We start from the raw sequence: 228,624 nt of genomic DNA, 5'->3' as shown, positions 1-228,624 counted from the left end.
CGGGTGCTGGTTGCGGATACGCCGTGCCCCGGGCGGTGTGGAAGGTGATATTGCCTTCGACTTTCTGGATCACCTGATGAATATGCCCGTTCAACACCGTCACCGAGCCGTACTTGCGCAGCATCGCAATCGCCTGATCGCCGTCCTCGGTGCCCCAGCCCCACGGCTGATAAATCGTCCACAGCGGAATGTGGGTGAACACCACAATCGGTGTGCTGGTCGACACCGCGCGCAGATCATCGGCCAGCCACGCCAGTTGATCCGCGCCCAGATTGGCTTCATGGCCGGCCTGGAAGTTGAAGACATTGACCAGCGCGATGAAGTGCACACCGTGATCGTCGAAACTGTACCAGCCGTTGCCTTTGGTGCCTTTGCCGTAACGCTCCAGATAGAGCTTGCCGCCGCCCTCGTCGAGGGTGTCGTGTTCACCGGGGATGTAATGCACGGTGGACGGCAGGCCTTTGAGCAACTGCGCCGCGGTGTCGAATTCCTCGGCCTTGGACAGGTGGGTGATGTCGCCGGTGTGCAGGATCAGCGATGGTCGTTTCGGCAGCGCGATGACCTTGTCGATCGCCACTTGCAGCGTTTTCACCGGCTCCGGATTGGCTTCCTTGTTGAAGCCGATGTGCGAGTCGCTGATCTGCACGAAATGGAAGGTGCTGGCCAACGCCTTGGGGTCGGTGACGTTACCCGCCTCATCCATCGCAAACGCTCGGGGAATGCCACCGCTCAGGGCCCAGAGGACCCCGGCCCCGGCCCACGCCGAACATTTGAGCAGCGTTCGCCGGTCGGGGTTGTGCAGCAAACCGTCGGTGCGCAGTGGATGTTTTGCTTGATTGTCCATGGGGATGTCCTCGCTGGCGGACTACAGTGATGTAGCTGACACCAGGTAGAACCACGCGGGGCGAGCGTTTATTCCACGCAAAAAAACAAATTCTTTTCAGGGAATAAAACACGACGCTTCACGGTTATAGGGGTGTGACGGTGCGGAAACCACTATGAATCGATTTGAGGAACTGATTGCGCCGCACCTGGACGCGGCTTACAACCTCGCGCGCTGGCTCACAGGCAACGACAGCGCGGCACGGGATGTCGTGCAGGAAAGCGCCTTGCGCGCCTTCAGGTTTTTGCAGCGGTTTGCCGATGGCAACGCCAAGGCCTGGTTCCTGACCATCGTGCGCAACGAAAGCTACACCTGGCTCAAGACCTCGGCCGGGCGCCACTGGGTCGCTTTCGATGACGAGATCGAAGAAAACGAAGGCGCACTGAGTCACAGCCAGAGCCCGGAACTGCTGGCCATTCACACGGAAAACGCGGCGTTGCTCCAGCTGGCCCTGAGCGCATTGCCGCCGGCGTTTCGCGAGGTCATTGTGCTCAAGGAACTCGAAGACTTGCCCTACAAGGACATCGCCCTGGTGGTCGATATTCCCATCGGCACCGTCATGTCGAGACTGGCCCGGGCCCGCGCCATGCTCAAGCTCGAATTACTGAAGTTGCACGATCATGAATGAACTCGACTGCACGGTTTGCCGGACACAACTGCATGGTTATCTGGATCAGGAACTTGATCCTGCGAGGGCTGCGGATGTCGCTGAGCACCTGGCCACGTGTGCCGACTGCGCGCGGCTGCATGGTGAGGCCAGACTGCTGAAGGTCAGTGTGAAGCGCCATGCGCCGTATTACTCCGCGCCGGCGTCACTGGCGACAAGCGTGTTTGCCGCCGTTGCTCCTGCATCGCCGAGCCCGTTCGAACGCTGGCGAAAATGGCTCGCTCCGGCATTCTCAGCAGCAGCCCTGGCCTTGGCGATGGTGCTTTACATAGCAACACCGGGCAGCGAACAACCGTTGATGGACGAAGCCGTCTCCAGCCATGTGCGCTCGTTGATGGGCGCTCACTTGAACGATGTGGTGTCGTCCGACCGGCACACCGTGAAACCCTGGTTCACCGGCAAACTCGACTTCTCGCCGCCCGTGGTCGACTACTCGGCGCAGGGCTTTCCACTGCTCGGCGGGCGGCTCGATTACCTGCAACACCAGACCACCGCAGCGCTTAGTTACGGCCACGCCAAACACATCATCAATGTGTTCATCCTGCCGACAACGGACGCCGACAAGCCTTCGCAAAGCCAGACCATTCGCGGTTTCAACGTGGTTTCCTTCCAGTCCAACCATATGCGCTTCGTGCTGGTCTCCGATGTGGAGAAAGGTGAACTGGAGACGCTCGGCAAACTGCTCAAGGACGGTGCCTGAGGGCTGCCGACAACGTCGCGTTCAATGGTGCAACGCGTATTGGCGACAATGCTCCAGATAACCGCGCTCATGCTGTCCCACCAATTGCACGACACTGGACCAAAGCCACGACGGTGCGTCCAGCGTTCGGGTGTGGCAACTGTTCAAGTCGCGGATCCAGGCCGCTCGCGTCGCAAGATCCATTTGCCGCGCATGGGCAAGGCCGACGACGTTGGCCAGATAAGTGGCGGCAAGCAACGCTTCGGATTGGCTCAACTGATTCAATTCCAGCTTCATGTCCTGAGGCAGCAGTTCGCGGATGAAAAAACCCTCATCCAGCAGACGCGTTGCAATCATTCGATCGCCCAGACCGGGCGAGAGGTGTCGCGCGCCCTCCACCACCCGCCGTCCATTGTCCCGTGGCATGGAGACCTTGGGCCCACGGGGCGCAGCAGCGGTAACGGCTTGTTTGACATCGAGTAGGCAGTATTCCCGGTCATCTCCAGCGCCCACGCCAAGCAACAGTGCGTAGCGTTTCAACCCGAGCGAGCTGCAGCCTTTTACCCAGTAGGCGCTATCGAGCAGTTCGACTTTATCGTCATTCGATCGGCCCTTGAGCGACGTCACCAGCGTATGGACATCATCGGTCGTGCACAGCGTTTTCAGCGCGGCGCGTTCCGCTCGCGAAAGTGACCAGAAGTGCTTGCCCAAGGGAATGGAAGGTTTGGTGTTTTCGATACGCTCGTACGCCAGGTGTTTCCAGGTGCGCTGCACGGCGCTACGCATGCTGGCCTTGACCTGAGGAGGACGTGTCGGATCTTCATCGACGTTGCCTTCAAACGCGCTTTCATAGCCGCGCATCATGCCTTCGAGCATTCTGGCAGTCGTTACGCCTGGCAAATCCGAACCTCTGGCGGCGGTCGCCAGGGACAATGCCAACCTCACGAGGTCATGCGCTGGGTTACCGATGACCGTCTGGTCAAGGTCCCGAATGTGAATATCGATCCGGCCCTTCGAATCCCCCGTCGGCCCCAGATTCCCGGCGTGGCAATCGCCACAGATCCACACCGCAGGCCCCCGTGGCAGACGTCTGCCAGGCTGGCTGTGCAGCCATTCGTAGAACTGAACGGTACTGCCCCGGACATAAGCATGGGCAGACTTGGCCATCTTCAGATTTCTGAGTTCGCTGAGTATTTCGAGACGCTGGGAGGGTCGAGGGGTCTTCATGGAAAATACTTGAGTGGGTGTATTCCATCGACCGTTCGCCCTGGCGAATGTTTCAATTTGTTTCAGAGCGACGATTACATCCTCAGCGTAGCGATCGCTTCAACGTCTCACTCGGCAATTCATCGAACAGTGCTCGATAGCTATTGGAAAACCGCCCCAGATGCCAGAACGACCAGTTCATCGCCACTTCGGCCACTGTCGTCTCCGAGGCCGAGCGATGGAGCAATTCCCGGCGCGCCCCATTGAGCCGGCGCAGGCGCAGCCATTGGGTCGGGGACATCCCGGTGAAGGCCTTGAAGGTCTGCTGCAATTGACGCAGAGAAACCCCGGCGACCTGGGACAACTCCAGCAGATTGAGGGTTTCTTCCGGCGAATCCGCCGCCCACTCTCCCACGCGTTTCATGGTCGTGCGCTCTTCGGTGCGGCGCTGCAAACCACCGCTATCAAGACACACGCAAGCGTTATCGAGGATGAACAGGCAGTCCTCCAGCAACTGCTGGGTCAATGCTTCTTTGCTCGGCTGATCAAGGGTTTGCGACAACTTCGTGAGAGTCGAGCTTAACCAGCGACTGAACAGCGCATTCTGTGCGCCGTTGAGTGGCGCCATGAACAGGCCTTCCAGCCGGGCTACGTCCAGGCCGTTGCGGCGGACGAACTCCGGGCCGAACACCACGGCGATTTCCTGATAGTTCTCCGGGGTGATCCAGATGTTGCGACTCTCTTCGTTCAGCAGGTACAGCGCGTTGTCACTGCGATCGAAACAGAACGCCAACGCCCCCGACGGCGCACTGAAATTCTGCTCGACCCGGGTGTTCATCTGTTCTTCGTAGACCTCCACACCCTGCAAATCCAGATAGCGGATTCGCCCGGCGAAATGCCCCGGCGACATCTGCTGGTAATGCTGGACCCAGCCCGGTGTGGCGCGAACCTGTTCGGCGACATCGGCGGTGTTGAAAGCTTGAACCTGTAGCGGATTACACGTTGTCATGGGAGACCTTGCGCACTCTTTTGGTGCGCTTTGGTGCTGCTTAAAGTGGATAGATGGAACGGCAAGGCCCGCCCAAGATAGTCGTCAACGCGCCACAGGGGAAGCCTGCGAAAGATGAAATCGCACTTCCCCCGCGTCAATAAAACCAACGACGAGGTCTTTATGAATGCCCCTTTCGATCAGCTGTTCACTTGGCTGAAAGATCACAAGATTACCGAAGTGGAATGCGTGGTCAGCGACCTGACCGGCATCGCCCGCGGCAAAATTGCACCGACCAACAAGTTCCTGCATGAGCGAGGCATGCGCCTGCCGGAAAGTGTGCTGCTGCAAACGGTAACCGGGGATTTTGTCGACGACGACATCTACTACGACCTGCTCGACCCAGCCGACATCGACATGGTCTGCAAACCGGTGAGCGATGCGGTGTACGTGGTGCCATGGGCCATCGAGCCGACCGCCATCGTGATCCACGACACCTTCGACAAGTTCGGTAATCCGATCGAATTGTCGCCACGCAACGTGCTGAAGAAAGTCTTGCAGCTGTACACCGACAAAGGCTGGAAGCCGATTGTCGCGCCGGAAATGGAGTTCTACCTGACCCAGCGCTGTGAAGACCCGGACTTGCCATTGAAGGCGCCACTAGGCCGTTCCGGTCGCGCTGAAAGCGGTCGTCAGTCGTTCTCCATTGATGCTGCCAACGAATTCGATCCGCTGTTCGAAGACGTCTACGACTGGTGCGAACTGCAGGGCCTGGACCTCGACACACTGATCCACGAAGACGGCCCGGCGCAGATGGAAATCAACTTCCGTCACGGCGACGCGCTGGATCTGGCCGACCAGATCACCGTGTTCAAACGCACCCTGCGCGAAGCCGCGCTCAAGCACAACGTCACTGCGACATTCATGGCCAAGCCTATTGGCGATGAGCCCGGCAGCGCCATGCACTTGCACCAGAGCGTGGTGGAAATCGCCACCGGCAAGCCGATTTTCGCCAACGCCGACGGCACCATGAGCGATCTGTTCCGCCATCACATCGGTGGCCTGCAGAAATTCATCCCGAAAGTGCTGCCGATGTTTGCGCCCAATGTGAACTCCTTCCGCCGCTTCCTGCCGGACACCTCGGCACCGGTCAACGTCGAGTGGGGCGAAGAAAATCGCACCGTCGGCCTGCGGGTTCCAACCTCCGGCCCTGAAGCGATGCGCGTGGAAAACCGCCTGCCCGGCGCTGACGCCAACCCGTACCTGGCAATTGCCGCGAGCCTGCTGTGCGGCTACATCGGCATGGTCGAAGGCATTGAGCCAAGTGCCGCCGTCGAAGGCCGCGCCTATGAACGCCGCAACCTGCGCCTGCCGATCACCATCGAAGAAGCCCTCACCCAGATGGAAGAGTGCGACACCGTCGCCGAATACCTGGGCAGCAAGTTCGTGCGTGGCTACGTGGCGGTGAAACGTGCCGAGCATGAAAACTTCAAGCGCGTGATCAGCTCCTGGGAGCGTGAGTTCCTGTTGCTGAGCGTCTGACCAACACCCACGAACCCTGTGGGAGCTAGCTTGCTAGCGATGGCGGCGGCACAGTCAACATCTCTATCGACTGACCCACCGCTATCGTTGGCAAGCCAGCTCCCACAAGGGACCGTGCTCACCTGAAAAATCCAATAATTCGAAGAGGTGTCGATATGCGTCTGTTGAAATCCCTGATCCCCGCCGCTCTGGCCCTGGCGTGCAGCGCAGGTGCGCAAGCCCAACCCCAGGTCAGCGTCTACAACTGGACCGATTACATCGGCCCGACCACCCTCGCCGACTTCCAGGCAGGGAGTGGAATCAAGGTGATCTACGACGTCTTCGACTCCAATGAAACCCTCGAAGGCAAACTGCTCGCCGGTCGCACCGGTTACGACGTGGTGGTGCCGTCCAACCACTTTCTGGCCCGTCAAGTGAAGGCCGGCGCGTTCCTCAAGCTGGATCGCTCGCAACTGCCGAACTGGAAGAACCTCGATCCGAAACTGCTGGCCCTGCTTGAGAAAAACGATCCGGGCAACGAGCACTCGGTGCCGTACCTGTGGGGCACCAACGGCATCGGCTACAACGTCGACAAGGTCAAACAGGTGCTGGGCATCGACCACATCGATTCCTGGGCCGTGCTGTTCGAGCCAGAGAACCTGAAAAAACTCACCCAGTGTGGCGTGTCGATGATGGACTCGGCCGACGAAGTGTTCCCGGCGATCCTCAATTACATGGGCATGGACCCGCGCAGCGAAAACCCGGAAGACTTCAAGAAAGCCGAAGCCAAGCTGCTGAGCATCCGTCCGTACATCACCTATTTCCACTCCTCGAAGTACGTGTCGGACCTGGCCAACGGCGACATCTGCGTGGCCTTCGGTTACTCCGGCGACGTGTTCCAGGCCGCCAACCGCGCCAAGGAAGCAAACAACGGCGTGAACATCGCCTATGCGATTCCCAAGGAAGGCGCGAACCTGTGGTTCGACCTGCTGGCGATTCCCGCCGATGCCGGCAACACCAAGGAAGCCCACGCCTTCATCAATTACCTGCTCGATCCGCAAGTGATCGCCAAGGTCAGCGCCTCGGTCGGCTACGCCAACCCGAACCCGCCGGCCAAGCAATACATGGACGTCGCACTGGTCAGCAACCCTGAGGTTTATCCACCTCAGGAAGTGCTCGACAAACTCTACATTTCCACCACCCCGCCCCAGTCGATCATGCGTCTGATGACCCGTTCCTGGAGCAAAGTGAAGTCGAACAAATGAATCAGTACACCCAGGAACATGCCCGCTCGTACTACGCCGCGTCGGCCCGGTCGAGCACGCCCTACCCTCCACTTGAGGCCGACCTGATCGCCGATGTCTGCGTGATCGGCGGCGGCTTCACCGGCGTCAACACCGCCATCGAGCTGGCCCAGCGTGGCCTCTCGGTGGTGCTCCTTGAAGGCCGGCGCATCGGTTGGGGCGCCAGCGGGCGCAACGGCGGCCAGTTGATCCGTGGCATCGGCCATGAAGTCGAGGGCTTCGCCCGGCATGTCGGCGCAGAAGGCGTGCGCTACCTGCAACAGGCCGGCGTCGATTCGGTGGAACTGGTACGCCGGCGCATCGAAGACCATGCCATCGAGTGCGACCTGCGCTGGGGTTTCTGCGAACTGGCCAACACCACGGCGCAATTCGAGGCGTTCAAGGCCGAACAGGAAAGCCTCGAAGCCTCGGGTTATGCCCACGAAACGCGCCTGATCGGCCCCGAAGACATGCGTCGGCAAGTGGTCAATTCGGGTGTCTATAAAGGTGGCCTGATCGACATGGGTTCAGGTCATCTGCACCCGCTCGATCTGGTCCAGGGCGAGGCGCGACTGGCGGCATCGCTTGGCGTGCGGATCTTCGAGCAGAGCCCGGTGCTGGAAATCATCCACGGTGCGACAGTACAAGTGCGCTGTGCCTCGGGCACGGTGCGCGCCGGCAGTCTGGTGCTCGGTTGCAACGCGCACCTGGACGAACTCGAGCAACAGCTCAGCGGTAAAGTACTGCCGGCGGGCAGCTACATCATCGCTACCGAGCCTTTGTCCAAAGAGCGCGCTACCGAACTGATCCCGCAGAATCTGGCGCTCTGCGACCAGAAGGTCGGCCTCGACTATTACCGGCTCTCGGCAGATCGCCGTTTGTTGTTTGGCGGTGCCTGCCACTATTCCGGGAAGGATCCGGCAGACATCGCCGCGTACATGCGACCGAAGATGCTCAAGGTGTTCCCGCAACTGGCGGACGTAGGCATCGACTTCCAATGGGGCGGCAAGATCGGCATCACCGCCAACCGCTTCCCACAGGTTGGGCGACTGAAACAGCACCCGAACGTGTTTTACGCCCAGGGCTATTCCGGCCATGGCCTGAACGTCACGCACTGGTGCGCCAAATTGCTGGGTGAAGCGATTCACGCCGGGCACAGCCAAGGCATGGATGTGTTCAGCGGCGTGCCGCACATGACCTTCCCCGGTGGCCCGGCGCTGCGCTCGCCGTTGTTGGCACTGGGCATGTTCTGGTATCGCCTGCGGGAAATGCTCGGCTGACCCTCGCGGGTTGAAGCGACCTGCACATTTGCTCTATCGCAAAGCACTTCTATATTGATGAAGTGCTTTTGCGTTCCTGACGCTCAGTGCCCAACACACTCTGGAGGTCATGGATGGAGTCGTCAGCCGCCGATCAACCGCGAGCACCCGGCCAGGCACCGATCAAGACCCGGCGTTTCAGCATTTCGCTGGTGTGGATCGTGCCGATTGTCGCGGTGCTGGTGGGCATTTCACTGGTGGTACACAACCTGATGCAGGAAGGCCCGACGATCGTCGTCACCTTCAAGACCGGCAGCGGCCTGACCGCCAACAAGACCGAAGTCAAATACCGCAACGTGGTGGTTGGCCAGGTCTCGGACGTCGAGCTGGCCGACGACCAGAAAAGCGTCAACGCCACGATCAAACTGGCCAAGCAGGCCGAAACCTTTACCCGTGAGGATTCGAAGTTCTGGGTGGTACGGCCGCGCATCGGCGCCGGCGGCGTGTCGGGCATCGATACCCTGCTTTCAGGCGACTACATTGGTGCCGATATCGGCCAGTCCGACGGTCGCGCCAAACACTTCAAAGGCCTGGAAAACCCGCCACCGATCACCTATGGCGAGCCGGGCAGACGCTTCAACCTGCATTCCTCGGATCTGGGCTCGCTGGACATCGGCTCCCCGGTCTATTACCGCAAGATTCCGGTCGGCCAGGTCGTGGCCTATGCGCTGAATCCCGATGGCAAAGGAGTGAATATCGAAGTGTTCATCCATTCGCCAAACGATGCCTTCGTCACCGAGAACACCCGGTTCTGGAACGCCAGCGGTATAGACGTGAACGTCGGCGCCAATGGTTTTGCGGTGAAAACCGAATCGCTGTCGACCTTGCTGGTCGGTGGCATCGCCTTCCGCGCGCCGGATTACAGCCCCAACGATGTGGCTGCAGCGGACGAAAAAGCCTTCGACCTGTTCGAAGACCAGCAGACCGCCCTCGCCCCGCCCGCCGGCAAACCGCAGTACCTGAGCCTGCGCTTCGATCAGGCAATGCGCGGCCTCAAGGTCGATGCGCCCGTGGAATTCCTCGGCATGGAAATCGGCCGTGTAGTGAGCGTCAACCTGGATTTCGACGAGAAAAAACGCAGCTTCCCGGTCAATGTCGGCATCGTGATCTACCCGCAGCGACTCGGCCGGGCCCATGAAAAAATGCTCAAGGTGCTCAACCACAACCCTGACGACGAAGGCGCCGCTGTGCGCCTGATCGGCACTTTCGTCGACAACGGCCTGCGTGCCCAGGCCCGTAGCGGCAACCTCCTCACTGGCCAGCTGTACATCGCCTTGGACTTCTTCCCCAAGGCCGAGAAAGTCGCGTTTGACCCGACGGCTCGTCCGATCGTCATTCCGACCATTCCCGGCAGCCTCGAACAGTTGCAGGAAAAGCTCGAAGCCATGCTCGACAAACTCAACAAGCTGCCGGTGGAACGCATCGCCGGCAATCTCGACAGCAATCTGGTGGAACTGCGCAAAGGCCTGACGCAATTCAACGCCAAGACCCTGCCCGGTGTTCAGAGCACCCTGGCGGACGTGAGCAAGACCTTGCAATCGGCCAGTTCGACCCTGGCCGAAGATTCGCCGCAACGCGAACAACTGACCCAGACCCTCGACGAACTCGGACGCATGTCGCGTTCGTTGCGTGAACTGTCGGATTACCTGGGCCGTCATCCGGAATCGCTGATTCGCGGTCGCCCCGACAACGCAGCGCCGCTGGATCTCAAAGGACCGCCGCGCAATTGAGCACAGGAGCTGTCCCATGGCTTTACCGCTGAAGTTCACCGTGCTCGCTGCGTGCCTGCTGCTGGGTGCCTGCCGCAGCGACCCGATCAGCTTTCACACCCTGACCCCGGCACAACCGGCGGCGGGCAGATCGGGCTCGGACATCGCGATTGAAGGCGTCAGCGTACCGCCGCAGGTCGACCGGCCGCAGATCGTCATCCGCCAGGGCAACAGTGGCCTGGCGATTCTTGAAACTGAATGGTGGGGGGCGAGCCTGGCCGATGAGTTGCGCAGTGCCTTGGTGGATCAACTGAGCAACGCCGGCGGGTCGCGTAAAGTTTCGGTGCGCATCGATGTACAACGTTTCGATTCGATTCCCGGGCAATACGCGCTGATCGACGCCAAATGGCGGCTACGTTCGGCCGGTGAATCCGACAATGGGCTGCTCACCTGCCGTTCAGTCCTGCAAACGCCGTCCGGGCCGAGCATCGACGAACTGGTGATTGCACAACAGAACAACGTCAAGCGCCTCGCAGCGCAGATTACTCAGGCTGCGGGCAATGGACGCGGCTGTCCGCCGGCGTCCTGAGTGGCCGGGTTCAGCGCCACGCTAAAGCGGCAACCGTTGGATTCGCCCGTACTCAGGTTCACCTGCCATTGCTGTCGCTTGCAGATCCGCTGCACCAGCGACAACCCCAGCCCAAGGCCCTCTCCCCGGCCTTCGTCACCGCGCACGAAAGGCTGAAACACGGCCTGACGCTGTTCTTCCGGAATGCCGATGCCGCTGTCCTCCACCACAAAGCCGCTTCCCTTCAACGTCAGCCGGACAAAACCCCGATCGGTGTAATGCCAGGCATTGCGCAGCAGGTTACCCATCACCGATTGCAGAAACGTCAGGTTGAAACGCTCCATACAGGGCTGATCCACCTCGTAGAAAAACGCCAGTCCCTTTTCGCGGATCAGTCGGCCCCAAATCTCGCACTGAGCATCCGCAACTTCCTTGAGCGTGACGCAAATATCGTTGCCGGCATCATCCTCGGCGCGAGCCAGCATCAGGAAGGTGTCGACCAGTTGACGCATCTCATGGCTGGCCCGGGCGATGCGATTGACCTGCGCGGTTGAACGGGAATCCAGCGACGGATTGGCGAGCAACAACTCGCAGGAGCCGCCGAGCACCATCAACGGCGTGCGCAGTTCATGGCTGACATCGCTGGTGAACAGTTTTTCGCGGCTCAGGGTTTCGCGCAAACGCCCCAGCGTCTGATCGAACGACAACGCCAGTTCCCCCACTTCATCCGCCGCATAGTCCGGGTGCAGCGGTGGCGCCAGCATCAACAGCTGATCGCGGTGGCGAACCTGGCGTGCCAGACGAATGACCGGCGCCATCACGCGCCGCGCCAACAGCCGACCGAGCATGATCGCCAGCAGGATACTCAGGAGAAAACCGACCAAGACCACGATGAACAGCAACCGCTCGCGTTGTTCGAGGCTTTCCTGATCACGCAGCAGCACGTATTTGCGCCCGCCGACCACCTCGACCATCGCGAAAAAATCGTCGCCGTTGAACATGATTTCCTGGAATCCGGGTGACAGCGCCGCCAATGACGGAATCAGTGCCATGGGCCCGGAGCCGCCTTCGAAGAAAAACAATTCACTCTTTTCCGGCTGATGACTCCAGCGATTGATGTCATCCATCGCCAGCAACCTGTGCAGGCCGCCACTCAGGGAGCTGGTGGCCAGCTTGTGCTCGACCACATGCACGGCGGCAACGATGCCCAGCGCAAACACCCCGGCGACCAGGGCGCTCATCAAAGCGAACACAATGACGATCCGTTTCGTCAGGCTTTGCTTGAGATCCATTCGGGTCGATGACTCCACTGCCGATTTCAGACTTCGCGGTCAAAAACAGGCGAGCGCCGCGACATTGACCGAACCTGCGCAGCTTCACCGCAAACATAAACATTTGTTAAGCCAGACCGGTAAAAAAAGGGTATTTGAGTCTGGTTATCAAACACCCGATTAATTGCGCGTTTTCAACTCTCGCAAAATTTTCACATGTTCTTCACTGCCCCCCAACGTGCACAAACGTAATGTTCAGCCAATATTCAAGTTCAAAACTATAAAAGTTGGTTAAATCGCCGGCCAATCTCGCCTGCGACGTCAAGGGGCATGCCGTGGAGCGACAGATGCAATTAACAGCGACATATAAACAACGCCGGACGCTGCGACTGGGAAGACTGCTGACCATCCTCGGTTCGTTGCTGGTCATTGCGCTGGTCAGCGGCTTCGTCTGGATGACCCGTTCGCCCATCGATCTGGGCCAGGCCGGCCATGCGGCCAAGGCTGATTTGACCAAGGCCTGGCAGGCCGGCGAAGTCGTTGCTCTGGTGCGTCATGCCGAACGTTGCGACCGTTCCGACAATCTTTGCCTGGGCCCGGCCGACGGTATCACTCAGGCCGGCAACGACTCTGCAGCGCTGGTGGGCAAAGGCTTCGTGGCACTGGGCATGCAGCAGGCTCAGGTGTTCACCAGCCCGCTGACGCGTACCGTGCAAACAGCGCGTGCCATGTTCGGCCAGGACGCCGCCGCCCAGATCTGGCTTGAGTCCTGTGGTGCTTCACTGCGCAACGACGTGGTGGCGCACAAAGTGGCGCAACGCAATATGGTGCTGGTCACCCACAGCGGCTGCATCAGCGATTTTGAAAAGCAGACCGGTTTCCCCCACGCGATCGCCGCCGATTACGGCAGCACCCTGTTCGTACGCATCGATGACAAGGGGCAACTTAAAGTGCTGGGCATCCTGAATGCCGACGCCTGGTCCCAACTCAATAGTCATTAATGCTTTAGTTGGATCGGGCCGACAAGGCTGAACTTTTTTTCAACTAGCCAAGAGCAGTTTTCATTATTTTGTAATGAGAGATGTATCTGCCCCCGTTTTACTGGACAACTGTTTTTTTTAAGCTTGGCTATATCGCGAGAACTTCGGCCTGGAGGTACGACAGTTCTCTGGATACAGGAAATGCCCGACACCTGCATTCATTCAACACGATGACACGCTCGCTCAGGAACGCGCCGGGCTGGTCATCGACACAAGAACTTCGTTCGGTACCAAGGCTCTGTCATGACGTCTGAAAACAACCCGCTCCGACACGCTGCCCGTCATTTTTCACAACCCACAACTTTCGAACGTCTGGCCATCCCCGGCCTGATTCTGGCTTTCGTGGTGTTTTACCTGCTGCCGTTGATGACTCACGGCCTGTGGATCCCCGATGAAACCCGCTACGGCCAGATCAGCCAGGAAATGCTGCTCAGCGGCAACTGGGTTGCCCCGCATTTCATGGGTATCCGTTATTTCGAGAAGCCGATCGCCGGTTACTGGATGATTGCGATCGGTCAGGCGATTTTCGGTGACAACCTGTTCGGCGTGCGTATCGCTTCGGCGCTGAGTACCGGCGCCAGCGTCTGGCTGACCTACCTGATGGCCCGCCGGCTCTGGAACAACCCGCGCATCAGCGCCGCGAGCGCCCTGCTTTATATGAGTTTCGGGCTGATTGCCGGTCAGGCCGGTTATGCCAACCTCGATCCGCAGTTCACCTTATGGGTCAACCTGAGCATGGTCGCCGTATGGTTTGCCATCGACAGCGAGACCCCTCGCGCCCGCCTGGGTGGCTGGGCGCTGCTCGGTATCGCGTGTGGCATGGGCCTGATGACCAAGGGCTTTCTGGCCTTGCTGCTGCCGGTGCTGATCGCCCTGCCCTACATGATCTGGCAACGCCGTTTCGGCGAACTGGTGCGTTACGGACTGGTCGCTGTGGTGGTTTGCGTGCTGATCAGCCTGCCGTGGGTGTTGGCTGTTCATTATCGGGAACCTGACTTCTGGAGGTTCTTCTTCTGGCACGAGCACATCCGTCGCTTTGCCGCCGGCGATGCCGCGCAACATGCCCGCCCGTGGTGGTTTTACCTGCCATTGCTGTTTGCCTCCACCCTGCCGTGGGCGGTACTGCTGCCTTCGACGCTCCTGCGGGCGTGGCGCGAAAAGCGTGAGGCGAAAACCGCCTACCTTGCGTTGTGGTTCCTGCTGCCACTGGTCTTTTTCAGCCTGAGCAGCGGCAAACTGCCGACCTACATCATGCCGTGCCTGCTTCCCGTCGCGCTGTTGATGGGACAGACCGTGGTCAACTGGCTGAATCAGAACAGTGGCCGCGTCCTGCGCCTGAACGGGGTGATCAACACCATCATCGCCAGTGCGGCGCTGGTTGCACTGTTTTATCTGCAAGCGACCAAGGAAATCTACGAAAACACCGAGATGTTCAGCCTGTCGCTGGTGTACATCGTGCTGGTGGGCTGGATCATCGCCAACGCCTTGCAGGTGCTGCGACCACTGACGTTATGGGCCATGCCGGCGCTGGGTATCGGTCTGCTGGTGGCATTGCTGCCTGCGGCCATGCCGGCGCAGATCGTCAACAGCAAGATGCCTGACCAGTTCATTGCCGAGCATCAACAGGAACTGAGTGAAACCACGTCCCTGCTGAGCAACGACCTGGGCGCGGCCTCCGCACTGTCGTGGCGCTTGAAGCGGCCGCAAGTGGATCTGTTCAACACCGTTGGCGAACTGAAATACGGCCTCGAAGACCCTGCCATGGCATCACGCAAGGTCAGTATGGAAAGCGTCGGGGAATGGATGACGGATGCGCGTAAAAAAGGCGCGGTCGGTGTGGTCTTGCGCGTCAACAGTACTCAAGAAGAGCAGGAAGTCGGATTGCTGCCGGTGGACGGCAAGCATTACCGGCGCGGCAATCTGCAAATCTTCATATTCCCGCAGATCAAACCATGACCTTGCGCAACAACGAACGGGGCGCCCTGCTGCTCCTGCTGGCGGCCAGCGCCCTGATGTTGCTGCTCGGTCTGGGCAGCCGAGAACTCTGGGGCGCGGAAACCCGCTGGGCCAACATCGCGTTGCAGATGCTGCAAAGCGGCGATTACTTCGACCCGTACCTCAAGGGCGATCCCTACTACGACAAACCGTTGTTGTCGTATTGGTTGATCACCGCGACTGCCTGGTTGACCGGTGGCCTGGATCACTGGTCGTTGCGCCTGTCTTCGGTGGTCTCCGCGTGGTTGAGCGTGTGGCTGGTGTACCTGCTGGGCGAGCGCCTGTTTCGAAAAGGCACCGGCCTGATCGCCGGGTGGATGCTGGCGACCACGTTCTATTTCGTGTTCTGGGCACGGGTCGCCACGGCCGACATCCTGACGGTGTGCGGCGTGTTGGCGGCGGTCTGGTGGTACTGGCGCGGGCCGGATGACACTCGGTTTTCACGCTATTTAGTGTTCTGCGTTTTGCTGTCCCTGACTTCTTTATTCAAAGGCCTGATCGGTTTTATCCTGCCGGGGCTGGTGCTGTTGCCGCATCTACTGAATGAAGGCCGCTGGAAGCGCCATCTCAACCTGCGCCTGCTCGCGGCGTTGGTGGTAGCTGGGGCGTTCTATATGACGCCGTTCCTGCTGTCCCACCTCTACGGCGCACCGAGCTACGGGGAAAGCGGCCTGGGGCTGGTCTTGCGGGAAAACGTCGTGCGGTTTTTCCAGCCGTTCGACAACATCGGCCCGATCTACACCTATTTGTTGTATCTGCCGGTTTATACCCTGCCCTGGGCGCCGTGCTGGATCATCGCTTTGTGGGTTGCCGCGCGTAACTGGAAACACATCGAACCGGACACCCGCTGGCTGATTCAGGGCCTGGGGTTGTTGATGCTGTTCTTCACCGCCAGCGGCAGTCGGCGCAGTTACTACGTGCTGCCGCTCGTGCCGTTCGCGCAACTGCTCGGGGCCTGGTGGATCACCAGACGCATGGCCGCGCGTAATGCCGAAAGCCCGTTCGGCGGGCGTGGACTGAAAATAGGCTTCGGCGTGGCCACTGTCCTGCTGGCCGGCATTCTCGGCGTGCTTTATCCGTGGACCAACAGCGGTGGCGGCGCGATCCGTTTTGGCGAGACCGTGCGCCTGCAAGCCAGCCAAAAGGCGCCATTGAGTCAGTGGCATATGGTCATGGTCGAGGTGGACAACAAGGTTCCGATGTACCTGCAGACTGGCGGCGCACCGTTCTACTACGTGCCGGAAACCCGGGATTTCCCCCGTGACGGCGATGCCGCCGCGATGTTCGAGTGGCTGGAGCGCACCAGCGGCCGGCATTGGGACCCGCAACGGACCATTTTCGTCGCGCAGTACCGAACCGGCGATCCCATACCGCTGAATAACCTCAGCCACGATCATCAGGTCATCACCACCACGCCCACACGGGGCGAACAGCTGTTCCACGGCCGCGAAGATCAAAGCGTCGCCTACCTCCCCCAAGGCTCCTGAAAGACAACGCCGGGTTCGCCCGGCGTCCCCGCCAAGTGACTGCTAACCTGAATGGCAATGACATGTATTAACGGTTTGTTTGACGTTTTTTTCTCATTTGCCTCTCTACATTGCCAGCCAGCCAACATATGCAAATCATTCGCATTGAAAACCCTGCGAACGGTTGCCCATAACGTCTAAAAAACAGGAGCTGCCCCGTCATGAGTTCATCCATTCCGTCCTTTCTCAAGCACGCTGTCCTGGCGACGGCGCTGCTCGCTGCCGGCCAGGTGTTTGCCGCCGACTCCGTTGGCATCGTGGTCTACAACGCCCAGCATGAAACCCTGACCAAAGCATGGGTCGCCGGCTTCACCGAAGAAACCGGGATCCCGGTGACGATCCGCAACGGCGACGACACGGAAATGGGCAACCAGATCGTGCAGGAAGGCGCGTCCTCTCCGGCTGACGTGTTCCTGACGGAAAACTCCCCGGCGATGGTGCTGGTGGACAACGCCAAGCTGTTCGCCCCGGTCGCGCCGGCCACCCTTGAACAGGTGGGGGCAGCCTATCGTCCGGCGCACGGCCAGTGGGTCGGCATCGCCGCTCGCTCCACCGTGTTCGTCTATAACCCGGCCAAACTGGCGGAAAGAGACCTGCCAAAATCCCTGACGGACCTCGCCTCCCCAGCCTGGAAAGGTCGCTGGGCCGCCTCCCCTGCCGGTGCGGATTTCCAGGCCATTGTCGCCGCCGTGCTGGAACAGAAAGGCGAAGCCGCCACCCTTGAATGGCTCAAGGGCATGAAAGCCAACTTCACCGCCTACCGTGGCAACAGCTCCGTGCTCAAAGCGGTCAACGCCGGGCAGATCGACAGCGGCGTGATCTATCACTATTACTACTTCGTCGATCAATCCAAGACCGGCGAAAACAGCAAGAACACCGCCCTGCACTACTTCAAGCATCAGGACCCGGGCGCGTTCGTGAGCATTTCCGGTGGTGGTGTGCTGGCGTCCAGCAAACATCAGGAAGAAGCTCAGAAATTCCTCCAATACGTCACTGGCAAACAAGGCCAGGAAATTCTGCGCACCGGCAATTCCTTTGAATACGCCGTGGGCAAGGACGCAGCATCCAACGCCAAACTGGTGCCATTGAAGGATCTGGACGCGCCAAAAGTCGACGCATCGAAGCTCGACAGCAAGAAAGCCGTCGAGCTGATGACCCAGGCAGGACTGCTGTAATTGATGCCTGAACCTCTACCGGCGGGGATCGCTGCGGCGCCCCCCGCCAACCTTTCACGCAGGACCCGCGCCCTCAACGGTCGCGGGAGCCCTTGGGTGGTCGTGCTGGCGATCAGTGTTTCACTGCTGTCGTTACTGCCAATCGGTTTTGTCATCGGCGTGTCGTGGTACACCGGTTGGGCAACCATAGAAGCCTTAATCTTCCGCCCTCGAGTGGCCGAACTGCTGATCAACACCGTATTGCTGGTGTTGATCACTCTGCCAATCTGCATTGTGCTGGGCACGACCCTCGCCTGGCTGACCGAACGCACCGATCTGCCGGGTCGGCGCTTGTGGTCACTGCTGGCAGTCGCGCCGCTGGCGGTGCCGGCGTTCGTGCACAGTTACGCGTGGGTCAGCCTGATTCCGTCAATCAATGGATTGCCGGCCGGCGTGCTGGTGTCGGTGATCGCCTATTTTCCGTTCCTCTATCTGCCGATTGCGGCGACGTTGCGTCGTCTCGACCCGGCGATTGAAGACGTTGCCGAATCCCTGGGTCTGAAACCGTGGGCCGTGTTTTTCCGGGTAGTCTTGCCGCAATTGCGTCTGGCGATCTGTGGCGGTGCGCTGTTGGTGGGTCTGCACTTGCTGGCCGAATACGGCCTGTACGCGATGATCCGCTTCGACACGTTCACCACGGCCATTTTCGATCAGTTCAAATCGACCTTTAACGGCCCGGCCGCCAACATGCTCGCCAGTGTATTGGCGCTGTGCTGTCTGGCGATGCTGACCGTGGAGTCCAGCGCCCGAGGCCAGGCGCGTTATGCCCGGGTCGGTTCCGGCAGCGCCCGGGAACAGCGGACCGTACGCCTCAAACGTGGCACCGCCGCGCTGGGGCTGTGTCTGCAAGTCCTGACCTGCCTGCTGGCCCTCGGCGTGCCGATGCTGACACTCGGCAAATGGCTGATCGCCGGCGGCGCCGAAGTCTGGCAAGGCGAAGAACTGTTGCCGGCGTTGCTTCAGACCCTGTCGTTCGGCGTGGCCGGTGCGTTGTTGACCAGCCTTGCCGCGATTCCGATTGCCTGGCTGTCGATCCGCGCGCCCGGCAAGCTGCAACGTCTGCTTGAAGGCTGTAACTACATCACCAGTTCTCTGCCGGGGATTGTCGTGGCACTGGCGCTGGTCACCGTGACGATCCACTTCGCCCGGCCGATCTACCAGACCACCATCACCGTGCTGCTGGCGTACCTGCTGATGTTTCTGCCGCGAGCGCTGGTCAGCCTGCGTGCCGGTTTCGCCCAGGCACCGGTGGAGCTGGAAAACATCGCGCAAAGCCTCGGTCGCTCGCCACTGCGCGCCTTGTGGCTGATCACCCTGCGCCTGGCCGCGCCGGGTGCGGCGGCAGGTGCCGCACTGGTGTTCCTGGCGATCACCAATGAATTGACCGCAACCCTGTTGCTCGCGCCCAACGGCACGCGCACCCTGGCCACCGGTTTCTGGGCCATGACCAGCGAAATCGACTACGCCGCCGCAGCGCCTTACGCCCTGCTGATGGTGGTGCTTTCGCTGCCGCTCACGGCCATTCTCTATCACCAATCCAGGCGCAGTGCCGGCCGATGAACGCTCTCGAAATCATCAATCTCAGCAAGTCCTTCGGCGCACAAACGGCGCTGAACACCATCAACCTGTCCGTTCCGACCGGCAGCCGCACCGTGATCGTCGGGCCATCCGGTTCCGGCAAGACCACGCTGCTGCGAATGATCGCCGGGTTCGAATTTCCCGACGCCGGCAGCCTCACGCTCAACGGCCAGACGCTGGTCGACAGCACCCACGCCGTGCCCGCCTACCAGCGGCAGATCGGCTATGTGCCGCAAGATGGCGCGCTGTTTCCGCACATGACCGTGGCGGACAACATTGGTTTCGGGCTCACCGAGACCGGCAACGCCCGAACCGAACGCATTCAGGCGCTGATGGACAGCGTGGCCCTGAACGCCAACATGGCCACGCGCTGGCCTCATGAATTGTCCGGTGGCCAGCAGCAACGGGTGTCACTCGCCCGGGCACTGGCCCAGCAACCACGCCTGATGCTGCTGGATGAACCCTTTTCCGCCCTCGACACCGGCCTGCGCGGCGCCATGCGCAAAATGGTCGCCCGCCTGCTCGAAGAGGCCGGTGTGACCACGATTTTGGTCACCCACGACCAAAGCGAGGCGCTGTCGTTTGCCGACCAATTGGCCGTCATGCGTGACGGGCGGCTGGTGCAATCGGGGCATCCGATGGATCTTTACCGCTACCCGGACGACGAACAGACCGCACGTTTTCTCGGCGAAGCAGTGGTCATGCCCGCGCAGATCGAGGCCGGCTGGGCCCATTGCGATCTGGGTCGGGTGGCGGTGAACAGTAACGGTTTCTCCGGTCCGGCGCAGATCATGTTGCGCCCGGAACAGCTTCAGCTGTCCGACGCGCCTGCCGATCCACAGGGCTGCAATGCCGTCGTCACCGAACGCGACTTCGGCGGCAACACTTGCACCCTGACAGTCGAACTGCGTACGCCGGCGAACGAAGAACCTGGTCGGTCGCTGCTGGTGCGCAGCACCGGGATGCATGCGCCATCGGCCGGCAGCGCCGTACAACTCTCGATACTCGGGGCCGCCCACGTCTTCGAAACGTCCTGACGCTCGACTACAGATCAAATCGATCCACGGCGCGGCGCCGTTCGTTGTCGTCGCGCACGTCGTAGTTGGCGGTCGTCTGGATATTGCTGTGGTGCGCCAGTTTCTGGGCAATCGACAGATCATGCTCCTCGATCACCCGGGTGATGAATGAGCGCCGGAAATCGTGGGGCATGATCTTCACTCCGACCTGCGTGCCGCGCTGGCGGGCGATGTAGTAGATCGCGTGCTTGGTGATGCGCTCGCGGGTGATGTGGCTGCCACGGCGGATGCGATTGAACAGAAACGCATCATCGCTTTCGCCTTCCTTGAGCTCTGAACGGCGAAACTCCAGCCAGGCATTGAGTTTGGCGAATGCCCAGGCCGGCGCGTATTTGATCAGTTGCTTGTTGCCCTTGGCGTTGACGCACAGGCTGCGCTCAGTGAAGTCCACCTGGTTCAAATCCAGATCCACCGACTCTGACTTGCGCATGCCGGTGCCGTACAACAGCGCAATCACGGCAGCGTCACGCAGCCCTTGCGGTCGTGGGTCGGCGGCGCAGACTTCCATCAGTTCGTGAATCAGCGTGCGCTTCAGATTGCGCCCCTGAGACAGTCGCGTGCCGGCGATGCCCTTGACCGAACGCATTTTCAAAAGATGATCCTGAGTGATCAGGCTCATGCGCCAGGCTTCGTTCATCACGCCGCGAATGGCATTTACATAAAGTGAAGAGGTGTTTGGGGCATAGTTGTCTGCACGCAATGCCGCGACTAACGCCACCACATCTTCAGGTTGTAAGGCGTGCCACGGAATGTCCTCGACATTCATGTCTTCAAAGCCGAGACGGTCGGCGGCATCCTGCAAAACGTACCGCATGGTGAGTTGGCTGGAAGGTGCCAAACGCGCCAGATACAAGGACAAAGGGTTACTTCTGATGGATTCTGAAGGGGTAACGGATAAGCTGCTCAAACGAAAGGCCTTGAGTAAAAACAGTCCAGCACAACAACTAACAACTGCAATGAACTTGATGTAAAGAAGAGTCTTGTAGTAGGACTTTTCCGATAAAGCCGCAGAAGTCTGAACAGCGGCTGTATGAATTCGAGATAAACGATACGCCGACCGGTTTTTCATATTCCTTTCACAAAATCGGGAATAACCTAAGCTCGATAGATCCTCAGTCGGTACCGCCCAACCTGCCGGGCAACGCCTGAAAAGTCAACCAAACCCAGACGGCGTGTTGCTCAAGCAACTCGTTGATGCAAAACCCGTTTTTGCGTCTACGCTGTGTTTTGGATCCGATGAACAGATGGATCTGTCCATATTTATCGCAATGAGGTGTCCATGAGTCAGGCGTTTCTCCCCTTCTCCCGCCCGAGTATTGGCGATGAGGAAATTGCGGCCGTCGAACAGGTACTGCGTTCCGGCTGGATCACCACCGGGCCGAAAAACCAGGCACTTGAAGAACAGTTCGCCCAGTACGTGGGTTGCAAACACGCCGTTGCACTGTCGTCTGCCACGGGCGGGATGCACATCACCCTGCTGGCCCTGGGCATCGGCCCCGGCGATGAAGTCATTACGCCGTCGCAAACCTGGGTCTCCACCGCCAACATGATTTCCCTGCTCGGCGCCACGCCGGTGTTCGTCGATGTCGACCGCGACACCCTGATGACTGACGCGGCCCGCATCGAAGCCGCCATCACGCCGCGCACCAAAGCCATCATTCCTGTGCATTACGCCGGTGCCGCGTTCGATCTCGACCCGCTGTATGCCCTGGCCGACAAGCACGGCATCGCGGTCATCGAAGACGCCGCCCACGCCGCTGGCACCTACTACAAGGGCCGCCACGTTGGCTCCCACGGCACGGCGATCTTCTCGTTCCACGCGATCAAGAACATGACCTGTGCCGAAGGCGCGATGTTCGTCACCGACGACGAAGCCCTGGCCAGCCGTGTACGCATGCTCAAATTCCACGGTCTGGGTGTCGATGCCTACGATCGCCTGACCGGTGGCCGCAAGCCGCAGGCTCAGGTCATGGAGCCAGGATTCAAGTACAACCTGTCCGACATCAACGCCGCGATTGCCCTGGTGCAACTGCAGCGTCTGGACGCCATCAACGCCCGCCGTACCGAACTGGCCACCCAGTACCTGCAAAAACTCGAAGGTCTGCCCGTTCAACCGCTGGCCGTGCCGCAATACGCCCAGCAACACGCCTGGCACCTGTTCATCCTGCGCATCGACAGCGAGCGCTGCGGGATGGATCGCGAAGCCTTCATGAAAGGTTTGCAGGAGCAAGGCATCGGCACCGGCATCCACTTCATTGCCACCCACCTGCACACCTGGTATCGCCAGCGTGACCCTGATTTGTATCTGCCCAACACCGAATGGAACTCGGCGCGGCTGTGCTCGATTCCGCTGTTCCCCGACATGACCGACCAGGATCTGGATCGTGTTGTCGGTGCCATCGCCACCCTTATGGACAAACGCTCGTGAGACCTTACCCGATAAAATGCGTGTCGATCGTCATCCCGGTCTACAACGAAGAGGACAGTCTGCCTGAGCTGCTTCGGCGCACAGAGGCGGCCTGCGCCCAACTCAAACATGATTACGAAATCGTGCTTGTCGACGACGGCAGCCGCGATGAATCGGCCAACATGCTCGAGGAAGCTGCCGGACGCGAAAACAGCCCGTTCGTAGCGGTCATCCTTAACCGTAACTATGGTCAGCACGCGGCGATCATGGCCGGTTTCGAGCAGTGCAAGGGCGACGTGGTCATCACCCTCGACGCCGACCTGCAAAACCCGCCGGAAGAAATCCCGCGTCTGGTGGCCGAGGCTGAAAAAGGTTACGACGTGGTCGGCACCGTGCGCGGCAATCGTCAGGATTCGGCCCTGCGCCGCTATCCGTCGAAGCTGATCAACCTCGCCGTGCAACGTTCCACCGGCGTGGCCATGAGCGACTACGGCTGCATGCTGCGCGCCTATCGCCGCACCATCATCGACGCGATGCTCGCCTGCCGCGAACGCAGCACGTTCATTCCGATCCTGGCCAACAGTTTCGCCCGTCACACCACCGAAATTGTCGTGGCCCACGCCGAGCGTGAACACGGTGATTCGAAATACAGCCCGATGCGCCTGATCAACCTGATGTTCGATCTGGTCACCTGCATGACCACCACGCCGTTGCGTCTGTTGAGCATTGTCGGCTTCGCGATGGCAGGTCTGGGCGTACTGTTCGCCGCCGCGCTGATCATCCTGCGCCTGGCGTTTGGCGCAGGCTGGGCCGGCGACGGCACTTTCGTACTGTTTGCGGTGCTGTTCGTGTTTACCGGTGGCCAGTTCATCGGCATGGGCCTGCTGGGTGAATACCTGGGGCGCATGTACAGCGACGTGCGAGCCCGCCCGCGTTTCTTCATTGAAAAGGTGTTGCGCAGTCAGCCGGCCTCCCCGGCACCTGCGGTCACCGTTGATGGTCTCTCTTCTACTTCCAATTCCACTTCCGATCAGGTTCTCTCATGAGTGCAAAAACCGTTGTCTTCGCTTACCACAATATTGGCTGCGCCGGCATTGAAGCCCTGTTGAACAGCGGCTACGACATTGCAGCCGTGTTCACTCACGCCGATGATCCGAAGGAAAACGCCTTCTACGCCTCGGTTGCGCAACTGTGCGCCAACAAGGGCATCCCGGTGCACGCGCCGGAAGACGCCAACCATCCGCTGTGGATCGAGCGCATCGCCAAGCTCGACCCGGAATACATTTTCTCCTTCTACTACCGCAACCTGCTGAGCGAGCCGCTGCTGGCCCTCGCCAAAAAAGGCGCGTTCAACCTGCACGGCTCGCTGCTGCCACGCTACCGTGGCCGCGCACCGGCCAACTGGGTGCTGGTCAACGGCGAAACCGAAACCGGCGTCACCCTGCACCGCATGGTCAAGCGCGCTGATGCCGGGGCCATCGTCGCCCAGCAACGCGTGGCTATCGAGCGCAGCGATACCGGTCTGAGCCTGCACGCCAAGCTGCGCACCGCTGCCAGCGATCTGCTGCGTGACACCCTGCCGAACATGCTGCAAGGCAAGATCACCGAAACACCGCAAGACGAATCCAAGGCCACCGTGTTTGGCCGTCGTACCCCGGCTGACGGCAAACTGGTCTGGGCCAAACCGGCCGAGCAGTTGTTCAACCTGGTTCGCGCCGTGACCCGTCCTTATCCGGGCGCCTTCTGCGCCGTGGGCGAGCACAAGCTGATCGTCTGGAGCGCCGAAGTCATCAAGGGCAACGACGGTCAGGCCCCTGGCCGTGTGATCAGCGTCGATCCGCTGCGCATCGCCTGCGGTGAAGACTCGCTGGTGATCAACGCCGGTCAGCGCAACGACAACGGCCTGTACCTGAGCGGCCCGCAACTGGCCAACGAACTCGGTCTGGTGGACGGCTCGCTGCTGCGCGGCGCCGAGTCCGGCCGTGCGCCACGTCGCACCCGCGTGCTGATCCTGGGCGTCAACGGCTTCATCGGTAACCACTTGTCCGAGCGCCTGCTGCGTGACGACCGCTACGAAGTCTATGGCCTGGACATCGGTTCCGACGCCATCTCCCGTCTGCGCGACCACCCGAACTTCCACTTCGTCGAAGGCGACATCAGCATTCACTCCGAGTGGATCGAGTACCACATCAAGAAGTGCGACGTGGTCCTGCCGCTGGTGGCCATCGCCACGCCGATCGAATACACCCGCAACCCGCTGCGCGTGTTCGAACTGGACTTCGAAGAGAACCTGAAACTGGTTCGCTACTGCGTCAAGTACAACAAGCGCGTGATCTTCCCGTCGACCTCGGAAGTCTATGGCATGTGCCAGGACAAGAACTTCGACGAAGACAGCTCGAACCTGATCGTTGGCCCGATCAACAAGCAACGCTGGATCTACTCGGTCTCCAAGCAACTGCTGGACCGCGTGATCTGGGCTTACGGCGCCAAAGGCCTGAACTTCACCCTGTTCCGTCCATTCAACTGGATGGGCCCGCGCCTCGACCGTCTGGACTCGGCCCGTATCGGCAGCTCCCGCGCCATCACCCAGCTGATTCTGAACCTGGTGGAAGGCACGCCGATTCGTCTGTTCGACGGTGGCGAGCAGAAACGCTGCTTCACCGACATCGCTGACGGCGTCGAAGCGCTAGCCCGCATCATCGATAACGACAACGATGTCTGCAACGGCCAGATCATCAACATCGGCAACCCGGACAACGAAGCCAGCATCCGTCAACTGGGCGAAGAACTGCTGCGTCAGTTCGAAGCTCACCCGCTGCGCTCCAACTTCCCTCCGTTCGCCGGTTTCCGCGACGTGGAAAGCAAGGCGTTCTACGGTGCCGGTTACCAGGACGTGGAACACCGTAAGCCAAGCATCGCCAACGCCAAGCGCCTGTTGAACTGGGAGCCGACCGTGGAAATGCGCGAAACCATCGGCAACACGCTCGACTTCTTCCTGCGTGAAGCCATGCTCGAAATCGCGGACAAGCGTTAATGCAGGCAGGTCTTCGTATCGATGTCGACACCTACCGAGGCACCCGTGAAGGGGTGCCCCGGCTGCTGGAAATCCTCGACGAAGCGCAGGTCAAGGCAACGTTTTTCTTCAGTGTCGGCCCGGACAACATGGGTCGACATCTGTGGCGCCTGATCCGCCCGCAATTCCTCTGGAAAATGCTCCGTTCCAATGCTGCCGGCCTGTATGGCTGGGACATTCTGCTGGCCGGCACCGCCTGGCCGGGCAAGCCGATCGGTCGCGATCTCGGGCACCTGATGCGTCAGGCCCGGGACGCCGGTCATGAAGTCGGCCTGCACGCCTGGGATCACCATGGCTGGCAGGCCAATGCCGGCACCTGGAGCGACGCGCAACTGATCGAACAGATCCGTCTCGGCGTCGACACCCTGAGCGACATTCTCGGCGAGAAGATCCAGTGCTCAGCGGCCGCCGGCTGGCGTGCGGACGAACGCGTGATCGAAGCCAAGGAGACCTTCGGTTTTCGCTACAACAGCGACTGCCGCGGGCAACAGTTGTTTCGACCCCTGTTGGCCGATGGTTCGGTGGGTGCACCGCAGATTCCGGTGGATATGCCAACCTTCGACGAGGTGGTCGGCCCGACCGTGGCGGCGAAGGACTTCAACGCCTTCATCCTTGACCGGTTTCGCCCGGACAACCTCAACAACTACACCATTCATGCCGAAGTAGAAGGGATTCTGATGGCCGAAGAGTTTCGTCGATTGCTGGCCGATGCACGCCAGCGAGACATCGAGTTCAAGCCTTTGGGCGACCTGTTGCCCGAGTTTCTCAACACATTGCCTGTCGGCCGTGTACAACGTGGCGCCCTCGAAGGCCGTGAAGGCTGGCTGGGAGTGCAAGGCGCATGAGCAAACGCTGGGCATTGCCGCTGCTTATCGGACTTATCCTGCTGGCCTACTTGCTGCCGCTCGGCACGCATGGCTTGTGGATTCCCGATGAAACCCGTTACGCACAGATCAGCCAGGACATGCTGCTGAGCGGCAACTGGGTGTCCCCGCATTTCATGGGCCTGCGCTATTTCGAGAAACCGATTGCCGGTTACTGGATGATCGCGCTCGGCCAGGAACTGTTCGGGCAAAACCTGTTTGGTGTGCGTTTCGCCTCGGCCCTCAGCACGGGTTTGAGTGTGCTGTTGTGCTTCCTGATCGCCCGCCGGTTGTGGAACGAGCCGCGCAAAAGCTTCGTCTGCGCCCTCCTCTACATGAGCTTCACCGTCGTCGCCGGCCAGGCTGGTTACGCCAACCTCGATCCGCAGTTCACCTTCTGGGTCAACCTGAGCCTTGTGGCGCTATGGTTTGCTGTCGACAGCCACAGCACCAGGCAACGTCTGATCAGTTGGGCGGTGTTGGGGCTGGCCTGCGGCATGGGGTTCATGACCAAGGGTTTTCTCGCCTGGCTGCTGCCGGTGCTGATTGCCCTGCCGTGGATGCTCTGGCAGAAGCGCTGGCGTGAACTGCTGATCTATGGTCCGGTGGCAATTGCCGTGGCGATCATCGTCAGCCTGCCGTGGGTCCTCGCGGTCCATTCGCAGGAGCCGGACTACTGGCGGTTCTTCTTCTGGCACGAACATATTCGCCGCTTTGCCGGTGACGACGCCCAGCATGATGCACCGTGGTGGTTCTACCTGCCGTTGCTGGTCGCGTTCAGCCTGCCATGGGTCGGCATGCTGCCGCCGGCCTTCAAGCAGGCCTGGCAGACCCGTGCCCAACCGGGCATTGCCTTCCTGCTGCTGTGGCTGGTGATGCCGCTGGCGTTTTTCAGCCTGGCCAACGGCAAGTTGCCGACCTACATCCTGCCGTGTCTGCTGCCACTGGCGCTGTTGCTGGGTCATGCACTGGCCGATCGTCTGCGTCTGGAACAGGGTCGGGCATTGAGCGTCAATGGTCTGCTGAACCTGGTGCTGGGCGTCATCACACTGATCGCACTGGTTTACCTGCAATTGAAAAAACCGGTGTACGACCACGAACTGCACAGCATGGTGCTGGTGTTCATTGCCTTGATCGGCTGGATCATCGCCAACCTGGCGCAAGCGTTTCTGCCGCTGCAATGCTGGGCGGCTCCGGCCCTCGGCAGCCTGCTGCTGATCGGTGTGCTGCCGGCCGCGTTGCCGAAGTCCGTGGTGGCCAACAAGACCCCGGACCAGTTCATCCTGCATCACCTCGACGAACTGTCCGGCACCACTCACCTGCTGAGTAACGATCTCGGTGCTGCCTCGGCACTGGCCTGGCGCCTGAAGCAACCCAAGGTGGCGTTGTACAACACCGTGGGCGAGCTGAAATATGGCCTGTCCTACCCTGAAGGCGCCGAACAGCGGATCACCACCGATCAAGTCCAGCAGTGGGTGCGTGATGCCCGCCGCACCGGCTCGGTCGGCGTGGTCATGCGGGTCAAGGGCGACGACGAGCTGCACGAAGTCGACCTGCTGCCCAAGGACGGTACTCGTTACGAGCAAGGCAACCTGGTGATCATCGTCCTGCCCAAGGATCCGTCATGAGTTGGTTGTTGTTGCTGACGGCGTGTCTGCTGACGTGCCTGGGCCAGGTTGCGCAAAAGTATGCGGTGGAGAGCTGGCGCGGGGTCGATTCGTCCTGGGCCGACAAACTGCGCTCGCCGTGGCTGTGGCTGGCCCTGTTCGCACTGGGCTCGGGCCTGCTGGTCTGGCTGCTGGTGCTGCAACGCCTTGAAGTGGGCATCGCTTACCCGATGCTCAGCCTCAACTTTGTGTTGATTACGCTGATCGCGCGTTTCGTCTTTCGCGAACCGATCGACCGCCAGCACTGGATCGGCGTCGCGCTGGTGATCGGCGGCGTGGCACTGCTGGGGCAACAGTCATGAGCCAGGCACGCGGAATCGGCTTCGCGCTGGGCAGCGTTTTCCTGGTCAGCGGCGCCCAACTGGGCATGCGCTGGAGCATGACGCGCCTGCCGCAGCCTGAACAATGGTTGTCCGCGCTGACCACCGGCAACATCGATCTGACGGCGCTGGCGGTGGTGTTCACGGCCATTCTCGCCTATGCGCTGTCGATGCTCTGCTGGCTCGCCGCCCTGCGCGACCTGCCGCTGGGCCGTGCCTATTCACTGCTGAGCATCAGCTATGCGCTGGTGTATCTGTTGGCGGCCAGCCTGCCGCTGTTCAACGAATCCTTCAGTTTTACCAAATCACTGGGCGTGGCACTGGTCATGCTCGGCGTCATCACTATCAACACTCGTCCGGCAAAAGCGCCCGATTTGAGGAGTGCTCCATGAAAATCACAGTATTTGGAAGCGGTTACGTCGGCCTGGTGCAAGCCGCGGTTCTGGCCGAGGTCGGCCATGATGTCGTGTGCATGGATATCGATCAGAAGAAGGTCGAACTGCTCAGCCAGGGTCACGTCAGCATTTTCGAACCGGGGCTGTCGAGCCTGGTGCGTGAAGGCCTGGATTCCGGCCGCCTGCACTTCACGTCCGATGAAAAGTTTGCCGTACAGCACGGTCGCGTAGCGTTCATTGCCGTCGGCACCCCGTCCAGCGAGGATGGCTCGGCCGATTTGAAATACGTCCTGTCGGTAGGTGATGCAGTTGCCCGCCATCGTGAACAGCCGCTGATCCTGGTCGAGAAATCCACCGTACCGGTCGGCACCGGCGACACCTTGCGTGCGCATATTCAGGCCGCGCTGGACAAGGCCGGGCGTGCCCTGCAGTTCGATATCGTCTCCAACCCGGAATTCCTCAAGGAAGGTTCGGCGGTCTCCGACTGCCGTCGTCCGGACCGTATCGTCATCGGCTGCGAAGGCGATGAAGTACGCGATGTGATGCGCGACCTGTACTCGCCGTTCAACCGCAACCATGACCGCATCATGTTCATGGACCTGCGCAGCGCCGAACTGACCAAATACGCCGCCAACTGCATGCTGGCGACCAAAATCAGCTTCATCAACCAGATCGCCGAACTGGCCGAACACCTGGGCGCGGACATCGAGTCGGTCCGTCAGGGCATCGGTGCCGACACGCGCATCGGTTACCACTTCATCTACCCGGGTTGCGGCTACGGCGGCTCGTGCTTCCCCAAAGACATGCGCGCGCTGATCCACAGTGCCGAACAGGCGCATTGCTCCAGCGACCTGTTGCAAGCGGTCGAAGCGATCAACGAGCGTCAGAAGCACAAGTTGTTCGACCGCATCAACGCGTTCTACAAGGGTGATCTGCGCGGCAAGACCTTCGCCCTGTGGGGCCTGGCGTTCAAGCCGAACACCGACGACATGCGCGACGCGCCAAGCCGCGTGCTGCTCGATTCGCTGTTTGCCGCCGGCGCCAGTGTTCGCGCGTTCGACCCGGAAGCGATGCAGGAAACCCAGCATCTGTACCCGAACGAAGAGAAGCTGATGCTGATGGGCACCCCGGAATCGGTACTGTCCGGTTCCGACGCGCTGATCATCTGCACCGAATGGCAGCAGTTCAAGGCCCCGGACTTCGACCTGATCCAGCAACGCCTCAAGGACCCGGTGATTTTCGACGGCCGTAACCTGTACGACGCCGATCGCCTGGCACGCAATGGCTTCAAGTACTTCCCGATCGGCCGTGGGGACTCGCGCAAATTGCCGATCCCGCTGCAACAATGGCCTAACACTGCGGACGTCGCTTGATCTCGTTGTCGCCTGCCATCCGCCAGCAGTCCCTGATCGCAGGGCTGCTGGCACTGCTGTTGTTTATCGCCGGGGTTTACGGACAGGCACCCATTGGCTTCGATTCACGTTTCGTACTGTTTGCCCAGGAGATGTTGAGACACGGGCCGACGGTATTCCCGACCACGTATGGCCAGCCGTATGCCGACTATTCGGCGGTTTCGACGTTGTTCATCTGGCTGTTGTCGCTGCCTTTCGGCGCGATCAATACGCTGACGGCGTGGCTGCCCAGCGCCATCGCCGGTGCGGTGATCGTGACGTTGATGTACCGCTTGCTGGCGGTGCATTCGCAACGCTGGGCGTTGATCAGCATTGCGCTGCTGATGCTCACCAGTACCTTCGTCACGGAAGTCCGGGCGGTGTCGCAAGACCTGATGCTGGCCGCCGTGGCGCTGTCGGTGTTCTACCTGGGCTACGCTCACGACCATTTCGGCTCCGGCCGGCGCTGGCCGTTGATCTTTGCCCTGCTGTTGCTGGGTTTCGGCATTCGCGGGCCGATCGGCCTTGTGGTGCCGACCGGCATGCTCTGCAGTTATTACCTGCTCAACCGTCAGTGGACACGGCTGTTCGTGTTCGGTGTGCTGGCGTCGATCCTGCTCGCCGCCTGCGTTGGCCTGTTGTTGTGGCTGGCCAAGCTCAGCGGTGGCGAGGCCTTTCTGCAAGACGTGATCCGTATGCAGTTCATGGGGCGCATGGATGGCAGTGAAGGCGTCAGCGGCTCGCTGTATTACTTCACCAGTTCACTGGGCAACTACGCGCTGGCTTATCCGCTGGCACTGCTGGTGCTGGCGGCGGCATGGCTGAGCAAACCGCATCAACGCGGGCCGGCCTTGCGTCTGGTGCAATATTGCGCGGCGGCCGGGTTGATCGTCATGGTCGGCCTGTCGATTCCACAGGCGAAGAAGGCGCGTTACCTGCTGCCGATGTTGCCGATGGCGGCGATCATTGCGGCGTACCCGTTTCAGGTGGCTCACGGTCGGGTATTCGCCTGGTTGCGCGGGATCATTCAGGGTCTTTGGCTGCTGACGCCGGCGCTGCTGATAGTTGCCTTGCTGGCGGCGCAGCGCAGGTTTCCGGGCGTGCTGACCGGTGTCATGCCGGTGATGATCGTGCTGGGCATGCTGCAACTGCTGGCATTGTCCCGACTGTGGAAACCTCGCTGGCGTGCCGAAGTGCTGGCCCTGAGCTCGGTGCTGGCGTTGTGGACGGTCTATGCGGCAGTGTTCGAGCCGGTAGAACGTGATCTCTACGACACCCGTGCCTTCAGTCGTGCTGCGTTCGCTCAGGTCCAACAGAACCCGGCGCCGCTGGTGCTGCACGGCATGGGCAAAGACGCCAAGGCGATCAAGTTCATGGTCAACGTCGAACAGGATCTGCAACCGCAGTTCACCGAAACCGTTCAGCAGCTGGAAGCGCTCAAGGCCCCAGCCTGGCTGATCATGGACAGCAAGGACCTGCAATCGCTGCAAGGTACGCAGCTGGCCAGTCTGCAACCGGTCTTGAGCGGGCGTTTCGACAAGAACGATTACGTGCTGTTGTACCTGAAACCCTTGTAGACCTCGTTGAAGGCTGCGATCTTGCGGATTTCCCCAGGATCACAGCCTTCGGCAGTTCCCGCATGACATTCATTATTCGCCTCGCCCGGCCTGCTGACGCGGCCACCCTCCCCGCCATTGAACGCTCGGCCGCCGAGCTGTTTCGCCTAGACCCGAACCTGGCCTGGCTCGCCGACAGCGATGTACCCGACGCCGCGCAGCATTTACAGGCCATCGAGCAGGGACATGTATGGGCCGCAGAAAATGCTGTCGGACAACTTGCAGGTTTTTTAAGGGCGGTTGAAATCGACAACCAGTTGCACGTCGAAGAACTGTCCGTCAGTCAAGACTTTCAGGGCCGGGGCATCGGTCGCAAGTTGCTGTTGGGCGTGATTGAACATGCGCGACGGCGGCAACTTGAGGCGATCACGTTGACCACTTTCCGCGATCTGCCGTGGAATGCGCCGTTCTATCAACGCATGGGTTTTGTGCCATTGAACGAAGTGGATGCCGGGCCGCGTTTGATCGAGGTACTCAACGACGTAATCGCCCACGGTTTGCCCGGTGAGCGACGTTGCGCGATGCGATTGATGCTCGGCTGAATTACAGCGGCACCTTCAGATCGACGCCCAACGCCTGAGCGAATGCCTTCACCAACGGACTGCGCACGGTGTTGTGGCGCAGGATCAGATTGAATGGCGTGGCGATGTTGATTCGCTCCGGCAGCACTGCACGAAACTGCCCCGCCGCCACCAGCGTGGCCGCGTAATGCCGGGGCAGGAAGCCTACGAAACGGCCGGTCTTGATCAGCAGCGCCACGGCTTCGACCTGGGTCGCCGAGGCGGAAAAACTGTCGTAGCGGGCAAAGTTGAGCTTGTCGCGATGGATCGCGTAGCGGTGGTTGATGCACTCGTAATCCTGCAGCACGTCGCTGTTCATTTTTGCTTCAGGCATTTCGAACAACGGATGGCCGACAGCGCAGTAAACCTCCGAACGTTCTTCATATAACGGGTAATAATCAAACTCTTCGCGTTTCTGATAGACCGGTACTATTCCCGCCACCAGGCGCCCTTCTACAACTCCTCTTTCCACCTCATCCAGCTGGGTGGCCTGAAGTTGAAATCTTACTTTCGGCGACTCTTCATTTATTCTCTTAAGCGCCGCAACTAACGGTGAATTAAGGTCGCTGATCGTATTATCAATAACGCCCACACCAAGATCGCCAATAAGTTCGTTCTGCGCTGAACTAAGCCGATCCCGGAAGTTGTCGACCGACGCGAACAAATCAATCGACGCCTGATACACCAGACGCCCTTCCTCGGTCAGGTGAAACCCCTCGCGACCCCGGGTACACAAGCGCATGCCGATGCGGATTTCCAGGTCGGAGATCTGCTTGCTGATGGCCGCAAGGCCCACGTTCAGCTCGTTTTGCGCGGCGCTGAAGCCTCCTGCCTCGACCACGGCCTTGAACACCTTGAGCAGTTTGAAATCCAGTCCGCTGAGGGCCAGCGGTGCTCGGTGAGCCGTTTTCAGCGGCGGGTTTCCGGAATTGGAAAGTGGGGTTTCCATAATGCTGATTTACCTCTGGCGCAATGTTCAACAATCTGTGTCCAACAACAAAAACATCGCCGGCTAATAATAATGATCACAGAAAACCAGCCTTGGCAACCGCCAAAAAATCCCGAACATCAGTGCCAACTCACTGATCGCCAAACATTAAAAGCTGACACTTCGATCAGCTCTTGTCTCTTTGCAACTGCCCTCTTGAAAACTGCTTTGGCCTGACTCTGTTCTCAGATTCTGTCCGCTGACTTTTCAGCGTGTTCGACAGGCCATGCACACCGATTTCAGTTCGCGTTACCGACGAGGAAAACAACAAATGTCTCAAACCACCGACCGTCTCTGGGGTGCCCGTTTCAAAAGCGGCCCGTCCGCAGCCCTGGCGGCCCTGTCCCGTTGCCCCGAGCGCTATTTCCGCCTGACGCCATACGATCTGGCCGGTTCCAAAGCCCACGCCGGGGAACTGCTACGTGCCGGCCTGCTGGATGAGCAGGAAACCCGCACGATGATCGAAGCTCTGGACGGCATCGGTGCCGATTTCGCTGCCGGGGGCATTGCTCCGACGCTGGACGACGAAGACGTTCATACCTTTATCGAGCGCCTGCTGACCGAACGCCTCGGCGCATTGGGCGGCAAGCTGCGCGCCGGCCGCTCACGCAACGACCAGACTGCCAACGACCTGCGCCTGTTCCTGCGTGATCACGTCCGCACCTTGGCGGTCGAAGTCCTGGCGCTGCAACAGGCGCTGGTGGATCAAGCCGAGCAGCACATCGAAAGCATCTGCCCGGGTTTCACCCACCTGCAGCAGGCGCAGCCAATCGTGTTCGCCCATCACCTGCTGGCCCATTCGCAATCGATGCTGCGTGACGTGCAGCGCTTGGTGGACTGGGACGCCCGCACTTCGCTGTCCCCCCTCGGTGCAGCGGCCATGGCCGGTTCCGCGATTGCTCGCCAGCCGCAGCAATCGGCCAAAGAGATGGGTTACGCCGGGGTCTGCGAAAACTCCATCGACGCCGTGGCCAGCCGCGATCACGTCGCCGAATTCCTGTTCATCGCCAGCATGCTCGGGATCAACATCTCGCGTCTGGCCGAAGAGTTCTGCCTGTGGTCGTCGCGCCAGTTCCGCTGGGTCGATCTCGACGACGCCTACGCCACCGGCAGTTCGATCATGCCGCAGAAGAAAAACCCGGACATCGCCGAACTGGCCCGGGGCAAGGCTGGCCGTCTGATCGGCAACCTGACCGGTCTGCTCTCGACCCTCAAATCCCTGCCGCTGTCGTACAACCGCGACCTGAGCGAAGACAAGAACGGCGTGCTCGACAGCGTCGACACCCTGCTGCTGGTGCTGCCGGCGATGGCCGGGATGGTCGCGACCATGACCGTCAACGTCGAGGAACTGCGGCGCCAGGCACCGCTGGGTTTCACCCTCGCCACCGAAGTTGCCGACTGGCTGGCGGTGCGCGGCGTGCCGTTCAAGGAAGCCCACGAAATCACCGGTGCGCTGGTCCAGGCCTGCGAAAAACACAACCTCGAATTGTGGGAAGCCTCGCCGGCGCTGCTGGCCGAGATCGACCCGCGCCTGACGGCGGACGTGCGCGACAGCCTGACCCTGGAAGCCGCCATCGCTGCCCGCAGCGGTTGGGGCGGAACCGCGCCGCAACAAGTGCGCGAACAGATCGGCCGCCTGAAAACCGCCCTCGCTGCGCAGCAACAGTGGACCGAAAACTACCAGGGCTTCCGCCTCTAAGCCGGGTCCCCCTCCCACCAGGAGGGGGTTGATCGATAAGTACAGTGTACGGAGAAACACCATGAGCCAGACTCAGGCAGAACGACTCCAGGCGGAGCGCAAACTGGCGGAAAACCAGTTCGATATCACCCAGTACCAGCATGTGCCACGGCGCTATTACGGGCGAATCTTCTTCGCCACGTTGATTGTGATCGCGATCATTGGCCTGGTGCGGGCCTTTGCTGAAGGCAAGATCGAATGGTCGTACATCGGCCAGTTCCTGACCTCCGAAGCGATCATGTGGGGCCTGCTCAACACGATCATCATGGCCGTGCTGGCCATGGCGCTGGGCATCGTGTTCGGGGTGATCACCGCGATCATGCGCATGTCGGCCAACCCGATCCTGCGCTACGTGGCGCTGACCTACACCTGGCTGTTTCGCGGTACGCCGCTGATTCTGCAACTGCTGTTGTGGTTCAACCTGGCGCTGATTTTTCCCACCATCGGCATTCCCGGCCTGTTCGAACTCGACACCGTGAGCCTGATGACCCCGTTCGTGGCCGCCCTGCTCGGCTTGAGCATCAACCAGGGCGCCTACACCGCCGAAGTGGTGCGTGCCGGTCTGCTGTCGGTGGACACCGGTCAGTACGAAGCGGCCAAGTCGATCGGCATGCCGCGCCTGCAAGCGCTGCGCCGGATCATCCTGCCGCAGGCCATGCGCATCATCATTCCGCCGGTCGGCAACGAATTCATCGGCATGGTGAAAATGACCTCGCTGGCGAGCGTCATCCAGTACTCGGAACTGCTCTACAACGCCCAGAACATCTACTACGCCAACGCCCGGGTCATGGAGCTGCTGATCGTCGCCGGTATCTGGTACCTGGCCACCGTCACCGTCCTGTCCTTTGGTCAAAGCCGTCTGGAGCGTCGTTTCGCTCGCGGCGCCGGCAAGCGCTCGTAAGCCGCGCAGGAGAATCGAACATGAGAAACATCGTCAAGGCTGTGGCCCTGAACAAATATTACGACCAGTACCACGCGCTCAAGGACATCAACATCGAGGTCGAGCAAGGCGAAGTGCTTTGCATCATCGGCCCGTCCGGCTCGGGCAAGAGCACCCTGCTGCGCTGCGTCAATCAGCTGGAAAAGATCGACAAGGGTGGTCTGTGGGTCGATGGCGAACTGGTGGGCTACCGCGTCGTCGGGCACAAGCTGCACGAACTCAACGAGTCGCAGATTGCCCGTCAGCGCCTGGCCACCGGCATGGTGTTCCAGCGTTTCAACCTGTTTCCGCACATGACTGTGCTGCAAAACATCATCGAAGGCCCGTGCCAGGTGCTCAAGCGTTCACCCAAGGAGGCGCACGAAGAAGCCCTGGAACTGCTGGCCCGGGTTGGCCTTGCCGACAAACGCGACAGCTACCCGATTGAATTGTCGGGCGGTCAGCAGCAACGGGTGGCGATCGCCCGCGCCCTGGCCATGCGCCCCAAGCTGATGCTGTTCGATGAACCCACTTCGGCACTCGACCCGGAACTGGTCGGTGAGGTGCTGTCGGTGATGCGCGATCTGGCGCAAACCGGCATGACCATGATCGTCGTCACCCATGAACTGGGCTTCGCCCGGGAGGTTTCCAACCGCATGGTGTTCATGGACGGCGGGCAGATCGTGGAGGCTGGAAGCCCCGAAGAAATACTAATAAGTCCGCAAAACCCGCGCACCCAAAGCTTCATTTCTGCCGTTCGAACCTGAGGCCCCTTTGGCCTTCACAACACTCATAAGAGAACGTCCATGAAGAACTTCGTTATCCCAGCAGTACTCGCAGGCCTGATGGCTTCCAGCGTCAGCTTCGCCGCCGAATTGCCGGCCGGCATCAAGGAAAAAGGCGAGATCGTCGTCGCGATCATGCCCAACTATCCGCCGATGGATTTCAAGGACCCGGCCACCAACAAGCTCACCGGTCTGGACTACGACCTGGGCAACGCCCTGGCCGAGCGCCTCGGGATCAAGATCAAGTGGCAGGAAACCGGCTTCGAGCAAATGATCAACGCCCTGACCACCGACCGCGTCGACATCGTGCTGTCGGGCATGACCGACACCGCCGAGCGTCAGGCCAGCGTGACCTTCGTCGACTACTTCACCAGCGGCCCGCAGTTCTACACCTTGCAGAAGAACACCGCGACCAACGAAATCACCGACCTGTGCGGCAAGAAAGTCGGCACCAGCCGCCGCACCACGTTCCCGGCGGAAATCGCCGCGTGGAGTAAGGAACACTGTGAAGCCGCAGGCAAACCTGCGATCAACGTGATCGGCACCGAAGGCTCGGCCGACGCCCGCGCCCAACTGCGTCAGAGCCGTATTGATGCAGCGATGCAGGGCAGCGAAACCCTGTCGTACCTCAAGACCCAGGAAAAGGACATGTACAAGACGGTCGGCCAGCCGATCTCCGTGCAGTTCACCGGGCTGGGTGTGAGCAAGAAGAAGCCTGAGCTGAGTGAAGCGGTGAAAGTGGCGTTGCAGAGCATGGTGGATGACGGCAGCTATAACGCGATTTTGAAGAAGTGGGATCTGGAGCTGGGTGCGATCAAGGAAGTGACCATCAACGCCGGCAAGTAATCCGGTCAGCGCCGACTCAACCGGTCGGCGCTGTTTCATGAATAGCTCGAGCGCCCTTAATGTCCTCCTTGCAACCCACCTGGCCCGACCAGCACAAAGCCTGCCTCGCCCTGGCCTTCGACCTCGACGGCCCGACCGGCGATGCGATGCTCAACGGTTCGATCTGGCACAAACCGGAATACTTCGGCTTCGGCGGCTACGGCCCGTATCGCGCCTTGCCACGCCTGCTCGACCTGCTCGACACCTTCAAGATCCCGACCACCTTCTTCGTCCCCGCGTTGGTCGTGGAAAACTGGCCGAAACAATGCCAGGCCATTGTCGAACGCGGCCATGAAGTCGCCTACCACGGCTACAAGCACGAATCCTTCTACGCCCTGACGCTGGACCAGCAGCAGGCCGTGATGAACAAGTCCCGCGACGTTTTCTGGCAATACCTGCACATCCGCGCCGAGGGTTTTCGAACCCCGTCCGGTGATTGGCGCGCCGAAACCCCGGCGATGCTGGCCGACAACGGCGTTATCTATTCCAGCAGCATGCGCGGCGACGACCGCCCGTATCTGGTCAACGTCCCCGGCCACGATACGCCGCTGGTGGAGATCCCCGGCCGCTGGGAAATGGACGACTACGCCTCCCTCGCCTACACCCGCGCACCGAACTTCCCGTCCGGGCTCGACCGCACCGCCAGTTATGAACTGACCCTCGACAACTGGCAACGCGAGTACGACGGCGCGATGGACGAAGGCCTGTGCCTGACCACTCTGTTCCACCCGAAAATCACCGGCAAACCGGGGCGCATCCTGTTGCTGGAGAAACTCTTCGAACACATGCGCCAGCGCGATGACGTGTGGTTCGCCACCTGCCGTGACGTCGCTCGCTGGTGGCTGAAGGAGCATCACCATGGCTGACTCCAACCTTTGGCCCGCCGGCAAGCGTTGCGCGGTGGTGCTGACCGTCGATTACAACGACATCCACGGCATCCTCACCCAGGCCCCGGAAGTCGCCGGGCGTGACAAGACGCTCTCGGTGTGGCGCTACGGCACGCAACGGGGTGTCGAGCGTTTGCTCGGCCTGTTCAAGGAACTCGGGGTGCGCAGCAGCTGGTTCGTGCCCGGCATCGTCGCCGAGGAAAATCCGCAGCACATCGCCGCGATACAGGCTGACGGCCATGAAATCGCGTGCGCCGGTTACCGCCATCAGGATTACGACACGCTGGATCTGGCGGCGCAAAGCGCGGAAGTCGCCAAGGGCTGTGCAGCGCTGAAAATATTGACCGGCGTGCGTCCAACCGGTTTCCGGATTCCGGCAGGCAACGGCGCGCCGGGATTCATCGAAGCCTTGAAAGCTCACGGCATTCACTGGTCTTCCTCATGGCGTGGCGATGACCTGCCGTTCTTGCACCCGACCGCCCCCGAAGTGGTCGAGTTGCCGCTGCATTACGAGCTGGAAGACGAACCCTACTTCGCCTTCAACCTGAGCCCGGCCGTGCCGCCAGCGCAATCGCGGATCGCCTCCTACAGCCACACCCTCGGTAACCTGCAAATGGACTTCGCCGGGTTCCACCGCTTCGGCCTGTGCTACGTGCTGCGGCTGCACCCGGAAATCATCGCCACGCCGGGGCGCATCGGTGTGCTGCGGGAATTGCTGCAAGGCATTCAGCAGCATGACGACGTGTGGATCGCCACCGGCGCCGAAGTTGCGCAATGGTGGGTGCAATCGGCGGCTCCGGTTGCGCAGGATCACCCGGCGTCGGTGTATGAGCGCCATTATCGGGACTACCTTGTATGACCCAGCGCATGCAGCGGCTGGCGCAGTTTTGCGTCGAAACCCGCTTTGAAGATCTGCCCCCGGCGTTGGTGGAACAGGCCAAGCGGCACATTCTCGATACCTTCGGTGCAGTGCTGGCCGGGGCCGATAGTGCGGTGGCGCTTCAGGCGCGGCAGGTATTCGGTGCAGAGCCGGGCACCGCACTGGTCTGGGGTTCATCACTGCGCGTCGGTGCGGGGCACGCGGCGTTGCTCAACGGCATCGCCGCCCATGCGCTGGAACTGGACGACACCGGCGGTTGCGATCATTCCGGCGCGGTGGTGCTGCCGGCGGTGATGGCGGCGCTGTCACTGGTGGATCGGCCGGTGGACGGTCGCGAGTTCATCACGGCGGTAGTGATCGGCTACGAAATCGGCCGGAGGGTGCTGGAAGCCTGCGGCAGCTATTCGGCGCACAACGGCGCCGGTTGGCATTCCACCGCCACCTGCGGCGTGTTCGGCGCGGCAGCGGCCTGTGCGCGGATCTTTGCCCTGGATGCAGCGCAAACCGTGTCGGCGCTGGGCATTGCCGGCAGTTTCAGCGGCGGGTTGTGGGCGTTCATCCATGACGGCTCGCAAAGCAAGAAACTGCACAGCGGCCGTGCGGCCGAAGGTGGTCTGCTCGCGGCGCGTTTTGCACGCGAAGGCGTCAGCGGGCCGTCGGTGTTGTTCGATGATGTCTGGGGTGGATTTCTCAAGACCCTCGCGCCGGGTAGCGCGCAACCGGATGCATTGGACGCCGAGTTGGGACGGGTATGGAAACTCGCGCGCTGCTCGATCAAACCCTACGCCGCCTGCCGTGGCACCCACTCGGCGATCGATGCGCTCGGCTTGTTGCTGGAGCAATTGCAGGTCGGCGCCGATCAGGTGGAAGACGTCCAGGTGAATCTGTGCGGTTTTCTGCTCGACATGTGTGGTGGCCGCGACATCCAAAGTCTGGCCGCTGCGCAGATGAGCCTACCCTACGCCCTCGCCGCGCGACTGGTGCACGGGCACTGTCGGCTCGAGGCTTACGATGAACAGCCGCGCAACGATCCGCGCATTGCTCATTGGCTGACGCGCATTCGCCTTGAAGTGGATGAGCGTCTGTCGGAGGATGGCGAGCCGGTGGTTATTGTTCGAACCCGCGACGGGCGTCAGGCGAGCCTGTGTGTCGAGGTGCCGCTGGGCGCGCCGGGCAATCCGCTGAGCGAGGCGGCGCTGGAGGAGAAGTTTTTCAGTCTGGCGTTGCGCGTGAGTTCAGCAGCCAAGGCTGAACGGCTGCTGGCACAGTTGCAGCAACTGCAAACGCTGGATTCCGTGCGCGATCTTGAGCACCTGTTAACCGAATAAGGACATTTGATTTTCCGTGGCCACCTACTCGCTCGTTATCCGCCGCCTGATGATCGTTTCGCTGACCATCGTCGTCAGCCGCGCCATCACCAGTCCTTTGCTCACACTGTTCTTGAGCAACAAGCTCGGCCTCAACCAACAGGACGTCGGGTTGTTGCTGGGCATCGCGGTGTTTATCGCCACCCTGCTCGCGCTGTACGGCGGCTACATCATCGACCGACTCGAGAAGCGCCGGTTGCTGATCCTCGCCATGCTGTCCAGTTCCATCGGTTTCGTGTTGCTGACCTTCGCCAAAGACCTGTACCTGACGACCGCAACCCTGGTCATCACCGAAACCGCCTCGGCGTTGTTCCTGATCGGTTCCAAGGCGATCCTCAGTGAAAACCTGCCCATGGGCCAGCGGGCCAAGGCGTTTTCCCTGCGCTACACCCTGACCAACATCGGCTACGCCACCGGCCCGATGCTGGGAGTGGTGATCGCCGGGGTGTACCCGATTGCGCCGTTCCTGATAGCCGCCGGTATCGCTTTCGGCAGCATCTTCCTGATGATAGGGATTCCCAGGGACGCCAGCCCGGTCGCCGCCATCGGCCAGCCGCAAAGCTTCCTGAAAACCCTGGTCACCCTGAAAAACGACCGCACGCTGATCATGTTCACCTGCGGCTGTCTGCTCAGCACCGTGGTCCACGGCCGATTTACGCTGTACCTGTCCCAATACCTGTTGGTGGTCGAAGACTCGCAGCGCGCCCTGCAAACCATGGCCGCCCTGCTCGCCTGCAACGCCATCGCAGTGATCCTGCTGCAATACCAGATCGGCCGCTTCCTCAACCGGGAAAAACTGCGCTACTGGATCGCCGCCGGCACCAGTCTGTTCATTCTCGGCCTGATCGGTTTCAGTCTGGCCGACAGCCTGGTGAGTTGGTGCATCGCAATGTTCATCTTCACCCTCGGCGAGATGATCATTTATCCGTCGGAATTCCTGTTCGTCGACACCCTGGCCCCGGAAGAATTGCGCGGCAGTTATTACGGCGCGCAGAACCTCGCGGCGTTGGGCGGCGCGCTAAGCCCGGTGATCTGCGGTTTCCTGCTGATGCACACGCCAGCACCGACCATGTTCTACGCCCTCAGCGCGCTGACCGCGATGGGCGGTTTCCTGTGCTTCATGAGCGGACGGCGAGTGGCTTTACTTCATAAATAATGCATTGAAGATGCATTTATATGAATTTGTCAGCATCGAGATTGCTTGGCACACTGTGCGCGTTCCTCCCCCAATAGTTGGAACACTTCGAAGGACTTTCCGGATCGACGGACAAGTCCTTTTTTTTGCCTTCAGTTTCCCCAAGAGGATCGCTACTTCATGCTCGCTCGCTGGTTGCCCGCCGCCATCAACACCCGCCCCACTGAATGGAGCCGCGCCGCCATCGGCATGGCGCTGGGCACGTTGTTCAGTGTGTGGGCGTGCAGTCAGGTGTTCGGCATCGAAGTCGCCTACCACCTGATCGGCCCGTTGGGCGCCTCGGCGGTGCTGCTGTTTGCCGTATCCTCCGGCGCCCTCGCCCAGCCGTGGTCGATCATCGGCGGCTATCTGTGTGCCGGCGTGGTCGCGTTGCTGGTGGCCCACGTCCTCGGCCGAACCCTGGGCAGCGCGTGCCTGGCGGCGGGCATGGCGCTGATATTGATGTGCTGGCTGCGCTGCCTGCACCCACCAGCCGGCGCCGTCGCATTGACAATGGTGCTGGCCGATCCGATGACCATCGCCATGGACTGGAAAGCCCTGGAACCGGTAATGCTCAGCGCCGCCTGCCTGCTGCTCGCTGCACTGGCCTACAACAACCTGACTCGGATCCGTTACCCGAAACGTCCCGCCGAACCGGCGCCGGCCGTGGCACCGGTCGATATTCAGTCCATCACGGCCGAGGATCTGAAATTGGCACTGGCGGATATGGAGGCGTTCATTGATGTCACACCGGAAGATCTGGAGCAGTTGATTCATGCCAGTGAATTGCATGCGAAGCGGCGAAGCATTGGCCAAGTGTTCAGCTGAAAGCGGCGTGCTGCGCAAACTCCCTGAAACGGATCAATCCGGCATCGACCGGATGATATCCATCAAATCCTCTTTGGTAACTCCGTTGGCTTTGATAGCTGCGGCGACGTCTTTTTTCGAGAGAGGGAAACGCTTGAATATGTCTTTCAACGCATCGGCATCGACATTCGACAACCAGCGAGGATCAATCAATGATCCTCCATACTCGGGCTTCATCGGCACGGGATCGCCGGCGATAAAACCCTTGTGATTGAAAAAGACCATGTAACGACTAAAACCTTCGGGGTAGCTTTTGTCGTAATAGAGCGTCGTGCTGACGGGCAGCACGTAATAGCTTTCATCATCGCCATGCCCCGCGATCAGCAAGGGTTCTTTGGTCCTGATCATTTCCATGCCATACGCCCTGGAAAACCCGCCACGCAGGACAAACGCCCACGCTGCGACATTGATAACCGTCAGCAGCAGTAGCAACACAACGATCAGTCTGCCTGTTGAATACCTTGTTATCGACATGGTGCGCCTCCATTGCGCGTTGAGCTCTGGTGAAAAAACGCTGGGGTTCTGTTGCAGACGCTGTTGAAGCGAAGGTCTGTTTGCGGGCTCGTCGCAACCGCCGCGCAGCCTAGCAGGTGCCGGCGCTCCGGCCACAATTTTTCATTTTGTGGTCAAGGCAAAAATGCAGACACCCCATGCACATATCCCCGTTGTACACGGCAAATTTGCACTGTTACGATCCGGTAACGCTCGCGCGCGAGCTTCTCGAATAAAGACAATAAAAGCAGGGAGTTAGTGATGACTGCTCAGGCTTCATCCCCGCGGACTTCGTCCATGGATGCCACGCCACACGAAGTGCTGGCCGAGGTTCGCAATCACATCGGTCATCTGACCCTCAACCGCCCCGCCGGTCTCAACGCCCTGACCCTCGACATGGTACGCCAGCTCCAGCAATACCTGGACGCCTGGGCCGCTGATGCCGATATTCACGCCGTCGTGCTGCGCGGTGCCGGCGAGAAAGCCTTTTGTGCCGGTGGCGACATTCGATCCCTGTACGACAGCCATAAAAGCGGCGACACGCTGCACGAAGATTTCTTCGTCGAGGAATACGCCCTCGACCTGACGATCCACCACTACCGCAAACCGGTGCTGGCGTTGATGGACGGTTTCGTCCTCGGCGGCGGCATGGGCCTGGTGCAAGGCGCCGATCTGCGGGTGGTCACCGAGAAGAGCCGTCTGGCGATGCCGGAAGTGGCGATCGGGTATTTCCCGGATGTCGGCGGCAGTTATTTCCTGCCGCGCATTCCCGGCGAGCTGGGGATTTATCTGGGCGTCAGCGGCGTGCAGATTCGGGCGGCGGATGCGCTGTATTGCGGCCTCGCCGACTGGTATCTGGACAGCAGCAAACTCGGCACCCTCGATGAACAATTCGATCACCTGGAGTGGCACGATACGCCGCTGAAAGACCTGCAAAACCTGCTGGCCCGCCATGCCGTGCAAACTCTGTCGGATGCGCCGCTTGAAGCCTTGCGCCCGGCCATCGACCATTTCTTCGCGTTGCCCGATGTGCCGAGCATCGTCGAGCAACTGCGCGCCGTGACCGTCGCAGACAGCCACGAATGGGCAACCACCACCGCCGACCTGCTGGAAACCCGCTCGCCGCTGGCCATGGGCGTGACCCTGGAAATGCTGCGTCGCGGCCGGCACCTGAGCCTGGAACACTGCTTCGCCCTCGAACTGCATCTGGATCGCCAGTGGTTCGAACGCGGCGACCTGATCGAAGGCGTGCGCGCCTTGCTGATCGACAAAGACAAATCACCACGTTGGAACCCGCCGACCCTTGCCGCGCTGCACGCCGAGCACATCGCGGGTTTCTTCCACGGTTTCGCTGAGAGCGGGAGCTGAGCCATGCACGATCTCGAATTGACTGAAGACCAGGTAATGATCCGCGACATGGCCCGGGATTTTGCCCGCGGCGAAATCGCCCCCCACGCACAGGCTTGGGAAAAGGCTGGCTGGATCGATGACGGTCTGGTGGCGAAGATGGGCGAACTCGGCCTGTTGGGCATGGTGGTGCCGGAAGAATGGGGCGGCACGTACGTCGACTACGTAGCCTATGCGCTGGCGGTGGAAGAGATTTCTGCCGGTGACGGCGCTACCGGTGCGTTCATGAGCATCCACAACTCGGTGGGCTGCGGCCCGGTGCTCAACTACGGCAGCGAAGAACAGAAACAGACCTGGCTGGCAGATCTGGCCAGCGGTGCGGTGATCGGCTGCTTCTGCCTGACCGAACCCCAGGCAGGCTCCGAAGCGCACAACCTGCGCACCCGCGCCGAACTGCGTGACGGGCAATGGGTGATCAACGGCGCCAAGCAGTTCGTCAGCAATGGCAAGCGGGCCAAACTGGCGATCGTGTTTGCGGTGACCGATCCAGACCTTGGCAAGCGTGGGATTTCGGCGTTCCTGGTGCCTACCGATACACCGGGTTTCATCGTCGACCGCACCGAACACAAGATGGGCATCCGCGCCTCCGACACCTGCGCGGTGACGCTGAACAATTGCAGCATTCCTGAAGCGAATCTGCTGGGTGAACGCGGTAAAGGTTTGGCGATTGCCCTCTCCAACCTTGAAGGCGGACGCATCGGCATTGCCGCGCAAGCACTGGGCATCGCCCGTGCGGCGTTTGAAGCGGCGCTGGGTTACGCCCGTGATCGGGTGCAGTTCGGCAAGGCAATCATCGAACACCAGAGCATCGCCAACCTGCTGGCGGACATGCAGATGCAGATCAATGCGGCACGGTTGATGATCCTGCATGCGGCGCGGCTACGTACGGCGGGCAAGCCGTGTCTGTCGGAGGCTTCGCAGGCCAAATTGTTTGCTTCGGAAATGGCTGAAAAGGTTTGTTCGTCAGCGATTCAGATTCATGGCGGGTATGGGTATCTGGAGGATTACCCGGTGGAGAAATATTACCGGGATGCGCGGATTACCCAGATTTATGAAGGGTCAAGCGAGATACAGCGGATGGTGATTGCGCGGGAGTTGAAGAACTATCAGTTGTAACCGAGTAACGCCTGCCCCTCATCGGAACGCCGCCCGCCCAGCCCTCTCCCGGAGGGAGAGGGCGCCGACCGAGGGGGCTGGCGTCATACATCGACCTGAAAGATCGCGTCGATTATGGATTCACAAACGATCTTTCAAGTCGGCGTATTTCTTCAATATCCCCCGATCAGTCCCCTCTCCCTCTGGGCGGTCCGACGTTTCGGGAGGGCTAGGGTGAGGGGCTCTTGATTTTGCCGTGTTACTTACCTTGAAATTCAGGCGCACGCTTGGCCACAAACGCCGCCATCCCTTCCTTCTGATCCTGCGTCGCAAACGCCGCATGAAACACCCGGCGCTCGAATCGCACGCCTTCAGTCAAATTCACTTCGAACGCGCGATTCACGCTCTCCTTGACCATCATCGCAATCGGCAACGACTTGCTGGCAATAACCGCCGCGACTTTCAGCGCTTCATCCAGCAACTCGTCACTCGGCACGATCCGCGCGACGATGCCGCAGCGCTCCGCTTCCACCGCATCGATCAAACGTCCGCTCAGGCACATTTCCATGGCCTTGGCCTTGCCCACGGCGCGGGTCAGGCGCTGGGTGCCGCCCATGCCCGGCAGTACGCCGAGGTTGATCTCCGGCTGGCCGAATTTGGCGTTGTCGCCGGCCAGGATGAAGTCGCACATCAGCGCCAGTTCGCAGCCACCGCCGAGGGCGAAGCCGTTGACCGCCGCAATGATCGGTTTGCGGCGGTTGGCCACGCGGTCACTGTCGCTGAACAGGTCGTCCATATAGATCTGCGGGTACGTCAGATCAGCCATTTCCTTGATGTCGGCGCCGGCGGCGAAGGCCTTCTTGGAACCTGTGATGACGATGCAGCCAATGTTCGCATCGGCTTCCAGGCCATCGAGGGCGCGGTTCACTTCGCTGACCAGTTGCGCGTTCAGGGCGTTCAGTGCCTGCGGTCGGTTCAGGGTGATGACGCCGACGCGGCCATGGGTTTCCAGCAAAATCGTTTCGTAATTCATGTGCAGATTCCTTCTCAAAGATTGCGCGAAATGACCATACGCTGAATGTCGCTGGTGCCTTCGTAGATCTGGCAGACCCGCACGTCGCGGTAGATGCGCTCCAGCGGGAAGTCGTTCAGGTAACCGTAACCGCCCAGGGTTTGCAACGCCATGGAGCAGACCTTCTCGGCCATTTCCGAGGCGAACAGTTTGGCCATCGATGCCTCGACCAGCGCCGGCTGACCACTGTCACGCAGGGCGGCGGCGTAATGCACCATTTGCCGCGCCACGGCGATCTGGGTGGCCATGTCCGCCAGGCGGAACGCCACGGCCTGGTGCTCGATGATCGGCTTGCCGAAGGTGTCGCGCTCGCGGGCGTAGTCACGGGCCGCCTCGAACGCGGCACGGGCCATACCCACCGATTGCGAAGCGATGCCGACGCGGCCGCCTTCGAGGTTGGCCAAGGCGATCTTGTAACCCTCACCCTCCTCGCCCAACCGGTTGGCGACCGGTACTTTCACGTCTTCGAACAGAATCTGGCAGGTGTCCGAAGCGTGCTGGCCGAGCTTGTCTTCGACGCGAGCAACTTTGTAGCCCGGCGAATCGGTCGGCACGATAAACGCGCTGATCCCGCGCTTGCCGGCGCTCGGATCGGTGACGGCAAACACGATCACGATCCCGGCATTCTGCCCGGAGGTGATGAACTGTTTGCAGCCGTTGAGCACGTAGTGATCGCCTTCCCGCCGTGCGCGGGTTTTCAGGCTGCTGGCATCGGAACCGGCCTGCGGTTCGGTCAAGGCAAAAGCACCGAGCATCGCGCCGCTGGCCAGCGGTTTGAGGAAACGCTCGCGCTGGTCGTCGTTGCCGAACTTGAGGATCGGCACGCAACCCACCGAGTTGTGCACGCTCATGATGGTCGAGCAGGCACCGTCGCCGGCGGCGATCTCTTCCAGGGCCATGGCGTAGGCCAGGTAACCGGTGTCGCAACCGCCCCACTGCTCCGGCACCAGCATGCCGAAGAAGCCCAGTTCGGCCATTTCGCCGATGGCTTCCTTCGGGAAGCGGTGCTCGCGATCCCACTCGGCGGCGAACGGTTTGAGCCGTTCCTCGGCAAACTGCCGGGCCATGTCGCGAATTTGTTGTTGGTCGTCATTGGGAATCATGGCAAATCCTTAAATCCTGGTTACAACACAGAACTCTGTGGGAGCGGGCTTGCCCGCGATGGGGCCGTGTCATTCAACATATTTGCCATCTGACCCACCGCCATCGCGGGCAAGTCGACCGTCGCACCGTCGCTCCCACAGGGTAAGGGGGTCAACCTAAATGCATTCCAAAGCCATCGCCGTGGCTTCGCCGCCGCCGATGCAGATCGCCGCGACGCCGCGTTTCAGGCCTTTCTGGCGCAGGGCCGAGAGCAAAGTCACCAGAATCCGCGCGCCGGAGGCACCGATCGGGTGGCCCAGGGCGCAGGCGCCGCCGTGGATGTTGAGCTTGTCGTGTGGAATGTCCAGGTGCTTCATCGCCGCCATACCGACCACGGCGAAGGCTTCGTTGACTTCGAACAGATCGACCTGATCCAGCGACCAGCCAGTTTTCTTCATCAGCTTCTTGATCGCGCCAATCGGTGCCACCGGAAACAGGCCCGGGGTGTCGGCAAATGCGGCGTGGCCGTGAATGACCGCCAGCGGTTTCAGCCCCTGTTTCTGCGCTTGCGACTGGCGCATCAGCACCAGTGCCGCTGCGCCGTCGGAGATCGAACTGGAGTTCGCTGCGGTTACGGTGCCGCCCTCACGGAACGCCGGTTTCAGCGAGGCGATCTTGTCCAGCTTGGCTTTTGGCGGTTGCTCGTCGTTGCTGATCAGCACTTGTTCCTTGCCGACGGTCACGGTCAGCGGAACGATTTCGTCCTTGAAGCTGCCGTCCTTGATCGCCTGCTGGGCGCGGGTGGTCGAGGCGATGGCGAAAGCGTCCTGAGCCTCGCGGCTGAAGTCGTTGGTTTCAGCGCAGTCTTCAGCGAAGGTGCCCATCAGGCGACCCTTGTCGTAGGCATCTTCGAGGCCGTCGAGGAACATCGAGTCCAGCACCCGGCCGTGGCCCATGCGGTAACCGGCGCGGGCGCGGTCCAGCAGATACGGCGAGTTCGACATGCTTTCCATGCCACCGGCGATTACCACATCGGCGCTGCCGGCCAGCAGCATGTCGTGAGCGAGGATGGTGGTTTCCATGCCCGAGCCGCACATTTTGTTGACGGTGGTGCAGCGGGTGGATTTATCCAGCCCGGCGCCCAGTGCAGCCTGACGCGCAGGCGCCTGGCCCAGACCGGCCGGCAGTACGCAGCCGAACAGCACTTCATCGACCGCATCGACGGCAACACCGGCGCGTTCAACCGCCGCCTTGATTGCAGCGGCTCCCAGTTGCGGTGCGGTCAGGCTTTTCAGTTCGCCCTGGAAACCACCCATCGGGGTGCGGACGGCGCTGACGATGACAATCGGATCGTTGGAGATGGTCATGAGAAATCCTCCTTACTTGGCGGCCATACGCAAGGCGCCGTCGAGACGGATCACCTCGCCGTTGAGCATGCTGTTTTCAATGATATGCCGCACCAGCGCGGCGTACTCGGCAGGTTTGCCCAGACGCGGCGGGAACGGCACGCCCGCGGCCAGCGAATCGCGCACTTCCGGAGTCATGCCGGCCATCATCGGGGTTTCGAAAATGCCCGGGGCGATGGTCATCACGCGGATGCCGAAGCGCGCCAGTTCACGGGCGGCGGGCAAGGTCAGGCTGGCGATGGCGCCCTTGGACGCGGAATACGCCGCCTGGCCGATCTGGCCGTCAAACGCAGCGACGGAGGCGGTGTTGATGATCACGCCGCGTTCGCCGTCGGTGTTGGCTTCGCTTTCGGCAATCGCCGCTGCCGCCAGACGCAGCATGTTGAAGCTGCCGATCAGGTTGACGTTGATCACCTGAGCGAAACTGGCCAGCGCGTGCGGGCCGTTCTTGCCGAGGATCTTCTCGCCGCGAACGATGCCGGCGCAGTTCACCAGACCATTCAGGCTACCGAAAGCTTTTACCGTTGCCTGCACGGCGGCTTCGGCGGCGGCTTCGTTGCTGATGTCGGCCACCACGCTTTGCGCGCCGAGGCGCTGGGCCTGAGCGGCAACGGCTTCGGCGTTCATGTCCACCAGCATCACTTTGGCGCCGGCGCTCACCAGCAATTCAGCGGTAGCGGCACCCAGGCCGGACGCACCGCCGGTGACGATAAAAACCTTGTTCTCGATCTGCATGACTGTTTCCTTGGATTCAAGCTGAAACGTTGTGCGCCGCGGCCTCTTGAGCCTTGGCGATTTCCTGGTTGCGCAAGATAAAGCGCTGCAATTTGCCGCTCGGGGTTTTCGGCAACTCGCTGACAAATTCGATTTCACGGGGGTACGAATGCGCGGCCAGACGCTTGCGCACGTGCTGACGCAGTTCTTCGGCCAGCGCCGGTTCCGCGCGGTATTGCGGGTTGAGCACGACGAAGGCTTTCACCAGTTCGGTGCGCTCGGGATCAGGTTTTCCGACCACTGCGGCTTCGATTACGGCCGGGTGTTCGATCAGTGCACTTTCTACGTCGAACGGGCCGACCCGGTAGCCGGAGGTGGTGATTACATCATCGCTGCGACCAACGAAGCTGATGCTGCCGTCCGGGTTCCACTCCACGGTGTCGCCGCTCAGGTAGTAATCGCCGACGAACGCCTTGGTCGGTGCGCCTTCGTAACCGGCGAACCAGCACATCGGCGATTGCGTGCGGTCGATGGCGAGGATGCCGGGCTGGCCGACGCCGAGTTCGTTGTACTGATCGTCGAGCACCACGATGCGATGGCCCGGCGAAGCAAAACCAGCGGCACCGAGGTGGATCGGGTGTTCGAGGCCGTGGTGGTTGCACAGCACCATGCCCAGTTCGGTCTGGCCGTAGTGGTCGTGAATAGCCACGCCGAGGTTGTCGGCAAACCAGCGGATCACTTCCGGGTTCAACGGCTCGCCGGCGCTGCTGACGATGCGCAGCTTGCCCTTGATCGACTTGGCGAATTCATCGCCGCCGGCAATCAGCAGGCGATACGCCGTGGGCGAACCGGTGAGATTGGTGATCCCGTATTTATTGATCACCCGACAAGTGCTTTCGAGGGTGAACGGGCCATCGTAAAAAGTAATCGGATGACCCATCGACATCGGGCCGGTCACACCGAAATAGATGCCATACGCCCAGCCCGGATCGGCGACGTTCCAGAACGCATCTTCCGGGCGCAGATCCACGGCATCGCGGGTGTAGCTCTGGAACGCAACGACTGCCTTGAGCGGCACCGACAACGCTTTCGACGGGCCGGTGGTGCCCGAGGTGAACATCAGCAGGAATGGGTCTTCGCCGGTCAGCATCACCGGTTCGCAGACATTGGAATGGTTGGGCAGCTCGGCCCAGAAACTGAAATCGCCACGGACGATGCCCTGGCCTTTCGGACCGCCGACGGTGACCAGCGTCGGGCATTCGGCGACTTCGCTGAGCTTCGGCCGATTGACCGCATCGGTGACCACGACTTTGGCGCCGGAGCTGTTCAGGCGATGTTCGAGGGCTTTCGGGCCGAACGCGGTGAACAGCGGTTGATACACCGCGCCGATGCGCCAGGTGGCGAACACGGTGATCAGCAATTCGATATTGCGCGGCAGCAGGCCGGCGACCTTGTCGCCCTTCTGCACGCCCTGGGCGAGGAGGAAATTGGCGAAACGCGCGGCTTTGTCCTGCAGATCGCTGAAGGTATACGTCGCACTGGCGCCGTCGCGGCCTTCCCAGAACAGCGCGATGCGCCCCGGCAAGGCGTGACGGTCACAACATTCGACGCAGGCGTTGAGCGCCTCGAGCGAGCCGCTGAGTGCGGCGTCCACGGTGTGCTGATAATCAAACTGCTGGGTGGCAGACAAGTAATCGCGCATTGCCAGAATCCCTCTGTGTTTTTATTAGGTTGGGGAACCGTAAACAACAGAGGAATACTCGCGCCATGCGGGGTGCGGGGCAATGGTCAAAGCCATCAAGATGGATGACTGGTTTGGCCAAGGTTTGCGTCGATTGATCGTTCCCACGCTCTGCGTGGGAACGAGAGTCAGTGGGGACAGCGAGGATCAGACCGCTTCGTTCAGGATCAGGCTGCGGTAATGCCCAGGATTGGTCCCCGACCACTTGCGAAACGCCTTGTAGAACGAGCTCGCATCGGCAAACCCCAATCGCGTGGCGATCTCGGCAAAACTGATCGAAGGTTCCGCCAGCCAGGTGATCGCCAGTTCCTTGCGCACGCTGTCCTTGATGCCTTGATACGTCTGCCCTTCCTCCGCCAGACGTCGGCGCAGGGTCGAGGCCGACATGCACAGCTGCTGGGCCAGGGCTTCGGTTTCCGGCCACTGTTCGGCGGGTAATTGCCGCAGATCCTGCTTGATACGGCTGGCGAGGCTTTCCGGGTCGCGGTACTTCACCAGAATGTTGGCCGGGGCATGGGCGAGGAAACGCTTCAACTCCTCGGCACTGCGCTTGATCGGCAGATCCAGCACGTCGGCAGCGAAGATCATTCGTGTGCGCGGCCGGTCGAAACGCAGGTTCTCCGAGAACATCACTCGGTAGTCATCGCAGAACTCGGGCGCCGGGCAGCGCAGCTCGATGGCGAGGATCGGAATCCGCCGCCCCGCCAGCCAGCACGCCACGCCGTGGACGATCATCCAGTAGGTGAAATAGGTGAAGGCGCGGCGCGGCTCGGGGTCGTCCTCCAGCAGGACGATTTCCGCCAGGCTTTGCTGGTGCACCAGTTGCGCCGGCATGCGCTCGAGCATCAGCGACAGGAAATTCAAACCGGCGCTCAACCCGGCAGCCAGATTCGGCTGGGCCATCGCGCTGCGACAGAGGAATTCCAGACTGCCGGATTTCAGCTTGCGCGGGTCCATGCCAAAGAACTCGTCATCGCCCCGCCGCGCCAGCAATCGCCACAACCGCGCGTACTGGCTGGCCGGGACGCGGGCGTCATCGGTGAGCAACAGCACCGGCTCAATGCCGACCTTGTTCAAGACTTCTTCCGTGGCCACGCCCGGGGCACAACTTTGCAGCAGTGCTTCGCGCACCAGTTGAATGGCGATGGTGTCTTTTTCCGACATGGATCGAGGTAAATCCTGTTGTTGTTCGAGTGGCTGGCATCTTAACGCAGCCATCGAGACACAGCTCGCTCACGCTCGGAAATGCCTTTGGCTTACATGAGAATGGTTGTTCTTCAGGCTCGTTCAGCTACCGTTCAGGTAAATGTCAATGAGTGACATGTGAGAATGACTTTCATTATGTTACAACTTGTAACCTCTTCAAATGACCCAGTGGATGCCGAATGCTCGTTCCCTTTCTGATCATGCTGCGTGAAGGCATTGAAGCCGCGCTGATCGTTGGCATTATCGCCAGCTACCTGCAACAGACCGGTCGTGGCCAATGGATGCCGGCGGTATGGATCGGCGTATTTCTCGCCGCTGCGCTGGCGCTGCTGGTGGGTGGTGGCCTGGAACTGGTCAGCGCCGAATTCCCGCAGAAACAGCAGGAACTGTTCGAAGGCGTGGTCGGTCTCGTCGCCGTGGGCATTCTCAGCTCCATGGTGTTCTGGATGCGCAAGGTCGCGCGGTCGATCAAGCATTCGCTGCAGGCGTCCCTCGATCACGCACTGACTTCCTCAAAGCATCAGGTCATCGCGCTGATCGCCATGGTGTTTTTTGCCGTCGCCCGGGAAGGGCTGGAAACGGTGTTCTTCCTGCTCGCGGTGTTCCAGCAGAGCGAGGGTCCTGGCGCGCCGATTGGTGCCCTGCTCGGCCTGATTCTGGCCATCGTCGTCGGCTTCCTGATCTACAGCGGCAGCATGCGCCTGAACCTGTCGGCGTTCTTCCGCTGGACCGGGCTGTTCATTCTCGTGGTCGCTGCCGGGATTCTCTCCAACTCGGTGCAGGCGCTGCACGAAGCCGGCGTCTGGAATCACCTGCAAACCGTGCTCTTCGACTTCAGCGCGACGTTGCCGATGGACGGCCCGCTGGGCTCGGTGCTGGCCGGCATGTTTGGTTATCAGGATGCCCCGACCGTCAGCACCCTCGGTGCGTACCTGATCTACCTGGTGGTGGCGCTGGTGATGTTCTTCTACCCGGCTCCCGCACCGGCGCCCAAAGCCGCCGCTTCGAATTCCGCTTCCAGCCAATAAGGGCCTCCATGTCAAAGCCTAATACTCCTCAGGCCTCCCCTCCCCGCGCCTTGCGCTGGGCGGTGGCCGGTTCGGTGGTCGTGATGATCGCCGCCGGTGGCCTGTTCTACTACGCCTCGAAAATGGCTGCGGCCAAGCGTCAGCACAACCATGACGAAGTGGTGGTCAACATCCACCCTGGCAGTTGCGAGCCCAACGAGCTGAGCGTACCTGCGGGCCGCGCCAGTTTCCGCATCGTCAACCGCTCGGACCGGGCGGTGGAATGGGAAATCCTCGACGGCGTGCTGGTGATCGAAGAACGCGAGAACATCGCCCCGGGCCTCAGCCAGGTAATCAACGCCAACCTGCAACCCGGCGACTACGCCATCACCTGCGGCCTGCTGAGCAATCCGCGCGGTGTGCTGCATGTCACGCCGACCGCCGCCTCCGATGCCGCCGCCAAGGCCAAGCCGTCGATGGTCGCCTTCGTCGGGCCGCTGTCGGAGTTCCGCGTGTATCTGGCCACCCAGAGCAGCGCATTGATCAGAGCCGTCACCGCACTCAATCAAGCGATCACCAGCGGTGATCTGGCCCAAGCGCAAGCGGCGTACCTGCCGGCCCGCGCGGCGTATCAACGTCTGGCCCCGGCCGCACAACGCCTGGCCGAGCTGGACAACAGCATCAACGCCCGCGCCGATTACTTCGAGAAGCGCGAACAGGATCCGGCCTTTGTCGGTTTCCATCGAATCGAGTACGCGCTGTTCCAGCAACGCAGCCTCGACGGTCTGTCGCCGGTGGCCGAGCGCCTGCTGGGCGACGTCACCACCTTGAAACAACAGTTGCTCGCGCAGTCGCTGCCGCCGGAGCAACTGGTGGAAATCCTCGTGCGCAATCTCAACACCCTGGCCGACGTGCGCGCCGCCAGCGGCGAAGAGGAACGCTACAGCCACGGCGACCTCAACGGTTTTGCAGCGAATCTGGAGACCGCGCACAAAGTCGTCGAATTGCTGCGACCAATGCTGACGAAATCCGCCGCCGATCTGCTGCCGAAAATCGACAGCGCGCTGACTGATTTCGATACCACGCTGAACGGCTTCAAGGTCAAGGACGGCTACGCCAGTTACGACACCGTCAACGGTGAGCAACGCAAGCAGATCGCCGACAAGGCCAAGGCTCTGGCCGACGCCCTCGACGCCATTGATCCCGCCCTCGGCCTCTCCGGCCTGTAAGTAGAAGACGAATACCGATGAACGATTCCGAACACTTCAACCTGCAACGCCGCCGCGTACTGATGGGCATGGGCGCCGCCGGTGTCGCACTGGCCGGCACGGCCCTGAGCTGCCCGGCGATGGCCGCCGCACCTGCGCAAGTCACCGAAGCGCCGAGCAGCGACAAGACCGAAGATCACCACGACTTTCATGGCGCGCACCAGACCGGCATCGTCACCCCGCGTCCGGCGTCCGGCATGCTGGTGTCGTTCGATGTGCTGGCCAGCGACCGTGAAGACCTGGAGCGCTTGTTCCGCACCCTCAACGAGCGCATCGCGTTCCTGATGAAGGGCGGCCCGGTCGCGCAGATCGATCCAAAATTGCCGCCGCCGGACTCCGGCATCCTCGGCCCGGTGGTCACGCCGGACAACCTGACCATCACCGTGTCGGTGGGCGAATCGCTGTTCGACGAGCGTTTTGGCCTCGCCGCCGCCAAGCCCAAGCGCCTGATCCGCATGGTCGGCTTCCCCAACGATGCACTGGAAGCCGATTGCTGCCACGGCGACCTGAGCCTGCAGTTCTGCTCCAACACCGCCGACACCAACATCCACGCCTTGCGCGACATTGTGAAGAACCTGCCGGACCTGCTGCTGGTGCGCTGGAAGCAGGAAGGCAGCGTGCCGCCGCAAGCCCCGGCCAAACCCGGTGTGCCAGCGCAATCGGCACGTAACTTCCTGGGTTTTCGCGACGGTTCGGCCAATCCGGATTCCAACGACGGCAAAGCCATGGATCGTATCGTCTGGGTGCAACCGGGCAGCGACGAACCGGCCTGGGCTGTTCACGGCAGCTATCAGGCGGTGCGGATCATCCGCAACTTCGTCGAACGCTGGGACCGCACACCGTTGCAGGAGCAGGAAAGCATCATCGGCCGAGTCAAAACCACCGGCGCGCCGATGGGCGCCAGCCATGAGACCGAAGTGCCGGACTACAGCAAGGACCCGGAAGGCAAGCTGACCAAGCTCGACGCGCACATCCGCCTGGCCAACCCGCGCACCGCCGCGACCCAGGCCAACCTGATCCTGCGCCGGCCCTTCAACTACTCCAACGGCGTGAACAAGAACGGCCAGCTCGACATGGGCCTGCTGTTCATCTGCTACCAGGCCGACCTGGAAAAAGGCTTCATCACCGTACAGACCCGCCTCAACGGCGAGCCGCTGGAGGAATACCTCAAGCCGGTCGGCGGCGGTTACTTCTTCACCCTGCCGGGTGTTACGGGCGACAAGGATTTCATCGGTCGCTCGCTGCTCAACGCTACCCAACCAAAAACAACTGCATAGCATTCAACAGGAGCCGCCCCCATGAAAAAGACGCCCATCGCGTTATTGCTGACCTTAGGTTTACTCAACACCCCGTTGTCGGTGTTCGCCGCGACCGCGCCGCTGGATCTGGTCGGGCCGGTTTCGGACTACAAGATCTACGTCACCGAGCAACTGGACCAACTTGGCACCCACACCAAGCAATTCACGGATGCCGTGAAAAAGGGCGACCTGGCTACCGCGCAGAAGCTCTATGCACCGACCCGCGTCTACTACGAGTCGATCGAGCCGATTGCCGAGCTGTTCAGTGACCTCGACGCGTCCATCGACTCCCGCGTCGACGACCACGAAAAAGGCGTGAAGGCTGAAGACTTCACCGGTTTCCACCGCATCGAGTACTCGCTGTTCTCGGAGAAGAGCACCCAGGGCCTGAACGATCTGGCCGACAAACTGGATAAAGACGTCCAGGACCTGCAGACCCGCGTCGCCGGCCTGACCTTCCCGCCTGAGAAAGTTGTCGGCGGTGCTGCCGCCTTGCTGGAAGAAGTCGCCGCCACCAAGATCTCCGGTGAGGAAGACCGTTACAGCCACACCGATCTCTATGACTTCCAGGGCAACATCGACGGCGCGAAGAAAATCGTCGAGCTGTTCCGTCCGCAGATCGAGAAGCAAGACAAGGCCTTCGTTGCCAAAGTCGACAAGAACTTCGCCGCCGTGGACAAGATCCTGGCCAAGTACAAGACCAAGGACGGTGGCTTCGAGACCTATGACAAAGTGAAGGAAAACGACCGCAAGGCGCTGGTTGGCCCGGTCAATACCCTGGCAGAAGACCTTTCCACATTGCGTGGAAAATTGGGTCTGAACTGAGTTCTACAGCGTTTTGTAGTGCCTCATCGCGGGCAAGCCCGCTCCCACTGGTTTTGCGCCGTTCACTGAACAGTGATCCGGCACAGACCTTGTGGGAGCGGGCTTGCCCGCGATGGCGTCTTAAGCCGCGCTAAAGATTTCGGATCTTAGAGGATGCGATAGAGCAACCGCTCGACCCGCACCCGGCTCACGCGTTTGAGGAACTTGGCCACCCCGCTCGGGTAATCCGGCAAGGCTTCCAGATCCTGGAATCGCTCGATCCGCTGGGTGTGCTCGAAAATGTTTTCCAGCTCAAGACGCCGTGGCTCAAGCCACTCGCCTTTCGGGTCATCGATCAGCAGCGCGTTTTCCAGATCGAGACGGAAGGCACGCGGGTTGAGGTTGTTGCCGGTCAGCAGTGTGTAGCGCTGGTCAATCCACATGCCCTTGAGGTGGTAACTGTTGTCGCCCTCGCGCCACAAATGCAGGTTCAGCTGGCCGCTGTCGATGTTGCGCTGATGACGCTTGGCGAAACGACGCAGGCTGATCTCATAGAGATACGGCAGCGCGGCAATCACCTTGAACGGCTCGGTCGGCGGAATGTAGAAGTCGTTGGCGGTCTTGTCGCCGACCACGATGTCTATCTTCACGCCGCGCGCCAGCGCCCGGTTGACCTCGCGGATCACCCCCAGCGGCAGGTTGAAGTACGGCGTGCAGATGGTCAGTTGCTTCTGGGCGCTGGCGATCAGCTCCAGAATCACCCGGTTCAACGGGTTGTTCTTGCCCACGCCGAGCAACGGGCTGACTGACAGGCCAGTGTGCGCCGTGCTGCCGGCACTGGTGTCGTACGTCGCGTATTTGAGGCGGCTGCGCAGGTCGCCGATGTCGTTGCGCAGGCTGCGGGTGGTCGGCAGGTTCGGCAGGTCGAGGCGATGCACTGCTTTCGACTCGATCAGGCCGTGTTTGACCAGATGGTGCATCGAGTCCGCCAGTTCACGGCTCTGCAGCACGTGATAACGGTCGAAACGGTACTTGTCGAATTTATGCAGGTAGACGTTGTTCAGGCTGGCGCCGCTGTAGACCACGCAATCGTCGATCACGAAGCCCTTCAGATGCAGCACGCCGAACAGCTCGCGGGTCTGCACCGGCACGCCGTAGACCGGCACCACGCTCTGGTGGGTGCGGGTCATTTCCTGATACCAGGCCGAGTTGCCCGGCTGCTTGCCGGCACCGATCAAACCACGCTGAGCGCGCAGCCAGTCGACGACCACAACGATTTCAAGCTCGGGACGCTTGAGTTTGGCAGCGTGCAAGGCATCGAGGATTTCCTGACCGGCTTCGTCGTTTTGCAGATAAAGCGCGACGAGGTAGATGCGCTGGGTCGCCTGGGCGATTTTCTCCAGCAGGCAACGACGGAACTCGGCGGCGCCGGACAGAATGGTCACGGCCTCGGCGGTCAGCGGAAAGCTGCGCAACTTGGGCAGCAGAGAGCGTTTGAAAAGCAACGGCATAGGGCTCGCAATGGGTCGAATCCGAAGAACCCGAGAGCTTACACCATCAACTCCTTCGGGTCTTGTGAGTGCCTGTAATAACTTCATCGCCAGCAGGCTGGCTCCCACAAAGGAATGCATTTCAAATGTGGGAGCCAGCCTGCTGGCGATCTCAATTTTCCTGGCAATGAAAAATGCAGCTTGACCATGGAGAACGATCGTTCTACTGTTCGCCACATGAACGAAATCACAAGCAATGACACGACCCGCGACATCATTCTGGATGTCACCGAAAAGTTGATCTACAAGAGTGGCATCGCCGCCACCGGGATGGATCTTCTGGTGAAAACCGCCGGTGTCTCCAGAAAGAGTATCTACCGCTACTTCGCCAACAAGGAGGAGCTGACCGTCGCCGCCCTGCAACGCCGCGACGTGCGCTGGATGCACTGGTACAGAAGCGCCGTTGATCAGGCCGAAACCCCTGCCGATCGCCTGCTCAACCTGTTTACCGTGCTCAAGGGCTGGTTCGCCTCGGAAGGCTTTCGGGGCTGTGCCTTCATCAATACCAGCGGCGAGACCGGCGATCCGCAGGATCCGGTGCGTCTGGTCGCCAAAGACCACAAACAGAAGCTGCTCGACTACGTGTGCGAGCTGTGTACCGAACATGGTGCCGAGGACCCGCAACTGCTGGCCAAACAGTTGCTGATTCTGATTGACGGCGCCATTACCGTAGCGCTTGTGATGGGTGATCACAGTGCCGCCGATAATGCGAAATGCATGGCGCGAAAGTTATTGGACCTGTAAAGCCTCAATAAGCGAAAAGTTGTTAAATCGTTAATTTTATCGGGAGACAAACATGTCTACTGCAGCCGAAGTACGTCCGCCATTGCCACCCTTCAACCGTGAATCGGCCATTGAAAAAGTTCGCCTGGCCGAAGATGGCTGGAACTCCCGCGACCCGCAGCGGGTATCGCTGGCCTACACCCTCGACACCAAATGGCGCAACCGCGCCGAATTCGCCAACAACCGCGAAGAAGCCAAGGCCTTCCTGACCCGCAAATGGGCCAAGGAACTGGATTACCGCCTGATCAAGGAACTCTGGGCTTACTCCGACACCCGCATCGCCGTGCGCTACGCCTACGAATGGCACGACGACTCGGGCAACTGGTTCCGTTCCTACGGCAACGAAAATTGGGAGTTCGACGAGCACGGCCTGATGTTCCAGCGCTACGCCTGCATCAACGACATGCCGATCAAGGAAAGCGAACGCAAGTTCCACTGGCCGCTGGGTCGACGCCCGGATGATCATCCGGGGCTGTCCGAGCTGGGTCTGTAATTCAGCAGCCGATCCTTCCTGCAGATTGTGCAGGAAGGGTCTTCAGGCCACTTCGGCGCTGTGCTTCAGCGCTGCTTTTGCTTCCAGCTCCCGCACCAACGGCAACACCCGCAGGCCGAAATACTCCACCTCTTCCTGAAAGTGCAGGAACCCCGCCAATACCAGATCCACACCCACCGCTTTTAGCGCCACGATCCGCTCGGCAATCTGCTGCGGCGTGCCGATCAGGTTGGTCTTGAAACCGTCGTTGTACTGCACCAGGTCTTCAAAAGTCGATTTGGCCCAGTTGCCCTCGCCCTCCGGCGATGCTCTGCCCGCCTGTTTCGCTGCATCACCAAAAGCATTCACCGCTTCCGGATCAGCCTGATCGATGATCTGCGCCAGCACCGCTTTGGCTTCCTCTTCGGTATCCCGGGCAATGACAAAAGCATTCACCCCGATTTTCACCGAATGATGATTCGCTGCCGCTTTGGCGCGAATGTCGTCGACCTGCGCCTTTATGCCCTCGACGCTGTTGCCATTGGTGAAATACCAGTCCGACACTCGTGCCGCCATGTCCCGCGCGGCACGGGAGCTGCCACCCTGAAAGATTTCCGGGCGGCCCAGCGGTTTCGGCTTGAGGCTGTAATTGTCGAAGCGATAGAAATCGCCACGGAAGGTGAAGTTGTCCTGACTCCAGATCCCGCGCAATGAACGGATGAACTCTTCCGAGCGACGATAACGCTCGTCGTGCTCCAGCCAGTGTTCGCCGATGGCCTGGAACTCACCCTTGAACCAGCCGCTGACGATGTTAACCGCGATCCGGCCGTTGGTGAGTTGATCGATGGTCGCCAACTGTTTGGCCGCCAGTGCCGGTTGCCACGGGCCGGGCAGAATGGCGGCGATGACTTTGAGTGTGCGGGTGGCGGCGAGCAACGCGTGGCTGAAAGCCACCGATTCATGTTGGAACTCGGCGCCGTAGCCAGCAGTGAAACGGATCTGCGTCAGGGCGTATTCGAAGCCCGCCGCCTCGGCCAGTTGTGCCAGCTTGCGGTTGTAGTCGATGCCCCAGTCGGTGCGTTGCTCTATCTTGCTGACCACCAGCCCACCGCTGACGTTCGGCACCCAGTAGGCAAATTTCACGGCTTGCTGACTCATTGGCGTGTCCCCGGGACAGTTGATGAAGGTGAGAGAGGTAGAGCAGCAAGCGTGCCAGCCCCTGAAGCCCGCGTTTAATGGGGTTTAAGGCAATCAAAATGCATGGTGGGAGGGTGATTTGTTGGGTGCCTGTTTGGTGGGCAACAGTTGAACAATCGGGGAAAGGACTGGCCTCATCGCTGGCAAGTCGAATCGTCGCACCGCAGCTCCCACAGTAATTTCAGTGCACACAATATTGCGATAATCCCCAAAACTTGTGGGAGCTGGCTTGCCAGCGATAGGGCCTTATGGGTCGCCGCAACAGTTGGAAATGAGTAACATGATTGCCCTCCCCGCAGCCCAGCTCTGCAACCTGCCGAATAAGCCGATTCCATGCCTTTCGAACTCAGCGTTGACCTCACCACCCTGGCCGTTCTGGCCCTTGTCGCTTTCATTGCCGGATTCATCGACGCCATCGCTGGCGGTGGCGGTCTGTTGACCACGCCGGCGTTGCTCACCGCCGGTTTGCCGCCGCATCTGGTGCTGGGCACCAACAAGTTGAGTTCGACCTTCGGTTCGGCCACCGCCAGTTTCACTTTTTACCGGCGCAAGCTGTTTCACCCACGGCAGTGGATGCATGCCATCGTCGGCACGCTGGTCGGCGCGTTGACCGGCGCTATCGTCGCCCACTATCTGCCAGCCGAATGGCTGAACAAGATGCTGCCCGTGATCGTCTTCGCCTGCGGTCTGTACCTGTTGTTTGGCGGCACGCCGAAAGCGCCGCTGGACAGCGACGCACCGATCAAGAAAAAGTGGCAATCGACCCAGGGCTTCAGCCTCGGTTTCTACGACGGCGTGGCCGGCCCGGGCACCGGTGCGTTCTGGACCGTCAGCAGCCTGCTGCTGTACCCGATCGATCTGGTCAAGGCCAGCGGCGTGGCGCGCAGCATGAACTTCGTCAGCAACATTGCGGCGCTGTCGGTGTTCGTGTTTTCCGGGCAGGTGGACTGGATCATCGGCCTGAGCATGGGCTTGTCGGTGATGGTCGGCGCGTTCTTCGGGGCGCGCACCGCGATCAGCGGTGGCGCCAAGTTCATTCGTCCGGTGTTCATCACCGTGGTGCTGGGTTTGACCGTGCGTCTAGCCTGGCAGCACTGGTTCAGCGTGGCCTAAACGCCGCGCCACGTAGACGTCGATCAGGTAACGGGCAATCGATTTGGACGCCGGCAATGGCGGCAGGTCGTGCACGTTGAACCACTGGGCGTCTTCGATCTCGTCTTCCTGGCAGACAATCTCGCCACCGGCGTATTCGGCATGGAAACCTAGCATCATCGAGTGCGGAAACGGCCAGCACTGGCTGCCCAGGTACTGGATGTTCTTCACTTCGATGCTGACTTCTTCGCGCACCTCGCGAATCAGGCAATCCTCGGCCGACTCTCCAGGCTCGGCAAACCCCGCCAACGTGCTGTAAACCCCGGTGACGAAGCGCGGTGAGCGCGCCAGCAGCACTTCATCGCCACGGGTCACCAGCACGATCATGCTCGGCGAAATGCGCGGGTAGCTGCGCAAGTCGCACGGCTGGCAGTACATCGCCCGCTCCCGAGGCACCTGGGTCATGGCCTGGCCGCAATTGCCGCAGAAACGATGTTCACGGGCCCACGTCCCGATCTGCGCGGCATAGCCCAGCACTTTGTAAATCGTGTGATCGCCATCGAGCATGAACGCCCGCAGCCCCTTCCAGTTGCAGCCCGGCACCTCGCTGGTGCTGCGCAGTTCCAGCAGGTAGACCGGCTCGCCATCAAGATGGCCGATGCCGTGCTCGGCGAGGACCGACAAGTCCTGGCGCTTGAGCCATTCCCGGGGGAACAGCACGCCGTTGTCATCGAACAGAAAGCCCTCGGGGCTGCGCGCGACGGCCCAGCCGCCCGGTTGATCGGTGTCCAGTACTGCGGTGGTCCAGCGAGATGTCATGGTTTCTCAATCCAGAAATTCGGGTTTCTGTTTGCTCATATGGGCGGCCATGGCCACGCGCAAGTCGGAGGATTGCAACATGGCAGCGTTCCAGGTGGCAACGTACTCCAGACCATCGTCGATACGGTGGTCGCGCATGTAGCTGATCATTTCCTTGGTGCCGGTGACCGCGATCGGCGACTTGCCGGCAATGTCCCGGGCAATGTCCATCACGCCTTCGATCAGGCTGTCCTTGTCGCTGTAGACGCGATTGACCAGCCCGATGCTGCGCGCCTCTTCGGCACCAAAGGTGCGACCGGTGTAAGCCAGCTCACGCAGCATGCCGTCACCGATGATCCGTGGCAACCGTTGCAGGGTGCCGACGTCAGCCGCCATGCCGATATCGATTTCTTTAATGGAGAATTGTGCGTCTTCGGCAGCGTAGCGCATGTCGCAGGCCGCGATCAGGTCGATGGCGCCGCCCAGGCAATAACCCTGGATCGCCGCGAGTACCGGTTTGCGGCAATTGTCGACGGCATTGAACGAGGCTTGCAGGGTCAGGATCTTTTTGCGCAGCAGGCGCGCATTGCGGCCGACGTCCTTGCCCAGCTCATTGGCCACGCCGGCCAGCATCATCAGGTCGATGCCCGAGGAAAAGTGTTTGCCGGCACCGCTGAGCACCACCACCCGCACTTCGTCGGTGTCATCGATCCACTGGAACACCTCGACGATTTCGCTCCAGAACGCGGCGTTCATCGAGTTGATTTTTTCCGGACGGTTGATCTGCACATGGGCGATGTTGTCGGCCAGTTCGACGCTGAAGGCGGTGTATTGAGTCATGGCAGAAATCCTTTACCGGTCTGAAAATGAGGCCTGAACTATATCAAGGCCTCAGAACGGCGGTTCGGCCAAATGCAGGACTCTAGCCGCCCTTCACCGCCACGAACGCGGCAGTCTCGTAAGGCACGGTCATCACATCCCTGCCCCGCAGCTCGGGATCGGACGCGATCAAGGCTCGAAGCTGCTCATCGATCCGGGCCCGCTGCGCATCGGGTAGCGCCGCGATGAAACTGGTGGAACGCACCCGGTTGAAAATCACATCCTCCGGCGAGCCCGTATGACCATGGTGAAAGTGCTGTGTCTGCAACGGCCCGAACGCCGGATGCGGGAACACCTTGCGCCAGGCGCCGGTGTAGTAACGCGGCGTGTCGCCTTCCAAAGCGTTGACGATCGCATCGAGCTTGGGCACCCAGCCGACCTTGGTGTCTCGCAGGTTCCAGATCAGCCCGAGCTTGCCGCCGGGCTTGAGCACCCGGGCGATTTCGTCCAGCGCCTCGGTGCTGGCGAACCAGTGAAAGGCCTGGGCGCAGACCACGGCGTCCACCGAGGCATCGGGCAATGGCAAATCGGTCGCCATGGCGCTGACGGCCAGCACGTCGGGCCAGTTGGCAGACAGTTTTTCCAGCATCTGCGCCACCGGCTCCACGGCAATCACTTGAGCACCGGTCGCCACCAATCGTCCGGTGAACTTGCCGGTACCGGCGCCGAGGTCGATAACAGTCTTGTGGCCATCCAGGTCCAGTGTGGTCGTCAGCCATTCGGTGACCGCCGGCGGATAGTCCGGCCGGCCTTTGATGTACGTGTCGGCCGCGGTCTTGTAACCGGCGGCAGCCGAGTGGTGAACCTGATCTTTCATGGCGCGACTCCCAAAATGGAACGGCGGATCGACGACAGACGTCAGGAGCATAGCGCTCGGGTTTGCGCTTTCCTTGAATGGCACCTGACAAAGCAATGAATAAAACTTCACCTTGCGGTGTTCAACATCAGACATGACCCACTATGGAGCCTTGCCCATGACTTTCCGTTCCGTTATGTTCGCCGCCCCGTTGCTGATGGCCGCGATGTTGTCCAGCCCTTTGGCCCTGGCCCACGGCGATGAAGACGAGCCGGTACAGAAACCCAACTGCCCGAAAGGTCAGGTGCTCGACAGCAAGACGCAGAAATGCGTCAGGCAGACCAGCAGCCTGGTGCCTGACGCCGACCGCACCGACTACGCCTATCGCCTGGCCAAGGACGGTCGCTATGAAGAAGCCCTCGCCTTGCTCGACACCCTGAAACAGCCGAACACCGCCAAGGCGCTCAACTATCGCGGCTATGCCACGCGCAAACTGGGGCGCACCGACGAAGGCATCGGTTATTACCTGCAATCGGTGAAGCTAGATCCGCAGTACGCGCAAGTCCGCGAGTACCTGGGCGAGGCTTACGTCATCAAGGGCCGCGTCGATCTGGCGCAGGAACAGTTGCAGCATATCCAGAAGATCTGCGGCACGTCCTGCGAGGAATACCGGGACCTGGCCGAAGCCATCAACGATTCATCGAAAACCTGACACGACACGCGGAGGCGAATATTTTCAGCGATCAGGCCTTCAGAGCCGAACTCGGACAACACCTGGCGCGCTTGTGGCGCTACGGCTTGTTGCTGTCGCGCAATCGACACGTGGCCGAGGATCTGGTGCAAGCCACTTGTGTGCGGGCGCTGGAGCGTTCAGGCCAATACGTGGCCGGTACGCGCATGGATCGCTGGCTGCTGAGCATTCTGCATTCGATTTGGCTCAACGAAGTGCGCGCCCGCCGGGTGCGCCAGGGCCAGGGCGTGGTGGACGCCGACAGCCAGCTGACGTTCGACGGCGAATACGCCGCCCAGACCCACGTCATGGCCGCGCAGGTGATCCGCCGCGTCGATGCGCTGCCTGAAACCCAGCGCGAAACGGTGTACCTGGCCTACGTCGAAGGCCTGTCCTATCGCGAAGTCGCCGAGATCCTGCAAGTGCCGATCGGCACGGTCATGAGTCGCCTGGCCACCGCCCGCCTGAAACTGGCCGAATACCCGCCGCTGCAAGCGGTACCGAATACCCCCGCAGGAGACCGGCAATGAATACGCCTTCCGACGAGCAACTGGTGGCGTATCTGGACGATGAACTGGACCGCGAACAACGCAGCCAGCTCGACAGCCTCATCGCCGACGACCCGCTGCTCAACCTGCGCGTGCAGTGGTTGAGCCGCAGCAACCTGCCCTATCGCGACGCCTACGATGAACTGGCCCGACAGGCACCGCTGGATCGTCTGCAAGCCCGGCTGGATGCCGCACCGTCACCGCAACGCCCTAGCTTCAGCCGACGCTGGTTTATCGGCGCGGCGGCAGCGGGCATGGTGCTCGCGGGTGTCGCGGCCGACCGATTGTTCCTCGGCTGGCAAGCACAGCAATCGCACAACTGGCGCGAGCTGGTGGGCGATTACATGGCGCTGTACGTGCCGCAGACCCTTGAACATCTGGCCACCGACGAAGCCTCCGAGCTGGCGCAGTTGCGCACCGTCGATGCGCGGCTGGGACTGAGCCTGTCGCCAGCAACGCTGAAGCTGCCCGGCGCACAATTCAAACGTGCGCAGTTGCTTGAGTATGACGGCGTGCCGATTGCCCAGATGACCTGGCTCGACGCCAATCACGGCCCGCTGGCACTGTGCGTCACCCGCTCCAACAGCGGCAGCCAGGCGCTGGCTCATGAACGCCGGCACGGGATGAACGTGGTGTACTGGACGGAACGCGAGCATGCCTGGATGTTGATCGGGCATAACCCGGCCGCTGAGCTGGAAGAGATGGCGAAAATGTTTAAAAACCGGCTGAGCGTGTGAATGAAGTTATTACTATCCTGCCCGGGTGATTTCCAAGGAGTGGCTTGAAAAATGCTGATTTCCCCACGTACTGCATTACTGGTCATCGACGTACAGAACGACTTCATCCCCGGCGGCCAACTGGCCGTGCCCGAGGGTGACCTGATCGTCCCGCTGATCAATCGCCTTGCCGAGCAGTTCAAGCAAGTGGTCATTGCCCAGGACTGGCACCCGGCGGGCCATGCCTCGTTTGCCTCCAGCCATCCCGGCCGTCAGCCTTACGATGTGATTCAACTGCCGTACGGCGAGCAGACGCTCTGGCCAGACCACTGCATTCAGGGCTCTCGCGGTGCCGAGTTTCACTCGGGGCTCAACTTGCCCCACGCGCAGTTGATCATCCGCAAGGGCTGCAACCCGGACATCGACAGCTATTCGGCGTTTCTGGAAGCGGACCGTGCCACCACCACCGGGTTGGCCGGTTATCTCAAGGAACGCGGTGTCGACACGGTTTACATGGTCGGCCTGGCGCTGGACTTCTGTGTGATGTTCTCCGCGCTGGATGCACGGGCGACGGGGTTCAATACGTTTGTGGTGCTGGATGCGTGTAGGGCGATCGACATGAATGGTTCGCTGGCGTCGGCGATCGAGCGGATGCAAGTGGCCGGGGTCGGGTTGGTTCAATCCACCGAGCTGCTCTGATCTTTGATCGCTCCCGAGCCATGCACGGGAGCGATCGAATCAAGCCGGCGTCGGCAGCCAAAGCCTGAACCGCGCCCCACCCAACGGCGAACCTTCCACGGTCAACGTCCCGCCCTGCGCTTCCAGCGCCCGACGGCTGATCGCCAGTCCCAGGCCAAATCCGCCGGTCGCCCGGTCGCGGCTGCGATCCAGTCGATAGAACGGCTCGAAAATCCGCTCCCGCTCATCTTCCGGAATGCCGATTCCGTCGTCATCCACCCAAATCTCACAGCCCTTCGGACACACCTGTACGCCGATCTGAATGCGTTTTTCGCAGTAACGCATCGCGTTGCGCAGCAGGTTCTGAATCGCGCGGGCTGTCAGGCGCGGGTCGAGGGAGAAGCGTTCCAGCTGGTTGTGCAGCAATACATCGATGACGATTTCCGGGGATTCCAGCTCTTCGTCGACGCTGCCCAGAATGCTGTCGATGAACTCGTCCAGCGCCACCTCGACCTGCTCCGGCATCTTTGCCGGATTCTGCAAGCGGCTGTAGGACAGCAACTCCAACACCAACTCATCCAGTTCACGAATGTGCGCGACCAGCCCTTGCAGGCGTTCGCGGCTGGCTTGCGGCAGATCATCGGACAGCGCGAGCGCCAGGCCGAAGTCCAGACGGGTCAGCGGCGTACGCAATTCATGGGACACCGCGTTGAGCAAGTCACGCTGCTGGTTGAGCAGGTTTTCGATGTCGCCGGCCATGGTGTCGAACACCGTGGCCAGGCTGCCGATGTTCGAACTCGAGCCGATTTGCGTTCGCTCGCCCAAATGGCCCTTGCCGAAGCGTTCGGCGGTGCCCTTCAGGCGTTCAAGATCACGCCAGTGCGGCCGCAGCCACAGCAACAGGCACGCCAGCAAACTCGCACCGATCAGGACGTTGATGCTCCAGTACAGCAGATTCACGTCCATCGGATCCGGCGGCACCACCATTTGCACGGCCACCTGGTCGTTCAACGGCGTCACCGCCAGCGTACGCCAGCCCCAGTCGCCGATGCGCACCACGTTTTCGCCACGACGCAGACGTTCTTGTTCAATCGGGGTGAAATTGGCGTCATCGATGCGGGCGAGGACGATGTGCAGCGGTTGGAAGTCCTTGTCCATCGAGGCCGCGACCACCGGCCATTGATCCTGCGGCACCGCGCGAAACTGCTTGGTGATCAGCGATTGCAGGCCACGGGAATAATCGAGGTTGTAGGTGACGAACCGATCCCTGAACGCCATCACCACCAGATCCGGCACCAGATAGATCGCTGCGCTGTAGGAAACGATCGTCACCAGATAGAGGCGAAACAGGATTCTGAACATCGACTCAGCATTCCCACTCGGAACGGCTGAACAGATAGCCCTTGCCCCACACGGTCTTGATCTTGCGCGCCTCGCCCGCATGGTCATCGAATTTGCGTCGCAGCTTGGAAATCGCCACGTCCACCGAGCGATCGGTGCCGTTGAACTCTATACCGCGCAGGCGTTGCAGGATCTGGTCACGGCTCAGCACTTCACCGGCATGCCGGGCCAGCACCACCAGCAAATTGTATTCGCCGCTCGACAGCTCGACCGGTTGCTCGCGCCAGGTCACGGTGCGCTCCGAAAGATCGATGCACAGGTTGCCCATCAGGATGCGGTCGTTGGCGGTCATCGGTTCGCCGAGGCTGCTGCGGCGCAGCAAGGTGCGTACCCGCGCCAGCAAAACTCGAGGCTCACAGGGTTTGGTGACGTAATCGTCGGCCCCCATTTCCAGGCCCAGCACCTGATCGTGGCTGTCATCGCGGGCCGTGAGCATCAGGATCGGCAGCGTTGCCGAGTCGGCACGCAGCAATCGACAGACCTGCAAACCGTCGAGGCCCGGCAGCATGAGGTCGAGAATCACCAGGTCCGGCGGATTGAGCCGCGCCCGTTCGCGCACATGGTCGCCACGACCGATCACGCTGACGGAGTAGCCGTTGCGTTCCAGGTAGCTGGAAATCAGTTCGGCGAGGGCGGTGTCGTCTTCGACCAGAAGGATGTTGGGCATTGATGATCCAGAAAGGGCTGTGGCGACTGGCAGGGCCTCTTCGCGGGCAAGTCGAAACGTCGCACCGCCGCTCCCACAGTGATTGTTTGGTGTTCACAACATCTGTTTTCACACCGGACCTGTGGGAGCGGGCTTGCCCGCGAAGGCTGCATATCTGTCGCAATAAATTTCAAGGCGTAAAGGATATACGCCCTCACTCGTCCCTGAGCAAAACCCTTACACAATTTCACACAGCACCTACAAAGCTTCACCGCTACCTTCGGTGCCTGTCCGTAGGATGCGCACATCAATATTGGGGGTTGTACATGTCGAAGAATCTGCTGGCCGGGCTCGGCCTGATCGCATTGGCGCTGACGCTGGGTGCCTGTGGTAAATCCTCGAGCACTGAGGAAGAGGCGCCACCGGCCACCGTGCGGGTCGAAACCCTTGAGGCGCGCCCCCTGTCGATCAGCAGCGAACTGAGCGGGCGCATTGCCGCGCCACGCATCGCCGAAGTCCGCGCCCGAGTGGCCGGTGTCGTGCTGCAACGCACTTACCGCGAAGGCAGCGACGTGAAAAAGGGCGACGTGCTGTTCCGCATCGATCCGGCGCCATTCAAGGCAGACCTGGACAGCGCCGAAGCCGCCCTGCGCAAGGCCGAAGCCAACGCGTTCCAGGCGAAACTGCAGGAGCAGCGCTACGCCCAGTTGATCGACGACAAGGCCATCAGCGCTCAGGACTACGACAACGCCCGCGCCAACGCCCGGCAAACGGCCGCCGACGTCGCTGCCAACAAGGCTGCTGTCGAGCGAGCGAAGCTGAACCTCGGTTACGCCACCGTCACCGCGCCGATTTCCGGCCGTGTCGGCCGCGCCCTGGTGACCGAAGGCGCATTGGTCGGCCAGAACGAAACCACGCCACTGGCGCTAATCCAGCAACTGAACCCGATTCACGCCGACCTCACCCAGTCGACCCGTGAATTGAATGAGTTGCGCCGAGCGTTCCGTTCCGGCCAGTTGCAGCAGGTCGGCCAGGATCAGGTCAAGGCCACGCTGATCCAGGACGACGGCAGCCTCTATCCGCTACCGGGCAAATTGCTGTTCAGCGACATCACGGTCGATCCGGGCACCGGTCAGATCATCCTGCGCAGCGAGTTCCCCAACCCGGACCTCGATTTGCTGCCCGGCAGCTACGTTCGTGTGCGTCTGGAACAAGGCGTGATTCAACACGGCCTCACCGTGCCTCAACGTGCGGTACAACGTGACAGCGCCGGTGTAGCGCAGGTCCTGACGGTCGACGATCAGATGCGGGTCGCCCAGCAGCCAGTTCAACTGGGCGCCGTGCAGAACGACCGCTGGATCGTCACCGGCGGCCTCAAGCCTGGCGACCGCATTGTCATCGAAGGCCTGCAACACGCCCGTCCGGGCGAAGTGGTGCAGATCGACGACACCCCTCTTCCACTTGCCCAGACCTCTGGTCAGTAAGCAGGACGCTCTTCTATGCCGCAGTTCTTTATCGACCGCCCGGTATTCGCCTGGGTCGTCGCGTTGTTCATCCTGTTGGCCGGTGCGCTGGCCATCCCGCAATTGCCGGTGGCGCAATACCCCGACGTCGCGCCGCCGCAAATTGAAATCTATGCCGTGTACCCGGGCGCCTCGGCGCAGACCGTCGACGAAAGCGTGGTCAGCCTGATCGAGGAAGAGCTCAACGGCGCCGATCACCTGCTGTATTTCGAATCGCAGAGCAGCCTCGGCAGCGCCACGATCAAGGCCACGTTCCAACCGGGCACCAACCCGGAACTGGCGCAGGTCGATGTGCAGAACCGCCTCAAGGTGGTCGAGTCGCGTCTGCCGCAAGCGGTGAACCAGCAAGGTTTGCAGGTGGAGAAAGTCTCCGCCGGTTTCCTGCTGCTGATTACCCTGACTTCCAGCGACGGCAAGCTCGACGACGTAGCGCTCAGCGATTACCTGGCGCGCAACGTGATGAACGAGATCAAGCGCATCGACGGCGTCGGCAAGGCCCAGTTGTATGGTGCCGAGCGGGCGATGCGGATCTGGGTCGACCCGCAGAAGCTGATCGGTTTCAACCTGACGCCGGCTGACGTCAACGCCGCCATCGTTGCGCAGAACGCTCAGGTGTCGGCTGGCAGCATCGGAGACCTGCCGAACCCGAGCACTCAGGAAATCACCGCGACGATTCTGGTCAAGGGGCAGCTATCGACGCCGGAAGAGTTCGCCGACATCGTGCTCAAGGCCAACCCGGACGGTTCCACCGTGCGCATCAAGGATGTGGCGCGGGTCGAGATCGGCAGCCAGGAATACCAGTTCGGCACCCGTCTGAACGGCAAGCCTTCCACCGCCGTCGGCGTGCAACTGGCACCGGGCGCCAACGCGCTCAGCACCGCCACTTTGATCCGGGCGAAGATGGATGAACTGTCGCGCTACTTCCCGGCGGGTGTGGAGTACAAGATTCCCTACGACACTTCGCCGTTCGTGAAGGTCTCGATCACCAAAGTGGTCTACACCCTCGGCGAAGCGATGCTGCTGGTGTTCGCGGTGATGTTCCTGTTCCTGCAGAACATTCGCTACACGCTGATCCCGACGCTGGTGGTTCCGGTGGCGCTGATGGGCACCTTCGCGACGATGCTGGCGCTGGGTTTCTCGATCAACGTGCTGACCATGTTCGGCATGGTGCTGGCCATCGGCATTCTGGTGGACGACGCCATTGTGGTGGTGGAGAACGTCGAACGGATCATGGCCAGCGAAGGCCTGTCGCCGAAAGAAGCAACGCGCAAGGCGATGCGGCAGATTACCGGCGCGATCATCGGCATCACGCTGGTGCTGGTGGCGGTGTTCATTCCGATGGCGTTCATGCAGGGTTCGGTAGGCGTGATCTACCGACAGTTCTCGCTGTCGATGGCAACCTCGATCCTGTTCTCGGCGTTCCTGGCCCTGACCTTGACCCCGGCGTTGTGCGCAACGCTGCTCAAGCCGATTGCCAAGGGTGAACATCACGAGAAGACCGGGCTCTTCGGCTGGTTCAACCGCCGCTTCGAACAACTGACGGATCGTTATCAGGGCTGGGTCGGTTATGCGCTGAAACGCACCGGGCGTTATCTGCTGATTTACGTTGTGCTGCTGGTGGGTCTGGGCCTGTGCTTCGCGCGCCTGCCCTCCTCGTTCCTGCCGGTCGAGGATCAGGGTTACACCATCACCGACATTCAGTTGCCACCGGGCGCGACCAAGAATCGTACGGTACAGGTCGCCGAACAGCTTGAGGCCCACAACAACGGTGAGCCGGGCGTCAGTGACAGCGTGGTGATCCTCGGTTTCAGCTTCTCCGGCAGCGGGCAAAACGCCGCGCTGGCCTTCACCACGCTCAAGGACTGGTCGCACCGAGGCAGCGACGACTCGGCCAGCTCGATTGCCGACCGTGCAAACATCGCCTTGAGCCAGATAAAGGATGCGATGGCGTTCTCTGTGCTGCCGCCGCCGGTTGACGGCCTCGGCACCTCCAGCGGTTTCGAATTTCGCCTGCAGGATCGCGGCGGTCTGGGTCATGCGACCCTGATGGAGGCGCGCACCCAACTGCTGGCCGCCGCCGAGAAAAGCCCGATCCTGATGAACGTGCGTGAAAGTGCCCTGGCCGAAGCACCGCAAGTGCAGCTGGAAGTGGACCGTAAACAGGCCAACGCCCTGGGGGTTTCATTCGCCGACGTCGGTAACGTACTGTCCACTGCCATCGGCTCCTCGTACGTCAACGACTTCCCCAATCAGGGGCGGATGCAGCGCGTTGTCGTGCAGGCCGAAGGCGACCGTCGCAGTCAGGTCAATGACTTGCTGAAGATGCACGTGCGCAACGACGCCGGGAAAATGGTGCCGCTGTCGGCGTTCGTCCGAGCGACCTGGACCCAGGGCCCGGCGCAACTGACCCGCTACAACGGCTACCCGGCGATCTCGATTTCCGGCGAACCAAAACCCGGCCACAGCACCGGCGAAGCCATGGCGGAAATCGAACGTCTGGTGGCTCAGGGGCCGAAAGGTCTGGGTCAGGAATGGACCGGTCTGTCGCTGCAGGAACGTTTGTCCGGCAGCCAGGCGCCGATCCTGCTCGGCCTGTCGCTGCTGATCGTGTTCCTGTGTCTGGCGGCGTTGTACGAGAGCTGGTCGATTCCGACTTCCGTTTTGCTGGTGGTGCCGCTCGGCGTGCTCGGCGCGGTGCTGGCGGTGACTCTGCGCGGGATGCCGAACGATGTGTTCTTCAAGGTCGGGCTGATTACTATCATCGGCCTGTCGGCGAAGAACGCGATCCTGATCATCGAGTTTGCCAAGAGCCTGTATGACGAAGGTCACGACCTGATTGACGCTACGTTGCAAGCGGCGCGCCTGCGGTTGCGGCCGATTGTCATGACGTCGCTGGCGTTCATTCTGGGCGTGGTGCCGCTGGCGATTGCTACGGGCGCCAGCTCGGCGAGCCAGCAAGCGATTGGCACCGGGGTGATTGGCGGGATGATCACAGCCACATTGGCGGTGATTTTTGTGCCGGTGTTCTTCGTTGTCGTGATCAAGCTTGTGCGCCGGTTCACCAAGCCTGATTGATCGAGCGCTCCCGGCGCGGTGGCCACAGGTCGCCGCGCTGGGCTAAGGTGTCTGAACCACCCTGGCCCATCGAGTCCCCATGCGCTTCCTCGCCCGCACCCACCCTCGCCTCTCTGCCGCCGCATTGCTCGGCCTTGCCGCCGGCCTCCTGGCCCCGGCGGAATCCGTCATCAGCAAAATCCTCATCGGCTGGAACGCCGGGGTCTGGACCTATCTGATCCTGATGTTCTGGCTGACAGCCCGGGCAAAAGCGCCGGATGTCAAACGCATTGCCGAAGTCGAGGATGAGAACGCCGGACTGGTGCTGTTCGTCGTGTGCATCGCGGCCCTGGCCAGCCTCGCCACCATCACCTTCGAACTGGCCGGCAGCAAGGATCTGGAAACCACCCGCAAACTCCTGCACTACGGCTTCACCGCGCTGACCGTGATCGGTTCGTGGCTGCTGATCGGGGTGATCTTCAGCGTGCACTACGCCCGGCTGTTTTACACCTGGGACGGCAAGGAGCCGGCGCTGCGCTTTGCCGAAGGCCTGACAACGCCCAACTATTGGGACTTTCTGTATTTCTCGTTCACCATTGGCGTCGCCGTGCAGACGGCGGATGTCGGCGTGGCCACGCGGGAGATACGCAAGATCGTGCTGGCGCAATCGTTGATCGGGTTTGTTTTCAATACGGCGATTCTCGGGTTTTCGATCAACATCGCGGCCGGGCTGTTCGGCTGATATCAGATATTCCCCATTGAGCGCCATTTGTCGGCGACTGATGAATTTCCTCCGATCATTCACTTGACGATCCAATCGCTTCTGGTGTTTCCTGAAACCGGTTTCAGATACAGATAATCTGACCTGACAAATCCAATAACAAGGTTTCAGACCGTGAACGATTTCTCCGCCGCCCAGCGCAGCCGCGTCACCATGCTCGACGTCGCCGAACACGCTGGCGTGTCCAAGGCCAGCGTCTCGCGCTTTATCGGCGATGACCGTGCCCTGCTCTCCGATGCCATTGCCCAGCGCATCGAGCAGGCGATTGCCGAACTCGGCTACCGCCCAAACCAGATGGCTCGAGGCTTGAAACGTGGCCGCACCCGCCTGATCGGCATGCTGGTGGCCGATATCCGCAACCCTTATTCCATTGCCGTGATGCACGGGGTGGAAACCGCCTGCCGCCGGCATGGCTACAGCCTGGTGGTGTGTAACACCGACCGCGATGATGAGCAGGAACGCCAGCACCTGGCGCTGTTGCGCTCGTACAACATCGAAGGGCTGATCGTGAACACCCTGGGCCATCACCGGGATGAGCTGGATGAGCTGAAGCGGGAAATGCCACTGGTCCTGGTGGATCGCAAGGTCGACGGGCTCGACAGCGACATGGTCGGGTTGAACAACCCGCAAGCGATCGAAATGGCGCTCGAACATCTTCAGCAACGTGGCTATCGCGATGTACTACTGGTGACTGAACCCTATGATGGCACCAGCTCTCGGATCGAGCGGGTCAGCAGTTTTCAGCAGCAGATTGGCCAGCGCGACGTAATGCGTGGCGCCGTGTTGGAAACCGGCCCAAGCCTTGCGAACGATCTTCAAACTTTTTTGAACACACCTGATTCGGGTCCGAAAGCGCTGTTCTGCGCCAATGGCGTGGCGGCGCTGGCCTGCACCCTGGCCTTGCGCGAAATCGGCTGCCGGTTGTTCGAGGATATCGGGTTGATCGCGCTGGATGATCTGGATTGGTATCCGTTGGTGGGCAGCGGGATTACTGCTCTTGCCCAGCCAACCGCCGAGATTGGGGCGCAGGCATTTGAGTGTTTGCTCAAGCGTTTGCGTGGGGATGATGAAGCGGCGCGGACACTGGATTTTGCGCCGGTGCTCATTGCGCGCGGTTCGACCCGTGGATTTTGTGGTGACTGACATGGCCTCTTCGTCGGATCGCCGCCCGGAGCAAGCCCGCTCCCACAGGTGTTCGGGTGTGCTTGAGAACTGTGAACGACGCTATATCTGTGGGAGCGGCGGTGCGACGACTCGACTTGCCCGCGAAGGGGCCGAAAGAGCACTACACACTTTGATGATTTTTTTTGAACAAAAATGAAACCGGTTTCAGAGGTAGACAACAATGAATAAACCCGCCGTTTCCATCAGTCTGTCCAGCTACGGCGCCGACCTTGTGCGCCGTCGTGGCCAAGGCTCGTTCATCGAAGTGTTGGCCGCCGCCGGCGCCAATCGCATCGAATGGCGCGAAGAGCTGCTGACCAACGAAGTCCCCGAACAATTGGCTGCTGCGACACAAGCTGAAGGCCTGCAAAGCATCTATTCCTCGTCCACCGAGCTGTGGCTGGCCGGTCAGTCGCGGCCCAATCCCGAGCTCATCACAGCGTTGCAAAACGCCGAAGCGTTCGGCTCGAAGTGGCTGAAGGTTTCCCTTGGATTCTTCACCGACAACAACGATCTGCTGACGCTGGCGCAGATCCTTGCGCAAAGCCCTGTGCAACTGCTGGTAGAGAATGACCAGACCCTGCACGGTGGGCGGATCGAACCGTTCCAGCGTTTCTTCGCCGCCGCCGAGCAACACAACCTGCCGGTCAAGATGACCTTCGATATCGGCAACTGGCAGTGGCAAGACCAGTCCGCCACCAGCGCCGCTCGACTGCTGGGCCGCCATGTCGGCTACGTCCATTGCAAAGCCGTGGCCCGCCGTGCCGACGGCAAACTGGTGGCGGTGCCGCCGGCCGCCACTGACCTGCATCTGTGGGAACAACTGCTGCGGCACATGGCCCAAGGGGTCATGCGCGCCGCCGAATACCCGTTGCAGGGCGATGACCTGGTGCAATTGACTACCGAACACGTCGCCGCCCTCGCCCGCCTCGGCCAATCCCGTCTGGAGCCTGCTCATGTCTGAGATCGATATTCTGTCGTTCGGTGAAACCATGGCCATGTTTGTCGCCGAACAGAGCGGTGATCTGGCATTCGTCGACCAGTTCCACAGGCGGATTGCCGGGGCGGACAGCAACGTGGCCATCGGGTTGTCTCGGCTGGGTTTCAACGTTGCGTGGCTGAGCCGAGTCGGTGCCGATTCGCTGGGGCGCTTCGTGGTCGAAACCCTGCACCGGGAAGGTCTGGATTGCAGTCACGTTGAAGTCGACCCGGCGCACCCGACCGGTTTCCAGCTCAAATCGCGCAACGATGACGGCAGCGATCCGACGGTCGAGTACTTCCGCCGTGGCTCGGCGGCCAGTCATCTGTCGCCGCAATCGATCACCCCGACGCTGTTAAGCGCCCGACATCTGCACGCCACGGGCATTCCGCCGGCACTGTCCGCCTCGGCCCGGGAAATGTCCCATGAGCTGATGACCCGCATGCGCAACGCCGGGCGCAGCGTGTCGTTCGACCCGAACCTGCGCCCGAGCCTGTGGGCCAGCGAACGGGAGATGATCCGCGAAATCAACCGCCTCGCTGCCCTCGCCCACTGGGTGTTGCCGGGGTTGAGCGAAGGTCGCTTGCTGACCGGGTTTGAAGACCCGGCGGATATCGCCGCGTTTTATCTCGATCAGGGTGCCGAAGCCGTGGCGATCAAGCTCGGGCCGCAGGGTGCGTATTACCGCACGCATCTGGATCAGGGGTTTGTCGCTGGTGTGCCAGTTGAAACCGTGGTCGACACGGTCGGTGCCGGCGATGGATTTGCGGTGGGGATGATCAGCGCCCTGCTGGAGCACCAGAGTTTTCCCGAAGCGGTCAGACGCGCCAACTGGATTGGCAGCCGGGCGGTGCAGAGCCGTGGCGACATGGAGGGTTTGCCGACCCGATCCGAACTCACCGCTGAGCTCGAAGCCGCAATCGCTGGCAAGTCGAATCGTCGCACCGCAGCTCCCACAAGTTTTGTGTACTCCACGGACACTGTGGGAGCGGGCTTGCCCGCGATGAGGCCCTGACAGGCAACACATTTTTTGAACCTGCTGCGACAAAAACAACAAGCTCAGGAGCAAGACCATGAAAACCGCAACCCTCGCCACCCGCCGCTGGTGGTACATCATGCCGATCGTGTTCATCACCTACAGCCTGGCGTACCTGGACCGGGCCAACTACGGATTCGCCGCCGCGTCCGGGATGGCCGCCGACCTGATGATCACGCCGGGCCTGTCCTCGCTGCTCGGCGCGCTGTTCTTCCTCGGCTACTTTTTCTTCCAGGTACCCGGAGCGATCTACGCGCAGAAGCACAGCGTGAAGAAGCTGATTTTCGTCAGCCTGATCCTCTGGGGCGGGCTCGCCACGCTGACCGGCGTGGTCTCCAACGCCTATTGGCTGATCGTCATCCGCTTCATGCTCGGTGTGGTCGAAGCGGCGGTGATGCCGGCGATGCTGGTGTACCTGTGCCACTGGTTCACCCGCGCCGAACGCTCCCGGGCCAACACCTTCCTGATCCTCGGCAACCCGGTAACGATGCTCTGGATGTCGGTGGTTTCGGGGTATCTGGTGCAGCATTTCAGCTGGCGTTGGATGTTCATCATCGAAGGCTTGCCAGCGGTACTCTGGGCTTTCATCTGGTGGAAACTCGCCGATGATCGTCCGGCCCAGGCCAAGTGGCTCAGCGATCAGGAAAAGCACGATCTGGAAAGCGCACTGGCGGCCGAACAGGTCGGGATCAAAGCCGTGAAGAACTACGCCGAAGCCTTCCGCTCGCCAAAGGTGATCATCCTGGCGCTGCAGTTTTTCTGCTGGAGCATCGGCGTCTACGGCTTTGTGCTGTGGCTGCCGTCGATCCTCAAGGCCGGCGCGCAAATGGACATGATCGAGGCCGGTTGGCTGTCGGCGTTGCCGTATCTGGCGGCAGTGATCGGCATGCTTCTGGTGTCGTGGGGCTCGGACAAACTGCAAAAGCGCAAACGCTTCGTCTGGCCGCCGCTGCTGATCGCCTCGGTGGCGTTCTACGGTTCCTACGCCCTCGGTGCCGAGCATTTCTGGTGGTCGTACACGCTGCTGGTGATTGCCGGCGCCTGCATGTACGCGCCTTACGGGCCGTTCTTCGCCATCGTCCCGGAAATCCTGCCGGCCAACGTTGCCGGTGGTGCCATGGCGCTGATCAACAGCATGGGCGCCCTGGGTTCGTTCGGCGGTTCGTATCTGGTCGGTTACCTGAACAGCTCCACTGGTTCGCCCGGTGCTTCGTACTTGCTGATGAGCGGCGCGCTGATGCTCTCGGTGGTGCTGACGATTTTCCTCAAGCCCGGCGCCAGCGACCGGGTGACGGCCAAGCGCGTCGCACCGCGTCCGCTGCCGGCCCATTCCTGAATTGATAGAGAGATGACTGCGATGAAAAAGCAGGTTGTGTTGTACAAGAAACTGTCGCCAGCCCTGATGGCGCGCCTTGAGGAACAGGTCAATGTGACGCTGATCGACAGCCTCGACGCTGACGGCCTGATGAAGCTGCGTGACGCCCTCCCCGGCGCCCACGGTTTACTGGGTGCCAGCCTGAAACTGGACGCGGCACTGCTCGATCTGGCACCGCAGCTGGAAGCAATTTCCAGCGTCTCGGTGGGCGTCGACAACTACGACATCGACTACCTGACCCGCCGCAAGATCATGCTGACCAACACCCCGGACGTGCTCACCGAAACCACTGCCGACACCGGTTTCGCGCTGATCCTGGCCGCCGCCCGGCGGGTGGTGGAACTGGCGAACATGGTGCGCAGCGGCCATTGGCACCGCAGCATCGGCCCGGCACATTTCGGCACCGATGTGCACGGCAAGACGTTGGGCATCATCGGTATGGGGCGGATTGGTGAGGCGCTGGCGCAACGCGGGCATTTCGGGTTTGGCATGCCGGTGATCTATCACAGCCAGTCGCGCAAGCCGGCGGTCGAGGAACGTTTTGATGCGCAGTACCGCAGCCTTGAGGATTTGTTGCAGCAGGCGGATTTCATTTGCCTGACGTTGCCGTTGACGGCGCAGACTGAAGGTTTGATTGGCGCCGAACAGTTTGCGTTGATGCGTCCGGATAGCATCTTCATCAACATTTCACGGGGCAAGGTTGTAGATGAAGCTGCAATGATCGAAACCTTGCGCCATAATCGGATTCGCGCGGCGGGGCTGGATGTGTTCGAGCGTGAACCGTTGAATCATGACTCGCCGTTGCTGCAGTTGAACAACGTGGTGGCAACGCCGCACATGGGTTCGGCGACCCATGAGACTCGCGAAGCGATGGCGCGGTGTGCGGTGGAGAACCTGTTGGCGGCGCTGGCCGGAGAGAGGCCGGTGAATCTGGTGAATTCATCAACTTGGCAAGGCTGAAATATTCAGCGCCTGCCAGGCCGTCTTCGCGGGCAAGTCGAATCGTCGCACCGCCGCTCCCACAATGTTCTGCGGTGTACTCAGAACCTGTGGGAGCGGGCTTGCCCGCGAAGGGGCCAGTAAAGACAAAGCAGAACCTTCAGGCGCTGCGCACTTGCAAAAGCTGCGCAGCGCACAGGGCAATCCTTGAACACGCATCCGCCAGTTTCACCCGATCCACCACCAGCCCGATGCGAATATGCCCCGCCGCACTCGGCCCGAACGCTTCACCGGCCAGCACCGAAACCCCATATCCCTCCAGCAGCCGCTCGGCAAAGTCCTGCGCGCCGATCCCGGTCTGCCGCACATCGACCATCACGAACATTCCACCGTCCGGCTTGATCGGGTACACCCCCGGACAGCCGCGCAACCGCTCGCACACCAGATCCCGGCGCAAACGGTATTCCTCGCGCATCTGCGTCACTTCCGGCAGATCCTTTTCCAGCGCCACTTGCGCCGCTTTCTGCACAAAGTCCGGCAGACCGAACAGCATGCTCAACGACAAATTCACCAGATGCTCGGCCAGCGGTTTTGGCCCGATCATCCAGCCGATCCGCCACCCGGTCATCGCGTGGGATTTGGACAGGCTGTTGATAGTCGCGGTGCGCTCGGCCATGCCCGGCAGACTGGCCGGGCTGACATGCTCACCTTCGTATAACAATTCGCTGTAGACCTCATCGCTGATCAGCCACAAGTCATGACGAATGCACAGCGCCGCCAGCTCCTGCCAGATCAGCAGCGACAGACTGGCACCGGAGGGGTTATTGGGACTGTTGAGCAGCATGGCTCGGGTCCTGGGGGTGATCCGCGCCGAGACATCCGCCGGGTCGACTCGAAAGCCGTTTTCCGGACGAACCGGCACTGGCACCACGGTCGCGCCGCAAGCGCCAAACACGCCTTCGTAGGTGACATACATGGGTTCAGCGACGATGACTTCATCGCCCGGATCCAGCAGACATTGCGCCACCGAATACACCGCGCATTGCGCGCCGGGCAGCACGATCACATGCTCGGCATCGACGTCCTGGCCGCTGTTGCGTCGATGGCGCTCGGCGATCCGCTTGCGCAGCTCCAGCCGGCCGCGCACTTCGGAATAATGGGTATCGCCGGCCAGCAGGCTGTCGATGGCGCCGTGGATGATCGGCAGCGGCGTATCGAAATCCGGATCACCCACGGACAGCAGCAAGACATCAATGCCCTCGGCGCGTAACTCCAGCGCTCGGTCGTGAATCCGCCAGGCCGCTGCTCCCTCCCCGGCGATTCGTTGGGTCAAGGCTGAATAGCGCATGTACGTCTCCTGATTGAGCGGTCTCCAGCCTTCACCCTAGGTCAAATCACAAACCGCGCCACCATCGCGTTCAAATCCACCGCCAGGCGAGACAGTTCGTGGGTCGCGGCGCTGGTCTGGTTGGCGCCGGCGGCTGATTGGGTGGCCAGGTCGCGGATGTTGACCAAGTTACGGTCGACCTCGCGGGACACCTGCGCCTGCTCTTCCGAGGCGCTGGCGATCACCAGGTTGCGCTCGTTGATCTGGTGAATCGATTGAGTGATCTGCTCCAGCGCAACGCCGGCAGCACGGGCCATTTCCAGGGTGGACTGGGTGCGGTGATTGCTTTGTTGCATCGACTCGACCGCTTCGCCGGTGCCGTTCTGAATGCCGGCGACCATTTTTTCGATTTCCTGGGTCGATTGCGCAGTGCGATGAGCCAAGGCGCGAACCTCGTCCGCTACCACAGCGAAACCGCGCCCGGCTTCACCGGCACGGGCCGCTTCGATGGCGGCGTTGAGTGCCAACAGGTTGGTCTGTTCGGCGATGGCGCGAATCACGTCCAGCACCTTGCCGATGTCGCGGCCCTGAGCGGCCAGGCCTTCGATCATTTGCGCGGTGGTTTGTACGTCGTGGGTCATGGTCTGGATCGCGTCGACGGTTTTCACCACTTGATCGCGACCTTCACGGGCAGCATGGGTCGACTGGTTCGAGGCTTCGGAGGTCGACACCGCGTTGCGTGCAACCTCTTCCACTGCAGCGGTCATTTCGTTGACGGCGGTGGCGGCCTGTTCGATTTCGTCGTTCTGTTGTTGCAGGCCACGGGAGGCTTCTTCGGTCACGGCGCTGAGTTCTTCAGCGGCGGCGCCCAGTTGCGTGGCGGAGCCGGCGATCTGCTCGATCGTCTTGCGCAAGTTGGTCTGCATCGCGGCCAGGGCCTCGAGCAGACGCGCCGGTTCATCCTTGCCGTCGATTTCGATGGTTTTGGTCAGGTTGCCACCGGCGATGGTTTGCGCGGCAGCGACGGCACGGTTCAATGGGGTAACGATGCTGCGGGTCAACAACCAGGCCAACAACACCGTGGCAAATGCTGCGAAGACCGCCACGATGACAATGCCGGTGATCGCGCTGTCGTAGTGTTCACCGGCCTGAATGGACGCGTCCTTTGCACCGGCGGCGTTGATCGCAATCAGTTTGTTGAGCTGCTCGCCCATCTGGTCGGTGCCGTCCTTGATCTTCGTGTTGATCAGGGTGCGCATGTCCTCGACCTTGTCCTGACGCGACAAGTCCATCATCTGGTTCTGGGCTTGCAGGTAATTGTCCAGGGTCGTCGCGAAAGCCTGGTATTGCGCGCGCTCTTCACTCTCTGCCGGCAATGCGGCGTAGGCGGCCTGAGCGCTGCGTACCTTGTCGACCAGCACGCCGATGCGAGTCTGTGCATCTTGCAGGCCGGCAGCGTCACGGTTGACCAGAATGCGGAACGACAGGATCCGCAGGCGCAATACGTTTTCCGTCACCACGCCAAGGTAAGCGACGCTGGGCAACTGATTGGTCTGCATTTCGACAGAGGCCTGGCGAATGACCGACATGCGGTTGACGGCGAACACGCCGAGCACGATCACGAGCAGGGCAATAAAGGCAAAACCGAGGAAGGCACGGGGCGCGATATTCAGATTACGCAAGGACATAGTAGGACTCTCGGATGATTGAAACTACGAGCGTCCATGCCGTGATCACTGACCCATCGGGCGGGTTTCAGTCCGGCGTCACTGTGCTGGGTAATCTTGTGTGCGCCTGTTAGCTATATCGGCCAGGCTTTAGGAAGTTTGCGTGTAAAGAAGAAATATTTTTCAAAGTGTTGCGGGTGTTTCAGCATTGAAACACCCACTGGTTTAGATGATGGGTGACAGGTCAGGCCGGGGTCGCCATTCGCCAGACGCGAGCGATGTCTGTGGCACGTTCGCGCAACAGGCGCGGAGCTTCGGCGCAGGCGTGTTCGAGGGTCATCGGGCCACTGGTGACGGCGAATGCGGCGTCGATGCCGTGATCGTAGAGTTCCTGATAGCCCTCGCCCAAGGTGCCGGCAATAACGATTACCGGCACACCGTGTTGCTTGGCGATCCGAGCTACGCCGAACGGAGTTTTGCCGCGCAGGGTCTGGGCATCGAAGCGCCCTTCCCCGGTGATCAGCAGATCTGCGCCCTTCACTGCATCGGCCAGCCCGACCAGTTCCGCGACCACTTCAACCCCGGCCTGGAACTGCGCGCCGAGAAATGCTTTGGCCGCAAAACCCAGTCCACCCGCAGCACCGCTGCCTGGCTCATCGCGAACATCCTTGCCCAACGCCAGCGCGCAGAGTTCGGCGAAGTGGCCGAGCGCCTGATCCAGTTGCTGCACCTGCGCAGGTGATGCGCCCTTCTGCGGGCCGAAAATCGCCGAGGCGCCGTGAGGGCCGCACAGCGGATTGTTGACGTCGGCGGCGATGTCGAAACGGACTTGTGCCAGACGCGGGTCGAGCTCGCTCAAATCCAGTCGTGCAAGTTGCGCCAGCGCCAGACCGCCCGGCACCAGTGATTGCCCTTGAGCATCCAGCAATTTCACGCCCAGCGCCTGCATCGCCCCGGCGCCGCCGTCGTTGGTGGCGCTGCCGCCGATGGCAAGGATCACCCGTTGCGCGCCGGCGTCCAGCGCTGCGCGGATCAGCTCTCCGGTGCCGAAGGTGCTGCTGACGCACGCATCACGCTGCCCCGGCGGCACCAGTTGCAGGCCGCTTGCTTCGGCCATTTCGATGATTGCGGTGTGGTTGTGCGGCAGCCAACCCCACGCGGCTTCAACTGCTGCACCCAACGGGCCGCGCACGCGGGTGCGGCGCAGTTCGCCTTCGCACGCCGCGAGAATCGATTCCACCGTCCCTTCGCCACCGTCGGCCATTGGGCATTTGATCAGCGTCGCCTGTGGCCAGACCTGCGCCAGGCCCAGCGCAATGGCTTCTGCAACACCTTGGGCACTCAGGCTGTCCTTGAACGAATCGGGGGCGATGACGATTTTCATGCGAATTCTCCAGTTCCAATGCCCCTCATGCTGCCAGTCGTCTTGCGCGTTGACGCCTGTCCGCTGCACAAGTTGGATTGGCGTTTATTGTTCATTTTCACAAAGGCTCTGGAATTGATGCTGAATGTCCCGGCCCTATCGCTGGCAAGCCAGCTCCCACAGGGTCATCAGGTGTGCACAAAACGGGTGAGTGACTGATATCTCTGTGGGAGCTGGCTTGCCAGCGATGGCGTCCTAACAAGCACCCTATATCTGCGGCAGCAATTGCACACCGAGATACAACGCCAGCATGCCGTCGAGCTTCAATGGATCGACCCCGCTCAACTCGGCAATCCGCTCCATCCGATAGCGCAGGCTGTTGCGGTGAATCCCCAACGCATCGGCGCAGGCCTGGCTCTGCCCGTCGTGATCGCACCAACTGCGCAGAGTCGCGAGCAACTGGCCGTTGCTGTCCTTGGCGATCACCTTGCGCAACGGTTTGAGTAACTCGTCGAGCGCATCATCGTTGCGATGGCGCCAGAGCATCACCGGCAAACGATAACGATTGAGGGTCAGCAGCCGTGAACGCGGCAGAACTTCACGACCATAGGCGAGCAAATCGCCCACCCGTCGATAGCAACGGCGTAGCCCGGCCAGCCCATCGGCCTGCCCGCCGACCGCAATGCGCAGGATGTTCCAGCCCAGACCATCGAGTTTTTCCAGCAGGCGATCATGCTCGACGTTCTGACTGGCCGGCCGGCACCAGAGCAGCGATGACTTGGCCGAACTCACGCACCAACTGTCCGGATACCGTGACATCAGCCACGCACTCAGCGCCTCGACGGTCTGCCCCGGCCCGTGCTCCAGACCTAATTCGAAAAGATATGGCACCCGCGTCAGTTGCGGTTTTAGCCCGAGTTGCTGAGCCTCATCGACCAGCCTTGGCGAATCCCCCGCCTCGCTCAGTAACAACGCCAGCAAGTCATCGCAACGTTGCCGTCGCCATTGCTGCTCGGATTGCTGGTTGCGCTGGCCGACCAGCATCTCAGCCGTCATGCGCACCAGTTCGGCGTAGGTGCGCAGTTGCTCCGGCTCGCCGGTAATGCCGAGCACACCGATCAAGCGCTGGTCGAGCAACAACGGCAGATTGATCCCCGGTTGCACGCCTTTCAGATGCACCGCCGTCTGCGCGTCGATCTCCACCACCCGACCGTTGGCCAGCACCAGTTGCGCGCCTTCGTGGCGGGTGTTGATCCGCTCCGGCTCGCCGCTGCCGAGGATCAGCCCCTGGCTGTCCATGACGTTGACGTTGTACGGCAAAATGGCCATGGCCCGGTCGACGATATCCTGGGCGAGGTCGTGATCGAGTTCGAACATAAGGGCTGGAATCCTTGAAAACAGGCGCGGAAGGTTGTTCACCCGCACAGGGTCTGGCGGCAAACCCTGTGCTCAGGCACAAAGACAATCCGGCCAAAGGTGGCCGAGACTCTCAGGGCGATCAACGTTACCCTTTGCATCGTAAAAAATCATAATAAAGAGAGAGCCGCCATGTCACAGAGCGCCGCTGCCGCCCAGACCATCGCTGACGATAAAAATGCCGTCTACAAACGCATCACCCTGCGTTTGATCCCCTTCATCTTCATCTGCTACCTGTTCAACTACCTCGACCGGGTCAACGTTGGATTTGCCAAACTGCAGATGCTCGACGCGCTGAAATTCAGCGAAACCGTGTACGGCCTCGGTGCCGGTATCTTCTTCATCGGTTACGTGCTGTGCGGCGTGCCGAGCAACCTGGCGCTGACCAAGTTCGGCCCACGGCGCTGGATTGCCGTGATGATGATCACTTGGGGCACGCTGTCGACCTGCCTGCTATTCGTCACCACACCAACCGAGTTCTACACCTTGCGCCTGTTCACTGGCGCCGCCGAAGCCGGGTTCTTCCCGGGCGTGGTGCTCTATCTCTCGCAGTGGTTCCCGACCTTCCGCCGTGGCCGGATCATGGCGCTGTTCATGTCGGCGATCCCGGTGTCCGGCCTGCTGGGCAGCCCGTTTTCCGGCTGGATCTTGAATCACTTCGCTGCGGGCCAAGGCGGTTTGGCTGGCTGGCAGTGGATGTTCCTGCTGCAAGGCATTCCGACTGTGATCCTCGGCGCACTCGCCTACTTCCTGCTCAGCGACAGCTTCGCCAACGCCAAATGGCTGACCCCGCATGAGCGCTCGGTGCTGGAAGCCGATCAGGCCGAAGACTTGGCGAACAAACCGAAAACCACCTCCGATTCGCTGATCGCGGTGTTCAAGAACCCGGCGATCTGGGCCTTCGGTCTGATCTACTTCTGCATCCAGAGCGGCGTGTACGCGATCAACTTCTGGCTGCCGTCGATCATCAAGAACCTCGGCTTCAGCGACAACCTGGTGATTGGCTGGCTGAGTGCGATTCCGTACCTGCTGGCGGCGGTGTTCATGCTGGTGGTCGGTCGTTCGGCGGACTTGCGTAAAGAACGCCGCTGGCATCTGGTGGTGCCGATGTTGATGGGCGCTGTCGGCCTGCTGATTGCGGTGAACTTCGCAGCGAATCCGGCGATTGCGATCCTCGGTCTGACCATTGCGACCATGGGTGCGCTGACCGGTCTGCCGATGTTCTGGCCGGTGCCGACGGCCATGCTGAGCGCGGGTGCGGCAGCGGGCGGGTTGGCGTTGATCAACTCCATGGGACAGATGGCCGGGTTCCTGAGCCCTTACCTCGTGGGTTGGGTCAAGGACAGCACCGGGTCGACGGATGCGGCGTTGTATCTGCTGGCGGGTGTGATTGTTGGCGGAAGTCTGCTGGCATTGCGGATGACGCGGACGTTGCGGGCCTGATTATCGGCAGGCACACAAAAACGGCCCATTTCGGGCCGTTTTTTATTGGCGCTCTACGATCGGTCAGGGCCGGGCTTCAGCCGCCGTGTCCAGATTATCCAGCACCCGATTTACCGCCAGTTCCGCCAGCATGATCAGCTGCCCGATGCCCAGCAGCACATGCCGCTGCGGCGCATCGATCATCCCGGCGAAATCGCTGGCCATGGTTTTGGCGGAGGTCAGGGTTTCGCAGGCATCGGCCAGCAGTTCTTCATTCTCGATGCCGGGGACGATGAGGTAGCGGGTGTTGGGTTTGAGCAGCGGCTTTCTGGGGTGGAACGGATTGAGGTAGTGATCGAGGGCGCGTTCGGCGGCTTCGTGGAATTTCTTGGAGTCGAGGGTTTCGTAGGGCGAGGTGGTGTCGGCTTCGGGTGGGTTGGGTGTTGGTTTGATCATGGTGAAACTCCCTGATTGATGGAGCTGCCACGGTTCGCTGCGAAACGAATAGAGGTGGCAGCTGTACGCGGGTTCGCAGACCGGGAATCAAGGAACCCGGCATACCCGAAGGTATCCCGCGCACAACCGCCATTACACGATCAGGCAACAATGCTGAACGGAAACGGCGCGCTGGGCGCCTTGATTGATCCGGGCTGCGAAACCCCATCGCTGATTCGTCAGCGACCGGGAAACGATAGAGCCCGCGTCCAAGGCGCACAAGCCGGCGGATTCTGGCTTAGTCGTAGGCAACGGCGCAAGGTTGTGTAGCCTGCGGTGCGTGTCTGGACGTGTCCTTTAAACGCCACGATTAAACGCTCACAAGATCCCCGTTTTCGCATCCAGTTCCAGCACCAAGCCTCCCGGCATCTGCACAAAAATCTGCCAGATCCCATCCTCCGGCACCTGCGCCACCTGATACGGCAACCCACTGCCCTGCACCCGCTTCAAAACCACTGCCGCGTCTTCATCGGTACGAAACGCAATATGACTCAACGCCGCCTCATCCAGCGCCGGCTGCTCAATCACATGCACCAACGCCTGCCCATCCTGATACAACCAGCACCCGGGAAACGGAAACGGCGGCCGACGCCCCGGCGTCAATCCCAACAACCCACCAAAAGCGTCCTGCAGCACCTGGCTGTCAGCGGTGTTGAAGGCCAGATGATCAAATGTCCACGTCATGTCTGTCTCCTGCGGTTATTCAGGATTCCAGTATCTGCGCTTGCCAATCCCGGAAAAATCCCGCAAAACGCCAAGGATCTTTAAAGGATTTTTACCAATGAGCTCGATTCTGGATCTTGAGATCTTCGTCCGCACCGCAGACTCCGGCAGCATCTCCGCCGCCGCCCGGGCGCTGGAGCTGACGCCGGCCGCCGCCAGCATCGCGTTGAAACGCCTGGAAACTCGCCTCGGCATCCGCCTCTTCGCCCGCTCGACCCGCAGCATGCGCCTGACCGAAGAAGGCCGGCGTTATCTGGAAAGCGTGCGTTTGGCGCTGGCCACTCTGGTCGAGGGCGAGCAGGCGCTAAAGCAGCAGACCGAAGGCCTGAGCGGCGTGCTGCAACTGGCGGCACCGTCGGATTTCGGGCGCAACGTGCTGCTGCCGTGGCTGGACGATTTCAAGCGCGAGCACCCGCACATTCAACTGCAATTGCTGCTCAACGATCGGCATGCGGATCTGTTCCGCGAGACAGTGGATGTGGCGCTGCGCTTTGGCGTGCCGAGTGACTCGACGCTGGTGGCGTTGCCGATTCTGCCTGAGCATCGGCGTGTGGCTTGCGCCAGCCCTGCTTATCTGGAGCGCCACGGTACACCGCAAAATCCTGCCGAACTGAGCGATCACAGCGCCCTGCTCTACTTGCGCAACGGTCGGCCTTACAACACCTGGCGATTCCATCGCGACGATGAAACGCTGGAAGTCGAAGTAGGCGGCGACTACCTCAGCGACGACGGCGAAGTCGCCCGCCGCTGGGCACTCGCCGGGCATGGGATTGCCTACAAGGCCTGGCTCGACGTCGCCGAAGACGTGCGCGCCGGGCGGCTGATGACGTTGCTCGATGACTGGCACGGCGAGAGCGTGCCGTTCAATCTGTTGTGCCCGCACCGGGTGCAGGTGTCGGAACGGGTGAAGGTGTTGCAGGTGTTTTTGCGCGAGCGCTGCGAGGCGTTGCGTCGATAAATTCACTTTGCCGCGCCGGACGCTTCTGGTATTTGATGGAAGCTTTCCCACCGACAAAAGGATTTCGGCATGAGCTATCGCACACTGGGTCACTCGGGGTTGCAGGTGTCCACCCTCACCCTCGGCACGATGATGTTCGGAGAGCAGACCAGCGCGGAAGATTCGCTGCGCATCATCGACAAGGCCTGGGATCAGGGCATCAATTTCATCGACACGGCTGACGTCTACACCAATGGCCGCTCGGAAGAGATCGTCGGCGAGGCCATCGCCCGTCATCGGCATGAATGGGTGCTGGCGACCAAGGTCGGTTTCGGCCCGGTGGACGGCGTACCGAACCGCAGCGGTCTGAGCCGCAAGCACATCTTCAATGGTCTGGAGGCCAGCCTGGCCCGGCTCGGCACCGACTACCTCGACATCTATTACCTGCACCGCGAAGACCACAACACCCCGCTGGAGGTGACAATTTCGGCGATTGGCGACCTGATTCGCCAGGGCAAGATCCGTTATTGGGGCCTGTCGAACTATCGCGGCTGGCGGATTGCCGAGGTGATTCGAGTGGCGGACAAACTGGGCGTCGATCGCCCGGTGATCAGCCAGCCGCTGTACAACATCGTCAACCGTCAAGCCGAAACCGAGCAGATCACCGCGGCCCAGACTTACGGACTCGGCGTGGTGCCTTACAGCCCGCTGGCCCGTGGTGTACTCAGCGGCAAGTACGCACCGGACGTGACCCCGGACGCCAACAGCCGTGCCGGGCGCCAGGACAAGCGCATTCTGGAAACCGAGTGGCGCGTGGAGTCGCTGCGTATTGCCCAGCAGATTCAGCAATACACCCAGGAGCGTGGGGTCGGGATTGTCGAGTTTGCGATTGCCTGGGTGCTGAACAACGGCGCGGTGACCTCGGCGATTGTCGGGCCGCGTACTGAAGAACAGTGGGATGCGTACACCAAGGCGCAGGCGGTGAAGATTACCGCTGAGGATGAGGCGTTTATCGATTCGCTGGTGACGCCGGGGCATGCGTCTACGCCGGGGTTTAATGATGTGAGCCATTTTGTGTCGGGGCGCAAACCGCGCCTGGCTTAAGGGCCTATGCTTCGACACAGATCCCGGTGCATTTGGGATCTGTGTCGAATGTTGGAAATATTGATCACTCGGCCAATATTCAGCACAAAAACCACGTATCCTGCGCGCCCCGTTTCACCATCACCCCCGCGAGGACAGTTTGTCTAAAGGTATCGCTCTATCGGTGACAGCATCGACGCTGTTTGCCGTCATGTATTACTACACCTCGTTGCTTACTCCGTTGAGCGGCGTGGAAATTTTCGGTTGGCGGATGCTGCTGACCGTGCCCTGCATGACCGTGTTCATGTTGCTGTCCGGCGAATGGCGGCGGGTGCTGGAGCTGCTGCGTCGGGTCCCTGCGCTGCCGAAGTTGATCGGTGGCCTGATCGTTTCGGCAGCGTTGCTGGGTGTGCAGTTGTGGCTGTTCATGTGGGCGCCGCTCAACGGCTACAGCCTCGATGTATCGCTGGGCTATTTCCTGTTGCCACTGGCCATGGTGCTGACCGGGCGCATCGCCTACGGCGAAAGCCTGTCGTACCTGCAGAAAGTAGCGGTGTTTTTTGCCAGCCTCGGTGTGTTGAACGAGTTGTATCAGGTCGGCGGGTTTTCCTGGGCGACGCTGGTGGTGGTCGTCGGTTACCCGTTGTATTTCGTGCTGCGTAAATACCTCAAGACCGACAACCTCGGCGGACTGTGGGTCGACATGACCCTGATGCTGCCGGTGGCGTACTGGTTTGTGCGCGGCGGTGAACAGGGTTTTGGCGTGTTCGATCAGTACCCGGCACTGGCGTGGCTGATTCCGCTGCTCGGTCTGATCAGTGCCTCGGCGCTGGTGGTGTACATCATCGCCAGTCGCTTGCTGCCGTTCAGCCTGTTTGGTTTGTTGAGTTACGTTGAGCCGGTGCTGTTGCTCGGTGTGGCGCTGCTGCTGGGCGAGAGCATCAAACCGGGTGAATGGCTGACCTACATCCCGATCTGGCTGGCGGTGGTGGTGCTGGTGTTTGAAGGGTTCAAGCACTTGATGCGCCAGCGGCGCCCGTAAGACGCGCAATAAAAAGCCCGGCCTGCAACATTGCAGGCCGGGCTTTTTTTACATCTGCAGATTACTCGGTGGCGAGTACGCCACGACGTACCTGGTCACGCTCGATCGACTCGAACAGTGCCTTGAAGTTGCCTTCACCGAAACCATCATCGCCTTTGCGCTGAATGAATTCGAAGAACACCGGGCCCATCAGGGTTTCCGAGAAGATCTGCAGCAGCAGACGCTTGTCACCCGACTCGGACGAGCCGTCCAGCAGAATGCCTCGCGCTTGCAGTTGATCAACCGGCTCGCCGTGGTTCGGCAAACGGCCTTCGAGCATTTCGTAGTAAGTTTCCGGCGGCGCAGTCATGAAGCGCATGCCGATTTTCTTCAGGCGATCCCACGTGTCGATCAGGTTATCGCTGAGGAAGGCAACGTGCTGGATGCCTTCGCCGTTGAACTGCATCAGGAACTCTTCGATCTGCCCGGCGCCCTTCGATGATTCTTCGTTGAGCGGGATGCGGATCATGCCGTCCGGCGCGGTCATTGCTTTCGAGGTCAGGCCGGTGTATTCGCCCTTGATGTCGAAGTAACGGATCTCGCGGAAGTTGAACAGCGTCTCGTAGAACTTGGCCCAGTAGGCCATGCGGCCGCGATATACGTTGTGGGTCAGGTGGTCGATGATCTTCAGGCCGGCACCGACCGGGTTACGGTCAACGCCTTCGATGAACACGAAGTCGATGTCATAGATCGAGCTGCCTTCGCCGAAACGGTCGATCAGGTACAGCGGCGCGCCGCCAATGCCTTTGATCGCCGGCAGGTTCAGCTCCATCGGACCGGTTTCGATGTGGATCGGCTGGGCGCCGAGTTCCAGTGCGCGGCTGTAGGCTTTCTGCGAATCCTTGACCCGGAACGCCATGCCGCACACCGACGGGCCGTGTTCGGCCGCGAAGTACGAAGCGACGCTGTGGGGTTCATTGTTGAGGATCAGGTTGATCGCACCCTGGCGATACAGGTGCACATTCTTGGAACGGTGGGTCGCGACCTTGGTGAAGCCCATGATCTCGAAGATCGGCTCCAGGGTGCCAGGTGTCGGCGATGCGAACTCGATGAACTCGAAGCCCATCAGGCCCATTGGGTTTTCGTATAAATCTGCCATGGTTGGCGCCTCATCATTCTTATCAATTAACCAGAGTTATTTGTCAGTAATGCTGAGACCGGTGGGTGGCGCACAGGAGATGCCACGCACACTGCGGGCGAGGAAGTCACCGTAGATCAGTTGAAACCCGAATATCTTCATTGTCGACCCAAGGCTCTTGCGGGCGAGGCTTCTGCTGCCAGAAGACGATTATTATTGTATGCGTAACCCGATTCTACACAGCGTAAATAGGGTTGTCTGCCCTCTCTATAAAATCCGCTTTTTTCGGCCCGGTGCAAGGGGTTTGTTGCACAGCCAGATGCCCGCCAGAATCAGCACGCCGCCCAGACACATGGGCGCCGTCAGTTGCTCGCCCAGCAGGACGGCGCCGGCCAGCACGGCCGTCAGAGGATTGAGCGCGATGAACACACCGGAGCGGGTCGCGCCGATTTTGCGGATGCCATCGTAGTAACCGATGTAGGCCAGCGCCGAACCCAAAACCCCGAGATAGATCAGGCTCAACCATTGCGTCATCCCCAGACTGGCCACCGCCGCCCCGCTCACTTCGCCGCGAACGGCAGCCAGCGCCCAGAGCATCAGCGTGCCGAGCAGGATCGAAAAGGTCACCGTCTGCAATGGGCCGATGCTCTGGTTGAGGCGGCGGGAAAATATCGAATAAACACCCCAGCTCAATACGCAGCCGAGAATCAGCAGATCGCCGATCCAGGCATCTGGCGTAGCGGCGAGCAATTGCGGATTACGGCTGACGATCACCACGCCCGCGCCTCCGATGCAGACCAGGATTCCGATGACTTTCAGTCGGCTCAGTCGCTCCTTGAACAGCAGCCAGGACGCCAGGCCGATCACCGCCGGATTCAACGCAACAATCAACGAGGCCCGCGATGCATTGATGTATTGCAAGCCGTAAAAGAAGCACAGGTTGTAAAAGAAAATCCCGAAGAACCCCAGCAATGCCAGTTGCAGCCATTGCCTTACAGTCGGCCGCACGAAGGGAATCCGCGCCAGCCACAAAAATCCAAGCAGTGCGACGCTGGCCAACAAGAACCGAAGACTGGCAGCGAAGATCGGACTCAGGCTGCCGGCCAGAAAGCGCCCCGCGACCCAGGTTCCGCCCCAGATCATGCTGACCATGGCCAGGTTCAGATAGACCGACATGTCCGAGGCGACCGGACGAATGGATTCATGACTGTTCATAACACTCCCGACGATGAAACTGACGAATGACGTATCATTCGACTGATTCAACATCATCGTAAAATGAGTCTTTACTCATGACCCTGACCCAACTCGAGATCTTTTCGCTGGTGGCCGAGCTACGCGGCTTCACCCTCGCCGCTCATCGCCTGGGGATTTCACAGTCGGCGGTGTCCCACGCCTTGAAGTCTCTGGAGCAGGAACTCGGCGTCGAACTGCTGCGTCGGCATCAATCGCAAGTGGAGCTCAGCGACATTGGCGAGCAGTTGCTGTTGCGTGCGCGGGCCATGCTCGGACTGGCCAACACATTGCGCCAGGAAGCCGCCGATGCACGCGGCATGAAGCGCGGCACGTTGCGTATCGGTTCGTTCGGGCCGACGTCTTCGATCAGGTTGCTGCCGAATATTCTTCAGCATTACCGCCAGGCGCATCCGGGCATCGAAGTTCACATCGACGAAGGACCGGATCGGCAAGTGGTCCAGTGGCTTGAGGAGCGGCGGATCGATATCGGTTTCGTGGTTCTGCCCGAAGATCGATTCGATACGTTTGCCTTGGTTGAGGATCAGATGGTTGCCCTGCTTCCTCTCGATCACCCATTGGCAACACACGAGACACTGACCCTGAAAGACCTGTGCGCCGACCCGTTCGTGCTGACTGAGGCCGGGTCTTCGGAACTGGTGTCGCGATTGTTCAACACGGCAAAATTGAGCCCGAACATTCGCTACCGCTGTTCGCAGTTGTTGAGCACCCTCGACACCGTGGGCCGGGGCGATGCCATTACGGTCGTGGCCGAAGGTTCTCTGCCGGTTGAGGCGGATCCGCGCTACGTGAAGAGACCGCTGTCACCCATTGTGCAACGCCAAGTCGGTCTGGCCGTGCTTGACCAACGTCAGGCTTCACCCGCCACCCTGGCCTTTATCCAGTTGGCGACACGGCTGGATTATCGATGAGCGGCGCAAGCGCCATTGGCGATCTATCATGGGCACAGACCAAACGCTTTCCGGAAGATGCGCCGTTGCCAGGCCTGCAGTCGAGAGCCCCATTTCATCGCGACAGGATGCGCCCATGCCGCTGACCGCCAGGCCCCGCCGCAAACGTAGCACCCGAATCATCGTGACACTGCTTTGTGGCGCGCTTCCGATCATCATCGGCAGCATCATTCTTCATATGCAGGCCGAACGCACGCTCCAGCAGAGCTCCCGGGAAACCGCCAACGAAGCCTTGCGCCAGTTCGACCTGATGCTCGACAACACCGCTCAGGCCGCGCGCGATTTGCTGCCCCTCGCAGGCCAGACGTGCGAGAACGTCAAACTGGCCTTGCGCGAGCAGGTGACCCGCCGCCCGTTCGTTCGCTCGACCAACCTGGTGTGGGACGACAACCTCTATTGCAGCTCGCTGTTCGGCGACTTCAAGGAAGCGGTCAATCCCGGCGATTACACCCAGGGCAAGCTGTGGCTCATGAACGGCAACCCTGTCACGCCCGACACCGCACTGCTGGTGTATCGGCTGAGCGACGGCCGAGGTGGCGCACTGACCACGCTGGACGGTTATCACTTGAGCAATATCCTGCGCCTGATCGGCCGGCAAACATTGCTGATGTTGCAAGTCGGCAACGCCTGGCTCTCTGCCGATGGCAAAGTGCATCAAGGCGCGCTGCCGGAGTTGCCGGTTGCGCAAAGTACCTTGAACTCATCGCACTATGCATTCACGGTAACGGCCGGTTTCCCTGAAGACGAAACTTGGCGTTACATGAGTGACGAATACCCCCCGCTCTTCAGCCTGCTGATGTTTTTTGGCGCGGTGTCCGGCGCAATCGGCTATATCGTGCAGAAACGCTCGACTTCGCCAAGTCACGAAATGCTTCGCGCCCTGGAGGCGGGGGAATTCATTCCTTATTTTCAGCCCGTGGTTTACGGCGACAGCAAGCGGTGGTCAGGCACCGAAGTGCTCATGCGCTGGAAGCATCCCAAGGAAGGTCTGGTGCGTCCGGACCTGTTCATACCGTTTGCAGAACACTCAGGGCTGATCGTGCCCATGACCCGTTCATTGATGCAACAGACCGCCGTCGTTCTTGGACCGCTGTCGTCTTCGTTTGAGGCCCCCTTCCACATCGGCATCAACATAACGGCCAGTCACTGTCACGATCTCGAGCTGCTGGAAGATTGCCGTGAATTCCTGGCGGCGTTCGTCCCCGGCAGCATCAGCCTGGTGCTGGAATTGACCGAGCGAGAGCTGATCGAGCCCACTGACATCACCCATCAACTGTTCGCGCAACTGCGCGCCATGGGGGTGAAGATTGCCATCGACGACTTCGGCACCGGTCATTCGAGCCTGGGCTACTTGAGAACATTCAATGTCGACTTCCTCAAGATTGACCAGACGTTCGTGGCCATGATTGATAAAGATGCTCTGTCCCGGCACATTCTGGACAGTATCATCGAGCTGTCCGCCAAACTGGAGTTGGGCACTGTGGCCGAAGGCGTGGAAACACAGGCCCAGGCTGATTACCTGTCCGCGCACCACGTCAACTTTCTGCAAGGCTACCTGTTTGGCAAACCCATGTCGGCCGCAGACTTCATCGACGCATTAACTCACCATTAACTAAACGCGATAAAACCGGCGGGCTCAGACCGATCGCACCAAATTGATACAAAACAGCGCTGCGTTTACATAAAGAAAAAGTCAGGATTTACTCTTGTCGCATTAACTACTACAATTTTTCTTACCTGTTGCAAGATGGGCAGGTGAGCCACTATCACCGAGTCGCTTCAAGGCTCTTGGCTTATAGCTTTGTTTGCGGTTGGTATCAGCCAAACACACTATTGGAGTAAAGATATTGTCCAGACTCGCTGAATTTCGTGCAGCTGAAAAGGCCCTTCAGGAACAGCTCAAGCAGCTGGAGTCGCTGAAGAACGATGCCGGGCTCAAGAAAGAAATCGAATTCGAAGAAAAGCTCCAGGGGCTGATGAAAACCTACGGCAAGGGCCTGAAAGACATCATCGCCATCCTTGATCCGAACCCGGCAAAATCCGGCCTGCAACAGGCCTCGGCACCCAAGACCCGCCGCGCTCGCGTGGTCAAGGTCTATCAGAACCCGCACACCGGTGAGCTGATCGAGACCAAGGGCGGCAACCATCGCGGGCTGAAAGCCTGGAAGGAACAATACGGTGCAGCCACCGTTGATTCCTGGTTGCGCGGTTAATCCCTCGCAAACATAAAAGCCCTGCAAATGCAGGGCTTTTTTTTCGACGATATCTAACAAATGCAACAATTTCTTGTTGAACAAGTTTGGCCTGTAACACCCTCTTCCACTGGAACTATGCTTCCGAATGTTGCTCGATTGCCCCGCGACCAACTTTGTATTTAATCACTTCAGGTATCTAATGCCCCACGGCCCAACGAACAGCTGACTAAAATTTCAAGCTGTTTCTCGCCGCGACTATTTCATCCGTACTGGCCTTGTAAACCTCGGCTTGCCCGGCATAGGAAAGTACATAGGCTTTGTCTGTCTCTACTGCGGCAACCAATGTTTGTGACAGCACATGACGACCGTTTTCGGTGACGGTACAAGTGGTCTCAAGGGCCGCCAGTGAACCGAGCGTGCTTGCATGAACCTTGTTGCAGACACTCTGATAGCCGCCCTGGAAAAAGTCCTTCTGTACCGATTTGCGCATCTCCAGCAACACGCCTTGCAAATTGACCTGATGACCTGTTTCCACATGCGTCATCGTCAATTCCATCACCATCACCTGATTACCATCGGCATCAGTCTTCACCGCCCGCTGACGGGAAACTTCCGGCGCGGTTTCGGGCAGCGCTTCGACTTGCCAGCCTGCGGGCCAGGTAATGCTCGGCGCCTCAGCGCAGGCCGCTGCCGCGATGAGGGACAAGCCAAAGAAAACGAACAGCGATTTGAACGGTCGGATCATTACCAGAGGCACTCGCGGATTGAGCCGTAAAGTCTGAGGCTCGCCCGCCTGCAGGGCAAGCCCGCGCTTTCGGTTTGGCGATGCCGCAAGGCATGCGTATCATTGCGCCCATTCACTCGCCCCAATTTGTTACGGAGGGCTCATGAGCCTGCAAGAACTGAACACTTTTCCTGGCGTGACCGCCACCCCGGACAGCGCAACCCGCAATTTTGTCTTCAACCACACCATGCTGCGCGTAAAAGACATCACTAAGTCGCTGGATTTCTACACCCGCGTACTGGGTTTCTCGCTGGTGGAAAAACGTGATTTCCCGGAAGCGGAATTCAGCCTGTACTTCCTCGCCCTGGTCGACAAATCGCAGATCCCGGCCGACGCCGCTGCCCGCACCGAGTGGATGAAGTCGATTCCCGGCATCCTGGAACTGACCCACAACCACGGCACCGAAAACGACGCGGACTTCGCCTACCACAATGGCAACACCGACCCGCGCGGCTTCGGCCACATCTGCATCTCGGTCCCGGACATCGTCGCCGCCTGCGCACGTTTCGAAGAACTGGGCTGCGATTTCCAAAAGCGCCTGACCGATGGCCGCATGAAAAGCCTGGCGTTCATCAAGGACCCGGATGGCTACTGGGTTGAAATCATTCAGCCGGCGCCGCTGTAAGACATAAAAAACCCCATCATCGCTGATGGGGTTTTTCTTTCTCAGGCCCGAGACTTACGCCGGAGCCGAAGTGCGGATCAGGTGATCGAAGGCACTGAGGGAAGCCTTGGCGCCCTCGCCTACCGCAATCACGATCTGCTTGTACGGCACGGTGGTCACGTCACCGGCAGCGAAGATGCCGGGGATCGAGGTTTCACCACGGTTGTCGACGATGATCTCGCCACGTGGCGACAGCTCAATGGTGCCTTTGAGCCAATCGGTATTAGGCAACAGACCGATCTGCACGAAGATTCCTTCCAGCTCGACCGTGCGCAACTCGTCACTGTTGCGATCCTTATAGCGCAGGCCGTTGACCTTCTGCCCGTCGCCAGTGACTTCAGTGGTCAACGCACTGGTGATCACGGTGACGTTCGGCAGGCTGTGCAGCTTGCGTTGCAGCACTGCGTCGGCACGCAACTGAACATCGAACTCCAGCAGGGTCACGTGGGACACGATACCGGCCAGGTCGATAGCCGCCTCGACGCCAGAGTTACCGCCGCCAATCACCGCCACACGCTTGCCTTTGAACAGCGGACCGTCACAGTGCGGGCAGTACGCCACGCCTTTGTTGCGGTACTCCTGCTCACCCGGCACGTTCATTTCACGCCACCGCGCACCGGTCGCCAGAATCACGCTTTTGGCTTTGAGGGTTGCGCCGCTGGCGAAGTGGACTTCATGCAGCTCACCGTTCTTGCCCGGGATCAGTTTGTCGGCGCGTTGCAGGTTCATGATGTCGACGTCGTATTGCTTGACGTGTTCTTCCAGCGCAGTCGCCAGTTTCGGGCCTTCGGTTTCCTGCACGGAAATGAAGTTCTCGATGGCCATGGTGTCCAGCACCTGACCGCCAAAACGCTCGGCCGCAACGCCGGTACGAATACCTTTGCGTGCCGCATAAATCGCTGCCGAAGCACCGGCCGGGCCACCGCCGACCACCAGCACATCAAAGGCTTGCTTGGCGCTGATTTTCTCGGCCTGACGCTCGATGGCGCCGGTGTCGAGCTTGGCGAGGATTTCTTCCAGGCCCATGCGGCCCTGACCGAAGTTTTCACCGTTCAGGTAGATGCTCGGCACGGCCATGATCTTGCGATCGTTGACTTCGTCCTGGAACAGCGCGCCGTCGATGGCAACGTGGCGGATGTTCGGGTTCAGCACGGCCATCAGGTTCAGCGCCTGAACGACGTCCGGGCAGTTCTGGCAGGACAGCGAGAAATAAGTCTCGAAGCTGAACTCGCCCTTGAGCGAGCGGATCTGTTCGATCACTTCGACACTGGCCTTCGAAGGGTGGCCGCCGACTTGCAGCAGGGCCAGCACCAGCGACGTGAATTCATGGCCCATCGGGATGCCGGCGAAACGCAGGCTGATGTCGGCACCCGGGCGGTTGATCGAGAACGACGGCTTGCGTGCATCGTCGCCGCTGTCGATCAAGGTAATCTGGCTGGAAAGACTGGCAACGTCTTTCAGCAGGTCAAGCATTTCACGGGATTTCGCACCGTCGTCGAGTGAAGCAACGATCTCGATCGGCTGGGTGACCCGTTCCAGGTACGATTTCAACTGGGCTTTAAGATTGGCGTCCAACATACGGGCGATCTCCTGACTTTATTTGAGGCGAAAAAAAGCCCGAGCGAATCTCGCCCGGGCTTTTCTATTGGGCGGTGCAGCTTACTTAAGTAGGTGCGGAGTTCCGCCCTGTGTTGCGTGTCACAGACTTAGATCTTGCCGACCAGGTCCAGGGACGGAGCCAGAGTGGCCTCGCCTTCTTTCCACTTGGCTGGGCAAACTTCGCCTGGGTGAGCAGCGACGTACTGAGCAGCCTTGATCTTGCGCAGCAACTCGGAAGCGTCACGGCCAACGCCGCCATCGTTCAGTTCAACGATTTTGATCTGGCCTTCAGGGTTGATCACGAAGGTGCCACGGTCAGCCAGACCCGCTTCTTCGATCAGTACGTCGAAGTTGCGGGAGATGACCTGAGTCGGGTCGCCGATCATGGTGTACTGGATTTTGCCGATGGCTGGCGAAGTGTTGTGCCAGGCAGCGTGGGCAAAGTGGGTGTCGGTCGAAACGCTGTAGATTTCTACGCCCAGTTTCTGGAAGGCAGCGTAGTTGTCGGCCAGGTCTTCCAGCTCGGTTGGGCAAACGAAGGTGAAGTCGGCTGGGTAGAAGAACACTACGGACCATTTGCCTTTCAGGTCAGCGTCCGAGACTTGTACGAAGTCGCCGTTTTTGAACGCGGTAGCTTTGAACGGTTTTACTTGGCTGTTGATGATAGGCATTGATGACTCTCCGTCAGGGTTGTGAATTCGATGGGTGAATCCTACCCACTCACTCGACGGATGGCTCATTGGCAAACCTGATGCTGCTGATTTGTTTTCGCTATTAGCGGACTGTATTAATAGAAGAAAACGATATCTACGACGACAACGGCTTATCCGTAATCCGGGCCATCCCGTGAAAAGGGCTCGCTTCAACATAGCGCATGGCGGACTTCATATCCTTCCAGCCCACGTAACTCATCAGCGATTTGAGATCCCAGCCACTTTGATGGGCCCAGGTGGCAAAGCCACGGCGCAACGAGTGGCTGGTGTAGCGCTCGGCGGAGATACCGGCGCGCTCCAGCGCCTGACGCAGCAAGGGAATCACGCTGTTGGCGTGCAAGCCCTCCTCGCTCAGATTGCCCCAGCGGTCGACCGCGCGGAACACCGGGCCGCGTACGAGTGCCGCTTCGGTGATCCAGTCGATGTAGGCCTGCACCGGGCAGAGTTTCAGCAACGCCGGTGCCTGATAGGTCTGACCGAGGTTCTCCCGGTCGCCCTTGCTGCGCGGCAAGTACAGGGTGATGCCGCTACCGGCGTGGGCCTGGACATGCTCGATCTGCACCCGGCACAACTCGTCGCTCCGAAAGCCGCGCCAGAACCCAAGAAGAATCAGCGCTCGATCCCGACAGGCTCTGAGTAACAACGGCCGGTCCTGTTGTTCTCGGGCGTCTTTCATTTCCTGCTCAAGCCAGGCGACGGTCTGCTCAAGATCCCGCAACTGCAACGGCTCGGCCTGTTTTTCCTGCGCGGGATGCAGCGCGCGAATGCCCTTGAACACTTTGCGCACCACGGGCGTCTTGGTCGGATCGGCGAACCCCTGACTGTTATGCCACTGCGCGAGCGCCGACAGACGCAGCTTCAGCGTATTCACCGACAGCACGCCTGCGTGAGCCACCAGATACCGCGCGACGCTGTCAGCCGTGGCAGGCAAGAACCCACCCCAGACCGTTTCGAAATGCTCGACGGCCGCACGATAGCTGCGGCGGGTGTTGTCACGGGTGGCGGCTTGCAGGTAGCGATCGATATCGCTCATGGGCTGGTTTCTCGCAGATGTACTGATTTGGAGATTGAAAAGCGGATTCTGGCGCTTCACACGGGGTAATACCAGTATATCCCGCCCGTTCATCTTGAAACATTTAACTTTATTTTCAGCATGGTACACTGCGTACTTTGGTGGCATGTACCACAGTACGTAATCGTAGGAGCACATATGGCCCGTGGCGGCGTTAACAAAGCAGTAGTCCAGATCGCGCGCTCAGCGATCCTCGCCCGTGGCGAACACCCCAGCATCGATGCAGTACGCATCGAGCTGGGCAATACCGGATCGAAAACCACGATTCATCGCTATTTGAAGGAACTTGATGACGGCAGCGAACCGGCTGATCCGTCGGCAGAACCCATTGATGACGAGCTCCTCGCCCTCGTCACTCGCCTGGCGCAACGCCTGAAAGAACAGGCGCAGGAGCCGATTGACCAGGCCCGCGAACAATACGAGCAACAGCGCCAGACGATGGAAGCGGAGCTGAATCAGCTGCGCCAAAATCATGCGCAACTAGAGCAGAAACACGATATTCAGGGCGCTGCGCTGGCCAAGGAATCCGAAGCCCTGAGCGACACCCGCTCGATGCTGCAAACCGAACAGACACGCAATGCCGGCCTGAATCAGGCACTGGCAGATTTCGAATTACGTTTGCAGGACAAGGACGAGCAGATCCGCTCGCTGGAAGAAAAGCACCTGCACGCTCGCGATGCGCTTGAGCACTACCGCAATGCCGTCAAGGAACAGCGCGAACAGGAACAGAGCCGTCACGAAAGTCAGGTTCAGCAATTGCAGATGGAGTTGCGTCAGGCGCAGCAAAGCGCACTGGTACGCCAGGATGAAATCACTCAATTGCACCGCGACAACGAACGCTTGCTGACCGAGAACCGTGGCACGCTGCGCGAATTGAGCCTGTTGCAGGATCAGCTCAAGCACAGCAATCAGCGTCAGGATCAACTGCTGGAGCAAGCGACGCGTGTCGACAGCGAACGCACCCTCCTCCAGGAACGCTTGCGCGTGGCGCTGCTGGAAAGTCAGACGCTCAAGCAGAGTGTCGACGAGCAGTCGCAGCTCAATCAGGCATTGGAGAAGGAATTGACCACGGCTCAAGCCAGCCTGCGCCTGGCCACCACCGTTGCGGCAGTGCCAGACGCAGCTGAACCGAAAAAGACTTAAGCGCCGACCGGCGTACGCATGGTGACAAACTCTTCGGCCGCCGTCGGGTGCACCCCGATGGTGTCGTCGAAGTCACGCTTGGTTGCGCCAGCCTTCAGCGCAATCGCCAGACCCTGCACGATCTCGCCAGCATCCGGCCCGACCATGTGGCAGCCAAGCACCTTGTCGGTTTTGCCATCGACTACCAGCTTCATCAGCGTGCGCTCCTGGCATTCGGTCAGGGTCAACTTCATCGGGCGGAAACGGCTTTCGTAGATCACCACGTCGTGCCCCGCCTTGCGCGCCTCTTCTTCGGTCAAGCCGACGGTGCCGATATTAGGCAGGCTGAATACCGCCGTCGGGATCATCTTGTAATCCACCGGGCGATATTGTTCTGGCTTGAACAGACGTCGCGCTACCGCCATGCCTTCAGCCAGCGCCACTGGCGTCAGTTGAACGCGGCCGATGACATCGCCCAGCGCCAGAATTGACGGCTCGGAGGTCTGGTACTGCTCGTCGACCTTGATGAAGCCTTTTTCGTCGAGCTGTACATCGGTATTTTCCAGGCCGAGGTTGTCCAGCATCGGGCGCCGGCCGGTAGCGTAGAACACGCAATCCGCCTCCAGCACGCGACCATCCTTGAGGGTCGCCTTCAGGCTGCCATCAGCTTGCTTTTCAATCCGCTCGATGTCTGCATTGAACTGCAGATTCATGCCACGCTTGGTCAGCTCTTCCTGCAGATGCTTGCGCACCGAACCGTCGAAGCCGCGCAGGAACAGATCACCGCGATACAGCAACGTGGTATCCGCACCGAGACCATGGAAGATTCCGGCAAACTCGACAGCGATGTAACCACCGCCAACGACCAGAACACGCTTCGGCAGCTCTTTCAGGAAAAACGCCTGATTCGAGCTGATGGCGTGCTCATGCCCCGGAATTTCCGGAATCTGCGGCCAGCCACCCGTGGCAATCAAAATGTTTTTCGCGGTGAAACGCTCACCGTTGACCTCGACTTCATGCGGGCCAACGATCTTCGCGTGCGCCTCATGCAAGGTCACGCCGCTGTTGACCAGCAGATTGCGATAAATGCCATTGAGGCGATTGATCTCGCGATCCTTGTTGGCGATCAGCGTCGCCCAATCGAAATTCGCCTCGCCCAGGCTCCAGCCGAAACCGGACGACTGTTCAAAGTCTTCGGCGAAATGCGCGCCATACACCAGCAGCTTTTTCGGCACACAGCCGACATTGACGCAGGTGCCGCCCAGATAACGGCTCTCGGCTACCGCCACTTTCGCACCGAAACCGGCAGCAAAACGCGCAGCCCGCACACCGCCGGAACCGGCACCAATCACATAAAGGTCAAAATCGTAGGCCATTTCTATCTCCTCGGCAGGGGATCAGCATACCCGGCGTCGTCCGTTGAGCAAGCACTCCTGCCGATATAGGGGCGGAAAATAAAAAAGCCACCCGAAGGTGGCTTTTTCGTACAGACAGTTCAGGCGCTATCAGTAAGCCTTGCCAGTCTTGTAGAAGTTTTCGAAGCAGAAGTTGGTTGCTTCGATGTAGCCTTCAGCACCACCGCAGTCGAAACGCTTGCCCTTGAACTTGTAGGCCATCACGCAGCCGTTCTGGGCTTGTTTCATCAGGGCGTCGGTGATCTGGATTTCACCACCCTTGCCTGGCTCGGTCTGTTCGATCAGGTCGAAGATGTCCGGAGTCAGGATGTAACGACCGATGATCGCCAGGTTCGACGGCGCGTCTTCCGGCTTTGGTTTTTCGACCATGCTGTGTACGCGGTAGATGTCGTCGCGGATCATCTCGCCGGCAATGACGCCGTACTTGCTGGTTTCTTGCGGGTCGACTTCCTGGATGGCGATGATCGAGCAGCGGAACTGCTTGTACAGCTTGACCATCTGGGTCAGTACGCCATCACCTTCAAGGTTGACGCACAAGTCGTCCGCCAGCACCACTGCAAACGGTTCGTCACCGATCAGCGGACGACCGGTCAGGATCGCATGACCCAGGCCTTTCATTTCAGTCTGACGGGTGTAGGAGAACGAGCACTCGTCCAACAGCTTGCGGATACCGACCAGGTATTTTTCCTTGTCGGTGCCCTTGATCTGGTTTTCCAGCTCATAGCTGATGTCGAAGTGGTCTTCCAGGGCGCGCTTGCCACGGCCGGTCACGATGGAGATCTCAGTCAGACCAGCATCCAGAGCTTCTTCGACGCCGTACTGGATCAGTGGCTTGTTTACCACCGGCAGCATTTCTTTGGGCATGGCTTTAGTCGCTGGGAGGAAGCGAGTACCGTAACCGGCTGCTGGGAACAAGCATTTCTTGATCATATAAGTCCTTGAAAGGGCTGTGTGTACGAGTTTCGGCGCAGTCTAATCAGGCGGCGTGCACCTTACAATGCCCCGCACTGGCTAACCGATGTCAACATAGAGAAATATTCTGGCGGATAGTTCAATCCGCACGCAGAAGCTGCGCATTCAGCGTAGCCCAAAGATTCAGGAACACCGCATCGATCCGCGCCCGTTCGCCCGTTTCCCGTTATCATGACGCCTTTGAACCAGCCAACGAGGCCGCTAGATGTCCGCAGCAAAAATCATCAACGGGTACACCATCGCCAAGGCGAAAGATGGCCAGTGGCATATCACCGCCGCCAACGGCGAAGATGTGTCTGGTCCATTGCCCACTGAAGCGATGGCAATTGAGGTAGCCGCGGTGCTTGATTACACGCCTCCTGCGCCGAAACGTCGCGGCAAGGATCAGGACTGATCAGCAGTCACGTATCCAGAGCCCTGCCATTGCGCGGGGCTTTTTTCCAACATGAAGATGTGGCCAATCGCTATAACCTTTTCAAGCTGGCGCTGTCATAGCGTCTAGCCCTCTCCTTCTGAAGACGACATCGCCATGAGCACCCGTACGCTGCACAACATGCTGCCCCTGTTAGCACTTCTGGCCCTCGCCGGCTGCGCCACCTCTCAACCCACTTATCTAAACAATGGCGAGCAAGGCTTGAGCATTGATTGCTCCGGCGAAGCGAACTCCTGGGCGACCTGTTATGAAAAAGCTGACGCCTCCTGCGCCGGCACCGGCTATCGCATCGTCGGAACCGATGGCACACCCGCGCCCAAGGAAAGCGACAAAACGCTGGGCATTGATGTCGGCAACTACAAGAACCGTAGTGTCGTGGTGGTCTGCAAATAGGTTCTACATATGAATTTCGGCGAACTTGATCCCCAGCCCGCGAACGACCTCAATCAGGTCATCCAGACGGCCAAACGATTCGACTTCGTCGTTTTCATCCACCAGAAAGTAACTGCGCCCGGCGCTCTTCTTGAAAAACACGATCCATTCACCCGAATTAGCCGGGTTCTGAATCACATGGGTGGCCGCGATCAGCCCCTCTTTATGGCGCTCTCGCACCTGCTCTCGCTTCATGCACATCTCCAGAAATGACAATGCCGCCCAGGCATGACCTGGACGGCATCAATACCGATGACTGACAGTTTATCAGCCGGAAATGCACGCCGTGGCGGCATTGCGTACATCCTTTGGACGTATCGGCACGTTGGACATGCGCTCGTGCAACTTGATGCTGCTGCCGCCGGAGCGGTCCTCAATGTCAAACACTGCCGCAGGGCCGGACGAAAACTTCCCCGGCACGATCACCCGAACCCCGTCCTTGTGGGGTTCCATTTGCAGGGCCCCACGGCTTTGCGCCAGCTTTTCGGCCAGACACTGTGCATACTCGTGAGGTTTCTTGCCGGAAATGACGCTCATGGTCGGCAGCGTTTCATTAATCTCCGAAACACTCGCGCAACCACCTACTGCCAATATCACCGGCAAGCACACCAAACCCCACTTCATACAAAATCTCCATAAAGTCCCTCGGACAGCACAAATCCCGTTTTTCTCCGAGGCTCACTGCATTTAACGCGCATCGAATCGCGAATAACTGTTTTTAATTGTCAAAGCGGCGCCCGACGGCCGGATAATAACCTGTCCGGGCTGATAAACTGCGCCAATCGACCCTGCTATCGTTTTGATTTTGTAGAAAAAGCCCTTCTGGAGGCGCCCATGAAATTTATTCACCAGCGCGAGCACCTCAACGAAGACGACATCGTCGTCATTCAATGCTCACAAACCTGCAACATCCGTCTGATGAACGACGCCAACTTCCGCAGCTTCAAGAACGGCGGCCGTCATACCTATCACGGCGGCGCGTTCGACACCTTCCCGGCCCGTATCACTGCGCCGAGCACCGGGTTCTGGAACATCACCATCGACACCGTCAACCGCCGTGCGATCAGCGTGACCCGCAAGCCGACCCTGACGCACTCGATCAAGATCATCCGTCGCTCCAGCTCGAAACTCAGCTGATCGGCTCCCTCAACGCAATCAGGTAAGCATGACCGTGGCCCAAACGACCAAATACGTCATCAAGTACAAACTGAACGGCGAACGCCGCTTCGAATTCGCCCAGCTGGAAAACGGCACGCAGGAAGAAGCCAAGGCTGCGCTGGATGCCCTGCACGGCCAGAGCGAAGACGTGATCAGCGACATCAGCGTCAGCAAGGCGCTGTAAGACACGGGTGACAATTCGACCGCAAGTGCCGGAGTGTTCCGGCCTGGCGGGCTGCCTAGACTGATCGCCTGGACGCAAGCCAAGGAATCAGTATGCCGATGTCACCCGACTCGCCCCTCGATGCGCTCGACTGGGTCGCACTGGAACAACAGCTGGATCAGGACGGTTGCGCCATCATCCGTTCGCTGTTGCGCTCGCAAACCTGTGATCGCCTGAGTGCGCTGTACCCGCAAAGCGAACCGTTCCGCTCACAGGTGATCATGGCCCGCCACGGTTTCGGTCGCGGTGAGTACAGATATCTGCGCTACCCGCTGCCTCCATTGGTGGAGCGCCTGCGCAGTGAGCTTTATCCGCGACTCGTTCCCCTGGCCAATCGCTGGCATGAACGGATGGGCTTGTCGCAACGCTTTCCACCCCTGCACAGCGAGTTTCTCGCGCGCTGCCATGCCGCCGGTCAACTGCGACCTACCCCGCTCTTGCTGCAATACGGCCCGCAGGACTACAACTGTTTGCATCAGGACTTGTACGGCGAACACGTCTTTCCACTGCAAGTGGCGATTCTTCTGTCAGAACCTGGCCATGATTTCAGCGGCGGCGAGTTCGTCCTGACCGAACAACGCCCGAGAATGCAGTCTCGCCCGCTGGTGATGGACCTGAGGAAAGGCGACGCGTTGATCTTTGCCGTCAACCAGCGCCCGGTCAAAGGCGTACGCGGCGACTATCGGGTCACCATGCGCCACGGCGTCAGCCGCCTGCACAGCGGAAAACGGCATACTCTGGGCATCATTTTTCACGACGCTACCTGACGATCATGCACACCAATTTCGATCTGTTCGCCGACACCGAATCCGAGCAGCCCCGACGCGCTGAACAGATCGGCGAACAATCCTGGGTGCTGCGCGGTTTTGCCCTGCCCCGTATCGAGCAGTTGTTGCCGACTCTGGAATCGATCATCAAACGTGCCCCGTTGCGGCACATGATGACACCCGGCGGTTTCAGCATGTCAGTGGCCACCAGCAGTTGCGGAGCACTTGGCTGGATCACCGACCGCAGCGGTTACCGCTATTCCTCCGAAGACCCGCTCAGCCACATGCCCTGGCCGGAAATGCCCGAACTGTTTCGCGATTTGGCCCAAGCAGCAGCGAAGGAAGTCGGTTTTTTTGACTTCGTACCGGACTCCTGCTTGATCAACCGCTATGTCCCCGGCGCGAAAATGTCTTTGCATCAGGACAAGGACGAGCATTCCTACACCGCACCGATCGTTTCTCTGTCATTGGGTTTGCCCGCCATGTTCCTGTTCGGTGGTTTCGCCCGCAGTGACAAGAGCCAGCGAATTTCGCTGTTGCACGGTGACATGGTGATCTGGGGTGGCGTTGATCGACTGCGCTACCACGGCGTCCTGCCGATCAAGTACGGCCGGCATCCGCAGCTGGGTGAACAGCGTTTCAACCTGACGTTTCGCACGGCTGGATAATCGAGCAAAGTTTGACCGCAAGGGCCGGAGTGTTACGGTTGGCGGCACGGGTTAACCTGAAGTTCAACAGGTCAACGGACTCACCATCATGAAAACGCTTTCGACCCCGCTGAACATTGAAGACGATCCACGCTGGTCCGCCGTTGTCGCCCGCGACCCACGGGCGGACGGCCAATTTGTCTACGCCGTGAAAACCACCGGCATCTATTGCCGTCCGAGTAGCCTGGCGCGCTTGCCGAAACCGCAGAATGTCGAGTTCTTCGACACAGCCGAAGAAGCCGAAGCAGCGGGTTATCGACCCAGTAAACGGGCGAGCAAGGATCAGAGCGACGTGGCCGCGCAACATGCCGCGACGGTAGCCGCTGCGTGCCGACAGATCGAAACCGCCGAAACCTTGCCAGCGCTCAACGAACTGGCGGATGCCGCCGGCCTGAGCTCATTCCATTTCCACCGAGTATTCAAAGCCGCCACCGGCCTGACGCCCAAAGGTTACGCCGCCGCACACCGATCCCGCAGAGTGCGGCAACGATTGGCGGATGGCGACTCGGTGACCGACGCGCTGTACGACGCCGGCTTCAACTCCAACAGCCGCTTCTATGAAGCTGCAGACCAATTGCTCGGCATGAAACCCGGCGACTTCCGGGCAGCCGGGCAAAACAACGATATTCGTTTTGCGGTAGGCCAATGTTCGCTCGGCGCCATTCTGGTGGCCCAGAGTGACCGGGGGATTTGCGCGATTCTGTTGGGGGACGATCCCCATCAATTGGTCTGCGACCTGCAGGACCAGTTTCGCCGGGCCAACCTGATTGGCGCCGATGCCGGGTTCGAGCAACTGATCGCCCATGTCGTCGGCTTCATTGAAACGCCGGCCATCGGTCTTGATCTGCCATTGGATGTACGAGGCACAGCGTTTCAGGAGCGGGTCTGGCAGGCGCTACGCGAAATACCGGTTGGCAGCACTGCCAGTTACGCGGACATCGCTCAGCGCATCGGCTCGCCAAAAGCGGTACGTGCGGTGGCCCAGGCTTGCGGCGCCAACAGCCTCGCAGTGGCGATCCCTTGCCACCGCGTGGTCCGCAGCGACGGCAACCTTTCGGGCTATCGCTGGGGCGTGGAACGCAAGCGGGAGTTGTTAATCCGGGAAACGCAGCCTTAACGAATGCCGATGTAGATCGACACCAACTCGGGGCCGAGATAGGCCTCGAAGTCGGTGGCATAACGTCGCTGAATCTGCGGATTGGCTTCGAAGTGTTTCCAGATCCGCCCCCACGTGGCAATGACTGCATCGGGCAATGCACCATGTCCCTGGAACACCAGGTACTCGCCGCTTTCGATCCGAATGGTTTCGTAATCCGCCTGCGGATTGACGACGGCGACACCCGCCGTCACGTCGAATGCACCCGAGGCATCCGATTCATAGGCCGAGTACACCCCGTAAATCGGCGACTCGGTCAGTTTGCCGGGAATGGCCTCCGCCAGGTTCTTGCCGAAGAATTGCCCCCACATCGGGCCGATTTTCGCGGTTTCAGCCTTGTGTTCTGCGGCGTTGGTGGTTCGAACGCGCAAGCCTGAAACCGTGAACGACTCAACGTGCTGTTGTTGTAGATCCATCGAAGTGCCACTCCCTTTTTTTGAAGTGCGGCCCGGCAGGTCCGCGATGGCGCTTAATGTGTCAGCGATTGACGTCCACGACAACCCGTCCGCGCAACTGTCCGGCGAGCAATTTGGGGGCTGCCTCGATGGCTTCGCTGAGGCCGACTTCATGGCTGATTAGAGGCAGCAAACCGAAATCGAGATCCTTGGCCAGACGCTCCCAGGCTTCGATTCGACGCGCCTTGGGCTGGGTCACGCTGTTGATCCCGGCCAGCGTCACACCACGCAAGATGAACGGTGCCACCGACGCCGGAAAATCCATGCCCTGAGCCAGACCGCATGCCGCGACAGTACCTTCGGCACGGGTACTGGCGCAGGCGTTGGCCAATGTATGGCTGCCGACCGAGTCAATGACCGCTGCCCAACGTTCCTTTGCCAGTGGCTTGCCGGGTTCGGACAAGGTCGCGCGGTCGATGATTTCGCTGGCGCCCAACTGCTGCAGATACTCATGCTCCGAGACGCGCCCGGTGGACGCCACCACGCGATAGCCAAGCTTGTGCAATAAGGCGATTGCAAAGCTGCCAACCCCTCCGTTGGCGCCCGTGACCAACACTTCGCCCTGCTCTGGCGTCACACCATTACGCTCCAGCGCCATGATGCACAGCATCGCCGTGTACCCGGCTGTGCCGATGGCCATGGCTTGCGCGGCGGAAAACGCTTTGGGCAGCGGGATCAGCCAGTCGCCGTTGAGTCGGGCCTTCTGGGCCAGGCCGCCCCAGTGGCCCTCACCCACGCCCCAACCGTTTAGCAACACCTGATCGCCGACCTTATAGTCGGGATGCGAACTGACTTCGACCGTACCGGCCAGATCGATTCCCGGCACCATCGGAAACTTGCGCACCACCGGACTGCTGCCGGTAATCGCCAGCCCGTCCTTGAAGTTGAGCGTGCTGTACGCGACGCGCACCGTCACATCGCCTTCGGGCAACTGCTGCTCGTCGATTTTCTGCAGGCTGGCGCGATAACCGCTGTCGTCTTTGTCGATCAGAATGCCGTTGAACATGATTGCCTCTCAGGGAGTGAATTCAGGGTCTCGTGGCATTCAAATAGCACATCGCAACATTTTGCCCCACTCGACCTTCCGCCAATCGCTGAAACCGCCGGGTGATTCCGGATCGGGCGACTATGCTTTTTCGACGGCTTCCACTTATCCCCGAGAAGCCCTTGTCGATGGAGCTGACAATGTCCCGCGCCCGCCCTTTTCTTGCATGGCTGATGCTCTGTCTGTTGGCATTCAATACCGCTTGGGCGGCGCCTGCGGCCAAGACGGCAGACGCCACTACCGTTGAACCGACATGGCCGCAAGTCATCACCAGCGGCAAGTCAAAACTCACCGTGTATCAGCCGCAGCTCGACAGCTGGGACGGCTACACCTTGCAGGCCCGTGCCGCCGTTGAAGCGACCGGTGCTGACGGCAAGGCGACTTACGGCATCGTCCAGTTCAGCGCTCACACGCTGGTCGACAAGGCGACTCGCTGGGTCATGCTCGATCAGTACAAAATCATCAAGGCCGATTTCCCTGCCGACGCCAGTCAGGCAGAAACGTGGATCACGACACTGCAAAACGATGCGGCCAAGCGCAAGAAAACCATTTCACTCGATCAACTGGAGGCCGCCGTCGGTGTACTGGCCGCCGAGCAGAAAGCCGACACGGCGCCCTTGGAAAACACGCCACCGAGCATCATCAGCTCGGACGTGCCGGCCATGCTCGTCTATATCGACGGTGAGGCTGCGTATCGCCCGGTCGACGGAACCGGGTTGCAACGGGTGATCAACACTCGCCCTCTGTTGCTCAAGGACGCCCAGGGCAAACATTATCTGCATGTGTTCGATGGCTGGATGATTGCCGATCAATTGACCGGGCCTTACGCCCTCCTTTCATCGCCTTCGGCTGATCTGGAAAAAGCCAAGAAAGCCGCGATCGAGAGCCGGCAGGTGGATCTGCTCACCGGGCAAAGCGATCCGAAGGACAAGGTACCGAGTCTGGCGAAGCCGCCACAGCCGAAGATCTTCGTCGCCACGACCCCGACCGAACTGATCGTCACCGACGGTGCGCCACAGTGGCAGCCGATCCAGGGCACGCAATTGCTGTATGTCAGCAACACCACCGGGCACATCTTCAAGGAAATCGGCGACCAGAACAGTTATGTGCTGGTCTCCGGCCGCTGGTTCCGTGCCGGGGACATGAACGGCCCGTGGACATTTACCCCGGCCGACAAGCTGCCGGCAGACTTTGCCAACATCCCCGACGACAGCCCGAAAGAAAATGTCAAAGCCTCAGTCGCGGGCACGCCTCAAGCCAAGGAAGCTGCCATTGCCGCCACCATTCCGCAGACGTCGGCAATCAAGAAAAGCGCGGTAAAAATGACGGCGCCACAATTTGACGGCGAGCCTCAACTCAAAGCCATCAGCGGCACCCTGCTTCAATATGTGATCAACAGCGCCACGCCGATCATCCGGGTCGACAACGACAGTTGGTACGCCGTGGAGAACGGCATCTGGTTCGTCGCCACCGCAGTGACCGGGCCATGGACAGTGGCCGGTTCGGTGCCGGCGGTGATTTATTCGATCCCGCCGAGCTCACCGATGCACTACCTCACTTACGTCAAAGTCTATGAGTCCAGTGGTGACACCGTTGTGGTCGGCTACACCCCGGGGTATCAGGGCTCGACGCTGGATCCGGCAACCGGCGTCGTGATCTACGGCACCGGCTATCCGTACACGCCATGGGTCGGTAGCGTCTGGTACGGGCCACCGGTGACTTACGGCTTTGGCGTCGCCATCCGCTACACACCGTGGACTGGCTGGACGTTCGGCTTCGGGTTCGGCTGGAGCTGGGGCAGCAGCACTGCCGCCATGGGCTGGGGCTGGGGCGCCTATCCGTGGTGGGGCAATTACGGTTGGGGCTATGCGTGGGGGCCGCACCTGTATCCTGCGCCATTGGCCTGGGGTGGCGCAGCTTACGGTTATCACGGCGGCGCCGTAGCATGGGGCCCGGGCGGCTGGGCCGGCACCACCGGCAACATCTACCGGCAATGGGGCGATCGGGCGACGGTCAGCCGCTATGGCGCAGGCTACAACGCCTGGACCGGCAACCGTTGGGCCGGCCAAGTCGGCTCCTCGTATAACTCTCGGACCGGGATTGCGACTGCGGGTCAGCGAGGCGCCGTACACAATGTCTACACCGGCAACTATGCAGCAGGCCGCAGCGGTGAAGTGGTCGGGCCCAACGGTGGCGCAATCGCCGGGGGGCGCGTAACCGCGGGCAACGCTCGAAATGGCACGCAGGTCACTGCCAATCGTGGCGCCGTTTACAACCCGAACACCGGCAACACCACGCAATACGGCGGGATTCACGGACGCAACAACGGCGCCGCTCGAGTGGGCGACAATGTTTACGCCGGGCATGACGGCAACGTCTACAAGAAAACCGATGACGGCTGGCAGTCGATGGTCAAGGGTGGCGCGACCCGCGCACCGGCCAACAACAATGCCCAGTTGCAAAACCTCAATCGGGACTCGGCGGCCCGTAACGTTGGTAATCAGCGTCTGAACAACTTCCACAACTCCTCGCAGTTCATGAACCATTCATTCGGCGGAGGGGGCGGTGGTGGATTTCATCGACGCTGACCCGAATCCCGCGAAGCTACAAATCTCGGCTGGCCCTGAACCCGGTTTTGCTGGTAAAAAAACCGGCTTCAGCTTCCCTGCCCTGCTTTGTCCTTCGGAGTCTTTTCCATGAACCAATGGCCAGATACCCGCATTCTTGACCTGCTCGGCATCGAACTGCCGATCATCCAGGGCCCGATGGCCGGTGCCACTAACTCGTCGATGGTCATCGCCGTGTGCAACGCGGGAGGTTTGGGATCAATGCCGGCAGCGATGTTGAGCATCGAGCAATTACGCGAAGAATTGAAAGCCATCCGTCAAGGCACCGATAAACCGTTCAACGTCAATTTCTTCTGCCATCAGCCACCGGCCGCCGATGAACAGCGGGCACAGGACTGGAAGAATCTGCTGGAACCCTACTACCGCGAACTGGGTGCCGACTTCGATGCCCCGACGCCTGTATCGAACCGCGCACCGTTTGATGCGGCCGCTTGCGAAGTGCTGGAAGAGTTTCGCCCTGAAGTGGTGAGTTTCCACTTCGGCCTGCCGGAAAAATCCCTGCTGGACCGGGTCAAGGCCACCGGTGCGAAAATCCTGTCCTCGGCAACCAACGTCGATGAAGCCCTCTGGCTGGAACAGAACGGTTGCGATGCAATCATCGCCATGGGCTACGAAGCCGGAGGTCATCGGGGCATGTTCCTCAGCGATGACCTGAGCAGCCAGGTCGGAACCTTTGCCCTCGTTCCGCAAATCGTCGATGCGGTCAAAGTGCCGGTGATTGCTGCCGGTGCGATCGCCGATGCGCGAGGCGTTGCAGCTGCGTTCATGCTCGGTGCATCTGCTGCTCAGGTCGGCACGGCTTATCTGTTTACACCAGAGGCCAAAGTCAGCGCCTCTCATCACAAGGCGCTGCGCACGGCGAAAGACAGTGAAACCGCTATCACCAACCTGTTTACCGGGCGTCCGGCACGGGGGATTCTAAATCGGGTGATGCGTGAGCTGGGACCGATGTCGGCCAAGGCGCCAGCGTTTCCGTTGGCTGGTGGTGCCCTGATGCCCTTGCGCGCCAAGGATGAGGCCGACTTCAGCAACCTCTGGGCCGGTCAGGCGTTCACGTTGGGCAAGGAGTTGAGCAGTGCCGAATTGACTCGGCAACTGGCCGAAGGAGCGCTCGCGAAACTGGCTCGGTAAAAGCACGGCAGACTGAGGGATTTCATGCCCTCACCTGCCCGCCTGAAACCAGCACTTTCCGTTTAGAGGCATTTCGCTATATATTCAGCTATATAGCGATTCACCCCCTCGCATCGGCGCAGTCTACCCCTCCAACAATAACTGCCCACTGCACTTGCCAACAACGGAGCTGTTACATGACCATTCGTGCCTCACGTTTTGCCCCTACCTGCCTGGCCTCCTTGCTTGCGGTATTTGCCGCTGGCGCTGTTCAGGCGGATGAAGTGCAAGTCGCTGTCGCGGCCAACTTCACCGCGCCAATTCAGGCGATCGCCGCCGACTTCGAAAAAGACACCGGGCACAAACTGGTCGCGGCCTATGGCGCTACCGGGCAGTTCTACACCCAGATCAAGAACGGCGCACCGTTCGAAGTGTTCCTCTCGGCTGACGACACCACCCCTGAGAAACTGGAAAAAGAAGGCGACACCGTCAAGGGTTCGCGCTTCACCTACGCTATTGGCACCCTGGCCCTGTGGTCGGCCAAAGAAGGTTACGTCGACGCCAAAGGCGACGTCCTGAAGAAAAACGAATACCAACACCTGTCCATCGCCAATCCGAAAGCCGCACCTTACGGTCTGGCGGCCACCCAGGTGCTGGAAAAGCTGAAACTGACTGAAGCGACCAAAGCCAAGATCGTCGAAGGCCAGAACATCACCCAGGCCTACCAGTTCGTGTCCACCGGCAACGCCGAATTGGGCTTCGTTGCCCTCTCACAGATCTACAAGGACGGCAAGGTCAGCAGCGGCTCGGCGTGGATCGTTCCGGCGAGCATGCACGACCCGATCAAACAGGACGCGGTCATCCTGAACAAAGGCAAAGACAACGCCGCTGCCAAGGCGCTGGTTGACTACCTCAAAGGCCCGAAAGCCGCTGCGGTGATCAAGTCCTACGGTTATCAGCTGTAAATGTCGCTGACGAGTGCCGATTTCGCGGCGATCTGGCTGACCCTGAAACTGGCGTCCCTGACCACCGCGATCCTGCTGGTCATCGGCACTCCGATTGCCCTGTGGTTGTCGCGCAGCCAATCCTGGTTACGCGGCCCCATTGGGGCGATTGTCGCCCTGCCCCTCGTGCTGCCGCCGACCGTCATCGGTTTTTATCTGTTGCTCGCGCTCGGACCCAATGGCTTTCTTGGCCATTTCACCCAATGGCTGGGGCTCGGTACGCTCACGTTCAGTTTCACCGGACTGGTGATCGGTTCGGTGCTCTATTCCATGCCTTTTGTGGTGCAGCCGCTGCAAAACGCCTTCTCCGCCATTGGCACTCGCCCACTGGAAGTGGCCGCCACTTTGCGCGCCAATCCTTGGGACACTTTCTTCAGCGTGATCTTGCCGCTTGCGCGCCACGGTTTCATTACCGCAGCAATCCTCGGCTTCGCCCATACCGTCGGTGAATTCGGCGTTGTACTGATGATCGGCGGCAATATTCCCGACAAGACCCGGGTGGTCTCGGTACAAATCTACGACCACGTCGAAGCCATGGAATACTCACAAGCGCATTGGCTCGCCGGTGCGATGCTGGTGTTTTCGTTTCTGGTGTTGCTGGCGCTCTATTCCAGCCGCAAGTCGCGCGCAGGATGGAGTTGATCGATGATTGAAGCACGCTTGAAACTCACCTACTCGGGATTCGGTCTGGATGTCGACCTGCACTTGCCCGGTCGGGGCGTGACCGCACTGTTCGGTCAATCGGGCTCGGGCAAGACCACCTGCCTGCGCTGCATCGCCGGACTCGAGAGGGCATCGCACGCTTTTGTGCAAATCAACGACGAAATCTGGCAGGACAGCGAGAAAGGTATTTTCGTCCCGCCCCACAAGCGCGCACTCGGCTATGTCTTTCAGGAAGCCAGCCTGTTTCCTCATCTTTCAGTGCTGGCCAACCTGCAATTCGGCCTCAAACGGATTGCCAGGAGTCAACGCCGGGTCGACATGGCACAAGCCACCGAACTGCTGGGGATCGGCCATTTGCTGGAGCGTCATCCGCAGCACCTGTCCGGCGGCGAACGCCAGCGTGTCGGCATCGCTCGGGCGTTGCTGACCAGTCCGAAACTGTTGCTGATGGACGAGCCGCTCGCGGCCCTCGACAGTCAGCGTAAAAGCGAAATCCTGCCTTACCTGCAACGACTGCACGACGAACTCGACATCCCGGTTCTGTATGTCAGCCACGCTCAGGATGAAGTCGCGCGCCTGGCCGATCACCTGGTGCTGCTCGACGACGGCAGAGCGCTGGCCAGCGGCCCGATTGGTGAAACCCTGGCTCGTCTCGATCTTCCACTGGCGATGGGTGATGACGCGGGTGTGGTGATCGAGGGCCAGGTCAGCTCATACGATGCCGATTACCAACTGCTCTCCTTGCAACTGCCCAACGCGTTGCAGAGCATTCGCGTGACTCACTCGCCAATGGCCACAGGCCAGACCTTGCGCTGCAAGGTGCACGCTCGAGACATCAGCCTGACCCTGCAAAACAACGATTTCAGCAGCATCCTCAATCGTTTGCCGGTCACGGTGATCAGCGAGATGCCCGCCGACAATGCCGCTCATGTGCTGATCCGCCTCGATGCGAGTGGCACGCCTCTGCTGGCAAGAATCACCCGTTATTCGCGGGACCAGCTGGGCGTGCATTCGGGTCAACAGTTATGGGCGCAGATCAAGGCTGTCGCGGTTCTGGCTTAAATCGGTCGGCACGACTGCCATGACCTGCGGTCAATCGCTTTAACAGCCCGATTGCCGCCAAGGAACCGACCATGCTCGATACCGCGCTGACCGATGTGTTGCCTTCGGATCTGCATTACGTCGATGACACCCAGCCTGGGTTCACTCGCAAGAAGCTGCGTGGCAAGTTCTGTTACTTCGACACAGCAGGCCAGCGCATCAGCGATCCTGATGAAATCAAACGCATTAACGCGCTGGCCGTGCCACCGGCCTACACCGATGTTTGGATCTGCGCAGACCCTCGTGGCCACCTGCAAGCAACCGGCCGCGATGCTCGTGGGCGCAAACAGTACCGCTATCACCCACGCTGGCGTGAAGTCCGCGATGTCGACAAATACTCGCGATTGCGCGAATTCGGCATGGCGCTGCCGAAGTTGCGCAAACAACTCGAAGCGCTGTTGGTAGCGCCAGGGTTTAGTCGCGACAAAGTCATGGCCACGGTGATCACTTTGCTCGATGCGACCCTGATCCGCGTCGGCAATACTCAATACGCACGAGACAATAAATCCTATGGACTGACCACCCTGCGCAGCCGGCATGTCGAGATCAATGGCAGCGCGATTCTCTTCCAGTTTCGTGGCAAAAGCGGCATCGAGCATCAAATTACCGTGAAAGACCGGCGCCTGGCCCGGATCATCAAGCGCTGCCTGGAAATCCCGGGGCAGAACCTGTTCCAGTACCTGGATGAAAACGGCGAGCGGCACACCGTCAGTTCCTCCGACGTAAACTCTTACCTGCAAACCCTGACCGGTGCGGACTTCACCGCCAAGGACTACCGGACCTGGGCCGGCAGCGCCCTCGCATTGTCGGTGTTGCGGGAGTTGCAATGGGAATCGGAAGCCGAGGCCAAGCGGCATGTGGTGGAGATGGTCAAAGGTGTCGCACGACAATTAGGAAACACGCCGGCGGTGTGCCGCAAATGCTATATCCACCCGGCCGTAGTCGAGAACTTCATGCGCGGTGCACTGGTCAAGCTGCCAAGACCTCGGGTTCGCAAAGGGTTGCGCGCCGAGGAGGTCGCGCTAGCCATGTTTTTGGAGCGGATGACCACGCTACCCTGAGCGTTTGTACCCGACGAACTGACCTGCCTATTTTTTGCACGATTTGTCAGGGCTTCTATAGTTGATCTGGTACGAATCAGCTGCGGTGACGCCATGGAAGACATATTCGTCGTGAAGCGTTGCAACAAAATCATCATTCACGGTCGCCGCGCTGGAGAAAGTCTCCATGAACCCGCCGAAGCCACCGGTTGGTATCGCATCAATGACACGCGAACCGGCGGGTTTATCGGGGATGGCTACGATCTGGAAGAAGATGCCCGGCGAGAGTGCCTGCGACTCAATGCCGCCAGCTCGCGGGTGACGGTCAGTGAGTCTTCCGGCTGATAGCTGTCATTTACGGGTCTATACTCAAACCAGCTGAAGGAGCAGCGCCCCAACGGCAGAGAGCTCGCGCTTCGCGGGCTTTTTGCTGCCACAGAGCGGTTTGTTGAACGGAGGTGTTCCATGTCCGAAAGAGAGTCCATCACCACTCTCCTCACCTTGCTCGATGCGCGGGAAGCACGCCTCGCGGCGGCCTGCAAAGAAATCGCCGACTGGGTCGATCATCAAGGCGGGCACCCGACCGCCCTGCGCATTCGCGATCGCTTGAACGACATCGAAAAGGATGCTCCGCTGATTCGCAGCACCCTGTCGTCGCTAAAACCTGTCGACCGGCCACTGCCACGCTTCAGGTGATCCGCTGATTGGCGCAATGCCTGCAAAAAGAACGTCCTTGGTGGTGAGAGGTCAAAACCTTTACACGTCACCAAGGAGACGTCTCATGGTCATTCATTTCAAAGTCGACGGGCACCTGGCCTGTGGTCACAAGGGCAGCAACCTCTCCTCCAGCAACGAACTCAATCGTGTGAAGTGCCGCAGCTGCCGCAATACCGACGCGTACAAGGATGCGCGCAAAGATCAGCGCAATGCAGCTCGGCGCGCGACTCGTCACTCAAGAGCTGTACGCTCGGCGTCCGACTGGCGCTCGGATTGGATCGAGCGCTTGACTGCGATGGCAGGACTTCAGCGCTTGCCTAGAGGGTTTACCGGGCAAGCATTCGTCTGAACAAAAAAATGGGCCGATTGAATCGGCCCATTTTGCTGTTCGCCGTTCCCAATCACTGAACAGTACCTCTGGAGTACAAAGAAAAAAGTGTTGGCTGCGAGGGGAAAAGCTGAGGGGGATTTTTCCATTGCGGAAAAACAAAAGGGCCTGCATGAGAAACCTCATGCAAGCCCTTGATATTCATGGTGCCCGAAGCCGGAATCGAACCGGCACGCCCTTACGAGCGGGGGATTTTAAGTCCATAACTTTTCACCTTTAAATCATAAGCTTAGGTTCAGTATTTTTCCGCATCAAACAAATTTTCTCTCCGCTCCAAGGCAGCAAAACCAGCACCTCCAAATAAATTGCGGAAAGGAATCGGGCTGCAGGATCCCGCTTTCTAAGGCAAGACGGGCCGACATCGGTCTATAGAAAGGTCTCGATCGCCTCGTCTAGCCGGTCATTCAGTGAGGCAGGCAATGGTGGACCAGACAGGTCAGGTGGTGATGTCTGAAGTAGTCGTGATACTTTCCTGAGATCGGTTTTGCCAATGACGCGTGGACGAACTCGATGAAGTCCAAGACGAGCAAGGTGTCCGGCGCGAACGGCTGGCGCGTGGCAAAGTAGCCCTCCCCATCAATGGAGACGGTCTCCAACGGCCAAACCAGCCCCGGCATTTCTGCGCTTACCGAAGCCGCCAAGACTCCCGCATCGCCGCCGCAAGTTGCTTGTCCGTCCGGGCAGCGTTCGGGGAAACGCAGGCCGAATGCGCCGCTATTGATCAACGCCTGCACCGCTGCCACCAGGCCCCCCCAGACCGTGGGCGAAATCACCTGCTCGGTGCGTGTGCGCGGACCATTCCGACGATCGCTGAAGTAGTCGCTCATCACGTTGACTCCGTTCGCGGCCCAGACGCGATGGTGGCGACGTGTCTATCCAAAAAATTCATTTCCCTGCGCAGTACCATGGTGCTCATGCTTGTGGCCTCAATAAGGGCGCGCTAGTTGGACCAATGCATGCTTCTAGCCGCTCTAAGCTCAAGTCGTTCACAGCTTCCGGCGTCAAGCATCCGGCATTGAAGAGCCCGAGGTACTGCCCCCTAGTCAGAGCAATCGGCAAGTTTGTGAGCGGCAACGCACCGGCTGGAAGGCCGAATTCGAGCCGCTGCAGGATTTCGTCGAGTCCCGCCAAGAACGTAGGCTGGTCCGGGAAAAGTGCCGATAGGATTTGGTGCGTCGAGCGCAGGTGAAAGCGGGTTGCGTCGGCGATACCGATGATGTTTCCGTATCCGACGGCGCCTCCGAAGGGCGTAGTAGAGAACCGCTTCTCCAACACATCGACGGGGGTGCCCTCGATCCAGTCGTACAAGAGCGCGGCGCGCTTGCATCGGCACCAGAACTCAATTTCGTCCCGGCAATATCGCTGCAGTGCCTGCGTCATCGCATGCCCATAACGCTGCGCAACATCATTGGAGCGCACGCTCTCCGACCTGCCACGCTTCATGACCGGTGTATAGATCGCATCCATCTCGTCGAGCACCTGCACCATCGCCAGAACCTGGGTGGGCGACGTCTGTGCGGCGTTGAGTTGTTTCATCAACTCGACCAGCCGCAGGCTCGACTCAAACGACAAGGACGAAGCGCCGCAGGCGCGTCCGAGCAAGGTAAGGTGGATCAACTCGCCCTCGCGCTCGGCCAGCCCGGCCTGCAACAGGCGCTCGACCAAAGCGGTGACTTCGTGCTCCACCATCGGGATCCATTGAGGATTCGCACGTGATGCAGAGTAGCCACCGAACGTGTTGACCAACAGGCCAGGAATTTCGGTGGCACGCACGCCCCGGACTTGGCTAAGCAAGCGCAGCGTCCAGGTTGGCAGGTCGCGTTGCTGGAAGGATGACTTCACATCTTCCGGCACACCGAGCACGTATTTCTGGAATAGCTGCGCGCGCTCCATCGGAGTGTCGGCGAGAATGATGGCCTTGCCGGTCTCGTTGTATCCGAGCCGTCCCGCACGCCCCGCCATGTTCTTGTACTCGGCGACGGTGAATGGCCGGCCGTCCTCTCCGACGAATTCGTTCTCCGCGAGGATCACCGTAGATGCCGGAGTGTTGATGCCGGCAGCCAGCGTCGTCGTGGCCACCAGCGCATGGATGCCGCCGCCTGCATCGCGATACCCCTTCTCGACGGCTTCGCGCTCCGCACGTAAGAGATTGGTGTTGTGGAATGCAGTACCGCCAGCGAGGCATTCCCGCAGATCCTGCGAGGCGCCAGTCAGATCCTGAGTCGGAAGCACGGCCAAAACTCTAGTCGCGGGACCGAGTACCAATTCCTTGGACAAGTATTTGGCGCAGCCCTGCGCCGGACCACGCATGTTACGGAAGACCAGCAACTTTTCGCCCTGTGCGACCAGTTGCTGGACCAGCGGCACGATCACGTCCTGCGAGCTGGGCTTTTCGCGACGCTGTACGATGCGATGCGCTGGCAAGAGGGCTTCGGTCTTGGTGGTGCCGTCCACATCGACGAACTGGAACGTCCCGCGTCGATCAAGCACGCCCTCGACCAGGGGCACAGGCCGCTCGCGGGATATCAGCAAAGGCAAGTCGAGCCAGCGATCAAAGCTGTTGAGGTTGCCAATCACCGCCGACAAGATCACAAGTTGCGGTTCAACGCCACGCTGACGTGCTCGTAGCAGGAGCGCTAAGATCAGCTCAACCGTAATACCTCGATTAGGGTCCGTAATGAACTGCCCCTCGTCAAGTACGACGAGGCCGAGCTGGTTGAGCACGCGCGGCGAACCGAGCGCCAGATTGAGAAAGGTTTCATAGGTGAAGAAACCCAGGTCATAGCGGCCGGCCAACACGGGACCGATGCCATCCGTTGCATCACCGCTGCACCGAACGACGCGTAGCCCCGCAGCTCCGTATCGCTCGCTGAACTCCTCGAACTTCTCGCTGACTAGCGCCCGATACGGCAGCAGAAACGCGGCTTTCTTGCCGGCTGTGACTGCCTGAATCGCAGCCAGTTCGCCGATCATGGTCTTACCCGAACTGGTCGGCGCAGCCACCAGCAGCGATTTGCCGGCCAGTACGCCGTGTTCGTTGACTGCCTTAAGTTGCAGTGCGTTGAGGCCTCGCGGGAAGTCCGTTGTCCACTGTTCGACGATTTCCGGCGGAAAGCCGTGCGCAGAAAATTCCGCAAACGCTCCCGACATTTGCTGGACCGCTCTGGCCGGGAACGCAGCGGCGTAGTTGTCACCGCGTTTGAGAGCCGGAAACACGAGACCACCCTGGACGTTGCCCAGGAATACGGGCGTCTGTGTCACGCTGATGCGCTCGGCCTCGACACGCGCCAACCTGATGATCTCTCCGGCGATTTCCGGAAAGCTGACCGAGTCGCCGACCGCCCCCGTCAACGCCTCGATCACGGCATGCGTGAGCAATCCGTGTCCGGTGCCAGGCTGCTCCCAGGCCGACTCGTTGGTTGCACAGGCGGCGAGCAGAATGCGGCCCTCACCGTAAATCCCATTCAACGCAAATGCACTTCGCGGTCGCGCTGCAGCCTCCAGCACGCGCGCAGGTGCCTGCCCGCTGAAGCAGCAGTCAAGCACGCACAGGACCGCACGCGCCTTCGTCGTCTTAAAGGCATCGGCCAAGCCCGCCATCGACAGGCCTGTGCTGGAAAGATCGGCTGCGTTGGTATCGAACAGGACCAGGTTTCCATCGGGAGAACCGTGGCCAGCGAATGTGATGACTATCACGTCGTCCTGGCCAGCGGCCGACAGCGTTCCTAGGATGGCCTGCGACACCTCTGCATGCGTGGCGACCTCATCGACAAGCAGTCGGCCAGCAAGGCCTTCGACGGTGTCGGTGAACAGCGCCCACAACGCCGTCGCATCGCGGCGGGCCCCGCCCAGCTCGGGTATTGTCGCGTCGAGGTGTTTGTTGATGCCCACGAAAATAGCTTTGATCGCCACGTCGCCCCCCCTATCCGCTTTGCGCCAAGAGTCATTCGATCACGTCGCTCACCGCGCGCGGACGCAACGCCCTCAGGTACACCGAGCATAGTCGCATCCGCCGATTTAATTGCGCCAACTATCTCGATGAAACGAGGCAGGTTTTCGGTTGAGCGTTCGCTTAGAGGCTTTGTCTCTCGATACGCTGTTCGGCAATTTAGCCAAGTACAGCGTCATTGAAGCAGCGAGACGCTTCGGCAATTGGCGTGCTTCCCGCGTGACTCAATATGGCCATCAACGACTACATGAATTTCTTTTTCTTACGGTTGCTTTTCTATTCTCACACGATAGATGTCTCGTATTGGTCGCGAGGCAGAGCTTTGCTTCACCCCCCCTTCTCTCGTCGCTACTGGCGGCTTAAGGCCAACATTAATCGGTCTCTCCGTTCAATCCTTTGGCGTCTTGTGGTCTGTCGCGGCCCTAGATTTGCCCTCAACATAATTGTGAGCACGCCGATCCCGCTACCTGGATCGGAGGTCGGTGGTTAGCAGACGTTAGCGAGTGACTGCTCACTACCCAGCTAGGGGTGTCCCCCATAAGCAGGCGCTCATGACCGACCGCTTCCGGCCAATAGCTGTCGCTCACGAGCGACGTTTTTCGGCCAATAACTTAGCTCGCGCTGGTCACAACGCCACACCGAATCCGCGCAGGCCCACGCTGTCGGCAAAACGCCCGACGGCGGTCAGGCTGGCCCAGGTACGCAGCGTCTCACGGCGCGAGCGCACTGGCACCCAGCGGGCGCCACTGCTGCCCAGGCGAATCGACAAGCCCCAGTCGGGGCCACCATCGATTCTGGCCACCAGGCATTCGCGCACCGCGTGCTGCCCAATCAAGGCACGCAGGACGTCTTCATGGATCGCCTCGCCGATCATCCGCCCAGCTCCACATAGCGGTTGTGAGCGGCCGCTTCTAGCACGATAGAGAGGTGTTCGACGTCGACCGCGTTGAGCGCATTTAAGGTTTCGATGCCCAGGACAAACCCTTCGGCGCGGCCCGTGTCGCGCAGCAGTTCGCCTAGGCCGTTCGCGTTATTGATCGCGGCCAGTAACTTGGACGCTTGGGCGCGAATGGCGCCCGGCAAGTTCAGCCCGGATAATGTCTCATTCATGCTCACTCCCATTTCCAGCCGTTGAGGTTCGCCGGCGGTTCAGACGGTAGTTCGTACTGTTCAACATCGATCAGCAGCCAGCCGCCGTCGAGTTGATTGCTGCCGTCGACGATCGGCCCCTGCAGCAGCAGTCCGCCGGGCAACACCACCTGCACGGCATTGGCTTCCTTCGGGCCTTGCAGGTAACGGTCGAATTCCACGCGAAAGCGCATCGGATTGACGTTGCGCACTCGGATATTCAGCTTCAGGGTGGTCAGCTCGTTCGCTGGCTGGCCTCGGTACAGGGCCAACACCCCGACCATCGCCAAGCCTTCATAGGCGTAAGACATAAACCCAAATCCTGTTTCCGTGAGATCGGCCTGGGTATTTTCCAGGCTGCTACGGGTCGGTAGACCAGTCCCGGCGGTGGTGGTTTCCGTGGCCCCACAAAAAGGCCCCCACACCTGACTCAAGTGTGGGGGCCGATTGAACATAAACGGCGTTATGTCTACCTGCCTTCCTAGGCAATAATCGACCTATAGGAGGGACAATATTTACCGGTTTACGAATGGGTGTAGCGCCGATAAAGATTTTCCAGCTCCTTCTGGTACTGGTCACCCGTAAACTTGGATCTGATTTTACCGATAGCGTCTGCCGCCTCAGTGGCCGTCTGTACGTCGTCCCGACCGTTTTTCTCCGCCCACTCTCTTGCTGCCTTGATGACGGACACTTCCGTTATATTCATGATTGCGCTCGGCATGCTTTCTCCGTCTGACGCTGCTATCTGCTGATCAGTTCAACAGTAAAATGCTGTCGATAAATGAACAGAAAAATTCGACGACCTGGTCGACTGAGATTGATGTAGCTGGCCAGACTAAGGTTAAAAGTTCGGCCCATTTGAGGCAACTGGCATCCTTGCAGAGCTCAGCTACAGTTATCACCAGCTGAAGGATCAGCGCCCTTTGATGTGAGTTCCCCAAGCCCGCTTATGCGGGCTTTTCCATTTTGGACAAAAGCAGTTGTACGGATTAACTGCCTAGAGTCGGTTTCCCCGTCGCACCTTCACTCACGGGCGAAAATGATCGTTCGCGTTCGACCAATTTCGATTCCTAGATCTCATCTGCGTTTGCAGAATCCTGACCGTTTCGCTAGGACTGCCGTAGCCTCAGGATCGCATGTGTCAGTGCTTGTGCATTTGAATCCAGGGTCTCCATGGCCATGCTTGCATTCAAGGCAACATCTTCTACGCCATTCTCTGAAAGCCATTTCGTAAGCTCATCTATCGCGGCTCCGATCGCGTGCTGGTTGTGTAGCAGCAAGGTCAGCGCATCCGCCGTGGCAATGTTGGATTCAGAGTTATTTGGCATGGGATCCGTCCTGGAGTGAGTGGCTTGGAGAGCCTAGTTCATCCGTCCGGATCATAAAGGCCTAAGGCTCATTCAGTTGCCTTCTTTTCGCACCAGAACAGTGCGCCAGTCCCATATCAGTCCCATGGGGCTATTTTTCAGACGCCAAAAACCACAAACCCCCGACTTTCTCTAGGAAAATCAGGGGTTTGCGTTTACTGAATGTGGCGGTGAAGGAGAGATTCGAACTCCAACCATCACCAATGCTGTTCGGGAATCATCGTCACTGTCCGCTTATGGTCGAAAGCAGCCGTTCGTGAGCGGCAGCTTTCGGCCAGAAGCGGACGCTGTCAGTGAAATTCAGCGTTAGCGTTAACGAGCCGGCAGGGATGATGCGTTAACCACTTAGCCCACCCTTCTGGGTCTCATTATCCGCCACACTAATGCCGCGGTGATAAATGCACCAATTACGGCTCCTGGCATGACAACGAAGAGCCCCAGTAAGCCAAGACCAAAGTCATCTGCTAACTCAGCTCTTGATTTGGCTCCCGTGCTCGCCATTTCAAACATCACGACTGCTTCACCAAGCAACCAGTAGGCCGAAGGGAGTGCTATGAGAAAGGCCAGTATAGTGATTGCGGCACGCTTATACATTCTGAAAGCCTAACGATGAGGGTTTACTGAATTCAGTATAAACCAGGCAGCTCCTGGCCGAGCAGCAGCCAAAAGCGAATGGCCGCTATGCGTCGCGGGGGCTGCTTTGGGTCGATGGCAGCCCTCCGTGACAGGCAGAAAGCGGCCAGAAGCGGACGTTCTGACGCTCCTAGGAAAACCGACAACGAGAAAGGGTTAATGGACTTCATTATCGATTTGATAGCGCATCGCATTGGCGTGTTTGTTCTGGGCTTGCTGAGTGGCGGCCGTTTCAAGGGTGAGAGTGGTTTTGCCTGGGGCTGGGCAGTCGTCGTCGGCGGGCTGATTCTGCTATCTCCATTCGCAGCGTTCATAACCTTGCTCATCTATACCAGTGGCCTGTGAATTCATGTCTGTCATGGGTCGATAACTGCTCATCGCGACAGGCACCAATCGGCCAGAAGCTGTCATTCCAATGTGCCATTGGAAGCAGAGCCGATTCACTTAATTGTGGTTCGTGCCGAGACTACGACTACTATCCGCAGTTGGTGCTCTTCCATACCCCGCGCTACGCTCAACACCTTCGGAATTCCTTCCGCAATGGAACGGCCGTCATGGTACATAGCCGCATTTCATCCCTCACTTCCTTCGTAAAAACCACATTCCAGAGCAGAGCAGCGAACTCGTCCCGGAAAGTTATCCAGCAAGCCCAGCAAGAGCGTTCTGCACCATTTTATATCTTCAGGCGGATAGTCTTCTGCGTGGCGATGGCAATGACGACGTTGTGCTTCGCGCAAAACTCCGGCGAACAGTTCACTCGCTTCTCCAACTTCGCCCTTGGCTCAGGAACCCTCGCCGACATCGCTGCGATCGTTGCACCGGTCAAGATAAGGAAGACTGGCGAAGCCGGTGAATTCATGGCCTCGATTTGTTACCGCACACCGGAGGGGTTCGCCGCGTTCCTCGCCGGTGAAATGGATGGGCCAGAGAACTCGCTGGGAGGTTTTTGGGTCTCCCGCGATGAGGTAAGAGGCCCCTGCGCGCTCTGGCCAGCGGACAAATCCCCTCCATCATTGGTCATTGGGGCGGTTCACCTTGACATGACGTTCAGTGAGTTCAAGCGAGTCGTCAACCGTCCGATAATATGGACCAGTAACTGGGCCACAGTTACCTTTGAGAGTATCCGTAAGCTTTCACCAGATGAGTTAGCTCGGCTGCCACCCGAAGTTTCGACCATGTTGAAACAGGGGCAGCACCAGGATTACATGGATGTAATTGTGAGTATTTCTGCGAGCTTCTCAAAAGGACATTTGCAGCAGTTCCGAATCTGGAAAACTGAGAGCATGTGAAGGTGCGCTAAATCGGACCTTGCTTTCCTAGACAACGTCGAGGGCCCAAGTGATGCTCAATCCTTAAGGGTGCTTCACCGGCGGTATTGGGTCGATTGCGGCCCATCGTGACACGCTACAATCGGCCAGAAGGAGTCATCTTAGGTCGAATGGCTGCTCCAGATCCCAAGAGCAACTCCATCACCATTATCAGTCGAAGGGAAATGATGAGCGACGAATTCAGCTATGTTTGGTTATTGCCACTGCTTGAAAAGCCTTTCGAAGCAGCGGCAATCGAATTGCCTGACGCGGTAAGAATCTTGCAGAAAAAGTACACGCTGCCTGCCGAGATATCCCTGCAACCATTAGTGCTCACGGCATTGGTTTCACATTCCGAGTACTGGGCGGGATTAGCGCTTCAATGGCTAGAACATGGCTTTCCTTTGGATTTCGAACTTACTGAAACGTTGGCTTTTTGCGCCGAAAATAAAGCCATCCCTCAATCTCTTCGCCACAAAGCACGCAGACTTGCCCACCGAAAGTAAATGACAGCTATAGTCGGGTAGCGACGGTCTAGAATCAACCGTCGCGATGGTGGTCAAACCTCGGTCTGTTCTGCCATTTCCAAAGCGTCATCGACTTCGATTCCCAGGTATCTGACGGTGCTTTCAAGCTTCGTATGACCAAGCAAGAGCTGAATAGCTCTAAGATTCCTCGTCCTGCGATAAATCAGAGTGACCTTGGTTCGCCTCAGCGAGTGAGTACCGTACATGGTTGGGTCAAGGCCAATAGTCGTCACCCAAGCTTTGACTATCCGAGCATATTGCCTGGTAGATAGATGCTCTGATCCGCGCAGTCGACTGGTAAACAGGAAGTCCTCGCTGCGAAGGCACGCCTGATGCATCCAAACCTCCAGAACCGTTCGAGTTTGTTCAGTAATTTCAAATTGCACGGGATGACGGGTTTTCTGCTGCATCACGATAGCGCGTGATGACACGTGCTCCCCATGAGCTATGTCTCGTACTCGCAGCTTGGTTAAGTCACAGGCGCGCAGCTTGCTGTCGATAGCCAAATTGAACAGCGCCAAATCCCTCGTCTTCTCAGCAAGCTGAAGCCTCACTCGGATCGCCCAGATATCCCTAACTCGGAGCGGAGCTTTCTGCCCCACAAGCTTTCCCTTATTCCATGGTTGATGCCGATATTTAGCAATGGTGGTCATGGTGGTGTCCTCCACGATGGTGGAGGGTTAGGGTGGATCAGTCGATCGGTACTATTGTCGCTATTCGGCCAGAAGCAGACCATGGACACGCAGCTAATACGTCAGTAATGTGCAAAGTAATATGTCGCTTCCCCCCCCCTTCTTGATGTCGCGTTTACAACGTCGATTTTTTGATTTCTCAAGGGATTACGCATGAACATCGGATGTTATGCCAAAAGCCGTTCGGCATCTAAAAGTTGAATTTAAGGAGCAATAAAGTGGAAATTAAGATTGATATACTGGATTCTCCAACAGAAAAGGATAAAGGAGTTCTGAATAATAGATTTTCAGAGTATCTTCGAATTCAATATCCAAATCTGCCACCAGAATCGGAAGATAAAATATTTATGGTGGTTGCACACGATGAAGTAGGCGAGTACATCGGTGCAATAAGCTGTAATTGTTACTGGGATGGCTTAGAAATTGACACCTTTTGGGTTAAGGAATCTCATCGCGGTAAAAAAGTAGGATCTATGCTTTTGGAAAAAGCAGAAGCGATTGGTGCCAACAATGGGGCAGTAGTTGCATTCTTAAAAACCGTTGATGCTAAAAAATTCTATGAACGGCATGGATATGAGATTTATGGTGTTCTTGAGGATCGCCCAATCGGGACTAACCTGTATCATTTAAAAAAACGGCTAGTAAAACATGCATAACAACGGGTTCAAATCGTTCACTTCGCTCAATGGGACGGGCTAAAGCCCCCCTTAACCAAATGCTGGTCAGAGTCCGCTATGGGTCGGTAGCGGTCGCTTGTGAACGTCCGCTTCTGGCCGTTAGCGGCCGTACCGAGTGACAATTACACACAATCAAAGCGGAATATTTTTTGCCATAACTCATTGAAATTGCTTGTTTTTTTCATGGACTTGAAAACCGTCGACTGTAACAGGTCCATGAGTTCGAATCCCATCGCCTCCGCCATATTTGATACGACAAAGCCCTGATTTTTCGGGGCTTTGTCGTTTCTGGTATTTAGAAATTATGTTCCTCCCTCTCTGGATCGTTTCCGCATCTTTTCGGTCATTTCCGCACCCCTACCCTTCCGACATCGCTTGTTCGACCTCGACAAGCAGGGAGATGTGGCTGTCTACCAGCTTTCGGCCAAAAGCAGACACTCGTGAACAATCCTCATAAGCCAAAAAACCAGCATTACGACCACAGTCTGCTCAAAGTCGATTATCGCGGCTGTTTCTATTTTTCAGTCTTACCAAACTCCTCAGTCGCCAAGGTCACCCTTGAGAATGGCGATTTTGATTGCTTGAGCTGTCGTCGCCACGCCAAGGCGACGCCGAGCCGCGCGCAAATGGTTTTCTATGGTTCTCTCCGACAACCCGAGCGCTGCGGCTATATCGGCCTGACGTCGTCCCGCAGCCGTCCAGGCCAACACTTCGCGTTCTCGGCCTGAGAGCTGCCGGACCACGTCTTCGCTTGGCACTTCCAGCAAACGGCGAGCGGAAAAAAAAGCCGCTGTGGCAACGAGCCCCAACAACAGGCGAACTTCAGGACTGGTGTCTACCTGCTCCCCGCCCAGGCTCATGGCGCCCTCCAGCCCCAAAGGGCCAAAAACGGGTACCTGCAAGCCGTGCGGGCCTTCACCGACCGGACGGCGAACGACACGATAACTCCCCCCGCTTTCACATCGGGTTTTCGTCCAGAAGAAGGGGTCGCGAGCCTCAAGGATGTGACGGGTGACCGGGCAATGCCGAACGTAGGTTTCGGCATCGACACCCTGGCCATTGCCAAACCAGTCCCCTTCGACCCAATAGACGCGCTCGACCACGTCGTCCCGTGCGGATGAGGCGGAAAACAGGACGAAACGGTCGTAGCCCAAAGGTTTGGTAAAGAACCGGACGGCCTTCTGGATCGATGAGAGCGCCGATGCGCGCTCTATTTCCAGGATGATTCGCAGGGCTGCCTCGGCCAAACCGGGAGTCACTGTCCAGCGGCCTCTTTCAACAGTGCGGCCGCCGCCAGCTTGCCAAGTGCGTTACCCGCCAATGGGCTATCGCCCGTCAGCATCTTGCGATCCTGATGGACTGCACCGGAGATATCTTTGTTGATGATCTCAAAGCCCAGTGCCGTAAGTTGCTCACCGAACTTCCACGTCAGGTGACCCGGCATGTAGCCGATGTCGGGAGTCTTGGCATCCAGGTCGTCAGGGAACGCACAGATCTTGTAGCCCTTGAAGATGAAGGAGTCGTTGTTTTCACCCATTCCCGCGGCCAGCAACGCCGCCGGTCCGTGGCACAACGAGATCACGAACTTGTTGTTCCCGGCCGCCCACTCAAGCACCTTTTTCACATCCGCACTCTGCGGCAAACCAATCAGTGCGCCGTGACCTCCGGGGATGAAAACACCGATATAGTCGGAATCATTGCCGAGTGCTTTGTCGATCACCTCAGCCAGTTTCATAGGTTGCTTGAACTGATCACGGTACCTGGCATAAAACCCCTTCACTTCCGCATCTTCGGAGGGCATCGCCCAGAATTCGAACTTGACCGGATTACCCGACAAAGTCGCGATGTCGAACGTGAACCCTGCTTTTTCCAGGTGGTACATGGGCAGCAGGGTTTCCACGGGATGGTTGCCTGTCGAGAACATCGTACCGTTATCGGTCAAGAGGTACCGCTCATCCGCTCCAATCACCAGCACCTTCCAGCGTCCGCCCTTATAGGGACTGGGGTAGTCAGCACCGCTGAGATCGGATTTTGGAGAAGTGAACTGGCTAAGCGAATAGGGCGAAGGGAAAAACGCATTATCCTCAGCTGGGTCCTGGTTTGGGCGCTTGTCTTCGGCGTTTGTATTGGTCATGGCTTACTCCGTCGTGCTGAGCGAATACCGTTGCAATACTAGAAGGCTGATATACCAGCAGCAATGCGGGTTTTCCCTCAATCGAAAATCCTGATATCAACGTCTGGATCTCTAAGTCGAAAAAAGTTTAGCTCAGCAAAAGTCGGGGCACTGAAATCAAATTGGCAGTCGAAAGTGCGGATCGCTGGATACTGCCAATCGACTGCTGAATTGAGGTGGAACTCATATGTGATGGGCGCCCATGTCGTGGCGCAGTACATTAGTGCCAGTCGTACGGCTGAAATCGGCCTAGGGACGATTTACTGGAGGCGGCCGCAACGACCGCGAAGCAGCCCGAGATCTACTTCAGGGGCTTTTCACGCTGTTCCAGATACCTTCCGAACATACTGACAATAGTGACGACGAGTACAAGTGCCAATGCGCAGAGCCCGTACTTCACGTCAAATTTTAGCCCCCACATGATCATCAAACCCAGTGCGCAGAAGATACACAGTATCTGGGTGTTGTAGACGATTCCGGCAGTTGAAATAACCCGCATAACCTTCCCCCCGAAGACTCCTGATCCTGCTCACCGTAGGATAGCTGAGCAAGACCAGTGTCCTTCACCAGAAAACGAAACTGCTCTCTATGGGCCGCGAGTTCACATCATCTACTTCGGCATCAGAACCGTATCGACGACGTGTATAACACCATTAGCCTGCATGACGTCCGCGATGGTAATGGCTGCTTTACCGCCTTTTGCATCCTCCACCCACAATTTGCCATCGTGCAACCAGACCGTCAGGGCCTCACCTTGAACGGTCGTCAGCATGACCTTGCCACCATGCATTTTGGCGTCATCCATCAATTGCTTGGCAGTATGAGTACCGGGCACCACATGGTAAGTGAGGATTTTGGTCAGATCGGCTTTGTGCTCCGGTTTGACCAGCGTGTCGACTGTTCCAGCGGGTAACTTGGCGAATGCTTCGTTGGTTGGGGCAAAGACGGTAAACGGTCCTTTGCTGTTGAGTGTGTCGACCAGACCGGCGGCTTTGACCGCTGCAACAAGCGTCGTATGGTCTTTAGAGTTTACTGCGTTCTCTACGATGGTCTTATTTGGATACATGGCAGCGCCGCCAACCATCACTGTATCCGCAGCAAAGCTAAGTCCGGTGTTGATGCATAGAAGGGTAAAACAGGCAATCGCAAAGCTTTTGATGAGCGTGTGCATGATTCGTCTCCTGGATTATTCAACCCCTCGTATGAGGGGTGACGGATTTACGGAGGAGACTCCAAACTGGATGCACGCTTATGGAAATAATTTTTAGTTGCTTTGAATAGAGCCTGGTTTGATAGGCGCCAGTGAGCGGCAGCTTCTGGCCGATTGCCGCCGACCGCTTTCGGTCAATAGCGGACGTTCGCACGCACCGCTACCGGCCAAAGCAGACGTTTGCCGGCGAGGACTTACCGACAGGGTATCTATAACCCGTCTCGCTTGGCGGGTTTTTATCGCGTATCACATACCCTCTATGCTCATAAGGCTGATTCGCGTAACAGTTAATGGTCGAAAGCATTCGAGCACGGACGCCCGCTTCCAGCCAAAAGTAGACGTTTGTGATCGACTGCTCCCTCTAATATCTGGTCTTCACCTAGACATCGCCTGGCGCCCGCTGGAGGTAAATGGGCACGAATCGTGTGTGATAATACCAAGAGCACATTTGGGAATAATTTCCAAAGACGTCGAAATTTACTTTGTTTCGGCTATCCTGTTAAAAAACGAGCAGATCACGGACGAATCTATGCAGCAGCAAAACATCCCGGGTGGTATTGACGAGATCAGAATCAACGTTGGTGACATGTTCGAGCTCAAGTTTTGGGCCAAAAGATTTGACGTAACTCCGACTGAGCTCAAATCAGTAGTTAAAAGTGTGGGCGATGTCCCAAGCGCGGTACGCAGCCAAATCGAAATGTTCAAGAAAAATCTGAGCCCACAACGCGCGGTCTAGCTTGATTCAATCAGACGCAGTGTGTAGGCCCGAAGGTTTGGGGCGTTTTGGATGAGCGTCACATCACCGTCAACTAAATCACCCTGGGTTGATAGATGTCATTGAGCGGCGGCTTCTGGCCGATTGCTGCCTGTCCGGAAGGACTGCATCCGACCCGGAGCTGACATTAGCCATCGCCCGCATCCGCCCCAAAACCGGCAGTTACTTAAATGTTTTGTACCACGGCACCGCAACGACGGCATACTGACTTTTTAACGTTGGCCAACGTGAGTTTTGAATGGACAATATTTCAAAAATCCAATCAATTATTTCAGATGACCCCATTCGTAGGCGAGTACTTAAAATTGTTCACTCGCTTAAATTGCCAGATTGTTGGATAGGAGCGGGTTTCGTACGGAACGCGGTTTGGGATCATTTGCACGGGCGCGTTTCGTCTCCATTTTCAACAGACATTGATGTCATCTGGTTCGATGCCGAATGCTACACCCCCGAGGAAGATGAAGCGTTGGAGGCTATCCTTAAGGGTTTAGAACCGTCCGCAAATTGGTCTGTAAAGAACCAATCGCGAATGCATATACAGAACGGTGACGAACCGTACCTTTGTAGTATCGACGCAATGCGCTACTGGCCTGAAACCGCAACGGCGGTAGCTGCAAGACTGCAAGGCGGAGGCTTATGCGAGATCGCTGCTCCGCTGGGAGTTGATGACCTTTTGGGGTTGGTTGTCAGGCCAGCGGGCAGATTTGCCACAGAAAAAAAAGCGATCTTTCAAGACCGCTTCAAGTCCAAAAAATGGATGAAGATGTGGCCGCTGCTCACGCTTGCGCCAGTAGCGGAAAATTAAGATTACCTAGACGTGAGCCGTCATCGTTCATGAATGGCTGCTTCTGGCCGAAACCAGCCGCTCCCGAACGATCGCAACCAGCCAAAAGCCGTCATTCGTGATCCATAGTTTTGGAATCAAATTGACTTTCTGTTACCAGCATCAACATCGCACTTCACTGAAACTACGCTTTGAATGAGCGCCCTCTCTACACCGGCTCCACGTCATCGACCGGCAATGAAGCAAGCATTTCTGCCCGGCACACCTCAAGGATTTCATCAGCAAGTGCGGAGTCATCCGGGCAAGCGCGCGACAAAATAATCGCGCCGACGGCCCGCGACAGTAGGTAGATCATTTTCTTTCTGCCCTCACCCTCCGCGGCATCCGGCCCTGTCGGATATTTTTCCCCGAGGGTTTGCAGGGTGTGTTCAATGCCTTCGGCAAACGTCGCTTTCACATCGTCCGTCTGACGCGCCGCGTCGCCACACAACGCGGCCATAGTGCAACCGCTGCCGCGTCCGTCGCGATGTTCTCTGTTCACATAGACGTTGATGAAACCGGGAACATCAAGCGCCTGGGCACCTGTCAACGATTTGCCAAGACTGCAGGCAGAGGCTTCGGCCATCAGGTCGGCCTTCGAACCGAAATGCTTGTAGAAGCCACCATGGGTGAACCCGGCAGCCGCCATGAGATCCGCCACACCGACGCCGTCAAAGCCGCGCTCACGGAACAGCTCGGAGGCCGTTTCAACGATGTGCTCTCGATTGGCCTGCGCCTTGGCCTTGGTCACTCTCACGTGCAATACCTCGTGTTTACCGGGAGATCATGCGCCCAATCATACATAGATGTCGGTCATAATCAAAACCATTGACAGTTTAGATTTCGATCATCATCCTAATTGAACGCACCACCGATCTCCATCAACGGGCACGGAAGAAACTCCAGATGACCAACCAGAACCTGTTCACCCCTTACACCCTTGGTAGCCTCGCGCTGTCGAACCGCGTCGTTCTCGCACCGCTGACACGCAACCGCGCAGGACAGGGCTTTGTTCCCAGTGAGTTCGCGGCCGCCTATTACAGCCAACGCGCCAGCGCCGGCTTGCTGATCAGCGAAGCTACACAGATTTCTCGACAGGGCCAGGGTTATCAGGACACCCCCGGGATCTACACACAGGCGCAGATCCATGGCTGGCGCACAGTCACCGATGCCGTCCACGCCAAGGGTGGAAAAATCTTTCTGCAGATATGGCATGTCGGCCGCGTCTCACACGTTGATCTGCAAGCAAATGGCGCCGCACCGGTGGCCCCTTCCGCGTTGCGTGCCGCGACCAAAGTGTTCGTCAATAACCGCTTTGAAGACGTCTCCGAGCCCCGCGCGCTGGACATCAGCGAACTGCCGGGGATCGTCACCGATTTTCGCCAGGCTGCGGCCAACGCTGTCGCCGCCGGCTTCGATGGCGTAGAGATTCACGGTGCAAACGGCTACTTGCTGGATCAGTTCCTCAAGGACAGTGCCAATCTGCGTACCGATGCTTACGGCGGTTCGATTGAAAATCGTGCGCGTCTGTTGCTCGAAGTGACGGCGGCCGTCATCGATGAAATTGGCGCAGATCGCACCGGTGTGCGCTTGTCTCCGGTGTCGCCAGCCAATGGCGTTTCCAGCAGCGATCCGCAGGCGCAATTCGATTACGTCGTCGAGCAACTCGACGCCCTCGGTGTGGTTTATCTGCACGTAGTTGAAGGCGCGACCGGCGGCCCGCGCGACGTGGCGCCATTCGATTTCGATGCCCTGCGCCAGCGTTTCAAAAACACCTACATCGCCAACAACGGCTATGACCTGGACCTGGCGACTGCGAGGCTCGCCGAAGACCAGGCCGATCTGATCGCCTTCGGTCGTCCCTTCATTGGCAACCCGGATCTGGTGGAGCGCCTCAAGCTTGGCGCGCCGTTGTCCGCGTTCAATCCCGCCACCCTCTATGGCGGCGGCGCGGCGGGCTACATCGACTACCCGACGCTGGCTGAATCGAGCGCTAACGCAAGCTGAGTAATCAGTGAACGCGCCTTCTGTTTCTCACATCATGAAAGAGAGATTCCCATGAGCACTCGCCCTACTGTTCTGATCACTGGCGCCTCCACCGGCATTGGCGCTGTCTACGCCGCGCGTTTCGCGCAACGCGGTCACGATCTGGTACTGGTCGCCCGCGATCAGGCTCGCCTGGACGCACTTGCAGCGCGCCTGCGCAGCGAGCACGACGTCGCCGTCGATGTGATTCAGGCGGACCTGACCCAACTCGGCGATCTGACCACCGTTGAAAGCCGCCTGCGCGACGACGCCCGCATCGGCATCCTCGTCAATAACGCCGGGGCCGCACTGTCCGGCAACTTCATCGACCAAAGCACCGACAGCATCGCGCAACTGGTCGCCCTCAACACCACGGCGCTGGTGCGGCTCGCCAGCGCCATCGCGCCACGCCTGGCCAAGGCCGGTGAAGGCGCAATCATCAACATCGGTTCGGTGGTAGGCCTGGCGCCGGAGTTCGGCATGACAGTCTACGGTGCGACCAAGGCCTTCGTGCTGTTCCTGTCCCAGGGACTGAGCCTGGAACTTTCGCCTCAGGGCGTCTACGTGCAGGCCGTATTGCCCGCCGCCACCCGCACGGAGATCTGGGATCGCTCCGGCATCGACATCAACACCTTGAACGAAATCATGGAAGTGGACGATCTGGTAGATGCGGCACTGGTCGGTTTCGATCGTCGCGAACCTGTGACCATCCCGCCGCTGCAAGAAGCTGAGCGCTGGGATGACCTGCAGGGCGCACGTCAGAGCCTGCTGGAGCAAATCCGCCAGTCTGCGGTTGCCCAGCGCTACCAGACTCCACAGTGATTTTTTGGTAGCGAGCATTCGCGCCGGATTCGATGCAGACGCATAGCACTGTATCGAATCCATCCCGCTGTCCGGAGTAACAATGAATTCAATGCAGACACATTCCCGTTCGGGTTCGCCGGCGTCATTCATCGACGCGGCGAACCAGTCGATCACGGTCAACGGCATTCCCTTCGCCTACCGCGACACCGGGCCCGCAACCGGTGTGCCCCTCGTACTGTTCAACCATTGGGGCGCAGTGCTGGACAACTTCGACCCCGCGATTATCGATGGCTTGGCGCAAACCAGACGCGTCATCACCACCGACTATCGCGGCATTGGCAACTCTGCTGGAACCGCGCCACTGACGGTGGGTGAAATGGCCGACGATGCCATCCAACTGATCCAGGCGCTGGGACTGGAAACCGTTGATCTGCTCGGTTTTTCCCTCGGCGGCTTCGTCGCTCAGGACATCGCCCTGAAGGCGCCTGATTTGGTGCGCCGCTTGATTTTGACCGGTACTGGACCGGCCGGCGGCACCGGTATCGACAAGGTCGGCACGGTGTCGTGGCCATTGATCCTCAAAGGCTTGCTGACCCTGCGCGATCCCAAGTTCTACCTTTTCTTCACTTCGACGGCCAATGGACGACGGTCCGCATCGCAGTATTTACGACGCCTCAACGCACGTAAGAAAAATCGCGACAAGGGCCCGACACCCCACGCTTTCCTGCGGCAATTGAAAGCCATCACCGCGTGGGGCAAACAACCGCGGCAAGAGCTCGGACGTTTGCGGACGCCAACGCTGATCGTCAACGGCGACAACGACATCATGGTGCCCAGCGTTAACTCGTTTGAGCTGGCCAGGCTTATCCCCAACGCACAGTTGGTGATTTATGAAGATGCCGGGCACGGCGGCATTTTCCAGCATCACGCTGACTTTGTGGCCAAGGCGCAGGCGTTCCTCGATGCCTGACCACGTCACGTAGCAACACCGCAATGCACCGGCTAGCCTCCTTACAACCATCAAGAGCCGCACCACGATGAAAGCATTTCTGATTGATCGTTATGGCAAGAACCCCGGGCGCATTGGCGAAGCGCCCGCCCCCGCAGTCGGTGCCCACGATGTCTTGATCGAGGTACATGCCAGCAGTGTCAACGTGCTGGATTCGAAGATCAGCAAAGGCGACTTCAAACTGATCCTGCCCTACTCATTTCCATTGATACTGGGCAATGACCTGGCGGGTGTCGTGGTTCAAGTCGGCTCGAAGGTGACACGCTTCAAACCGGGAGACGAGGTATACGCTCGCCCGCCCGAAGCGCGGATCGGGACGTTCGCCCAATTGATCGCCGTGAATGAAAACGCGGTCGCCGTGAAACCTGCCAATACCAACATGGCCCAAGCGGCGTCCCTCCCTTTGGTTGCACTGACCGCCTGGCAAGTACTGGTTGAAACCGCTCGACTGCATAAGGGCCAGAAAGTGCTGATTCACGCGGGTTCCGGCGGCGTCGGCACCATTGCTATTCAGCTTGCCAAACACCTCGGTGCGTTTGTCGCCACAACAACTAGCACCGCCAATATCGAATGGGTCAAGGCGCTGGGGGCCGATCTGGTGATCGACTACACACATCAGAACTTCGAAAGTGTCCTGCATGACTACGACATGGTGCTGAACAGCCTCGGCGCCGACGTGCTGGAGAAGTCGCTCAAGATACTCAAGCCCGGTGGCCAACTCATTTCCATCTCGGGCCCACCCACTGTGCAGTTCGCGCAGGAGCAACGGTTGTCCTGGCCATTGCAGCAAGTCATGCGCCTGCTGAGCCTTGGCATTCGTCGCAAAGCGCGCAAGCAGGATGTCAGCTATGCGTTCGTGTTCATGCAGGCCAATGGCGCTCAACTGCAAGACATCACCGCGCTCGTTGAGGACGGAATCATCAAACCTGTGGTTGACCGTTCCTTCACCTTTGAATCAACGGCAGAGGCATTGAAGTACGTTGAGCAGGGACGAGCCAAGGGCAAGGTCGTTGTTTCGATCAAATGACCGCGCTGCCTACTCATGAACAGACCGTAGAAGTTGCACAGCTTTTACTGATTAAGCGGTCATCATCCGAAGTGATTTCGCCAGAGGCGCTGGAACAGCAGACGCTTCAACCGGATGTTGCGCGGGTTGAACCGTCCGTTATCGTGTGGCGCAGTTTGATGCTTGAGCCATAGGGCGAAACGGGTTGCATGGTTGAGAGTCGAGCATCGGTCGTTCCAACTTTCCCAATCACCGAAAAATGCGCCGAGCCCTCAATACTCAAATTACTCGCTCACCTCTAAACGGACACTGAACTCCCCATCCATCGCTGCAAGCTGCTCAATGCCTGATATAAAACGCCCAAGGTGAACCAGATCACCGGAGCTCTGAAAGCTTCGGTAGTAAACCACCAGATTGCCCCAAGGCGCATACAGCGCGAAATCTCCCACGGAAGGCTTTAGTCCAAAGGATGCCGCCTCGGTTGAGAGCTTCCGGGGTGGATAAGCGATCTTTTCGACATTGTTGTAGTCACTGAACTTCATCGTGAGCGGCAGCATGGACACAAGATCGCGGGAAGCTTGGCTGTCATTGAGTTCCAACACTGCCTCTTGACCTGCAAATTTTAGTTTGACCTTGGTCAGCATCACTGAGTTGTCTTGCATGACAGGCGTCACTTTGCCCGGAGCCATTTGATCAGGGCTTTGGTGCAGCGATGAGCTTTTGGCCATGGCTACATGACTCACCGATGCACAGATTAAAATCGACGAGAGGATCAGCCACGCGGTTGATTGATCGCCACTTCTTTTCATGCCCGTAACCTATCCGTTGAGAGACCTCTGATCTCGTCAGGCTGTCGCGTTCGACTCGACAAGATAAACTTCCATAGCATTGCGCCCGGCCAGCCAGGCAAGCACAGACGCGGCGACCAATACAGCGGCACTAAGCTCGAATGTGGCTTTATAACCGCTCAGATCAAAGGCCAGACCTCCAATGATTGCGCCTGCGGCGATCGCCAATTGGACAATAGCCACGAGCAAGCCGCCTCCAGCCTCTGCATCATCCGGAAGCGTTTGCGCCAGCCATGTCCACCAGCCGACCGGCGCGGCCGTTGCAACCAGGCCCCACAGTCCGAGCAACACGGCGGTCAGCACCGGTGATTTGCCGAAGCTCACTAGTGCCAGCGCGATGGTTGCCATGATCAGCGGGATGACGATCAACGTGCGGTAGAGGCCTCGCGCCATAAACCTTTCGATCAGAAAGGTGCCAATAAACCCTGCCAGTCCCAGCCCCAGCAGCATGAATGACAAGGTTGAGACACTGACGCCGGTCACGGCCTCAAGAAATGGCCGCAGGTAGGTGAACAGCATGAACTGGCCCATGAAAAATACGCTGACAGCGACCATTCCCAAAGCGACTGGTAGCTGCTTCATCAACCGCAGAACGTTGCCGCTGCCTGACTGGCGCTCGGCCTTGAAGGACGGAAGGCTTATCAGCAGCCACACTGCTGCCATCACCGCGACCGGAACCACGCAGAAGAATGCACCGCGCCAGCCGATCAGAGAGCCAAGGAAGCTGCCCGCTGGAGCGGCGATGACCGTCGCCAGCGCGTTACCGCCATTGACGATGGCCAGCGCCCGGGAGACCTGATCAGGCTGCACCAAGCGCATTGCAGTCGCCGCCGACAGTGACCAGAAACCGCCGATCGCAATCCCGATCAGCGCACGTCCAAACATGAATGACGGGTAGCCCGGCGCGAGCGCGACGACCGTACCGGAGACGATCATCAGCAAGGTAAGGCCCAGCAGCAGCTTCTTGCGTTCGATGCGAGCGGCGACCGACGCAATCAACAGGCTGGTGATCAATGCAAAGGCACCGGACACGGAAATCCCCTGCCCGGCCTGGCCTTCGGTGATTTGCAGGTCTGCCGCAATTGGCGTCAGCAGGCTGACCGGCATGAACTCTGAAGCGACCAGGGCGAATGCGGCCAATGACATGGCCAGCACGGCGCTCCAGCCGCGTTTTTCTGTAGAAGGAAAGGTCATGGGAACTACCTGTGGTTCGAAAAACGTGTGGGTGTGATGCGCAGGATCAGCAGTTTGTCTCCAATTCGAACACTGCCCCTGTAACAGATAGACACATTCTCCCGGTCGATCCGGCGCTTCCCTAGTGCATTCCTCTTGAATGCTTGCCTGATCCTCTGGCGATGCAGGGTGATGGATAGGAAACGTCTCGTACGCGGATTAGAGTTCGATCAACAGGAGTGACCCGACATGATCGATACCGACCTGCACCAGGCATCGCCTTTGACGTTGCACATTGACCCGCGCGTGAGCGCGCCGGGCGACTTCGCCACGGCCATACCCGGGCTGTCGCTGTTTCGTCGCGACCAACCAGCGCCCCCCGCCGTGTGCATGATCGAACCCAGCTTGATTCTTGTGGGGCGCGGCGAAAAGCGCTTGTGGGTCGGCGGTGAGGGCTACAGCTATGACCCATCGCGGTTTCTGGTCACGTCGCTGGATCTGCCCGCCAACTCCGAAGTGATGCTCGCCAGTCCCGAACAGCCCTGTGTCGGCCTGGTGCTGAAACTGAATGTAAGCATGCTCGCCGAGGTCATCACCAAGAGCGGCTTGCCGGCCAAGCGGCAACCATCAACGGGCACGGGCGCCGCGATTGGCAGCCTTTCGTCAGCCCTGGAGGGCGCACTCGATCGCCTGCTGGCATTGCTCGATGAACCCGAGGCGATCCCGGTCCTGGCGCCGCTGATTCTGCGAGAGATCCACTATCGGCTGCTCCACACCGACCAAGGCGCACGGCTGCGGCAGATCACTGCCGTCGATGGTCAGGGTTATCGCATTGCCAAGGCGATTGACTGGCTCAAGGTCAACTACAGCGATGCCCTGCGCATCGACGATCTTGCCGCGCGGGTGCAGATGAGCGCGCCGACCTTTCACCACCATTTCCGTCAGCTCACCGGCATGAGCCCGCTGCAGTACCAGAAATGGCTGCGGTTGAACGAGGCCCGGCGATTGATGCTGGTCGAGCGCCTCGACGTCTCGCGCGCAGCGTTTGCGGTCGGCTATGAAAGCCCTTCGCAGTTCAGCCGCGAATATGGCCGGCTGTTCGGCACCGCGCCGAGTCGTGACATCGCCCTTTTGCGCGGGGAGCCATTTGAAGCAGAAGCGCTCGGGACAGTCACGAACTGAACAAACAACCAGCTTCACCGGTGATGCGCCTCGCCGCGTGTCATCGCTCATAACAATGCACGTCAACCGATGATCAGCGGGTGAATCATGGAACTACGAATCAACCAGAAGACCTACCAGGTCGATGCCGACGCCGATACGCCCTTGCTGTGGGTGATCCGCGATGATCTGGGTATGACCGGTACCAAGTACGGCTGTGGATTGGCGCAATGCGGCGCTTGCTCGGTGTTGGTGGATGGCAATGTGGTGCGCTCGTGCGTCACGCCGGTGGCCGGCGTGGTTGGCCGCGAGGTCACCACAATCGAGGCCATTGAAAGCGATGAAGTGGGCAAACGAGTGGTCTCGACCTGGGTCGATTTGCAGGTCGCTCAGTGCGGCTATTGCCAGTCCGGGCAGGTGATGGCCGCTACCGCGCTGCTCAAGCAAAACCCCAAGCCCAGTGATGCGCAAATCGAGGCGGCGATGGTCAATCTGTGCCGCTGCGGAACGTACAACGCCATTCATGCCGCCGTGCATGAGCTGGCCGGCAAGGGAGACGCGTGATGAACGTTCGCATCGAACCTTCACAGCAAGCCTCAGTACTGGATCTGCACGAACCGATCAATGTTTCGCGCAGACGTTTCCTGACCGGTACCGCCGTCGGCGCGCTGGTCCTCGGCTTCGGTCTGCCACTCGGTGCGACGCGCGTGCAGGCTGCCGTTGCGACGACGGCCGAGCGCGGCACGCAAGTGCCGGCGTTTCTCGAAATCCGCCCGGACAACCGCGTGCGTCTGCTCTGCCCGTTTATGGAGGGCGGACAAGGCACGTTCACGGCGATGGCGCAGATTGTCGGTGAGGAACTGGATGCCGACCCGGCATCTTTCCTGGTCGAAGCCGCGCCGCCCGGCGAACCTTATGTGGTGTTGGAAAACGGCATGCGCATCACCGGCGGTAGCATGTCGGTGCGCATGAGTTACCCGGTGATGCGCCGCCTCGGCGCCCTCGCCCGCGCCATGTTGTTGCAGGCGGGCGCGCAGCAACTGGGCGTGCCAGTAAGTGAATTGACCACCGAGCCTGGCAAAGTCGTGCACGCCAAGTCGGGCCGCTCGCTGGCCTACGGTGAACTGGCCGAGCGTGCGATGGATCTGCCGGTTCCTGATCCGGCTTCCGTGAAGCTGCGCGATCCGAGCCAGTTCCGCTGGATCGGCAAACCGGTGAAGCGCCTCGATGCCTACGACAAGTCCACCGGCAAGGCGCTCTACAGCATCGATCTGAAAGTCGACGACATGCTCCATGCTGCTGTTCAACATGCGCCGCGCCTGGGAATGACCGTGGGCAATCTGCGCAACGAAGATCAGGTCAAGGCGATGAAAGGCGTGCATTCCGTGCATCGTCTGCCGGGTGCTGTGGCGGTGGTCGCCGAGCGCTGGTGGCACGCCAAACGTGCGGTCGAGGCGATTCAGGTCGACTGGCAAGAGCCAACGGCCGAGAGCAAAGTGCGGCCGATGCCCGCCGACTTTTCCAGCGATGCCTGGTTCAAGCGCCTCGCTGAAGATAAAAGCCCGGCCAAAGATGATGAAAACGAAGGCGACGTGGCGGCGATTCTCAAGGAGACCAAGACCCGGATCGACGCCACCTACCACAACCAGTACCTGAACCACGGCCAGCTGGAGCCGCCTTCGGCACTGGCCCGATTCAACCCGGACGGTTCGCTGGATGTCTGGCTGCCGAATCAGGCGCCGGACATGTTCCGTGCCGACATCGCCAAACGCACGGGCCTCGATCTTTCGCGCATCACCTTGCACTCACCGCTGCTGGGAGGGTTCTTCGGCCGGCATTTTCTCTACGACTCGGCCAGTCCCTACCCTCAGGCGATCACGCTGGCGAAAGCGGTTGGCCGTCCGGTCAAACTGATCTGGAGTCGCGAAGAAGAGTTCCTGCGTGATGTGCTCCGCCCGGTTGCCGCGGTGAATTTCCGGGCGGCACTGGACAACGACGGCTGGCCGCTGGCAATCGAAGCGATCAGTGCCACCGAAGGCCCGACCGAAGCCCTTGCGGGCAAACAGGGTGAAAAGCTCGATCCAACGGCGCTTGAAGGCTTGTCGGGCAAGTCCTACGCGATCCCCAACAAACGCATCGCACAGATCTACGTCAAAGGCCCGGCCATGCTCGGTTACTGGCGTTCGGTGGGTAATTCCCTCAACGACTTCTTCTATGAATCGTTCCTTGATGAGCTGGCCGACAAGGGCGGCAAAGACCCGTTCGACCTGCGCCTGCATTTGCTGCGTGAGAACAAACGGCTGACCACGTTGTTGCAAGCAGTGGGTGAATTGTCGGGCGGCTGGAAGCGCGGGCCGTTTACCGCCGAGGATGGCAGCAAACGTGCACGCGGCGTGGCCATGGCTTCGCCGTTCGGTACAGAGACGGCGGTAATCGCCGAGGTGTCCATCGAAAACGGTCAGGTCAAGGTGCACGACATCTGGCAGGCGATTGACCCAGGCAGCATCGTCAACCCGGCGATTGTCGAGGCGCAGGTCAATGGCGCCGTGGCGTTGGGACTGTCGCAAACGCTGGTGGAGGAAGCCGTGTGGGTGGATGGCAAACCCCGGGCGCGCAACTACGACTTGTATCCGATCCTGCCGCCTGCGCGGATGGCACGGGTTCATGTGCGTGTGGTCGAGAGCGGGGAAAAAATGGGTGGCATCGGTGAACCGCCATTGCCTGCGGTCGCGCCCGCTGTCGCTAACGCGGTGGCAGCGCTAACCGGTCAGCGGGTGCGCAGCCTGCCCCTGAGCCGACACACCTTCACCTGATCAGCGCCGGAGCATTCATGAATAACAGCCGATTCGCAAGAACCGCTGGCTGGCTGGCCGTGCCGTGTCTGGTCGCGGCAGGCCTGCTGGCCTGGTATGTCACCCGCGAGCCCGTCTCGCGCCTGGAAAACCACCAGATCGCCGTGGCCGACATCGACCCGGCATTGGTTGCTCGGGGCGAATACGTCGCCAGGTTGAGTGATTGCGTGGCCTGTCACAGCGTGCCGGATGGCGCGCCGTTCGCCGGTGGGCTGGAAATGGCCACACCGCTGGGCGCGATCCATGCGACCAATATCACCCCGGACACGGAAACCGGCATCGGCCACTACAGCTTGGCGGACTTCGACCGTGCCGTGCGCCACGGCGTAGCTCCCGACAGTCGCCGGTTATACCCGGCGATGCCCTACCCGTCCTATGCCAAGCTCAGTGACGATGACGTGCGTGCGCTATACGCGTTCTTCATGAAAGGCGTGGCGCCGGTCAAACAGGCGAACATCCCGAGTTCGATTCCGTTTCCGCTGAACTTGCGTTGGCCGATTGCACTGTGGAACGGCGTGTTTGTCGACACCGAGCCTTACGTGACAAAACCGTCGCAGGATGAGCGATGGAACCGCGGCGCTTATCTCGTGCAGGGCGCCGGGCACTGTGGCAGTTGCCACACGCCGCGCAGCCTGGCGTTCAACGAGAAGGCACTGGAGGAGTCCGGCAAGCCATACCTCGCCGGCGCCCTGCTCGATGGCTGGTACGCACCGAGCCTGCGTGATGATCACAACACCGGGCTGGGCCGTTGGAGCGAGCAAGAGATCGTGCAGTTCCTCAAGACCGGTCGCAACCAGCACGCGGTGGTCTACGGCTCGATGACCGAGGCGTTCAACAACTCCACGCAGTTCATGAGCGATGACGATCTGACCGCGATTGCCCACTATCTGAAGTCGCTTCCCGCGGATCGCGAACGAGATGGCGCGCCGTGGCAGTACCAAGCGGTTTCGGCAGCGCAACGTCTGGACTCGCCCGGTGCTCATACCTACGTGACACGCTGTGCGTCTTGCCACGGTCTGGACGGCAAGGGTCAATCGCAATGGATGCCGCCGCTGGCCGGCGCGACTTCTGCACTGGCCAAGGAAAGCGCCTCGGCGATCAACATCACCCTCAATGGCGCGCAACGTGTGGTGGCGGCCGGCGTGCCGGATGCCTATCGCATGCCGGCCTTCCGTGAGCAGCTGTCGGATCAGAAGATCGCCGAAGTACTGACCTTCATGCGCAGCACCTGGGGCAATCAGGGCGGTGCTGTTGATGCACAGACGGTTGGCAAACTGCGTGAGCACACCGATCCGGCCAGTAGCAGCCCGATCATTCTGCAGATGCGTTAGAGGAAAACCTGATGGAGAGCATCGACTTGCTGGTTCTGCGCACAGCGCGGGACTGGCTTGCCGCCGGCGAGCGTGTGTTGCTCGCCACGGTGGCGCGCACCTGGGGTTCATCACCACGGCCAACGGGTTCGATGATGGCTTTGCGTGATGATGGTCGCGTGGTGGGCAGCGTGTCCGGTGGCTGCATCGAAGACGATTTGATCCATCGCTATACCACGGCCCATGGCGGCAGCGCTTTTAGCGACAGCGCGCCGCAAGTGGTGCGCTATGGTGTCAGCGCCGATGAGGCGCATCGCTTCGGCCTGCCCTGCGGTGGCACGCTTGAACTGATTCTGGAGTTCAACCCGGCGTGGCAGTCACTCGACTCGTTGCTAGTACAACTGGACGCCAGGCAACTGGTCCGTCGTCGCCTGAAGTTGGAGTCCGGTAAGGTCATGCTCGAACCAACCGCGACGCCGGAACAATTCAGCTTCGATGGCACGCAGATGCTGAACACCTTGGGACCGGGCTACCGGATGCTGATGATCGGTGCCGGCGCGCTGGCTGAGTATCTGGCCACCATGGCGCTGTTCAACGGTTTCAAGGTGGCGGTGTGCGATCCGCGTCCCGAGTACATCGAGACCTGGGCGGTGGAAGGCGTGGAGCGGATTGTCGGCATGCCGGACGACGTGGTCCGCGACTTCGCGGTCGATCTACGCACCAGCATTGTCGCCTTGAGTCATGACCCCAAACTTGACGATCTGGCCCTGCTCGAAGCACTCCACAGCCCGGCGTTTTACATCGGCGCCATAGGCTCTCGACGCAACAGCCAGCTGCGCCGCGAACGCCTGATCGAACATTTTGGTGAGACCGAAGCGTCGCTTGAGCGACTGCACGGACCGATCGGCCTCTACATCGGTAGCAAGACGCCTGCGGAAATCGCCGTAAGCGTGATGGCCGAGATCCTTGCAGCCAAGAATGGTGCGAGCCTGCCGAGTGGACTCAGCGTCGCCCAAGCAAAACACTCCATTGAGTCTGTGGCCTCCTCATCGTAGAGCGATGCTTAGTTGCCGAAGCCCGGTGCATATTTCTCAGCACTCCGGCAGCGCAAGCCCATAGTCGTCAGTGGAGACTTGAGCCGCCTCGTTGAGTCGCTGGCGCAACGCAGTAGTTAGTTGCCGCTCCACTTCCCAAGGATCCGACATGGCGGCGAGTTGCGGCGCTAACTGCGGCGACAGGCTCATCAAAGAATGATTGAGCGCACGTGCCGTCTCAAAAGCAGCTTTCTGCACAAAGCTGATTTCCACCAGTTCGCCCTGCGCCTTGCGAAACTCCATCTCAGCCATCCGCGCCAAGTAGTGCTCGCGATGTGCACGCGCTTTCTGAAAGTCCGGAGTCTGCCCTTGCGCAGGATCAGCGGGCGGCGGCGCAGCCATGTTAGTCGGCTCGGATTGGGCTGCGACGTGACTGTACACATCACGCTGAAGCCGCTCCTGTTGGTGGCGAGCAGCAACGGCAGCCTTGCTCGGGTCGGCGGTATCGCGGATCAGCGCTTCAGTGGCCAGCACATCGACCTGCTTGCCATTGGGCGACAGCACCAACCGGCCATTCTCTTTCAGCCAGGTGATGTAGCTCGGCGATCGGCCGATGTGCGCAGCGAAGGCGCTCTTTGACAGGTACGTAGCTGTGCTCATAAGCCCTCCTTTCAACGGCTTTTCAATGAATCCTTTCAAGATTTCAGTGGATTGAAATTTCAGTAAGCTGGCGGGCCTCCCACTAACAAGATCCCGCGGGTTTCCGACCCCGTGTCCTTTGGAAGTCCCCAGGGTCCCCGGCGGTTTTCTGCTCGGTCCGGTCGGTCGACTGCCATGCCCTGCCCCATCCCTTGGGAAAGACGGACATCCCTGCGCAGGTTTCAGCTAGAGGGAATCCGCGAGTTCGATAACCCGTGTAGGGAGCGGGCCTTGGGGAGGACCCGTGAAATCTGCGCCCTCCCCGGCATGCCCGGCTCATGCCTTCGGCTCGCCCTCGCTTAGGTCCAGCCGCTTGGCCACCCAGCGTTCGTACAAGCCGATGGCGACATCGGCGCCGGCCATCGCGGTCAGGCAACCCAGGGCGCCCGCTGTCCAGATCGACAAGCCCGCGCCAAACAGCAACATCATCGCTGACACGCCGCAGACGATGCAGGCGCCGGACCGAAGTGCGAGGCGCCGCAACAATGCCCAGCCTCTTGCCCCATCCTTGTCAGCGCGCCACATCTCGCCGGACACGCCGCCGACCAATGACAGGGCAATCACCAACCAGATCGGCATCTCTGCCAGCTGTTGCTCGTTTGTCATTGCCCTGCCCCTTAAACGAAAAGACCCGGCGCTATGGCCGGGTCGGGTGGTGGGTGGCCTGCCGCGCTTTGCGGTCGCACCCATCGAAGATGGCCCCTTTTTACAGCTCGATTCTGCTGGCAGCAAGACCGATTTAATGCCATCCGGTGAATGTGTGGCTTACGTCTGGTGAACGGCTGGCGAATGTCGGTGAATATCTATCCCGGCTGTCTTTTGCTTTTCTGGCGTCCCATACGTCCCACTTCTCTAAAACAAGGTGGGACGTCTGAAAGCCCCGCAGATGGGGGCGTTGCCCCACCGTCCTACTTTTCTTTCTCTTTTCTCGTGTATAGAGAGAAATTTAAAAAGCACGCGTGCGCGTGAACGCGCGTACCTGTGCCCGCTACGCATACACGGGTGAGAGGCAAAAAAGGTGGGACGGTGGGACAGCCCAACAACGACGGGGCCTGCGCCCGTCCCATTGCTGCAAAAGCAGTAGGACGGACGCAGGCCGGTGGGACGGCGTAAGCCAGAGGGATGCCCAAGATCAAGCCGCTTCCCCCAGGAGGAAGTGCTCGACCACGATGTGGGCGTCATGCAAGCGTTGGTAGTAGACGTTGCGTGTGTAACCACTGCGCGTCAGACGTGCCGCCAAGGGCGCGTCAGGCTGGAAGTAATGTACCTGCACCACCGTCATCAGCTCAGGATCGAGGCGCTTTTTGACGATGCGCTCGATGTCCAGGGAGGCTTCCAGTGGCACCCTGCTCCCGCGCCTGCCGCGCACGAGCTGGCCACCGCTCTCCATCATCATCGCGACCATGTTGCCGCCCGAGTAACCGGCGGCCACCTCTTCGCTGTGCAGCTCCTGCGCCCATTGTTTGAGGGCCATATCGATTGCCTTAATCATCGAAGCATGGCTCCTCGAACTCGTCCCGTTGCAGCGCAGATGCCCTGCCCCAGTGCTCGGGTTTCTTGTACGCCCATGGCCGCTGACCGCTCTTGTTCAACGCCCCCAGACGGAAGCGTCGCCAGCCGAGCCGGTGCAGGATTGCGCCGACGCGCATTTGCTCGGGCTTGCCCCAATGCCCTGGGTCGAGCTTGAGTGCTTGACTCATCACTTCACTGCCGGTGGTGGTCTCACCGATTTGCGACTCTTCGAGCCAGGTCAGGATCGGTGTTTCCCATTCATCCACCACAAAGCGTTCGTCCTGCTCTTCGCTGAACATCGGCGCTTCCTCTCGCGTTACCCACCAGAGGTCGCCGGCCTCGAAGCAGAACACCGCTTCGGCCCACAGCTGGTCGCGGATCTCACGCAGCAACGGGACGTCGACCTTGGTACAGGCCACCGGCCAATAACGGCGGTTGCCGGTGGCGTCCTTGAGGTATTCGTCCTGGTTGGTGGTGCCGACGAAGACACACTGGCGTGGCACGTCCAGTGTTCTACGGCCATAGCTTTCGCGGTAGGTGTCGGTGGACGCGGAGAAGAACTGTTTGGCTTTGGTGCTCTCGGCCTTATTGAAGCTGTCCAGTTCGCCAAGCTCGACAATCCACTTGCCGCGAATCGCCTGGAAGCCGTCCTTGTCGCCGAGGGCAAACGGCGTGTCCATGAACCACTCACCGCCAAGCACGCTCATGGCGGTCGACTTACCGGCGCCTTGTACACCTTCGAGGATCATCACCGAGTCAGCCTTGCAACCGGGCTTCATCACCCGCGCCACGGCCGAGATCAGCCAGCGCTTGCCGACCTTGGAGGTGTAGTCGGTTTCCTTCACCCCCATCACATCAGTCAGCCAACGCTCCAGGCGCGGCACGCGATCCCACTCGAGTTTTTTCAGGTACTCGCGCACCGGGTGAAACGCGTGGTCATGAGCGACGACGCTGACGGCCTCGATCACGTGCGAAGACTTCACGCGCAGGTTGTACTGCTGCGCGAGCCACTTCATCACGCGCACGTCATCGATGTCGGCCCACTCACCCGTGCCACCGCCATAGGGCGCTGCACGCAGCTTGACGATCTTCGAGCTGAAGGCGCAGTAGCTGATCACCCCGGCCCAGCGTTCGTCGTGAGCGAGGATCAGTTCGACATTCTGCATGTGCGCGATCAGGGCCCCGCTCTCGCTGCGGGCCAGTTGATCTTTCCAGCCACCGGCCGCCGGCGGACGCACCACGGCCAGCACTTGTCGGCGAACCGCATCGAGACCTTCGGCGACGTGCAGGTCGTTGAAGTCGGTCCACTTGTCGTGGCGCTCAACCGAGAAGATCGGCGCAACGACCTGGGCACCGACGATCAAAGCAGCGTTGCTGGCCTTCTCCTCACCCGGGTTCCACGCATCACCGTTGGGCTTGGTGGTTTTCCAGTCGTCATCGCGGCAGATGATCAGCGGGCAGCCGGCAAAGCGCTCGCGCATGACCTTGCACACGGCCAACAGGTTGCCCGCATCGAAGGCAACGGCCACCGCGAGCGACGTCGCCATGTGCAGGCTCGCGCCGGTGGCGTAACCCTCACAAACCAGCACCGGTTCGCCCGGTACCGGATGCGGACCGAGCAGGTGAAAGGTGCCCTCCTTCGCCATGCCGTAAGGCCAGTAGGATTTGTCGCGGCCGGTGTCTTCCTGTTTGTTCGGGAAGATCACCTGCAGGCCCATGATCTGATCACGGGCGTTCTTCATTGGGACCAACACGGCGCCGGTGCGTGGCGCGTATCGCACGTTGATGCCGACGATCTGTTTGCGGTCCAGGTAATCGCAACGTCCAGTGGTCGGCATGCGCTCGAACAATCCTTGCGCTCTTTTCGCGGCCCGCCGCGCAGCGTTATTCGCGATTTCGGCGGCGCGGCGCTTGGCTTCTTCCTGACGGGCGCGCATCACTTCGCGTTCTTCCGGCGACATGCGGCCGGCCTTAACCTTGATCTTCTGCGTCTCGCCCGAACGCCAGTCACCGAAAGCGCCGAAGATCAGCGTGTCACCCTTCTCCGTGCGCTGCTCGTGGACCACGTACCAGCCGTTCTTTTCCTTGCCCTTGTCCTGCGATGTCTTGCAGCGGGTCAACTTGCTGAACACCAGCGGTTGCGCCGGCTCCAGACCGTAATCGGCGAATTGCCCCAGTACCTCATCGAGCATGCTGAATCCCCCGCTCAGAGAGGGATTGGCAGCTGATGCACTGCGAGCAACCCGGCTGGGCCAAGCGGCGTGCTTCCGGGATCGGATCGTCACAGGCTTCGCAGAACAGCAAGGAATGAGCAGTGCTTTCGGCCTTGGCAGCGCTGCGCGCGGCCATGGCCTGATCGATGCGTTCCTGCACCAGATCATTGGCGAAATCGGCGATGTCAGCCACGCTCAGCACCTCGCGTCGTCTGGTTGACATAGGTGGCGCGGTTGAACAACCCGAGCAGCCCTTGAATGCCCCGGAACACCTGCAGACGAATCGCGGCCAGTTCCTGATCAGTCACCACACCGTCACCGATGCTCTTGGCCCAGGTCTCAGCCAGATCGGCGACCTGGCGAAAGTATTCGGCGATGCCGGTGGTGAGGGTCTCGGGCATGTCGTTGGTGTAGGTGTCGGCCAGCTCCTGCCAGACCGTGTCACCGACCAGCGCATGCACCGCATCGAGAATGCGGCGATCCTTGGTCAGCTCGAGGATCTCGCCGAATTCCTGAATGTTGATGGAGTGGCTCGGATGGGTTGGCGACAACTTGTGCTGCAGCGTGGTCGGGTTACGACCGGTCGTGGCAGCGATGGCAGCAGCACCGCCCGGGTAATCGCGAGCGGCGTGGTACAGCGCTAAATCGAGCGGCAGGATTTCCCGCTGCGCCCGTTCCAGAGAACTGAGAGCGATTCGGCTCATGGCATTAATCCTAAAAGTTGCCAGTGCCGCGCGACAGGGAGTGGTGATACATTTGTCGCGTGGCTTGGTATGGCCCAAACGCCGGGAACCCTTGCAGGGGATGACCGGCACCGTGCCGGGGCGAACAATCCGTTGTTCACCCCTGGCGCAACAGCTGCCAGCTCTGTGGTAAGAACGGCAGCAACACCAAGGCTTCCGAGCCTTGGGAGCGCGATGAAGGTCGGCGGCATGTGGTGTGCTCGCCTTCTGACATCGCGACCCGATAGCATTGTGGTGATGCTGTCGGGAGAAAACAGGCGACCTTTGGGTCGCCTTTTTTCTAGTTTTTTTGGCTGTTGATGGAGTTGATCGGAGCGGGAAAGACTTCTGGTAGATCCGGCCTTAGCTCATGTGCGGATAACGCTCCTCGACAAGCTTTTACAATCAACGGCACTTGCTTAACGGGGACACCTCGGCGCATCCAGTTGAACAGTCGCTGAGGACTAACTCCGATAATTCGAGCGAAAGCCGTAGGAGAGCCAGCAGTGCAACCTATCGCTTTCTCAAGAGCGGAAACGGGTACAGGCCCCACTTGGGGTGAATTGAACGAGCTCATAGATTTACCTCGACACACCAAACACGAAACAAACAATACGTTTGTTATCGGAATACTGCAAGCGGGGTAACATACTGTTTATGAAAACACGGCTGATATCCAACAACGCTGAGCGCTTTGTGAAAGCGCTGGAGCTGACCAACACAGGTGGTACAGAGCTGGCTCGCGTACTCGGGTTAGAGAACGACCAAAATATTACGAACTGGAAAAAACGAGGGGTACCGGCCAATAAAATAAGCGCAGTAGCACTTGCGCTCGGGCTGAGGAGAGAGTGGCTCGAATACGGTGATCTGCCGATGTTTACGGATGATGCCGAGATCGTTTACGGGGTCACGGATGATGGAGAGCCCTATGAAATGACCTCCATTGTTCCATGGAACTCTGATCACTCAATTGAAAAAGATGATCTGGTGTTCTTCCTCACAGACCAGAGCGGAGCGCCCATAGAATCGAGCCAGGTTGACATACATAGCGCTCACAAACGTCATGTCACGCTTGACGTAGCAACTCTTAAAGAATGCGGAGTCAACGCGAATAATGCTGTGTTCATGCTGAACGTTGGGAATAGTAATCAACCCCTTCTTCCTCATGGCGCAGTGCTCGGCATTGACAAAGCTTTTACACGAATTGTCGATAGTGAATTGTATGCACTAACGCACAACGGCTCCTTGAGGGTGAGGTTCTTACAGCGGTTATCCAGCGGAGCAATCAGGCAAAAATGCTTCAATCGTGAAGAGTATCCCGACAAAGAATACTCAATGGATCAGGTTCTCGAACAACGGATTGTCATCCTCGGACGCGTGTTTTGGTGGTCAGTAAGCAGACCTTTAGGTTCAGCCTAACCTCAAGAAACCAAACAAACCGTGTTGACCAAGAAGCAAACATATTGTTTACTCGCCTCACTCTTTACCACAGAGCGAGGCAATACCTATGCGCACCACCGCCACCTTGCATGTTCATCCGACATGCGTAAGCAATCGCAACCTGATCGAACAGCTGCAGCTCGCCACGGGCTGTCTGGTCGTCATTCATAACAGCAAACCCAAGCTTGTTGCCAAGTCCTGCCAGCCCCCTCCTATCGATCCGAACGGTGGAGGGCACGCGGCATGATCAAGTACAAGATCGACAACCGCACCCTGCAGTTGCTCAACGCCCAGGTCAACCTGACCGAGACCTTCAACCACATCCTGCGCACAGCACCGAAGCGTGATTGCTTGGCGTTTCGCCTCAAGGCTGAGCGCGGCACAGTGGAAAGCACTTTTGTCGTGGAGCTGGGCAGCGAACGCCACACGCTGACCCTGCAAAACGACAAGAAGATGCACCTCAAACTCGCCGACTTCATCGAAGAGATTGCCAACGGTCCGTTCGACGCGAGCAACTCCAGTGACCTCGTGCATCGCCCGCATGCCGATCGTCAATACGGCCGCTTTGAAGTCTTGGACAAGCAGCGCGTATTCGAACTGGTGCACACCGGCGGTGTGCTGAGTCTCGACATGGGTTTCGAGCTTCCCCTGCATGTGGCGCTGCATCGCACCCATTCACGCCGGGGCGTCACCGCCATCTTGAGCATCGGCAACAAGAGCCCGCATACGCGCTGCTTCACCCTGTACGACCCCGATGCCGAGATCTACGCAAAGCTCATTGAGTCCATCAACCACCTTGCTGCAGCGGCCACTCCTGCTGCGCATGCTGCTTGAGGAACCGTTTATGGAACGCACCCTCGCCCAAGCGGCCGCTCAACTCGGCCTCACTCGCCCCAAACTGATCGCTCTCATGCGGGAAAAAGGTTTGCTCAAGGGAAACCTGCCGGCGAACCCGAAGCGAGACAAAGCGTACCTGCGGGTCAAGGACAGTCCTTGGTATGACGAGAAACACGGAATGCAGTACAGCCAGTCGACTCGGGTGAAGCAGGCCGGTATCCGTTGGCTGGCCGAGCAGTTGGACATCAATCTTCCTGCCATCCCGGCAGTTCGCCGTGACGTGGCCTAGGGAGTACGCCCGCCAGATCATTGCCATGCGCACACGCGAGGAGCGCAACGCCGCGCTCCTCGAAGTGCCCGAGCATCTGCGCGAGCTGACCAGACGTCACTGCCTGAACGCCTGGAACCACCCGGCACGACAACAACGCAAGGAGGCTCGACAAGGCCATGAGTAACGCTGCACAGAATCCGCTTCGCCTGCATCCGGCGCCCGAATCGGCCACCGTCGAACTGCTCTATCGAATCTTCGGTGACGTCCTGATCCCGCTGGAAAAAGTCCGCGAGCAGTACTTTCGCAACCTCAACGAGCAGTCGTTCGTGACGGAGATCAACAGCGGCCGGATCCAGCTTCCGATCACCACGCTGGACACCAGCCGCAAGGCGCTGAAGTACGCGCACATCCGCCACGTCGCCTCGCTGATCGACATCCGCGCCTACAAAGCGGATGAAGACATGCAGCGACAGCAGGACGGCCAACGCCCTGTTGCCCCCACACCACTGACGGCCGTCACCACCGGCCAACGACAATCCCAGGAGCACACCACATGATGACCCCAATACAAATCGGTGCACTCGTCACCCTGATAGTTCTGGCCACCCTTCTGCTCTGGGGCGGTTACATCATGGGCCGCAGCGATGGCCTGGAGACAGGCCTGCGCGAGGGTGAAGACATCCAGCGCGCCGCAAGCGCCAAAACCATCCGCGAGCTCCAGGCCTCCCTGCAGTTCATCCGGGCCGATCACAAGCGCCTGACACACACCTGCAAACGATTTGAAGCAGATCCACTCTTCGGCCCGGCCGAGCACCAGACGCTGGTCGATATCGGCGAGCTGCTGCGGATCGCCGTTGAGACCTTCAGCGCCTTTCGTACCGGCAAGAAGCTTGAGCGTGATGCCCGGTCCCTGCGCGATCAGGTGCTTGCGATGGCTGCGCAGTTGCAACCAGAAATTGAGGGCAACAAAGTCGGACAACCACCCTCCAGCGCCGCGCAAGTCACTGTGGAGGCTGCGTGAATGAGTTGGCTCTTTTCGCAGGCGCTGGTGGCGGAATACTCGGCGGACACCTCCTCGGCTGGCGCACCGTCTGCGCCGTTGAGCGTGATGCCTACGCCGCACAGATTCTGGCGCAACGACAAACCGATGGACTGCTCCCGCCTTTCCCGATTTGGTCTGACGTGTGCAGTTTTGACGGACGCCCCTGGCGAGGCCTTGTTGACGTGGTTTCGGGAGGATTTCCTTGTCAGGACATCTCGGTTGCAGGCGCCGGCCTGGGTATCGCCGGCGCCCGCTCCGGACTATGGCGGCAGATGGCACGAATTACCGATGAGGTACGACCGCGCTACGTCGAACTGGAGAACTCACCATTGCTTGTGGGACGAGGACTTGCCTTGGTGCTCGGTGACCTTGCCGAAATGGGGTATGACGCGCGATGGGGTGTTATCGGAGCGGCTGACCTCGGCGCCCCTCATCAGCGGGACCGGATCTGGCTCATCGCAGAAGACACCCGCCAGACGATGGCCAACACCAGTGGCGAGCATGGCAAAGGGATCCTCCCCTGCCGCACTGACTCGCCGATCCGGGGCCGACCGCTCGAACGATCGCCTGGATCACGCCGTGATGGCAATGGATGGTGGTCATCTGAACCCGGAATGGGCCGAGTGGCTGATGGGGTGGCCCATCGGGTGGACCGACTTAAGGCCATTGGCAACGGACAGGTTCCAGTCGTGGCAGCAAGCGCATTCGAAGCGCTCTGTATTTCCTAGCAAGGAGGCAGCATGAACATTCAATTTCTTAGCCATGAGCAGGTCTGCGAGTTGACCGGAGCTAAAACTAAAGCCGGTCAGATTACGGTACTGAAGCGCAATGGCATTCGTCATACCATCAAGCGCAATGGCTGGCCTTGCGTGATTGCGTCCGCGCTGACAGGAGCAACCACCAACGCGACAGAAACTCCAACGTGGCAGCCACGCCTGGTGGGATAAATGGGACGAAGACCAACGAAGCCGGGGAGCATTCCTCGGCTGCGCGAGAGAAAACGCGGCAACACCACCTATTATCTTTATGACACTGGCGGGAAACCACGCAAGGAAATCCCGCTAGGTACAGATTACGGCCTAGCCATACTAGAGTACGCGAAACTCGAAAAAAGCCGTGTGTCTCAAGCTCTGACACAAACCGTACTTACCTTTGCTTACGTAGCCGGGCTTTATATGGATGAGGTGGTTCCCACAAAAGCCCACGCCACCCAAAAGGACAACGCGCGCGAACTGAAAAACCTTCTTCTGTTCTTCAACGACCCGCCCGCGCCTCTAGAAGCTATCGAACCAAAACATGTCAGCCAGTACCTTCGCCATCGTGGCAAGACAGCACCTATTCCCGCGAATCGGGAGAAGGCATTACTCAGCTCCATCTGGAACTTTGCTCGCGAGAATGGCTATACATCCTTGGCTAACCCTTGCTCAGGCGTGAAAGGCAATAAAGAAACCGGTCGCGATATATATGTTGAAGACGACGTACTTGCCAGAGCCTACCAGCATGCCGATCAGCCATTGAGAGACGCTTTGGATCTGTTCTACCTAACAGGTCAGAGGGTCGCAGACACATTGAAGATGGATGAGCGAGACATAAAAGACGGGAAGCTCTCCGTTCAGCAAGGCAAGACTGGGGCTAAACGAAGGATCGAGATCATTGGTGAGCTCAAAGTCGTAATCGATCGAATCATGACACGAAAGGCCGGACACAAAATCAGGTCAACACGCCTAGTAGTAATCGACTCGGGGCAGCCAATGACGACCAGCATGCTCAGAAAACGATTTGATGACGCCAGGGAAGCAGCCGGAATTCCAAAAGCAGAATTTCAGATGCGCGACCTAAGAGCAAAAGCGGCGACGGATAAGGAGGAGTCAACAGGGAGCATCCGAGAAGCTCGGGACCAGCTAGGACATACAACCGTCGGGATGACAGAACAGTACATCCGAATGCGGAAGGGGATGAAGGTTACCCCTACGAAGTGACTGACGGTCACGAATTGCGGAAAAGATTTTTTGATTGCGGAAAAAAGAACTAAGGGCTTGCATGAGGTATGTCATGCAAGCCCTTGATATTCATGGTGCCCGAAGCCGGAATCGAACCGGCACGCCCTTACGAGCGGGGGATTTTAAGTCCCATGCGTCTACCAGTTTCGCCATTCGGGCGGTAGCGCGGTACTGCGTTGCCCTGATGCCGGTTCACAATCCTGACAGATTGCTCCCCGTACAGCAGAGGGGGAAATATATACATCACTCCCCCATGAAGCAAGTTGGCAAAGGCCGTTTTAAAGACTAAATCTTTCAGCACAATGCAATAAAAAAAGCTCCGTAAATCATGGATCTACGGAGCTTGTTTATAGTGGAGGCCGAGGTCGGAATCGAACCGGCGTAGGCGGATTTGCAATCCGCTGCATAACCATTTTGCTACTCGGCCTCAAAAACATTTGCTGTCAGTAGCGCGACAACAAACGCTGTAAAACTTGGAGCGGGAAACGAGACTCGAACTCGCGACCCCGACCTTGGCAAGGTCGTGCTCTACCAACTGAGCTATTCCCGCTTGGTGTGGCGCATTCTATAGAAATCAGAAGCGCCGTCAACCCTTTGATTCAAAAAAGTTTTATTTCTTTTCAACATCGGTCTTCAGATGTGGCCAGGCAGCCCGGAGGTATTGAACCATCGACCACAAGGTCAGGCCCGCCGACACCATCAGCAACGTATAACCGATGAAAACCCAGAAGCTGAAAACCTTGGGGTTGGCCAAGAGGATCACCAATGCAAGCATTTGCGCAGCGGTTTTCCACTTGCCCAGGTTCGATACGGCCACATGAGCCCGCGCACCGAGTTCGGCCATCCACTCACGCAACGCCGAAACGACGATCTCGCGACCAATGATGACAGCCGCAGGTAGAGTCAGCCAAAGATTGCCATGTTCTTGCACCAGCAACACCAGTGCGACGGCAACCATCAGCTTGTCTGCGACAGGGTCCAGAAACGCACCGAACGGAGTGCTTTGCTCCAGGCGTCGCGCCAGATAACCATCCAGCCAGTCCGTTGCTGCCGCGAAGGCAAAGACCGAACTTGAGGCCAGATAGCTCCACTGGTAAGGCAGATAGAACAGCAGAATGAAGATCGGGATGAGCAGGACACGGAGAACGGTAATCAGATTAGGGATATTCATCGGCACAACTGGCTACGAGGTGAATGGGCATTCTACTCACTATGCAGGTTTGCATAAATCGACTCTGCTAGCTTTTTGCTGATCCCCGGCGCTTTGGCGATCTCTTCGATGCTTGCACGAGACAGCTCCTGCAATCCACCAAAATGTTTCAACAAGTCCCTGCGACGGGTCGGCCCCACGCCCGCCACGCCTTCCAGCGTTGACGTACGACGGGTTTTGCCACGGCGCGCACGGTGTCCAGTGATCGCAAAGCGGTGAGCTTCGTCACGAATCTGTTGGATCAGATGCAACGCCGGAGAGTCGCCACGCAGCGTGAATTCGTGTGCAGCATCATTCAGATACAAAGTCTCGAAGCCCGCCTTGCGCGTTGCACCTTTCGCTACACCGAGCAGAATCAGATCCGGTACGGCCAATTCGTTGAGCACATCACGCGCCATCGACAACTGACCTTTACCGCCGTCCACCAACAGAATGTCCGGCAGCTTACCCTCCCCATCTTTGAGCTTGCTGAAGCGCCGGGTCAACGCCTGATGCATGGCCGCATAATCATCACCCGCCGTCACACCTTCGATGTTGTATCGACGGTAATCCGATTTGATCGGTCCTTCCGGCCCAAACACGACACAGGACGCTACGGTCGCCTCGCCGCTGGAATGGCTGATGTCGTAGCACTCCAGGCGCTGCGGCGGCTCGTCCAGCTTCAGCACCTCAGCCAACGCCTCGAAACGCGCGGCGACATGCTGACGATTTGCCAGCCTTGCACCCAGCGCCTGCTCGGCGTTAGTCACAGCCAATTGCTGCCAGCGCGCCCTCGTACCGCGAACCCGATGACTGATGGACAGTTCGCGACCGCGTAGTTCCTGGATCGCTTCGATCAACGTGGGGAAGTCATCATGAACCACGTTGACGATCAGTTCGCTTGGTAAATCACGCTCAGGGCTGCTGATGAAATACTGGCCAAGAAACGCCGCCATGACTTCCGCAACGTCTTCCTCGATCCCGACCTGCGGGAAGAAGTTCTTGCTACCCAGAACCCGCCCTCCCCGCACGCTGATCAAATGCACACAGGCACCGCCAGGGTTGACGAAGGCAGCGATCACATCGATGTCACCAGTCCCGCCTTCCATGCTCTGCTGATCCTGGACCCGACGCAGCAATGCAATCTGGTCGCGCAACTCGGCAGCGCGCTCGAACTCGAGATTGATTGCAGCTTCTTCCATCGCAGTGGACAGTTCGTTGGTCAACGCATGGCTGCGCCCCTCGAGGAACATCACCGAGTGTCGCACGTCTTCGGCGTAGACCTCAGGCTCGACCAGCCCGACGCAGGGGGCCTTGCAGCGTTTGATCTGGTACTGCAGGCACGGACGCGTACGGTTCTTGTAGTAGCTGTCTTCGCACTGACGTACGAAGAATGTCTTTTGCAGAAGACTGAGACTTTCGCGGATTGCCCCGGCGCTCGGGTAAGGCCCGAAGTACTTGCCCTTGGCCTTCTTGGCTCCACGATGAATGCTCAGACGAGGGAATTGTCCGTCAGACAGAAACACATACGGATAAGACTTATCGTCGCGCAACAGGATGTTGTACGGCGGCCGCCACTCCTTGATCAGCGTTTGCTCAAGCAGCAGGGCTTCTGTTTCGTTGGCGGTAATGGTCGTTTCGACCTGGGCAATTCGCCCAACCAAAGCCGCGGTTTTCGGTGCTAGCCCGGTCTTTCGAAAATAACTGGCCAGGCGCTTCTTCAGGTTCTTGGCCTTGCCGACATACAACAGACGCGCATCGCTGTCGAACATGCGGTAAACGCCAGGGCGCCCGCTGACCGTCGACAGGAAGGCGCCGGAATCGAATGTTTCAGTCATGGTCAGAGGCTGGCATCAACCATGCCGTGACGAACTGCCAGAAGCGTCAGCTCGACATCACTGCTGATCGAAAGCTTCTCGAAAATGCGGTAACGGTAGGTATTTACGGTTTTTGGCGACAGGCACAATTTGTCGGAAATGATCTGCACCTTCTGGCATCCGACAATCATCAAGGCAATCTGGATTTCACGCTCGGACAAGGCATCGAACGGAGAATCATTGGTTGGCTGGAAAGACTTGATCGCCAATTGTTGAGCAATCTGCGGACTGATGTAGCGCTGACCGGCAAACACCAGGCGGATGGCTTGGACCATTTCCGGTAATCCGGCGCCTTTGGTCAGGTAACCCGCCGCACCAGCCTGCAACAAACGTGTAGGAAACGGATCCTCTTCGCACACAGTGACCGCAACCACCTTGATGTCCGGATGGCTGCGCAGCAGTTTGCGCGTGGCTTCCAGGCCGCCGATGCCAGGCATCTTGACGTCCATCAGCACCACATCAGGCTTCAGCTCACGGGCCTTGATAAGGGATTCTTCCCCGGACTCGGCCTGGCCAACCACTTGCAAGCCATCAATATCGGCCAACATTCGTGTAATGCCTGTACGAACGAGATCATGGTCATCGACCACTAGTACCCTAATCAAGCAGACACCTCGCGATATGGTCTTATTGGGATGCCGGACACCTTAGCAAAAAGTGCCAGACAGACCTAGCGGCAACCAACATATAAAAAGTTTCAAATCATCATTCAGAGCTTGCCGGCCGTGCGTTTCAGAGCACACGTGTACTGAAATCGAACTGCATCCGCAGGAAACACTCATCTTCGCCCTGCACAACCATTCCCTTTCTGCGGTACAGGTTTTGCGCCGGATTATTCTTGAACACTGTGAGGCGTAATGCCGGACGACGTTCCAGTTGCGCCATTGCAATGGCCTGATCGATCGCCCAGGAACCTGCACCCTTACCCTGAAATCCCTCGCAGACCTGTAACTCGCGAATGTACAACGCGCGGGCATCACGACTGAGGCTGAAATAGCCCACAGACCTGCCCTCGCATTCAATCATCCAGTTTTCGCGTCCGGCCCAGGCGATATCGAAAGCTTCGTCCTGCCACAGCAGATCGTAGCTGATGTAAAAGCGGAGCATGTTCTGACAGGTAATTTCTCGCGTAAACGACAGGTCATCGGGCATCGCCGGTCGCAAATGAAACCTTGTTTGCACATCCCCCTCCTTCATGCCTTGCCCTCCCCTGATGCCGGCCTCGACGCGACTCAACCGTGAACTGCCGAAAACGGCAGAGTGTGTCATAGCTTGCCGAAGGCTCAACCGATAGAGCACGTCTTATACCTTCGATAGCATTTTCTGATTGCTGACGCGCATCGGGCTCTAGTAAGCTCGGCGCATTCATCGGAGACACATCATGTTCAACGCCCTTGCACAGCTTCTTGCCACCAGCGCTCAGCGCTCGGCTGCGGCTGCGGCTGCGCGCGTGAAGGACATTTGCGCTCCAGCCAGCTTTTATTTTGGGTATTGGTTTAGCCACTGGCGCGCCTGATACCCACACGGCGCCCATACAGACGGGTCGCCTACCAGAGAATTCTCAACCCCCGGTCGGCCTCCCGACCGGGGGTTTTGTTTTTCAGGCCCTGAACTTTCAGCGACACAACAGACATTTGAGGAATCACGACATGAACTACGCCACTTATTACCGTTACGACAGCTTTACTGCCTGGCGATTTAGCAGCCTCCGCTCGGGACAGCCTGCCGCCTCCGATCGGTCACCCACAGGTGGCAAGCCAACGCATGTAGCCAATACGGCCAACTGTCGAACACCCCAATAGGGCCGAGTCGGCGGGAAAGACCCGCGACCAGCCCAGGAAGACCCAATATGAACTCGTCCGTTTCTGCTCTGCCACTGTCCACCCTGAACCCGGCCAACGAAGCATTGTCCCTGCGTCTGCCCAGTTCACTGCAACTCAAGCTGCAATTGCCCCTGAGCAATGCCTTGAACCAGCAGATTGCCAATCACCGCCAGGCCATCCGCGCCATTCTCAACGGCGAAGACCACCGCTTGCTGGTAGTCGTTGGCCCTTGCTCCATTCACGATCCCGAATCAGCGCTCGAATACGCCGAAAAACTTGCCCGACTGGCCAATGACGTCAGCCAGGAAATGTTGCTCGTGATGCGCGCCTACGTCGAAAAACCCCGCACCACCGTCGGGTGGAAGGGTCTCGCGTACGATCCCCGCCTGGACGGCAGCGATGACATGGCCGCCGGCCTGACGCTGTCACGCGAACTGATGCTGGAAATGATCCGCCTCGGCCTTCCTGTTGCCACCGAACTTCTGCAACCCATGGCTGCTGGCTACTTCGACGACCTGCTCAGTTGGGTTGCCATCGGTGCGCGAACAACCGAATCACAGATTCATCGCGAGATGGCCAGCGGACTGAGCATGCCGGTCGGCTTCAAGAACGGCACCGATGGCGGCGTATCCATTGCCGTCGACGCAATGCGCTCAGCGGCTCACCCACATCGCCATTTCGGCGTAGACAGCCAGGGTCATCCGGCAATCATTCCGACTTCGGGCAACCCGGATACACACCTGGTCCTGCGCGGCGGCCATCAAGGGCCGAACTACGATCGCGCCAGCGTGTCCCGAATCCATACCGAACTGAGCCGCTTGAAGATTCCGAGCCGGATCATGGTCGATTGCAGTCACGCCAACAGCGGTAAGGATCCTCTGCGTCAGCCGGAAGTATTCAACGATGTACTGGAACAACGCCTGCAAGGCGATCGCTCACTGGTCGGCATGATGATCGAGTCGCACCTGTTCGAAGGATGCCAGCCCCTGAGCGAGTCGTTGCGTTACGGCATTTCCGTGACCGATGGCTGCCTGGGCTTCAGCGCCACGGAACACCTGCTGCTCAATGCAGCTGACCGCCTTCGGATAAAATCCCGGCTCTGATTACAAAAACAGCCTTCCGTTGCGGGTACGCACGGAAGGCTTTTTGATCATTCCTGTACGTTTAGCAAAACCCCATCGGAAACCTGGCTGACATCATCCAGTCGTTCGACTGAATAAGACACACGCACGACCGTATTGATGTGCTCTCGCCAGAATCGATGAGGAACGATAAAGACGAGCGGCTCAATTTCCATCTCATTGCTGATTTCCCGATCATCACGATGAAAGAAGAACTCTCCATCGCACTTGAGATAAACCAGCTCTCCAACCTCCAACTGCGCATTGCTGATCACCACACTGACGCCGTCTATGGTGTCGTTGACGTCGAGCACTCCGTCTTGCGCCTCCAGCACTTGTGGTACGGCCAGTTCGCCCCGCACCAGCGGAGCAATGCTGATCCGCGTAATCCCTGACTCGCGAATCGCACCACTTTTCTGCTCTATGCAGTATTGAACCACCACCTCTCCACCCAGGTGCGGGCCGATGAATTGTGGGTCGACGCCAAATACCAGCGGTGTTCCAACAGCAAAGGATTCGACGATCAGGCAGTCCCGAAAGGAAGCGTGCTCTACGGAACCTTGCCAGATCAACTCCACTCGATCTCCCACTGTCATTCCGGCGTAAGGCAGCAGGGTCACCGTGGTTCCATCGATGACGCGTGCAGGTTCAAGACTTCCCCCGACAGCGTCATCGATGGTAGCCGGCAGCAAACTGTATCGAACATCCCCGACATCCAGTCGCGCCCGAGCGGAGGTCACTGGCACCCGCCTTGTAACGCTGCTCAATGTCCAGAAGACTTCCAGCGAACCTCCATCCAGTGCAGCGATGTGAGGATTTCTGACGACGAATACAATTTCCTTTCCCAACTGAGCTTCGCTGACGAATCGAAGGCTTTCGTTTCGGTACGGCACACCCTCGATATCAAGACCGTGCCAGCTCAATACCACCCTGTCGCCGCAAGCCATATCGGGATAAGGCGCAATCCGCACGATGACCTTGTTCCGCGAGGGATCAAGAACCGCATCCTCCACAGCGTCGAGGGCGACAGCGGGCAGTGAGTCAACCGGCTGATGGCTGCAAGAGCACCCGGGTGACTCGATCATTGCTGCGACCAAAACGTTGCCCTGCGTAGTTTCCTGCACGTTCTGCGTATTCATTCGTAGCTCCATTCCCTGGAAATACCCTGCAGCTGGCTTGCTGCGTCGAAGAGCCTCTATTCAAGCCGCTTCCTCAAAAACTTAATGTCGTCCGTTCACTCCGTAGAACGCGGGCAAGCGCATCACAGGAAGTAGGCAACGGCTGGGAAAATACCGAGGGCAAAGCAGGAGATGTCCAGATATTCCGATCCGGATTTCAAACATCAAGGAAGTTTCCTGCACGCACTGATCCAGTTTCCGGCGCTGAATCGGGACTCGTCATACATCGTGAGCTCAACGACTGTTTTAGAGTGGCACCGTGCAAATATCGATGAACTTCTGCGATCAAGGATGAAAAATGCAACGAAATGCCACAACTCTTTATCCCATCCTGTTGGTGCACGGCCTGTTCGGATTCGAGCGAATCGGCCCTTTCGAGCTGTTCCACGACGTCAAACAGGCGCTGAAGGCCGTCGGCGTACAGGTGTTCGTGCCTCATCTTTCAGCCATTCATGACAATGAAGTCCGGGGCAAACAATTGCTCGGGCAGATTGATTCTGTGCTCAGAGGCACAGGCGCGAGCAAAGTCAACCTGATCGGTCATAGTCAGGGCGCATTGGCGGCTCGCTATGCCGCAGCGGTTGCCCCACAACGGGTTGCTTCCGTGACTTCGGTCAGTGGACCGAACCACGGCTCGGAGCTCGCAGATTTCTTGCGCAAGGCACTGATTCCCGGAAGATTGCCGGAGAGCGTCGCGCAGAATGTGGCCACGCTGTTCTCCGACTTTCTATGCCTGCTCGGTGGAACCACGGCCCTTCCGAAAAATGCATTGGCCGCGTTGAATGCACTGACGACTGTAGGGGTCGGTGATTTCAATGACAAATATCCGCAAGCACTGCCAGAGAGCTGGGGCGCGCAGGGAGCCGAACGGGTCAATGGCGTCCGCTATTATTCCTGGAGTGGCGTTGTACCGGAAATGAATCTGCAAACACTCGACCCGGTTCAGGGCATCTGCCGGGCACTGTCCCAGTATTTCATTACCGAGCCCGGCCAGAACGACGGTTTCGTCGGCCGCTACAGCTCTCATCTGGGCACAGTGATCCGTTCCGACTACCCATTTGATCACTTGCGCAGCTTGCGTCGGGCCTCCACTGAACCTGCCGGCGCAGCCGATTCGATCCAGTTGTACGTCGAACACGCCTTGCGCCTGCAGGCAGCTAATCTCTGAGAGCCGGCATCAGATAGCCGAACGGAACTTTGCCGAGAAATCGGCCACTGAATCCGGTAGGCTCCACCCTTTACTGATTTGATTGGAGATTTTTCCCATGGCTAAAGCCACTGCCCGCCACATCCTGGTTTCCAGCGAAGACAAGTGCAACGAACTCAAGGCCCAGATCGAAGCCGGCGCCGATTTCGCTGAAGTCGCCAAAGCCAACTCCACCTGCCCTTCCAGCCGTCAGGGCGGTGATCTGGGCTCGTTCGGCCCTGGCCAGATGGTCAAGGAATTCGATACCGTAGTCTTTAGCGCCCCGATCAATGTCGTCCAGGGCCCGGTCAAAACTCAGTTCGGTTATCACCTGCTGGAAGTCACCAGCCGTCAGGACTGATCCTTCGTCCGCTGCGCTGTGTAACGGCCCGCCAGATGGCGGGCCGTTGTGTTTTGGTAACACTGCACGGCTGGCGAACAGCGCTGCGCTCGCGTACAAATTGCGCTTATCGATCACCCGGCTTTAAGGCTGACAATGCGACTGGCTTTCTCCACCTTGATGTTCACTGCCGTGGCTTTGCTGATGGGCGCTGCAGGTGTGAACGCTGCACCGCAGCATGCATTGACCGTTTACGGCGAACCGGCGAAGTACACGGCCAATTTCAGTCACTTCGACTACACCAACCCGCAGGCCCCCAAGGGGGGCACGATGCGCCGTTCGGCGATCGAAATCGGGCACTTCGACCATGTCCTGCCCTATATCGACAAAGGCATCGGTGTCACCCAGATCGACGGCCTGCTGTATTCCCCTCTGGCTCAGCGCTCGATGGACGAACCGTACACCGTCTACGGGCTGGTGGCACAGAAGATGGAACGGTCCGAAGACGGTCTGTCCCTACGCTTCTTCATCAATCCCAAGGCACGTTTCGCCGACGGCAAACCCATCACCGCCGAAGACGTGCGCTACACCTACGATTTGCTGATGACCCAGGGCAGCCTGCGCTATCGCACCCAGTTCGCCGACGTCAAAGGCGTCGAAGTCGAAGCGCCGCTCACCGTGCGCTTCGATTTCAAGAGCAATGAAAACCGCACCCTGCCGCTGGACATCGCGACCCTGCCGGTGTTTCCCGAGCATTGGTGGAAGACCCGGGATTTCGCCGGCGGTGGCGGTTATGAACCTCCACTGGGCAGCGGCCCGTACCGAGTCGGAAAAGTCGACTCCGGGCGCAGCATCACCTTCGAGCGCAATGGCGATTGGTGGGGCAAGGACTTGCCGGTCAGCCGCGGGCTCTACAATTTCGATCATTTCAGCATCGAGTACTTCGGCGATACCGATGTCGCCCGCCAGGTGTTGCGCGGCGGCGCCTACGACTACAACCGCGAATTTTCCGCTACCGGCTATTCGATCGGCTACGACAGCCCGGCCCTGAGCGACGGACGCCTGCAGAAGGCTCACCTGGCAACCGAGGCGCCGCAATCGGCCCAGGGCTTCGTGTTCAACCTGCAAAATCCGATGTTTCAGGACCGCCGCGTGCGCCAGGCCCTGGCGATGCTCTGGGACTTCGAATGGAGCAACCGGCAGATGATGCGCAACATGTACATCCGCCAGCAGAGTTACTTTTCCAACAGCGCCCTCGCGGCCAGTGAACTGCCGGACGCCGCCGAACTGAAGATCCTTGAACCGCTGCGCGGGCAAATCCCCGACGAGGTATTCACGAAGGTCTTCGAAGCGCCGAAAACCGACGGCAGCGGCCTGATCCGTGACAAGCAGCTTCAGGCACTGGAACTACTGGAACAGGCGGGCTGGAAACCGGACGGCGATCAATTGGTCAACGCACAGGGCGAGCCGCTGAGCTTCACCTTCCTGGTCAGCCAGAACGGCATGGACCGCTTGCTGCTGCCCTACAAGCGCACGCTGAAACAGATCGGCATCAACCTCGACATCCGCCGCATCGACTCCTCGCAGTACGTCAACCGGCTGATGAGCCGCGACTACGACATGATTGTCACCGGTTACCCGGTCACCACCTCGCCCGGTGGGGAACTGCTTAACTACTTCGGGTCCGCTTCGGCCAACGATCCCGGCGCCAACAACTATATGGTGTTGAAAAATCCGGCGGTCGACACCTTGATCAACGGTCTGATCCGCGCCTCGACCCAGCCAGATATGCTGCATTACGCCCACGCGCTGGACCGGGTGCTGCAATGGAACTACTACTGGATTCCCAACTATTACCCGCCCGGCACCTCCACCGTTTGGTGGAACCGCTTCGGCATCCCGAACGTGCAGGCAAGCAATGACGAAGCGATCGAGAGCTGGTGGGAAATCAGCAGCACGCCGCTGACCAACCAGCAGATGACGGCCGAGAAGATCAGCCGTGGCAGACCCGGAGGGCCACACTGATGTGGGCTTATATACTGCGGCGCCTGCTGCTGATCATCCCGACGCTGGTGATCATTCTGCTGGTCAACTTCGTGATCATCCAGGCCGCCCCGGGCGGTCCGGTGGAACAGGCCATCGCTCATTTGCAAGGCATCGGCGGCGCCAATGTCGGTGGCGGCGCTAGCGAGACCATGAGCAGCACCTCCCGCGCCAGCCGCGGCCTCGACCCGCAGCTGATCAAGGACATCGAGAAACAATACGGTTTCGATAAACCGGCCCATGAACGTCTGTGGCTGATGCTCAAGAACTACGCGCAGCTGGATTTCGGCAAGAGCTTCTTCCGCGGCGCCACGGTCACCGACCTGATCCTGCAGAAGATGCCGGTGACCATTTCCCTCGGGCTGTGGGCCACGCTGATCACCTATCTGGTGTCGATCCCGCTGGGCATCCGCAAAGCCGTGCATCACGGCAGTCATTTCGATATCTGGAGCAGTACGGCGATCATCATCGGTTACGCGATGCCGGCGTTTCTGTTCGCGATGTTCCTGATCGTGGTGTTTGCCGGCGGCACTTCGCTCAATTGGTTTCCCGTGCGCGGACTTGTCTCGGACAACTTCGAATCGCTGTCGACGCTGGGCAAGATTGCCGACTACTTCTGGCACCTTGTTCTGCCGGTCACTGCACTGGTGATTGGTGGCTTCGCGACCCTGACCATCCTCACCAAGAACTCGTTCCTCAATGAAATCACCCGCCAGTACGTGGTCACCGCTCGCGCCAAAGGCCTGAGCGAACGCCGGGTGTTGTATGGCCATGTGTTTCGCAACGCGATGTTGCTGGTGGTGTCGGGCATTCCCCAGGCGTTCATCAGCGTGTTCTTCGCCGGCTCGCTGCTGATCGAGGTGATTTTCTCCCTCGATGGTCTAGGACGCATGAGCTACGAAGCGGCGGTCTCCCGCGACTACCCGGTGGTGTTCGGCTCGCTGTTCATCTTCACCCTGTTCGGCCTCCTGATAAAACTGATCGGCGACCTGTGCTACACGCTGGTCGATCCGCGCATCGACTTCGCCGCGAGGAACGCCTGATGTTCAAGTTCTCGCCTCTGGGCCGTCGCCGTTTCGAACGTTTCAAGAAAAACCGCCGGGGCTGGTGGTCGTTGTGGCTGTTCATTGGTCTGTTCGTGATCAGCCTCGGTGGCGAGCTGATCGCCAACGACAAACCACTGGTCGTCAGCTATCAGGGCCAGTGGTACTTCCCGGTGTTCAAGCGCCACACCGAACAGGAATTCGGCGGCCAACTGCCCTTTCAGGCCGATTACCGCAGCGACTATGTCCAGAACCTGATTCGCAAGGACGGTGGCTGGCTGCTGTTTCCGCCGATCCCGTTCAGTGACGACACACCGAACTACGACCTCAACAAACCGGCGCCGAGCCCACCGACTTCGGTCAACTGGCTGGGCACCGACGATCAGGCGCGGGACGTGCTCGCACGGGTGATTTTCGGTGCGCGGGTATCGATCCTGTTCGCGCTGATGCTGACTTTCGTCAGCGCCTTGATCGGCATCGCGGCCGGCGCCCTGCAAGGCTACTACGGGGGCTGGATCGACTTGCTCGGTCAGCGTCTGCTCGAAGTCTGGTCGGGGTTGCCGGTGCTGTACCTGCTGATCATTCTTTCGGGGTTTGTCGAGCCGAACTTCTGGTGGCTACTGGGAATCATGGCGCTGTTTTCCTGGCTGGCACTGGTGGATGTGGTGCGGGCCGAATTCCTGCGCGGGCGTAACCTCGAATACGTCAAGGCGGCGCGGGCGCTGGGCCTGACCGACCGCAAGGTGATCTTCCGGCACATCCTGCCCAATGCGATGAATGCCACGTTGAGCTACCTGCCGTTCATTCTGACCGGGGCGATTTCCACCCTGACTGCGCTGGACTTCCTGGGTTTCGGCATGCCCGCCGGCAGTGCCTCGCTGGGCGAGTTGATCGGCCAGGGCAAACAAAACCTGCAAGCCCCGTGGCTGGGATTGACGGCGTTTTTCACCCTCGCGTTGATTCTGTCCTTGCTGGTATTCATCGGCGAAGCATTGCGCGATGCCTTTGACCCGCGCTCATGAACGGACCCTTGAAATGACTGACAACCTGATCGAAATCCGTAGCCTCAGCGTCGCCTTCCATGGCCAGGCCGTGGTGCGCAACCTGTGCCTGGACATTCGCCCCGGCGAGTGCCTGGCGCTGGTCGGCGAGTCGGGCTCGGGCAAATCGGTGACGGCCCACTCGATCCTGCAACTGCTCCCCGACAGCGAAGCCACAACCACCGGCAGTATTCGATATCGCGGCCAGGAACTGGTCGGCGCCGATCCCAAGACCTTGCGTGAACTGCGGGGCAACCGCATCGCCATGATCTTCCAGGAGCCGATGACCTCGCTCAATCCGCTGCACACCATTGAAAAGCAGATTGGTGAGACCCTACTGCTCCACCGTGGCCTGGGCGGCAAAGAGGCGCAGAAACGCATTCTCGAACTGCTCGAACTGGTGGGTATCCAGAAGCCGAAAGAACGGTTGAAGGCTTACCCCCATCAACTGTCCGGCGGCCAGCGCCAGCGAGTCATGATCGCCATGGCCCTGGCCTGCGAACCGGAACTGTTGATCGCCGACGAGCCAACCACGGCCCTCGACGTCACGGTGCAGCGCAAGATCCTGGTGCTGCTCAAATCCCTGCAGCAACGCCTTGGCATGTCGCTGCTGCTGATCAGCCACGATCTGAATCTGGTGCGCAGCATCGCCCAACGGGTGTGCGTGATGAAGGCCGGGGAAATCGTCGAGCAGGCACCGTGCGAGACCTTGTTCACAGAACCAAAACATCCTTATAGCTGCGTGTTGCTCAATGCCGAACCCGAGGGCGAAGCGCTTGCCCGGGACGAGCGGGAGAACGTGCTTGAAGTCGATGACCTGCGGGTGGATTTCGCGGTCGGTGGCGGACTGTTCCAGCGCAAGCAATACCTGCGCGCGGTGGACGGTATCAGCCTGAACATACAGCGCGGCAAGACGCTGGGAATTGTCGGAGAGTCCGGTTCGGGCAAATCGACGCTAGGTCAGGCGATCCTGCGTCTGCTCGATTCCGAAGGCAGTATCCGCTTTCAGGGTCAGTCCCTCGACAGCCTCACTCAGAAGCAAATGCGCCCGTGGCGGCGGCAGATGCAGGTGGTGTTCCAGGACCCGTTCGGCAGCCTCAGCCCGCGCATGTCGGTGGCGCAGATCATCAGCGAAGGGCTGGAGGTGCATTGCCAATCCACCGCCGACGAGTGCGACGACCAGGTGATCCGCGTGCTGAAGGAAGTCGGGCTCGACCCCGAAAGCCGTCATCGCTATCCCCATGAGTTCTCCGGCGGGCAGCGTCAGCGCATTGCCATCGCCCGGGCACTGGTGCTCAAACCGGCGCTGATACTGCTTGATGAGCCGACTTCGGCGCTGGATCGCACCGTGCAGAAACAGGTCGTCGCCCTGCTCCGCCAGCTTCAGGAAAAACATGGCCTGACGTATCTGTTCATCAGCCACGACCTGGCGGTAGTGCGGGCACTGGCCCACGACATGATCGTGATCAAGGACGGCAAAGTGGTCGAACGCGGTGCCAGTCACGAAGTGTTCGATTCGCCGCAGCACCCCTATACCAAAGAGCTGTTGGCCGCGGCGCATCCGGGATAGGCATAATCGGCGCCCGACTGTGAACCGCGTCACGGCTATCGCTGGCAAGCCAGCTCCCACAGGTTTCTCGGGTGTACGCAGCATTTGTGAACGACCAAAAGCCTTGTGGGAGCTGGCTTGCCAGCGATAAAGCCAGGCCTGGCGACATATATTCAGGATCAGTCAGATGAACACCACCGAAAGCCTCAAGGATTACCAACGGGTTCGTACCCTGGCGATCCGTTCGTTGTTCGAGATCATCGAGCAGTCCAGTGAAGGCACGGTGATTGTCGACCGGGACGCGAACATCGTCTGGATGAACGAGCGCTACGCGCGGCGTTTTGGTCTCGACTCTGCGGCTGGAGCCATCGGCAAACCCTGCGAAAGCGTGATCCCGGGCAGCCTGCTGCGCGAAGTGGTGCGCACCGGGCGACCGATTCTGCTGGACATGCAGGACACGCCGAAAGAACCGCTGGTGGTGATGCGCCTGCCGATCCATGACGACGCCGGATCGGTGATCGGCGCCATCGGCTTCGCCCTGTTCGACGAGTTGCGCAGCCTGTCGCCGATGCTCAAGCGCTACCTGAGCATGCAGGAAGAACTGGCTTCGACCCGATCGCTGCTGCGCGCCAGGCAGACCAAATACAACTTCGCCCACTTCATCGGCACCAGCGCTGCAAGCCTGGAGGTCAAGCGCCGGGCCCGTCGCAGCGCGAGTGCAGAGTCACCGGTTTTGCTTTTGGGGGAGACCGGCAGCGGCAAGGAGTTGCTGGCCCAGGCGATCCACGGCGCTTCGCCTCGGGCGCACAAGGCGTTCGTCAGTATCAACAGCGCGGCGATTCCGGAAGCGTTGCTCGAAGCCGAGTTCTTTGGCACCGCGCCCGGCGCCTTCACCGGTGCCGACCGCAAGGGCCGCACTGGCAAATTGCAGATCGCTCAAGGCGGGACGCTGTTTCTCGATGAGATCGGTGACATGCCGTTGCCATTGCAAAGCAAATTGCTGCGGGTGCTGCAGGAAAAGGAATTCGAACCTGTAGGCTCCAACGACGTGATCCAGAGCGATGTGCGGGTGATTGCCGCGACTTCGACGGATCTGGAGGCGGCGATCAAGCGCGGCGAGTTCCGCGCCGACTTGTACTACCGCCTCAACGTACTGCCGATTCAGGTGCCGCCGCTACGTGAACGGCTGGACGATCTGCCGGCCCTCAGTGAAGCGATTCTTGAGGAGTTGCGCAGTCAGCATGAGTTGAATCGCGAAGCGCTGGAGCTGCTGGGGCAGCACGCTTGGCCGGGGAACATCCGCGAGTTGCGCAATGTGCTGGAACGAGCGGCGTTGCTCAGTGATGACCTGATGCTTACAGCGAACGACATTCGGGCGGCGATCGGTACGTTTGCCCCTGTTGAACGAGCATCGACGCCAGTGCCAGAGCCAACGGGCAACGATACCTTCAGTCAGGCTCGCGAGCGTTTTGACCGGCAATTGATTCAATCCACCCTCACGCAATGCGGGGGCAAGGTGATTGAGGCGGCTGAACGGCTGGGACTGGGGCGGTCGACGCTTTACAAGAAAATGATTGCGCTGGGAATTGCGGAGTCTCAATAGAGAGACAAAATTCTCTAAGCTCGGACAACATCAAAAGCATAACGGACAAGCCCGCTCTCACAAGGGAATGCGTTCAACTGTGGGAGCGGGCTCGCCCGCGAAGGCGCCGGTTCAGCCACAGGAAGTCTCAAAAGTGAGACAAACCTCTTCAGCTCACGCCTTGAACAACAATTAATTCTATATATTTCAGCAACTTAGCCATCTGGCACAGATCTCGCTATAGCCCCTTCCCACACCCGTTCCACCCACAAAAATAACAATCGAAGGAGCACACCATGAGTGTGATCATCGCCTTGGCAGCCCTCGCGCTGCTGATGCTCGCGGCCTACCGTGGCTACAGCGTTATCCTTTTTGCCCCGATCGCCGCCCTCGGTGCCGTCCTGCTCACCGACCCGTCCGCCGTCGCCCCTGCCTTTACCGGGGTGTTCATGGAGAAAATGGTCGGTTTCATCAAACTGTATTTCCCGGTGTTCCTGCTCGGTGCCGTGTTCGGCAAGCTGATCGAGCTGTCGGGCTTCTCGCGTTCGATTGTTGCCGCAGCGATTCGCTTGCTCGGCACCCGACAGGCGATGCTGGTGATCGTGCTGGTCTGCGCCCTGCTCACCTACGGCGGCGTTTCGCTGTTCGTGGTGGTGTTTGCGGTCTATCCGTTCGCAGCGGAAATGTTCCGCCAGAGCAACATTCCCAAGCGCCTGATCCCGGCGACCATCGCCCTCGGCGCGTTCTCCTTCACCATGGACGCCCTGCCCGGCACGCCGCAGATCCAGAACATCATTCCCAGCACCTTCTTCAACACCACCGCCTGGGCGGCGCCCTGGTTGGGCCTGATCGGCACGATTTTCGTGTTTTGCGCCGGCATGCTGTTTCTTCAGCGCCAGCGCAACAAGGCTCAGCGCGCCGGCGAAGGCTACGGCACCGAACTGCGCAATGAACCGGAAACGGCCGAAGATCTGAAACTGCCGAATCCGTGGCTGGCACTGTCGCCGCTGCTGGCGGTGGGCATCATGAACCTGCTGTTCACCCAGTGGATTCCGCAGTGGTACGGCAAGACCCACAGCCTCGCGTTGCCGGGCATGGCTGCGCCTGTCACCACCGAAATCGCCAAATTGACCGCGATCTGGGCGGTACAAGCGGCGCTGCTGATCGGCATCCTGATGGTGTTGGCATTCGGTTTTCAGGCGATCCGCAGCAAGCTTGCCGAAGGCAGCAAAAGCGCAGTCAGCGGCGCGTTGCTGGCAGCGATGAACACTGCGTCGGAATACGGTTTCGGCGCGGTCATCGCCTCATTGCCGGGTTTCCTGGTGCTGGCCGACTGGCTCAAGAGCATCCCCAATCCGCTGGTCAACGAAGCGATCACCGTAACCCTGCTGGCCGGTATCACCGGTTCCGCCTCGGGCGGCATGAGCATCGCCCTGGCGGCGATGTCCGAGCAGTTCATCAGCGCCGCCCACGCCGCCAATATTCCGCTGGAAGTGCTGCACCGAGTGGCCGCGATGGCCAGCGGCGGCATGGACACCTTGCCGCACAACGGCGCGGTGATCACGTTGCTGGCGGTCACCGGCCTGACCCATCGCGAGGCCTACAAAGACATTTTCTGTATTACGCTGATCAAGACCCTGGCGGTTTTCGTGGTGATCGGCACTTTCTACGCCACTGGCATTGTGTGAGGTATTCATGACGACTCTTTCTGGCAAGACCGCACTGGTCACCGGCTCCACCAGCGGCATCGGGCTGGGCATCGCCCTGACGCTGGCCAAGGCCGGCGCCAACCTTATTCTCAATGGTTTTTGCGATGCTTCGAAGGTGATCGCCGAAGTCGAACAGTTCGGCGGCAAGGTCGGCCATCACCCGGCGGATGTCAGCGACCCGGCGCAGATCGCCGACATGATCGCCTACGCCGAGCGCGAGTTCGGCGGCGTCGACATTCTGGTGAACAACGCCGGCATCCAGCACGTTGCGGCGGTGGAAGAGTTTCCGGTGGAGCGCTGGGATTCGATCATCGCGATCAACCTGTCGTCGGTGTTTCACAGTACGCGCTTAAGCCTGCCGGGCATGCGCGCCAAGGGCTGGGGCCGGATCGTCAACATAGCCTCGGTGCATGGTCTGGTCGGGTCCACCGGCAAGGCGGCGTATGTAGCGGCCAAACATGGCGTGATCGGCCTGACCAAGGTGGTCGGCCTGGAAACCGCCGCCAGCAATGTCACCTGCAACGCCATTTGTCCGGGCTGGGTACTGACGCCGCTGGTGCAGAAGCAGATCGATGATCGCGCAGCCAAGGGTGTCGACCCGCAAAAGGCGCAACACGATCTGCTGGCAGAGAAACAGCCGTCGCTGGAGTTTGTCACCCCCGCGCATCTGGGCGAACTGGTGCTGTTTTTGTGCAGCGAGGCCGGCAGCCAGGTGCGCGGTGCCGCGTGGAATATCGATGGCGGGTGGCTCGCGCAGTAACGTTCAACTGATCGCTCCCACGCAGCAGTGGGAGCTTTCTGACAAACAATAAGAGGCAAACCATGTCCGACATCCTCTGGCAGCCCGATGCCAAACGCATTGCCCGGTCCCGCATGGACGGCTTTCGGCGCTTCATCAATCAGCGCCATCACCTGAACCTCGACGACTACCCTGCCCTGCACCAATGGTCCATCGACCAGCGTGAAGCGTTCTGGCAAGCGATCGTGGATTTCTTCGGTATCAGTTTTCACACCCAGCCCGACGCGGTCCTGCGCGAAGGCATGAATATGCCCGGTGCCGAGTGGTTTCCCGGCGCTACTTTGAACTTCGCCGAACATCTGTTGAGTCGACGGGACGATGCCGTCGCTGTGATCGCAATCGCGGAAAATGGTCAGCGTGAACTGTTGACCTGGGCCGAGCTGGCCCAGCAAGTCGCCGGGTTCCAGGCCAGCCTGCAAGCCGCCGGTGTTGTGCTCGGCGACCGGGTTGCGGCGTGCATGCCCAACACCTGGCAAACCCTGGTGGCGATGCTGGCGACCACCAGCCTCGGCGCAATCTGGTCATGTTCCTCGCCGGACTTCGGCACCAACGGTGTGATTGATCGCTTCGGCCAGATCGAGCCGAAAGTGCTGATCACCTGCGCCGGTTACCGTTACGCCGGCAAAGAGATCGACCAGACCGTCAAGATCAACGAAATCCTCGAACAGCTGCCGACCTTGCAGCAGCTGATCATCGTGCCGTACGCACGCCCTCACACCCATGCCACGGATTACCGGACGCCCGCCAACGTCACGTTGTGGGACGACTTCTACGAACCGGGCGATGAGCCGCAGTTTGTCCCGGTGCCCTTCGCCCATCCGCTTTACGTGCTGTATTCCAGCGGCACCACCGGCGTGCCGAAGTGCATCGTTCACAGCACGGGCGGCGTTCTGTTGCAGCACGCCAAGGAGCACGGGCTGCATGTAGACCTGGGGCCAGGCGATCGTTTGTTCTACTACACCACTTGTGGCTGGATGATGTGGAACTGGCTGGTGTCCGCGCTGGCGGTCGGCAGCGCGGTGGTGCTGTATGACGGTTCACCGTTTTATCCGGATAACCAGCGATTGCTGGAGTTGCTCGACGACGAGCAAGTCAGCGTGTTCGGCACCAGCCCAAAATTCCTCGCAACCCTGGAGAGCAGCGGTATCAAGCCGCGAGAAAGCCATGATCTGAGTCACCTGAAAACCTTGCTCTGCACCGGTTCTGCGCTGTCGCCGCAGAGTTATGACTTTGTCTATCGCGACTTCAAACCCGACGTTTGCCTGTCCTCGATGTCCGGCGGCACGGACATCGTGTCCTGCTTCGTCAACGGCAACCCGATGTCAGCGGTTCGCCGGGGCGAGATCATGGGCAAGAGCCTCGCCATGGCGGTCGAGGTGTGGAACGACGCCGGGCAACCGGTGATCGGCGAAAAAGGCGAGCTGGTGTGTACCCGGCCATTTCCGGCCATGCCGATCGGACTTTGGAATGACTTCGACGGTGAGAAGCTGCGTAAATCCTATTTCAGCCAGTTCCCCGGCGTCTGGGCCCAGGGTGACTACGCCGAACAACTGCCCCACGGCGGGATACTGATCCACGGCCGCTCCGACGCCGTGCTCAACCCCGGCGGCGTGCGCATCGGCACGGCGGAAATTTACCGTCAGGTGGAAAAAATCCCGGAGGTACTGGACAGCGTCGCCATCGGCCAGCGGTGGCAGGACGATGTGCGCGTGGTGCTGTTCGTACGCCTCAAAGAGGGTGTTGCGCTGAATGAGGCGCTGCAACAGCAGATCCGCCAAGTGATCCGCGCCAACACCACACCGCGCCATGTACCGGCGAAGATTGTCACGGTCACCGACATTCCACGCACCATCAGCGGCAAAGTGGTTGAGTTGGCCGTGCGCAATGTAGTGCACGGCGAGCCGGTGAAGAACACGGATGCGCTGGCCAACCCCGAAGCCCTGGAGCAGTTCAAGGGTCGGCAAGAGCTCAAGGATTGACTCCGTGCCGGTAACGCGACTACCGCCGCGTTACCGGCACGCATTATCGGGTGTTCAAGTTCAGCCAGACTTCGGAATCGATGGTCTTGCCTGCATGGTTATCGACAGCGTTTTGCACGATGCTGACGTTTTTCGAAAATGACGGGTAATCCGTCACCACCTGGCTCAGGAGAGCCGTTGCGATTGCACAGGAATCGGCATTTTCAATAGGCCTGGCGCCCCCTTCTTCATGAGCCGACTCTGCAAGCCGCGCTGCTCCAAGGTTCAGTAACGGGGCAACGTTCAAGCCTTTATCAATGTCTGCCGCAGCAGTCGCGATGGCAGCGACCCTGCGGGCCGCTGTGGCACGAAACATCTCATGAAGCAAATCATCAGCAATGTTCCCGTAACCGGGAATCGAACCATTCAGGCGTAGATCGATGTTTTTCGGATTGACAGCCAGAAACCGGTGATTCGCCTTGTGGCCTGCTGCCGCACTCTTCCACTTGCCGAAGGCCAAGGGTTCGACGCGCAATGTCGTTGAGTGATCTTTCAAGGGTTCCAACAAGAGATTACTGGGAGACCAGCCCGCAAAATCGGTCCTGACCACCTTCAAAAACGCGAGCAGGTTGTCCCTGGCTTGTGGTGTCGTACCAAAGAACAAGCCAATCACAGGATCCGTCCTGAGCTTGAATGACGGAGCCGTCAACGCCGCGATGGCATTATCGATCTTGCGCGCAGCAGTCTGCATGCCTTGCTCCAGGACATGATTGACGTAGCTCGCCGGAAGCTCCCGTCGAACATTCGGCATAGTGAATGGACTCTTCCATTCAAAATCGAGTCGTTTGCCCCACGGCCTGCCGAACTGATTGATGCCGTACCAGCGATCCCCCGTGGTGATTGCACACACATCCAGGAAGTCGGCGGAACTCCCGCGAGGTCGCCATGTACCCATGCCAATCTGCGGCACATTGTCCAGTTTGAGAAGGTCGACGGAGGATGCCTTGCCGGTAAGCCTGCGCAATTGGAACGTCGCCAACTCAACAAGTCGAACCCCCTCCTGACTCAGGCGCGCCCCACTTTTGTAAAGACTCTTCGACAACTTGTACCCTGCCGTGGGCAATCCATCGATCGGGTTGAACGTCGACACCACCAACTTCAATCCGAACTTTCCAGTACTCGCAAGTTTCGATGCCAGCGACACCGTCCTGGAGGCTATGGACAGGATCTTGGAGGTAGCCCCCAGTACGGAGAAGACAATTGCGATGGCATCCATGCTGCAGCCATAAATGCCGTCTGCCAGTCGATTCTTGTCACCTGAAGCAATGTCCTCTATGCACTTTTTGAAAGGTACGACCAAATCGATGATGTAAGTCATTACCTCTTCGGTGGTCTTTCGCACCTGCTCTCGCTCAGTCAGTTCGGTGATTGCGCTGGTGTACTCCTTGATCGTCGCCAATGGACGATGGGCCGTGATGAACTGTGCGATGTCCTCCAGCCGCGGGCTGATAAAGTGTTGATAGGTGCCGCGTCGTTCCTCGAACTCACCCGTCGCCGCAGCCACGCTCCCGAGTTTTTCGATAACGGCACGACTGGTCCTGTTTTCCCTGGGAGCAATGCCATGGGTATAACTTTCCAGATCAACCGGCAGGGTTTTGATGGCCCGGACGGCAGGTAACAGTTCCTCAAGGCGTCCGGTAAAATCGAGCCTTGCCGGTAAATTAGCCTTGTGAAGGAAAGCGCCCAATTCATCGTTCCTGATGAGTTTTCCTTGCAGTGTGTGCATCTCATGACAGAGATACTGTTCGTCCCCATGAGAGACGTACATGATCACGCCGAACCGACCCGTCGCTTCGTCTCTTTGTGCCTGCGTTTCCTTCATTACCGGAGGCTGGTTGTTGACGCCGGTAAAACCCGTACTGTGATGTGAGGGATAGACCAGCTTGCCGATTTCCGGACGGACGGTGAAAAAGGAAATCCGGTTTTTCTCGTAGATTTCACGATCGTGGGCCGGCATCCGGGCCATTGCCAGTTTGATATTGGATGACAAGGCTTCATGCAGTTTTTGATGATGTTTACGAGTCGCCTCTTCGAACAAGGACTGATTGGGCGGAATGCACACAAGTCCCGGGTACACCGCAAAGAGGCTTTTGTCTTTGCTCCAGTCCCAGCCCTGCTTTTGCAGTTCGCCTTCGATGTGCAGATCCAGCATCGACATCGGTAGTCCACTGTTGAATTTGTCCGAGAAATGTCTCAGCAACCTTTTCTCTAGAAAATCACAGCCGGGTGCGGCTTTTTCAAGTTCCTCCCGTGCGATTCTCTTTCGACTGGGTGGCGGTTCCGCCCACACGCTGGAACCTTGAGCCATGGACTTCACATAACGCTCATAGGCAGATATTGCACTCGTGGAAGCGGTTTTGGCAGATGCCTCAAGTTCGTCGTGAGTGATGACTTCGTTAACCAGCCCCCAATCGACAATCGCATCGAACGCAGCGAGCCCCTGCAATAATCCCATTGATGAACTCAGTGCTTGTGCATCCGCAAACGCCATGACCTGGTCATACGTCATGAAACGCGATGCACCTTTGAACCTCATTTCCAGAAAGGCCACCGCCTGGGAAAGGGCAACCCAACCCAACGACCCTACGGTTAGGTCATGGGGAATCGATTTCACCAGGAAGGCCGGAGCCAGATCGGCCAAAAGCAAATGCGAAGCCAGCGGCACCAACTCCCCGGAGATCTTTCGATTACTCAGTAAGTACTGCTCAAGCCTGTTCCTTACGATATTGATGGGTTGATCCACGGTATCCCAAGGTTCATAGAGATCGAAATTTTCGAGATGATTGCGCAGCTCTGTGCTGGCATGAGCCGGAAAAACATCCAGAATAATCGCGGTGATAAGAAGTTTCGAGAGATCCGATTTCTCAACGGCTTCGCCATTTATCGAGCCGTACCAACCCAACTTGTCAAGGTACTTCCTGGCCAGCGTCTGCGAAGACGGATGATCGACTATTTTCGCCAGAACCTCGCCAGCATTCTCCCAGCTGATATCGCCGCCCAAACTCGATTTGACATTTTTATAGAGCATGCCTAGTAGTTTTTGACTGCCCGGAGACAATGTTTTTTTCAATGCCCGAATTTCCTGGCACTGGGAGTCGGTCAATACCACCGACGGGTCTTCATGACCGCGAATGTATTCCCAGTAATGACCAATCCTGTCGGACTCCGACCAATCCCACTTCATGAAAGACAAAAGCTTTGAAACTTCGCCGACATTCTCGGGCAGTTTCATCTCATGAAAGCTCAGCCATTGCGCCAGGCTAACTATATTTGTAAGCCTTATTTCTCCACCGACTGCACTCGCTGCGGCAACCAGCGTTTGCAAGCGAGGTGCATCCAGCGGATCAACGTTCAGTTCACCTGCAATATCCGAAAAACCACTTTCCAGAAGAATGAAGAATTGACCGCTACTGGTCACCAAAACCTGCTTGCGATCAATAACGCCTTTCAACGTGAGCATTTCTTGAAACGGCTCAGACTCGACCAGTTCGTTCAACAAATGACTCAGTGTTTTCCAGATCACATGAATAGAAGAACCTTCAGTCATGAAAAAAAAAGAGTTTTTCAGATTGACCCATTCGTCACTGAGTTGCTTCTCAACCTGAACTTCGAGCAGAGAAATTACCGCTTCACGTTCAGTTTGATCAGCCGTCTTTCCCATTAGATAAACACAGGCATCCCGATATGCAACTTGACCAGCAGTACTTCTTACTTCCATTAGACACCAGTTCCAGGCAAACAAAAACCAAACGGAGCCGGCACTCTACTTGCGAAGAACAAAACATCAAGCGTCAAAACATTAGTTAAAATTGCAACACGAGGACCCTGTTAAATCCCAATTAATTTCGCACCTTGAAAACTTTTATTCCACGAGCCCCCAATCACCTGACGACAGATGCCTGGAACCCTTTGACTCCACGTAAAGCTTCAACTTGATTCTTAAATCATTAATGGAGTCTGCATATTTCAACGCTTCGCTTTCATTGACGACACCTTCCGTTACCAACTTGTACAGTGCACCATCGAATGTCTGCATTCCTGCTTCGGATGACTTTTCGATGATGGTCTTGAGATCACCGAACTGGTTGCCACGAATCAGATCCGCAATGGTCGGCGTCCCCAACATCACTTCAACAGCCGCCCTGCGCTGCCCGTCAACGGTACGCAACAGCCGCTGAGACACGATAACTTTGAGATTGTTGCCCAAGGCATGCAACAGCTGTGGCCGCCGTTCTTCGGGAAAAAAATTGATGATCCGGTCCAGCGCCTGGTTGGCGTTGATCGCGTGCAGGGTTGACAGCACCAGATGCCCGGTTTCGGCAAATGCCAGCGCATGCTCCATGGTCTCGCGGTCGCGGATCTCGCCGATCAGCACCACATCCGGTGCCTGACGCAGGGTGTTTTTCAGTGCAGCGTGAAAGCTGCGTGTATCGACCCCGACTTCTCGCTGGTTGATGATCGACTTCTTGTGTCGATGAATGTATTCCACCGGATCTTCAATGGTGATGATGTGCCCGCTGCTGTGCCGGTTGCGATGATCGATCAGCGCCGCCAACGAGGTGGACTTGCCCGAGTCGGTGGCGCCGACGAACAGGATCAGTCCCTGCTTGAGCATCACCGTTTCGAGCAGTACCGGCGGCAGCTTCAGGTCTTCGAATCGAGGAATGTCGAGTTTGACGTTACGGATCACGATCGACACGTCATTGCGCTGTTTGAAGATGTTGACCCGGAAACGACCGATTCCGGCTCGGGAAATCGCGAGGTTCATTTCCAGATCCCGGTCGAACTCCCGGCGCTGCTCGGCGTCCATCAGGGAAGCGGCGACAGTCGCCACTTCGCCGAGCTTGAACGGCTGCTCGCTCAACGGTGTCAGCACACCGTCGAACCGTGCACTCGGCGGCGCACCCGTGGAGAGGAACAGATCCGAACCGTGGCGGCTCGCCAGTTGTTTGAGCAGTGCGTCGATTTCCATGGCCAAAAGCACCTGCGAAGCTTTCAATGAACTTAAGACCGTGCGTCGTGACGCGACGGGCCTTACAGCGTCTACCGCACTAGGATAGTAGACGCCGCTCACCGACCGACGCTCAGGACTGATGTGATGAACGCTGTACCCAACACCAACGACGCCCAGGCACTGATCGCCCGCACCGACTGGAGCCGCAGCCCCCTCGGCAGCGCCGACAATTGGCCCCAGAGCCTGCGGACAGCGGTGGACATCGTGATTCACTCGCCGATGCCGATGCTGCTGTTGTGGGGCCCGCAGCTCACCCAGATCTATAACAACGGCTTTGCGCTGCTGGCCGGCAGCAAGCATCCGCACGCTTTCGGACAGCCGGCGCACCTGATATGGCCTGAACTTCGAGACTTTACCGATCCGATTTACAGCGCCGTCCTACAAGGTCAGGTGCGAACCTACAGCGAACGACGCTTTACCCTGCAACGAGACGGCAAGGAGTCCGACTTCTGGCTGGACCTGACCTACAGCCCGATTCGTGACGAAAGCGCGCAAGTGGCCGGCATTCTGGTCACCGCCATCGAAACCAACGAACGCCGACGAATTGCCCTGGAACTGCAGCAACGTTCCGAAGACAGCCTCAAGGCCCAACGCGAAAGCGAAGAACGCCTGCAACTGGCACTGGCAGCCACCGATGCGGTTGGGACGTGGGATTGGGACATTGGTGAAGATCGCTTCATCGCCGATGCCCATTTCGCGCAATTGCATGGCGTCGACCCGGCATTGGCCAGCCAGTTGCCGATCAGTGAATACCTGCACGGCGTGCACCCGGAAGACCGCGCGATGATCGCCCGTAGCATCAAGCACTGCATCACCCATGGCACCGAATACGCCGAGGAGTATCGTCTGTTGCAGGCCAATGGCGACGTGCGCTGGGTATTCGCTCGCGGGCGTTGCTACAAGGATCACCACGGACGGCCGATGCGTTTTCTCGGCGCGGCGCTGGATCTGACCGAGCGCAAGCACACCGAACAGGCCCTGCGCCAAAGCCAGACCGAGTTGCAACTGATCATCAACGCGATGCCGATCCTGATCAGCTACGTTGACCGCGAAGAACGCTTTCGGCTGAACAACGCCGCGTACCTCGACTGGTACGGGCTGACGCCGCAGGAGCTGTACGGTCGCACGATCCGCGAAGTGATCAGCGAAGAATCCTACTTTCTGCGTGCCCCGTACATCGCCGAAGCGCTGGCCGGCCGCCCTTGCTCGTTCAGTCTGTACACGCCACACCGCGATGGCAGTCAGCGCCACGCTCTGATGAACTACCTGCCGCGCCACGGCCCGGATGGCGCGGTGAACGGTTTCTACATCTTCGTGATCGACGAGACCGAACGCAAAAAGACCGAAGAGGCCTTGCGCAACCTCAATGAAACCCTCGAGGAGCGCGTGAGTGCGCGCACCGAGCAACTGGCCCAGGCCAACCAGCGTCTGCAGAACGAAATGTTCGAACGCGAACGCGCCGAAGACGCCCTGCGTCACGCGCAAAAAATGGAAGCGGTCGGCCAGCTCACCGGCGGCATCGCCCATGACTTCAACAACATGCTGACCGGGATCATCGGCAGCCTCGACCTGATGCAGCGCTACATCGCCAGCGGCCGCGCCGATGAGATCGGCCGGTTCACCGATGCCGCGGTGTCCTCGGCCAATCGCGCCGCGGCGTTGACCCACCGTTTGCTGGCGTTTTCCCGGCGCCAGTCGCTGGATCGCAAAACCCTCGACGTCAATGAACTGATCCACTCGCTGGAAGACCTGATCCGCCGCACCAAGGGTGATCCGATCGAACTCAAGTTACGTCTGGCCGGCAGTGTCTGGCCCGTCAGCACCGATGTCAGCCAATTGGAAAATGCCCTGCTCAACCTGGTGATCAACGCTCGCGATGCCATGCCCGACGGCGGCGAACTACTGATTGAAACGGCCAACGTCTACCTCGACGGCAACGACATCACCACTCTCGAACCGGTCAAGGCCGGCGATTACTTGATGCTCGCAGTAAGCGACAACGGCACCGGCATGACGCCGTCGGTGCGTTCCAAGGCCTTCGATCCGTTCTTTACCACCAAGCCGATTGGTCAGGGCACCGGGCTCGGCTTGTCGATGATTTATGGTTTTGCCCAGCAGTCCGGCGGACATGTCAGCCTCGACAGCCTGCCGGGTCAGGGCACCTGCGTGCGCCTGTACTTGCCCCGTTTGCATGTATTGGAGCCGGAGCGGACGGTGATCGAAACGACGACCGAGGCACCCGCCGCCGCTACCGGCGAAACCGTGGTGGTGGTCGAGGACGATCCGGCGGTGCGCATGCTGGTCATGGACCTGCTCAAGGAGTTGGGCTATCGCGCCCATGAAGCCGAAGACGCCAAGAGTGTCCTGCCGTTGCTGGAATCCGATCTGCGTGTTGACCTGCTGGTTACCGATGTCGGCCTACCGGGCATGAACGGCCGGCAACTGGCGGAGATCGCCCGCCAGCATCGTCCAGGACTCAAAGTGCTGTTCATGACCGGTTACGCACAGAAAGCCGCCGAGCGTCAGGGCTTCCTCGAGGACGGCATGGACATGGTGGCCAAGCCGTTCTCCATCGAGCTTCTGGCCGGCAAGATCCGCACGATGATCAGCCAAAACCCGTGACTTGAGGCATAATCCGCGCCCCGCCGTCACCCCGTTACAGGTATTGCACGATGAAAGCCCAAGCCCGCCACATTCTGGTGAAAACCGCCGAAGAGGCTGAAAAACTCAAACAGCGCATCGCCAACGGTGAAGCGTTCGATGTGCTGGCCAAGAAGTTTTCGACCTGCCCGTCCGGCAAACGCGGTGGCGATCTGGGTGAAGTGCGGCCAGGACAGATGGTCGGCGTGATCGACGCGGTGATCTTCAAGAAGCCGCTGCGCACGGTGCACGGCCCGATCAAGAGCAAGTTCGGTTATCACTTGGTGCAGGTGTTTTATCGCGACTGAATGTCTGGCTTCAGGGCCTCTTCGCGGGCAAGTCGAATCGTCGCACCGCCGCTCCCACAAGATTCTGCTGAGTGGCACGATAGTATTCACAACAGTAATCCCTGTGGTAGCGACGGTGCGACGACTCGACTTGCCCGCGAACCGATTGCGCAGCAATCGGCCATCCGCCACTTATCTCGGAATCAGCGCCCCTGGCACTTGAATGACCTGACTGGCCAAGCGGTGTCCCGCCTCCGCCGCCTGCGCAGGGCTCGCGCCCGACAGACGACTGGCCAGATACGCCGCACTGAACGAATCCCCCGCCGCCGTGGTGTCCACCACCTTCTCGACCTTTTGCGCCGGCACTTCAAACGTTTCCCCGTCGCAACGGATCAGACAGGCTTCGGCGCCGCGCTTGAGCACCACTTCCGGCGTGCCGATCTGCGTATACGCTTCAAACACCGCATCACAGTCTTCGAAATGGAACAGCGCCTGTTCGTCGTCCACGGTGAGCAACGCCAGATCGACATGGGGCAGCACGCTGCGATACGCCGCCCGCGCCTCTTCCACCGAGGCCCACAGCCGTGGCCGATAGTTGTTGTCGAAGACGATCCGGGCATCTCGCTGACGCGCTTCGATCAAGGTCTGGATCAGCTTTTCCCGTCCTTGAGCGCCGAGTACCGCCAACGTGATTCCGCTGAAATACAGCACGTCGTAGTCCGGCAACGCAGCCAGAATCGGCGCGGCCGCTGGCGTGGTGAAGCAGTCGCGCACGGCCGCTTCGTTACGCCAGTACAGAAAACGACGTTCGCCGGCGGCATCGGTCTGGATGCAATACAGGCCCGGCAAACGACCGGGCAAGCGCTGAACCAGATCCAGACCAATGTTTTCATCGGCCCAGCTGAGGCACATGGCGTCACTGAAACTGTCGTCGCCCAGCGCGGTGACGTAATCCACCTGCGCCTTGTCGCCCATGGCGCGGGACAGATAGACCGCCGTGTTCAGCGTGTCGCCACCGAAGCTCTGTTGCAGGCTGCCATCGGCACGTTGCTGGAGTTCGATCATGCATTCGCCGATCAGGGCGATGCGCGGGGTGTTCGGACCCAATGGACTGAGCGTGTTCATCAGAAACAGGTTTCCATGGTTTCGATCACCGACAACTGCTCGTCCACCAGCAGCCCTACGCGCCATTTGTCGAAGGTCAGGCACGGGTGCGAAGTGCCGAAGGAAATGATGTCGCCGACGCGCAATTCCACGCCCGGCGCGACGGTCATGAACGCGTGCTGGTCCATCACCGCCGTCACTTTGCAGGCGCCGACATCGTCGCCTACTGCTGGCAGCACGCCGGCCTTGTAACGCAGCAACGGCACCGGCATCCCGGCATCGAACGCCACGTCACGCTTGCCCAGAGCAATCACGGCAAAGCCTGGCTCCGGCATCGACTGCACATGGGCCCAGACTTCCAGCGCCGGACGCAGGCCTTCATGCAGATCGCTGCGACGGTCGAGCACGCAGCACTGCGCCTCTTTATAGATGCCATGGTCGTGAGCCACGTAACTGCCGGGACGCAGCACGCTGAGGAAACGCCCGCCGGCGTTCTGCGCTTCGAACGACTCAGCGATCAGGTCGTACCAGGCCGAACCCGACGCGGTGATGATCGGCTTGGCAATGGCGAACGCGCCGCTGTCCTGCAACTGTACCGCCAGGCGCACCAGCGAGGCGGCGAATTCACGGATGCCGGTGACGGCGTGATCGCCATGGATCACGCCTTCGTAACCTTCGATGCCGGTCAGGGCCAGCGCCGGTTGTGCGCCGATGGCCTTGGCCAGTTCGATGACTTCCTGCTCGCTGCGGCAACCGCAACGGCCGCCGACCACGCCGTATTCGATCATCACGTTCAGGCGCACACCGCGCGACGCAAAGTAAGCGCCGAGGTCGGCGACGTTGTCCGGGTGATCAACCATGCAATAGAAATCGAAGCCCGAATCGGCAGCCAGCAGATCGGCGATCAACGCCATGTTCGGCGTGCCGACCAGTTGATTGGCCATCAGTACCCGGCGCACGCCGTGGGCGTAAGCGGCGCGGGTCTGGGTGGCGCTGGCCAGGGTGATGCCCCAGGCGCCGGCATCGAGCTGACGACGAAACAGCGCCGGGGTCATGCTGGTCTTGCCGTGGGGCGCGAGTTCGGCGCCGCTGTCGCTGACGAATTTCTGCATCCAGCGGATGTTGTGCTCCAGCGCCTCACGGTGCAGCACCAGCGCCGGCAGGCTGATGTCACGCACTAGTTGCGCGCCAAGGGCAGCATCGCCCTTTTCCACGGCAGTAGTGTTGTTGGCAGTCGTCATGGTCGAACTCCTCACAGTCGCGCCCTCTGCCGGGCGCGGTTATTCGTTGATGCGCCGGGCGAGGCTGTTGGCGCTCTCGATCAAGACCCGGCGATAGTCGTTGTAGTTGGCCTTGGCATCGGCGCGCGGTGCGACGATGCACAGGGTGCAGATGGCCACGCCGTGAGGGTCTTTGACCGGGGCGGCGAAGCAGTGGGTAAAGGTGTCGGCGACACTGTCGAAGGAGAAGAAACCGTCGATGCCTGCCTGACGGATTTCCTTGAGAAATGTCTCCATCGGCAGGCGTTCACCACCGGGCAGGATGAAGTCGTCGGGGTCGATCAGGTCGCTGATCGCCTGATCACTCAAGTGCGCCAGCAGCAAGCGTCCGGACGCCGTCCAAGGGATTGGCGCGTTCTCGCCGATATCGGAGGAAATGCGAAAATGCCGCTCACCCTCCTTCATCAGCGCCACCGTGTATTTGCGCCCGTTCAGCAGGCACATTTGCGCGGTTTCCCGGGTCTGGCTGACGATCTCCTGCAACGCATGATCGGCCTCGCGACTGAGGTCGAAGTGACGCAAATGCGCCTGGCCAAGGAAGTACAGCTGACGACCGAGATAGACGTGACCGTCCTTGCCCACCGGCTCCAGAATCCGGCGCTCGAGCAATGACGCCACCAGTTCGTAGACCGTGGATTTCGGGCTGCCGATGCCGTTGGCGATGTCGTTCGGACGCAATGGCTGGCCGATCTCCTTGAGGAAATCGAGGATATCGAACGCCCGGTCCAGACCGCGTGCCCGGCGCTTGATGGTGTCTTCGGTCATTTCTGTTGTTCCCATAAAAGATGCCGGGATGGTAACTGGCCCTTGGTGTTGTGTCAGTGAGATTGCTGCCCTCACCCCCCGCCCTCCCGAAACGTCGGACCGCCCAAGGGGAGAGGGAGCCTGACCCCATCGATGCGTGAGTAGCTGACAAACGCTGAAATCTGCATAGATAAAGATCAGTCCCCTCCCAAGAATGAAAAGAGCCTGACCGTATCGATACATGACTAGCTGACAATCGCTGGACTCTGCATCGATAGAGATCAGTCCCCTCTCCTGGGGGAGAGGGCTAGGGTGAGGGCGCTACGGCCTCAGCAACACCACAAGGCTCAAGCCTTCTTCTTGTAGGCAATGCAGTCGATCTCGACCTTGCAGTCAACCATCATGCTCGCCTGCACACAGGCCCGTGCCGGTGCATGCTCAGGTTTGAAGTACTCACCAAAAACCTTGTTGAAACTGCTGAAATCCCGCGGATCGTCCAGCCACACCCCGGCACGTACCACGTCTTCCAGGCCATAACCGGCCTCTTCGAGAATCGCGATCAGGTTCTTCATGGTCTGATGAGTCTGCTCGACGATGCCGCCCACAATGATCTCGCCATCCACCGCCGGCACCTGACCGGAAACGTGCAGCCAGCCATCGGCCTCGACTGCGCGGGCGAATGGACGTGGCTGGCCGCCAGCGGCGGTGCTGCCGGTGCCGTAACGAGTAATGCTCATGGATGTGTCTCCTGATAAAAAAAGTGAAAAGTCAGAATCGCGTGTTTTTGAGAAATTCAGCCAGCCGCGGCGATTGCGGACGCTCGAACAGTTCCTTGGGAGGCCCCTGCTCTTCGATGCGCCCCTGATTCATGAAAACGATCTTGTCCGAGACCTCGAACGCAAAACGCATTTCGTGGGTCACCAGCAGCATGGTCATGCCGTCTTCGGCGAGGCCCTTGATCACGTTCAGCACTTCGCCGACCAGTTCCGGGTCAAGGGCCGAGGTGACTTCGTCGAACAGCATCAGGCTCGGGTTCATCGCAATCGCCCGGGCAATCGCCACGCGCTGTTGCTGGCCGCCGGACAACTGGCCGGGAAAGTGATTGCGCCGCTCCAGCAGACCGACTCGCTCCAGCCATTTCTCGGCCAGGACCACGGCTTCGTCCTTGTGCATCTTTTTGACTTTGAGCAGACCGAGCGTGACGTTCTGCAACGCGGTGAGGTGCGGGAACAGGTTGAATTGCTGGAACGCCATGCCGGTCATCGCGCGATGGCGCGCAATGACCTTTTCCGGGTGGCGCATGCGTTTGCCGTTGAGTTCGTCATAACCGATGGATTCACCGTCGAGCAGGATCTGCCCGCCTTGGAACTCCTCCAGCATGTTCACGCAACGCAGCAGCGTGGTCTTGCCCGAGCCACTGGAACCGATCAGCGTCACCACGTTGCCGCGCTGCATGCTCAGGTCAACTCCCTTGAGCACTTCGACCGCGCCGTATTGTTTGTGCAGGCCACGGATGTCCAGCAGGGGCTGGCCGTTCTGGACGTTGGAAACTTGAGCTTGAGTCATGGCAGGGCCACCCGCTTTTCAATGTGCCGGCCGAGTAATTCGATGCCGTAGTTGATGACGAAGAACAGAAAACCGGCGAACAGGTAAAACTCCAGGGTCATGAACGTCCGGGCGATGATCTGCTGGGTACTGAGCAACAGCTCAGCCACGCCGATCACCGACAGCAAGGTCGAGGCCTTGACGATTTCCGTGGACGAGTTGACCCAGGTCGGCAGGATCTGCCGCAGCGCCTGAGGTAACAGCACGTAACCGAGGGACTGATAGAACGTCAGGCCGATCGCCTTGCCGGCTTCCATCTGTCCGCGCGGCAACGCCTGCAACGCACCGCGCACGATCTCGGCAACGTGGGAGCCGCAAAACAGCGTCAGACCCAAGGCACCCGCCTGAAACGCACTGATCTGCCAACCAAGCGCCGGCGCCATGTAGAAGCAGGCCAGCACCAGCACGAACACCGGGGTGCCGCGAATCAGGTCGACATAAAAGCGGAACGGCGCGCGCATCCAGAACTTGCCGTAGGTCAGCACCAGACCGGCGAATACGCCGATGACCGTCCCGAACAGAATCGCCAGCGCCGACACCTGCACGCTGGTCAGAAAGCCTTGCCACAAGGCTTCGCGGGCAATCCACAACTCATGCAACCAACTGGGGGATTGGTACATCGCAGCCTCCTATCGGCGGATCGCCAGACGCTGCTCGAGGTAACGCAGCAGCATGGCAATGAGGTAACAGGCCGCGACATACAACGCCGTGGTCACCAGCCAGGTTTCAATCACCCGGTAGCTTTCGACGTTGATCTTGCGCGCGTAATAGGTCAGCTCCGGCACTGCAATCGCAGCGGCCAGCGAGGTGTCCTTGAACAGCGAAATGAAGTTGTTCGACAGCGCCGGCAGCACGTTGCGCAACATCACCGGCACGGTGACATAGGCCTTCACCTGCCACTCGCCCAGACCGATGGCCAGCCCAGCTTCACGCTGTCCCTTGGGAATGCTCAACAAACCGCCACGGAACACTTCGGTCAAGTACGCCCCGGCGTACAGCGACAGCGTGATGATGAACGACGGGATCTTGTCCAGCCGGATTCCCAGGCTCGGCAACGCAAAGTAGATCAACAGAATCAACACCAGAATCGGCGTGTTACGGATCACCGTCACATACACCGATGCCAGCACCCGCAAGGCGCGATGCTTCGACAGCAAGGCAAACGCCATCAGCAGGCCGATCACGCAGCCGATGGCGATTGACACCAGGGCCAGTTCAAGACCCAGACCGAGCCCCGCCAGCAAGGTGCCGAAATCGCGCCACACGGCGGCAAAGTTCAACTGATAGTTCATGGTTGGCAGTACCTTGAGCGGGGCGCATCAGGGCGCCCCACTCTCACGGGATCATTTGAATTCGACAGGGAAACCGATGGCGGGCGATGGCAGATCCACGCCGAACCACTGTTTGAACGACGCGGCGTAAGTCGGGAACTCCACGCCGGTCATGGCTTCATGGAGCGCGGTGTTGACGAAGTTCAGCCAGTCCTGATCGCCACGTTTTACGGCGCAAGCGTAGGTCTGCGGGCTCCAGGCGTACGTCGGGCTCCGGTAGCGGCCAGGGTTCTGCACCATCAGGTATTTGACCGAAGACTGGTCGGTGGCGGCGGCATCGGCGCGGCCGGAGTTCACGGCCTGGTACATCAAGTCGACGCTGTCGTACTGATCAACCTTGGCTTTAGGCAGTGCCTGGTGCACCAGCTCCTCGGCGTACACGTTTTGCAGCACGGCCACTGTCACGCTGTCGCCGGCGGCTTGCAGATCTTCGATTTCCTTGTACTTGCTGTTGTTCGGCAGCAGCAGGCCGACGCCTTCGCGGTAATACGGCAGGGTGAACGCCACTTGCTGCGCACGGCTGGCGGTGACGGTGATGAACTGGCAGCTCATGTCGACCTTGTCGGTCAGCAGATTGGGAATCCGCGCATCGGACGACTGCACCACGAACTCGACCTTGCTCGGGTCATTGAACAACCCTTTGGCCACGATTCTGGCGATGTCGATATCAAAGCCCTGCAACTTGCCGTCCGCGCCCTGGAAGTGCCACGGCGCGTTGGTGCTGCCGGTCCCCACGATCAATTTTCCACGGGCCAGGACGCTGTCGAGCTTGCTGTCGGCCGCCTGGGCCATACCCATCACAGCGGACGAAGCCGCGAGAACAAAAACACACGCTTTGAACAAGGAAGGTCGGCGATGCATGGCAAGCACTCCAGAGGATTGTTTATTCCGTTATACCGGAACACGGTTTGTTACTACGGAATAGACAGCAGAAAGTGTGCCACAGGATTCGAGGGGAATCTGCACCCGTTCGAAAATTCACAGGAATCAAAGAGATACGTAAAAGGGAAAAATAGAGAAACAGCGGGAGAGCGCAAGCGTGCGCTACCGTTGGCTACAACAATGCGGGTAGCAGGTTCCCAGTTGGTGCACAGGTAATCGATTCAGGGGCAGTGCCCAATGTTAACGGAAGAGATGCGGGACAGACGCAAGCGGTAGAGGTCAACGCTCCGTAGCAACTCTGTATACGTCTCCGCCCTCCCTTTTACCAATGGCTATTACTGTCACGACCAGCACCTCGTCCTTGACCCGATAGACCATTCGATACCCGACATTTCGAAGCTTGATCTTGTAGGCGCTTCCCAGTCCTCTGAGCCGGTCGGCTGGAACATGCGGATTCTCAAGCCGCTGCTGAAGTTTCTTCTTTAATTGCTCCTTGAGATTCGCATCAAGCTTTTTCCATTCTTTCCAGGCTTTCTCCGAGAACTCCAGCTCATAGGTCATCTATCGAGACCTTTATGGTGGGATCATTTTCCCGTTCCTTGCACAGAGCAATCAACTCCAGATCCTCAAGGCGATTCATCAGCGCCTCATAGGCTTTTGCCGGGACGCAATAAAAGGCCGGCTCATTGCGGTTGAGAATTGCAACGGAATCACCGCCGCCTGCTGCGACAGTACCCATGGGATTTTTTTTCAGTTCGGAAATGCTCGCTACGACTTGGGAAAGGACGATATGTGTCATGAAGGGTTGCCTCGGAGTGCTTTTCAGAGTGCTGAAAATAGCACTCCAGGACGCATCTGACTTCAATCCTTTTACTACGGAAACTGCTTTCAAACCTGCATCGCTACCCATCAGAAGCTCCTTTGATAAATGCCTGAAAAACGATACCAGCTGCTTGGCGTCTGCGGATCTGAGTCTTCTGAGGGAATGCTCTTGCAGCAAAGTAGGACGAAATCATCCTTTGCAGGACCTACCTGTAATTTCTGACAGTAGACCGCCGTTTTACCCTGCTTTAACGTCAAAGGCCTTTCAGATTGATTGATCAGGAGGCTCCAATGACAACGCCGACTCGATATTCAGCGTTGCCCCCGACGTACCAGAAGGTCTTGAAAGCCAGGCGCCTCGTCGTCCTGTACTTCTTCAACGAGCATTGCGGTGCCTGCGTGTTTTCCGGCCCCGTTTTTCTCGAAGTCGCCAAGCCCTTCCGGCCCTCAAAAAACTGAAAGGCATCGGTACGGATGAATCACTTCTGCAAGACTTCACCCAATTCCTCGGCAAAACCAGACACCCCGCTGTGCCGCGTAGATCGACCCATGATCTGAGCTGGCTTCGCCACACCCTCAGCACCCTCTGCACCATCCCCCGCGCAAAACGATGGAACTTTTCCTGAAAGTGCCACCTAAGAGCCATCAGGTAATGGCACTTTCGTTCCAGTTGATCTGTAACAACTAGCCTCAAGCCCGGATTGGACAAGCTCCCATCCGGCTGCTTTTCTTTATTTCTCAGAAAGAGATAGGTGCTGCTGGCTATCCGGCTACAGCCTTGCTTCGTCCCAGGAGGGGTCAATGTCCTTTAACGTCATGATGGTTTTCGGTACTCGCCCGGAGGCCATCAAAATGGCCCCGCTGGCTCGGGTTCTGCGTCAGTGGCCCGACATCCAACTCAACATCTGCTCGACCGGCCAGCATCGGGAGATGCTCAAGCAGGTGCTCGACGCCTTCGAACTGACGGTCGATGAAGATCTGCAAGTCATGACTCAGGGCCAGACCCTCAATGGTCTGTCGCAACATCTGCTTGCACAACTCGACCAAGCCTACGAACGGGTCAAACCGGACATCGTACTGGTACACGGCGATACCACCACCAGCTTCATCGCCGCCCTCGCCGCGTTCAATCGGCAACTGCCCATCGGTCACGTCGAGGCCGGTTTGCGTACCGGTAACCTGCGCGCGCCCTGGCCCGAAGAAGCGAATCGACGCCTGACCGGCGTGATCGCCGACCTGCACTTCCCGCCAACCGGCAAGGCCGAAGCCAATCTGCTGCGCGAAGGCGTCCCGCAGGACAACATCGAAATCACCGGCAACACCGTGATCGATGCGTTGCTATGGATGCGTACCAACCAGCAACAGAGCAACTGGCGCCCGGCTGCCGACTCGCCTCTGGCAGTGCTCGACGACAGTCGTCGCATGGTGTTGATCACGGGTCATCGCCGGGAAAACCTCGGCGACGGTTTCCAGAACATCTGCCAGGCCCTCGCCGATCTCGCCCTGCGCTACCCGGATGTGCAATTCGTCTACCCGGTGCACCTCAACCCGCAGGTGCAGAGCGCGGTGTACGGCATGCTCGCCGACAAACCCAACATCTATCTGGTCGCCCCGCAGGATTACCCGAACTTCGTCTGGCTGATGGGCCGCGCGCATTTCATCCTGACCGACTCCGGCGGCGTCCAGGAGGAAGCGCCGGCCATCGGCAAGCCGCTGCTGGTATTGCGTGACGTCACCGAACGCCCCTCCGTGCTCGAGGGCGGCACCGTTTTGCTGGTGGGCACCGACACTGCGAAGATCGTCAAGGAAGCCAGCCAGTTACTCGATGACGAAGCGACCTACACACGCATGAGCCGCGTCCACAGCCCCTACGGTGACGGTCACGCCAGCGAACGTATCGCCAAACGACTCCACGCCTGGCTGAGCGCACGCTCGGCGGCGGGTAACGGGGTATGAGCCTGGGTTGGGTCGATTTCTTTGCGTATGTGCTGTTTGGTCTGAAGTATGTGGCGATCATCCTCGCCCTGCTGATGTTCATCCTCGGGCTCGATGACCTGTTCATCGACCTCGTGTACTGGGGCCGCAAGTTCATCCGGCGCTGGCGGATCTACGAGAAATTCAAGCGCGCCGACGAGGAGCGCCTGTATTCGATTCCCGAGAAGCCGCTGGCGATCATGGTGCCGGCGTGGAACGAAGTCGGCGTGGTCGGCGAAATGGCGCGGCTGGCGGCCTCGACCATCGACTATGAGAACTATCAGATTTTCGTCGGCACCTACCCCAACGATGCCGAGACCCAGGCCGACGTCGATGCGGTCTGCCAGCACTATCCCAACGTGCACAAAGTGGTCTGCGCCCGCCCGGGTCCGACCAGCAAGGCCGACTGCCTGAACAACATCATCGATGCGATTCTGCGCTTCGAGAGCGAAGCGAAAATCCAGTTCGCCGGGTTCATCCTGCACGATGCCGAGGACGTGATTTCGCCGATGGAGTTGCGCCTCTACAACTATCTGCTGCCGAACAAGGACCTGATCCAGATTCCGGTCTACCCCTACGCACCAGAATGGAAAGGCTTCACCGCCGGGCACTACGTCGATGAGTTCGCCGAGAACCACGGCAAGGACGTTATCGTGCGCGAAGCCCTCACCGGCCAGGTGCCCAGCGCCGGCGTCGGCACCTGCTTCAGCCGTAAAGCCATCAGCGCGCTGCTGGAAGACGGCGACGGCATTGCTTTCGATGTGCAGAGTCTCACCGAAGACTACGACATCGGTTTCCGACTCAAACAGAAAGGCATGAAGTGCATCTTCGCCCGCTACTCGGTCAGTGACCCGAAACTGGCGCTGGAGCAACCGTGGGTGTTCGGCATGAACCGCGAATTCTCCCAGGTCATCTGCGTACGCGAGCACTTCCCCCGCGACTTGCAACACGCAATCCGGCAGAAGTCACGCTGGATCGTCGGCATTGTGTTTCAAGGCACCAAGAACCTCGGCTGGAGTCGCAAGGGTCTGCTCAACTACTTCCTGTGGCGTGACCGTCGCGGCTTGATCGCCTACCTGTTGAGTTTTCTGGTCAACCTGCTGTTCCTGGTGCTGCTGGCGATGTGGGCCGTCACGGTGATTTCCCCGGATTCGTGGCGCTATCCCTCGATCCTCGCCGACAGCTCATTGCTGTCGGTGCTGCTGTGGCTCAACGGTCTGATGCTGTTCAACCGTCTGTTCCAGCGTGGCTGGTTTGTCACTCGCTACTACGGGTTGGTCGAAGGTCTGTTGTCGGCGCCGCGCATGATGTGGAGCAACTTCGTCAACTTCTTCGCCAACCTGCGCGCCCTGCGCCAGGTAATGGAAATGGGCGACTCACGGCGCGTGGCCTGGGACAAGACCACCCACGAATTCCCGGCGCTGACCAAGGCGCAACGTACCCCGCTCGGTCATCGACTGGTGGAAAAGGGCCTGCTGACCGAAGAAGAACTGGAAGCGGCGATCACCAGTCCCGTGCGCCGTCGTCTTGGCCGCGAGTTGCTGCTGCGCGAATACATCGACAGTACGCAGCTCGTACAAACACTTGCCGAACAGCTTGATCTGGAATGGGCACCGCTCAACCCGTTCAAGCTCGACAAACGCCTGATCGAGGCCGTACCTCGTCGGGTCGCGTCGCATTACGGCGTGCTGCCGGTGGCAGAAGAAGGCGACACCCTGATCCTGGCCTCCGAGGGCCCGGTCAGCCAGGTCTCGCTCGGCGCGATCAGCCGTCAATTGAAACGCCCGGTGCGCTGCCGACTGGCACCCCAGGGGCGCGTTACGCTGGGGATTCGTTACTGGTACGCCAGTCCCCGCCAGAATGAGGAAGTGCGTCATATGCTTGAAGTGCTTGAGCGTCATCAGGACGATGAAGCCTTGCTGGAGCGGGTCAGTCGCCATCAGGTGCTGCTGGGCAATCTGCTGCAGGTTCGCGGCATGGTGCCGCCGACTCTTTTCAATCAGGCGTTGATCGATTTCGATGCCGAAAACATGTCACTCGGGGAACACCTGATTTCCCGGGGCATGATCACCCAGGAAGTCCTGGAGCAAGCCCTCGCCGATCAGGCCAGCGAACAGCAAGCCGCCTACCGTATTGTCAGGGAGGTCGCATGAAGCCTGTTCATCGTCACACCTTGCTGATGGGCAGTCTGCTGCTGGGCCTGAGCACAGCGTATCCGCTACAAGCTGCGCCGCTGAGCGACTTTGAACAGTTCCGCAGCTATCCCTACATGGACCGCAGCTATCGCGAAGCGAAAACGGGCAACTGGAAAGAAGTCGAACGACTGATGCGCCACTTGCTGGAAAAAGTCCCGAAAAACGACGAGGCCCGGGCACTGCTGGTTGAGTCGCTGGCCAAACAACGTCGCTACAAGGACGCGATGCAAGCGCTGCCGGACAACAGCGACGCCCTCCTCGACCTGCGCCTGACCTGGATCGAACAGGACCCGCCCACCAGCAGCCAGGTTGAAAGCTGGATGGCCACCAGCAGCCTGAACGACCGTGTGCGCCTGTGGCAGGCTTACAGCTTGAGCCTGGCCAAATTCGGTGGCGCGGCCAAAGCCCACGACTGGCTGGCGCAACTGTCGCCCAAGGGTGACGACAATATCCTGCGTCTGGCACGCGCCAACTGGTCGGAGCAACTGCGCGACTGGAGCGGCACCATCGAGCAACTGGCGCCGTTGGCCGCTCGTAAACAATTGGACGCCGAGGGCTGGCAACGGCTGGCCAATGCTTACGTCCAGCGCCTCGACGAAAAACCGCTGCAACAACTGCTGCAACAGGCGCCGAGTCCCGAAGCCGCACGCAAGACACGCCTCGCGATGGTCGATCGCGCCATTGCCATGGGCCACGAGCAACAGGCGCAACGCTGGATTCAGTCGTTGCCAGACTCCGATCTGGCCGATCCCGCGCAACGTCAGCGCCTGTGGGAGCTGGCACGCAAGACCGAAGACGTGCCGACCGTGCAGCGCTTGAGCAACGATTTGCAACGTCCCTGCCTGGAGACCGCCGAATGGCTGTCGCGCCAGGACCCGGAAGCAGCGCTCAAGCAATTTCGTGGCTGTTCGCCCACAGACGACCCGCAAACCTGGCTGATACTGGCCCAGCGTCTGCAAGCCACCGACCTGCTGCAAAGCACCCGTTTGCCGGAGCCGTGGGAAGGTCGCCGCCAGGCTCAACTGCTGGACGTCTGGCAGGATCAGGGGCGCAGCGACAAGGTCGATGCGTGGCTGGCCGGCCAGACGCAAACACCTGAAATCGTCAAGCGTCGGGCAGAACTGTCGCAACGCATGGGCCGCATGACCGAAGCGCAGACCTTGTGGGAGCTTCACTACCGGCAGACCGGCAATCTGAATTCACTGAATCAGGCCACTTACCTGGCGGTAAACAATGACGATCGCGCACAGGCGCAACAGTTGCTGGAAACGGCGTTTGACCGTCATCAGGGTCGTTTGCCAGCCACAGCGCTGCAGCGTCTGGCCGGTCTGTATGCGGTCTCGAAAACCACAACACCAGAACAGCAACGACGAATGGCATTGCTGATTTCCCGTGTGGATGGCGCCACCCGTGGCCAGTTACTCGCGCAACTCGCGGAAAACGGTCAGTGCGATGCCGTTCAGCAAGCCATCGGCAACCATCCGCAAGCCGCCGGCGATTATCGCGCTCTGGGTCGTTGCGCGATGCCGGATCGACCGGGCGAAGCCGTCGTCTATTACCAGCAAGCGGAAAAACTCGGTGACCGCAGCAGCCGTTTGCCGTTGGCCTACGCCCTTGAAGCCGCCGGTGATTCGGCTGGCGCGCTGGCTATATGGCGCAGCCTCCCCGCAGCGGAACTGAGCGATAACGCGCGCCTCACCGCCAGCCGCAGCGCGCTGAATGCCGGTGACAGCCAGACAGCCGAACGATACTGGCAGCAAAGCACGACGCGCGGTGCCAATGAATGGGCCCTCGGCGCGGCAATCGCTGACGCTCGTGGCGATCATGCCCAGGCACTTGAACGTCAGCGTAAAGCCTTGCAACAAGCACCGGATGCCGGGCATTTCTACGCAGCGTCGGTCACCGCACAAAAGGCCGGGGAGCTGCCGCAAAGCACTGCATGGCTGGCCGAAGCGGTACGTCGCGACCCGAACAATCCACGTTATCGCGCCGATTACGGCATGCGCTTGTCCGGTGCCGAAACCCGCGAGGAACGCGCCACCGCAATCCCCTATCTGCAACAGGCCACCCGTGACTTCCCCGAGGACTATCGACTCGGTGAAACACTGGCCTGGCGCTATGACGAAGTGGAAGACAGCGCTTCTGCCCGCAAGGAACTGCGCCGGGTGATCGATCTGGAACAAAACCCGGTGGCCGCCGACGACGAGGACGGCAGCATGGAAGCGCGTCGTTACCGTCAGCGCCGCGCCCATGAAACCCTCTCCCGCCGTGACAGCCGGACGATTGCCAGCACCTGGTCTCCAGCCGGGGTTTCAACCAATGACTTCGTCCGACCTGACGAAAGCAAGGGTTCAAACCGCCGTGCCGACTCGCAAAACGTGCAACTGGCGATGTGGGATCACGCCCTCGGCGATGAACCAAGTCGCGCCGGCAGCACGCTCTCGGTGTATGGCCGGGTCCTGCTGGGTGGACAAGGTCGCTCCAGTTACGCCGAATCCCTCGCCGCCGGTGTCGGCCTGCGCTACAAGCCGTGGGGCACGCAGAACATCAACTTCTACGGTGAGATCTACAAACAGAGCCAGTTCAACGATGACGACAACCACAGCCTGAGCCTCGGCCAGATGCTGGTGCCGGAGAAGTTGCTGGATCAGGTCAATGATCATCGCCAGGACGGCCACACCACCACCGACTACCTGCTGCGCGCGACTGCCTCGTTCCTCGATCAGGGCAAGTACCGCAACGACTGGCGCGTCGACGAAAACGACTGGGACGAACGTTTCCTCTACCTCGACGCCGCCTGGTGGACCAAGGCCGGTGATCACCAGTGGCTGTCGCGGTTCCAGCAGGGGCATGCCTGGAAGCTGCCGAACAGCGGCGCCCAGACGATCATGCCTTACGGCTTCCTCGAATTTGCCAGCCAGGACCCGAGCAACGACTGGCGCCAGGACCTGCGCACCGGTGTCGGTCTGCGCTGGCAATGGTGGTACGACGAAGATCGCTACAACGCCTACCGTTCGAAACTCACGGTACGCACCGAATATCAACAGTCGCTGGGCGGCAATCTGTATGAAGGCGGCAACGGTGTGCTGCTGGGCGTGGAGTGGAATTTCTGATGGCTCGATGGATGTTGTTTTTCTGCCTGCTGATGGGTGCCACGCTTGCACGGGCCGACGAGCGTGTGTTCTATCAGCCGCTGAATGTCGATGCCGGTCTGACCCAGGCGCAATGGCAGAAAGTCTGGCAGGACACTGCCAGACAAGGCACGCGAACAGTCATCGTGCAGTGGACCGCGTATGGCGAATCGGACTTTGGCGGTGCCAACGGCTGGCTCGCCAACAGCCTGAAAATCGCCGGACAACAAGGTCTGCAACTGGTGCTCGGGCTGTCGATGGACCCGGCGTACTACACGCGCATCGACGAACTGGACAGCGCCGGCCTCGGCGCCTACTGGCAGGCGCAATTGGGGCAATCGCTGGCGCAACAACAGAAGCTGCGACAGGAATGGAAACTGCCGGTCAACGGCTGGTATCTGCCACTGGAACTGGATGACCTCCACTTTCTGGCAGCCGATCGACGGGCAACGCTCCAGCGTCAGCTGAAGGATTTCGCGGCAAAACTGGATGCGCCGCTGCATGTCAGCGCCTTCAGTGCCGGCAAACTTGCTCCGACGGTCAACGCCCAATGGCTGGGAGATCTGACAGCGGAAGGTGCGCAAGTCTGGTGGCAGGACGGCGCCGGCACCGGACGCCTGCCAGTGTTGGTGCGAAATGGTTATGCCAGCGCACTGCCCTGCTCTGTCGGTATCGTGCGTGAAGCGTTCCGCGAGGTCAGCCGCGACGGTGAGCCGTTCCGCGCCGAACCGGCGACCCCGGATGCGACCTCGACCGGCTGTCATCAAAATGCAGTGTTTTCCCTGCGATATCGGCCGTGGGGCCAGGTGATTCTCGACAACCAGCGCAAGCATCCGGGCAGCAATGTACAAAACCATTGAAGACGAAGTCCTGAAGCGAACCGCGCCCGCCGAGCTATGGGGCGAGTTCATCCAGCATGAGTTCGAACGGCTACATTCGTTCTGCCTGCTGATCTATCTGGCCAGCATGGGCATCTGGCTGGCCTTCGACCTGATCGTCAGTTTCCTCGGGGATCAGGGCTTTACCTGGCGCTCGATGATCTTCATCGCAGCATTTGCCGTGCTCGCCGTGGTGCTGATGTTCACGCGCAAGGCCCGCCACTTCGACTGGCTGAACCTGACCTTCGTGTTCGTCATCACTCTGGGCATCCGGCTGCTGATCGAAGGCCTGCCTCTGGCGTTTCATGGCATCTGGCTGGTGCTCGCGGCGGCGACCACGCTGTACAGCGCCTCCGTGTTGCCGCTCAGTCGCTGGTCGTTCTTCGCGGCGCAGGCCATCACCTGGCTGATACTCAATCCGTTCATAGGGACCGGAATCGGCCTGCTGGAACTCAAAGGCGTAATGACCATTGCCTACAGCGTGTTTCTCTGTGCGCTGACGATCTACACCTTCCTCAAACTGCGCGAGACAAAGCTTTACAACTACATCATGTCCAAGCTGTTGCTGGACCAAGCCTACAACGACACCCTGACTGAAATCCCCAACCGCCGCTCGTTCATGACCCGGGCCGAAAAGAGCCTGCAAGCGGTACCTCGCGAGCACGACCATTACCTGGCGATGATCGACATCGACAACTTCAAGAAAGTGAATGATGTGTACGGCCACGACATCGGCGATGAAGTGCTCAAGCGAATCGCGGCAGACATCAAAGAGGTGATGGCACCGTTTGAGTACGCTCGATTGGGTGGCGAAGAGTTTGCGATTTATCTGGCCGGCGTGCGCCGCGAAGATGTCGAGGCGCTGGCCGGGGAGTTATGCCGGGTGGTGCGTGAGCAACCGACCCGGCACCCGGTGACCATCAGTATCGGCGTGGCCCGGGTCGAGGACGGTGACACCCTCAACCAGGCCCTGATCAAGGCTGATGAAGCGTTGTATGAGTCAAAGCATACGGGCAAGGACCGGTACACCTTTCATCAGTGACGCCATCAGGCCTCACGCACCAACAGCACTCGTGTCACCCGCCGTTCTTCGACCGCCATCACGGTCATGCCCCAACCTTCATGTTCCAGTCGATCACCTTTCATCGGCAGGCGATCCAGCAGACTCATCACCAACCCGGCGAGGGTCTGGTAATCCTCGGTCGGCTCGGCAGTGAAACCGGTGCGCTGACGAATCCGTGTCAGATTCAATGCGCCGTTCACCACAAAGCCGCCCTGCTCTTCGACCACGTCCGGACCGGCGATTTCGCTGGCGTCCGGCAACTCGCCAGCGATCGATTCGAGAATGTCGGTCATGGTCAGCACGCCGACAAAATCACCGAACTCGTTCACTACGAACGCGATGTGGGTCGATGCCGCGCGCATCTGCTCCAGTGCGTTGAGGATCGAATAGCTGTCGAGCAGGTTTACTGTCTTGCGCGCCAGGTGTTCAAGGTTCGGCTCGTTGCCGGCCAGATACTCCTTGAGCAACTCCTTCTTGTGAACGAAGCCCAGCGGTTCATCCACCGCACCGTTACGAATCAGCGGCAGGCGCGAGTAGGACGAATGCATCAGTCGCGTACGAATCGCCTCGGCATCGTCAGCCAGATCAATGTGATCGACATCGGCACGTACCGTCATCAAGGCGCGGATCGGTCGCTCGGCCAGTTGCAGCACGCCGCTGATCATCACTCGCTCACGACGGTCGAACAACTCCGCACTTGGCGCCTGACCATCATCCAGCAAGTCGGAAATCTCTTCACCCACCTCTTCCACCGCCAGTTTCCGGCCGCCCAACAAACGCATTACCGCGTGGGCTGTACGCTCACGCATCGGGCGCAAGCCCTGCATCGAACGCTTGCGACGGGCACGGGCGATCTGGTTGAACACCTCGATCAGGATCGAGAAACCAATCGCGGCGTACAGATAACCTTTCGGTATGTGGAAGCCCAGGCCTTCGGCGGTCAGGGCGAAACCGATCATCATCAGGAAGCCCAGACACAGCATGATCACCGTCGGGTGCGCGTTGACGAAACGGGTCAACGGTTTGCTGGCAACGATCATCACACCGATGGACACGACCACCGCGATCATCATCACCGCCAGTTCATCGACCATGCCCACGGCAGTAATCACCGCATCCAGGGAGAACACCGCATCGAGCACGACGATCTGCGCCACGATAGGCCAGAACAACGCATAAGCGGTGTTGGTCGAGCGTTCGCCGATATGGCCTTCCAGCCGTTCGTGCAACTCCATGGTCGCCTTGAACAACAGGAACACACCACCGAACAGCATGATCAGGTCACGGCCGGAGAAGCTCTTGCCGAACACTTCGAACAACGGTGCCGTGAGGGTGACCAGCCAGGAAATACTCGCCAGCAGGCCAAGACGCATGATCAGCGCCAGGCTCAAACCGATGATTCGCGCGCGGTCGCGCTGATGCGGCGGCAGTTTGTCCGCCAGGATCGCGATGAACACCAGGTTGTCGATACCCAGCACCAGTTCCAGCACGATCAGTGTCAACAAGCCCAGCCATGCCGTGGGATCCGCTAACCATTCCATATTCTGTCTCTATCTCTCTTCAGTGAATTCAGGCTGCCGGACACGGCAATGTGCGGCGCGAAAGCTCGAAGGCTGCGCCATCAACGATAGTCGGTAGTCGGAAGACTGGATGCTGCGAGTGCGTCAAGACCGCGCCGTGGCGCGAAGGGAACGTGGTTCTTTGAGTCGAACTGGGAGGCTCCGAGAGGGTGTTCATGCAAATCCTGAATGAAAAAAGGCCTTGAAGCGTACAGGTTCAGATGACTTTTCCTACAGCCTGAAATCATTTCAAAATCTGTACGCCGCAGGTATCACCCAATCTCTATGGGTTTAGCGACGACAGCACCCGTTCGGCATTCGCCATGCAACTGATGCCTTCCGGCCGCGAGTGGATGCCATCGATCACCTCCAGCAAATGCGCCTTGCTCTGCGCCAGATGCTGCTGCATGGCTTCAATCTGCTCGACCTTGCGCGTCAGCCCCGCTACCAGCTCTTCCTGATTGAACTCGCCCGTGGCGGCGTCCGGCAGCAACTTTTTGAGTTCTTCGAGAGAGAAGCCAGCCTGCTGGGCGCAGCGAATAATATTCAGGGTTTGCAGCACTTGCGGCGGGTAACGCCGATAGCCATTGCCCAGCCGTTCCACTTTGGGAATCAGGCCCTGAGCCTCGTAGAAACGAATGCTCGAGGCGCTCAACCCGCTCTGTTGCGCCAACTCACCAATTTTCATTCCAGCCTCGAAGTGCCTGCTTGACATTAAAGTTCACTTTAAGCTTAGCCTCTCCCCATCACTGATGAGGAGTCAAGCAATGTCGCCCTTCCAGATTTTGAATCTGCCCAACGGTCAGACCGTCGGCAACCGTATCGCCAAAGCCGCCATGGAAGAAAACCTCGCGGATCGTGACCAGGCACCGTCCCGCGAGTTGTTCCGCCTGTACCAGGCCTGGGCCGACGGCGGCGCCGGTTTGCTGCTGACCGGTAACGTGATGATCGACCGCCGGGCCATGACCGGCCCTGGCGGTGTGGTGCTGGAAGACGAACGGCATCTGGAGCGTTTCCGCCAATGGGCCGAAATCGCCCGCAGTGGCGGCGCGCAGGTCTGGGTGCAGCTCAACCATCCCGGCCGTCAGACCTTCGCCAACATGGGCCAGCAAGCGCTGGCACCGTCAGCGGTTGCCCTGGACTTGGGTTCATTCTCGAAGATGTTTGCCGAACCCAAACCGATGAGCGAGGACGACATCGAGGATGTGATTCAACGTTTCGCCAAGAGCGCCGCACTGGCCGAGAAAGCCGGATTCACCGGCATCCAGATCCACGCCGCCCACGGTTATCTGCTCAGCCAGTTTCTTTCGCCACTGACCAATCGTCGTACCGACCGTTGGGGCGGTTCGCTGGAAAACCGTGCACGCCTGCTGCTGTCGGTGATCGAGGCTGTACGTCAGGCTGTTTCGCCGCAGTTTTGCGTGGCGGTGAAGCTCAATTCCGCAGACTTCCAGCGCGGCGGTTTCGACACCGATGACGCCCGTCAGGTGATCGAATGGCTCAACGAACAGCCGATCGACCTGCTGGAACTGTCCGGTGGCAGCTACGAAGCGCCAGCGATGCAAGGCGAAGCCCGCGACGGGCGCACTTTGGCCCGTGAGGCATTCTTTCTGGAAATGGCCAGCGAACTGGCCAGCGTGGCGCGTATGCCGGTGATGGTCACTGGTGGTATTCGGCGCTTGCCCGTGGTTGAACAGGTACTCGACAGCGGCATCGACATGGCCGGCATCGCCACCGCGCTTGCCATCGAACCGAACCTGGTCAAACACTGGCGCGAAGGCCGCCACAGCGAGCCGCAACTGCCGCCGATTCGCTGGAAACGCAAACCGCTGGCCGCGCTGGCGAACATGGCCGTGGTGCGTTTCCAGATGGCGCGCCTGAGCCGGGGGCGTAAACCGCATCCCGAAGTGTCCGCACTCTGGGCACTGATCCGCGACCGTTTGTACCTCAGTCGCCGCACCCGCCAGTACCGCCAGGCAATGGATGTATAAACGCTAGCGCCCGGCAAACCGCAGACGAGACAGCTGGCGCAGATCCCCTTCGACGTAATAGTCGTTAGTCCAGCTGTCATCCGCCGCCAGCGGCTGCACCTGCTTCAACGCCAGTTTTTTCGCGAAATAGCGGAAGCGGTAATGCTCGTAGAACCGCAACAGTTCCAGGCCATAACGGTCCGCCAGTTCGGTGTCGCCGCGAATGATCAGGAAGTTCTCGTCATTGCCGTTGCTGGCCGCTGCGCTGAGATTGTGACTGCCGCTGATGATGGTTGGGTTGTCACTGGTGAAGTCGGTGACGATGGCTTTGGTGTGCACCAGCAGGTTGCCCTTCTGGCCTTTCATGTTCTCTTTCAGCCAGCCTTCCAGCCCGGTGTTGAGCAGCGCAGTGGCGGCGAACTCGGCCGTGCGGTCGGCGTGGAATCCGGTGATGCGGCTGGCGGTGTTTTGCAGGCCATAACGCAGGATGTCGTCGTGGGGCTGGCCGAGCAGCGCGTTGAGAATCGCGTCGGGCAAGGTAAATGCTGTGACGAATAGCACGTCCTTCTTCGCCGCATTGATGATGTCGACGAACGCCCGCAGATCGGCACCACCACTGCGCGGCGAGAATCCAGCAAACAGCGGTTGCGCCGGGTTCATCGGGTTGTGCTGGGTGATCCAGTCGCGGGTGGCGCCGACATCCGCCGGCGTCGCCCAGACCTGCTCGAACGTCTGCAGATAGCTGGCCGCGACGGCGGTGTCGTCCAGCACATGCACGACGTTGGCCTGACGATACACGCCATTGGCGGTGAAGTTAGTACTGCCGCACAGCACGGCCTGGGGCTGCCGCTCACCACCGGCGATGTTGCTGAGAACGATGAACTTGTCATGGAAAATATCGTGGGTCACACGCCCGCGCTTGCTGGTTTCCGGCAATTTGGCGAGGCTGGCCTCGTTCATCGTGGTGTCTTCGTCACCTGGCTTGGCGTGATACAGCACCCGCACCTGCACGCCGCGATCAAATGCAGCGTTCACCGTGTCGATGATGGCTTGCAGTTGATACTCGTAAATCGCGATATCCAGCGCCCATTCGCCGTCGAGCGCTCGCTCGATAAACCCCTGCAAGCGTCCGAGCAAGCCGTTCTCCAGCCATTGCCGTGCAGCATCGGGCCAAGCCTCGATGGGCATGTTCTTGTTGGCGCTGATCTGTGCGTCGAGATCGGGAAACTTGCGCTGGAACGCCTGACTGGCGGCCACGGCGCGGTTGAAGATCACACTCTGATTGGCCGGGTGACCGTCATCCGAGGTAATGCTCAGTTCCAGCGACTCCCCCAGCGCCGGCGCATCGGCAGTGCCGTAGGCCAGGTGCACACGGTAGTGCATGGTCGTACCGGGATAGACCGCGTAATCGGCCCAGCGAAATTTCTGCAGGGGCGCGATATCGCTGGGCGTGGCGTGAAACTGCGGGAAGGTGTGAGCCTTGCCGGGAAAGGTCAGGCTGTTGAACAGAAACTGCCAGGGTTTGTCGCCCTGCTGCTTCTCGATGGCAAAACCCAGAAGGCCTTTGCGGCGGGGTTCGGCGAGGTCCATCGCCAGCAGCACGCCGTTGGTGCCGGCGTAAGCCTTTACGCGAAAATCGTCCTGAGGATTGGCAACCAGTACGCGCATGATTCACTCCTTGTGAGATGGGCTGGTTGCAGCATAGACCTCAGATCGACAATAAATCGTCGATATGTCGGTAATCCGCTTCCAGTGCAGTCGCCAACTGTCTGGCCCGGCCCAACCGGATCGGTCCGCGCTCGATATCGATCAACAGGCCCGGACAGGCCAGTACCGGCAATCCCGAGAATTCTTTCAAACGCCCATCGGTGAGCACCAGCAGACGCTGTTGTTCGGCGGGGAACCGCTTGCGGCGAACCGTCAGCCAATGTTCAGCCTCGTTCAACGCTGCCAGCAATGGCGTTCCACCTCCCGCACCCAGTCCATCCAGCCACGCTTTCAATCCACTGGAAGCCTTCAAACCCTGCACCTGCCATTTCGGCGCCGAGCCGCTGGCAGTCAGCAAAGCAAGCCGCGCCCGTTGTCGGTAAGCGTCATCGAACAATTGCGCGAGTACACCTTTGGCATCGCTCAGCGCTTGATGACGACAGGTCGAGGCCGAAGCATCGACGATCACCAGCCAAAGCTCATGAGGGCTGCGGGTGCGCAGTTGAAACAGCAGATCCGCGCGTACTTTGGGCCGGCCATTGAGCAATGTGCCCGGCCAGTTCACCGATCCACTGCGAGCCGCATGACGTTTGCCTTGCCGGCCATTGTCCAGGCGTCCGGCGCGGGGTCTGGCATTCGCCCCCACGTCGGATCGGGGGCGAATGCCTAAGGCTTTTTTGGCCAGACCGGAACTTCGCGGCGCGCGCCGGTGGTGAGGGCCGGGGCCGGCATTTCACCCCACTGGCCTTGCCCTTCGCTTGGATCAGCCTGGGTACCGGATGGCGATTGCGCTGGTGGCTGTGCAGGGGATGAGGACTGTTCGCGTCGACGATGACGCAGTGCAAATTCAGCCACGGCATCGATGTCCTGCTCGGCGATGGCTTCGGCGCCACGCCACGCCGCATGAGCGCGCGCGGCACGCAGCCAGACCAGATCGGCTCGCAGGCCATCGACGCCAGCCGCAAAGCAACGCTCAGTAATCTGTGCCAACGCTTCATCATCAAGGGGAATGCTTGCCAAGGCATTACGGGCGTTTTCACAGCGCTCACGCAGGGCTTGTTGCTCGGCTTCCCACTGCCCGCAGAAAGCCTGCGGATCGCTGTCGAAATCCAGTCGCCGACGAATGATCTGCCCGCGCTCGACCGGCGCCGTGTGACCGCTCAGGGCGACGTTCAGGCCAAAGCGATCGAGCAGTTGCGGACGCAATTCGCCCTCTTCCGGGTTCATCGTGCCGATCAGGACAAACTTCGCCGAATGCCGATGGGAAATGCCGTCGCGTTCGATCAGGTTGGTGCCGCTGGCCGCCACATCGAGCAGCAGGTCCACCAGATGATCGGGCAACAGATTCACTTCATCGACATACAACACGCCGCCGTCAGCCTTAGCCAACACACCGGGAGAAAACTGCGCGCGACCGTCACTGAGGGCCGCATCCAGATCCAGGGTGCCGACCAGCCGTTCTTCAGTCGCACCCAATGGCAAAGTGACGAACTGACCGCTGGCCAGCAGATCCGCCAGCCCCCGGGCCAGGGTCGACTTGGCCATGCCGCGAGGGCCTTCGATCAATACGCCGCCGATCTTCGGGTCGATGGCCGTCAAGTACAGCGCCAGTTTCAGGTCGTCGGCGCCGACCACGGCGGAGAGCGGGAAATGCGGGATGTCGATCATGTTCAGTCTCAGCTCTCTTCTTCTATATCCAGCAGCAGGTTTTCCAGCGCCTCACGATAGGCGCCCGGCTCCTGCCACATCCCGCGCTGCTGTGCCTCGAGCATCCGCTCGGTCATGTCGCGCAGCGCGTGGGGATTATGCTCGCGCACGAACTCGCGGGTCGCCGGATCCAGCAGATAGGCGTCGGCCAGCAACGCGTACTGGTGATCGTCGATCAGTCGGGTGGTGGCATCGAAAGCAAACAGGTTGTCGATGGTTGCCGCCAGTTCGAACGCGCCTTTATAGCCGTGGCGTTTGACGCCGTCGATCCATTTCGGATTCGCCGCCCGGGAGCGGATCACCCGGTTCAGTTCTTCTTTCAGGGTGCGGATCTTCGGCAAATCCGGCTGACTGTGATCGCCGTGATAACTGGCCGCCGCTTCGCCACGAAGGCTTTCGACAGCAGCAAGCATGCCGCCCTGGAACTGGTAGTAGTCGTTGGAGTCGAGCAAGTCATGCTCGCGGTTGTCCTGGTTGTGCAGCACGGCCTGCACCTGGCTCAGGCGCTGGACGAATTGCTCGCGGGCGGCGGTGCCTTCATCGGAACCGCCATAAGCGTAGGCGCCCCAGTTCAGGTAAACCTCGGCCAGATCCTCGCGGGTTTGCCACAGGCGGCCGTCGATCGCGCCCTGCACGCCCGCGCCATAAGCGCCGGGTTTGGCACCGAAGATCCTCCAACCGGCCTGACGCCGTGCGGACTCTTCGTCCAGCCCCGATTGCCGCAGTGCTTCGCGTTCGGCGCGGACCTTGGCGGCCAGCGGGTTGAGATCGTCCGGCTCGTCCAGTTCCGCTACTGCTTGTACGGCAGCGTCGAACAGGCGGATCAGGTTGGCGAACGCATCACGGAAAAATCCGGAAACCCGCAGCGTGACATCGACCCGAGGCCGGTCGAGCAGGCTCAGCGGCAGAATCTCGAAATCATCAACGCGCTGACTGCCCGTCGCCCACACCGGGCGCACGCCCATCAGCGCCATGGCCTGGGCGATGTCGTCACCGCCGGTGCGCATGGTCGCCGTGCCCCAGACCGACAGGCCGAGCTGACGCAAGTGATCGCCGTGATCCTGAAGGTGTCGCTCAAGAATCAGCGTGGCCGACTGGAAACCGATCCGCCATGCCGTGGTGGTCGGCAGATTGCGCACGTCTACTGAATAGAAATTGCGCCCGGTGGGCAACACGTCGAGGCGGCCACGACTCGGTGCGCCGCTCGGGCCGGCCGGGACGAAACGACCGCTCAAGGCGTCGAGCAAACCGCGCATTTCGGCCGAGCCGCAGGCGTCGAGGCGTGGGGCAATGACCTCACGCAGGTTGTCGAGGATTGCGCTGACTTCGGACCAGCGCGGTCCCTGTGGGAGCGGGCTTGTCCCCGGGCGGCGATCCGACGAAAGCGTCGTGTCAGCCAATATTTTTTTCACTGACCTGTCGCTTTCGCGGGCAAGCCCGCTCCCACAAGGGTTGTGCAAGGCTTGGCTTTGGTTGAGTACCTGCTCAATCAGCTGGGTGGCGAACAGCTCAAGGCGTTCACGGGTATCCCCCGCCGTGCGCCAGACTTCATCGCTGACCGACATTAGTTCCTTTGGACGCGGGCCAGTCCAAGGCTCAGCCAGTGCGCAATCCAGTGGATCGAAACCCAGTGGAAACGCCTTGGCCAACGCCCGCAACAGGCTCGATTGCGCACCTTTGCCGTCGCCACGAGGAATCCGCAGCAGCGCCAGCAAGGTGTCGATGCGCAAACGTCCGGTCGGAGACTCGCCGAAAATGTGCAGGCCATCGCGGATCTGCGACTCCTTCAGATCACACAGATAGGTATCCAGACGCGGCAACCAGATCGCCGCATCGGCATCGCTGTCGAGGCCTTCGTCGAGTTGCAGTTCGCGATCGATCTGCGTGTCACGCACCAGTTGCAGAATGTCGCGCTGCAACTCCCGGGCGCGGCGCGGATCGAGCAATTGCGCTTCGTAATACTCGTCGGCCAACAATTCGAGATTGCGCAATGGACCGTAGGTTTCAGCGCGGGTCAACGGCGGCATCAAGTGGTCGATGATCACCGCCTGAGTGCGACGCTTGGCCTGGGCGCCCTCGCCCGGGTCGTTGACGATGAACGGATAGATATTCGGCAGCGGCCCGAGCAATGCATCCGGCCAGCAGTTCTCCGACAAGCCCACGCCTTTGCCCGGCAGCCATTCGAGGTTGCCGTGCTTGCCGACATGGATCACGCCGTGGGCGCCATAGGTCTGGCGCAGCCAGAAATAGAACGCGAGATACGCGTGCGGCGGCACCAGATCCGGGTCGTGATACACCGCGCTCGGATCGACCTGATAACCCCGCGCCGGTTGAATGCCGACGAAAGTCAGGCCAAAACGCAGGCCGGCGATCATCATTCGCCCGTCACGGCACATCGGATCGTTTTGCGGGGAACCCCAACGCTCCAACACCGCCGTACGATTGGCTTCCGGCAGTGCATTGAACATCGTCAGGTAGTCATTCATCGCCAGGCTTTGCTGGCACGGGCGCTGATCGAGAGTATCGAGGTCGTTACTGACGCCGCCGAGCAGTTGCCGGATCAGTTCGGTGCCGCTATCAGGCAACTCGGCAGGTAGCGGATAACCTTCGGCCTGCAACGCCCGCAGGATATTCAGCGCGGCGGCCGGCGTGTCGAGGCCTACGCCGTTACCGATGCGTCCGTCGCGGGTCGGGTAGTTGGCGAGGATCAGCGCGATACGCTTGTCAGCGTTCGGCACCCGCGCCAGATCGACCCAGCGTCGCGCCAGTTCGGCCACAAAATCCATGCGCTCGGGTTGCGCCCGATAACACACCACATCTGACTGACTGCGCTCGCTGCGCCAGGCCAGGTCCTTGAAGCTGATCGGCCGACTGATGATCCGGCCGTCCAGCTCCGGCAGCGCAATGTGCATCGCCAGATCCCGCGGACCGAGGCCCTGCTCGCTCTCGCGCCAGCCGGGCTCGTTGTCCTGGGCGCAGATCGCCTGAATTACCGGGATGTTGCGACGGAATGGCCGCAGATGCGGCGCTTCCGGGCTGGACTGGGCGAAACCGGTGGTGTTCAGAATCACCCCTGCCTCGACCTCATCCAGCCAGTCCTCGACCACCGACAGGCAGCCGGGCTCTTTCAAACTGGCCACGGCGATCGGCAGCGGATTGAGTCCGGCAGCCTGCAGCCGTTGGCAGAACACGTCGATAAACGCCGTGTTGGCCGCTTGCAAATGCGAACGGTAAAACAACACCGCCGCCACCGGTTGACCGGACAGCCAATCGGCTTGCCAGTCACTCAGTGCGGCGGTGTTTTTATTCGGGTGGTAAATCGCCGTGCGCGGCAGCGTTTGCGGCTCGCCCCACACGTAATCCCGCGCCAGCCAGCGATTGGCCAGGCAACGGAAAAAGTCCAGCGCATTGCCCATGCCGCCCTGACGCAGAAACTGCCAGAGCCGGTCGCGATCCTCGACGCCCACGGTGCTCAAGTCGCTGAGCTCCGGGTCGGGACGGTCATCGCCCGGCACCAGAATCACCTGCACACCGCGTTCGGACAACTCGACCAGCCGCTCGACGCCATACCGCCAATAAGCGATGCCGCCGTGCAGCGAGATCAGAATGACCTTAGCGTGGCGCAGCACTTCGTCGACGTACAGGTCGACCGATGCATGGTTCTGCACCTGCATCGGGTTGGCCAGCCGCACGCTCGGATAATCGTCGGGCAGCTGCTGCGCCGCTTCGGCGAGCAGCGCAAGGCTGGAGTCGCCGCTGCACAGGATCACCAGCTCGGCGGGGGTTTGTCCAAGGTCGGCAATGTTGTCATCCGACACGAAACCGCCGGGCTGGGTCCTGAGCAGGTGCATGGCTTAAACGCTGAGCGCGGCGCGCAGTTGCGCTTCGAGCTTGGCCGCGTCCAGTTCCTGACCGATCAACACCAGTCGGGTAACCCGTGCCTCATCGGCGCCCCACTGACGGTCGAAGTGCTTGTCGAAACGCGTGCCCACGCCCTGAATCAACAGCCGCATCGGCTTGTTTGGAATCGCCGCGAAACCTTTGACTCGCAGAATGCCGTGCTGAACCACCAGTTGCGTCAGTGCGTCGAGCAGCAGGCTTTCGTCGGCTTGCGGCAATTCGATGGAGATCGAGTCGAAAGCGTCGTGATCGTGGTCATCATGATCGTCATCGCCTTCACCGTGGTGGTGATCGTGATGGCTGTGGCGACTGTCGATGTGCTCTTCGGAACCGGCACCCAGACCAATCAGCACATCCAGCGGCAGGCGACCGTTGCTGGCTTCGATGATTTTCACTGCCGGCGGCAGTTCTTCGGCGACTTCCAGGCGCACGCGAGCGAGGTCTTCCGGGCTGGTCTGGTCGGCTTTGTTGAGGATCACCAGGTCGGCGCTGGCCAGTTGATCGGCGAACAGTTCGTGCAGTGGCGATTCGTGGTCCAGGTTCGGGTCGAGTTTGCGCTGGGCGTCGACCTGATCCGGGAACGCGGCGAAGGTGCCGGCGGCCACGGCCGGGCTGTCGACTACGGTGATCACGGCGTCAACGGTGCAGGCGCTGCGAATTTCCGGCCACTGGAAGGCTTGCACCAGCGGTTTTGGCAGGGCCAGGCCCGAGGTTTCGATCAGGATATGGTCGAGGTCGCCGCGACGGGCCACCAGTTCGCGCATCACCGGGAAGAACTCTTCCTGCACCGTGCAGCACAGGCAGCCGTTGGCCAGTTCGTAGACGCGGCCGGTGGCTTCTTCTTCGGTGCAGCCGATAGTGCACTGCTTGAGGATTTCACCGTCGATGCCCAGCTCGCCAAACTCGTTGACGATCACCGCGATGCGGCGGCCCTGGGCGTTATCGAGCATGTGCCGCAGCAAGGTGGTTTTACCCGAGCCGAGGAAGCCGGTGACGATGGTGACAGGGAGTTTGGCCAGTGTTTTCATCGGATGCCCTTTGGCAAGGTGGCGGGCATACGGGACGAGACCGGCAACGCGGATGCGTGCCTGGAGAGTTCGCCACCGGATCACCCCGCCCGGTTGAAAGTGAGAATCTGTGACGAGGCAGGTCTCCTGGCTGACGGTGTTCGGGCCTTGGCCCGGTTTTCGCTGCGCCTTCCCGCTGGCTCTGGGTTGAGTTGGCAGTGGCGTGGCAGCGAACAGCACCGTTCACAGTTGCGGGGGCAGCCGCGGCTTGGACCGCGTTCCCTTCTTAGCTTCGGCGTGGGCCGAAGAACCTCGAAAGCGCAAGGCTACGCATGGGTTCGTGATGGGTCAATGGGCGTTGTTTTTCGGTTTTGGGATTTGTGAGCATATCCGTTGCTGCGGTAACGGCTTCCTAGGGTTCCGCCCTTACGGCGGGTCACTTTTGACAAACGCCCGGAATGCCGGCCCAGTCAAAAGTAACCAAAAAGTCTTGGCCCCGGCGTACGGCACTTCGCAGAGGCTCAGTGTTCCCTCGCTACGGTGTCTATCAGGGGGCATCGCCTACGGTTTGCTTCGCTGCACCTCCTCTCGATGTATGCGGCTACGCCGCACGGCGCTGCGCGCCTACCCCCTGATGGACACCTCCGCTCGGCCTGCCGAAGGGGCAAAAAATCAAAAGCCAGAGCCAGAGCCAGAGCCAGAGCCAGAGCAAAATCCAGATCAAGAGCCCCTCACCCTAGCCCTCTCCCGGAGGGAGAGGGGACTGATCGAGGCGTTTGGGAGAGGTTCGCCGACGTGCGATATCGCGTTGAACTCAGGTTTTGAAAAACACACGAATCAGCTCCCTTTCCTCGGGGAGAGGGAGCTGATCGAGTGGTTTGGCAGAGGTACGCCGACATGCGATACCGCGTTGAACTCAGGCGTTGAAAAGCCCACAAATCGGCTCCCTCTCCTAGGGGAGAGGGCTGGGGTGAGGGGTGAATCCACCACAAAACCAAAGCCGAACACGCCATGCCCCTCCCCACTCAAAACGATGAGCGTTAGCTCAAGTGAAGCTTTTGACCTCAAGGCCCGTCGGCAGGCTGAGTGGAGGGATTGATCCGGGGGTGGGAGCGCAGCGACCGTTTGGCGAAGCCAAACACATCGAGAGGAGGTGCAGCGAAGCAAACCGTAGGCGATGCCCCCGGATCAATCCCGGAGCGAAGGAACCCCGAGCCTCAGCGAGGGGCCGAACGTCAGGGTGCAGCCTTTTTGGTTACTTTTGAGGCGTTTGTCAAAAGTGACCCGCCGTAAGGGCGGAACCCTAAGAAGCCGTTACCGCAGCAACGGATATGCCCCCAATCCCAATTGACTCAAATCCCCCCCTCATGGTCTCCTACACAACTTGTTACGGGTGCCCTTCACAGGGTGAAACGGGAAACCGGTGAATCATGTGCTTTACTCTAAAGCCATGTCAGTCCGGTGCTGCCCCCGCAACGGTAAGCGAGCGAAGTGTCAGATCCACTGTGCCCCCGGGCATGGGAAGGTGACGCTTGCAGGTCGGCCTGACGCCAACCCCTCGTGAGCCCGGAGACCGGCCCGCAACACACAGTGCGCATCTTGCGTCACTGAACATAACAAACCCGCGGTGGGCGGGCGCTGTTCGAACCTCTGCGTGCCCGACTCGCAGGGGTTTTCATGCGCACCGTTCACCCGCTGACACTCCAGAGGGAAGCGCCATGTCGATCATCAGCAGCACCGGCAGCAATACGGACAAAATCTCCAGCACCACCACCCTGAGCCAACGCCTGACCGCTGCGGTCTTCGCGTCGATCCTGGGTGCCAGCCTGGTCTACTTCGCCGGTTTCTCGCACATCGAAGCGGTGCACAACGCCGCGCACGATACCCGCCACAGCGCCGCGTTCCCGTGCCACTGAGACCTGACGACATGATCAAGCGTATTGCGCAGACCGCAGGTTTCACCGGCCTTCTGGCCGCCCTGCTCCTGACGTTGCTGCAAAGCTTTTGGGTGTCGCCGCTGATTCTCCAGGCAGAGACCTTCGAGAAAGCCGAGCCGGTTGCCGAAGTCCACGAACACGCCGCCGGCACCGCCGCCCACACCCACGATGCCGAAGCCTGGGAGCCGGAAGATGGCTGGCAACGCGTGGTTTCCACCACTGGCGGCAATCTGGTCGTGGCCGTGGGGTTCGCCCTGATGCTGGCCGGTCTTTACACGCTGCGTGCGCCGACCAAAACCTCGCAAGGCCTGCTCTGGGGCCTGGCGGGTTACGCGACTTTCGTGCTCGCCCCGACACTGGGCCTGCCGCCTGAACTGCCGGGCACCGCTGCCGCAGACCTGGCGTCGCGCCAGATGTGGTGGATCGGTACTGCCGCGTCTACCGCTGCTGGCCTGGCCTTGATCGTGTTCGGTGGCAACTGGCTGCTGAAGATCCTCGGCGTGGCGATCCTCGCCGTGCCGCACATCATCGGTGCTCCGCAACCGCAAGTGCATTCGATGCTCGCGCCGGAAGCACTGGAAGCTCAGTTCAAAATCGCTTCGCAGTTGACCAACGTGGCGTTCTGGCTGGCCCTGGGCCTGATCAGCGCCTGGTTGTTCCGCCGCAAAAGCGATGGTCAATACCACGCATGACCGATGACAGCGCAGCGCCGACCTTTGTGGTCGGCCTGGGCTGCCAGCGCGGCTGCCCGGCCAGTACGCTGCGCGCCTTGCTCGACCAGGCTCTGCAGGCCCATCGCATCGAACTCGATGCGGTCAAAGCGCTGGCCAGCATCGACCTGAAACGCGACGAACCCGGACTGCAAGAACTGGCGGCACAACTGGCGCTGCCGTTGCTGTACTTCAGCAGCGAAGAGCTGGCCAGTTATCAGCAACGCCTTAGTCATCATTCGCAGATCGCTTTCGAACGCACCGGTTGCTACGGCGTGGCGGAAAGTGCCGCACTGGCGCTTGCCGAACAACTGATCCAGGCCCCGGCAAAACTGCTGATTTCCCGGCAAAAATACGCCCAGGCAACCCTGGCATTGGCCGGCGCGGCATAAATTCCCGATAATCCCCGCTTTCGATCATGAGCATTCTTCATCTGAAGTGCTCTTGAAGCCTCGACCTGCCCTACTTTCACAGGATCCAACGATGACCGTTTACTTCATCGGCGCCGGCCCCGGCGACCCGGAATTGATCACTGTCAAAGGCCAGCGGCTGATCCGCAGCTGCCCGGTGATCATCTATGCAGGTTCGCTGGTGCCCACGGCAGTGCTGGACGGTCATTCGGCTGAAATCGTGGTCAACAGCGCCGAGTTGCACCTGGAACAGATCATCGATCTGATCAAGGACGCCCACGCCAAAGGCCAGGATGTGGCGCGCGTGCATTCGGGCGATCCGAGCCTGTATGGCGCCATCGGCGAGCAGATTCGCTATCTGCGCGAGTTGGAAATCCCGTTCGAGATCATTCCCGGCGTTACGGCCACCGCCGCTTGCGCCGCGCTATTAGGCGCCGAGCTCACACTGCCGGACATTTCGCAAAGCGTGATCCTGACCCGTTACGCGGACAAGACCGCGATGCCTGCCGGCGAGGAACTGGGCAACCTGGCGCAGCACGGGGCGACCATGGCGATTCATCTGGGGGTCAATCATTTGCAGAAGATCCTTGCCGAGTTGCTGCCGCACTACGGAGCGGACTGCCCGATTGCGGTGATCCACCGGGCGACGTGGCCGGATCAGGACTGGGTGACGGGAACACTGGAGGATATTGCCGGGAAAGTGGCCGCCAAGGGGTTTCGGCGAACGGCGTTGATTCTGGTTGGACGGGTGTTGGGTAGCGATCATTTCAGTGAGTCGTCGCTGTATCGCGCGGGGCATGCGCATTTGTATCGCCCCTGAAGACCACTTCGCGAGCAAGCTCGCTCCCACAGAGGATTTGTGAACGACAAAGGTCCAATGTGGGAGCGAGCTTGCTCGCGAAGGTTCTTGAATTTCACGCAAAAAAAACGGCGCTCACGGGGCGCCGTTTTTTATGCCGCAGCGAACGCCTTAGTAGTAGGCGTTTTCTTTCTGCGTGTGGTCGGTCACGTCGCGAACGCCCTTGAGCTCCGGAATGCGCTCGAGCAAGGTGCGCTCGATGCCTTCCTTCAGAGTCACGTCCGCCTGGCCGCAGCCTTGGCAACCGCCACCGAACTGCAGCACGGCAATGCCGTCTTCAACGACATCGATCAGGCTGACCTGACCGCCGTGGCTGGCCAGCCCCGGGTTGATTTCGGTTTGCAGGTAATAGTTGATGCGCTCGTTGACTGGGCTGTCGGCGTTGACCATCGGTACTTTGGCGTTTGGTGCCTTGATGGTCAGCTGGCCGCCCATGCGGTCGGTGGCGTAGTCGACGACAGCATCGTCGAGGAACGCTTCGCTGAACGAGTCGATGTAAGCGGTGAAGCTTTTCAGCCCCAGCGCAGTGTCTTCAGGTTTCTCTTCGCCCGGCTTGCAGTAGGCAATGCAGGTTTCGGCGTACTGGGTGCCAGGCTGGGTGATGAAGACGCGGATGCCGATACCCGGGGTGTTCTGCTTGGACAGCAGATCGGCCAGGTAATCATGGGCGGCGTCGGTAATGGTAATAGCGGTCATGGAAACTCCTCGCAGGCTTGGGGCGGAGTTTACGCCAATCGGCGCGCGGCACAAAGTCCTAGTATTTACGTAGGAATAGTTCGCAAATCGGCTAAACGCCAGGCTCACCGTCAATCCGCGCTTTAAGCCACTGATAGCTGCGTTTTTCTACCCATTCGTAGCTCAGCCACGAACCGATACCGATGGCCAGCGCGCAGACAAAAAACATCGAATACGGGTTGATCCCATAACGTCGGGCCAGATAACCACCGGCCGACAGCACCAGCACGTGCATCAGATACACCGAGTACGAACAGTCGCCCAGCAGCTTGAGCAACCTGTTGCGTTCGACATGGCGCTCCAGCGCCATGCTTGCCATGACCAGAACTGCGCTGGGTACGCCCCAATTCAGCAATCGGGGTTCCGGCGACAGGTGATAGATCGCCAGCAACGCCGCACCGATCCCCAGCAACGGCAGCCAGAGGGCCGGCCCGATCCAGCCGCGACGATAGAGCATGCCGATGCCAATCCCCAACAGGAACTCATAAACGATGTCCGAGCGATAAAACTCGCTGACCCAGCCAAACCCGGTCCACGCCTGGCACACCGCAAACAACAGCGCCGCGACCACTAATAACCGGACTTGTAGCCGGAACAACAGCGCCCAGGCGAACAACACGTAGAACAGCATTTCGTAATTCAGCGTCCAGCCGACATTCAGGGTCGGATAGATCCCGTAGCCGCCGGGATTCTCGGTCGGGATAAACAGCAACGACAGGAGCAAATGGCTCCAGTCCACCGTCTGATCCGGCAGCAGCGGTCGGGCAAACACCACCAGCAATGCCATCAGCACGGTGTAGAGCCAATACGCCGGGACAATCCGAAACAGCCGATACAGCAGAAACCGCGCCGGCGGCAGCGCCTTGCCTTCGGTGGACAGGAAAATCACCAGCCCACTGATCACAAAAAAGATATCGACGCCCACCGCGCCTTTGTCGATGAACAACTGCCCTATCGGCCCGCGCGCCTTGAAGTCGAAGAAAATCTGCATGAAGTGATGGCAGACCACCGTCCACGCGGCGAGCGCTCGCAGGGCCTGCACTGAAATCAACATCGATGGCGCTCCCGTCCAGGATTTGGGGAGCACCACTGGACCTGTGGGAGCGGCGGTGCGACGACTCGACTTGCCCGCGAAAGCGGAGTATCAGTCACCATCAGTGTTGAATGTGACGACGCCTTCGCGGGCAAGCCCGCTCCCACAATGGATTACGGTGCCCCTAAGGGTTCGGACAGCAGGCCGATCTCGAAAGATCAAAGATTCTCGTACCGGTTCATATCCAGCACGCCCTCTTCCACCGGGTCGGTTTCATGGATGTACTGGCTCAGATCGTGGAAGTAGAACCAGAACTGCGGATGGCTGCGGCGAATACCCCAACGTTCGACGATCTTCTCGAACTGCGGCGCATCCTTCGCGCTTTCCATGGCATCGACAAACGCTGGCACCTGATCCGCCGGGATGTTGAAGATGAAATTCGGGTAGCTGCTGAGTACACCCGGATAAATGGTCAGGGTGTCGAGCCCCGGCTGATAACGCAGCGACTCGCCCAGCAGGAACGCCACGTTGCTGTGGGCGCGGTTGCGCAGCAGGCTGTAGACCTCACGCTTGCCGCTGCGGGTTTCGATGCGCAGCATGGTGGCTTCCGGCAATTGATCGATCACCTTCAACCCAGCTGCAGGGCGAGCCGTCAGGCGACTCAGGGCCTGTTCGGCGTTTTGCAGCGCCGGGTCTATGTTGGGCCGCGAACAGTAGGCATCCACGCAGCGGTTGATGGGATCGGGCCGTGCGTTGAGGTCGCCGTATCGGGCAAGCAACTGCATGGCAAAGTCGTGCTTAGGGTCTTTTTCGTCGAGTTTCAGCGCGGTCGGCTTGTCGTCGTCGATGGATTCATAATCCAGCCACATCTTGAACTGGCCGCTGCTCTGATACCAATCGTCGAGGTAATCCTCGCGTGAGTCGGCCGGCATCAGGCGCAGGAAGTTCTGCTCGGCGCCATTTCGGATCAAGTCGAAATACAGGCGAGTTTGCGCCTGATGGGAGACGTTGCCGAACACATCGAAGTTGACCGCCAACTGGTAGTAGGTGCGTTCAAGCAACGGATAGTCGAACAGCCACATGGTCTGCGGCACCTCGCCGATCAGGCCTTTGGTCACCGAAGCACTGTCAAAGTGGCGGAAGATGCTCAACAGCGCATTGTCATTGCCCGCCCACAGGGTCGACCAGCTCGGCGCCGGTTGGTCGGCGTAGCTGTCCCGGCGCAGGGCTTCGTACTGGTTTCGCTTGTTGCGATAGTCGTGCCACAGGCTCAGGACGCTGCCGACGTCGTCGTTCTGCCCCGGCATGGCCAGCAACGGCGTGGCCTGGCCGCGATAGTTCGGATCGGTGATGTACAGGTCATGCTCCGGCGCCTGGAACAGTGCCCAGAAGTTGTCGCGGATCACGTCGGTTGCAATCTGCCCACGGCACACCGGACCGCGAATAAAGGTGCGCACAAAGTATTCGGCGTTATCGAGCATGAACTGATAACGCGCCTGGGCCGGAATCGCCTCGAAGGTCGCGAACGGATTGGCCCGGCTCTGCGGCCCGTAGCCCGGCAGTGCATGAACCTGCCAGTTGCCGTTGTAGAACAGGCTTTTGACCCGCGCCATCTTCGCCGCGCTCAGCGGATAGGTGATGTGGGTCTTGTGCACGATCACGCCCTGCACCGGCCACAGGCGGTAATACACCTGGGTCCCCGGATCGTCATTGGGGCGGCGGGTGGCGATCAGGTCGATCGGCTGACCGGTCGGCGTACGCGAGCGCACCCACTGGAAGAAATGCCCCGGCTCGCCGTCCTTGAAATAGATGTGCGCCAGGAACCAGTGCTCGAACAACCAGCGCCCGACCAGACTTTCCCGCGCGCCTGGCTGGTTGAGCAGGTTTTCCCACTGCACGATCTGCAGCGCTTCCTTGGCGCTCGGCGCCAGGCCTTGCTCGTCGATAGGAGCGCCGGACGCCAGCCAGCGTTGCAACGTCTGATATTGCTGATCGGTCAGGCCGGTCACCGCCAGCGGCATGCCCTCTTTCGGGTGGGCGCCGGCATAGCCGTCGAACTCGGCGGGCATCGCGCACATGTTTTCGCGATTGAGCCCCAGCACGATGTCTTCCGGCAACTTGGCGTTGGGAGTCAGCGGCGTTTTGTGCCCCAATTCCAGCATGCGCGCCATCAGCGCGGCCTGACTGCCCTGGGCGTCGAGTACCGAATAGAAGTCTTTCTGCTGCCAGGCACGTTTGCCAAATGCGTCGTAGAACAGCCGCGTGGTCGGCGCCGCCTGAGTACGCTCGCCATCGTAGACCGGCATCTTGCTTGCGCCACGGGCCGCGCCTTCACCGCTGCCCAGGTTCAGCTGACAGGCGGAGTCGTAGCACGCATGGCAGGCCACGCACTTCTCGGTGAAGATCGGCTGGATATCACGGGTATAGGAAATAGAAGGCGAAATCGAGGGTTGCTGCGCAGCGGCGCCCCAGCTTAAGAACAGCAAGAAAATGCTGACGACGCGGTACGACATATCCCTGATCCTGATCCTGAATAAAAACGCCGCGATTCTACCGTTATGACGCCCGTGCCAACATGAGCGATATTCATGCAAAAGCGCCACATGCTCTAAATCCGCACAGGTTTGTTATGATCCCGCTCCTTCGTCATGGTCTTTTTCGAGTAGTCCCAATGTCCGATCGCAGCGTCCGCCTTCAAGCTCTCAAGCAAACCCTCAAAGAGCGCATCCTGATACTCGATGGCGGTATGGGCACGATGATCCAGAGCTACAAGCTCGAAGAGCAGGATTATCGCGGCAAGCGTTTCGCCGACTGGCCGAGCGACGTCAAGGGCAACAACGACCTGCTGGTCATTACCCGTCCCGACGTGATCGGCGGCATCGAGAAAGCCTACCTGGATGCCGGCGCCGACATCCTGGAAACCAACACCTTCAACGCCACCCGCATTTCCATGGCCGATTACGGCATGGAAGAGCTGGCCTACGAACTCAACGTAGAAGGCGCACGACTGGCGCGCAAGGTCGCTGACGCCAAGACGGCCGAGAACCCGGACAAGCCTCGTTTCGTCGCCGGCGTGCTCGGTCCTACGAGTCGCACCTGCTCGCTGTCGCCCGACGTCAACAACCCGGGCTACCGCAACGTCACCTTCGATGAGCTGGTGGAGAACTACACCGAAGCCACCAAAGGCCTGATCGAGGGCGGCGCCGACCTGATCCTGATCGAAACCATCTTCGACACCCTCAACGCCAAGGCTGCGATCTTCGCCGTGCAAGGCGTGTTCGAAGAACTGCACATCGAACTGCCGATCATGATTTCCGGCACCATCACCGACGCCTCCGGCCGCACCCTGTCGGGCCAGACCACCGAAGCGTTCTGGAACTCCGTGGCGCACGCCAAGCCGATTTCGGTCGGTCTGAACTGCGCCCTCGGCGCCCGTGAACTGCGCCCGTACCTGGAAGAGCTGTCGGACAAGGCCAGCACCCACGTTTCAGCGCACCCGAACGCCGGCCTGCCGAACGAATTCGGCGAGTACGACGAACTGCCGGTGGAAACCGCCAAAGTCATCGAAGAATTCGCCCAGAGCGGCTTCCTCAACATCGTCGGCGGTTGCTGCGGCACCACGCCGGGCCACATCGAAGCCATCGCCAAAGCCGTCGCCGGTTACGCGCCACGGCAGATTCCGGACATTCCAAAGGCCTGCCGCCTGTCGGGTCTGGAGCCGTTCACCATCGACCGCAGCTCGCTGTTCGTCAACGTCGGTGAGCGGACCAACATCACCGGCTCGGCCAAATTCGCCCGCCTGATCCGTGAAGACAACTACACCGAAGCCCTGGAGGTCGCCCTGCAGCAGGTCGAGGCCGGCGCCCAGGTGATCGACATCAACATGGACGAAGGGATGCTCGATTCGAAGAAGGCCATGGTGACCTTCCTCAATCTGATTGCCGGCGAACCGGACATCTCCCGCGTACCGATCATGATCGACTCCTCGAAATGGGACGTGATCGAAGCCGGCCTCAAATGCATTCAGGGCAAGGGCATCGTCAACTCGATCAGCATGAAAGAAGGCGTCGAGCAGTTCATCCACCACGCCAAGCTGTGCAAACGCTACGGCGCCGCGGTAGTGGTGATGGCGTTCGACGAAGCCGGCCAGGCCGACACCGAAGCGCGCAAGAAAGAAATCTGCAAACGCTCCTACGACATCCTGGTCAACGAAGTCGGCTTTCCGCCGGAAGACATCATCTTCGACCCGAACATCTTTGCCGTGGCCACCGGTATCGAAGAACACAACAACTACGCTGTGGACTTCATCAACGCCTGTGCCTACATCCGTGACGAACTGCCGTATGCACTGACGTCCGGTGGCGTGTCCAACGTGTCGTTCTCGTTCCGGGGCAACAACCCGGTGCGCGAGGCAATCCACTCGGTGTTCCTGCTGTACGCGATCCGCGCCGGCCTGACCATGGGTATCGTCAACGCCGGCCAGTTGGAGATCTACGACCAGATCCCGCAAGAACTGCGCGACGCCGTTGAAGACGTAATCCTCAACCGCACGCCGGAAGGCACCGACGCCCTCCTCGCCATCGCCGACAAGTACAAGGGCGATGGCAGCGTCAAGGAAGCCGAGACCGAAGAATGGCGCAGCTGGGACGTCAACAAGCGTCTGGAACATGCACTGGTCAAGGGCATTACCACCCACATCGTTGAAGACACCGAAGAGTCCCGTCAGTCCTTCGCCCGCCCGATCGAAGTGATAGAAGGCCCGCTGATGTCCGGCATGAACATCGTCGGCGACCTGTTCGGCGCCGGCAAAATGTTCCTGCCACAGGTGGTTAAATCCGCCCGTGTGATGAAACAGGCCGTGGCTCACCTGATTCCGTTTATCGAATTGGAAAAAGGCGACAAGCCGGAAGCCAAGGGCAAGATCCTCATGGCGACCGTAAAAGGTGACGTGCATGACATCGGCAAGAACATTGTCGGCGTGGTGCTGGGTTGCAACGGCTATGACATCGTCGACCTCGGCGTGATGGTCCC

The 228,624-nt window shown here is 59.7% G+C and carries 212 protein-coding genes, 3 tRNA genes, 1 pseudogene and 2 riboswitches (2 of these 218 running past the window's edge); of the genes and pseudogenes, 127 read left to right on the top strand and 89 right to left on the bottom strand.

Annotated elements, in window-relative coordinates:
* A protein-coding gene (locus tag JJN09_RS05285) for a metallophosphoesterase (protein ID WP_249486075.1) crosses the window boundary here: on the bottom strand, positions 1 to 844 show its 5' portion. The gene continues 128 nt to the left of window position 1, outside the view; only the first 844 of its 972 coding nucleotides appear in the window; the start codon lies at positions 842 to 844; its stop codon lies beyond the left edge, outside the window.
* A 154-nt stretch (positions 845 to 998) separates the two neighbouring features.
* Here JJN09_RS05285 and JJN09_RS05280 point away from each other — a divergent pair, with 154 nt between their 5' ends.
* Positions 999 to 1,511: a sigma-70 family RNA polymerase sigma factor gene (locus JJN09_RS05280; RefSeq protein WP_249486074.1), complete on the top strand. Its 513-nt coding sequence runs from the start codon at positions 999 to 1,001 to the stop codon at positions 1,509 to 1,511.
* Complete coding sequence (locus JJN09_RS05275; protein WP_249486072.1) at positions 1,504 to 2,250, top strand: anti-sigma factor; 747 nt, start codon at positions 1,504 to 1,506, stop codon at positions 2,248 to 2,250. Before JJN09_RS05280 ends, JJN09_RS05275 begins: the two co-directional genes overlap by 8 nt.
* Before the next feature lie 21 nt (positions 2,251 to 2,271).
* Here the strand turns inward: JJN09_RS05275 and JJN09_RS05270 are convergent, their stop codons facing one another.
* Together JJN09_RS05270 and JJN09_RS05265 are read right to left on the bottom strand one after the other, a co-directional pair.
* On the bottom strand, positions 2,272 to 3,456 hold the full coding sequence (locus JJN09_RS05270) for a DUF2252 family protein (RefSeq protein WP_249486070.1): 1,185 nt from the start codon (positions 3,454 to 3,456) through the stop codon (positions 2,272 to 2,274).
* Positions 3,457 to 3,538: 82 nt separating this feature from the next.
* A complete protein-coding gene (locus tag JJN09_RS05265; protein WP_249486068.1) occupies positions 3,539 to 4,444 on the bottom strand; it encodes a helix-turn-helix domain-containing protein in 906 nt (301 codons plus the stop codon).
* Positions 4,445 to 4,606: 162 nt separating this feature from the next.
* Between JJN09_RS05265 and JJN09_RS05260 the strand changes: the two genes are divergently transcribed.
* The 5 genes from JJN09_RS05260 to JJN09_RS05240 all read left to right on the top strand — a co-directional run bounded on the left by JJN09_RS05260 (position 4,607) and on the right by JJN09_RS05240 (position 10,844).
* Positions 4,607 to 5,965 carry a glutamine synthetase family protein gene (locus tag JJN09_RS05260; protein WP_096821445.1) on the top strand — a complete coding sequence of 453 codons (1,359 nt, stop codon included), beginning with the start codon at positions 4,607 to 4,609 and terminating at the stop codon, positions 5,963 to 5,965.
* A gap of 155 nt (positions 5,966 to 6,120) precedes the next feature.
* Entirely contained in the window at positions 6,121 to 7,209 is a 1,089-nt protein-coding gene (locus JJN09_RS05255; protein ID WP_192558052.1) for a polyamine ABC transporter substrate-binding protein, read from the top strand.
* Positions 7,206 to 8,507: an FAD-binding oxidoreductase gene (locus JJN09_RS05250; RefSeq protein ID WP_249486067.1), complete on the top strand. Its 1,302-nt coding sequence runs from the start codon at positions 7,206 to 7,208 to the stop codon at positions 8,505 to 8,507. Before JJN09_RS05255 ends, JJN09_RS05250 begins: the two co-directional genes overlap by 4 nt.
* Before the next feature lie 113 nt (positions 8,508 to 8,620).
* The gene (locus JJN09_RS05245) at positions 8,621 to 10,276 is read left to right on the top strand and encodes an intermembrane transport protein PqiB (protein ID WP_249486066.1); all 1,656 of its coding nucleotides are present in this window, start codon (positions 8,621 to 8,623) and stop codon (positions 10,274 to 10,276) included.
* Positions 10,277 to 10,292: 16 nt separating this feature from the next.
* Entirely contained in the window at positions 10,293 to 10,844 is a 552-nt protein-coding gene (locus JJN09_RS05240; RefSeq protein WP_249486065.1) for a membrane integrity-associated transporter subunit PqiC, read from the top strand.
* On the opposite strand, the gene JJN09_RS05235 is transcribed toward JJN09_RS05240, so the two are convergent.
* On the bottom strand, positions 10,802 to 12,115 hold the full coding sequence (locus JJN09_RS05235; protein WP_249486064.1) for a HAMP domain-containing sensor histidine kinase: 1,314 nt from the start codon (positions 12,113 to 12,115) through the stop codon (positions 10,802 to 10,804). The two genes, JJN09_RS05240 and JJN09_RS05235, sit on opposite strands and share 43 nt — an antisense overlap.
* Positions 12,116 to 12,441: 326 nt before the next feature.
* On the opposite strand from JJN09_RS05235, the gene JJN09_RS05230 reads away from it, so the two are divergent.
* From JJN09_RS05230 to JJN09_RS05205, 6 genes are all read left to right on the top strand, one after another.
* Positions 12,442 to 13,095, top strand: coding sequence for a histidine phosphatase family protein (locus JJN09_RS05230; protein WP_249486062.1), 654 nt, complete (start codon positions 12,442 to 12,444; stop codon positions 13,093 to 13,095).
* Between the two features lie 282 nt (positions 13,096 to 13,377).
* Positions 13,378 to 15,090: a lipid IV(A) 4-amino-4-deoxy-L-arabinosyltransferase gene (gene arnT, locus JJN09_RS05225; RefSeq protein ID WP_249486061.1), complete on the top strand. Its 1,713-nt coding sequence runs from the start codon at positions 13,378 to 13,380 to the stop codon at positions 15,088 to 15,090.
* The gene (locus tag JJN09_RS05220; RefSeq protein WP_249486059.1) at positions 15,087 to 16,616 is read left to right on the top strand and encodes a glycosyltransferase family 39 protein; all 1,530 of its coding nucleotides are present in this window, start codon (positions 15,087 to 15,089) and stop codon (positions 16,614 to 16,616) included. The genes arnT (JJN09_RS05225) and JJN09_RS05220 overlap by 4 nt, the downstream gene beginning before the upstream one ends.
* A 200-nt stretch (positions 16,617 to 16,816) precedes the next feature.
* Complete coding sequence (locus JJN09_RS05215; protein WP_249486058.1) at positions 16,817 to 17,830, top strand: iron ABC transporter substrate-binding protein; 1,014 nt, start codon at positions 16,817 to 16,819, stop codon at positions 17,828 to 17,830.
* 3 nt (positions 17,831 to 17,833) lie between these two features.
* Positions 17,834 to 19,429 (top strand): iron ABC transporter permease, encoded by a 1,596-nt coding sequence (locus tag JJN09_RS05210; protein WP_249486056.1) that lies wholly within the window; start codon positions 17,834 to 17,836, stop codon positions 19,427 to 19,429.
* Positions 19,426 to 20,484 carry an ABC transporter ATP-binding protein gene (locus JJN09_RS05205; RefSeq protein WP_249486055.1) on the top strand — a complete coding sequence of 353 codons (1,059 nt, stop codon included), beginning with the start codon at positions 19,426 to 19,428 and terminating at the stop codon, positions 20,482 to 20,484. The genes JJN09_RS05210 and JJN09_RS05205 overlap by 4 nt, the downstream gene beginning before the upstream one ends.
* A gap of 7 nt (positions 20,485 to 20,491) precedes the next feature.
* Here the strand turns inward: JJN09_RS05205 and xerC are convergent, their stop codons facing one another.
* The gene (xerC, locus tag JJN09_RS05200; RefSeq protein ID WP_368388975.1) at positions 20,492 to 21,430 is read right to left on the bottom strand and encodes a tyrosine recombinase XerC; all 939 of its coding nucleotides are present in this window, start codon (positions 21,428 to 21,430) and stop codon (positions 20,492 to 20,494) included.
* Positions 21,431 to 21,802: 372 nt separating this feature from the next.
* Here xerC and arnB point away from each other — a divergent pair, with 372 nt between their 5' ends.
* The 10 genes and pseudogenes from arnB (at position 21,803) to JJN09_RS05150 (ending at position 32,797) form a co-directional block, all read left to right on the top strand.
* On the top strand, positions 21,803 to 22,951 hold the full coding sequence (gene arnB / locus JJN09_RS05195; protein WP_249486053.1) for a UDP-4-amino-4-deoxy-L-arabinose aminotransferase: 1,149 nt from the start codon (positions 21,803 to 21,805) through the stop codon (positions 22,949 to 22,951).
* Positions 22,948 to 23,976, top strand: a complete 1,029-nt coding sequence (gene arnC, locus JJN09_RS05190) for an undecaprenyl-phosphate 4-deoxy-4-formamido-L-arabinose transferase (RefSeq protein ID WP_249486052.1) — start codon at positions 22,948 to 22,950, stop codon at positions 23,974 to 23,976. The genes arnB and arnC overlap by 4 nt, the downstream gene beginning before the upstream one ends.
* Entirely contained in the window at positions 23,973 to 25,964 is a 1,992-nt protein-coding gene (gene arnA, locus JJN09_RS05185; protein ID WP_249486051.1) for a bifunctional UDP-4-amino-4-deoxy-L-arabinose formyltransferase/UDP-glucuronic acid oxidase ArnA, read from the top strand. Before arnC ends, arnA begins: the two co-directional genes overlap by 4 nt.
* A complete protein-coding gene (arnD, locus tag JJN09_RS05180) occupies positions 25,964 to 26,848 on the top strand; it encodes a 4-deoxy-4-formamido-L-arabinose-phosphoundecaprenol deformylase (RefSeq protein ID WP_249486050.1) in 885 nt (294 codons plus the stop codon). The genes arnA and arnD overlap by 1 nt, the downstream gene beginning before the upstream one ends.
* Positions 26,845 to 28,494: a lipid IV(A) 4-amino-4-deoxy-L-arabinosyltransferase gene (gene arnT / locus JJN09_RS05175; RefSeq protein WP_249486049.1), complete on the top strand. Its 1,650-nt coding sequence runs from the start codon at positions 26,845 to 26,847 to the stop codon at positions 28,492 to 28,494. Before arnD ends, arnT (JJN09_RS05175) begins: the two co-directional genes overlap by 4 nt.
* The gene (gene arnE / locus JJN09_RS05170) at positions 28,491 to 28,835 is read left to right on the top strand and encodes a 4-amino-4-deoxy-L-arabinose-phosphoundecaprenol flippase subunit ArnE (protein ID WP_065257283.1); all 345 of its coding nucleotides are present in this window, start codon (positions 28,491 to 28,493) and stop codon (positions 28,833 to 28,835) included. The genes arnT (JJN09_RS05175) and arnE overlap by 4 nt, the downstream gene beginning before the upstream one ends.
* Positions 28,832 to 29,245, top strand: coding sequence for a 4-amino-4-deoxy-L-arabinose-phosphoundecaprenol flippase subunit ArnF (arnF, locus tag JJN09_RS05165; protein ID WP_249486048.1), 414 nt, complete (start codon positions 28,832 to 28,834; stop codon positions 29,243 to 29,245). Before arnE ends, arnF begins: the two co-directional genes overlap by 4 nt.
* Positions 29,242 to 30,602 (top strand): annotated as a pseudogene (locus tag JJN09_RS05160) (UDP-glucose/GDP-mannose dehydrogenase family protein). The gene arnF and the pseudogene JJN09_RS05160 overlap by 4 nt, the downstream one beginning before the upstream one ends.
* A gap of 15 nt (positions 30,603 to 30,617) precedes the next feature.
* Entirely contained in the window at positions 30,618 to 32,216 is a 1,599-nt protein-coding gene (locus JJN09_RS05155; protein WP_249486047.1) for a glycosyltransferase family 39 protein, read from the top strand.
* A 62-nt stretch (positions 32,217 to 32,278) separates the two neighbouring features.
* Positions 32,279 to 32,797: a GNAT family N-acetyltransferase gene (locus JJN09_RS05150; RefSeq protein WP_249486046.1), complete on the top strand. Its 519-nt coding sequence runs from the start codon at positions 32,279 to 32,281 to the stop codon at positions 32,795 to 32,797.
* A gap of 1 nt (position 32,798) precedes the next feature.
* Here the strand turns inward: JJN09_RS05150 and JJN09_RS05145 are convergent, their stop codons facing one another.
* Positions 32,799 to 33,764 (bottom strand): LysR family transcriptional regulator, encoded by a 966-nt coding sequence (locus tag JJN09_RS05145; protein WP_249486045.1) that lies wholly within the window; start codon positions 33,762 to 33,764, stop codon positions 32,799 to 32,801.
* Between the two features lie 310 nt (positions 33,765 to 34,074).
* On the opposite strand from JJN09_RS05145, the gene argH reads away from it, so the two are divergent.
* The 9 genes from argH (at position 34,075) to JJN09_RS05100 (ending at position 43,266) form a co-directional block, all read left to right on the top strand.
* On the top strand, positions 34,075 to 35,502 hold the full coding sequence (gene argH, locus JJN09_RS05140; protein ID WP_249486044.1) for an argininosuccinate lyase: 1,428 nt from the start codon (positions 34,075 to 34,077) through the stop codon (positions 35,500 to 35,502).
* A 61-nt stretch (positions 35,503 to 35,563) separates the two neighbouring features.
* Positions 35,564 to 36,442 carry an amino acid ABC transporter permease gene (locus tag JJN09_RS05135; RefSeq protein ID WP_096821468.1) on the top strand — a complete coding sequence of 293 codons (879 nt, stop codon included), beginning with the start codon at positions 35,564 to 35,566 and terminating at the stop codon, positions 36,440 to 36,442.
* A gap of 20 nt (positions 36,443 to 36,462) precedes the next feature.
* On the top strand, positions 36,463 to 37,227 hold the full coding sequence (locus JJN09_RS05130) for an amino acid ABC transporter ATP-binding protein (RefSeq protein WP_249486043.1): 765 nt from the start codon (positions 36,463 to 36,465) through the stop codon (positions 37,225 to 37,227).
* Between the two features lie 39 nt (positions 37,228 to 37,266).
* Positions 37,267 to 38,091: an ABC transporter substrate-binding protein gene (locus JJN09_RS05125; RefSeq protein ID WP_249486042.1), complete on the top strand. Its 825-nt coding sequence runs from the start codon at positions 37,267 to 37,269 to the stop codon at positions 38,089 to 38,091.
* Positions 38,092 to 38,150: 59 nt separating this feature from the next.
* A complete protein-coding gene (locus JJN09_RS05120; protein ID WP_249486041.1) occupies positions 38,151 to 38,996 on the top strand; it encodes a polysaccharide deacetylase in 846 nt (281 codons plus the stop codon).
* A complete protein-coding gene (locus JJN09_RS05115; RefSeq protein ID WP_249486040.1) occupies positions 38,989 to 39,876 on the top strand; it encodes a polysaccharide deacetylase in 888 nt (295 codons plus the stop codon). The genes JJN09_RS05120 and JJN09_RS05115 overlap by 8 nt, the downstream gene beginning before the upstream one ends.
* Entirely contained in the window at positions 39,873 to 41,225 is a 1,353-nt protein-coding gene (locus tag JJN09_RS05110; protein WP_249486039.1) for an MmgE/PrpD family protein, read from the top strand. Before JJN09_RS05115 ends, JJN09_RS05110 begins: the two co-directional genes overlap by 4 nt.
* A gap of 16 nt (positions 41,226 to 41,241) precedes the next feature.
* The gene (locus JJN09_RS05105) at positions 41,242 to 42,420 is read left to right on the top strand and encodes an MFS transporter (RefSeq protein WP_249486038.1); all 1,179 of its coding nucleotides are present in this window, start codon (positions 41,242 to 41,244) and stop codon (positions 42,418 to 42,420) included.
* 159 nt (positions 42,421 to 42,579) lie between these two features.
* Complete coding sequence (locus JJN09_RS05100) at positions 42,580 to 43,266, top strand: HPP family protein (protein ID WP_179694860.1); 687 nt, start codon at positions 42,580 to 42,582, stop codon at positions 43,264 to 43,266.
* Between the two features lie 33 nt (positions 43,267 to 43,299).
* On the opposite strand, the gene JJN09_RS05095 is transcribed toward JJN09_RS05100, so the two are convergent.
* Positions 43,300 to 43,779 (bottom strand): hypothetical protein, encoded by a 480-nt coding sequence (locus JJN09_RS05095; protein ID WP_249486037.1) that lies wholly within the window; start codon positions 43,777 to 43,779, stop codon positions 43,300 to 43,302.
* 279 nt (positions 43,780 to 44,058) lie between these two features.
* Here JJN09_RS05095 and JJN09_RS05090 point away from each other — a divergent pair, with 279 nt between their 5' ends.
* The gene (locus JJN09_RS05090; RefSeq protein WP_249486036.1) at positions 44,059 to 45,165 is read left to right on the top strand and encodes an enoyl-CoA hydratase/isomerase family protein; all 1,107 of its coding nucleotides are present in this window, start codon (positions 44,059 to 44,061) and stop codon (positions 45,163 to 45,165) included.
* 3 nt (positions 45,166 to 45,168) lie between these two features.
* Complete coding sequence (locus JJN09_RS05085; RefSeq protein ID WP_102620043.1) at positions 45,169 to 46,320, top strand: acyl-CoA dehydrogenase family protein; 1,152 nt, start codon at positions 45,169 to 45,171, stop codon at positions 46,318 to 46,320.
* A gap of 238 nt (positions 46,321 to 46,558) precedes the next feature.
* On the opposite strand, the gene JJN09_RS05080 is transcribed toward JJN09_RS05085, so the two are convergent.
* From JJN09_RS05080 to JJN09_RS05055, 6 genes are all read right to left on the bottom strand, one after another.
* Positions 46,559 to 47,332 (bottom strand): enoyl-CoA hydratase, encoded by a 774-nt coding sequence (locus JJN09_RS05080; RefSeq protein WP_249486035.1) that lies wholly within the window; start codon positions 47,330 to 47,332, stop codon positions 46,559 to 46,561.
* A gap of 14 nt (positions 47,333 to 47,346) precedes the next feature.
* On the bottom strand, positions 47,347 to 48,474 hold the full coding sequence (locus JJN09_RS05075) for an acyl-CoA dehydrogenase (RefSeq protein WP_249486034.1): 1,128 nt from the start codon (positions 48,472 to 48,474) through the stop codon (positions 47,347 to 47,349).
* Positions 48,475 to 48,630: 156 nt separating this feature from the next.
* A complete protein-coding gene (locus tag JJN09_RS05070; RefSeq protein WP_249486033.1) occupies positions 48,631 to 49,821 on the bottom strand; it encodes an acetyl-CoA C-acyltransferase in 1,191 nt (396 codons plus the stop codon).
* A gap of 12 nt (positions 49,822 to 49,833) precedes the next feature.
* A complete protein-coding gene (locus JJN09_RS05065) occupies positions 49,834 to 50,595 on the bottom strand; it encodes an SDR family NAD(P)-dependent oxidoreductase (RefSeq protein ID WP_249486032.1) in 762 nt (253 codons plus the stop codon).
* Positions 50,596 to 50,611: 16 nt separating this feature from the next.
* Entirely contained in the window at positions 50,612 to 52,276 is a 1,665-nt protein-coding gene (locus JJN09_RS05060) for an AMP-binding protein (protein WP_249486031.1), read from the bottom strand.
* A 186-nt stretch (positions 52,277 to 52,462) separates the two neighbouring features.
* On the bottom strand, positions 52,463 to 53,479 hold the full coding sequence (locus JJN09_RS05055; RefSeq protein ID WP_249486030.1) for an AraC family transcriptional regulator: 1,017 nt from the start codon (positions 53,477 to 53,479) through the stop codon (positions 52,463 to 52,465).
* Positions 53,480 to 53,700: 221 nt separating this feature from the next.
* On the opposite strand from JJN09_RS05055, the gene efeU reads away from it, so the two are divergent.
* From efeU to efeO (JJN09_RS05035), 4 genes are read left to right on the top strand one after another with little or no spacing between them, the layout of a single operon-like run.
* The gene (gene efeU, locus JJN09_RS05050; protein ID WP_249486029.1) at positions 53,701 to 54,549 is read left to right on the top strand and encodes an iron uptake transporter permease EfeU; all 849 of its coding nucleotides are present in this window, start codon (positions 53,701 to 53,703) and stop codon (positions 54,547 to 54,549) included.
* 8 nt (positions 54,550 to 54,557) lie between these two features.
* Positions 54,558 to 55,757 (top strand): iron uptake system protein EfeO, encoded by a 1,200-nt coding sequence (gene efeO, locus JJN09_RS05045; protein ID WP_249486028.1) that lies wholly within the window; start codon positions 54,558 to 54,560, stop codon positions 55,755 to 55,757.
* A gap of 17 nt (positions 55,758 to 55,774) precedes the next feature.
* Entirely contained in the window at positions 55,775 to 57,073 is a 1,299-nt protein-coding gene (efeB, locus tag JJN09_RS05040) for an iron uptake transporter deferrochelatase/peroxidase subunit (protein WP_249486027.1), read from the top strand.
* A gap of 21 nt (positions 57,074 to 57,094) precedes the next feature.
* Positions 57,095 to 57,919: an iron uptake system protein EfeO gene (gene efeO / locus JJN09_RS05035; RefSeq protein WP_249486026.1), complete on the top strand. Its 825-nt coding sequence runs from the start codon at positions 57,095 to 57,097 to the stop codon at positions 57,917 to 57,919.
* A 146-nt stretch (positions 57,920 to 58,065) separates the two neighbouring features.
* Here efeO (JJN09_RS05035) and pssA read toward each other — a convergent pair whose 3' ends face one another.
* Complete coding sequence (gene pssA, locus JJN09_RS05030; RefSeq protein WP_249486025.1) at positions 58,066 to 59,409, bottom strand: CDP-diacylglycerol--serine O-phosphatidyltransferase; 1,344 nt, start codon at positions 59,407 to 59,409, stop codon at positions 58,066 to 58,068.
* A 216-nt stretch (positions 59,410 to 59,625) separates the two neighbouring features.
* Between pssA and JJN09_RS05025 the strand changes: the two genes are divergently transcribed.
* Positions 59,626 to 60,192, top strand: coding sequence for a TetR/AcrR family transcriptional regulator (locus tag JJN09_RS05025; protein WP_249486024.1), 567 nt, complete (start codon positions 59,626 to 59,628; stop codon positions 60,190 to 60,192).
* Positions 60,193 to 60,244: 52 nt separating this feature from the next.
* Positions 60,245 to 60,724, top strand: a complete 480-nt coding sequence (locus JJN09_RS05020) for a nuclear transport factor 2 family protein (RefSeq protein ID WP_085709991.1) — start codon at positions 60,245 to 60,247, stop codon at positions 60,722 to 60,724.
* Positions 60,725 to 60,766: 42 nt separating this feature from the next.
* Here JJN09_RS05020 and sfnG read toward each other — a convergent pair whose 3' ends face one another.
* Complete coding sequence (gene sfnG / locus JJN09_RS05015; RefSeq protein ID WP_249486023.1) at positions 60,767 to 61,861, bottom strand: dimethylsulfone monooxygenase SfnG; 1,095 nt, start codon at positions 61,859 to 61,861, stop codon at positions 60,767 to 60,769.
* A gap of 372 nt (positions 61,862 to 62,233) precedes the next feature.
* Here sfnG and JJN09_RS05010 point away from each other — a divergent pair, with 372 nt between their 5' ends.
* On the top strand, positions 62,234 to 63,013 hold the full coding sequence (locus JJN09_RS05010; protein ID WP_027611974.1) for a TSUP family transporter: 780 nt from the start codon (positions 62,234 to 62,236) through the stop codon (positions 63,011 to 63,013).
* Here JJN09_RS05010 and nudC read toward each other — a convergent pair.
* The 3 genes from nudC to JJN09_RS04995 form a co-directional block, all read right to left on the bottom strand.
* Positions 62,981 to 63,811, bottom strand: coding sequence for an NAD(+) diphosphatase (nudC, locus tag JJN09_RS05005; protein WP_249486022.1), 831 nt, complete (start codon positions 63,809 to 63,811; stop codon positions 62,981 to 62,983). The two genes, JJN09_RS05010 and nudC, sit on opposite strands and share 33 nt — an antisense overlap.
* Before the next feature lie 6 nt (positions 63,812 to 63,817).
* On the bottom strand, positions 63,818 to 64,630 hold the full coding sequence (locus JJN09_RS05000) for a crotonase/enoyl-CoA hydratase family protein (protein WP_249486021.1): 813 nt from the start codon (positions 64,628 to 64,630) through the stop codon (positions 63,818 to 63,820).
* A gap of 82 nt (positions 64,631 to 64,712) precedes the next feature.
* Positions 64,713 to 65,486, bottom strand: coding sequence for a class I SAM-dependent methyltransferase (locus tag JJN09_RS04995; RefSeq protein ID WP_249486020.1), 774 nt, complete (start codon positions 65,484 to 65,486; stop codon positions 64,713 to 64,715).
* 157 nt (positions 65,487 to 65,643) lie between these two features.
* Here JJN09_RS04995 and JJN09_RS04990 point away from each other — a divergent pair, with 157 nt between their 5' ends.
* The 4 genes from JJN09_RS04990 to pncA all read left to right on the top strand — a co-directional run bounded on the left by JJN09_RS04990 (position 65,644) and on the right by pncA (position 68,158).
* Entirely contained in the window at positions 65,644 to 66,177 is a 534-nt protein-coding gene (locus JJN09_RS04990; RefSeq protein ID WP_249486019.1) for a tetratricopeptide repeat protein, read from the top strand.
* A gap of 89 nt (positions 66,178 to 66,266) precedes the next feature.
* Complete coding sequence (locus JJN09_RS04985; RefSeq protein WP_244142484.1) at positions 66,267 to 66,725, top strand: RNA polymerase sigma factor; 459 nt, start codon at positions 66,267 to 66,269, stop codon at positions 66,723 to 66,725.
* Positions 66,722 to 67,480 (top strand): anti-sigma factor, encoded by a 759-nt coding sequence (locus JJN09_RS04980; protein WP_249486018.1) that lies wholly within the window; start codon positions 66,722 to 66,724, stop codon positions 67,478 to 67,480. Before JJN09_RS04985 ends, JJN09_RS04980 begins: the two co-directional genes overlap by 4 nt.
* A gap of 51 nt (positions 67,481 to 67,531) precedes the next feature.
* The gene (pncA, locus tag JJN09_RS04975) at positions 67,532 to 68,158 is read left to right on the top strand and encodes a bifunctional nicotinamidase/pyrazinamidase (protein ID WP_249486017.1); all 627 of its coding nucleotides are present in this window, start codon (positions 67,532 to 67,534) and stop codon (positions 68,156 to 68,158) included.
* A gap of 39 nt (positions 68,159 to 68,197) precedes the next feature.
* Here the strand turns inward: pncA and JJN09_RS04970 are convergent, their stop codons facing one another.
* Both JJN09_RS04970 and JJN09_RS04965 read right to left on the bottom strand, forming a co-directional pair.
* Positions 68,198 to 69,499 (bottom strand): ATP-binding protein, encoded by a 1,302-nt coding sequence (locus JJN09_RS04970; protein ID WP_249486016.1) that lies wholly within the window; start codon positions 69,497 to 69,499, stop codon positions 68,198 to 68,200.
* A 4-nt stretch (positions 69,500 to 69,503) separates the two neighbouring features.
* Positions 69,504 to 70,205: a response regulator transcription factor gene (locus tag JJN09_RS04965; RefSeq protein WP_007960391.1), complete on the bottom strand. Its 702-nt coding sequence runs from the start codon at positions 70,203 to 70,205 to the stop codon at positions 69,504 to 69,506.
* Between the two features lie 305 nt (positions 70,206 to 70,510).
* Here JJN09_RS04965 and JJN09_RS04960 point away from each other — a divergent pair, with 305 nt between their 5' ends.
* The 8 genes from JJN09_RS04960 (at position 70,511) to JJN09_RS04925 (ending at position 81,056) form a co-directional block, all read left to right on the top strand.
* On the top strand, positions 70,511 to 71,668 hold the full coding sequence (locus JJN09_RS04960) for an efflux RND transporter periplasmic adaptor subunit (RefSeq protein WP_249486015.1): 1,158 nt from the start codon (positions 70,511 to 70,513) through the stop codon (positions 71,666 to 71,668).
* A 15-nt stretch (positions 71,669 to 71,683) separates the two neighbouring features.
* Positions 71,684 to 74,782 carry an efflux RND transporter permease subunit gene (locus tag JJN09_RS04955; RefSeq protein WP_249486014.1) on the top strand — a complete coding sequence of 1,033 codons (3,099 nt, stop codon included), beginning with the start codon at positions 71,684 to 71,686 and terminating at the stop codon, positions 74,780 to 74,782.
* 79 nt (positions 74,783 to 74,861) lie between these two features.
* Entirely contained in the window at positions 74,862 to 75,503 is a 642-nt protein-coding gene (locus JJN09_RS04950) for a DUF1345 domain-containing protein (RefSeq protein ID WP_249486013.1), read from the top strand.
* Between the two features lie 153 nt (positions 75,504 to 75,656).
* Positions 75,657 to 76,685 (top strand): LacI family DNA-binding transcriptional regulator, encoded by a 1,029-nt coding sequence (locus tag JJN09_RS04945; RefSeq protein ID WP_302851981.1) that lies wholly within the window; start codon positions 75,657 to 75,659, stop codon positions 76,683 to 76,685.
* A gap of 202 nt (positions 76,686 to 76,887) precedes the next feature.
* Entirely contained in the window at positions 76,888 to 77,670 is a 783-nt protein-coding gene (locus JJN09_RS04940; RefSeq protein WP_249486011.1) for a sugar phosphate isomerase/epimerase, read from the top strand.
* On the top strand, positions 77,663 to 78,700 hold the full coding sequence (locus JJN09_RS04935) for a sugar kinase (RefSeq protein ID WP_249486010.1): 1,038 nt from the start codon (positions 77,663 to 77,665) through the stop codon (positions 78,698 to 78,700). The genes JJN09_RS04940 and JJN09_RS04935 overlap by 8 nt, the downstream gene beginning before the upstream one ends.
* Positions 78,701 to 78,758: 58 nt before the next feature.
* A complete protein-coding gene (locus JJN09_RS04930; protein ID WP_192558090.1) occupies positions 78,759 to 80,057 on the top strand; it encodes an MFS transporter in 1,299 nt (432 codons plus the stop codon).
* A gap of 21 nt (positions 80,058 to 80,078) precedes the next feature.
* A complete protein-coding gene (locus tag JJN09_RS04925; protein ID WP_249486009.1) occupies positions 80,079 to 81,056 on the top strand; it encodes a D-glycerate dehydrogenase in 978 nt (325 codons plus the stop codon).
* Between the two features lie 139 nt (positions 81,057 to 81,195).
* On the opposite strand, the gene JJN09_RS04920 is transcribed toward JJN09_RS04925, so the two are convergent.
* The 4 genes from JJN09_RS04920 to JJN09_RS04905 form a co-directional block, all read right to left on the bottom strand.
* Positions 81,196 to 82,383, bottom strand: a complete 1,188-nt coding sequence (locus tag JJN09_RS04920; RefSeq protein ID WP_249486008.1) for a pyridoxal phosphate-dependent aminotransferase — start codon at positions 82,381 to 82,383, stop codon at positions 81,196 to 81,198.
* Between the two features lie 41 nt (positions 82,384 to 82,424).
* Entirely contained in the window at positions 82,425 to 84,050 is a 1,626-nt protein-coding gene (locus JJN09_RS04915) for a methyl-accepting chemotaxis protein (protein ID WP_249486007.1), read from the bottom strand.
* A 223-nt stretch (positions 84,051 to 84,273) separates the two neighbouring features.
* Positions 84,274 to 85,413, bottom strand: a complete 1,140-nt coding sequence (locus tag JJN09_RS04910; RefSeq protein WP_249486006.1) for a glycerate kinase — start codon at positions 85,411 to 85,413, stop codon at positions 84,274 to 84,276.
* Positions 85,414 to 85,659: 246 nt separating this feature from the next.
* Complete coding sequence (locus tag JJN09_RS04905) at positions 85,660 to 86,769, bottom strand: sugar diacid recognition domain-containing protein (protein WP_249486005.1); 1,110 nt, start codon at positions 86,767 to 86,769, stop codon at positions 85,660 to 85,662.
* Between the two features lie 171 nt (positions 86,770 to 86,940).
* Here JJN09_RS04905 and JJN09_RS04900 point away from each other — a divergent pair, with 171 nt between their 5' ends.
* Positions 86,941 to 88,251 carry an MFS transporter gene (locus JJN09_RS04900; RefSeq protein WP_249486004.1) on the top strand — a complete coding sequence of 437 codons (1,311 nt, stop codon included), beginning with the start codon at positions 86,941 to 86,943 and terminating at the stop codon, positions 88,249 to 88,251.
* A gap of 63 nt (positions 88,252 to 88,314) precedes the next feature.
* On the opposite strand, the gene JJN09_RS04895 is transcribed toward JJN09_RS04900, so the two are convergent.
* The gene (locus JJN09_RS04895) at positions 88,315 to 88,686 is read right to left on the bottom strand and encodes a DUF6124 family protein (protein ID WP_249486003.1); all 372 of its coding nucleotides are present in this window, start codon (positions 88,684 to 88,686) and stop codon (positions 88,315 to 88,317) included.
* A gap of 357 nt (positions 88,687 to 89,043) precedes the next feature.
* Positions 89,044 to 89,409: a hypothetical protein gene (locus JJN09_RS04890; protein ID WP_249486002.1), complete on the bottom strand. Its 366-nt coding sequence runs from the start codon at positions 89,407 to 89,409 to the stop codon at positions 89,044 to 89,046.
* A 97-nt stretch (positions 89,410 to 89,506) separates the two neighbouring features.
* On the opposite strand from JJN09_RS04890, the gene JJN09_RS04885 reads away from it, so the two are divergent.
* From JJN09_RS04885 to rarD, 3 genes are all read left to right on the top strand, one after another.
* Entirely contained in the window at positions 89,507 to 90,406 is a 900-nt protein-coding gene (locus tag JJN09_RS04885; protein WP_249486001.1) for a LysR family transcriptional regulator, read from the top strand.
* 69 nt (positions 90,407 to 90,475) lie between these two features.
* Entirely contained in the window at positions 90,476 to 91,489 is a 1,014-nt protein-coding gene (locus tag JJN09_RS04880) for an aldo/keto reductase (RefSeq protein ID WP_249486000.1), read from the top strand.
* 139 nt (positions 91,490 to 91,628) lie between these two features.
* Entirely contained in the window at positions 91,629 to 92,510 is an 882-nt protein-coding gene (gene rarD / locus JJN09_RS04875) for an EamA family transporter RarD (RefSeq protein WP_192558100.1), read from the top strand.
* Positions 92,511 to 92,571: 61 nt separating this feature from the next.
* On the opposite strand, the gene hppD is transcribed toward rarD, so the two are convergent.
* On the bottom strand, positions 92,572 to 93,648 hold the full coding sequence (gene hppD, locus JJN09_RS04870; protein ID WP_249485999.1) for a 4-hydroxyphenylpyruvate dioxygenase: 1,077 nt from the start codon (positions 93,646 to 93,648) through the stop codon (positions 92,572 to 92,574).
* 246 nt (positions 93,649 to 93,894) lie between these two features.
* Positions 93,895 to 94,842 carry a DMT family transporter gene (locus JJN09_RS04865; protein WP_249485997.1) on the bottom strand — a complete coding sequence of 316 codons (948 nt, stop codon included), beginning with the start codon at positions 94,840 to 94,842 and terminating at the stop codon, positions 93,895 to 93,897.
* 77 nt (positions 94,843 to 94,919) lie between these two features.
* On the opposite strand from JJN09_RS04865, the gene JJN09_RS04860 reads away from it, so the two are divergent.
* From JJN09_RS04860 to JJN09_RS04850, 3 genes are all read left to right on the top strand, one after another.
* Positions 94,920 to 95,792: a LysR family transcriptional regulator gene (locus JJN09_RS04860; protein ID WP_249485996.1), complete on the top strand. Its 873-nt coding sequence runs from the start codon at positions 94,920 to 94,922 to the stop codon at positions 95,790 to 95,792.
* A 115-nt stretch (positions 95,793 to 95,907) separates the two neighbouring features.
* Positions 95,908 to 97,443, top strand: a complete 1,536-nt coding sequence (locus JJN09_RS04855) for an EAL domain-containing protein (RefSeq protein WP_249485994.1) — start codon at positions 95,908 to 95,910, stop codon at positions 97,441 to 97,443.
* Between the two features lie 235 nt (positions 97,444 to 97,678).
* Positions 97,679 to 98,044: a histone-like nucleoid-structuring protein, MvaT/MvaU family gene (locus JJN09_RS04850; RefSeq protein ID WP_169430538.1), complete on the top strand. Its 366-nt coding sequence runs from the start codon at positions 97,679 to 97,681 to the stop codon at positions 98,042 to 98,044.
* A gap of 208 nt (positions 98,045 to 98,252) precedes the next feature.
* On the opposite strand, the gene JJN09_RS04845 is transcribed toward JJN09_RS04850, so the two are convergent.
* Positions 98,253 to 98,771: a DUF4946 domain-containing protein gene (locus JJN09_RS04845; RefSeq protein WP_249485992.1), complete on the bottom strand. Its 519-nt coding sequence runs from the start codon at positions 98,769 to 98,771 to the stop codon at positions 98,253 to 98,255.
* Positions 98,772 to 98,913: 142 nt separating this feature from the next.
* Here JJN09_RS04845 and gloA point away from each other — a divergent pair, with 142 nt between their 5' ends.
* Positions 98,914 to 99,435, top strand: a complete 522-nt coding sequence (gene gloA, locus JJN09_RS04840; RefSeq protein WP_065260490.1) for a lactoylglutathione lyase — start codon at positions 98,914 to 98,916, stop codon at positions 99,433 to 99,435.
* A 54-nt stretch (positions 99,436 to 99,489) separates the two neighbouring features.
* Here gloA and ahpF read toward each other — a convergent pair whose 3' ends face one another.
* From ahpF to JJN09_RS04825, 3 genes are all read right to left on the bottom strand, one after another.
* Positions 99,490 to 101,052: an alkyl hydroperoxide reductase subunit F gene (gene ahpF / locus JJN09_RS04835; RefSeq protein WP_249485990.1), complete on the bottom strand. Its 1,563-nt coding sequence runs from the start codon at positions 101,050 to 101,052 to the stop codon at positions 99,490 to 99,492.
* A gap of 128 nt (positions 101,053 to 101,180) precedes the next feature.
* Entirely contained in the window at positions 101,181 to 101,744 is a 564-nt protein-coding gene (gene ahpC, locus JJN09_RS04830; protein WP_007958941.1) for an alkyl hydroperoxide reductase subunit C, read from the bottom strand.
* A 136-nt stretch (positions 101,745 to 101,880) separates the two neighbouring features.
* Positions 101,881 to 102,819 (bottom strand): site-specific integrase, encoded by a 939-nt coding sequence (locus tag JJN09_RS04825; protein ID WP_249485988.1) that lies wholly within the window; start codon positions 102,817 to 102,819, stop codon positions 101,881 to 101,883.
* Between the two features lie 177 nt (positions 102,820 to 102,996).
* Between JJN09_RS04825 and JJN09_RS04820 the strand changes: the two genes are divergently transcribed.
* Positions 102,997 to 104,001, top strand: coding sequence for a DNA-binding protein (locus JJN09_RS04820; protein ID WP_249485986.1), 1,005 nt, complete (start codon positions 102,997 to 102,999; stop codon positions 103,999 to 104,001).
* On the opposite strand, the gene gorA is transcribed toward JJN09_RS04820, so the two are convergent.
* Together gorA and galU are read right to left on the bottom strand one after the other, a co-directional pair.
* Positions 103,998 to 105,356: a glutathione-disulfide reductase gene (gene gorA / locus JJN09_RS04815; protein ID WP_249485985.1), complete on the bottom strand. Its 1,359-nt coding sequence runs from the start codon at positions 105,354 to 105,356 to the stop codon at positions 103,998 to 104,000. The genes JJN09_RS04820 and gorA overlap by 4 nt on opposite strands.
* Positions 105,357 to 105,485: 129 nt before the next feature.
* A complete protein-coding gene (galU, locus tag JJN09_RS04810; RefSeq protein ID WP_007912230.1) occupies positions 105,486 to 106,325 on the bottom strand; it encodes a UTP--glucose-1-phosphate uridylyltransferase GalU in 840 nt (279 codons plus the stop codon).
* 247 nt (positions 106,326 to 106,572) lie between these two features.
* Between galU and JJN09_RS04805 the strand changes: the two genes are divergently transcribed.
* Both JJN09_RS04805 and JJN09_RS04800 read left to right on the top strand, forming a co-directional pair.
* Positions 106,573 to 106,761 (top strand): hypothetical protein, encoded by a 189-nt coding sequence (locus JJN09_RS04805; RefSeq protein WP_249485983.1) that lies wholly within the window; start codon positions 106,573 to 106,575, stop codon positions 106,759 to 106,761.
* Positions 106,762 to 106,896: 135 nt separating this feature from the next.
* Positions 106,897 to 107,193 carry a hypothetical protein gene (locus JJN09_RS04800; RefSeq protein ID WP_249485982.1) on the top strand — a complete coding sequence of 99 codons (297 nt, stop codon included), beginning with the start codon at positions 106,897 to 106,899 and terminating at the stop codon, positions 107,191 to 107,193.
* A 3-nt stretch (positions 107,194 to 107,196) separates the two neighbouring features.
* Here JJN09_RS04800 and JJN09_RS04795 read toward each other — a convergent pair whose 3' ends face one another.
* Together JJN09_RS04795 and JJN09_RS04790 are read right to left on the bottom strand one after the other, a co-directional pair.
* Complete coding sequence (locus tag JJN09_RS04795) at positions 107,197 to 107,427, bottom strand: hypothetical protein (RefSeq protein ID WP_096821535.1); 231 nt, start codon at positions 107,425 to 107,427, stop codon at positions 107,197 to 107,199.
* 72 nt (positions 107,428 to 107,499) lie between these two features.
* Positions 107,500 to 107,856, bottom strand: coding sequence for a hypothetical protein (locus JJN09_RS04790; RefSeq protein ID WP_249485980.1), 357 nt, complete (start codon positions 107,854 to 107,856; stop codon positions 107,500 to 107,502).
* A gap of 210 nt (positions 107,857 to 108,066) precedes the next feature.
* On the opposite strand from JJN09_RS04790, the gene JJN09_RS04785 reads away from it, so the two are divergent.
* From JJN09_RS04785 to ada, 5 genes are all read left to right on the top strand, one after another.
* Complete coding sequence (locus JJN09_RS04785; protein WP_007958929.1) at positions 108,067 to 108,369, top strand: DUF1883 domain-containing protein; 303 nt, start codon at positions 108,067 to 108,069, stop codon at positions 108,367 to 108,369.
* Between the two features lie 28 nt (positions 108,370 to 108,397).
* On the top strand, positions 108,398 to 108,574 hold the full coding sequence (locus JJN09_RS04780; protein ID WP_249485978.1) for a hypothetical protein: 177 nt from the start codon (positions 108,398 to 108,400) through the stop codon (positions 108,572 to 108,574).
* A gap of 98 nt (positions 108,575 to 108,672) precedes the next feature.
* Entirely contained in the window at positions 108,673 to 109,380 is a 708-nt protein-coding gene (locus tag JJN09_RS04775; RefSeq protein ID WP_249490757.1) for a 2OG-Fe(II) oxygenase, read from the top strand.
* A 5-nt stretch (positions 109,381 to 109,385) separates the two neighbouring features.
* Positions 109,386 to 110,048, top strand: coding sequence for a DNA oxidative demethylase AlkB (alkB, locus tag JJN09_RS04770; RefSeq protein ID WP_249485977.1), 663 nt, complete (start codon positions 109,386 to 109,388; stop codon positions 110,046 to 110,048).
* A gap of 88 nt (positions 110,049 to 110,136) precedes the next feature.
* Entirely contained in the window at positions 110,137 to 111,204 is a 1,068-nt protein-coding gene (ada, locus tag JJN09_RS04765) for a bifunctional DNA-binding transcriptional regulator/O6-methylguanine-DNA methyltransferase Ada (RefSeq protein ID WP_249485976.1), read from the top strand.
* Here the strand turns inward: ada and JJN09_RS04760 are convergent.
* Both JJN09_RS04760 and JJN09_RS04755 read right to left on the bottom strand, forming a co-directional pair.
* Positions 111,201 to 111,659 carry a GyrI-like domain-containing protein gene (locus JJN09_RS04760; protein WP_249485974.1) on the bottom strand — a complete coding sequence of 153 codons (459 nt, stop codon included), beginning with the start codon at positions 111,657 to 111,659 and terminating at the stop codon, positions 111,201 to 111,203. The genes ada and JJN09_RS04760 overlap by 4 nt on opposite strands.
* 61 nt (positions 111,660 to 111,720) lie before the next feature.
* A complete protein-coding gene (locus tag JJN09_RS04755; RefSeq protein ID WP_249485973.1) occupies positions 111,721 to 112,704 on the bottom strand; it encodes an MDR family oxidoreductase in 984 nt (327 codons plus the stop codon).
* A 179-nt stretch (positions 112,705 to 112,883) separates the two neighbouring features.
* On the opposite strand from JJN09_RS04755, the gene JJN09_RS04750 reads away from it, so the two are divergent.
* The 9 genes from JJN09_RS04750 to JJN09_RS04710 all read left to right on the top strand — a co-directional run bounded on the left by JJN09_RS04750 (position 112,884) and on the right by JJN09_RS04710 (position 121,354).
* Positions 112,884 to 115,331 carry an autotransporter gene (locus tag JJN09_RS04750; protein ID WP_249485972.1) on the top strand — a complete coding sequence of 816 codons (2,448 nt, stop codon included), beginning with the start codon at positions 112,884 to 112,886 and terminating at the stop codon, positions 115,329 to 115,331.
* 108 nt (positions 115,332 to 115,439) lie between these two features.
* The gene (locus JJN09_RS04745; RefSeq protein WP_249485971.1) at positions 115,440 to 116,501 is read left to right on the top strand and encodes a nitronate monooxygenase family protein; all 1,062 of its coding nucleotides are present in this window, start codon (positions 115,440 to 115,442) and stop codon (positions 116,499 to 116,501) included.
* Between the two features lie 176 nt (positions 116,502 to 116,677).
* The gene (gene modA, locus JJN09_RS04740; RefSeq protein WP_249485970.1) at positions 116,678 to 117,445 is read left to right on the top strand and encodes a molybdate ABC transporter substrate-binding protein; all 768 of its coding nucleotides are present in this window, start codon (positions 116,678 to 116,680) and stop codon (positions 117,443 to 117,445) included.
* Positions 117,446 to 118,126, top strand: coding sequence for a molybdate ABC transporter permease subunit (gene modB, locus JJN09_RS04735; protein WP_249485969.1), 681 nt, complete (start codon positions 117,446 to 117,448; stop codon positions 118,124 to 118,126).
* A gap of 3 nt (positions 118,127 to 118,129) precedes the next feature.
* Positions 118,130 to 119,209: a molybdenum ABC transporter ATP-binding protein gene (gene modC, locus JJN09_RS04730; RefSeq protein WP_249485967.1), complete on the top strand. Its 1,080-nt coding sequence runs from the start codon at positions 118,130 to 118,132 to the stop codon at positions 119,207 to 119,209.
* A 71-nt stretch (positions 119,210 to 119,280) separates the two neighbouring features.
* Positions 119,281 to 120,309 carry a DNA topoisomerase IB gene (locus tag JJN09_RS04725; RefSeq protein ID WP_249485966.1) on the top strand — a complete coding sequence of 343 codons (1,029 nt, stop codon included), beginning with the start codon at positions 119,281 to 119,283 and terminating at the stop codon, positions 120,307 to 120,309.
* A gap of 93 nt (positions 120,310 to 120,402) precedes the next feature.
* Positions 120,403 to 120,633: a hypothetical protein gene (locus JJN09_RS04720; RefSeq protein WP_102622245.1), complete on the top strand. Its 231-nt coding sequence runs from the start codon at positions 120,403 to 120,405 to the stop codon at positions 120,631 to 120,633.
* A 120-nt stretch (positions 120,634 to 120,753) separates the two neighbouring features.
* Positions 120,754 to 120,984: a hypothetical protein gene (locus JJN09_RS04715; RefSeq protein ID WP_085730787.1), complete on the top strand. Its 231-nt coding sequence runs from the start codon at positions 120,754 to 120,756 to the stop codon at positions 120,982 to 120,984.
* Between the two features lie 85 nt (positions 120,985 to 121,069).
* Positions 121,070 to 121,354, top strand: a complete 285-nt coding sequence (locus JJN09_RS04710; RefSeq protein ID WP_249485965.1) for a hypothetical protein — start codon at positions 121,070 to 121,072, stop codon at positions 121,352 to 121,354.
* 443 nt (positions 121,355 to 121,797) lie between these two features.
* On the opposite strand, the gene JJN09_RS04705 is transcribed toward JJN09_RS04710, so the two are convergent.
* The 7 genes from JJN09_RS04705 to JJN09_RS04675 all read right to left on the bottom strand — a co-directional run bounded on the left by JJN09_RS04705 (position 121,798) and on the right by JJN09_RS04675 (position 127,798).
* On the bottom strand, positions 121,798 to 122,220 hold the full coding sequence (locus tag JJN09_RS04705; protein ID WP_249485963.1) for a hypothetical protein: 423 nt from the start codon (positions 122,218 to 122,220) through the stop codon (positions 121,798 to 121,800).
* Between the two features lie 85 nt (positions 122,221 to 122,305).
* Positions 122,306 to 125,305 carry a DEAD/DEAH box helicase gene (locus JJN09_RS04700; protein WP_249485961.1) on the bottom strand — a complete coding sequence of 1,000 codons (3,000 nt, stop codon included), beginning with the start codon at positions 125,303 to 125,305 and terminating at the stop codon, positions 122,306 to 122,308.
* A 662-nt stretch (positions 125,306 to 125,967) separates the two neighbouring features.
* Complete coding sequence (locus JJN09_RS04695) at positions 125,968 to 126,216, bottom strand: hypothetical protein (protein ID WP_249485960.1); 249 nt, start codon at positions 126,214 to 126,216, stop codon at positions 125,968 to 125,970.
* Complete coding sequence (locus JJN09_RS04690) at positions 126,213 to 126,452, bottom strand: hypothetical protein (protein WP_249485959.1); 240 nt, start codon at positions 126,450 to 126,452, stop codon at positions 126,213 to 126,215. The genes JJN09_RS04695 and JJN09_RS04690 overlap by 4 nt, the downstream gene beginning before the upstream one ends.
* 2 nt (positions 126,453 to 126,454) lie before the next feature.
* Positions 126,455 to 126,781: a hypothetical protein gene (locus JJN09_RS04685; RefSeq protein WP_249485957.1), complete on the bottom strand. Its 327-nt coding sequence runs from the start codon at positions 126,779 to 126,781 to the stop codon at positions 126,455 to 126,457.
* 212 nt (positions 126,782 to 126,993) lie between these two features.
* Positions 126,994 to 127,191, bottom strand: coding sequence for a hypothetical protein (locus tag JJN09_RS04680; protein ID WP_249485955.1), 198 nt, complete (start codon positions 127,189 to 127,191; stop codon positions 126,994 to 126,996).
* Between the two features lie 388 nt (positions 127,192 to 127,579).
* Positions 127,580 to 127,798 (bottom strand): hypothetical protein, encoded by a 219-nt coding sequence (locus JJN09_RS04675; RefSeq protein ID WP_249485954.1) that lies wholly within the window; start codon positions 127,796 to 127,798, stop codon positions 127,580 to 127,582.
* Positions 127,799 to 128,629: 831 nt separating this feature from the next.
* On the opposite strand from JJN09_RS04675, the gene JJN09_RS04670 reads away from it, so the two are divergent.
* From JJN09_RS04670 to JJN09_RS04660, 3 genes are all read left to right on the top strand, one after another.
* Positions 128,630 to 128,815, top strand: coding sequence for a hypothetical protein (locus JJN09_RS04670; protein WP_122707898.1), 186 nt, complete (start codon positions 128,630 to 128,632; stop codon positions 128,813 to 128,815).
* A 209-nt stretch (positions 128,816 to 129,024) separates the two neighbouring features.
* The gene (locus JJN09_RS04665) at positions 129,025 to 129,759 is read left to right on the top strand and encodes a hypothetical protein (RefSeq protein ID WP_249485953.1); all 735 of its coding nucleotides are present in this window, start codon (positions 129,025 to 129,027) and stop codon (positions 129,757 to 129,759) included.
* A gap of 149 nt (positions 129,760 to 129,908) precedes the next feature.
* Positions 129,909 to 130,283 (top strand): hypothetical protein, encoded by a 375-nt coding sequence (locus JJN09_RS04660; RefSeq protein ID WP_249485952.1) that lies wholly within the window; start codon positions 129,909 to 129,911, stop codon positions 130,281 to 130,283.
* A 53-nt stretch (positions 130,284 to 130,336) separates the two neighbouring features.
* Here the strand turns inward: JJN09_RS04660 and JJN09_RS04655 are convergent, their stop codons facing one another.
* Positions 130,337 to 130,957 (bottom strand): tyrosine-type recombinase/integrase, encoded by a 621-nt coding sequence (locus tag JJN09_RS04655; protein WP_249485951.1) that lies wholly within the window; start codon positions 130,955 to 130,957, stop codon positions 130,337 to 130,339.
* A gap of 257 nt (positions 130,958 to 131,214) precedes the next feature.
* On the opposite strand from JJN09_RS04655, the gene JJN09_RS04650 reads away from it, so the two are divergent.
* Positions 131,215 to 131,652, top strand: a complete 438-nt coding sequence (locus tag JJN09_RS04650) for a GNAT family N-acetyltransferase (RefSeq protein ID WP_249485950.1) — start codon at positions 131,215 to 131,217, stop codon at positions 131,650 to 131,652.
* Between the two features lie 560 nt (positions 131,653 to 132,212).
* Here JJN09_RS04650 and JJN09_RS04645 read toward each other — a convergent pair.
* The 3 genes from JJN09_RS04645 to JJN09_RS04635 form a co-directional block, all read right to left on the bottom strand.
* Complete coding sequence (locus JJN09_RS04645) at positions 132,213 to 132,920, bottom strand: PA1136 family autoinducer-binding transcriptional regulator (RefSeq protein ID WP_249485949.1); 708 nt, start codon at positions 132,918 to 132,920, stop codon at positions 132,213 to 132,215.
* A gap of 8 nt (positions 132,921 to 132,928) precedes the next feature.
* On the bottom strand, positions 132,929 to 133,807 hold the full coding sequence (gene hchA, locus JJN09_RS04640; protein ID WP_249485948.1) for a glyoxalase III HchA: 879 nt from the start codon (positions 133,805 to 133,807) through the stop codon (positions 132,929 to 132,931).
* Positions 133,808 to 134,456: 649 nt separating this feature from the next.
* Complete coding sequence (locus JJN09_RS04635) at positions 134,457 to 135,017, bottom strand: fasciclin domain-containing protein (protein WP_249485947.1); 561 nt, start codon at positions 135,015 to 135,017, stop codon at positions 134,457 to 134,459.
* Between the two features lie 568 nt (positions 135,018 to 135,585).
* On the opposite strand from JJN09_RS04635, the gene JJN09_RS04630 reads away from it, so the two are divergent.
* Positions 135,586 to 135,792 (top strand): DUF3606 domain-containing protein, encoded by a 207-nt coding sequence (locus JJN09_RS04630; RefSeq protein WP_249485946.1) that lies wholly within the window; start codon positions 135,586 to 135,588, stop codon positions 135,790 to 135,792.
* Between the two features lie 277 nt (positions 135,793 to 136,069).
* The gene (locus tag JJN09_RS04625; protein ID WP_249485945.1) at positions 136,070 to 136,636 is read left to right on the top strand and encodes a nucleotidyltransferase family protein; all 567 of its coding nucleotides are present in this window, start codon (positions 136,070 to 136,072) and stop codon (positions 136,634 to 136,636) included.
* Positions 136,637 to 136,823: 187 nt separating this feature from the next.
* On the opposite strand, the gene JJN09_RS04620 is transcribed toward JJN09_RS04625, so the two are convergent.
* Entirely contained in the window at positions 136,824 to 137,411 is a 588-nt protein-coding gene (locus tag JJN09_RS04620) for a TetR/AcrR family transcriptional regulator (protein WP_249485944.1), read from the bottom strand.
* A 149-nt stretch (positions 137,412 to 137,560) separates the two neighbouring features.
* On the opposite strand from JJN09_RS04620, the gene JJN09_RS04615 reads away from it, so the two are divergent.
* The 4 genes from JJN09_RS04615 (at position 137,561) to JJN09_RS04600 (ending at position 141,519) form a co-directional block, all read left to right on the top strand.
* Positions 137,561 to 138,661, top strand: a complete 1,101-nt coding sequence (locus tag JJN09_RS04615; protein WP_249485943.1) for an alkene reductase — start codon at positions 137,561 to 137,563, stop codon at positions 138,659 to 138,661.
* 51 nt (positions 138,662 to 138,712) lie between these two features.
* Positions 138,713 to 139,501 carry an SDR family oxidoreductase gene (locus JJN09_RS04610; protein WP_249485942.1) on the top strand — a complete coding sequence of 263 codons (789 nt, stop codon included), beginning with the start codon at positions 138,713 to 138,715 and terminating at the stop codon, positions 139,499 to 139,501.
* A gap of 82 nt (positions 139,502 to 139,583) precedes the next feature.
* On the top strand, positions 139,584 to 140,453 hold the full coding sequence (locus JJN09_RS04605) for an alpha/beta fold hydrolase (protein ID WP_249485941.1): 870 nt from the start codon (positions 139,584 to 139,586) through the stop codon (positions 140,451 to 140,453).
* A 67-nt stretch (positions 140,454 to 140,520) separates the two neighbouring features.
* Complete coding sequence (locus JJN09_RS04600) at positions 140,521 to 141,519, top strand: NADP-dependent oxidoreductase (protein ID WP_249485940.1); 999 nt, start codon at positions 140,521 to 140,523, stop codon at positions 141,517 to 141,519.
* A 263-nt stretch (positions 141,520 to 141,782) separates the two neighbouring features.
* Here JJN09_RS04600 and JJN09_RS04595 read toward each other — a convergent pair whose 3' ends face one another.
* A complete protein-coding gene (locus JJN09_RS04595; RefSeq protein ID WP_249485939.1) occupies positions 141,783 to 142,307 on the bottom strand; it encodes a cyclophilin-like fold protein in 525 nt (174 codons plus the stop codon).
* A 36-nt stretch (positions 142,308 to 142,343) separates the two neighbouring features.
* Positions 142,344 to 143,540 carry an MFS transporter gene (locus JJN09_RS04590; RefSeq protein ID WP_249485938.1) on the bottom strand — a complete coding sequence of 399 codons (1,197 nt, stop codon included), beginning with the start codon at positions 143,538 to 143,540 and terminating at the stop codon, positions 142,344 to 142,346.
* 228 nt (positions 143,541 to 143,768) lie between these two features.
* On the opposite strand from JJN09_RS04590, the gene JJN09_RS04585 reads away from it, so the two are divergent.
* The 5 genes from JJN09_RS04585 to JJN09_RS04565 all read left to right on the top strand — a co-directional run bounded on the left by JJN09_RS04585 (position 143,769) and on the right by JJN09_RS04565 (position 149,897).
* Entirely contained in the window at positions 143,769 to 144,701 is a 933-nt protein-coding gene (locus JJN09_RS04585) for an AraC family transcriptional regulator (protein ID WP_249485937.1), read from the top strand.
* An 87-nt stretch (positions 144,702 to 144,788) separates the two neighbouring features.
* Positions 144,789 to 145,244, top strand: coding sequence for a (2Fe-2S)-binding protein (locus tag JJN09_RS04580; protein WP_064118102.1), 456 nt, complete (start codon positions 144,789 to 144,791; stop codon positions 145,242 to 145,244).
* A complete protein-coding gene (locus tag JJN09_RS04575; protein WP_249485936.1) occupies positions 145,244 to 147,493 on the top strand; it encodes a molybdopterin cofactor-binding domain-containing protein in 2,250 nt (749 codons plus the stop codon). Before JJN09_RS04580 ends, JJN09_RS04575 begins: the two co-directional genes overlap by 1 nt.
* 17 nt (positions 147,494 to 147,510) lie before the next feature.
* Complete coding sequence (locus tag JJN09_RS04570) at positions 147,511 to 148,863, top strand: cytochrome c (RefSeq protein WP_249485935.1); 1,353 nt, start codon at positions 147,511 to 147,513, stop codon at positions 148,861 to 148,863.
* An 11-nt stretch (positions 148,864 to 148,874) separates the two neighbouring features.
* Positions 148,875 to 149,897: an XdhC family protein gene (locus JJN09_RS04565; protein ID WP_249485934.1), complete on the top strand. Its 1,023-nt coding sequence runs from the start codon at positions 148,875 to 148,877 to the stop codon at positions 149,895 to 149,897.
* 36 nt (positions 149,898 to 149,933) lie between these two features.
* Here the strand turns inward: JJN09_RS04565 and JJN09_RS04560 are convergent, their stop codons facing one another.
* The 7 genes from JJN09_RS04560 to JJN09_RS29715 form a co-directional block, all read right to left on the bottom strand.
* On the bottom strand, positions 149,934 to 150,536 hold the full coding sequence (locus JJN09_RS04560; protein ID WP_249485933.1) for a terminase small subunit: 603 nt from the start codon (positions 150,534 to 150,536) through the stop codon (positions 149,934 to 149,936).
* A gap of 315 nt (positions 150,537 to 150,851) precedes the next feature.
* A complete protein-coding gene (locus JJN09_RS04555; protein WP_249485932.1) occupies positions 150,852 to 151,181 on the bottom strand; it encodes a phage holin family protein in 330 nt (109 codons plus the stop codon).
* Positions 151,182 to 151,707: 526 nt separating this feature from the next.
* The gene (locus tag JJN09_RS04550; protein ID WP_249485931.1) at positions 151,708 to 152,067 is read right to left on the bottom strand and encodes a hypothetical protein; all 360 of its coding nucleotides are present in this window, start codon (positions 152,065 to 152,067) and stop codon (positions 151,708 to 151,710) included.
* Positions 152,060 to 154,279, bottom strand: coding sequence for a VapE domain-containing protein (locus JJN09_RS04545; protein ID WP_249485930.1), 2,220 nt, complete (start codon positions 154,277 to 154,279; stop codon positions 152,060 to 152,062). Before JJN09_RS04545 ends, JJN09_RS04550 begins: the two co-directional genes overlap by 8 nt.
* Entirely contained in the window at positions 154,269 to 154,493 is a 225-nt protein-coding gene (locus JJN09_RS04540; protein WP_093099971.1) for a TraR/DksA family transcriptional regulator, read from the bottom strand. The genes JJN09_RS04545 and JJN09_RS04540 overlap by 11 nt, the downstream gene beginning before the upstream one ends.
* Positions 154,486 to 155,004, bottom strand: a complete 519-nt coding sequence (locus JJN09_RS04535) for a phage regulatory CII family protein (protein WP_249485929.1) — start codon at positions 155,002 to 155,004, stop codon at positions 154,486 to 154,488. Before JJN09_RS04535 ends, JJN09_RS04540 begins: the two co-directional genes overlap by 8 nt.
* A 319-nt stretch (positions 155,005 to 155,323) precedes the next feature.
* Complete coding sequence (locus JJN09_RS29715) at positions 155,324 to 155,599, bottom strand: YdaS family helix-turn-helix protein (RefSeq protein ID WP_134827536.1); 276 nt, start codon at positions 155,597 to 155,599, stop codon at positions 155,324 to 155,326.
* Between the two features lie 80 nt (positions 155,600 to 155,679).
* Between JJN09_RS29715 and JJN09_RS04530 the strand changes: the two genes are divergently transcribed.
* The 10 genes from JJN09_RS04530 to JJN09_RS04485 all read left to right on the top strand — a co-directional run bounded on the left by JJN09_RS04530 (position 155,680) and on the right by JJN09_RS04485 (position 160,591).
* On the top strand, positions 155,680 to 156,441 hold the full coding sequence (locus JJN09_RS04530) for a S24 family peptidase (protein ID WP_249485928.1): 762 nt from the start codon (positions 155,680 to 155,682) through the stop codon (positions 156,439 to 156,441).
* A gap of 88 nt (positions 156,442 to 156,529) precedes the next feature.
* Positions 156,530 to 156,709 carry a hypothetical protein gene (locus JJN09_RS04525; protein WP_249485927.1) on the top strand — a complete coding sequence of 60 codons (180 nt, stop codon included), beginning with the start codon at positions 156,530 to 156,532 and terminating at the stop codon, positions 156,707 to 156,709.
* Entirely contained in the window at positions 156,706 to 157,296 is a 591-nt protein-coding gene (locus JJN09_RS04520; RefSeq protein ID WP_249485926.1) for a hypothetical protein, read from the top strand. Before JJN09_RS04525 ends, JJN09_RS04520 begins: the two co-directional genes overlap by 4 nt.
* Before the next feature lie 10 nt (positions 157,297 to 157,306).
* Positions 157,307 to 157,588 carry a phage antirepressor KilAC domain-containing protein gene (locus JJN09_RS04515; RefSeq protein ID WP_249485925.1) on the top strand — a complete coding sequence of 94 codons (282 nt, stop codon included), beginning with the start codon at positions 157,307 to 157,309 and terminating at the stop codon, positions 157,586 to 157,588.
* Positions 157,575 to 157,754, top strand: coding sequence for a hypothetical protein (locus JJN09_RS04510; RefSeq protein ID WP_134827541.1), 180 nt, complete (start codon positions 157,575 to 157,577; stop codon positions 157,752 to 157,754). The genes JJN09_RS04515 and JJN09_RS04510 overlap by 14 nt, the downstream gene beginning before the upstream one ends.
* Positions 157,747 to 158,127 carry a pyocin activator PrtN family protein gene (locus tag JJN09_RS04505; RefSeq protein ID WP_249485924.1) on the top strand — a complete coding sequence of 127 codons (381 nt, stop codon included), beginning with the start codon at positions 157,747 to 157,749 and terminating at the stop codon, positions 158,125 to 158,127. Before JJN09_RS04510 ends, JJN09_RS04505 begins: the two co-directional genes overlap by 8 nt.
* Complete coding sequence (locus tag JJN09_RS04500) at positions 158,124 to 158,591, top strand: hypothetical protein (RefSeq protein ID WP_249485923.1); 468 nt, start codon at positions 158,124 to 158,126, stop codon at positions 158,589 to 158,591. The genes JJN09_RS04505 and JJN09_RS04500 overlap by 4 nt, the downstream gene beginning before the upstream one ends.
* Entirely contained in the window at positions 158,588 to 159,340 is a 753-nt protein-coding gene (locus JJN09_RS04495) for a DNA cytosine methyltransferase (RefSeq protein WP_249485922.1), read from the top strand. The genes JJN09_RS04500 and JJN09_RS04495 overlap by 4 nt, the downstream gene beginning before the upstream one ends.
* Before the next feature lie 12 nt (positions 159,341 to 159,352).
* Positions 159,353 to 159,559 carry a DUF4224 domain-containing protein gene (locus tag JJN09_RS04490; RefSeq protein WP_025112499.1) on the top strand — a complete coding sequence of 69 codons (207 nt, stop codon included), beginning with the start codon at positions 159,353 to 159,355 and terminating at the stop codon, positions 159,557 to 159,559.
* Positions 159,560 to 160,591, top strand: a complete 1,032-nt coding sequence (locus tag JJN09_RS04485) for a tyrosine recombinase XerC (RefSeq protein ID WP_249485921.1) — start codon at positions 159,560 to 159,562, stop codon at positions 160,589 to 160,591.
* 93 nt (positions 160,592 to 160,684) lie between these two features.
* Here JJN09_RS04485 and JJN09_RS04480 read toward each other — a convergent pair.
* From JJN09_RS04480 to JJN09_RS04450, 7 genes are all read right to left on the bottom strand, one after another.
* A tRNA-Leu gene (locus tag JJN09_RS04480) sits at positions 160,685 to 160,771 on the bottom strand.
* Between the two features lie 194 nt (positions 160,772 to 160,965).
* Positions 160,966 to 161,039, bottom strand: a tRNA-Cys gene (locus JJN09_RS04475).
* Between the two features lie 47 nt (positions 161,040 to 161,086).
* Positions 161,087 to 161,162, bottom strand: a tRNA-Gly gene (locus JJN09_RS04470).
* Positions 161,163 to 161,222: 60 nt separating this feature from the next.
* On the bottom strand, positions 161,223 to 161,783 hold the full coding sequence (gene pgsA / locus JJN09_RS04465; protein WP_085730785.1) for a CDP-diacylglycerol--glycerol-3-phosphate 3-phosphatidyltransferase: 561 nt from the start codon (positions 161,781 to 161,783) through the stop codon (positions 161,223 to 161,225).
* Between the two features lie 32 nt (positions 161,784 to 161,815).
* Complete coding sequence (gene uvrC, locus JJN09_RS04460) at positions 161,816 to 163,639, bottom strand: excinuclease ABC subunit UvrC (protein ID WP_249485920.1); 1,824 nt, start codon at positions 163,637 to 163,639, stop codon at positions 161,816 to 161,818.
* A gap of 2 nt (positions 163,640 to 163,641) precedes the next feature.
* Positions 163,642 to 164,283 (bottom strand): UvrY/SirA/GacA family response regulator transcription factor, encoded by a 642-nt coding sequence (gene uvrY, locus JJN09_RS04455; protein WP_032829778.1) that lies wholly within the window; start codon positions 164,281 to 164,283, stop codon positions 163,642 to 163,644.
* Positions 164,284 to 164,410: 127 nt separating this feature from the next.
* The gene (locus JJN09_RS04450; protein WP_249485919.1) at positions 164,411 to 164,875 is read right to left on the bottom strand and encodes an N-acetyltransferase; all 465 of its coding nucleotides are present in this window, start codon (positions 164,873 to 164,875) and stop codon (positions 164,411 to 164,413) included.
* A 652-nt stretch (positions 164,876 to 165,527) separates the two neighbouring features.
* Here JJN09_RS04450 and JJN09_RS04445 point away from each other — a divergent pair.
* Complete coding sequence (locus JJN09_RS04445) at positions 165,528 to 166,604, top strand: 3-deoxy-7-phosphoheptulonate synthase (RefSeq protein ID WP_249485918.1); 1,077 nt, start codon at positions 165,528 to 165,530, stop codon at positions 166,602 to 166,604.
* A 47-nt stretch (positions 166,605 to 166,651) separates the two neighbouring features.
* On the opposite strand, the gene JJN09_RS04440 is transcribed toward JJN09_RS04445, so the two are convergent.
* Positions 166,652 to 167,761, bottom strand: coding sequence for a hypothetical protein (locus tag JJN09_RS04440; RefSeq protein ID WP_249485917.1), 1,110 nt, complete (start codon positions 167,759 to 167,761; stop codon positions 166,652 to 166,654).
* A gap of 337 nt (positions 167,762 to 168,098) precedes the next feature.
* Between JJN09_RS04440 and JJN09_RS04435 the strand changes: the two genes are divergently transcribed.
* The 10 genes from JJN09_RS04435 to JJN09_RS04390 all read left to right on the top strand — a co-directional run bounded on the left by JJN09_RS04435 (position 168,099) and on the right by JJN09_RS04390 (position 181,070).
* Positions 168,099 to 168,968, top strand: coding sequence for a triacylglycerol lipase (locus tag JJN09_RS04435; RefSeq protein ID WP_249485916.1), 870 nt, complete (start codon positions 168,099 to 168,101; stop codon positions 168,966 to 168,968).
* Between the two features lie 97 nt (positions 168,969 to 169,065).
* Positions 169,066 to 169,347: a peptidylprolyl isomerase gene (locus JJN09_RS04430; protein ID WP_041478733.1), complete on the top strand. Its 282-nt coding sequence runs from the start codon at positions 169,066 to 169,068 to the stop codon at positions 169,345 to 169,347.
* A 135-nt stretch (positions 169,348 to 169,482) separates the two neighbouring features.
* Positions 169,483 to 171,351: an extracellular solute-binding protein gene (locus tag JJN09_RS04425; protein ID WP_249485915.1), complete on the top strand. Its 1,869-nt coding sequence runs from the start codon at positions 169,483 to 169,485 to the stop codon at positions 171,349 to 171,351.
* Positions 171,351 to 172,412 carry a microcin C ABC transporter permease YejB gene (locus tag JJN09_RS04420; protein WP_249485914.1) on the top strand — a complete coding sequence of 354 codons (1,062 nt, stop codon included), beginning with the start codon at positions 171,351 to 171,353 and terminating at the stop codon, positions 172,410 to 172,412. Before JJN09_RS04425 ends, JJN09_RS04420 begins: the two co-directional genes overlap by 1 nt.
* Entirely contained in the window at positions 172,412 to 173,434 is a 1,023-nt protein-coding gene (locus JJN09_RS04415; RefSeq protein ID WP_249485913.1) for an ABC transporter permease, read from the top strand. The genes JJN09_RS04420 and JJN09_RS04415 overlap by 1 nt, the downstream gene beginning before the upstream one ends.
* A 13-nt stretch (positions 173,435 to 173,447) precedes the next feature.
* Positions 173,448 to 175,022 (top strand): ABC transporter ATP-binding protein, encoded by a 1,575-nt coding sequence (locus JJN09_RS04410; RefSeq protein ID WP_249485912.1) that lies wholly within the window; start codon positions 173,448 to 173,450, stop codon positions 175,020 to 175,022.
* Between the two features lie 166 nt (positions 175,023 to 175,188).
* Positions 175,189 to 176,604: a sigma-54-dependent Fis family transcriptional regulator gene (locus JJN09_RS04405; RefSeq protein WP_249485911.1), complete on the top strand. Its 1,416-nt coding sequence runs from the start codon at positions 175,189 to 175,191 to the stop codon at positions 176,602 to 176,604.
* Positions 176,605 to 176,879: 275 nt separating this feature from the next.
* A complete protein-coding gene (locus JJN09_RS04400; RefSeq protein ID WP_249485910.1) occupies positions 176,880 to 178,271 on the top strand; it encodes a GntP family permease in 1,392 nt (463 codons plus the stop codon).
* 7 nt (positions 178,272 to 178,278) lie between these two features.
* Entirely contained in the window at positions 178,279 to 179,052 is a 774-nt protein-coding gene (gene hbdH, locus JJN09_RS04395) for a 3-hydroxybutyrate dehydrogenase (RefSeq protein WP_249485909.1), read from the top strand.
* Between the two features lie 62 nt (positions 179,053 to 179,114).
* Positions 179,115 to 181,070, top strand: coding sequence for an acetoacetate--CoA ligase (locus JJN09_RS04390; protein ID WP_249485908.1), 1,956 nt, complete (start codon positions 179,115 to 179,117; stop codon positions 181,068 to 181,070).
* A gap of 43 nt (positions 181,071 to 181,113) precedes the next feature.
* Here JJN09_RS04390 and JJN09_RS04385 read toward each other — a convergent pair whose 3' ends face one another.
* Positions 181,114 to 184,827 (bottom strand): hypothetical protein, encoded by a 3,714-nt coding sequence (locus JJN09_RS04385; RefSeq protein ID WP_249485907.1) that lies wholly within the window; start codon positions 184,825 to 184,827, stop codon positions 181,114 to 181,116.
* A 144-nt stretch (positions 184,828 to 184,971) separates the two neighbouring features.
* Positions 184,972 to 186,081: a PilT/PilU family type 4a pilus ATPase gene (locus JJN09_RS04380; protein WP_249485906.1), complete on the bottom strand. Its 1,110-nt coding sequence runs from the start codon at positions 186,079 to 186,081 to the stop codon at positions 184,972 to 184,974.
* 126 nt (positions 186,082 to 186,207) lie between these two features.
* On the opposite strand from JJN09_RS04380, the gene JJN09_RS04375 reads away from it, so the two are divergent.
* Complete coding sequence (locus JJN09_RS04375) at positions 186,208 to 188,745, top strand: PAS domain S-box protein (protein WP_249485905.1); 2,538 nt, start codon at positions 186,208 to 186,210, stop codon at positions 188,743 to 188,745.
* 50 nt (positions 188,746 to 188,795) lie between these two features.
* Positions 188,796 to 189,071 carry a peptidylprolyl isomerase gene (locus JJN09_RS04370; RefSeq protein ID WP_192561230.1) on the top strand — a complete coding sequence of 92 codons (276 nt, stop codon included), beginning with the start codon at positions 188,796 to 188,798 and terminating at the stop codon, positions 189,069 to 189,071.
* Between the two features lie 171 nt (positions 189,072 to 189,242).
* On the opposite strand, the gene JJN09_RS04365 is transcribed toward JJN09_RS04370, so the two are convergent.
* The 10 genes from JJN09_RS04365 to JJN09_RS04320 form a co-directional block, all read right to left on the bottom strand.
* Positions 189,243 to 190,175: a sugar kinase gene (locus JJN09_RS04365; RefSeq protein ID WP_249485904.1), complete on the bottom strand. Its 933-nt coding sequence runs from the start codon at positions 190,173 to 190,175 to the stop codon at positions 189,243 to 189,245.
* A complete protein-coding gene (locus tag JJN09_RS04360) occupies positions 190,175 to 191,395 on the bottom strand; it encodes an amino acid deaminase (protein WP_249485903.1) in 1,221 nt (406 codons plus the stop codon). Before JJN09_RS04360 ends, JJN09_RS04365 begins: the two co-directional genes overlap by 1 nt.
* Before the next feature lie 39 nt (positions 191,396 to 191,434).
* Positions 191,435 to 192,199: an IclR family transcriptional regulator gene (locus JJN09_RS04355; RefSeq protein WP_249485902.1), complete on the bottom strand. Its 765-nt coding sequence runs from the start codon at positions 192,197 to 192,199 to the stop codon at positions 191,435 to 191,437.
* A 326-nt stretch (positions 192,200 to 192,525) separates the two neighbouring features.
* Complete coding sequence (locus JJN09_RS04350) at positions 192,526 to 192,915, bottom strand: RidA family protein (protein WP_007912330.1); 390 nt, start codon at positions 192,913 to 192,915, stop codon at positions 192,526 to 192,528.
* Positions 192,916 to 192,946: 31 nt separating this feature from the next.
* Positions 192,947 to 193,744, bottom strand: a complete 798-nt coding sequence (locus JJN09_RS04345) for an amino acid ABC transporter ATP-binding protein (protein ID WP_249485901.1) — start codon at positions 193,742 to 193,744, stop codon at positions 192,947 to 192,949.
* Positions 193,741 to 194,403: an amino acid ABC transporter permease gene (locus JJN09_RS04340; protein ID WP_011334481.1), complete on the bottom strand. Its 663-nt coding sequence runs from the start codon at positions 194,401 to 194,403 to the stop codon at positions 193,741 to 193,743. The genes JJN09_RS04345 and JJN09_RS04340 overlap by 4 nt, the downstream gene beginning before the upstream one ends.
* 9 nt (positions 194,404 to 194,412) lie before the next feature.
* Positions 194,413 to 195,075, bottom strand: a complete 663-nt coding sequence (locus JJN09_RS04335) for an amino acid ABC transporter permease (protein ID WP_249485899.1) — start codon at positions 195,073 to 195,075, stop codon at positions 194,413 to 194,415.
* Positions 195,076 to 195,126: 51 nt separating this feature from the next.
* Positions 195,127 to 195,975, bottom strand: coding sequence for a transporter substrate-binding domain-containing protein (locus tag JJN09_RS04330; RefSeq protein WP_064117896.1), 849 nt, complete (start codon positions 195,973 to 195,975; stop codon positions 195,127 to 195,129).
* Positions 195,976 to 196,275: 300 nt separating this feature from the next.
* Complete coding sequence (locus JJN09_RS04325; RefSeq protein ID WP_249485898.1) at positions 196,276 to 196,557, bottom strand: type II toxin-antitoxin system RelE/ParE family toxin; 282 nt, start codon at positions 196,555 to 196,557, stop codon at positions 196,276 to 196,278.
* A complete protein-coding gene (locus JJN09_RS04320; RefSeq protein ID WP_007960251.1) occupies positions 196,547 to 196,795 on the bottom strand; it encodes a type II toxin-antitoxin system Phd/YefM family antitoxin in 249 nt (82 codons plus the stop codon). The genes JJN09_RS04325 and JJN09_RS04320 overlap by 11 nt, the downstream gene beginning before the upstream one ends.
* Positions 196,796 to 197,619: 824 nt before the next feature.
* On the opposite strand from JJN09_RS04320, the gene wecB reads away from it, so the two are divergent.
* The 5 genes from wecB to JJN09_RS04290 are packed head-to-tail and all read left to right on the top strand — an operon-like array spanning position 197,620 to position 206,038.
* A complete protein-coding gene (gene wecB, locus JJN09_RS04310; RefSeq protein ID WP_249485897.1) occupies positions 197,620 to 198,774 on the top strand; it encodes a non-hydrolyzing UDP-N-acetylglucosamine 2-epimerase in 1,155 nt (384 codons plus the stop codon).
* Positions 198,771 to 200,945, top strand: a complete 2,175-nt coding sequence (gene nrfB, locus JJN09_RS04305) for a cyclic di-3',5'-guanylate-activated glycosyltransferase NrfB (RefSeq protein ID WP_249485895.1) — start codon at positions 198,771 to 198,773, stop codon at positions 200,943 to 200,945. The genes wecB and nrfB overlap by 4 nt, the downstream gene beginning before the upstream one ends.
* Positions 200,942 to 204,100 carry a phage receptor gene (locus JJN09_RS04300; protein ID WP_249485893.1) on the top strand — a complete coding sequence of 1,053 codons (3,159 nt, stop codon included), beginning with the start codon at positions 200,942 to 200,944 and terminating at the stop codon, positions 204,098 to 204,100. The genes nrfB and JJN09_RS04300 overlap by 4 nt, the downstream gene beginning before the upstream one ends.
* A complete protein-coding gene (locus JJN09_RS04295) occupies positions 204,100 to 204,978 on the top strand; it encodes a DUF4434 family protein (protein WP_249485892.1) in 879 nt (292 codons plus the stop codon). The genes JJN09_RS04300 and JJN09_RS04295 overlap by 1 nt, the downstream gene beginning before the upstream one ends.
* Positions 204,962 to 206,038: a GGDEF domain-containing protein gene (locus JJN09_RS04290; protein ID WP_249485890.1), complete on the top strand. Its 1,077-nt coding sequence runs from the start codon at positions 204,962 to 204,964 to the stop codon at positions 206,036 to 206,038. The genes JJN09_RS04295 and JJN09_RS04290 overlap by 17 nt, the downstream gene beginning before the upstream one ends.
* A gap of 5 nt (positions 206,039 to 206,043) precedes the next feature.
* Here JJN09_RS04290 and JJN09_RS04285 read toward each other — a convergent pair whose 3' ends face one another.
* Both JJN09_RS04285 and JJN09_RS04280 read right to left on the bottom strand, forming a co-directional pair.
* Positions 206,044 to 207,600, bottom strand: a complete 1,557-nt coding sequence (locus tag JJN09_RS04285; RefSeq protein ID WP_249485888.1) for a TerC family protein — start codon at positions 207,598 to 207,600, stop codon at positions 206,044 to 206,046.
* A 301-nt stretch (positions 207,601 to 207,901) separates the two neighbouring features.
* Positions 207,902 to 208,306, bottom strand: a complete 405-nt coding sequence (locus JJN09_RS04280; RefSeq protein WP_249485887.1) for a MerR family transcriptional regulator — start codon at positions 208,304 to 208,306, stop codon at positions 207,902 to 207,904.
* 79 nt (positions 208,307 to 208,385) lie between these two features.
* On the opposite strand from JJN09_RS04280, the gene JJN09_RS04275 reads away from it, so the two are divergent.
* Positions 208,386 to 209,609 carry an NADH:flavin oxidoreductase/NADH oxidase family protein gene (locus JJN09_RS04275; protein ID WP_249485885.1) on the top strand — a complete coding sequence of 408 codons (1,224 nt, stop codon included), beginning with the start codon at positions 208,386 to 208,388 and terminating at the stop codon, positions 209,607 to 209,609.
* 3 nt (positions 209,610 to 209,612) lie between these two features.
* On the opposite strand, the gene JJN09_RS04270 is transcribed toward JJN09_RS04275, so the two are convergent.
* From JJN09_RS04270 to cobW, 5 genes are read right to left on the bottom strand one after another with little or no spacing between them, the layout of a single operon-like run.
* Positions 209,613 to 211,256: a phospholipase D-like domain-containing protein gene (locus JJN09_RS04270; protein WP_249485883.1), complete on the bottom strand. Its 1,644-nt coding sequence runs from the start codon at positions 211,254 to 211,256 to the stop codon at positions 209,613 to 209,615.
* Positions 211,257 to 211,296: 40 nt separating this feature from the next.
* Positions 211,297 to 211,941, bottom strand: coding sequence for a VWA domain-containing protein (locus tag JJN09_RS04265; RefSeq protein WP_249485881.1), 645 nt, complete (start codon positions 211,939 to 211,941; stop codon positions 211,297 to 211,299).
* A 20-nt stretch (positions 211,942 to 211,961) separates the two neighbouring features.
* On the bottom strand, positions 211,962 to 212,963 hold the full coding sequence (locus JJN09_RS04260; RefSeq protein ID WP_249485879.1) for an ATP-binding protein: 1,002 nt from the start codon (positions 212,961 to 212,963) through the stop codon (positions 211,962 to 211,964).
* Positions 212,964 to 212,971: 8 nt separating this feature from the next.
* Positions 212,972 to 216,853, bottom strand: a complete 3,882-nt coding sequence (gene cobN / locus JJN09_RS04255; protein WP_249485878.1) for a cobaltochelatase subunit CobN — start codon at positions 216,851 to 216,853, stop codon at positions 212,972 to 212,974.
* A gap of 3 nt (positions 216,854 to 216,856) precedes the next feature.
* Complete coding sequence (gene cobW, locus JJN09_RS04250; protein WP_096821605.1) at positions 216,857 to 217,930, bottom strand: cobalamin biosynthesis protein CobW; 1,074 nt, start codon at positions 217,928 to 217,930, stop codon at positions 216,857 to 216,859.
* A gap of 98 nt (positions 217,931 to 218,028) precedes the next feature.
* Positions 218,029 to 218,239, bottom strand: a riboswitch (cobalamin riboswitch).
* 1,044 nt (positions 218,240 to 219,283) lie between these two features.
* A riboswitch (cobalamin riboswitch) is annotated at positions 219,284 to 219,506 on the top strand.
* A 121-nt stretch (positions 219,507 to 219,627) separates the two neighbouring features.
* On the opposite strand from cobW, the gene JJN09_RS04245 reads away from it, so the two are divergent.
* The 4 genes from JJN09_RS04245 (at position 219,628) to cobM (ending at position 221,786) form a co-directional block, all read left to right on the top strand.
* Positions 219,628 to 219,825 (top strand): CbtB domain-containing protein, encoded by a 198-nt coding sequence (locus JJN09_RS04245; RefSeq protein ID WP_249485877.1) that lies wholly within the window; start codon positions 219,628 to 219,630, stop codon positions 219,823 to 219,825.
* A gap of 11 nt (positions 219,826 to 219,836) precedes the next feature.
* Complete coding sequence (locus tag JJN09_RS04240; RefSeq protein ID WP_249485876.1) at positions 219,837 to 220,538, top strand: CbtA family protein; 702 nt, start codon at positions 219,837 to 219,839, stop codon at positions 220,536 to 220,538.
* Positions 220,535 to 220,948: a cobalamin biosynthesis protein gene (locus tag JJN09_RS04235; RefSeq protein ID WP_249485875.1), complete on the top strand. Its 414-nt coding sequence runs from the start codon at positions 220,535 to 220,537 to the stop codon at positions 220,946 to 220,948. Before JJN09_RS04240 ends, JJN09_RS04235 begins: the two co-directional genes overlap by 4 nt.
* A gap of 91 nt (positions 220,949 to 221,039) precedes the next feature.
* On the top strand, positions 221,040 to 221,786 hold the full coding sequence (gene cobM, locus JJN09_RS04230; protein ID WP_249485873.1) for a precorrin-4 C(11)-methyltransferase: 747 nt from the start codon (positions 221,040 to 221,042) through the stop codon (positions 221,784 to 221,786).
* 150 nt (positions 221,787 to 221,936) lie between these two features.
* On the opposite strand, the gene nfuA is transcribed toward cobM, so the two are convergent.
* The 3 genes from nfuA to JJN09_RS04215 all read right to left on the bottom strand — a co-directional run bounded on the left by nfuA (position 221,937) and on the right by JJN09_RS04215 (position 226,106).
* Positions 221,937 to 222,521 carry a Fe-S biogenesis protein NfuA gene (nfuA, locus tag JJN09_RS04225; RefSeq protein ID WP_003225494.1) on the bottom strand — a complete coding sequence of 195 codons (585 nt, stop codon included), beginning with the start codon at positions 222,519 to 222,521 and terminating at the stop codon, positions 221,937 to 221,939.
* Positions 222,522 to 222,612: 91 nt separating this feature from the next.
* Entirely contained in the window at positions 222,613 to 223,614 is a 1,002-nt protein-coding gene (locus JJN09_RS04220; RefSeq protein WP_249485871.1) for an acyltransferase, read from the bottom strand.
* A gap of 197 nt (positions 223,615 to 223,811) precedes the next feature.
* Positions 223,812 to 226,106: a fatty acid cis/trans isomerase gene (locus tag JJN09_RS04215; RefSeq protein ID WP_249485870.1), complete on the bottom strand. Its 2,295-nt coding sequence runs from the start codon at positions 226,104 to 226,106 to the stop codon at positions 223,812 to 223,814.
* Positions 226,107 to 226,264: 158 nt separating this feature from the next.
* Here JJN09_RS04215 and metH point away from each other — a divergent pair, with 158 nt between their 5' ends.
* Positions 226,265 to 228,624: the 5' portion of a methionine synthase gene (metH, locus tag JJN09_RS04210; protein ID WP_249485868.1), read on the top strand. The gene runs 1,351 nt beyond the window's last position; 2,360 of the gene's 3,711 nt are visible here — the first part of the coding sequence; its start codon is at positions 226,265 to 226,267; its stop codon lies off the right edge, out of view.

Origin of the sequence: Pseudomonas sp. HS6, assembly GCF_023375815.1 — a bacterium.
GTDB lineage: Bacteria > Pseudomonadota > Gammaproteobacteria > Pseudomonadales > Pseudomonadaceae > Aquipseudomonas.
The sequence above is the reverse complement of the archived record's forward strand: the minus strand, read 5'-3'. Positions and strand labels throughout refer to the sequence as shown.

Bases quoted from the DNA above. Each gene is read 5' to 3' on its own strand.
- JJN09_RS05280 (WP_249486074.1), top strand. From the start codon at position 999: ATGAATCGATTTGAGGAACTGATTGCGCCGCACCTGGACGCGGCTTAC.
- JJN09_RS05275 (WP_249486072.1), top strand. From the start codon at position 1,504: ATGAATGAACTCGACTGCACGGTTTGCCGGACACAACTGCATGGTTAT.
- JJN09_RS05270 (WP_249486070.1), bottom strand. From the start codon at position 3,456: ATGAAGACCCCTCGACCCTCCCAGCGTCTCGAAATACTCAGCGAACTC.
- JJN09_RS05265 (WP_249486068.1), bottom strand. From the start codon at position 4,444: ATGACAACGTGTAATCCGCTACAGGTTCAAGCTTTCAACACCGCCGAT.
- JJN09_RS05260 (WP_096821445.1), top strand. From the start codon at position 4,607: ATGAATGCCCCTTTCGATCAGCTGTTCACTTGGCTGAAAGATCACAAG.
- JJN09_RS05255 (WP_192558052.1), top strand. From the start codon at position 6,121: ATGCGTCTGTTGAAATCCCTGATCCCCGCCGCTCTGGCCCTGGCGTGC.
- JJN09_RS05250 (WP_249486067.1), top strand. From the start codon at position 7,206: ATGAATCAGTACACCCAGGAACATGCCCGCTCGTACTACGCCGCGTCG.
- JJN09_RS05245 (WP_249486066.1), top strand. From the start codon at position 8,621: ATGGAGTCGTCAGCCGCCGATCAACCGCGAGCACCCGGCCAGGCACCG.
- JJN09_RS05240 (WP_249486065.1), top strand. From the start codon at position 10,293: ATGGCTTTACCGCTGAAGTTCACCGTGCTCGCTGCGTGCCTGCTGCTG.
- JJN09_RS05235 (WP_249486064.1), bottom strand. From the start codon at position 12,115: ATGGATCTCAAGCAAAGCCTGACGAAACGGATCGTCATTGTGTTCGCT.
- JJN09_RS05230 (WP_249486062.1), top strand. From the start codon at position 12,442: ATGCAATTAACAGCGACATATAAACAACGCCGGACGCTGCGACTGGGA.
- arnT (WP_249486061.1), top strand. From the start codon at position 13,378: ATGACGTCTGAAAACAACCCGCTCCGACACGCTGCCCGTCATTTTTCA.
- JJN09_RS05220 (WP_249486059.1), top strand. From the start codon at position 15,087: ATGACCTTGCGCAACAACGAACGGGGCGCCCTGCTGCTCCTGCTGGCG.
- JJN09_RS05215 (WP_249486058.1), top strand. From the start codon at position 16,817: ATGAGTTCATCCATTCCGTCCTTTCTCAAGCACGCTGTCCTGGCGACG.
- JJN09_RS05210 (WP_249486056.1), top strand. From the start codon at position 17,834: ATGCCTGAACCTCTACCGGCGGGGATCGCTGCGGCGCCCCCCGCCAAC.
- JJN09_RS05205 (WP_249486055.1), top strand. From the start codon at position 19,426: ATGAACGCTCTCGAAATCATCAATCTCAGCAAGTCCTTCGGCGCACAA.
- arnB (WP_249486053.1), top strand. From the start codon at position 21,803: ATGAGTCAGGCGTTTCTCCCCTTCTCCCGCCCGAGTATTGGCGATGAG.
- arnA (WP_249486051.1), top strand. From the start codon at position 23,973: ATGAGTGCAAAAACCGTTGTCTTCGCTTACCACAATATTGGCTGCGCC.
- arnD (WP_249486050.1), top strand. From the start codon at position 25,964: ATGCAGGCAGGTCTTCGTATCGATGTCGACACCTACCGAGGCACCCGT.
- arnT (WP_249486049.1), top strand. From the start codon at position 26,845: ATGAGCAAACGCTGGGCATTGCCGCTGCTTATCGGACTTATCCTGCTG.
- arnE (WP_065257283.1), top strand. From the start codon at position 28,491: ATGAGTTGGTTGTTGTTGCTGACGGCGTGTCTGCTGACGTGCCTGGGC.
- arnF (WP_249486048.1), top strand. From the start codon at position 28,832: ATGAGCCAGGCACGCGGAATCGGCTTCGCGCTGGGCAGCGTTTTCCTG.
- JJN09_RS05150 (WP_249486046.1), top strand. From the start codon at position 32,279: ATGACATTCATTATTCGCCTCGCCCGGCCTGCTGACGCGGCCACCCTC.
- JJN09_RS05145 (WP_249486045.1), bottom strand. From the start codon at position 33,764: ATGGAAACCCCACTTTCCAATTCCGGAAACCCGCCGCTGAAAACGGCT.
- argH (WP_249486044.1), top strand. From the start codon at position 34,075: ATGTCTCAAACCACCGACCGTCTCTGGGGTGCCCGTTTCAAAAGCGGC.
- JJN09_RS05135 (WP_096821468.1), top strand. From the start codon at position 35,564: ATGAGCCAGACTCAGGCAGAACGACTCCAGGCGGAGCGCAAACTGGCG.
- JJN09_RS05130 (WP_249486043.1), top strand. From the start codon at position 36,463: ATGAGAAACATCGTCAAGGCTGTGGCCCTGAACAAATATTACGACCAG.
- JJN09_RS05125 (WP_249486042.1), top strand. From the start codon at position 37,267: ATGAAGAACTTCGTTATCCCAGCAGTACTCGCAGGCCTGATGGCTTCC.
- JJN09_RS05120 (WP_249486041.1), top strand. From the start codon at position 38,151: ATGTCCTCCTTGCAACCCACCTGGCCCGACCAGCACAAAGCCTGCCTC.
- JJN09_RS05115 (WP_249486040.1), top strand. From the start codon at position 38,989: ATGGCTGACTCCAACCTTTGGCCCGCCGGCAAGCGTTGCGCGGTGGTG.
- JJN09_RS05110 (WP_249486039.1), top strand. From the start codon at position 39,873: ATGACCCAGCGCATGCAGCGGCTGGCGCAGTTTTGCGTCGAAACCCGC.
- JJN09_RS05100 (WP_179694860.1), top strand. From the start codon at position 42,580: ATGCTCGCTCGCTGGTTGCCCGCCGCCATCAACACCCGCCCCACTGAA.
- JJN09_RS05095 (WP_249486037.1), bottom strand. From the start codon at position 43,779: ATGTCGATAACAAGGTATTCAACAGGCAGACTGATCGTTGTGTTGCTA.
- JJN09_RS05090 (WP_249486036.1), top strand. From the start codon at position 44,059: ATGACTGCTCAGGCTTCATCCCCGCGGACTTCGTCCATGGATGCCACG.
- JJN09_RS05085 (WP_102620043.1), top strand. From the start codon at position 45,169: ATGCACGATCTCGAATTGACTGAAGACCAGGTAATGATCCGCGACATG.
- JJN09_RS05080 (WP_249486035.1), bottom strand. From the start codon at position 47,332: ATGAATTACGAAACGATTTTGCTGGAAACCCATGGCCGCGTCGGCGTC.
- JJN09_RS05075 (WP_249486034.1), bottom strand. From the start codon at position 48,474: ATGATTCCCAATGACGACCAACAACAAATTCGCGACATGGCCCGGCAG.
- JJN09_RS05070 (WP_249486033.1), bottom strand. From the start codon at position 49,821: ATGACCATCTCCAACGATCCGATTGTCATCGTCAGCGCCGTCCGCACC.
- JJN09_RS05065 (WP_249486032.1), bottom strand. From the start codon at position 50,595: ATGCAGATCGAGAACAAGGTTTTTATCGTCACCGGCGGTGCGTCCGGC.
- JJN09_RS05060 (WP_249486031.1), bottom strand. From the start codon at position 52,276: ATGCGCGATTACTTGTCTGCCACCCAGCAGTTTGATTATCAGCACACC.
- JJN09_RS05055 (WP_249486030.1), bottom strand. From the start codon at position 53,479: ATGTCGGAAAAAGACACCATCGCCATTCAACTGGTGCGCGAAGCACTG.
- efeU (WP_249486029.1), top strand. From the start codon at position 53,701: ATGCTCGTTCCCTTTCTGATCATGCTGCGTGAAGGCATTGAAGCCGCG.
- efeO (WP_249486028.1), top strand. From the start codon at position 54,558: ATGTCAAAGCCTAATACTCCTCAGGCCTCCCCTCCCCGCGCCTTGCGC.
- efeB (WP_249486027.1), top strand. From the start codon at position 55,775: ATGAACGATTCCGAACACTTCAACCTGCAACGCCGCCGCGTACTGATG.
- efeO (WP_249486026.1), top strand. From the start codon at position 57,095: ATGAAAAAGACGCCCATCGCGTTATTGCTGACCTTAGGTTTACTCAAC.
- pssA (WP_249486025.1), bottom strand. From the start codon at position 59,409: ATGCCGTTGCTTTTCAAACGCTCTCTGCTGCCCAAGTTGCGCAGCTTT.
- JJN09_RS05025 (WP_249486024.1), top strand. From the start codon at position 59,626: ATGAACGAAATCACAAGCAATGACACGACCCGCGACATCATTCTGGAT.
- JJN09_RS05020 (WP_085709991.1), top strand. From the start codon at position 60,245: ATGTCTACTGCAGCCGAAGTACGTCCGCCATTGCCACCCTTCAACCGT.
- sfnG (WP_249486023.1), bottom strand. From the start codon at position 61,861: ATGAGTCAGCAAGCCGTGAAATTTGCCTACTGGGTGCCGAACGTCAGC.
- JJN09_RS05010 (WP_027611974.1), top strand. From the start codon at position 62,234: ATGCCTTTCGAACTCAGCGTTGACCTCACCACCCTGGCCGTTCTGGCC.
- nudC (WP_249486022.1), bottom strand. From the start codon at position 63,811: ATGACATCTCGCTGGACCACCGCAGTACTGGACACCGATCAACCGGGC.
- JJN09_RS05000 (WP_249486021.1), bottom strand. From the start codon at position 64,630: ATGACTCAATACACCGCCTTCAGCGTCGAACTGGCCGACAACATCGCC.
- JJN09_RS04995 (WP_249486020.1), bottom strand. From the start codon at position 65,486: ATGAAAGATCAGGTTCACCACTCGGCTGCCGCCGGTTACAAGACCGCG.
- JJN09_RS04990 (WP_249486019.1), top strand. From the start codon at position 65,644: ATGACTTTCCGTTCCGTTATGTTCGCCGCCCCGTTGCTGATGGCCGCG.
- JJN09_RS04980 (WP_249486018.1), top strand. From the start codon at position 66,722: ATGAATACGCCTTCCGACGAGCAACTGGTGGCGTATCTGGACGATGAA.
- pncA (WP_249486017.1), top strand. From the start codon at position 67,532: ATGCTGATTTCCCCACGTACTGCATTACTGGTCATCGACGTACAGAAC.
- JJN09_RS04970 (WP_249486016.1), bottom strand. From the start codon at position 69,499: ATGTTCAGAATCCTGTTTCGCCTCTATCTGGTGACGATCGTTTCCTAC.
- JJN09_RS04965 (WP_007960391.1), bottom strand. From the start codon at position 70,205: ATGCCCAACATCCTTCTGGTCGAAGACGACACCGCCCTCGCCGAACTG.
- JJN09_RS04960 (WP_249486015.1), top strand. From the start codon at position 70,511: ATGTCGAAGAATCTGCTGGCCGGGCTCGGCCTGATCGCATTGGCGCTG.
- JJN09_RS04955 (WP_249486014.1), top strand. From the start codon at position 71,684: ATGCCGCAGTTCTTTATCGACCGCCCGGTATTCGCCTGGGTCGTCGCG.
- JJN09_RS04950 (WP_249486013.1), top strand. From the start codon at position 74,862: ATGCGCTTCCTCGCCCGCACCCACCCTCGCCTCTCTGCCGCCGCATTG.
- JJN09_RS04940 (WP_249486011.1), top strand. From the start codon at position 76,888: ATGAATAAACCCGCCGTTTCCATCAGTCTGTCCAGCTACGGCGCCGAC.
- JJN09_RS04935 (WP_249486010.1), top strand. From the start codon at position 77,663: ATGTCTGAGATCGATATTCTGTCGTTCGGTGAAACCATGGCCATGTTT.
- JJN09_RS04930 (WP_192558090.1), top strand. From the start codon at position 78,759: ATGAAAACCGCAACCCTCGCCACCCGCCGCTGGTGGTACATCATGCCG.
- JJN09_RS04925 (WP_249486009.1), top strand. From the start codon at position 80,079: ATGAAAAAGCAGGTTGTGTTGTACAAGAAACTGTCGCCAGCCCTGATG.
- JJN09_RS04920 (WP_249486008.1), bottom strand. From the start codon at position 82,383: ATGCGCTATTCAGCCTTGACCCAACGAATCGCCGGGGAGGGAGCAGCG.
- JJN09_RS04915 (WP_249486007.1), bottom strand. From the start codon at position 84,050: ATGTCCTTGCGTAATCTGAATATCGCGCCCCGTGCCTTCCTCGGTTTT.
- JJN09_RS04910 (WP_249486006.1), bottom strand. From the start codon at position 85,413: ATGAAAATCGTCATCGCCCCCGATTCGTTCAAGGACAGCCTGAGTGCC.
- JJN09_RS04905 (WP_249486005.1), bottom strand. From the start codon at position 86,769: ATGTTCGAACTCGATCACGACCTCGCCCAGGATATCGTCGACCGGGCC.
- JJN09_RS04900 (WP_249486004.1), top strand. From the start codon at position 86,941: ATGTCACAGAGCGCCGCTGCCGCCCAGACCATCGCTGACGATAAAAAT.
- JJN09_RS04895 (WP_249486003.1), bottom strand. From the start codon at position 88,686: ATGATCAAACCAACACCCAACCCACCCGAAGCCGACACCACCTCGCCC.
- JJN09_RS04890 (WP_249486002.1), bottom strand. From the start codon at position 89,409: ATGACGTGGACATTTGATCATCTGGCCTTCAACACCGCTGACAGCCAG.
- JJN09_RS04885 (WP_249486001.1), top strand. From the start codon at position 89,507: ATGAGCTCGATTCTGGATCTTGAGATCTTCGTCCGCACCGCAGACTCC.
- JJN09_RS04880 (WP_249486000.1), top strand. From the start codon at position 90,476: ATGAGCTATCGCACACTGGGTCACTCGGGGTTGCAGGTGTCCACCCTC.
- hppD (WP_249485999.1), bottom strand. From the start codon at position 93,648: ATGGCAGATTTATACGAAAACCCAATGGGCCTGATGGGCTTCGAGTTC.
- JJN09_RS04865 (WP_249485997.1), bottom strand. From the start codon at position 94,842: ATGAACAGTCATGAATCCATTCGTCCGGTCGCCTCGGACATGTCGGTC.
- JJN09_RS04860 (WP_249485996.1), top strand. From the start codon at position 94,920: ATGACCCTGACCCAACTCGAGATCTTTTCGCTGGTGGCCGAGCTACGC.
- JJN09_RS04855 (WP_249485994.1), top strand. From the start codon at position 95,908: ATGCCGCTGACCGCCAGGCCCCGCCGCAAACGTAGCACCCGAATCATC.
- JJN09_RS04845 (WP_249485992.1), bottom strand. From the start codon at position 98,771: ATGATCCGACCGTTCAAATCGCTGTTCGTTTTCTTTGGCTTGTCCCTC.
- gloA (WP_065260490.1), top strand. From the start codon at position 98,914: ATGAGCCTGCAAGAACTGAACACTTTTCCTGGCGTGACCGCCACCCCG.
- ahpF (WP_249485990.1), bottom strand. From the start codon at position 101,052: ATGTTGGACGCCAATCTTAAAGCCCAGTTGAAATCGTACCTGGAACGG.
- ahpC (WP_007958941.1), bottom strand. From the start codon at position 101,744: ATGCCTATCATCAACAGCCAAGTAAAACCGTTCAAAGCTACCGCGTTC.
- JJN09_RS04825 (WP_249485988.1), bottom strand. From the start codon at position 102,819: ATGAGCGATATCGATCGCTACCTGCAAGCCGCCACCCGTGACAACACC.
- JJN09_RS04820 (WP_249485986.1), top strand. From the start codon at position 102,997: ATGGCCCGTGGCGGCGTTAACAAAGCAGTAGTCCAGATCGCGCGCTCA.
- gorA (WP_249485985.1), bottom strand. From the start codon at position 105,356: ATGGCCTACGATTTTGACCTTTATGTGATTGGTGCCGGTTCCGGCGGT.
- galU (WP_007912230.1), bottom strand. From the start codon at position 106,325: ATGATCAAGAAATGCTTGTTCCCAGCAGCCGGTTACGGTACTCGCTTC.
- JJN09_RS04805 (WP_249485983.1), top strand. From the start codon at position 106,573: ATGTCCGCAGCAAAAATCATCAACGGGTACACCATCGCCAAGGCGAAA.
- JJN09_RS04800 (WP_249485982.1), top strand. From the start codon at position 106,897: ATGAGCACCCGTACGCTGCACAACATGCTGCCCCTGTTAGCACTTCTG.
- JJN09_RS04795 (WP_096821535.1), bottom strand. From the start codon at position 107,427: ATGAAGCGAGAGCAGGTGCGAGAGCGCCATAAAGAGGGGCTGATCGCG.
- JJN09_RS04790 (WP_249485980.1), bottom strand. From the start codon at position 107,856: ATGAAGTGGGGTTTGGTGTGCTTGCCGGTGATATTGGCAGTAGGTGGT.
- JJN09_RS04785 (WP_007958929.1), top strand. From the start codon at position 108,067: ATGAAATTTATTCACCAGCGCGAGCACCTCAACGAAGACGACATCGTC.
- JJN09_RS04780 (WP_249485978.1), top strand. From the start codon at position 108,398: ATGACCGTGGCCCAAACGACCAAATACGTCATCAAGTACAAACTGAAC.
- JJN09_RS04775 (WP_249490757.1), top strand. From the start codon at position 108,673: ATGTCACCCGACTCGCCCCTCGATGCGCTCGACTGGGTCGCACTGGAA.
- alkB (WP_249485977.1), top strand. From the start codon at position 109,386: ATGCACACCAATTTCGATCTGTTCGCCGACACCGAATCCGAGCAGCCC.
- ada (WP_249485976.1), top strand. From the start codon at position 110,137: ATGAAAACGCTTTCGACCCCGCTGAACATTGAAGACGATCCACGCTGG.
- JJN09_RS04760 (WP_249485974.1), bottom strand. From the start codon at position 111,659: ATGGATCTACAACAACAGCACGTTGAGTCGTTCACGGTTTCAGGCTTG.
- JJN09_RS04755 (WP_249485973.1), bottom strand. From the start codon at position 112,704: ATGTTCAACGGCATTCTGATCGACAAAGACGACAGCGGTTATCGCGCC.
- JJN09_RS04750 (WP_249485972.1), top strand. From the start codon at position 112,884: ATGTCCCGCGCCCGCCCTTTTCTTGCATGGCTGATGCTCTGTCTGTTG.
- JJN09_RS04745 (WP_249485971.1), top strand. From the start codon at position 115,440: ATGAACCAATGGCCAGATACCCGCATTCTTGACCTGCTCGGCATCGAA.
- modA (WP_249485970.1), top strand. From the start codon at position 116,678: ATGACCATTCGTGCCTCACGTTTTGCCCCTACCTGCCTGGCCTCCTTG.
- modB (WP_249485969.1), top strand. From the start codon at position 117,446: ATGTCGCTGACGAGTGCCGATTTCGCGGCGATCTGGCTGACCCTGAAA.
- modC (WP_249485967.1), top strand. From the start codon at position 118,130: ATGATTGAAGCACGCTTGAAACTCACCTACTCGGGATTCGGTCTGGAT.
- JJN09_RS04725 (WP_249485966.1), top strand. From the start codon at position 119,281: ATGCTCGATACCGCGCTGACCGATGTGTTGCCTTCGGATCTGCATTAC.
- JJN09_RS04720 (WP_102622245.1), top strand. From the start codon at position 120,403: ATGGAAGACATATTCGTCGTGAAGCGTTGCAACAAAATCATCATTCAC.
- JJN09_RS04715 (WP_085730787.1), top strand. From the start codon at position 120,754: ATGTCCGAAAGAGAGTCCATCACCACTCTCCTCACCTTGCTCGATGCG.
- JJN09_RS04710 (WP_249485965.1), top strand. From the start codon at position 121,070: ATGGTCATTCATTTCAAAGTCGACGGGCACCTGGCCTGTGGTCACAAG.
- JJN09_RS04705 (WP_249485963.1), bottom strand. From the start codon at position 122,220: ATGAGCGACTACTTCAGCGATCGTCGGAATGGTCCGCGCACACGCACC.
- JJN09_RS04695 (WP_249485960.1), bottom strand. From the start codon at position 126,216: ATGATCGGCGAGGCGATCCATGAAGACGTCCTGCGTGCCTTGATTGGG.
- JJN09_RS04690 (WP_249485959.1), bottom strand. From the start codon at position 126,452: ATGAATGAGACATTATCCGGGCTGAACTTGCCGGGCGCCATTCGCGCC.
- JJN09_RS04685 (WP_249485957.1), bottom strand. From the start codon at position 126,781: ATGTCTTACGCCTATGAAGGCTTGGCGATGGTCGGGGTGTTGGCCCTG.
- JJN09_RS04680 (WP_249485955.1), bottom strand. From the start codon at position 127,191: ATGCCGAGCGCAATCATGAATATAACGGAAGTGTCCGTCATCAAGGCA.
- JJN09_RS04675 (WP_249485954.1), bottom strand. From the start codon at position 127,798: ATGCCAAATAACTCTGAATCCAACATTGCCACGGCGGATGCGCTGACC.
- JJN09_RS04670 (WP_122707898.1), top strand. From the start codon at position 128,630: ATGGACTTCATTATCGATTTGATAGCGCATCGCATTGGCGTGTTTGTT.
- JJN09_RS04665 (WP_249485953.1), top strand. From the start codon at position 129,025: ATGGTACATAGCCGCATTTCATCCCTCACTTCCTTCGTAAAAACCACA.
- JJN09_RS04660 (WP_249485952.1), top strand. From the start codon at position 129,909: ATGGCTGCTCCAGATCCCAAGAGCAACTCCATCACCATTATCAGTCGA.
- JJN09_RS04655 (WP_249485951.1), bottom strand. From the start codon at position 130,957: ATGACCACCATTGCTAAATATCGGCATCAACCATGGAATAAGGGAAAG.
- hchA (WP_249485948.1), bottom strand. From the start codon at position 133,807: ATGACCAATACAAACGCCGAAGACAAGCGCCCAAACCAGGACCCAGCT.
- JJN09_RS04635 (WP_249485947.1), bottom strand. From the start codon at position 135,017: ATGCACACGCTCATCAAAAGCTTTGCGATTGCCTGTTTTACCCTTCTA.
- JJN09_RS04630 (WP_249485946.1), top strand. From the start codon at position 135,586: ATGCAGCAGCAAAACATCCCGGGTGGTATTGACGAGATCAGAATCAAC.
- JJN09_RS04625 (WP_249485945.1), top strand. From the start codon at position 136,070: ATGGACAATATTTCAAAAATCCAATCAATTATTTCAGATGACCCCATT.
- JJN09_RS04615 (WP_249485943.1), top strand. From the start codon at position 137,561: ATGACCAACCAGAACCTGTTCACCCCTTACACCCTTGGTAGCCTCGCG.
- JJN09_RS04610 (WP_249485942.1), top strand. From the start codon at position 138,713: ATGAGCACTCGCCCTACTGTTCTGATCACTGGCGCCTCCACCGGCATT.
- JJN09_RS04605 (WP_249485941.1), top strand. From the start codon at position 139,584: ATGAATTCAATGCAGACACATTCCCGTTCGGGTTCGCCGGCGTCATTC.
- JJN09_RS04600 (WP_249485940.1), top strand. From the start codon at position 140,521: ATGAAAGCATTTCTGATTGATCGTTATGGCAAGAACCCCGGGCGCATT.
- JJN09_RS04595 (WP_249485939.1), bottom strand. From the start codon at position 142,307: ATGAAAAGAAGTGGCGATCAATCAACCGCGTGGCTGATCCTCTCGTCG.
- JJN09_RS04590 (WP_249485938.1), bottom strand. From the start codon at position 143,540: ATGACCTTTCCTTCTACAGAAAAACGCGGCTGGAGCGCCGTGCTGGCC.
- JJN09_RS04585 (WP_249485937.1), top strand. From the start codon at position 143,769: ATGATCGATACCGACCTGCACCAGGCATCGCCTTTGACGTTGCACATT.
- JJN09_RS04580 (WP_064118102.1), top strand. From the start codon at position 144,789: ATGGAACTACGAATCAACCAGAAGACCTACCAGGTCGATGCCGACGCC.
- JJN09_RS04575 (WP_249485936.1), top strand. From the start codon at position 145,244: ATGAACGTTCGCATCGAACCTTCACAGCAAGCCTCAGTACTGGATCTG.
- JJN09_RS04570 (WP_249485935.1), top strand. From the start codon at position 147,511: ATGAATAACAGCCGATTCGCAAGAACCGCTGGCTGGCTGGCCGTGCCG.
- JJN09_RS04565 (WP_249485934.1), top strand. From the start codon at position 148,875: ATGGAGAGCATCGACTTGCTGGTTCTGCGCACAGCGCGGGACTGGCTT.
- JJN09_RS04560 (WP_249485933.1), bottom strand. From the start codon at position 150,536: ATGAGCACAGCTACGTACCTGTCAAAGAGCGCCTTCGCTGCGCACATC.
- JJN09_RS04555 (WP_249485932.1), bottom strand. From the start codon at position 151,181: ATGACAAACGAGCAACAGCTGGCAGAGATGCCGATCTGGTTGGTGATT.
- JJN09_RS04550 (WP_249485931.1), bottom strand. From the start codon at position 152,067: ATGATTAAGGCAATCGATATGGCCCTCAAACAATGGGCGCAGGAGCTG.
- JJN09_RS04545 (WP_249485930.1), bottom strand. From the start codon at position 154,279: ATGCTCGATGAGGTACTGGGGCAATTCGCCGATTACGGTCTGGAGCCG.
- JJN09_RS04535 (WP_249485929.1), bottom strand. From the start codon at position 155,004: ATGAGCCGAATCGCTCTCAGTTCTCTGGAACGGGCGCAGCGGGAAATC.
- JJN09_RS29715 (WP_134827536.1), bottom strand. From the start codon at position 155,599: ATGAGCTCGTTCAATTCACCCCAAGTGGGGCCTGTACCCGTTTCCGCT.
- JJN09_RS04530 (WP_249485928.1), top strand. From the start codon at position 155,680: ATGAAAACACGGCTGATATCCAACAACGCTGAGCGCTTTGTGAAAGCG.
- JJN09_RS04525 (WP_249485927.1), top strand. From the start codon at position 156,530: ATGCGCACCACCGCCACCTTGCATGTTCATCCGACATGCGTAAGCAAT.
- JJN09_RS04520 (WP_249485926.1), top strand. From the start codon at position 156,706: ATGATCAAGTACAAGATCGACAACCGCACCCTGCAGTTGCTCAACGCC.
- JJN09_RS04515 (WP_249485925.1), top strand. From the start codon at position 157,307: ATGGAACGCACCCTCGCCCAAGCGGCCGCTCAACTCGGCCTCACTCGC.
- JJN09_RS04505 (WP_249485924.1), top strand. From the start codon at position 157,747: ATGAGTAACGCTGCACAGAATCCGCTTCGCCTGCATCCGGCGCCCGAA.
- JJN09_RS04500 (WP_249485923.1), top strand. From the start codon at position 158,124: ATGATGACCCCAATACAAATCGGTGCACTCGTCACCCTGATAGTTCTG.
- JJN09_RS04490 (WP_025112499.1), top strand. From the start codon at position 159,353: ATGAACATTCAATTTCTTAGCCATGAGCAGGTCTGCGAGTTGACCGGA.
- JJN09_RS04485 (WP_249485921.1), top strand. From the start codon at position 159,560: ATGGGACGAAGACCAACGAAGCCGGGGAGCATTCCTCGGCTGCGCGAG.
- pgsA (WP_085730785.1), bottom strand. From the start codon at position 161,783: ATGAATATCCCTAATCTGATTACCGTTCTCCGTGTCCTGCTCATCCCG.
- uvrC (WP_249485920.1), bottom strand. From the start codon at position 163,639: ATGACTGAAACATTCGATTCCGGCGCCTTCCTGTCGACGGTCAGCGGG.
- JJN09_RS04450 (WP_249485919.1), bottom strand. From the start codon at position 164,875: ATGAAGGAGGGGGATGTGCAAACAAGGTTTCATTTGCGACCGGCGATG.
- JJN09_RS04445 (WP_249485918.1), top strand. From the start codon at position 165,528: ATGAACTCGTCCGTTTCTGCTCTGCCACTGTCCACCCTGAACCCGGCC.
- JJN09_RS04440 (WP_249485917.1), bottom strand. From the start codon at position 167,761: ATGAATACGCAGAACGTGCAGGAAACTACGCAGGGCAACGTTTTGGTC.
- JJN09_RS04435 (WP_249485916.1), top strand. From the start codon at position 168,099: ATGCAACGAAATGCCACAACTCTTTATCCCATCCTGTTGGTGCACGGC.
- JJN09_RS04430 (WP_041478733.1), top strand. From the start codon at position 169,066: ATGGCTAAAGCCACTGCCCGCCACATCCTGGTTTCCAGCGAAGACAAG.
- JJN09_RS04425 (WP_249485915.1), top strand. From the start codon at position 169,483: ATGCGACTGGCTTTCTCCACCTTGATGTTCACTGCCGTGGCTTTGCTG.
- JJN09_RS04420 (WP_249485914.1), top strand. From the start codon at position 171,351: ATGTGGGCTTATATACTGCGGCGCCTGCTGCTGATCATCCCGACGCTG.
- JJN09_RS04415 (WP_249485913.1), top strand. From the start codon at position 172,412: ATGTTCAAGTTCTCGCCTCTGGGCCGTCGCCGTTTCGAACGTTTCAAG.
- JJN09_RS04410 (WP_249485912.1), top strand. From the start codon at position 173,448: ATGACTGACAACCTGATCGAAATCCGTAGCCTCAGCGTCGCCTTCCAT.
- JJN09_RS04405 (WP_249485911.1), top strand. From the start codon at position 175,189: ATGAACACCACCGAAAGCCTCAAGGATTACCAACGGGTTCGTACCCTG.
- JJN09_RS04400 (WP_249485910.1), top strand. From the start codon at position 176,880: ATGAGTGTGATCATCGCCTTGGCAGCCCTCGCGCTGCTGATGCTCGCG.
- hbdH (WP_249485909.1), top strand. From the start codon at position 178,279: ATGACGACTCTTTCTGGCAAGACCGCACTGGTCACCGGCTCCACCAGC.
- JJN09_RS04390 (WP_249485908.1), top strand. From the start codon at position 179,115: ATGTCCGACATCCTCTGGCAGCCCGATGCCAAACGCATTGCCCGGTCC.
- JJN09_RS04385 (WP_249485907.1), bottom strand. From the start codon at position 184,827: ATGGAAGTAAGAAGTACTGCTGGTCAAGTTGCATATCGGGATGCCTGT.
- JJN09_RS04380 (WP_249485906.1), bottom strand. From the start codon at position 186,081: ATGGAAATCGACGCACTGCTCAAACAACTGGCGAGCCGCCACGGTTCG.
- JJN09_RS04375 (WP_249485905.1), top strand. From the start codon at position 186,208: ATGAACGCTGTACCCAACACCAACGACGCCCAGGCACTGATCGCCCGC.
- JJN09_RS04370 (WP_192561230.1), top strand. From the start codon at position 188,796: ATGAAAGCCCAAGCCCGCCACATTCTGGTGAAAACCGCCGAAGAGGCT.
- JJN09_RS04365 (WP_249485904.1), bottom strand. From the start codon at position 190,175: ATGAACACGCTCAGTCCATTGGGTCCGAACACCCCGCGCATCGCCCTG.
- JJN09_RS04360 (WP_249485903.1), bottom strand. From the start codon at position 191,395: ATGACGACTGCCAACAACACTACTGCCGTGGAAAAGGGCGATGCTGCC.
- JJN09_RS04355 (WP_249485902.1), bottom strand. From the start codon at position 192,199: ATGACCGAAGACACCATCAAGCGCCGGGCACGCGGTCTGGACCGGGCG.
- JJN09_RS04350 (WP_007912330.1), bottom strand. From the start codon at position 192,915: ATGAGCATTACTCGTTACGGCACCGGCAGCACCGCCGCTGGCGGCCAG.
- JJN09_RS04345 (WP_249485901.1), bottom strand. From the start codon at position 193,744: ATGACTCAAGCTCAAGTTTCCAACGTCCAGAACGGCCAGCCCCTGCTG.
- JJN09_RS04340 (WP_011334481.1), bottom strand. From the start codon at position 194,403: ATGTACCAATCCCCCAGTTGGTTGCATGAGTTGTGGATTGCCCGCGAA.
- JJN09_RS04335 (WP_249485899.1), bottom strand. From the start codon at position 195,075: ATGAACTATCAGTTGAACTTTGCCGCCGTGTGGCGCGATTTCGGCACC.
- JJN09_RS04330 (WP_064117896.1), bottom strand. From the start codon at position 195,975: ATGCATCGCCGACCTTCCTTGTTCAAAGCGTGTGTTTTTGTTCTCGCG.
- JJN09_RS04325 (WP_249485898.1), bottom strand. From the start codon at position 196,557: ATGACCTATGAGCTGGAGTTCTCGGAGAAAGCCTGGAAAGAATGGAAA.
- JJN09_RS04320 (WP_007960251.1), bottom strand. From the start codon at position 196,795: ATGACACATATCGTCCTTTCCCAAGTCGTAGCGAGCATTTCCGAACTG.
- wecB (WP_249485897.1), top strand. From the start codon at position 197,620: ATGTCCTTTAACGTCATGATGGTTTTCGGTACTCGCCCGGAGGCCATC.
- nrfB (WP_249485895.1), top strand. From the start codon at position 198,771: ATGAGCCTGGGTTGGGTCGATTTCTTTGCGTATGTGCTGTTTGGTCTG.
- JJN09_RS04300 (WP_249485893.1), top strand. From the start codon at position 200,942: ATGAAGCCTGTTCATCGTCACACCTTGCTGATGGGCAGTCTGCTGCTG.
- JJN09_RS04295 (WP_249485892.1), top strand. From the start codon at position 204,100: ATGGCTCGATGGATGTTGTTTTTCTGCCTGCTGATGGGTGCCACGCTT.
- JJN09_RS04290 (WP_249485890.1), top strand. From the start codon at position 204,962: ATGTACAAAACCATTGAAGACGAAGTCCTGAAGCGAACCGCGCCCGCC.
- JJN09_RS04285 (WP_249485888.1), bottom strand. From the start codon at position 207,600: ATGGAATGGTTAGCGGATCCCACGGCATGGCTGGGCTTGTTGACACTG.
- JJN09_RS04280 (WP_249485887.1), bottom strand. From the start codon at position 208,306: ATGAAAATTGGTGAGTTGGCGCAACAGAGCGGGTTGAGCGCCTCGAGC.
- JJN09_RS04275 (WP_249485885.1), top strand. From the start codon at position 208,386: ATGTCGCCCTTCCAGATTTTGAATCTGCCCAACGGTCAGACCGTCGGC.
- JJN09_RS04270 (WP_249485883.1), bottom strand. From the start codon at position 211,256: ATGCGCGTACTGGTTGCCAATCCTCAGGACGATTTTCGCGTAAAGGCT.
- JJN09_RS04260 (WP_249485879.1), bottom strand. From the start codon at position 212,963: ATGATCGACATCCCGCATTTCCCGCTCTCCGCCGTGGTCGGCGCCGAC.
- cobN (WP_249485878.1), bottom strand. From the start codon at position 216,853: ATGCACCTGCTCAGGACCCAGCCCGGCGGTTTCGTGTCGGATGACAAC.
- cobW (WP_096821605.1), bottom strand. From the start codon at position 217,930: ATGAAAACACTGGCCAAACTCCCTGTCACCATCGTCACCGGCTTCCTC.
- JJN09_RS04245 (WP_249485877.1), top strand. From the start codon at position 219,628: ATGTCGATCATCAGCAGCACCGGCAGCAATACGGACAAAATCTCCAGC.
- JJN09_RS04240 (WP_249485876.1), top strand. From the start codon at position 219,837: ATGATCAAGCGTATTGCGCAGACCGCAGGTTTCACCGGCCTTCTGGCC.
- JJN09_RS04235 (WP_249485875.1), top strand. From the start codon at position 220,535: ATGACCGATGACAGCGCAGCGCCGACCTTTGTGGTCGGCCTGGGCTGC.
- cobM (WP_249485873.1), top strand. From the start codon at position 221,040: ATGACCGTTTACTTCATCGGCGCCGGCCCCGGCGACCCGGAATTGATC.
- nfuA (WP_003225494.1), bottom strand. From the start codon at position 222,521: ATGACCGCTATTACCATTACCGACGCCGCCCATGATTACCTGGCCGAT.
- JJN09_RS04220 (WP_249485871.1), bottom strand. From the start codon at position 223,614: ATGTTGATTTCAGTGCAGGCCCTGCGAGCGCTCGCCGCGTGGACGGTG.
- JJN09_RS04215 (WP_249485870.1), bottom strand. From the start codon at position 226,106: ATGTCGTACCGCGTCGTCAGCATTTTCTTGCTGTTCTTAAGCTGGGGC.